The 230686-nt window shown below is 71.4% G+C and carries 193 protein-coding genes, 1 tRNA gene and 4 pseudogenes (2 of these 198 cut by a window edge); 88 read left to right on the forward strand and 110 right to left on the reverse strand.

All coding sequences use genetic code 11. The features are described from left to right. The 3 genes in view from OHT01_RS08115 to OHT01_RS08125 are tightly spaced (at most 32 nt apart) and all read left to right on the forward strand, a layout consistent with a single transcriptional unit that may run on beyond the window. On the forward strand, window positions 1-366 hold the 3' portion of the coding sequence (locus tag OHT01_RS08115) for a helix-turn-helix domain-containing protein (protein WP_328552446.1). 291 nt of this gene lie to the left of the window's left edge; 366 of the gene's 657 nt are visible here — the last part of the coding sequence; its start codon lies beyond the left edge, outside the window; it ends in the stop codon at window positions 364-366. Window positions 367-398: 32 nt separating this feature from the next. Further along, the gene (locus OHT01_RS08120; protein ID WP_328558051.1) at window positions 399-929 is read left to right on the forward strand and encodes a toxin-antitoxin system, toxin component; all 531 of its coding nucleotides are present in this window, start codon (window positions 399-401) and stop codon (window positions 927-929) included. 13 nt (window positions 930-942) lie between these two features. Continuing rightward, complete coding sequence (locus OHT01_RS08125; RefSeq protein ID WP_328552447.1) at window positions 943-2169, forward strand: MAB_1171c family putative transporter; 1227 nt, start codon at window positions 943-945, stop codon at window positions 2167-2169. Window positions 2170-2191: 22 nt separating this feature from the next. Here the strand turns inward: OHT01_RS08125 and OHT01_RS08130 are convergent, their stop codons facing one another. After that, window positions 2192-3235 carry an alpha/beta fold hydrolase gene (locus OHT01_RS08130; protein WP_328552448.1) on the reverse strand — a complete coding sequence of 348 codons (1044 nt, stop codon included), beginning with the start codon at window positions 3233-3235 and terminating at the stop codon, window positions 2192-2194. A gap of 254 nt (window positions 3236-3489) precedes the next feature. On the opposite strand from OHT01_RS08130, the gene OHT01_RS08135 reads away from it, so the two are divergent. Further along, on the forward strand, window positions 3490-3726 hold the full coding sequence (locus tag OHT01_RS08135) for a hypothetical protein (RefSeq protein ID WP_328552449.1): 237 nt from the start codon (window positions 3490-3492) through the stop codon (window positions 3724-3726). A 113-nt stretch (window positions 3727-3839) separates the two neighbouring features. Here the strand turns inward: OHT01_RS08135 and OHT01_RS08140 are convergent, their stop codons facing one another. From OHT01_RS08140 to OHT01_RS08155, 4 genes are all read right to left on the reverse strand, one after another. Beyond that, window positions 3840-4403, reverse strand: coding sequence for a hypothetical protein (locus tag OHT01_RS08140; RefSeq protein WP_328552450.1), 564 nt, complete (start codon window positions 4401-4403; stop codon window positions 3840-3842). Window positions 4404-4594: 191 nt separating this feature from the next. After that, window positions 4595-6088: an FAD-binding oxidoreductase gene (locus OHT01_RS08145; protein ID WP_328552451.1), complete on the reverse strand. Its 1494-nt coding sequence runs from the start codon at window positions 6086-6088 to the stop codon at window positions 4595-4597. Between the two features lie 356 nt (window positions 6089-6444). After that, window positions 6445-7164 (reverse strand): 4'-phosphopantetheinyl transferase family protein, encoded by a 720-nt coding sequence (locus tag OHT01_RS08150; RefSeq protein ID WP_328552452.1) that lies wholly within the window; start codon window positions 7162-7164, stop codon window positions 6445-6447. Further along, a complete protein-coding gene (locus OHT01_RS08155; protein ID WP_328552453.1) occupies window positions 7112-8020 on the reverse strand; it encodes a metallophosphoesterase family protein in 909 nt (302 codons plus the stop codon). The genes OHT01_RS08150 and OHT01_RS08155 overlap by 53 nt, the downstream gene beginning before the upstream one ends. Window positions 8021-8274: 254 nt before the next feature. Here OHT01_RS08155 and OHT01_RS08160 point away from each other — a divergent pair, with 254 nt between their 5' ends. Both OHT01_RS08160 and OHT01_RS08165 read left to right on the forward strand, forming a co-directional pair. Further along, complete coding sequence (locus tag OHT01_RS08160) at window positions 8275-9462, forward strand: ATP-grasp domain-containing protein (RefSeq protein WP_328552454.1); 1188 nt, start codon at window positions 8275-8277, stop codon at window positions 9460-9462. Window positions 9463-9779: 317 nt separating this feature from the next. Then, window positions 9780-11462, forward strand: coding sequence for a carbohydrate binding domain-containing protein (locus tag OHT01_RS08165; RefSeq protein WP_443043518.1), 1683 nt, complete (start codon window positions 9780-9782; stop codon window positions 11460-11462). Between the two features lie 136 nt (window positions 11463-11598). On the opposite strand, the gene OHT01_RS08170 is transcribed toward OHT01_RS08165, so the two are convergent. The 8 genes from OHT01_RS08170 to OHT01_RS08205 all read right to left on the reverse strand — a co-directional run bounded on the left by OHT01_RS08170 (window position 11599) and on the right by OHT01_RS08205 (window position 22285). Beyond that, window positions 11599-14355, reverse strand: coding sequence for a bifunctional YncE family protein/alkaline phosphatase family protein (locus OHT01_RS08170; RefSeq protein WP_328552456.1), 2757 nt, complete (start codon window positions 14353-14355; stop codon window positions 11599-11601). A gap of 4 nt (window positions 14356-14359) precedes the next feature. Further along, a complete protein-coding gene (locus tag OHT01_RS08175; protein WP_328552457.1) occupies window positions 14360-15745 on the reverse strand; it encodes an ABC transporter permease in 1386 nt (461 codons plus the stop codon). After that, window positions 15742-16683 carry an ABC transporter ATP-binding protein gene (locus tag OHT01_RS08180; protein ID WP_328552458.1) on the reverse strand — a complete coding sequence of 314 codons (942 nt, stop codon included), beginning with the start codon at window positions 16681-16683 and terminating at the stop codon, window positions 15742-15744. Before OHT01_RS08180 ends, OHT01_RS08175 begins: the two co-directional genes overlap by 4 nt. A gap of 252 nt (window positions 16684-16935) precedes the next feature. Continuing rightward, a complete protein-coding gene (locus OHT01_RS08185) occupies window positions 16936-18273 on the reverse strand; it encodes a 6-phospho-beta-glucosidase (RefSeq protein WP_328552459.1) in 1338 nt (445 codons plus the stop codon). A 206-nt stretch (window positions 18274-18479) separates the two neighbouring features. Beyond that, window positions 18480-18935 (reverse strand): MaoC family dehydratase, encoded by a 456-nt coding sequence (locus OHT01_RS08190; protein WP_328552460.1) that lies wholly within the window; start codon window positions 18933-18935, stop codon window positions 18480-18482. Next, complete coding sequence (locus tag OHT01_RS08195) at window positions 18932-20458, reverse strand: acyl-CoA synthetase (RefSeq protein WP_328552461.1); 1527 nt, start codon at window positions 20456-20458, stop codon at window positions 18932-18934. The genes OHT01_RS08190 and OHT01_RS08195 overlap by 4 nt, the downstream gene beginning before the upstream one ends. Window positions 20459-20468: 10 nt before the next feature. After that, window positions 20469-21353: an amidohydrolase family protein gene (locus OHT01_RS08200; protein WP_328552462.1), complete on the reverse strand. Its 885-nt coding sequence runs from the start codon at window positions 21351-21353 to the stop codon at window positions 20469-20471. After that, window positions 21353-22285: an SDR family NAD(P)-dependent oxidoreductase gene (locus OHT01_RS08205; RefSeq protein ID WP_328552463.1), complete on the reverse strand. Its 933-nt coding sequence runs from the start codon at window positions 22283-22285 to the stop codon at window positions 21353-21355. The genes OHT01_RS08200 and OHT01_RS08205 overlap by 1 nt, the downstream gene beginning before the upstream one ends. 258 nt (window positions 22286-22543) lie before the next feature. Here OHT01_RS08205 and OHT01_RS08210 point away from each other — a divergent pair, with 258 nt between their 5' ends. Together OHT01_RS08210 and OHT01_RS08215 are read left to right on the forward strand one after the other, a co-directional pair. Then, entirely contained in the window at window positions 22544-22972 is a 429-nt protein-coding gene (locus OHT01_RS08210) for a MarR family winged helix-turn-helix transcriptional regulator (protein WP_328552464.1), read from the forward strand. After that, complete coding sequence (locus OHT01_RS08215; protein ID WP_328552465.1) at window positions 22969-23736, forward strand: IclR family transcriptional regulator; 768 nt, start codon at window positions 22969-22971, stop codon at window positions 23734-23736. The genes OHT01_RS08210 and OHT01_RS08215 overlap by 4 nt, the downstream gene beginning before the upstream one ends. A gap of 318 nt (window positions 23737-24054) precedes the next feature. Here OHT01_RS08215 and OHT01_RS08220 read toward each other — a convergent pair whose 3' ends face one another. After that, on the reverse strand, window positions 24055-26844 hold the full coding sequence (locus OHT01_RS08220) for an FAD/NAD(P)-binding protein (RefSeq protein WP_328552466.1): 2790 nt from the start codon (window positions 26842-26844) through the stop codon (window positions 24055-24057). Between the two features lie 309 nt (window positions 26845-27153). Here OHT01_RS08220 and OHT01_RS08225 point away from each other — a divergent pair, with 309 nt between their 5' ends. Both OHT01_RS08225 and OHT01_RS08230 read left to right on the forward strand, forming a co-directional pair. Beyond that, window positions 27154-28449 (forward strand): L,D-transpeptidase, encoded by a 1296-nt coding sequence (locus OHT01_RS08225; protein WP_328552467.1) that lies wholly within the window; start codon window positions 27154-27156, stop codon window positions 28447-28449. 242 nt (window positions 28450-28691) lie between these two features. Then, entirely contained in the window at window positions 28692-30092 is a 1401-nt protein-coding gene (locus OHT01_RS08230; protein WP_328552468.1) for a glycoside hydrolase family 16 protein, read from the forward strand. 91 nt (window positions 30093-30183) lie between these two features. Here OHT01_RS08230 and OHT01_RS08235 read toward each other — a convergent pair whose 3' ends face one another. Beyond that, window positions 30184-31092 carry a helix-turn-helix domain-containing protein gene (locus tag OHT01_RS08235; protein ID WP_328552469.1) on the reverse strand — a complete coding sequence of 303 codons (909 nt, stop codon included), beginning with the start codon at window positions 31090-31092 and terminating at the stop codon, window positions 30184-30186. Window positions 31093-31238: 146 nt separating this feature from the next. Between OHT01_RS08235 and tkt the strand changes: the two genes are divergently transcribed. The 9 genes from tkt (at window position 31239) to OHT01_RS08280 (ending at window position 44674) form a co-directional block, all read left to right on the forward strand. Next, window positions 31239-33314 (forward strand): transketolase, encoded by a 2076-nt coding sequence (gene tkt, locus OHT01_RS08240; RefSeq protein ID WP_328552470.1) that lies wholly within the window; start codon window positions 31239-31241, stop codon window positions 33312-33314. 19 nt (window positions 33315-33333) lie between these two features. Then, window positions 33334-34503: a transaldolase gene (gene tal, locus OHT01_RS08245; RefSeq protein ID WP_328552471.1), complete on the forward strand. Its 1170-nt coding sequence runs from the start codon at window positions 33334-33336 to the stop codon at window positions 34501-34503. An 89-nt stretch (window positions 34504-34592) separates the two neighbouring features. Then, window positions 34593-36158, forward strand: a complete 1566-nt coding sequence (gene zwf / locus OHT01_RS08250) for a glucose-6-phosphate dehydrogenase (RefSeq protein WP_328558052.1) — start codon at window positions 34593-34595, stop codon at window positions 36156-36158. Further along, entirely contained in the window at window positions 36155-37090 is a 936-nt protein-coding gene (gene opcA / locus OHT01_RS08255; protein ID WP_328552472.1) for a glucose-6-phosphate dehydrogenase assembly protein OpcA, read from the forward strand. The genes zwf and opcA overlap by 4 nt, the downstream gene beginning before the upstream one ends. Continuing rightward, entirely contained in the window at window positions 37083-38732 is a 1650-nt protein-coding gene (pgi, locus tag OHT01_RS08260; RefSeq protein ID WP_328552473.1) for a glucose-6-phosphate isomerase, read from the forward strand. The genes opcA and pgi overlap by 8 nt, the downstream gene beginning before the upstream one ends. A gap of 7 nt (window positions 38733-38739) precedes the next feature. Then, the gene (gnd, locus tag OHT01_RS08265) at window positions 38740-39618 is read left to right on the forward strand and encodes a phosphogluconate dehydrogenase (NAD(+)-dependent, decarboxylating) (protein WP_328552474.1); all 879 of its coding nucleotides are present in this window, start codon (window positions 38740-38742) and stop codon (window positions 39616-39618) included. An 8-nt stretch (window positions 39619-39626) separates the two neighbouring features. Beyond that, window positions 39627-40238 (forward strand): histidine phosphatase family protein, encoded by a 612-nt coding sequence (locus OHT01_RS08270; RefSeq protein WP_328552475.1) that lies wholly within the window; start codon window positions 39627-39629, stop codon window positions 40236-40238. 791 nt (window positions 40239-41029) lie between these two features. After that, window positions 41030-41728 carry a TetR family transcriptional regulator gene (locus OHT01_RS08275; protein WP_328552476.1) on the forward strand — a complete coding sequence of 233 codons (699 nt, stop codon included), beginning with the start codon at window positions 41030-41032 and terminating at the stop codon, window positions 41726-41728. Window positions 41729-41974: 246 nt separating this feature from the next. Next, entirely contained in the window at window positions 41975-44674 is a 2700-nt protein-coding gene (locus OHT01_RS08280) for an alpha-L-rhamnosidase-related protein (RefSeq protein ID WP_328552477.1), read from the forward strand. Window positions 44675-45114: 440 nt separating this feature from the next. Here OHT01_RS08280 and OHT01_RS08285 read toward each other — a convergent pair whose 3' ends face one another. Beyond that, on the reverse strand, window positions 45115-45564 hold the full coding sequence (locus tag OHT01_RS08285) for a PPOX class F420-dependent oxidoreductase (protein ID WP_328552478.1): 450 nt from the start codon (window positions 45562-45564) through the stop codon (window positions 45115-45117). A gap of 149 nt (window positions 45565-45713) precedes the next feature. Between OHT01_RS08285 and OHT01_RS08290 the strand changes: the two genes are divergently transcribed. Genes OHT01_RS08290 through OHT01_RS08300 form a run of 3 tightly spaced genes read left to right on the forward strand, consistent with a single transcriptional unit; the run spans window position 45714 to window position 49076 of the window. Continuing rightward, window positions 45714-46295, forward strand: coding sequence for a TetR/AcrR family transcriptional regulator (locus tag OHT01_RS08290; protein WP_328552479.1), 582 nt, complete (start codon window positions 45714-45716; stop codon window positions 46293-46295). Next, a complete protein-coding gene (locus tag OHT01_RS08295; protein ID WP_328552480.1) occupies window positions 46292-47818 on the forward strand; it encodes an MFS transporter in 1527 nt (508 codons plus the stop codon). Before OHT01_RS08290 ends, OHT01_RS08295 begins: the two co-directional genes overlap by 4 nt. A 31-nt stretch (window positions 47819-47849) precedes the next feature. After that, complete coding sequence (locus OHT01_RS08300) at window positions 47850-49076, forward strand: serine hydrolase domain-containing protein (RefSeq protein WP_328552481.1); 1227 nt, start codon at window positions 47850-47852, stop codon at window positions 49074-49076. 183 nt (window positions 49077-49259) lie between these two features. Here the strand turns inward: OHT01_RS08300 and ribA are convergent, their stop codons facing one another. Next, window positions 49260-49967, reverse strand: coding sequence for a GTP cyclohydrolase II (ribA, locus tag OHT01_RS08305; protein ID WP_328552482.1), 708 nt, complete (start codon window positions 49965-49967; stop codon window positions 49260-49262). A 39-nt stretch (window positions 49968-50006) separates the two neighbouring features. On the opposite strand from ribA, the gene OHT01_RS08310 reads away from it, so the two are divergent. Then, window positions 50007-50768: a creatininase family protein gene (locus OHT01_RS08310; RefSeq protein ID WP_328558053.1), complete on the forward strand. Its 762-nt coding sequence runs from the start codon at window positions 50007-50009 to the stop codon at window positions 50766-50768. A gap of 89 nt (window positions 50769-50857) precedes the next feature. Here OHT01_RS08310 and OHT01_RS08315 read toward each other — a convergent pair. From OHT01_RS08315 to OHT01_RS08335, 5 genes and pseudogenes are all read right to left on the reverse strand, one after another. Next, window positions 50858-51973 (reverse strand): annotated as a pseudogene (locus tag OHT01_RS08315) (lysylphosphatidylglycerol synthase transmembrane domain-containing protein); the annotation flags it as partial. After that, on the reverse strand, window positions 51892-52833 hold the full coding sequence (locus OHT01_RS08320) for a class I SAM-dependent methyltransferase (protein ID WP_328552483.1): 942 nt from the start codon (window positions 52831-52833) through the stop codon (window positions 51892-51894). The gene OHT01_RS08320 and the pseudogene OHT01_RS08315, both read right to left, overlap by 82 nt. Next, window positions 52830-54053 (reverse strand): glycosyltransferase family 4 protein, encoded by a 1224-nt coding sequence (locus tag OHT01_RS08325; RefSeq protein WP_328552484.1) that lies wholly within the window; start codon window positions 54051-54053, stop codon window positions 52830-52832. Before OHT01_RS08325 ends, OHT01_RS08320 begins: the two co-directional genes overlap by 4 nt. Then, window positions 54050-54448: a 6-pyruvoyl trahydropterin synthase family protein gene (locus OHT01_RS08330; RefSeq protein WP_261706785.1), complete on the reverse strand. Its 399-nt coding sequence runs from the start codon at window positions 54446-54448 to the stop codon at window positions 54050-54052. The genes OHT01_RS08325 and OHT01_RS08330 overlap by 4 nt, the downstream gene beginning before the upstream one ends. A 137-nt stretch (window positions 54449-54585) precedes the next feature. Beyond that, complete coding sequence (locus OHT01_RS08335) at window positions 54586-55566, reverse strand: zinc-dependent alcohol dehydrogenase (RefSeq protein ID WP_328552485.1); 981 nt, start codon at window positions 55564-55566, stop codon at window positions 54586-54588. Window positions 55567-55674: 108 nt separating this feature from the next. Between OHT01_RS08335 and OHT01_RS08340 the strand changes: the two genes are divergently transcribed. From OHT01_RS08340 to OHT01_RS08360, 5 genes are all read left to right on the forward strand, one after another. Continuing rightward, on the forward strand, window positions 55675-56490 hold the full coding sequence (locus OHT01_RS08340) for a CDP-alcohol phosphatidyltransferase family protein (protein WP_328552486.1): 816 nt from the start codon (window positions 55675-55677) through the stop codon (window positions 56488-56490). 156 nt (window positions 56491-56646) lie between these two features. Beyond that, window positions 56647-57528 (forward strand): DNA-3-methyladenine glycosylase family protein, encoded by an 882-nt coding sequence (locus OHT01_RS08345; protein ID WP_328552487.1) that lies wholly within the window; start codon window positions 56647-56649, stop codon window positions 57526-57528. Window positions 57529-57687: 159 nt separating this feature from the next. After that, a complete protein-coding gene (locus OHT01_RS08350) occupies window positions 57688-58833 on the forward strand; it encodes an ABC transporter ATP-binding protein (RefSeq protein ID WP_328552488.1) in 1146 nt (381 codons plus the stop codon). Beyond that, window positions 58830-59540 (forward strand): ABC transporter permease, encoded by a 711-nt coding sequence (locus OHT01_RS08355; RefSeq protein WP_328552489.1) that lies wholly within the window; start codon window positions 58830-58832, stop codon window positions 59538-59540. Before OHT01_RS08350 ends, OHT01_RS08355 begins: the two co-directional genes overlap by 4 nt. Continuing rightward, window positions 59537-60211, forward strand: a complete 675-nt coding sequence (locus OHT01_RS08360) for an ABC transporter permease (RefSeq protein WP_328552490.1) — start codon at window positions 59537-59539, stop codon at window positions 60209-60211. Before OHT01_RS08355 ends, OHT01_RS08360 begins: the two co-directional genes overlap by 4 nt. Window positions 60212-60299: 88 nt before the next feature. Here OHT01_RS08360 and OHT01_RS08365 read toward each other — a convergent pair whose 3' ends face one another. The 5 genes from OHT01_RS08365 to OHT01_RS08385 all read right to left on the reverse strand — a co-directional run bounded on the left by OHT01_RS08365 (window position 60300) and on the right by OHT01_RS08385 (window position 64727). Then, a complete protein-coding gene (locus tag OHT01_RS08365) occupies window positions 60300-60566 on the reverse strand; it encodes a hypothetical protein (RefSeq protein ID WP_328552491.1) in 267 nt (88 codons plus the stop codon). 74 nt (window positions 60567-60640) lie between these two features. Further along, window positions 60641-61252 carry a GTP-binding protein gene (locus OHT01_RS08370; protein ID WP_405915631.1) on the reverse strand — a complete coding sequence of 204 codons (612 nt, stop codon included), beginning with the start codon at window positions 61250-61252 and terminating at the stop codon, window positions 60641-60643. Beyond that, the gene (locus OHT01_RS08375; RefSeq protein WP_328552492.1) at window positions 61203-61634 is read right to left on the reverse strand and encodes a DUF742 domain-containing protein; all 432 of its coding nucleotides are present in this window, start codon (window positions 61632-61634) and stop codon (window positions 61203-61205) included. The genes OHT01_RS08370 and OHT01_RS08375 overlap by 50 nt, the downstream gene beginning before the upstream one ends. A gap of 58 nt (window positions 61635-61692) precedes the next feature. Beyond that, a complete protein-coding gene (locus OHT01_RS08380) occupies window positions 61693-62166 on the reverse strand; it encodes a roadblock/LC7 domain-containing protein (protein ID WP_328558055.1) in 474 nt (157 codons plus the stop codon). Between the two features lie 2 nt (window positions 62167-62168). Next, entirely contained in the window at window positions 62169-64727 is a 2559-nt protein-coding gene (locus OHT01_RS08385; RefSeq protein WP_328552493.1) for an ATP-binding protein, read from the reverse strand. A 343-nt stretch (window positions 64728-65070) separates the two neighbouring features. Between OHT01_RS08385 and OHT01_RS08390 the strand changes: the two genes are divergently transcribed. Together OHT01_RS08390 and OHT01_RS08395 are read left to right on the forward strand one after the other, a co-directional pair. Continuing rightward, window positions 65071-66030 (forward strand): ABC transporter substrate-binding protein, encoded by a 960-nt coding sequence (locus tag OHT01_RS08390; protein ID WP_328552494.1) that lies wholly within the window; start codon window positions 65071-65073, stop codon window positions 66028-66030. A gap of 113 nt (window positions 66031-66143) precedes the next feature. After that, window positions 66144-67724: an aromatic amino acid ammonia-lyase gene (locus tag OHT01_RS08395; protein ID WP_328552495.1), complete on the forward strand. Its 1581-nt coding sequence runs from the start codon at window positions 66144-66146 to the stop codon at window positions 67722-67724. A gap of 67 nt (window positions 67725-67791) precedes the next feature. Here OHT01_RS08395 and OHT01_RS08400 read toward each other — a convergent pair whose 3' ends face one another. Continuing rightward, window positions 67792-69249, reverse strand: coding sequence for an MFS transporter (locus OHT01_RS08400; RefSeq protein WP_328552496.1), 1458 nt, complete (start codon window positions 69247-69249; stop codon window positions 67792-67794). Between the two features lie 364 nt (window positions 69250-69613). Here OHT01_RS08400 and OHT01_RS08405 point away from each other — a divergent pair, with 364 nt between their 5' ends. Further along, on the forward strand, window positions 69614-70192 hold the full coding sequence (locus tag OHT01_RS08405) for a TetR/AcrR family transcriptional regulator (RefSeq protein ID WP_328552497.1): 579 nt from the start codon (window positions 69614-69616) through the stop codon (window positions 70190-70192). A 122-nt stretch (window positions 70193-70314) separates the two neighbouring features. On the opposite strand, the gene OHT01_RS08410 is transcribed toward OHT01_RS08405, so the two are convergent. Next, a complete protein-coding gene (locus tag OHT01_RS08410) occupies window positions 70315-70707 on the reverse strand; it encodes a hypothetical protein (RefSeq protein WP_443043368.1) in 393 nt (130 codons plus the stop codon). Window positions 70708-70847: 140 nt separating this feature from the next. Here OHT01_RS08410 and OHT01_RS08415 point away from each other — a divergent pair, with 140 nt between their 5' ends. After that, window positions 70848-71288: a PAS domain S-box protein gene (locus OHT01_RS08415; RefSeq protein WP_328552498.1), complete on the forward strand. Its 441-nt coding sequence runs from the start codon at window positions 70848-70850 to the stop codon at window positions 71286-71288. Window positions 71289-71378: 90 nt separating this feature from the next. Here the strand turns inward: OHT01_RS08415 and frc (OHT01_RS08420) are convergent, their stop codons facing one another. The 7 genes from frc (OHT01_RS08420) to OHT01_RS08450 form a co-directional block, all read right to left on the reverse strand. Further along, complete coding sequence (gene frc, locus OHT01_RS08420) at window positions 71379-72635, reverse strand: formyl-CoA transferase (protein WP_328552499.1); 1257 nt, start codon at window positions 72633-72635, stop codon at window positions 71379-71381. Between the two features lie 95 nt (window positions 72636-72730). Further along, the gene (gene oxc / locus OHT01_RS08425) at window positions 72731-74482 is read right to left on the reverse strand and encodes an oxalyl-CoA decarboxylase (RefSeq protein WP_328552500.1); all 1752 of its coding nucleotides are present in this window, start codon (window positions 74480-74482) and stop codon (window positions 72731-72733) included. A 212-nt stretch (window positions 74483-74694) separates the two neighbouring features. Further along, a complete protein-coding gene (locus OHT01_RS08430; protein WP_328552501.1) occupies window positions 74695-75627 on the reverse strand; it encodes a LysR family transcriptional regulator in 933 nt (310 codons plus the stop codon). Window positions 75628-75644: 17 nt separating this feature from the next. After that, the gene (locus OHT01_RS08435) at window positions 75645-75833 is read right to left on the reverse strand and encodes a formate dehydrogenase subunit delta (RefSeq protein ID WP_328552502.1); all 189 of its coding nucleotides are present in this window, start codon (window positions 75831-75833) and stop codon (window positions 75645-75647) included. A gap of 31 nt (window positions 75834-75864) precedes the next feature. Continuing rightward, the gene (gene fdhF / locus OHT01_RS08440; protein ID WP_328552503.1) at window positions 75865-78687 is read right to left on the reverse strand and encodes a formate dehydrogenase subunit alpha; all 2823 of its coding nucleotides are present in this window, start codon (window positions 78685-78687) and stop codon (window positions 75865-75867) included. Then, window positions 78684-80297: a formate dehydrogenase beta subunit gene (locus OHT01_RS08445; RefSeq protein ID WP_328552504.1), complete on the reverse strand. Its 1614-nt coding sequence runs from the start codon at window positions 80295-80297 to the stop codon at window positions 78684-78686. Before OHT01_RS08445 ends, fdhF begins: the two co-directional genes overlap by 4 nt. Continuing rightward, window positions 80294-80773, reverse strand: coding sequence for a formate dehydrogenase subunit gamma (locus OHT01_RS08450; protein ID WP_328552505.1), 480 nt, complete (start codon window positions 80771-80773; stop codon window positions 80294-80296). Before OHT01_RS08450 ends, OHT01_RS08445 begins: the two co-directional genes overlap by 4 nt. A gap of 304 nt (window positions 80774-81077) precedes the next feature. On the opposite strand from OHT01_RS08450, the gene OHT01_RS08455 reads away from it, so the two are divergent. Continuing rightward, window positions 81078-81767 carry a GntR family transcriptional regulator gene (locus tag OHT01_RS08455; protein ID WP_328552506.1) on the forward strand — a complete coding sequence of 230 codons (690 nt, stop codon included), beginning with the start codon at window positions 81078-81080 and terminating at the stop codon, window positions 81765-81767. Here OHT01_RS08455 and OHT01_RS08460 read toward each other — a convergent pair. The 11 genes from OHT01_RS08460 to OHT01_RS08510 all read right to left on the reverse strand — a co-directional run bounded on the left by OHT01_RS08460 (window position 81728) and on the right by OHT01_RS08510 (window position 91769). Further along, on the reverse strand, window positions 81728-82579 hold the full coding sequence (locus tag OHT01_RS08460) for an acyl-CoA dehydrogenase family protein (RefSeq protein ID WP_328552507.1): 852 nt from the start codon (window positions 82577-82579) through the stop codon (window positions 81728-81730). The genes OHT01_RS08455 and OHT01_RS08460 overlap by 40 nt on opposite strands. A gap of 220 nt (window positions 82580-82799) precedes the next feature. Further along, entirely contained in the window at window positions 82800-83351 is a 552-nt protein-coding gene (locus OHT01_RS08465) for a beta-class carbonic anhydrase (protein WP_328552508.1), read from the reverse strand. 352 nt (window positions 83352-83703) lie between these two features. Continuing rightward, entirely contained in the window at window positions 83704-85110 is a 1407-nt protein-coding gene (locus tag OHT01_RS08470) for a HupE/UreJ family protein (protein ID WP_328552509.1), read from the reverse strand. Then, the gene (locus tag OHT01_RS08475; protein WP_328552510.1) at window positions 85107-86297 is read right to left on the reverse strand and encodes a DUF3500 domain-containing protein; all 1191 of its coding nucleotides are present in this window, start codon (window positions 86295-86297) and stop codon (window positions 85107-85109) included. The genes OHT01_RS08470 and OHT01_RS08475 overlap by 4 nt, the downstream gene beginning before the upstream one ends. Before the next feature lie 641 nt (window positions 86298-86938). Further along, window positions 86939-87634 (reverse strand): hypothetical protein, encoded by a 696-nt coding sequence (locus OHT01_RS08480; RefSeq protein ID WP_328552511.1) that lies wholly within the window; start codon window positions 87632-87634, stop codon window positions 86939-86941. Then, a complete protein-coding gene (locus OHT01_RS08485; protein ID WP_328552512.1) occupies window positions 87631-88191 on the reverse strand; it encodes a hypothetical protein in 561 nt (186 codons plus the stop codon). Before OHT01_RS08485 ends, OHT01_RS08480 begins: the two co-directional genes overlap by 4 nt. Window positions 88192-88289: 98 nt before the next feature. Next, window positions 88290-88952 (reverse strand): hypothetical protein, encoded by a 663-nt coding sequence (locus tag OHT01_RS08490; RefSeq protein ID WP_328552513.1) that lies wholly within the window; start codon window positions 88950-88952, stop codon window positions 88290-88292. Window positions 88953-88963: 11 nt separating this feature from the next. After that, window positions 88964-90355, reverse strand: coding sequence for a putative T7SS-secreted protein (locus OHT01_RS08495; protein ID WP_328552514.1), 1392 nt, complete (start codon window positions 90353-90355; stop codon window positions 88964-88966). Between the two features lie 4 nt (window positions 90356-90359). Beyond that, a complete protein-coding gene (locus tag OHT01_RS08500; RefSeq protein ID WP_328552515.1) occupies window positions 90360-90671 on the reverse strand; it encodes a hypothetical protein in 312 nt (103 codons plus the stop codon). 303 nt (window positions 90672-90974) lie between these two features. Then, a complete protein-coding gene (locus tag OHT01_RS08505) occupies window positions 90975-91511 on the reverse strand; it encodes an SMI1/KNR4 family protein (protein ID WP_328552516.1) in 537 nt (178 codons plus the stop codon). Between the two features lie 173 nt (window positions 91512-91684). After that, window positions 91685-91769, reverse strand: a tRNA-Leu gene (locus OHT01_RS08510). Window positions 91770-91910: 141 nt separating this feature from the next. On the opposite strand from OHT01_RS08510, the pseudogene OHT01_RS08515 reads away from it, so the two are divergent. After that, window positions 91911-93241 (forward strand): annotated as a pseudogene (locus OHT01_RS08515) (DUF2254 domain-containing protein). Between the two features lie 784 nt (window positions 93242-94025). Here the strand turns inward: OHT01_RS08515 and OHT01_RS08520 are convergent. From OHT01_RS08520 to sucC, 3 genes are all read right to left on the reverse strand, one after another. Then, entirely contained in the window at window positions 94026-95639 is a 1614-nt protein-coding gene (locus tag OHT01_RS08520; protein WP_328552517.1) for an aldehyde dehydrogenase family protein, read from the reverse strand. A 143-nt stretch (window positions 95640-95782) separates the two neighbouring features. Continuing rightward, window positions 95783-96736, reverse strand: a complete 954-nt coding sequence (sucD, locus tag OHT01_RS08525; protein ID WP_328552518.1) for a succinate--CoA ligase subunit alpha — start codon at window positions 96734-96736, stop codon at window positions 95783-95785. A gap of 11 nt (window positions 96737-96747) precedes the next feature. Beyond that, window positions 96748-97878: an ADP-forming succinate--CoA ligase subunit beta gene (sucC, locus tag OHT01_RS08530; protein WP_328552519.1), complete on the reverse strand. Its 1131-nt coding sequence runs from the start codon at window positions 97876-97878 to the stop codon at window positions 96748-96750. Window positions 97879-98043: 165 nt separating this feature from the next. Between sucC and frc (OHT01_RS08535) the strand changes: the two genes are divergently transcribed. The 4 genes from frc (OHT01_RS08535) (at window position 98044) to OHT01_RS08550 (ending at window position 104343) form a co-directional block, all read left to right on the forward strand. Next, window positions 98044-99276 (forward strand): formyl-CoA transferase, encoded by a 1233-nt coding sequence (gene frc, locus OHT01_RS08535; RefSeq protein WP_328552520.1) that lies wholly within the window; start codon window positions 98044-98046, stop codon window positions 99274-99276. Between the two features lies 1 nt (window position 99277). Beyond that, window positions 99278-101425: an acetate--CoA ligase family protein gene (locus tag OHT01_RS08540; RefSeq protein WP_328552521.1), complete on the forward strand. Its 2148-nt coding sequence runs from the start codon at window positions 99278-99280 to the stop codon at window positions 101423-101425. Between the two features lie 123 nt (window positions 101426-101548). Then, entirely contained in the window at window positions 101549-102937 is a 1389-nt protein-coding gene (locus tag OHT01_RS08545) for an OFA family MFS transporter (protein ID WP_328552522.1), read from the forward strand. Continuing rightward, window positions 102937-104343, forward strand: a complete 1407-nt coding sequence (locus OHT01_RS08550) for an OFA family MFS transporter (RefSeq protein WP_328552523.1) — start codon at window positions 102937-102939, stop codon at window positions 104341-104343. Before OHT01_RS08545 ends, OHT01_RS08550 begins: the two co-directional genes overlap by 1 nt. Before the next feature lie 210 nt (window positions 104344-104553). On the opposite strand, the gene OHT01_RS08555 is transcribed toward OHT01_RS08550, so the two are convergent. From OHT01_RS08555 to OHT01_RS08570, 4 genes are all read right to left on the reverse strand, one after another. Further along, window positions 104554-105228: a GntR family transcriptional regulator gene (locus OHT01_RS08555; protein WP_328552524.1), complete on the reverse strand. Its 675-nt coding sequence runs from the start codon at window positions 105226-105228 to the stop codon at window positions 104554-104556. A gap of 157 nt (window positions 105229-105385) precedes the next feature. Beyond that, entirely contained in the window at window positions 105386-106333 is a 948-nt protein-coding gene (locus OHT01_RS08560) for a beta-ketoacyl-ACP synthase III (protein ID WP_328552525.1), read from the reverse strand. A gap of 135 nt (window positions 106334-106468) precedes the next feature. Beyond that, complete coding sequence (locus OHT01_RS08565) at window positions 106469-106603, reverse strand: MFS transporter small subunit (RefSeq protein WP_328552526.1); 135 nt, start codon at window positions 106601-106603, stop codon at window positions 106469-106471. Beyond that, window positions 106572-107903 carry an OFA family MFS transporter gene (locus tag OHT01_RS08570; RefSeq protein WP_328552527.1) on the reverse strand — a complete coding sequence of 444 codons (1332 nt, stop codon included), beginning with the start codon at window positions 107901-107903 and terminating at the stop codon, window positions 106572-106574. The genes OHT01_RS08565 and OHT01_RS08570 overlap by 32 nt, the downstream gene beginning before the upstream one ends. A 199-nt stretch (window positions 107904-108102) precedes the next feature. On the opposite strand from OHT01_RS08570, the gene OHT01_RS08575 reads away from it, so the two are divergent. Together OHT01_RS08575 and fdhD are read left to right on the forward strand one after the other, a co-directional pair. Continuing rightward, window positions 108103-109074: a 2-dehydropantoate 2-reductase gene (locus OHT01_RS08575; protein WP_328552528.1), complete on the forward strand. Its 972-nt coding sequence runs from the start codon at window positions 108103-108105 to the stop codon at window positions 109072-109074. A gap of 192 nt (window positions 109075-109266) precedes the next feature. Further along, complete coding sequence (gene fdhD, locus OHT01_RS08580; protein WP_328552529.1) at window positions 109267-110130, forward strand: formate dehydrogenase accessory sulfurtransferase FdhD; 864 nt, start codon at window positions 109267-109269, stop codon at window positions 110128-110130. Window positions 110131-110262: 132 nt separating this feature from the next. Here fdhD and OHT01_RS08585 read toward each other — a convergent pair whose 3' ends face one another. Then, window positions 110263-110805 carry an isochorismatase family protein gene (locus OHT01_RS08585; protein ID WP_328552530.1) on the reverse strand — a complete coding sequence of 181 codons (543 nt, stop codon included), beginning with the start codon at window positions 110803-110805 and terminating at the stop codon, window positions 110263-110265. Window positions 110806-111050: 245 nt separating this feature from the next. Here OHT01_RS08585 and OHT01_RS08590 point away from each other — a divergent pair, with 245 nt between their 5' ends. Both OHT01_RS08590 and OHT01_RS08595 read left to right on the forward strand, forming a co-directional pair. After that, complete coding sequence (locus OHT01_RS08590; RefSeq protein WP_328552531.1) at window positions 111051-113018, forward strand: sialidase family protein; 1968 nt, start codon at window positions 111051-111053, stop codon at window positions 113016-113018. 10 nt (window positions 113019-113028) lie between these two features. Next, complete coding sequence (locus tag OHT01_RS08595) at window positions 113029-114267, forward strand: DUF4185 domain-containing protein (protein WP_328552532.1); 1239 nt, start codon at window positions 113029-113031, stop codon at window positions 114265-114267. Here the strand turns inward: OHT01_RS08595 and OHT01_RS08600 are convergent. Next, a complete protein-coding gene (locus tag OHT01_RS08600; RefSeq protein ID WP_328552533.1) occupies window positions 114200-115333 on the reverse strand; it encodes a bile acid:sodium symporter family protein in 1134 nt (377 codons plus the stop codon). The genes OHT01_RS08595 and OHT01_RS08600 overlap by 68 nt on opposite strands. A gap of 221 nt (window positions 115334-115554) precedes the next feature. On the opposite strand from OHT01_RS08600, the gene OHT01_RS08605 reads away from it, so the two are divergent. From OHT01_RS08605 to OHT01_RS08620, 4 genes are all read left to right on the forward strand, one after another. Further along, complete coding sequence (locus OHT01_RS08605) at window positions 115555-116427, forward strand: LysR substrate-binding domain-containing protein (protein WP_328552534.1); 873 nt, start codon at window positions 115555-115557, stop codon at window positions 116425-116427. 318 nt (window positions 116428-116745) lie between these two features. Beyond that, on the forward strand, window positions 116746-118572 hold the full coding sequence (locus tag OHT01_RS08610; RefSeq protein ID WP_328552535.1) for an AMP-dependent synthetase/ligase: 1827 nt from the start codon (window positions 116746-116748) through the stop codon (window positions 118570-118572). 217 nt (window positions 118573-118789) lie between these two features. Further along, window positions 118790-119581, forward strand: coding sequence for an aldo/keto reductase (locus OHT01_RS08615; RefSeq protein ID WP_328558057.1), 792 nt, complete (start codon window positions 118790-118792; stop codon window positions 119579-119581). Between the two features lie 176 nt (window positions 119582-119757). Beyond that, window positions 119758-120453, forward strand: coding sequence for a glycoside hydrolase family 75 protein (locus OHT01_RS08620; RefSeq protein WP_328552536.1), 696 nt, complete (start codon window positions 119758-119760; stop codon window positions 120451-120453). Window positions 120454-120496: 43 nt separating this feature from the next. Here OHT01_RS08620 and OHT01_RS08625 read toward each other — a convergent pair whose 3' ends face one another. Together OHT01_RS08625 and OHT01_RS08630 are read right to left on the reverse strand one after the other, a co-directional pair. Next, window positions 120497-121198: an SDR family oxidoreductase gene (locus tag OHT01_RS08625; protein WP_328552537.1), complete on the reverse strand. Its 702-nt coding sequence runs from the start codon at window positions 121196-121198 to the stop codon at window positions 120497-120499. A 128-nt stretch (window positions 121199-121326) separates the two neighbouring features. Then, window positions 121327-122235 (reverse strand): class I SAM-dependent methyltransferase, encoded by a 909-nt coding sequence (locus OHT01_RS08630; RefSeq protein ID WP_328552538.1) that lies wholly within the window; start codon window positions 122233-122235, stop codon window positions 121327-121329. A gap of 140 nt (window positions 122236-122375) precedes the next feature. Between OHT01_RS08630 and OHT01_RS08635 the strand changes: the two genes are divergently transcribed. After that, window positions 122376-123152 carry a phytanoyl-CoA dioxygenase family protein gene (locus OHT01_RS08635; protein WP_328552539.1) on the forward strand — a complete coding sequence of 259 codons (777 nt, stop codon included), beginning with the start codon at window positions 122376-122378 and terminating at the stop codon, window positions 123150-123152. Window positions 123153-123181: 29 nt separating this feature from the next. On the opposite strand, the gene OHT01_RS08640 is transcribed toward OHT01_RS08635, so the two are convergent. Both OHT01_RS08640 and OHT01_RS08645 read right to left on the reverse strand, forming a co-directional pair. Continuing rightward, window positions 123182-124897, reverse strand: a complete 1716-nt coding sequence (locus tag OHT01_RS08640) for a glycoside hydrolase family 6 protein (protein ID WP_328552540.1) — start codon at window positions 124895-124897, stop codon at window positions 123182-123184. An 11-nt stretch (window positions 124898-124908) separates the two neighbouring features. Continuing rightward, the gene (locus OHT01_RS08645) at window positions 124909-126393 is read right to left on the reverse strand and encodes a cellulase family glycosylhydrolase (protein ID WP_328552541.1); all 1485 of its coding nucleotides are present in this window, start codon (window positions 126391-126393) and stop codon (window positions 124909-124911) included. A gap of 255 nt (window positions 126394-126648) precedes the next feature. On the opposite strand from OHT01_RS08645, the gene OHT01_RS08650 reads away from it, so the two are divergent. The 3 genes from OHT01_RS08650 (at window position 126649) to OHT01_RS08660 (ending at window position 133168) form a co-directional block, all read left to right on the forward strand. Continuing rightward, window positions 126649-129573, forward strand: a complete 2925-nt coding sequence (locus tag OHT01_RS08650) for a glycoside hydrolase family 48 protein (RefSeq protein ID WP_328552542.1) — start codon at window positions 126649-126651, stop codon at window positions 129571-129573. 185 nt (window positions 129574-129758) lie between these two features. Beyond that, window positions 129759-132416, forward strand: a complete 2658-nt coding sequence (locus tag OHT01_RS08655; protein ID WP_328552543.1) for a cellulose binding domain-containing protein — start codon at window positions 129759-129761, stop codon at window positions 132414-132416. A gap of 206 nt (window positions 132417-132622) precedes the next feature. Continuing rightward, window positions 132623-133168 carry a hypothetical protein gene (locus OHT01_RS08660; protein ID WP_328552544.1) on the forward strand — a complete coding sequence of 182 codons (546 nt, stop codon included), beginning with the start codon at window positions 132623-132625 and terminating at the stop codon, window positions 133166-133168. A gap of 72 nt (window positions 133169-133240) precedes the next feature. On the opposite strand, the gene OHT01_RS08665 is transcribed toward OHT01_RS08660, so the two are convergent. Continuing rightward, window positions 133241-135112 carry a rhamnogalacturonan lyase gene (locus OHT01_RS08665; RefSeq protein WP_328552545.1) on the reverse strand — a complete coding sequence of 624 codons (1872 nt, stop codon included), beginning with the start codon at window positions 135110-135112 and terminating at the stop codon, window positions 133241-133243. 88 nt (window positions 135113-135200) lie between these two features. Continuing rightward, window positions 135201-136145 carry a helix-turn-helix transcriptional regulator gene (locus tag OHT01_RS08670; protein ID WP_328552546.1) on the reverse strand — a complete coding sequence of 315 codons (945 nt, stop codon included), beginning with the start codon at window positions 136143-136145 and terminating at the stop codon, window positions 135201-135203. A gap of 147 nt (window positions 136146-136292) precedes the next feature. On the opposite strand from OHT01_RS08670, the gene OHT01_RS08675 reads away from it, so the two are divergent. Together OHT01_RS08675 and OHT01_RS08680 are read left to right on the forward strand one after the other, a co-directional pair. After that, on the forward strand, window positions 136293-136745 hold the full coding sequence (locus tag OHT01_RS08675; RefSeq protein ID WP_328558058.1) for a hypothetical protein: 453 nt from the start codon (window positions 136293-136295) through the stop codon (window positions 136743-136745). Continuing rightward, window positions 136742-137233 (forward strand): hypothetical protein, encoded by a 492-nt coding sequence (locus OHT01_RS08680; protein ID WP_328552547.1) that lies wholly within the window; start codon window positions 136742-136744, stop codon window positions 137231-137233. The genes OHT01_RS08675 and OHT01_RS08680 overlap by 4 nt, the downstream gene beginning before the upstream one ends. Before the next feature lie 57 nt (window positions 137234-137290). On the opposite strand, the gene OHT01_RS08685 is transcribed toward OHT01_RS08680, so the two are convergent. The 3 genes from OHT01_RS08685 to OHT01_RS08695 all read right to left on the reverse strand — a co-directional run bounded on the left by OHT01_RS08685 (window position 137291) and on the right by OHT01_RS08695 (window position 139552). Next, window positions 137291-138007 carry a class I SAM-dependent methyltransferase gene (locus OHT01_RS08685; RefSeq protein WP_328552548.1) on the reverse strand — a complete coding sequence of 239 codons (717 nt, stop codon included), beginning with the start codon at window positions 138005-138007 and terminating at the stop codon, window positions 137291-137293. Between the two features lie 5 nt (window positions 138008-138012). Continuing rightward, on the reverse strand, window positions 138013-138318 hold the full coding sequence (locus OHT01_RS08690; RefSeq protein ID WP_328552549.1) for a 4a-hydroxytetrahydrobiopterin dehydratase: 306 nt from the start codon (window positions 138316-138318) through the stop codon (window positions 138013-138015). 163 nt (window positions 138319-138481) lie between these two features. After that, window positions 138482-139552, reverse strand: a complete 1071-nt coding sequence (locus tag OHT01_RS08695; RefSeq protein ID WP_328552550.1) for an ADP-ribosylglycohydrolase family protein — start codon at window positions 139550-139552, stop codon at window positions 138482-138484. 27 nt (window positions 139553-139579) lie between these two features. Between OHT01_RS08695 and OHT01_RS08700 the strand changes: the two genes are divergently transcribed. After that, window positions 139580-140416, forward strand: coding sequence for a helix-turn-helix domain-containing protein (locus tag OHT01_RS08700; RefSeq protein WP_328552551.1), 837 nt, complete (start codon window positions 139580-139582; stop codon window positions 140414-140416). Between the two features lie 170 nt (window positions 140417-140586). Then, window positions 140587-141450, forward strand: a complete 864-nt coding sequence (locus OHT01_RS08705; protein WP_328552552.1) for a helix-turn-helix domain-containing protein — start codon at window positions 140587-140589, stop codon at window positions 141448-141450. Between the two features lie 141 nt (window positions 141451-141591). On the opposite strand, the gene dnaK is transcribed toward OHT01_RS08705, so the two are convergent. From dnaK to OHT01_RS08735, 6 genes are all read right to left on the reverse strand, one after another. Further along, entirely contained in the window at window positions 141592-143466 is a 1875-nt protein-coding gene (dnaK, locus tag OHT01_RS08710; RefSeq protein ID WP_328552553.1) for a molecular chaperone DnaK, read from the reverse strand. A 143-nt stretch (window positions 143467-143609) separates the two neighbouring features. Then, entirely contained in the window at window positions 143610-144035 is a 426-nt protein-coding gene (locus OHT01_RS08715) for an OsmC family protein (RefSeq protein ID WP_261705012.1), read from the reverse strand. 215 nt (window positions 144036-144250) lie between these two features. After that, on the reverse strand, window positions 144251-145987 hold the full coding sequence (locus OHT01_RS08720; protein ID WP_405918409.1) for a vWA domain-containing protein: 1737 nt from the start codon (window positions 145985-145987) through the stop codon (window positions 144251-144253). A gap of 65 nt (window positions 145988-146052) precedes the next feature. Further along, a complete protein-coding gene (locus tag OHT01_RS08725) occupies window positions 146053-147114 on the reverse strand; it encodes an ATP-binding protein (protein ID WP_328552555.1) in 1062 nt (353 codons plus the stop codon). A 241-nt stretch (window positions 147115-147355) separates the two neighbouring features. Continuing rightward, window positions 147356-149473 (reverse strand): alkaline phosphatase family protein, encoded by a 2118-nt coding sequence (locus OHT01_RS08730; protein ID WP_328552556.1) that lies wholly within the window; start codon window positions 149471-149473, stop codon window positions 147356-147358. Window positions 149474-149628: 155 nt separating this feature from the next. Further along, the gene (locus tag OHT01_RS08735) at window positions 149629-150108 is read right to left on the reverse strand and encodes a hypothetical protein (protein WP_405915678.1); all 480 of its coding nucleotides are present in this window, start codon (window positions 150106-150108) and stop codon (window positions 149629-149631) included. A gap of 84 nt (window positions 150109-150192) precedes the next feature. On the opposite strand from OHT01_RS08735, the gene OHT01_RS08740 reads away from it, so the two are divergent. Continuing rightward, a complete protein-coding gene (locus OHT01_RS08740; protein WP_328552557.1) occupies window positions 150193-150966 on the forward strand; it encodes an MBL fold metallo-hydrolase in 774 nt (257 codons plus the stop codon). Between the two features lie 65 nt (window positions 150967-151031). After that, window positions 151032-151664 (forward strand): DedA family protein, encoded by a 633-nt coding sequence (locus OHT01_RS08745; protein ID WP_328558060.1) that lies wholly within the window; start codon window positions 151032-151034, stop codon window positions 151662-151664. 23 nt (window positions 151665-151687) lie between these two features. Here OHT01_RS08745 and OHT01_RS08750 read toward each other — a convergent pair. The 4 genes and pseudogenes from OHT01_RS08750 to OHT01_RS08765 form a co-directional block, all read right to left on the reverse strand. Next, a pseudogene (locus OHT01_RS08750) lies at window positions 151688-152801 on the reverse strand (MBL fold metallo-hydrolase). Next, on the reverse strand, window positions 152798-154045 hold the full coding sequence (locus OHT01_RS08755; protein WP_328552558.1) for an aminotransferase class I/II-fold pyridoxal phosphate-dependent enzyme: 1248 nt from the start codon (window positions 154043-154045) through the stop codon (window positions 152798-152800). Before OHT01_RS08755 ends, OHT01_RS08750 begins: the two are co-directional and overlap by 4 nt. A gap of 306 nt (window positions 154046-154351) precedes the next feature. Next, window positions 154352-155509, reverse strand: a complete 1158-nt coding sequence (locus OHT01_RS08760; RefSeq protein ID WP_328552559.1) for a hypothetical protein — start codon at window positions 155507-155509, stop codon at window positions 154352-154354. Between the two features lie 205 nt (window positions 155510-155714). Further along, on the reverse strand, window positions 155715-156431 hold the full coding sequence (locus OHT01_RS08765) for an ANTAR domain-containing response regulator (RefSeq protein WP_328552560.1): 717 nt from the start codon (window positions 156429-156431) through the stop codon (window positions 155715-155717). Window positions 156432-156619: 188 nt separating this feature from the next. Here OHT01_RS08765 and OHT01_RS08770 point away from each other — a divergent pair, with 188 nt between their 5' ends. Continuing rightward, on the forward strand, window positions 156620-157774 hold the full coding sequence (locus OHT01_RS08770) for a PAS domain-containing protein (RefSeq protein ID WP_328552561.1): 1155 nt from the start codon (window positions 156620-156622) through the stop codon (window positions 157772-157774). Between the two features lie 51 nt (window positions 157775-157825). On the opposite strand, the gene OHT01_RS08775 is transcribed toward OHT01_RS08770, so the two are convergent. The 4 genes from OHT01_RS08775 to OHT01_RS08790 all read right to left on the reverse strand — a co-directional run bounded on the left by OHT01_RS08775 (window position 157826) and on the right by OHT01_RS08790 (window position 161531). After that, window positions 157826-158620: an RNA polymerase sigma factor SigF gene (locus OHT01_RS08775; RefSeq protein WP_328552562.1), complete on the reverse strand. Its 795-nt coding sequence runs from the start codon at window positions 158618-158620 to the stop codon at window positions 157826-157828. A 274-nt stretch (window positions 158621-158894) separates the two neighbouring features. Next, window positions 158895-159473, reverse strand: a complete 579-nt coding sequence (locus tag OHT01_RS08780) for a TIGR03086 family metal-binding protein (RefSeq protein ID WP_328552563.1) — start codon at window positions 159471-159473, stop codon at window positions 158895-158897. Beyond that, window positions 159470-159712 (reverse strand): DUF6158 family protein, encoded by a 243-nt coding sequence (locus OHT01_RS08785; RefSeq protein ID WP_261705022.1) that lies wholly within the window; start codon window positions 159710-159712, stop codon window positions 159470-159472. The genes OHT01_RS08780 and OHT01_RS08785 overlap by 4 nt, the downstream gene beginning before the upstream one ends. Before the next feature lie 199 nt (window positions 159713-159911). Further along, entirely contained in the window at window positions 159912-161531 is a 1620-nt protein-coding gene (locus tag OHT01_RS08790) for an ABC-F family ATP-binding cassette domain-containing protein (protein WP_328552564.1), read from the reverse strand. Window positions 161532-161635: 104 nt separating this feature from the next. On the opposite strand from OHT01_RS08790, the gene OHT01_RS08795 reads away from it, so the two are divergent. The 3 genes from OHT01_RS08795 (at window position 161636) to OHT01_RS08805 (ending at window position 164338) form a co-directional block, all read left to right on the forward strand. Further along, a complete protein-coding gene (locus OHT01_RS08795) occupies window positions 161636-163135 on the forward strand; it encodes a bifunctional phosphatase PAP2/diacylglycerol kinase family protein (RefSeq protein ID WP_328552565.1) in 1500 nt (499 codons plus the stop codon). A 168-nt stretch (window positions 163136-163303) separates the two neighbouring features. After that, complete coding sequence (locus OHT01_RS08800; protein ID WP_328552566.1) at window positions 163304-164125, forward strand: class I SAM-dependent methyltransferase; 822 nt, start codon at window positions 163304-163306, stop codon at window positions 164123-164125. A gap of 42 nt (window positions 164126-164167) precedes the next feature. After that, entirely contained in the window at window positions 164168-164338 is a 171-nt protein-coding gene (locus OHT01_RS08805; protein ID WP_261705026.1) for a hydrophobic protein, read from the forward strand. A gap of 121 nt (window positions 164339-164459) precedes the next feature. On the opposite strand, the gene OHT01_RS08810 is transcribed toward OHT01_RS08805, so the two are convergent. From OHT01_RS08810 to OHT01_RS08825, 4 genes are all read right to left on the reverse strand, one after another. Next, window positions 164460-165239 carry a GvpL/GvpF family gas vesicle protein gene (locus OHT01_RS08810; RefSeq protein ID WP_328552567.1) on the reverse strand — a complete coding sequence of 260 codons (780 nt, stop codon included), beginning with the start codon at window positions 165237-165239 and terminating at the stop codon, window positions 164460-164462. A gap of 224 nt (window positions 165240-165463) precedes the next feature. Continuing rightward, entirely contained in the window at window positions 165464-167311 is a 1848-nt protein-coding gene (locus OHT01_RS08815; protein ID WP_328552568.1) for a transketolase, read from the reverse strand. Continuing rightward, window positions 167308-168765, reverse strand: coding sequence for an NAD(P)/FAD-dependent oxidoreductase (locus OHT01_RS08820; protein WP_328552569.1), 1458 nt, complete (start codon window positions 168763-168765; stop codon window positions 167308-167310). Before OHT01_RS08820 ends, OHT01_RS08815 begins: the two co-directional genes overlap by 4 nt. Window positions 168766-168864: 99 nt before the next feature. Continuing rightward, window positions 168865-169356: a phage holin family protein gene (locus OHT01_RS08825; protein ID WP_328558061.1), complete on the reverse strand. Its 492-nt coding sequence runs from the start codon at window positions 169354-169356 to the stop codon at window positions 168865-168867. A 219-nt stretch (window positions 169357-169575) separates the two neighbouring features. Between OHT01_RS08825 and OHT01_RS08830 the strand changes: the two genes are divergently transcribed. Further along, window positions 169576-169923: a VOC family protein gene (locus OHT01_RS08830; RefSeq protein WP_328552570.1), complete on the forward strand. Its 348-nt coding sequence runs from the start codon at window positions 169576-169578 to the stop codon at window positions 169921-169923. Window positions 169924-170006: 83 nt separating this feature from the next. Here OHT01_RS08830 and OHT01_RS08835 read toward each other — a convergent pair whose 3' ends face one another. From OHT01_RS08835 to OHT01_RS08885, 11 genes are all read right to left on the reverse strand, one after another. Then, window positions 170007-171983 (reverse strand): DUF5107 domain-containing protein, encoded by a 1977-nt coding sequence (locus OHT01_RS08835; RefSeq protein ID WP_328552571.1) that lies wholly within the window; start codon window positions 171981-171983, stop codon window positions 170007-170009. Window positions 171984-172123: 140 nt separating this feature from the next. After that, a complete protein-coding gene (locus OHT01_RS08840) occupies window positions 172124-172672 on the reverse strand; it encodes a GNAT family N-acetyltransferase (RefSeq protein ID WP_328552572.1) in 549 nt (182 codons plus the stop codon). A 25-nt stretch (window positions 172673-172697) separates the two neighbouring features. After that, a complete protein-coding gene (locus OHT01_RS08845) occupies window positions 172698-172949 on the reverse strand; it encodes a LapA family protein (protein ID WP_328552573.1) in 252 nt (83 codons plus the stop codon). Between the two features lie 424 nt (window positions 172950-173373). Then, window positions 173374-174300: a S66 peptidase family protein gene (locus OHT01_RS08850; protein ID WP_328558062.1), complete on the reverse strand. Its 927-nt coding sequence runs from the start codon at window positions 174298-174300 to the stop codon at window positions 173374-173376. Window positions 174301-174421: 121 nt separating this feature from the next. After that, complete coding sequence (locus OHT01_RS08855) at window positions 174422-176392, reverse strand: prolyl oligopeptidase family serine peptidase (protein WP_328552574.1); 1971 nt, start codon at window positions 176390-176392, stop codon at window positions 174422-174424. 9 nt (window positions 176393-176401) lie between these two features. Next, window positions 176402-177706, reverse strand: coding sequence for a M20/M25/M40 family metallo-hydrolase (locus tag OHT01_RS08860; RefSeq protein ID WP_328552575.1), 1305 nt, complete (start codon window positions 177704-177706; stop codon window positions 176402-176404). Continuing rightward, on the reverse strand, window positions 177699-178532 hold the full coding sequence (locus tag OHT01_RS08865) for a M55 family metallopeptidase (protein WP_328552576.1): 834 nt from the start codon (window positions 178530-178532) through the stop codon (window positions 177699-177701). The genes OHT01_RS08860 and OHT01_RS08865 overlap by 8 nt, the downstream gene beginning before the upstream one ends. Window positions 178533-178607: 75 nt before the next feature. Further along, complete coding sequence (locus OHT01_RS08870) at window positions 178608-179333, reverse strand: class I SAM-dependent methyltransferase (RefSeq protein ID WP_328552577.1); 726 nt, start codon at window positions 179331-179333, stop codon at window positions 178608-178610. 312 nt (window positions 179334-179645) lie between these two features. Next, window positions 179646-182102, reverse strand: coding sequence for a SpoIIE family protein phosphatase (locus tag OHT01_RS08875; protein WP_328552578.1), 2457 nt, complete (start codon window positions 182100-182102; stop codon window positions 179646-179648). 135 nt (window positions 182103-182237) lie between these two features. Beyond that, window positions 182238-184628, reverse strand: coding sequence for an MFS transporter (locus tag OHT01_RS08880; protein WP_443043369.1), 2391 nt, complete (start codon window positions 184626-184628; stop codon window positions 182238-182240). 243 nt (window positions 184629-184871) lie between these two features. Further along, a complete protein-coding gene (locus OHT01_RS08885) occupies window positions 184872-185315 on the reverse strand; it encodes an SRPBCC family protein (RefSeq protein WP_328552579.1) in 444 nt (147 codons plus the stop codon). Between the two features lie 182 nt (window positions 185316-185497). Between OHT01_RS08885 and OHT01_RS08890 the strand changes: the two genes are divergently transcribed. From OHT01_RS08890 to OHT01_RS08900, 3 genes are all read left to right on the forward strand, one after another. Beyond that, the gene (locus tag OHT01_RS08890) at window positions 185498-186565 is read left to right on the forward strand and encodes an Rv2578c family radical SAM protein (protein ID WP_328552580.1); all 1068 of its coding nucleotides are present in this window, start codon (window positions 185498-185500) and stop codon (window positions 186563-186565) included. Window positions 186566-186793: 228 nt separating this feature from the next. Continuing rightward, entirely contained in the window at window positions 186794-188383 is a 1590-nt protein-coding gene (locus OHT01_RS08895; RefSeq protein ID WP_328552581.1) for an alpha/beta hydrolase, read from the forward strand. 157 nt (window positions 188384-188540) lie between these two features. Then, the gene (locus OHT01_RS08900; protein ID WP_328552582.1) at window positions 188541-189098 is read left to right on the forward strand and encodes a GNAT family N-acetyltransferase; all 558 of its coding nucleotides are present in this window, start codon (window positions 188541-188543) and stop codon (window positions 189096-189098) included. A gap of 94 nt (window positions 189099-189192) precedes the next feature. Here the strand turns inward: OHT01_RS08900 and OHT01_RS08905 are convergent, their stop codons facing one another. Next, window positions 189193-189351, reverse strand: a complete 159-nt coding sequence (locus tag OHT01_RS08905) for a hypothetical protein (protein ID WP_328552583.1) — start codon at window positions 189349-189351, stop codon at window positions 189193-189195. A gap of 317 nt (window positions 189352-189668) precedes the next feature. Between OHT01_RS08905 and OHT01_RS08910 the strand changes: the two genes are divergently transcribed. Together OHT01_RS08910 and OHT01_RS08915 are read left to right on the forward strand one after the other, a co-directional pair. Beyond that, entirely contained in the window at window positions 189669-190469 is an 801-nt protein-coding gene (locus OHT01_RS08910; RefSeq protein ID WP_328552584.1) for a peptidoglycan-binding protein, read from the forward strand. Continuing rightward, complete coding sequence (locus OHT01_RS08915; protein ID WP_328552585.1) at window positions 190466-191323, forward strand: helix-turn-helix domain-containing protein; 858 nt, start codon at window positions 190466-190468, stop codon at window positions 191321-191323. Before OHT01_RS08910 ends, OHT01_RS08915 begins: the two co-directional genes overlap by 4 nt. Here the strand turns inward: OHT01_RS08915 and OHT01_RS08920 are convergent. After that, a complete protein-coding gene (locus tag OHT01_RS08920) occupies window positions 191320-191937 on the reverse strand; it encodes an adenylosuccinate lyase (protein ID WP_328552586.1) in 618 nt (205 codons plus the stop codon). The two genes, OHT01_RS08915 and OHT01_RS08920, sit on opposite strands and share 4 nt — an antisense overlap. A 371-nt stretch (window positions 191938-192308) precedes the next feature. Here OHT01_RS08920 and OHT01_RS08925 point away from each other — a divergent pair, with 371 nt between their 5' ends. From OHT01_RS08925 to pssA, 9 genes are all read left to right on the forward strand, one after another. Beyond that, window positions 192309-194114 carry a 3-hydroxyacyl-CoA dehydrogenase family protein gene (locus OHT01_RS08925; RefSeq protein ID WP_328552587.1) on the forward strand — a complete coding sequence of 602 codons (1806 nt, stop codon included), beginning with the start codon at window positions 192309-192311 and terminating at the stop codon, window positions 194112-194114. Between the two features lie 136 nt (window positions 194115-194250). Continuing rightward, window positions 194251-195063: a TetR family transcriptional regulator gene (locus OHT01_RS08930; protein ID WP_328552588.1), complete on the forward strand. Its 813-nt coding sequence runs from the start codon at window positions 194251-194253 to the stop codon at window positions 195061-195063. 430 nt (window positions 195064-195493) lie between these two features. After that, window positions 195494-196831 carry a crotonyl-CoA carboxylase/reductase gene (gene ccrA, locus OHT01_RS08935; RefSeq protein ID WP_328552589.1) on the forward strand — a complete coding sequence of 446 codons (1338 nt, stop codon included), beginning with the start codon at window positions 195494-195496 and terminating at the stop codon, window positions 196829-196831. 9 nt (window positions 196832-196840) lie between these two features. Further along, the gene (locus tag OHT01_RS08940) at window positions 196841-198889 is read left to right on the forward strand and encodes a protein meaA (protein ID WP_328552590.1); all 2049 of its coding nucleotides are present in this window, start codon (window positions 196841-196843) and stop codon (window positions 198887-198889) included. Next, the gene (locus OHT01_RS08945; protein ID WP_326784643.1) at window positions 198886-199851 is read left to right on the forward strand and encodes an HpcH/HpaI aldolase/citrate lyase family protein; all 966 of its coding nucleotides are present in this window, start codon (window positions 198886-198888) and stop codon (window positions 199849-199851) included. Before OHT01_RS08940 ends, OHT01_RS08945 begins: the two co-directional genes overlap by 4 nt. Before the next feature lie 5 nt (window positions 199852-199856). Continuing rightward, complete coding sequence (locus tag OHT01_RS08950) at window positions 199857-200384, forward strand: MaoC family dehydratase (RefSeq protein ID WP_261705053.1); 528 nt, start codon at window positions 199857-199859, stop codon at window positions 200382-200384. A gap of 2 nt (window positions 200385-200386) precedes the next feature. Continuing rightward, window positions 200387-201592 carry an acyl-CoA dehydrogenase family protein gene (locus OHT01_RS08955; RefSeq protein WP_328552591.1) on the forward strand — a complete coding sequence of 402 codons (1206 nt, stop codon included), beginning with the start codon at window positions 200387-200389 and terminating at the stop codon, window positions 201590-201592. A 170-nt stretch (window positions 201593-201762) separates the two neighbouring features. Next, window positions 201763-202410 (forward strand): phosphatidylserine decarboxylase, encoded by a 648-nt coding sequence (locus tag OHT01_RS08960; RefSeq protein ID WP_328552592.1) that lies wholly within the window; start codon window positions 201763-201765, stop codon window positions 202408-202410. Window positions 202411-202432: 22 nt separating this feature from the next. After that, window positions 202433-203251, forward strand: coding sequence for a CDP-diacylglycerol--serine O-phosphatidyltransferase (gene pssA / locus OHT01_RS08965; RefSeq protein ID WP_328558064.1), 819 nt, complete (start codon window positions 202433-202435; stop codon window positions 203249-203251). Between the two features lie 136 nt (window positions 203252-203387). Here pssA and OHT01_RS08970 read toward each other — a convergent pair whose 3' ends face one another. The 5 genes from OHT01_RS08970 to OHT01_RS08990 are packed head-to-tail and all read right to left on the reverse strand — an operon-like array spanning window position 203388 to window position 208400. Next, window positions 203388-204650 carry an ABC transporter substrate-binding protein gene (locus OHT01_RS08970; protein WP_328552593.1) on the reverse strand — a complete coding sequence of 421 codons (1263 nt, stop codon included), beginning with the start codon at window positions 204648-204650 and terminating at the stop codon, window positions 203388-203390. After that, window positions 204647-205780 carry a branched-chain amino acid ABC transporter permease gene (locus OHT01_RS08975; protein ID WP_443043370.1) on the reverse strand — a complete coding sequence of 378 codons (1134 nt, stop codon included), beginning with the start codon at window positions 205778-205780 and terminating at the stop codon, window positions 204647-204649. The genes OHT01_RS08970 and OHT01_RS08975 overlap by 4 nt, the downstream gene beginning before the upstream one ends. Then, a complete protein-coding gene (locus tag OHT01_RS08980) occupies window positions 205773-206663 on the reverse strand; it encodes a branched-chain amino acid ABC transporter permease (protein ID WP_328552594.1) in 891 nt (296 codons plus the stop codon). Before OHT01_RS08980 ends, OHT01_RS08975 begins: the two co-directional genes overlap by 8 nt. Then, window positions 206660-207586, reverse strand: coding sequence for an ABC transporter ATP-binding protein (locus OHT01_RS08985; RefSeq protein WP_328552595.1), 927 nt, complete (start codon window positions 207584-207586; stop codon window positions 206660-206662). The genes OHT01_RS08980 and OHT01_RS08985 overlap by 4 nt, the downstream gene beginning before the upstream one ends. 7 nt (window positions 207587-207593) lie before the next feature. Further along, window positions 207594-208400, reverse strand: coding sequence for an ABC transporter ATP-binding protein (locus OHT01_RS08990; RefSeq protein ID WP_328552596.1), 807 nt, complete (start codon window positions 208398-208400; stop codon window positions 207594-207596). Window positions 208401-208580: 180 nt separating this feature from the next. Here OHT01_RS08990 and OHT01_RS08995 point away from each other — a divergent pair, with 180 nt between their 5' ends. Next, window positions 208581-209804, forward strand: coding sequence for a PucR family transcriptional regulator (locus OHT01_RS08995; RefSeq protein WP_328552597.1), 1224 nt, complete (start codon window positions 208581-208583; stop codon window positions 209802-209804). A gap of 356 nt (window positions 209805-210160) precedes the next feature. Here OHT01_RS08995 and OHT01_RS09000 read toward each other — a convergent pair whose 3' ends face one another. Next, complete coding sequence (locus tag OHT01_RS09000) at window positions 210161-211297, reverse strand: glycerate kinase (RefSeq protein ID WP_328552598.1); 1137 nt, start codon at window positions 211295-211297, stop codon at window positions 210161-210163. Window positions 211298-211547: 250 nt separating this feature from the next. Here OHT01_RS09000 and OHT01_RS09005 point away from each other — a divergent pair, with 250 nt between their 5' ends. Together OHT01_RS09005 and OHT01_RS09010 are read left to right on the forward strand one after the other, a co-directional pair. Beyond that, window positions 211548-212615, forward strand: a complete 1068-nt coding sequence (locus OHT01_RS09005; protein WP_328552599.1) for an ADP-ribosylglycohydrolase family protein — start codon at window positions 211548-211550, stop codon at window positions 212613-212615. Between the two features lie 44 nt (window positions 212616-212659). Continuing rightward, a complete protein-coding gene (locus tag OHT01_RS09010; protein ID WP_328552600.1) occupies window positions 212660-213151 on the forward strand; it encodes an NUDIX hydrolase in 492 nt (163 codons plus the stop codon). A gap of 167 nt (window positions 213152-213318) precedes the next feature. Here the strand turns inward: OHT01_RS09010 and OHT01_RS09015 are convergent, their stop codons facing one another. Further along, entirely contained in the window at window positions 213319-213600 is a 282-nt protein-coding gene (locus tag OHT01_RS09015) for an SHOCT domain-containing protein (RefSeq protein WP_328552601.1), read from the reverse strand. Window positions 213601-213874: 274 nt separating this feature from the next. Between OHT01_RS09015 and OHT01_RS09020 the strand changes: the two genes are divergently transcribed. After that, a complete protein-coding gene (locus OHT01_RS09020) occupies window positions 213875-214303 on the forward strand; it encodes a DUF7144 family membrane protein (protein WP_328552602.1) in 429 nt (142 codons plus the stop codon). A 107-nt stretch (window positions 214304-214410) separates the two neighbouring features. On the opposite strand, the gene OHT01_RS09025 is transcribed toward OHT01_RS09020, so the two are convergent. Together OHT01_RS09025 and OHT01_RS09030 are read right to left on the reverse strand one after the other, a co-directional pair. Beyond that, a complete protein-coding gene (locus tag OHT01_RS09025) occupies window positions 214411-214830 on the reverse strand; it encodes a DUF6325 family protein (protein WP_328558066.1) in 420 nt (139 codons plus the stop codon). Window positions 214831-215007: 177 nt separating this feature from the next. After that, window positions 215008-215652, reverse strand: a complete 645-nt coding sequence (locus tag OHT01_RS09030) for a GAP family protein (RefSeq protein WP_328552603.1) — start codon at window positions 215650-215652, stop codon at window positions 215008-215010. Between the two features lie 238 nt (window positions 215653-215890). Here OHT01_RS09030 and OHT01_RS09035 point away from each other — a divergent pair, with 238 nt between their 5' ends. From OHT01_RS09035 to OHT01_RS09050, 4 genes are all read left to right on the forward strand, one after another. Beyond that, window positions 215891-216784, forward strand: a complete 894-nt coding sequence (locus OHT01_RS09035; protein WP_328552604.1) for a YhjD/YihY/BrkB family envelope integrity protein — start codon at window positions 215891-215893, stop codon at window positions 216782-216784. A 101-nt stretch (window positions 216785-216885) separates the two neighbouring features. Beyond that, the gene (locus OHT01_RS09040; RefSeq protein ID WP_328552605.1) at window positions 216886-218517 is read left to right on the forward strand and encodes a GMC family oxidoreductase; all 1632 of its coding nucleotides are present in this window, start codon (window positions 216886-216888) and stop codon (window positions 218515-218517) included. After that, the gene (locus OHT01_RS09045) at window positions 218514-219932 is read left to right on the forward strand and encodes a DUF2252 domain-containing protein (RefSeq protein WP_328552606.1); all 1419 of its coding nucleotides are present in this window, start codon (window positions 218514-218516) and stop codon (window positions 219930-219932) included. The genes OHT01_RS09040 and OHT01_RS09045 overlap by 4 nt, the downstream gene beginning before the upstream one ends. A gap of 22 nt (window positions 219933-219954) precedes the next feature. Next, window positions 219955-221772, forward strand: a complete 1818-nt coding sequence (locus OHT01_RS09050; RefSeq protein ID WP_328552607.1) for a glycoside hydrolase family 15 protein — start codon at window positions 219955-219957, stop codon at window positions 221770-221772. Here OHT01_RS09050 and OHT01_RS09055 read toward each other — a convergent pair. Next, window positions 221723-223027, reverse strand: a complete 1305-nt coding sequence (locus OHT01_RS09055; protein ID WP_328552608.1) for a chloride channel protein — start codon at window positions 223025-223027, stop codon at window positions 221723-221725. The genes OHT01_RS09050 and OHT01_RS09055 overlap by 50 nt on opposite strands. Window positions 223028-223352: 325 nt before the next feature. Here OHT01_RS09055 and OHT01_RS09060 point away from each other — a divergent pair, with 325 nt between their 5' ends. Next, the gene (locus OHT01_RS09060; RefSeq protein WP_328552609.1) at window positions 223353-224108 is read left to right on the forward strand and encodes a Sir2 family NAD-dependent protein deacetylase; all 756 of its coding nucleotides are present in this window, start codon (window positions 223353-223355) and stop codon (window positions 224106-224108) included. A gap of 89 nt (window positions 224109-224197) precedes the next feature. Here OHT01_RS09060 and OHT01_RS09065 read toward each other — a convergent pair whose 3' ends face one another. The 4 genes and pseudogenes from OHT01_RS09065 to OHT01_RS09080 all read right to left on the reverse strand — a co-directional run bounded on the left by OHT01_RS09065 (window position 224198) and on the right by OHT01_RS09080 (window position 227782). Continuing rightward, on the reverse strand, window positions 224198-224683 hold the full coding sequence (locus tag OHT01_RS09065) for a methylated-DNA--[protein]-cysteine S-methyltransferase (protein ID WP_328552610.1): 486 nt from the start codon (window positions 224681-224683) through the stop codon (window positions 224198-224200). Between the two features lie 92 nt (window positions 224684-224775). Further along, window positions 224776-226269, reverse strand: a pseudogene (locus tag OHT01_RS09070) (AlkA N-terminal domain-containing protein); the annotation flags it as partial. Window positions 226270-226436: 167 nt separating this feature from the next. Beyond that, window positions 226437-227366 (reverse strand): M48 family metalloprotease, encoded by a 930-nt coding sequence (locus OHT01_RS09075; RefSeq protein WP_328552611.1) that lies wholly within the window; start codon window positions 227364-227366, stop codon window positions 226437-226439. Further along, window positions 227363-227782 carry a BlaI/MecI/CopY family transcriptional regulator gene (locus OHT01_RS09080; protein ID WP_328552612.1) on the reverse strand — a complete coding sequence of 140 codons (420 nt, stop codon included), beginning with the start codon at window positions 227780-227782 and terminating at the stop codon, window positions 227363-227365. Before OHT01_RS09080 ends, OHT01_RS09075 begins: the two co-directional genes overlap by 4 nt. 97 nt (window positions 227783-227879) lie before the next feature. On the opposite strand from OHT01_RS09080, the gene OHT01_RS09085 reads away from it, so the two are divergent. From OHT01_RS09085 to OHT01_RS09100, 4 genes are all read left to right on the forward strand, one after another. After that, window positions 227880-228569: a DedA family protein gene (locus OHT01_RS09085; protein WP_405915708.1), complete on the forward strand. Its 690-nt coding sequence runs from the start codon at window positions 227880-227882 to the stop codon at window positions 228567-228569. Then, a complete protein-coding gene (locus OHT01_RS09090) occupies window positions 228566-229189 on the forward strand; it encodes a phosphatase PAP2 family protein (protein WP_328552614.1) in 624 nt (207 codons plus the stop codon). Before OHT01_RS09085 ends, OHT01_RS09090 begins: the two co-directional genes overlap by 4 nt. A gap of 9 nt (window positions 229190-229198) precedes the next feature. Continuing rightward, entirely contained in the window at window positions 229199-229861 is a 663-nt protein-coding gene (locus tag OHT01_RS09095) for a response regulator transcription factor (RefSeq protein WP_328552615.1), read from the forward strand. Between the two features lie 64 nt (window positions 229862-229925). Next, a protein-coding gene (locus OHT01_RS09100) for a sensor histidine kinase (RefSeq protein WP_328552616.1) crosses the window boundary here: on the forward strand, window positions 229926-230686 show its 5' portion. It continues 604 nt past the right edge of the window; 761 of the gene's 1365 nt are visible here — the first part of the coding sequence; the start codon lies at window positions 229926-229928; its stop codon lies beyond the right edge, outside the window.

The raw sequence follows: 230686 nt of genomic DNA on the forward strand, positions 1-230686 counted from the left end.
GACGGCGCCGGCATGTCGCGCCAGCAGGCGGGCGCCCTCATCAACGGCGACCGGCGCCCGACCATGGAGCACTGCGACGCCATCCAGCGCTTCTTCCGGGTGCACGCCGGGTTCCTCACCGCCGAGGACTCCGAAGCGCTCGTGGGTGCCCTCCAACGCTCGGAACAAGAACTCCTGCAACGGCTCGCCGACCGCGAACGAGCGGCGGTCTCCGTAGCGCGCGACCCGCTGGAGCGGCTCCTCCTCGACCACGGCGTCCGCGGAATCGCCTGGCGTGCCGCGCAGTTGCCCACCGACCAGCACCGGGACAAGGTCGCCGAGTGGCTGGACATGCTTCTGGAGAGCGTCAAACGGCCAGAGTCGTGAGCCGGGGGAGATCAGTGGGCATCGGAAGGGAAATGCGCCGCCTGTGCGGCGAGTTGGTCTCGGAGCTCTCGTTGCCGGCACCGGCGGCACCCGCCGACCTCTACTCCGCGCTGTGCAGCGCGATGAGCACCCGCCGCGGCCGTCCCGTCCGGTTCCGTACGGCCGTCTTCCCGCCCGGCACCGCCAGCGGCCTGTGGCTCGACATGGCCGAACAGGACCTCGTCGTCATCGAGGAACGCACCGCGCCCGACCACCAGTTGGTGATCCTCGGCCACGAGCTGTGGCACATGCAGGCCGGGCACTGCACCCATCATGTCGACGGTGCGGCCGTCGCGGCACGCTTACTCAGCGACAGCGCGGACCTTCAGGCCACCGTCCTGAAGGTGGCCGCGCGGACCCGCTTCGACCTCGCCGACGAGCAGGAGGCCGAGAGTTTCGGACTCCTGCTCGCCAGCAAGTGCCGTACGTGGCTGGCCGGTTCGTCACTCCGCGGCCCGGTGCAGCGGCACGGTCTGGCCGGTCGCATCGAGGCGTCGCTCGGCTGTCACGGACCGCGGGACTGAAGGTCCCCGAGCCATGGACGGATCCAGCTACTACATCCCGGCCGTCGCCATGGGCGCCGCGATCGCCTTCAAGGGGCCCGCGCTGCTGCGTGGCTGGCGCGACCCGCTGCTGCGCTCCGTGGGCGTCCTGCTCGCCCTCGCCGGCCTGGTGTTCCTCTTCGCGGCCCCGCCGACGATCGCCGAGGTCAACGACCTCACGGGGATACCCAACTTCTCGGCACCCCTGGTCTACTGCCTGTTGAGCGCCTACAGCGCCTCCTGTCTCGTGCTGATCATCAACTGGCGGGGCGGACCGCCCGAGGAGACCCGTCGGCTGTCCCGGCGCTGGATCCTCGGGTACACCGTGGTGGGCGTCGCCCTGATCGTGCTGTTCGTCCTCGGGGACGCCCCCGTCGAGCGGCTGCGGGATCTCGACACCTACTACGCCAACACCCCCTTCATCCGCGAGATGATCGTGCTCTACCTCGGGTCGCTCACCGTCGCCGGTGTCGCGATGAACGTCATGTGCTGGCGCTGGGCGATCCAGGTACGCGGCCGGCTGCGCGCCGGACTGGTGATCATCGCGTTCGGATCGCTGTGCAACGTCCCCTATTCGGCGACCAAGTTCACCGCCGTGGTGGCCCGCTGGAACGGCGTGGACCTCGACGGCCTGAGCACCGATGTGGCACCCATGCTGGCCTCGGCCGGGGCCCAGATCACCGCGGTCGGGTTCTGCCTTCCGCTGGCCTGGCGGCGCATCGGGGACAGCTGGAACACCTGGTCCACGTACCGCAGGCTGGGGCCCTTGTGGCGCGAACTGAAGCCGGTCTCCTTGCCTGCGGACCGCGCGGTGCGGATCTCCTGGTGGGCGCCCGCCGAACTCCAGGTCACCCAGCGGGAATCCGACATCCATGACGGCATGCTGAGCCTCTACCCCTACTTCGACTCCGATGTGCGCACCCGGGCCTACTGCGCCGCGGTCACGGCGGGCTCCTCCCCCGCCGAGGCGCACGCCGAGGCGGACGCCGCGATGGTCACACGCGCGGTGCGGGCCAGGGCCGCCGACCCTGAAGGCCGCGTCATCAGCTCGGCGGAGACGGCCGCCGCGGCGCCCGCGACGCGATCCCCGTTCGGGCACAACGACGGTCCGCGCGACCTCGTGCGCATGTCCGTCGCCCTGCGCCGGTCACCCGTCGTCGCGGCCGCCCGGGGGCGGACGACGACCGGACCGGAGAAGGACGCCCGCGAGCCGGCGGGTTAGCCGTGACGGGCGCCGAGTGCCCTCAGGTCGCGCTGCGTTCGCTCGCCTCGCGCAGGTCCCGTTCCGCGGCACGGTTGCGGGCGGTGTCCGGTTGCCCCACCGCCGTACCGGGGCGCCCGGCGCGCAGCAGTTCCCGCCAGGTCTCACGGCTCCAGTCGGCCGGACTGGTGGTGGCCGTGAACTCCTGGACCAGGGCGAGGAATCGCGCCGGGTCGCTGTGGAAGGGGAAGTGGCCGGCCCCCTCGAAGATCTCCAGACGGCTGCCCGGCATCGCCGCGTGCGCCCCGTGCGCGTGCCGGACCGGCACCACGCTGTCCCGGTCCCCCCAGAGCAGCATGGTGGGCATGCCCTCGGTGAGATAGCAGCGGTCGAGCATGGTGACCGCCTGGCCGCGCCAGTCGACCACGGCCCGCAGGGTCCGGATGAACGCGCTGCGGGAGGTCGCGTCGGGCAGCGCGTCCACCAGGTTCACCAACTCCGGTGCGTCCTGGGCGAGATCGGTGTCGAGCAGGCGCATCAGCCGCAGGAAGAAGCCCACTTGGAAACGCATTCCGGGCAGCCGCAGGGTGGAGAGCATCAGATGGGCACCCGGCAGCGACACGGCGCGCAGGACGGGGTTGACCTCGCCCCCTACTCCGCCCGCGCTGACCAGGATCAGCCGCTCGGTTCGCTCGGGGAACTGGTAGGCGAACTGCATCGCCACTCCCCCGCCGAGGGAATGCCCGACCAGCGTGGCGGACTCGATGTCGAGCGTGGCCAGCAGATCGCGTACTCCGTTGGCGTAGGCGGCCACCGAGTAGTCGGCGCGCGGTTTGTCGGACGCGCCGTGGCCGAGCAGGTCGGGGGCGATCACGGTATGGGTGCGGGCCAGGTCGGGGATCAACTCCGCCCAGGTCGCGGAGGAGTCGCCTATGCCGTGGATCAGGACGAGCGCCGGTCCCTCACCGGCCATCCGGTAGGCGCGCCGGTAGCCGTGCACGACACGGTGGCGCAGACGCAGTTCTCCGTCACCGACCGAACGCAGCCGCGGGGTGCGCCGCGGCTGCCGGGGCTGTACGTCGACCACGGGCTGACCTCCCGTTCACAGGCCGCCGCGAAGGCGGCTCCCGAGCCGCCGGAATGACGGCTCCCGGGGCCCGCCGGCAGGCGGCCCCAGCTCTCGTCTCCAGCGTAGGGCCCCTGTTCCACAAGGGATTTCCGTGAGGTTTCGCCTCCGCTAAGCGGGCGAACCTCCACAGACCGAAACCGCATTGTCAGTGGCGGACGGCAAGCTGGGGTCAGGACCAGTGTCACGACCAGCCGACCCGGGAGAGCCGTCCGATGCCGACCGCCGTACTGACCGAACACGAACGCGCCGCCGTGCAGGCCTACCTCCGCCTCCTCCAGACGGTACGAGCGGCCTTCGACGGCCCACCGGACGGCCACCGACCACCCATGGTCCCGCCCGCCGTGCTCGCCGAGGCGGAGCGGGCCCTGAGGGCGGCGGGCCTCGCGGGCAACGAGGAGGCGTTCTTCGAGCTGCTGCGCTCCTGGTGCCCGGAGCCGGACTGGGGGTGAGTGCTGCCCCGCGTCCGTCGGCCGGGCCCGCGCCGGCCGACGGAGGCGAGCCCGGTGCCGTACGCACACGTTCGGGGAGGGTGGGGGGCGGCCGGAGGCTCCCCGGGGGAGCGCTACCGGTCGCTCATGTCGACGATCTCGACCTGGGGCGCGAAGGTCTCCATCGCCGATTCGAGACGGGCGCGGTCGAGGTCCCACATGTTGACGGGCCTGCTCGCCTGGACGATCTCGGCCGGAACGTGGGGAATCAGGGCCTCGTTGATGCGTCTGCGGCGGGGGCCGTACGGCTGGCCCGGAAGCTGCGGGGAGCCCTGTGGCCGGTGAAGGCCTATGTACGGCATGTCCGTCCGGCCCACGTGCTGCGTCCAGAGCACGACGGACGTGATGTCGCTCCACGGGACGACATCCGTCTTGAAGCCGACGTGAAGCGGGTTGCCGCCGAGAGTGACGCCCTCCTCGTCGATCCGGAGCGCGACTGCACGGGAAAGGGAGGCCGTGGTGAACACCAGGAGACCGAGCAGCCCGAACGAACCTGCGAATACGGCTATACCGAGCGATATGTTCGGAATGAAGGCACAACCGAGGAAGGCGAGGCTGATCAGGCTCAGGCGCACGGTTCGGCCGGTCCAGCCGAAGCGTGCTTCGTAGACGGCGGTTTCGGCGGTTTCGGAGTCCATCCGACGATGATCTCCGACAGGGCGTTCGGAGCGGAAGGGCCGGGCCGGCGCCCGCCGGGAATCCCTACGGCCGCCGCCGGGACCAGGGCACCTACCAGGAATGTCGGAACTCACGTCGGCGGGTGCCCAGTTGTGCACCCGCCGGCGTGGCTGTGCTTCGTCGTTCGCGTCGGAACTCCGGCTCCGGCCGGTCAGCAGGACGCGGGCGGGATGCTCTGCTCGTACTGGAAGACGTTACGGGGGTCGTACTGGGCCTTGACCCTGCGCAGCCGGTCGAAGTTGTCGCCCCAGTAGGCGGTTTCCCAGTCCTGCATTCCGATGTTCGGGACGTTGACGTAGGCGCCGTTCACGTAGGGCCGCAGCGCCTGGCTGAACTCGGCGATCCAGGCCTGGGCCTGCGGGGTGAGCTCGTCGCCGCTGCCCGCCTGTCCGCGCGTCCCCCAGCCCGCACCGGGCTCGGAGTAGAAGAGAGCGTCGCGGTGCGGGAACGCGGTGCCGCCGCGGGGGCTCCTACGGACCGCGCCGCCGAACGCCTGGGTGAAGAAGTTGCTGTCGTCCGTGGGCGCGTCGCGCATGAACGAGGCGATCACGCTGATCGCCTTCCTCGGGAACAGCTCGCTGCTGAACTGCGAGAAGAACTTCCAGTTCGCGGGCTCGTCCGCGGTCGGAATCTGGAATCCGGCATATACGTCGCCCCAGTTGCCGGCCTGAGCCGTGACCTCGGGCGTTCCCACCGACAGGATCGGGTCCAGTAGTTCCTTCGCCTCCGCCTCGGTTCCCTCCGCAAGGACCCCGAACAGCAGAATCTGCCCCCGGTGGATCTCGAGCTGGGTTCCGAGGCGGTCGTCGGCGCGCAGGGCGCTGTGCTGCCACGCCTCGAAGACCCTGTGCAGGTCCTTGATGCCGTCCCAGGTGGCCTGGACGTAGGCGACGCTCTTGAGCGGGGACGCCTTGTAGGTGAGCGACGTGACGATCCCGAAGTTCCCGTTTCCCGCCCCGCGGAGCGCCCAGAGCAGATCCTCGTGGTCCTTCAGGTCCGCGTGGATCACCTTGGCGCAGTCGTCACCCGCCGCGACGACGATCTCGGCGCCCACAAGGCTGTCGCAGGCCATGCCGAGGTAGCGGACGAGGAAGCCGAAGCCGCCGCCGAGAGTCGCGCCCGACAGGCCTACGGTGCCCTCCGTTCCGGTCGTCACCGCGAGGCCCTTCTTCGCGAGCGCGGTCACCGCTTCCGACTGGCTGAGCCCGGCGCCGACCTTCGCGATGCGCGTGACGGTGTCGATGTGGACGGACTTCAGCTCGCTGACGTCGATCACGAGGCCGTTGTCCACGTTCGACCAGCCCTCGAGGCTGTGGCCGCCGCTCCGCACGCGCAGCGCTACGTTGTGCTGCCTCGCCCAGGTCAGGGCGTTGACCACGTCCTGGGTCTCCTGGGCGTAGACGATGACCAGCGGGTAGTGGACGAAGAGCTCGTCCCAGCCGAGGCTCGCCTCCGCGTACCCGGGGTCGTCGGGACGGACGATCCGGCCCGTCAGCTTCGCCGGCCGGCATTTCATGCCTTCGGCCACGGCGGGGACGGCGCTCGCGCCCGGGGCCTCAGCGGCCGCGACGCCCGGGAGAACGACCGCCCCGGCACCCGCGGCGGCTGTCACCCTGAGCAGTCCACGACGAGAAAAGTCCTGCATGGTCCGTATCCTCTCGACCGAGCCACGCCAGAATTTGACAAAAAAGGCCTTGTCCGCCAACTGGCGCATTCGATCCCTTTTCGGTAATCGACGAGAGGCGCACAGTAACAACGAAGGTCCGTGACAGTGTTTACTGAAACGCCAGTTGAGGACGATGTCGATCATTCGACGGGGAAATATATGAATGGCCGCCAATTGACTCCGCTGAACGCCGATCCTCTAATTGAGAGGCCGCGTATCGTATTTCCCGAAGCGATAATGGGCCTTTTGTTTTACCCGCGGCCCGCGCCGTACGGGGCGGGCCCGATCGGGCTCCGAGCGAACGGACCGCCGACCACCGGCGGCCGACGGCCGGTTCAGTCCTGCGCCGCGGAGGGCGGACCGGACCGCGTGTGCGGCACCGTGATCGCCGTCGCGACCAGTCCGCGCCGGACCATCCACCGTCCGTCGAAGGCCGGGACTTGAACGCCGCCCACCACGGGTCCCGGTACGAGGAGTTGGGCGCGGAAGGTTCCGGAGAGGCCTGCGACGGGGGGTGCCGGGGCGAGGGAGATGTCGATGTCCGCCTCGGAGAAGTCCAGCCACCTGCCGGTGAGCGGGAACCACGCCTTGTAGACCGACTCCTTCGCGCTGAACAGCAGCCGGTCCCAGTGGACGGCGGGTTCCCGGGCGGCGAGGCGGTCGAGCCTGTCCGTCTCAGCGGGCAGGGCGACGGCGTCCAGGACGCCGTCCGGGAGCGCCAGATGGGGTTCGGCGTCGATGCCGAGGGAGGCCAGATCGGTGGCGCGGGCGAGTGCTGCGGCGCCGTAGCCCTCGCAGTGCGTCATGCTGCCGATGACGCCCGCCGGCCACTGCGGGGCGCCGCGCTCGCCCGGCAGCACGGGGCCCGGTGCCACACCCAGCTTCTTCATGGCCCGCCGGGCGCAGGCCCGCACGATGGTGAACTCGCGGCGCCGTTTCTCCACGGCGCGCTTCAGCAGCTCCCGCTCCTCGGGGTACAGGGTCGCGCCCTCGGCCCCGTCGTCACCGTGGTTCTCCACGGCCACGACCGACTCCGGAAGCAGCTCCTCCATCACCGGACTTGACCTCCATCGGCAGAATGCGGCGCAGCGTGCCGGGCGGTCCCGGTCGCTTGCGCCATTCCCGGGGATAGCCCACCGACACCTCTTCGAAGCGGACACCCTCGTGCCAGGTGGTCCGCGGGATATGCAGATGACCGTAGACCATGGTCTCGACGCGGAACCTGCGGTGCCAGTCGGCGGTCGCCCGGGTGCCGCACCACATGGCGAACTCGGGGTGCCACAGGACGTCCATCGGATGGCGGTCCAGCGGGTAGTGGTTCACCGGGATGACGGGCAGGCCGTCGGGGACTCCGGCGAGTCTGCGCTCGGTCTCGGCCACCCGGGCCCGGCACCAGGCCTCGCGGCTCGGGTAGGGGTCGGGGTGGAGCAGGTGCTCGTCCGCGCACACGATGCCGGTCCCCCGGGCGTACGCCAGCCCCTCCGCCTTGGTGGCACAGCCCTGCGGCAGGAACGAGTAGTCGTAGAGCAGGAAGAGCGGCGCGATGACGGCGGGGCCTCCCGGCCCGTTCCAGACGGGGTAGGGGTCCTCGGGGGTCGTGACGCCCAACTCCCGGCACAGGGCGACCAGATGCTCGTAGCGGGCTACTCCGCGCAGTTGGACGGGGTCCTTGGGATGCGTCCACAGCTCATGGTTCCCGGGGACCCAGACGACCTGGCGGAAACGGCCGCTGAGCGTCTCCAGGGTCCACCGGATGTCGTCGACGATCTCGCCGATGTCACCGGCCACCAGGAGCCAGTCGTCCTCCGACCCGGGGCGCATGTCCTCGACGAGGGCGCGGTTCTCGGGGTAGCCGACGTGCAGGTCACTGATGGCCAGCAGGTTGCCGGCTCCGCCGTCCGTCGGCCGCACGCGCGCCACCCCCCGTAGAAAGCGAATGCCGACACGAGACCACACGTGACCGCCGCCGGACAAGGAGGCTCCGGCGGGCGGGTCGGTGAATCCGTAACATCCCTGTAGCAGCACGGGGGTCCCGCGACCCTTATGATCGCCCCAACACCACCGCTCGAATCTGCTTTGGCGTGCGACGGCTCGGTGTACCTCCCCTACCCCTGGCCGGGCCCGGCCTGCTTCGCCGTGCCCGCAAACCGTGAAAGGTGGCTTGCATGGGCTCTCGCGTACGCGTCTGGCTCAACCGCACGTACGCGGAGAACGTGTTCTTCATGGATCAGCTGCGAAGCAATCCGCAGCACCGCGCGGTCGAGATCCATGCCACCCACGGCGACGCCGACTCTCCCGTACTGGCCGCCGCCGACACCGCCGAACCGGAGCCCGAGGGCCTGTCGCCGCGCGCCTATGTCGAGTTCGCGCTCGACATGTGCGCGCGCCGTTCCATCGACGTGTTCGTGCCGGTCCTGCACCAGGCGGCGATCGTGGCGCAGCGCGCCGAGTTCGCGGCGCTCGGTACGGCGCTGCTGGCGCCGCCGGCGGAGGCGGTCGCGGTCTTCCACGACAAGGCCACCGCGTACCAGGCCGTCGAGGCCGTGGGCATTCCGGTGCCCCCGTGGTGGCGGGTGCGCACGGAGGAAGAACTGGTCGCGGCGGTCGAAGAGCTGGAGGCCGCGGGTCAGCGAGCCTGCTTCAAGCCCGCGGCCGGAGCGGGCGGGGTGGGCTTCCGGGTGATCACCCGCACTCCCTTCTCGCTGATGCACCTCAACGGGTTCCCGAGCGCGTACGTGCCGATGGACCTGGTCGTGGAGGCGCTGCGCGCGGCCGACGAGCCGGTCGACTGGCTGGTGATGCCGCACCTCGGACAGCCGGAGGTGTCGGTGGACTGCCTCACCGGTCCTGACGGCCGAGTGCGCATGGCGATCGGCCGCACCAAGAACGGGCGGCGCCGCGGATTCACCCTCGACGACGCGTGGATCGAGCCCGCCCGGCTGCTCGCCGAGGCGTTCGGGCTGCACTATCTGTCGAACATCCAGTTCCGTATGTACGGTGACGAGCCGGTCCTGATGGACGTGAACACCCGTCCGGCGGGCGGACTGCACCAGATCGCCCAGTGCGGGGTGAACGCCCCTTGGGCGGCTGTGCAGTTGGCGCTCGGCGAGGAGACCGGCGAGGTGGTCCCGCCGTTCCTCGGACAGGACTACACGGTGGTCTCGGGGCCGCGTCCGGTGCGTCCGGTGTCGCTGCCCGCACCGCGGCCCGACGCGCCCGTGCCGACGCTGTCCGCGGTGCCCGCTCCGGTCGCGGAGACCGCCTCGGCGCTGTCCGCCCCGGTCGGGACGACCGTCTCCGCCGTCTCCGCCCAGGCGGCCACGGCCGCGAACGCGGCCATCGCACCCGCCTAGGGCGTGTTTCGAAAGTCCCGTCTGGCTCGCGACGCCTGGCACGGCACCTCGCCGCGTTGTCGGGATCGCCCGAGTACGCCCAGTACGCGGACGACCCTCCGCCTTGCGATGCACCGCACCAGACGCCGCGAGCCCCGCCCTCCGGGCGGACGACGCTACTTTCGAAACACGCCCTAGGGCTGTCACACCCGTTTACCGGTCTGGACCAATTCCGCTCAGCATCTTGACAGCGGGATTGGTCCATACCAACTTGGTGGCGCACCTCTCTGCACTCCCGAACACCCCCATATCTCCAGGGAGATCGCGTGCGCATCACCATGCTCAGACGTTCCAGACATCGTTTCCTCGCCCTGCTGGGCACGGCCGCGCTGGCGCTCGCCGGGGCGGTCGCCCTGCCGGGTACGGCCCAGGCGGCCAACATCCTCTCCAACCCCGGCTTCGAGACGGGCAGTCTCTCCCCCTGGTCCTGCTCGGGCAACCTGGGTTCGATCGTCTCCAGCCCCGTCCACGGCGGCTCCAAAGCCCTTGCTGGGGCCGCGAGTTCGAGCGACAGCGCACAGTGCAGCCAGACCGTCTCGGTCCAGCCGAACACGACGTACAACCTCACGGGCTGGGTCCGCGGCAGCTACGTCTACCTCGGCGTGGACGGCGGTGCCTCGAACTGGACGACGTCCACCTCGGCGTACAGCCAGCTCACCGTGCCCTTCACCACCGGCGCCTCGCAGACCAGCGCCAAGATCTATGTCCACGGCTGGTACGCGCAGGGCACCTACTACGCCGACGACATCAGCCTGGACGGTCCGGGCGGCGGCGGTGGCGGTTCCGACACCCAGGCGCCGACCGCGCCCACCGGTCTGACCTCCACCGGCAAGACCTCCTCCAGCGTGTCGCTGTCGTGGGGCGCGTCGAGCGACAACGTCGGCGTGACCGCGTACGACATCTACAGCGGCTCCAACCAGCTACTGAGCGTGGCGGGTACGAGTGCCACGGTCAGCGGACTGTCCGCGAGCACGGCCTACTCGTTCACCGTCAAGGCGCGGGACGCGGCCGGGAACACCTCCGCGGCCTCCAACTCCGTGAGCGTCACGACGAGCGCGGGCGGCGGCGGGGGCGGCACCGGCTTCAAGCAGGCCGCTCCCTATCTGTACGAGGGCTGGGGCGATCCCCCGAACCCGACCACGGTGATGAGCGCGACCGGCGTCAAGTGGTTCACGATGGCGTTCGTGCTCGACTCCGGCGGCTGCACCCCGGCCTGGGACGGCAGCCGCGCGCTGACCGGCGGCGCCGACCAGACGGCCATCAACCAGATCCGTTCCGCGGGCGGTGACATCGTCCCCTCGTTCGGTGGCTGGCAGGGCAGCAAGCTCGGCGCCAACTGCTCCTCGGCGAGCGCGCTCGCCGGTGCTCTGCAGAAGGTGATCGACGCCTACGGCCTCAAGGCGATCGACATGGACATCGAGAACACCGACGAGTTCGAGAACGAAGCCGTCCAGGCGAAGATCCTGACCGCGCTGAAGACGGTCAAGGCCAACAACCCCGGCCTGAGGACGATCGTCACCTTCGGCACCTCGACGACCGGCCCGACCTACTACGGCAACCGGCTCATCGAGCAGGCGCAGTCCCTGAACGCGGGCATCGACGTCTTCACCATCATGCCGTTCGACTTCGGCGGCGGCTCCGACATGTACGGCAACACCGTCAACGCCGCCGAGGGGCTGAAGACCAAGCTGAAGTCGACCTTCGGCTGGGACGACGCCACGGCGTACTCGCACATCGGCATCTCCGGCATGAACGGCCTGTCCGACCAGCAGGAGAACACCACCCCGGCCATCTGGACCTCGATCCGTGACTGGGCCAACACCCACCACATCGCGCGGCTCGCCTACTGGGCGGTCAACCGCGACCGGTCCTGCCCCGGCGGCGGCGTGGTGAGCAACTGCTCCGGCATCAGCCAGAGCACCTGGCAGTTCACGTCGATCACGGCCGGCTTCACGGGCTGAGAACGACGGCGGGTCAACGCGGTGGGCCGCCCGGGGATGTCCCCGGGCGGCCCATCGCGTCACGCTCTCGTCCGAGCCGACAGCCGTCCGCTGTACACCGGCCGCAGTCGCCGGCGATCGGCGGTCGGCGCGGCCGTCAGCCGTCCGACTCCGACGAGGGGAGGTAGGCGCCGGGCACGTCCTGGGGCGCGAAGATCTGGTGCTCCCCCGGGTAGGGCTCGGTCCACCCGTGCGTCTGGTACCAGGTGAAGTGGTTCATCTGCGCGGGGTTGGCGAAGTCGGGAACGGCGTTGGGCCCGGTCAGCCGCTGGTGCGACTTCCAGACGTCCCACTTCGCCGCGAGTGCCCGCTCGGCCGCCGGCACCTTCGCCGAGGGCACCGGTGCGGCGGCGGGGTCCGGCGGCGCGGGAGTGTCCACACCGCAGGAGGGCGGGGTCTTGAGACCGTCGGTCAGCGAGGTCCGGTTGGGCAGCGCGGTGAACGGCGTGTAGTCCGCGTGCCGGGTGAAGGCCGCGCTCATCGGGGTGGCGGCGCTGTCCTTCTGGTTCATCGGGTGGACCCCGAGGATCTGCTCGATGGTCCGGATCATCGTGATCTGCGAGTAGTAGTGGCTGTCGACGACACCGTGCCGGGCCCAGGGGCTGATGATCTGTATCGGGGCACGGTGGCCGTCGACATGGTCGAGTCCGGCCTGGGAGTCGTCCTCGACCACGAAGATCGCCGAGTCCTTCCAGTACTTGCTGTGCGAGATCTCGTCGACGATCCGGCCGGTCGCGAGGTCGTTGTCCGCGACCTGGGCGGCCGCGTTCGCCGGACCGCCGGTGTGGTCGCTGGAGAGCCAGAACATGTTCAGGTTCGCCGGACCGTTCTTCTCGAAGTCCTGCTTCCAGATCTGCTCCCGGTAGATGTCCGGGACGCTGGTGTCGAACTTCGGGAAGCCGTGCACGGACACGTCGTTGAGCGACGGGATCGGTGAGGACGAGTTCAGGGTGTACGCGGTGTCCTGCCCGGTCGACGCCATTTTCCTGGAGTCGCAGTACAGGTTCTGCCAGCTCGCGTCCGACGGCTTGGTCAGGAACTGCTGGAACTCGCCGAAGTCCCGCGCCGACTTCCCCGTCGCCTGGGTGCCGGTCCACAGGAAGCCGGTCCGCTGGTGGCCGAGCGCGTCGTCCTCGGTGTCGTAACTGCGCAGGTACTCACCGGCCGAGGACTCGGTGTACTCCGGATCGTCCGCCTGCATCAGCCAGTTGTGCCCCTCGGCGGAGTTCGTGCCGATGTCGTACGTGTTGTCGTACAGCCCGAACTGCCGTGCCAGCGCGTGCTGGTTGGGCGTCACGTTCTCCCCGAACTGGGCCAGCGAGGGATCGCCGTTGCCCTCCGGGACATCCCCGTAGACCTGGTCGTAGGTCCGGTTCTCCTTGACGAGGAGGAAGACGTGCTTGATCGTCGAGGGATCGCCGAGCCGCAGCGGGACGGGTACGGGCTTCGCGTGGCTCCTGCCCTTGGACCAAGTGACCGACCCTGGGGTCCAGCCGTTCTGCCGGAAGACCTTGGCCGTCTGCGCCCGGATGACGCTGTCGTCCGGCAGCGTGAACCGCTGCACGCTCGATGTCGTGTCGTGGGTGCCGTGCGCGGTGCCACTGATGGTCCGACGGGCGTCTATGCCACGGGTGTTGGAGACCAGAACGTCCTTGCCGGCCGAGGCGATCTCGGCCGGGAAGTAGTCCGTCGGGAGCAGGCCGACGTAGCGGACCGGATCCTGCGGGGACCGGTACCGGTAGACGGCCACCGCGTTCGCGCGGCCGAGCGTCACCAGGAGGTGGCCGTCGTCGGTGAGCGTCACCGCGTCGGGCTCGTAGCCCACCGACGCCTCCGGCCACGGCTGGGTCGCGATGGTCTGGACGACCTTGTCCTTGGCGGTGTCGATGACCGACACGTCGTTGGTGGCCGTGTCGGTGACGAACACCGCCCCCTTCCTGGCGTACAGGGCGGTCGGGTGCAGACCGACGGGGACGCTCACGACGGCGGCGTCCGGGTTCGCCAGGTCGATGACGCTGACGGTGCCGGTGGTGGTGGCCGCGGTGACCGGGTCGGCCGGCACCTGGGTGCCGTAGGAGTTGATCGTGGTGTCGCCGGCCCGCGCCTCGCGCCCGCCCTCGTTGCTGACGTAGAGCTTGGTGCCGACCTCGACCATGTCACGCGGGGCGTTGCCCACGCTCCAGCTCTGCCGGAGGGACCCCGTGGCCGCGTCGATGGCGACCACCCGGTTCTGTCCGTTGACCGCGGAGTAGACGGTGGAGCCGTCCGGCGAGAACACCGCCGCGCCGACCAGCGCGTGTTTGGGCCCGTCGGCCGGGATCGGGACGAACACCGGACCGGTGACACCGCCGTCCGGGTTAACGGTCAGCCTGGTGTATCCGTCTGTCTGGCCGAGCCAGAGCTGCGAGCCGTCGGGCGAGTAGGTGGGGCCTTCCTGACCCACGCTGTTGCCGCTGAGGCGCGGGCTCGACGACGCGGCGGCGCTGACGAGTTGCTGCACCTTGAAGTTCTTCACGTCGACGATCGCGAGCGCGCTCCCGCCGTCGGTGAGCGAGGCCGCGAGGTGCGTGCCGTCCGGGCTCACCGAGGACGACATGATCTTTCCGTTGTCGATGACGAGCCGGTCGCCGTACGGGGCGAGGTACTGGTCGCTGGAGACGACCTGACCCCGATCGGTGATCTGGCCGACCTGGTCGGTGCCGAACTCGTGCGTCTGGGCGAACGCGGCCCCGGTGGCGACCAGGGCGAGGACGGTGGTGCCTGCCGTGACGAGAGGTATCCGTCTGCCGGTGTGTCTGCCGAGAAGGCCCGAACGCCCCTTCTCGGCACGCCGACGGCGACGCGTTACCTGCATGGAGTCATCCCTTCGAGGTGGCGAGCAGGTCGACGTCTCCGTCGAACTGCCACAGCGGGTTCGGTGCGTCCCCGGCCGGGGTGCGGACCAGGAAGTAGCCGTTCACGTCCTTCGGTCCGTCACCATCGGCCATGTACCGGCCGTCCGGGGTGACATCGAGCTGGTAGACGGCCGTCCCCACGGCGTCGACGCCGGGCAGACGCCAGGAGACGACACAGCGCCAGTCGTTGCCCGGCCCTTCGGGCGCGACGTCGACGCTTCCCTTGTCGCAGGCGGCCGTGACCTTGAGCTGCGCCTCCGTGACGGCCGGGCGGTTGAGCTCCCTGGTCTGGAGCCGGTAGAGGTGGGCGAACGCCGTGGCGGCCGAGCGCTGCACCTTGTCCTGGTCGATCCCGGAGCCGGTGGCCCCCGTCCCGGCGCCGACGACCGCGACCGTCACCGCGGCCAGCACGGCGAGCGGCAGGACTGCGGCGACGAGCGCGCCGCGGCCCGGGCCGTCGTGGGCCGCGTCGGTGAAGTCGCGCCGCATGAAGAGCGCGTAGGCCGACACGGTCGCGGTCACGGCCCACAGCAGGCTGACCGCGACGCCGATCAGCAGCGGGCCGAGCTGTTCGGGGCTGGTGAACAGACCGTTCCAGGAGATGAAGGCGTAGCCGGGCAGCGCGAGGCGGACGGCCACGGGGAGCGGCAGCATCTGGACGAGCTGCATCGCGAGCGCGACGAGTGCCGGCAGCAGAAGTCCCGTCGGGGACCGTCCCAGAGTGACGGACCCGAGCAGCCCGATGGCGGCGAGCGCCAGGGTCGGGGCGAGGACGCAGGCCCAGGCGAGCAGGACCCTGCCGGCGGCGTCCGCCGCCGTGAGGAGGTGGCCGTCGAGCCCGACCAGCGGCTGGTCGCCGACCGCCACCACCCCGCCGAGCACACTGGAGGCGACCAGTCCCGCGACGAGCAGCAGGACGACGGTGAGACCGGCCAGCGCCTTCGCCGCGAAGATCCGGCTCGGTGAGCGGACCGCGACGAGCAGATGGCGCCAGGTGCCGAGCCGGTCCTCCGAGGCGAAGACGTCACCGGCGACGACCGAGGTCAGCAGCGGGAGCGCCCAGGTGCCCGCGAAGCCGAGCGTCACCAGTGCTCCGGCCCACCCCGTGGCGTGCATCCAGCGGCCGAAGAGGGTGTCGACGGGGAGCGTGCCCTGTCCGCCGACCACGGCGACGAAGAGCGCCGGCGCGATCCAGCAGGCCAGGACCAGCAGGCGGATCCGCCACTGCGAGACGAGTTTGACCAGTTCGAAGCGGTAGACGCGGGCGACCGGGACACGGGGTGCGCCGGCGACGGCCTCCTGCGGTGCCTCCGCCGCGAGTTCGCCGTCCTCGGTGACGGTCGCTGTCATCCGCCGGTCTCCTTCTGCTCGGTGAGGGCGAGGAACGCGGCTTCGAGCGGCGACACCACGGGGGCGAGTCCACGCAGGGCGATGCCCGCCCGGACGAGCCGCACCACCAGTTCGTCGACGGCGGGTACCAGCGCGCGCACGACGAGGGCGTCGGCGTCGTGGCGCGGCGCGGCGTCGTCGACGACCCTGATCCCGGCCGTGCCGAGGGCCAGCAGCCGGGCCGCCGACGGATCGGAGGTGAGCACCCGGTAGTCGAGTGCGCCGTTCTCGGCGGCGAGCTTGCTCAACGGGCCGGAGAAGACGACCCGTCCGGTGGCGAGGACGGTGACCTCGGAGCACAGGACCTGGAGATCGTCCATGCGGTGGCTGGAGAGGACGACCGCGGTTCCGTTCTCCGCGAGCCGGGTGAGGACACCGTGCACATGCTGTTTTCCGGCCGGGTCGAGGCCGTTGGACGGTTCGTCGAGCACGAGCAGCCGGGGCTCGGTGAGCAGGGCGGCGGCGAGGCCGAGCCGCTGACGCATGCCGAGGGAGTAGCCGCGGGCCTGGTCGTCGGCGACATCGGTGAGACCGACCCGGTGGAGCACCTCGTCGACGCCGGCCTCCCGCGCGCTCCGGCCGCGGAGTGCGGCCAGGGCGGCGAGGTTCTGCCGGGCGGTGAGCGAGGGGTACAGGCCGGGCCCGTCCACGAATCCGGCGACGCCGTCGGGTGCGGCGAGCGCCCGGCTCACCGGGGCGCCCAGGATCTCCAACCGGCCCTCGTCGGCGACGGCCAGGCTGAGCAGGAGACCGAGCAGGGTCGTCTTCCCGGCGCCGTTCGGCCCCACCAGGCCGTGGATCCGACCCCGCGTCACATCCAGATCGACGCCGTCCAGCGCGACGACGTCACCGAAGCACTTGGTGATCCCACGAGCCCGGACCGCGAGGAGTCTGTCCATGAGCCCCTATGAGTCCCTTCCTCCGAAGCACTCGACGCACACGACGCACACGACGCACTCAGGGACCATAGGGCCGCTGCACGACACGGGCACGGACGGACGGTTGAACACCCAGGGAACGGATCGTCAAGGCGTCGGCAAGTCCGTCGCGCAAAGCGGTCGTCATCGACACGGACCCGGGCAGCCTCCGCCGGCGCCGAATCCGGGCGCCGGCCGGACGGAGGCGCGATACCCTTCCTTCCCGATCGGCCGCTATCTCAGGTAGGCCAGACCGGGGTGTTCGGCCGTGTAGCCGTCGACCAGCGCGCGTGCCACGTTCACGGAGTCGACGAGCGGATGCAGGGCGAAGGCCTTCACCGCGGTCGTGCGGGACCCGGACTCGGCGGCCAGGAGCACCTCCCGCTCGACCGCCTTGACCGAGCAGACCAGTCCGGTGGCGTGGCCGGGCAGCGGGTCGACGGCGACCGGGTGCGCGCCGTTGGCGTCCACCAGGCAGGGCACCTCGATGACGGCCTCGGCGTCCAGGGCGCCGAGCGTGCCGCGGTTGCGGACGTTGAGGATCAGGGTGGTCCGTTCGTCGCGGGCGATGGCCCGCATCAGGGCGAGCGCCACCTTCTCGTAGCCGCCCGCGAGGTCGTCCTCCTCGCGTTCGCCGGCACCGGCGGCGTCGCGGTTCTCCGCCATGTACGTGGCCTCCCGCTCGGCGCGGGTGCGGTCCCAGGCGGAAAGGGCTGCGGCGTCCGGTCGCTTCATCTCGTCGTAGAAACCGGCCTGTTGGTCGCGCAGGAACGCGCCGCGCGTCTTCTCGGCCCGCTGGTAGGCGCGTACGGTCTCGCGGTTGAAGTAGTAGTAGTGCAGGTACTCGTTGGGCACGGCGCCGAGGGACTGGAGCCACTCGGGGCCGAAGAGCCGGCCCTCCTCGAAGGAGCCGAGCAGGGCGGGGTCGGCGAGCAGTCGCGGGAGTTCGTCGCGGCCCGCGATCCGCAGGCCCCGTACCCAGCCGAGGTGGTTGAGCCCGACGTAGTCGATCCACGCCTCGCGCGGGTTCGCGCCGAGGACCCTGGCGATGCGGCGGCCGAGGCCGACCGGCGAGTCGCAGATGCCGATCACCCGGTCGCCGAGGTGGCGGGACATGGCTTCGGTGACCAGTCCCGCCGGGTTGGTGAAGTTGATGACCCAGGCGTCGGGGGCGAGCCGGGCCACCCGGCGCGCGATGTCGACGGCGACGGGCACCGTGCGCAGGCCGTACGCGATGCCGCCGGCGCCGACCGTCTCCTGGCCGAGGACGTCCTGGCCGAGGGCGACGCGCTCGTCCGCCGCGCGCCCCTCCAGGCCGCCGACACGGATCGCGGAGAAGACGAAGTCGGCGCCGCGCAGGGCCTCGTCCAGGTCGGTGGTGACGGTCACCTCCGGGGCGGCCGGGTCTCCCGCCGCCTGCTCGGCGAGGACACGGGCGACCGCCGAGAGCCGTTCCACGTCCAGGTCGTGCAGCACGACCCGGGTGACGCGGCCCTCGGCGCGGTCCCCGAGGAGCGCCCCGTACACGAGCGGGACGCGGAAACCGCCACCGCCCAGAATGGTCAGTCTCACGCAAGTACCACCTTCGCAGTTCGTCCGGGGACACGGGCCGGGCGGCGAGTGGGCACGCCACGGCCGGCTGTTCCGCCCACGTCTTCCAGGAGGCAGCCTGCCATCGTCTCCCCGGACGGTCCGCCACCACCGCGTCGAGTCCCCCGAACCCGCGGCCCTTCGCCCTCGTCGCCTCCCCCGTCACCGCTTTCACGGCTCGGCACCGCTCAGACGTAGAACCGCGACAGGCTCCGCAGGACGGCGGCGGGCTTCCCGCCGCCTTCGATCTCCACCGTGCCGTCGACGGCGATCTGCACTCCGCCCGGCACGTCGTCGACCGAGGCGAGCCGCGCGACCAGCCGGATGCGCGAGCCGGCCTTCACGGGGGCGGGGAACCGCACCTTGTCCAGGCCGTAGTTGACCTTCGTGGTCACGCCCTCCACCTCAAGGAGCTCGGTGAAGAGCGGGATGAAGAGGGACAGGGTCAGATAGCCGTGCGCGATGGGCGCGCCGAACGGGCCCTCCGCCGCGCGCGCCGGGTCGGTGTGGATCCACTGGTGGTCGCCCGTGGCGTCGGCGAAGGTGTCGATCCGCTGCTGGGTGACCTCGGTCCACTCACTGGTGCCGAGGTCGCCGCCCGCGAGCTTCCTGAGCTCGTCGAGGCCGTTCACGGTGATGGTCATGCGGTTCCTTCGCTGGTGCGGTAGCCGGTGCCGTAGCGCTTACGGACACGGGATTTCAGGAGCTTTCCGGAGGCGGTGCGCGGCAGTTCGTCCGTGACGACCACCGACTTGGGGATCTTGTATTTGGCGAGGCGGCCGGAGAGTGAGGCGAGGACCTCGTCGGGGTCGAGTTCGACGCCTTCGCGGGCGACCACGACCGCGCGGGGGACCTCGCCCCAGGTGTCGTCGGCGACTCCGATCACGGCGCACTCGACGATGCCGGGGTGGGCGAGGAGGAGGTCCTCGATCTCGGCGGGATAGATGTTCTCGCCACCCGAGATGATCATGTCCTTGATGCGGTCCACGATGAAGACATAGCCGTCGTCGTCGACCCGGGCCGCGTCCCCGCTGCGGAACCAGCCGTCGGTGAAGACCGCGGCCGTCTCCTCGGGCAGCCCCCAGTAGCCGGGCATGACGTGCGGCCCCCGGACGACGACCTCGCCCGCCTCTCCCGCCTCGACCGGGGTGAAGTCGGGCCGGACCACCCGGACGTCGCTGAAGAAGTGCGGCACGCCCGCCGAACCGGCCTTGGCGACCGCGTGTTCCGCGTCCAGGAAGAGGGTGCCGGGCGCGGCCTCGGTCATCCCGTACCCCTGGAGGAAGGTGAGTCCGCGTTCCTGGTAGGCGGCGATCAGCGGGGTCGGCACGGGCGAGCCGCCGCAGGTGACGATGCGCAGGGAGGACAGGTCGGCGCCGGCCCAGCGGGGGTGCCGTGCCATCCGGTCGAACATGGTGGGCACGCCGAACAGGAAGGTGATCCCGTGCCGTTCGATCAGGTCGAGGGTGGCCGCGGGGTCGAAGGACCCGGTCAGCACGCAGGTTCCGCCCTTGAGGAGCACCGGCAGGGTGAGCATGTTCAGGCCCGCCGTGTGGAACAACGGAGCGCAGACCAGGGCACGTTCGTCGGTGGTCAGGTCGTGGTCGACGAGGACGTTCACGGCGTTCCAGACGAGGTTGCCGTGGGTGAGCATCGCGCCCTTGGGGCGGCCCGTGGTGCCCGAGGTGTACATGATGATGCACAGATCGTCGGGGCCCACCGGCTGGTCGATCGGCTCGTCGGACGCGGCGGCGATCAACTCCTCGTAGGCTCCGCCCACTTCGATGTGCGTACGGACGTCGGTGCCGTCCGGCGGGACCCCGGCGAGCCCGTTCGGGGCCGGCGCGTGGACCAGGGCCCTGGCGCCCGAATCGGCGAGCTGGTAGGCGAGTTCGGGGCCGGCGAGGCGAGGGTTCAGCGGCACGAAGACGGCGCCGAGCAGGCCGGCGGCGAACAACGTCTCCAGGTACGAAGGGTGGTTGGGGCCGAGATAGGCGATCCGGTCCCCGCGTCGGATGCCCCGGGTCCGCAGGGCGTGTGCGAGCCGGGTGGTGCGGGTGTGCAGTCCTGCGTAGTCGACGGCGTGGTCGCCGTGGATCAGGGCGGTGCGGTGCGGGGTCTTGCGGGCCCGGCGTGCGGGCCACGACCCCAGTCCCTCGTTGCGCATCGTGGGTCCCTTACGGTGTCAGCCCGAGCAGCCGGGCGGCGTTCTCCTTGAGGATCTTCGGCCTGACCTCGTCCTTGATCGGGAGCTTCTCGAAGTCGGCGAGCCAGCGGTCCGGGGTGAGGAGGGGGTAGTCGGAGCCGAAGAGGACCTTGTCCTTGAGCAAGGTGTTGGCGTACTGCACCAGTTGGGGCGGGAAGTACTTCGGGGACCAGCCCGACAGGTCGATGTGCACGCCCGGTTTGTGGGTGGCCACGGCGAGTGCCTCGTCCTGCCAGGGGAAGGACGGGTGCGCCAGGATGATCTTCAGATGCGGGAAGTCGGCGGCCACGTCGTCCACATGGAGCGGATTCGAGTACTTGAGCCGGATCCCGCCGCCGCCCGGCACCCCGGCGCCGATGCCGGTCTGCCCGGTGTGGAAGAGCGCGATCGTGCCGGTCTCCTCGATGACCTCGTAGAGGCCGTACGCCACCGAGCGGTCGTCCGGGAAGAAGCCCTGGATGCTCGGGTGGAACTTGAAGCCCTTCACCCCGTACTCCTCGACCAGCCGCCGTGCCTGCCGCACCCCGGCCTTCCCGCGGAAGGGGTCGATGGAGGCGAACGGGATCAGCACGTCCGGGTTGGCGGCGGCGGCTTCCGCGACCTCCTCGTTCGGGACGGGCTCGGTGCCGGTGGCGGACTCGGCGTCCACCGTGAAGATCACCGCGGCCATCCGCCGCTCGCGGTAGTAGGCCGCGGTCTCCTCCAGGGTCGGCTTCCGCTTGCCCTCGACCTTGAAGTAGGCGCTGGAGGCGTCGTGCAGACCGTCGTCGAGCGAGGAACGGCCCTTGGAGGACACCTCGGCGTGGGTGTGGACGTCGATCGCGACGAGGTCGTCCGGGTTCAGGGGAGGAGTCATCACGCCTCCGCCGTCTTCGGCGCGGGTATGCGCGGGGCGGGGATCCCGACGGTCTGCGGTTCGGCGCCGAGGGAGTCCGCCCAGACGTCCGCGAGCGTCCCCGGGGTCCAGCCGCCGTCCGCGTAGGCGGTCCTGATCTCCTGCGGATGCGACCACAGGGCCACCTTGTCGCCGCCGATGCCGATGGCCTGGCCGGTGATCCCGCGTGCGGCCTCGGAGGCGAGGAAGGGGACCAGCGGCGCGCAGTCCTCGGGAGTGCCGAAGCCCTCGCCCTTGCGCAGGAAGTCCGGGAACGGCGTGCCCTCGCGCAGGGCCTCGACGTACGGGGCGAACGCCGGGATCGTCTCGGTCATCGCGGTGGCCGCGACGGGCACGATCGCGTTGACGGTGATGCCCGCGCGGCCCAGTTCCATCGACCAGGTGCGGGCCATCGCGGCGATGCCCGCCTTCGCGGCGGCGTAGTTCGTCTGCCCGAAGTTGCCGCGCTGCCCCGCGGGCGAGCCGACCAGGATCAGGGTGCCGCCCTCGCCCTGCTCGCGCATCCGCACGGCGGCGGCACGGGCGCAGGTGAAGGTGCCCCTCAGATGGGTGGTGATCACCGCGTCGAAGTCGTCGTCGGTCATCTTCCACAGGACCCTGTCGCGCAGGATTCCCGCGTTGGTGACGAGGATGTCGAGCCGGCCGAACTCCCGCACGGCACGGGCGACGAGCCGGTCGGCGGCCTCCGCGGTACCGACCGCGACCACCTCCGCGACGGCCTGGCCGCCGGCCTCGGTGATGGACTTCACGGCCTGCCCGGCCGCGTCCTCGTCGACGTCGTTGACGACGACGTGGGCCCCGGCGGACGCGAGGGCGCGGGCGTAGGCCAGGCCGAGGCCACGGCCGCCGCCGGTGACGACGGCGGCCTTGCCGCCGATATCGATGCTGGGCACTGGAGAGAGTCCCTTCACGTGGTGCGGGCGCTCGCCAGGAGCGCGGCTGCCCGCAGGAGGGTGGCGTCGAGATCGAAGCTAAGAGCAATAATTGTCAACGTCAATAGTTGTTGCCATCCGGTCCGTACGGCATGCTGGGTTCGTACGCCCGAACCGCCCCGCCCGGGGCCAGGCCCCAGGGAGCCCGTCATCGCAGGTCAGCAGCGCGCCGCAGAACATCCGCCGAGCCCCGTCCGCATCGACGCCGAGGAGCCGTGGATGCGCGGTCTGCACGCCGACACCGGTTATCTGCTCTACCGGCTGGGCCTGCGCTCCGGGCAGTTGTTCAACGCGTTCCTCCAGGAGTCCGGGCTGCGGCTGCGTCACTACGCGCTGCTGCGGTTCCTCGCCACCTCCAGGGGCGCGTTGCAGCGGGAGCTGAGCACGCGGCTCGGCTACGACCCGAGCGCGATCGTCGGGCTCGTCGACGACCTGGAGAAGCTCGGCTTCGCGGAGCGCCGGCCCGCTCCGGACGACCGCCGCAGCCGGATCGTCGTTCTCACCGCGGACGGCCGCTCCTTCCTGCGCGACACGGACGAGGCCGGCCTGCGTGTGACGAACGACCTGCTCCAGCCCCTGGACCCGGCCGAGCGGGAGACTCTGCACACGCTGCTGCGACGGATCACGGACACCGAACTGAACCCATGACCGCCCTGTCCGCTCCCGGCCGCCTCCTCGCCGTGCTCGCCGCCTTCGACCACGGGCACCCGGCGCTGTCCCTGACGGACATCAGCCGCCGGGCCGGGCTCAGCCTCACCACCACCCACCGGCTGGTGGCCGCGCTCGCCGAGTGGGGCGCGCTGGAGCGGGACGCGGACGGCGTGTACCACGTGGGCCTGCGCCTGTGGGAGATCGCGGCACTCGCGCCGCGGGGCCTCGCGCTGCGGCAGACCGCCCTGCCGTATCTGGAGGACCTGTACGAAGCGACTCACGAGAACGTCCAGTTGGCGGTCCGCGACGGTTCCGAGGTCGTCTACACCGAGTGGATCGCCGGGCGGTCGTCGGTCGGCGTACGCATTCAGGTGGGCGCCCACTGGCCGCTGCACGCGACCGGTGTCGGGCTCGCGCTGCTCGCGCACACGCAGCCCGCGTTCCAGGAGACCTACTGCGCGGGGCCGTTGGTCTCCTACACGCCGTACACCATCACCGATCCGGTCCGGCTGCGCCGCACCCTGGCCGAAGTCCGGCGTACGGGCGTGGCGGTGAGCAACCGTCAGGTTACGGACGACGCCCTGTCGGTGGCCGCTCCGGTGCGCGGCACGGACGGATCGGTCGTCGCGGCCGTGTCCCTCGTCGTACCCCAGGCGGACGCGCAGGTACCGGCGTTGATCCCGGCGGTGCGGCTGGCGGCCCGCGGAATCTCACGGGCCCTCGGCTGGCACCCGACGCCCCGACCGGAACCACACGCCTGACCCGGGCGCAGTCCTGGACCCGGGGCCGGGGCTGAGGCCGAGACCGGGGCCGAGGCCCGAGACCGAGACCGAGGCCCGAGACCGAAGCCCGAGACCGGGGCCGAGGCCCGAGACCGAGACCGAAGCCCGAGGCCGAAGCCCGAGACCGGGGCCGAGGCCGGAGGCCGAGAACGGAGCCGAGGCCCGGGGCCCGAGACCGAGGCCGGAGCCGAGGCCAGGGGCCCGAGACCGAGGCCGAGGCCCGAGGCCCGGGCATGAACACCGGGCACGGGCACGGCAGGGGCACGGCACGGGGACGGCACGGGCACGGCACGGGCTTTACCCCCTTCGGTCGGGTAGTGCGGCCAGCAGGCGGCGGTCGCGTGGTGCGTGGCCGCGGTCGAGCCGGGTGTCCAGGAGGCGGCGGGCCGCCTCGCAGCGGCCCGCCGCGACCAGGGCGTACAGCAGGGTCTCCTCGACGACCTCGCGCTGGGCCGCGCTGCCGCCCACCCTGCCGAGCACCGGCAGAAGCGCGTCCAGGCCGCGGGCGGCCTCGTGGAAGCGTTCCTCGATCAGGGCGGCGAGGGCCTCGCAGAGGGGGACGACGACCTCGCGCTGCACGGGGTCGGCACCGGCCGCGTGGTCGCGCAGGCGGCGCAGCCCCGCGAGATCTCCGGCGGCGGTGAGGGCGACCGCCGCGTGCAGCGCGGTGAAGGCGGTCGCGGGCCGTTCCACGATCTCGCGGGCGACGCTGTCGAGGACGTCCGACGCCGGCACCCGCCCCTGCCAGCTGTCGCTGAGCCGGGCCCGCCAGAGCAGCGACCCCGAGTCGACCAGGGCGCGCACGCCGGTGACCCGCCCCGGCGCGAGCTGGGCGAACCAGCGTCGGCGGACGGCGGCGGGATCGTCCAGGGCCAGTTCGTGCAGGGCGATGTGCCAGGAGAAGTGGGCCCGGTGCACGGCGCCCCGTCCGTGCCCCGACAGCCAGGCGTCCAGCCAGTCGCGGCCCGACTCGTGGGTCCCGGACTCGTAGTGGACATGGGCGAGTGCGTGCACGGCGTGTCCGGAGGCGGGTTCGGCGGCGAGCGCGCGTCCGGCCAGCTCGGCGGCCTCGTCGTAGCGGCCCCGCTCCTGCCGCAGGAAGGCGAGGAGCGAGGCCGGGAACCAGTGCCCGTCGTAGGCGGGCGAGGCGCGTTCGACCAGGCTCAACGCATAGGTCGTATCGAGGTCGTTGATGCCGGAGAAGGCGATGGTGGGGACGGCGGCCGCCAGTGCCAGCGCGTCGGCGGGGTGCGCGGCGAGGTGCCCGAGCAGGGCGCCGGCGCCGCCGTCCGGGGAGTCGCCGCGCACGCGGCGGGTCACCACGTCGACGAAGGAACGCTCGCGCTCGTCGGCCCGTTCCCGCGCGCAGCGCTGCGCGTCGGCCAGTGCCCTCGGGACGTCGACCTCGGCTCCGCATTCATGGCCGAGCAGGGCGAGGGCCGCGTGCCCGAGCGCGAAGCCGGGGTCGAGGGCGACGGCGCGCGCGAAGGCGTCCTCGGCACCGGCTCTGACCTTGAGGACCCGTTCGAGGCCGGTGCGGTGGGCGGCGGCCGCCTCGGCGTGGGTGGACAGCGGGAGCCCGTGCGCGTCGAGGGGCCGGCGGCGAGCGGGGCGCCGGAACGGCGTCAGCGGCGCGATCAACTCCCCTGCCAGTTCCGCCGCCTGGACCCGGATCTCGGGGACGGCCGTCGTCTCCCAGAGCTCGCCGCGGCGCGGGGCCCCGAGGGTGAACACCGGTAGCCCGGTCCGGCCCCGGACGTCGAGGAGCCGGCCCTCGCGGGTGGCGACACCCATGCCGAGCGGGCCGGCCACGGCGGCGCCCGCGGCGAACAGCGAGCGCCACAGGGGGTCTTCGGGGCGCGGACCCGGTCCGGTGCAGTCGATCACCCAACCGGCCGTGATGTGCCGGCCGTCGGAGAGGGTGACCACGAGGGAGCCGTCGGGCCGCACGACGGCGTCCGTGATCCTGCCGGTGTGCACGCGCAGCCGCCGGGCCGTACGGGCGCGGGCCACCGACTCGGCCGTGGTCGGTGCCATCCGGTGGCGGTGGGTGTTCCAGAGCGCGCCCTCGCTCCGCAGGAAGGTGGCGCGTTCCTCGGGCGTGAGGCTGCGCCACAGGTGGGCGGTGTGCGGGCGCAGGCTGTCGAGCGCGGGACGCCAGTCGCCGTGGGCGCGTACGGCGCGGCCGATGTGGCGGTAGACGGTCCGGCGCAGTGCGGCCAGGGTCGGCGCTTCGAGTCCTTCGGGCGCGGCCATCGCCGGGGCGGGGCTCAGCGCGTGCGGCTGCGGCAGCAGGCCGGTGCGGGAGAGGGCGTGCACGGTGCGTCCGGGACGGTCGAGGCTGAGGGCCAGGTCGACCGCGGTGAGCCCGCTGCCCACCAGCAGGACGTCCGCGCTCGCGCCGTCCCCCGCGCGCTTCGGCGCGCCGTCCTCGGCCCCGTCCCCCGGATCGCCGTCCGGGCCGTCCCCCGGGTCGCGCTCTTCGCGTGCCGCCGGTTCGGCGAGCGGTCCGTCGAGGGCGCCCGGCGCCCAGGGCGACGCGATGAACCGTTCCGAGGTACGGAGTCCGGGCGGGGCCCAGTCGCCGGTCGTGGCCGCCGGTCCGGTGGCGAGGACCGCGGTGTCGGCCAGAAGGACCTTCCCGTCGGCGAGTCGCAGTTCCAGCCCGCCCTCCGGGGTTCCGGCGCAGGACACCGCCCTGGTCCGCAGCCGGTGCGCGGTGACGGTTCCGTGGGCGTGGACGATCGCTTGGGCCAGGGTGTCGGCGAGGTAGGCGCCGTAGCGGTAGCGGGTGGCGAAGTCGGTTCCCCTGACGGTCGGTTCGCCGTGCAGGCAGAGCCAGCGGGTGAAGTGGCCCGGGTCGTCGGGGTAGCAACTCATGCCGCCGGCGGGCACGTTCAGGCGGTGCCGGGGATCGGTGGTGGCGTACGCGGTGCCGCGTCCGGCCTCGGGGGCCGGGTCGACCAGGACGAGGTCGAGGGGCACCCGGCGGCGGGCCGCCGTCTCGCACAGTTGCACGGCGGTGAGGGTGCCGGCCGCTCCCGCTCCGACGATGGCCACGGTGTGCCGCTCACGGACTGGATTCACGGATACCTCCGGCGTGGGTCTGTCGCGGAACCGGCGAGCGGAACGTCTCCTTCACTGCCGCGACCGGAGGGCCCAAAGAAAGCCGGCCTCCCGGAAGGGGCGGTCTCACGGAAATCTCAGGGATCCGCTCAACGCTTCATACTCTGTTCACAATCCAAGGCGGCCCGGCAACCGTGGAATCAGGCCGTATCTCGGAACGTCTCACAGGAATCTCAGGTCGAAGCAGCTGGATTCAAAGAATCAACCCATGGAAGTCGCGCAGGATGCACCCGCAGTGGTGGTGAGCGAAGAACCGAGGAAAGGCGTTCCGTGGGCGTCCCTGAGATATCGAACCGGCCCGAGTCCGCAGCGGAGCGCCCGAGGCGGACACGGCCTCGGCCGGGGCGTCCGGCCTGGTCACGGCGCGGCGTTCTGGCGGCCTTCGGCGCCGCCGTACCGGCTCTCGCGCTGACCGGATGCGGTGACTCGGCGGACGCCGCCGAGGGGAAGGGCGCCACGGCGACCGGCGGCGCCGGGGCCGCGGGCAAGGAGAAGGCCCAGGTGAGGACGCCGACCGTGACCGTCTCCCCCGCCGACGGCACGAAGAAGGCGGACTTCACCGCCCCGGTCGAGGTCTCCGTGGCGGACGGGACGCTCTCGGCGGTCGTGGTCTCCGGCAACGACGGCTCCACTCTGGCCGGATCCTTCAACGCCGGCCGTACGCGGTGGACCTCCTCCGGGAATCCGTACTCGGGCACCAAATACACGGTCACGGCGAAAGCGAAGGGTGCTCAGGAGCACATCGCGACCTTCGTCACGAAGTCCCCCGGCGAGACCTTCGTCGGCTATTTCACGCCCGAGGCGAATTCGACGTCCGGCGTCGGCATGCCCGTGTCGGTCAACTTCACGAAGGCCGTGACGGACCGGGCGGCCGTCGAAAAGGCCATCACGGTGACGGCGGAACCCGCGGTCGAGGTGGTCGGCCACTGGTTCGGGAACACCCGGCTCGACTTCCGTCCGGCGCGGTACTGGGAACCGGGCACGAAGATCACGCTGAGCCTGCGCCTCAAGGACGTCGAGGGCGCGGACGGTGTCTACGGCGTCCAGTCGAAGGACGTCACCTTCCACATCGGCCGCCGCCAGGTGAGCACCGTCGACCTCGCGAAGAAGACCATGACGGTGGAGCGGGACGGAGCGGCCCTCGCCACCTACCCGGTCAGCGGCGGCGCTCCGGACCACACCACCTGGTCCGGGATCATGGTGATCAGCGAGCGGTTCGAGGAGACCCGGATGGAGTCCTCGACGGTCGGGCTCGGCGACGAGTACGACATCGCGGACGTGCCGCACGCCCAGCGCCTGACCACCTCGGGCACCTTCATCCACGGCAACTACTGGGCCTCGGCCGCGGTCTTCGGCAGCGGCAACACCAGCCACGGCTGCGTCGGCCTGCACGACACGAAGGGCGCGAACGACAGCTCCGTGCCGGGCTACCGGTTCTACGAGAGTTCGATGCTCGGCGACGTGGTGATCGTCGAGAACTCGGGCGAGCGGACCGTCGAAGCGTCGAACGGCCTCAACGGCTGGAACCTGTCGTGGGCCGACTGGAAGGCGGGCAGCGTCATTTGACCATCACGCCCGGCGGATGGGCTACAACTGGCCTCGCCAGCAAGCCTCTTCGCCGAGGTGGCTTCTTTCACGGCGTGAACTCCCTTGCGGGGAAAGGACTTTCTCGGCTTCACCTCTTGACGACCGGAGTGGCAGAGAGCACATTGGCCGCGCAGCTGCTGTGAGAGCGCTCTCAAATGGCCATGGGAGCGCTCTCACACCCCCACCCGCGCACCCCACACTCCGTACGCGAAGAGGCACCCATGAGTGAAACTCCCGGCACACCCAGACGCGGCTCCGTCCGGCGCGTGCTCATCGCCGTGTTCAGCACGCTGAGCCTGGCGGCGGCCGCCGCCACCGCGGCCACCCTCCCCGCGAACGCGTCCGCCCCCACGCCCCCCAGCGGCTGGTCCCAGGTCTTCCTCGACGACTTCAACGGGGCCGCCGGAACCGGCGTGAACACCGCCAACTGGCAGTACACGACGGGCACCAGCTACCCCGGCGGGCCCGCCAACTTCGGTACCGGCGAGGTCGAGACGATGACCTCCAGCACCAACAACGTCGCCCTGGACGGCAGCGGCAACCTGCTGATCACCCCGCGCCGTGACGCCTCGGGCAACTGGACCTCGGGCCGCATCGAGACCACGCGCACCGACTTCCAGCCGCCCGCCGGGGGCAAGCTGCGCATCGAGTCGCGACTGCAGATGCCGAACGTGACCGGCGACGCCGCCAAGGGCTACTGGCCCGCGTTCTGGGCGCTCGGCGCGCCCTACCGCGGCAACTACCAGAACTGGCCGGGCGTCGGCGAACTGGACATCATGGAGAACGTCCAGGGCCTCAACACCGAGTGGGCCACCATGCACTGCGGCACCAGCCCGGGCGGCCCGTGCAACGAGACCACCGGCATCGGCAACAACACCCCCTGCACCGGCACGACATGTCAGGCCGGTTTCCACACCTACGCGATGGAGTGGGACAAGTCGACGAGCCCCGAGGAGATCCGCTTCTACCTCGACGGCGTCAACTTCCACACGGTGAAGGCGAACCAGGTCGACGCGACCACCTGGGCGAACGCCACCAACCACGGCTACTTCATGATCCTGAACGTCGCCATGGGCGGCGGCTTCCCGGGCGCCTTCGGCGGCGGCCCGGACAGCGGCACGGTCCCCGGACACCCGCTGGTCGTCGACTACGTGCAGGTGCTCCAGTCCGCCGGCAGCGGAGGTGGCACCACTCCGCCGCCCACCGGCAACCGTGACGCCTACAGCTCCATCCAGGCGGAGTCGTACGACGGGCAGTCGGGCGTCGTCGGCGAGACCACCACGGACACCGGTGGCGGCCAGGACATCGGCACGATCGCGAACGGCGACTACGCGCTCTACAAGGGCGTCAACTTCGGCTCCACGGCGGCCACCCAGTTCTACGGCCGGGTCGCCAGCGGTGCGGCGAGCGGGGTCAGCGGCCTGGTCGAGGTGCGCCTCGACAGCCGTACGAGCACTCCGGTCGCCAGCTTCGCGCTGGGCAACACCGGTGGCTGGCAGTCCTGGAGGACCGTGCCCGCGAACATGAGCTCCGTCACCGGGACCCACGACGTCTATCTGACGTTCACCAGCGGCCAGCCGGCGGACTTCGTGAACGTCAACTGGTTCGACTTCGGACACTGAGGGTCCGGACCCCGTCCGCCCGGCACCGGGCGGCGGTGAGCCCCGGTCGCAGGGCCGGCTGAGAGGGGCGGACCCACGAGGTCCGCCCCTCTCAGCGCAGTTCGGCCCGGAAGACCACCGGGGTCGCCCCCGTGTGCTGATGGAAGAACTTCGAGAAGTTGGCGGCGTCCGGGAAGCCCACGGCGGCCCCGATGCGTCCGATCGGCATGTCCGTGTGGGCGAGGAGCCGCTTGGCCTCCAGGACGACCCGTTTGTCGATGAACCCCTTCGGCGTCTCGCCGGTGGCGGCGCGCACCGCGCGGACCAGGGTGCGGCGCGAGTATCCGAGGGTGTCGGCGTAGGCGCTGACGCTGTGGTTGACGGCGAAGTCCTTCTCGACCGCGTCCCGGAAGCGGGTGAAGGTGGTGTCCGTGTGGTCGCGGGCCGTCTCGGCGGAACTCACCGCGAGATGGGCGAGGCGGAGCAGGAACGCGGTGAGCGAGTGCCGCAGCACCGAGGTGCGCAGGCTGAGCGGCAGCGTGGTCGTGTCGACGTACTCGCGTTCGAGCTGGGTGAGCGAGTGCTCCAGGGCGGCCAGCCGGCCGGCGTCGGGGCGCAGCAGCGGGGGCAGGTCGTAGCGGTACAGCCCGGTCGCCTCGACGGTGGCCCTGGGCAGGAAACCGGGCTGCATGGTCAGCACGGTGCCGCGGTAGCGGTCGGTGCTGGAGAAGCGGTGCACCTGGCCGGGCCGGATCCACAGGAGGTCGCCCGCACCGGCCTCGTACTCGGCGAAGTCGATCATGTGCCGGACGGGGCCCTCGTGGAAGAGCATCACGACGTGGAAGTCGATGCGGTGCACGCGTTCCAGCGGGGCGTCCGCGTGCCAGGTGCGCCCGGCCCCCATCGCGCCGACCTGCATGCCTACCCCGGACAGGCTCAGATCGGCCGGGAAGGGGAAGGTCCTGATCCCGTCCTGGCCGCCTTCGCTCCCGGTACCGCCTTGGGTGGTTCTGTCTGCCATGTCCTTCTCGCGTCGGCTCGCCACGACTCTGCGTGTCCCACTTTCACCGAAGGCTGACACACGGGCACCTTCCCCAGCAAAAGTCTGACTTTTAGGTTTGAACACAAAGACCTAGTCAGCGCCCGTCACGTGAGGACTTCTTGAAGATGAGCACGCAGAGCTCCGACGGTGTCATCTGGACCGAGCTCGACCGCCGAGCCGTCGACACCGCCCGTATTCTGGCCGCCGACGCCGTGCAGAAGGTCGGCAACGGGCACCCCGGCACCGCGATGAGCCTGGCCCCGGCGGCGTACACGCTCTTTCAGAAGGTGATGCGTCACGACCCGGCGGACCCGGAGTGGACCGGCCGCGACCGCTTCGTCCTCTCCCCCGGCCACACCTCGCTGACCCTCTACACCCAGCTCTTCCTGTCAGGCTATGAACTCGGCCTCGACGATCTGAAGACGTTCCGTACCCACGGGTCCAAGACGCCCGGCCACCCCGAGTACGGGCACACCGCGGGGGTGGAGACGACGACCGGTCCGCTCGGCCAGGGTGCCGCCAACGCGGTGGGCATGGCGATGGCCGCCCGCTACGAGCGCGGCCTCTTCGACCCCGAGGCCCCCGAGGGCGAGTCCCCCTTCGACCACACCATCTGGGCGATCGTCTCCGACGGCGACCTGGAGGAGGGCATCTCCGCGGAGGCCTCCTCGCTCGCCGGCCACCAGAAGCTCGGCAACCTCGTCTTCCTCTACGACGACAACCACATCTCCATCGAGGGCGACACGGCGACGGCCTTCTCCGAGGACGTGCTGGGGCGCTACGAGTCGTACGGCTGGCACACGCAGCGGATCGAGCCCGCCGCCGACGGCGACATCGACGTGCACGCCCTGTACGCGGCGCTCGAAGCGGCGCGGGCCGAGACCGGGCGCCCCTCCATCATCGCGATGCGCACAATCATCGCCTGGCCCGCCCCGAACGCGAAGAACACCGAGGCCTCGCACGGCTCGGCGCTCGGCGCCGACGAGATCGCCGCCACCAAGCGGATCCTGGGCTTCGACCCGGAGCAGACCTTCCAGGTCGACGCCGAGGTGCTGGCACACGCCCGTCAGGCACTCGACCGGGGCGCCGAGGCGCACGCCGCCTGGGACAAGCGGATCGGCGTCTGGCGCACCGAGCGGCCCGAGAACGCGAAGCTCTTCGACCGGATCGTCGCGGGCCAGCTCCCCGAGGGCTGGGAGACCGCGCTGCCGGTGTTCGAGGAGGGCACGTCCGTCGCCACCCGCGCCGCTTCCGGCAAGGTCCTCCAGGCGCTCGGCGGTGTACTGCCCGAGCTGTGGGGCGGCTCGGCCGACCTGGCCGGCTCGAACAACACCACCATCGACAAGACGAGCTCGTTCCTCCCGGCGGGCAACCCGCTGCCGGAGGCCGACCCGTACGGCCGCACGATCCACTTCGGCATCCGCGAGCACTCCATGGCCGCGGAGATGAACGGCATCGCGCTGCACGGCAACACCCGCATCTACGGCGGCACCTTCCTGGTGTTCTCCGACTACATGCGCAACGCCGTCCGCCTGTCCGCGCTGATGCAGCTCCCGGTGACGTACGTGTGGACGCACGACTCCATCGGCCTCGGCGAGGACGGCCCGACCCACCAGCCCGTCGAGCACCTCGCCTCGCTGCGCGCCATCCCCGGCCTGAACATCGTCCGCCCGGCCGACGCCAACGAGACCGCGATCGCCTGGGGCGAGATCCTCAAGCGGCACGCCACGAACCCGGCCCCGCACGGTCTCGCGCTCACCCGTCAGGGCGTGCCGACCCACCCCGTCAACCCCGACGCCGCGCGCGGCGGTTACGTCCTGCGGGACTCCTCCACCGGGACCCCGGACGTCCTGCTGATCGCGACCGGCTCCGAGGTGCAGCTCGCCGTCGCGGCGCGCGAGCTGCTGGAGGCCGAGGGGGTGGGCACCCGGGTGGTGTCGATGCCTTCGGTCGAGTGGTTCGAGGAGCAGTCCCCGGAGTACCGGGCGAGTGTCCTTCCGCCGTCCGTGAAGGCCCGCGTGGCGGTCGAGGCCGGGATCGGTCTGACCTGGTACCGGTACGTCGGTGACGCGGGACGCATCGTCTCGCTGGAGCACTTCGGCGCCTCGGCCGACGCCGGGACGCTCTTCGCCGAGTTCGGCTTCACCGCCGAGAACGTCGCCGCCGCCGCGCGGGAATCCATTGCCGCCCTGCGCGGTTGATCCGTTCGCACGAAGGAAGATGATCACTGTGACCGAAGCAACCGCGCCCGCGGTAACCCTGAAGCGCCTCTCCGACGAAGGCGTCTCCATCTGGCTCGACGACCTCTCCCGCAAGCGGATCGAGTCCGGCAACCTGGCCGAACTCGTCGCGACGCGGCATGTGGTGGGCGTGACCACCAACCCGTCCATCTTCCAGGCCGCCATCGGCTCCGGCGAGGGATACGAGCGGCAGCTCGCCGACCTCGCCGAGCGCGGAGTGACCGTCGACGAGGCCGTCCGCATGATGACGACCGCCGACGTGCGGGCCGCGGCCGACATCCTGCGCCCGGTGTTCGAGGCGACCGGCGGCCGTGACGGCCGGGTCTCCATCGAGGTCGACCCCCGACTGGCCCACCGCACCGCCGCGACGATCGCCGAGGCCAAGCAGCTCTCCTGGCTGGTCGACCGCCCGAACGTGATGATCAAGATCCCGGCGACGAAGGCGGGCCTCCCCGCGATCACCGAGGTCATCGGCCTCGGGATCAGCGTCAATGTGACGCTGATCTTCTCGCTGGAGCGCTACCGCGAGGTCATGGACGCCTATCTCGCGGGCCTGGAGAAGGCGCAGGCCGCGGGCATCGACCTCGCCGGCATCCACTCCGTCGCCTCCTTCTTCGTCTCCCGGGTCGACAGCGAGATCGACAAGCGGCTCGCGAAGGCAGGCACGGACGAGGCCCTCGCGCTCAAGGGCCGGGCGGCGCTCGCCAACGCCCGTCTCGCCTACGAGGCGTACGAGGGTGTGTTCGGCTCCGCCGACGGCTCGGCGGAAGGCGGCGCCCGCTGGACGGCCCTCGCCTCCTCCGGCGCGCAGAAGCAGCGCCCCCTGTGGGCCTCCACCGGCGTCAAGGACCCCGCGTACAAGGACACCCTGTACGTCGACGAACTGGTCGCGCCCGGCACGGTCAACACCATGCCCGAGGGGACGCTGAACGCCACCGCCGACCACGGCGACATCCACGGCGACGCGGTGACCGGAGGCTACGCCGAGGCCCGTGCCGACCTGGCCGCGGTCGAGGCGCTCGGGATCTCCTACGACGAGGTCGTCGGGCAACTGGAGGACGAGGCCGTCTCGAAGTTCGAGGCGGCCTGGGAGGATCTGCTCGACGCGGTGGCGACCTCGCTGCGCGGCAAGGGAGTTGAGGGGGCATGACCAAGGGTGAGGCGCTTTCCGACGGCACCCCGCAGGGCGCGGCCGCCACGCCGCAGGGATCCGGTGACGCGGCCGTGGAACCGGACGGCATGACGCCCGAGTCCCTCGCCGAGGCTCTCGGTGTCCCGGTGGCCGACTGGGACAACCCGCTGCGCGACCCGCGCGACCGCCGGCTCCCGCGGATCGCCGGGCCTTCCGGTCTGGTCATCTTCGGTGTCACCGGCGACCTGTCCCGCAAGAAGCTGATGCCGGCCGTGTACGACCTCGCCAACCGGGGTCTGCTGCCGCCGGGCTTCTCGCTCCTCGGGTTCGCCCGTCGCGAGTGGGAGGACCAGGACTTCGCGCAGGTGGTGCACGACTCGGTGCGCGAGCACGCGCGGACCGAGTTCCGCGAGGAGGTCTGGCAGACGCTCGCCGAGGGCATGCGGTTCATCCCGGGAGACTTCGACGACGACGACGCGTTCAAGCAACTGCGTTCGGCTGTCGATGAGTTGGACGCGTCCCGGGGCACCAGCGGCAACTACGCCTTCTACCTCTCCGTACCGCCGAAGTTCTTTCCGAAGGTGGTCCGGCAGCTCAAGAAGCACGGACTGGCCGACGCTCCCGAGGGTTCCTGGCGGCGCGCGGTCATCGAGAAGCCGTTCGGCCACGACCTGGCGAGCGCGCGCGAGCTGAACCGCATCGTGCACGACGTGTTCGACCCGGACCAGGTGTTCCGTATCGACCACTACCTCGGCAAGGAGACCGTCCAGAACATCCTGGCGCTCCGCTTCGCCAACCAGATGTACGAGCCCGTCTGGAACCGGTCGTACGTCGACCACGTCCAGATCACGATGGCCGAGGACATCGGCATCGGCGGCCGGGCCGGCTACTACGACGGCATCGGGTCCGCCCGGGACGTGATCCAGAACCACCTCCTCCAGCTCATGGCGCTCACCGCCATGGAGGAACCGGCCGCCTTCGACGCCGAGTCCCTGCTCGCCGAGAAGCTCAAGGTCCTCAAGGCCGTGAAGCTGCCGGAGAACCTGGGCGAGCACACCGTGCGCGGCCAGTACGCGGCGAGCTGGCAGGGCGGCGAGAGGGTGCGCGGCTACCTGCAGGAGGACGGCATCGACCCCCGGTCGACGACCGACACCTACGCGGCCGTCAAGCTCCAGGTGGACAACAGGCGTTGGGCGGGCGTGCCGTTCTACCTCAGGACCGGAAAGCGCCTCGGCCGACGGGTCACGGAGATCGCGGTGGTCTTCCAGCGTGCCCCGCACTCCCCGTTCGACTCCACCGCCACGGAGGAACTCGGCGCGAACGCGATCGTCATCCGCGTCCAGCCCGACGAGGGCATGACGGTGCGCTTCGGATCGAAGGTGCCGGGTACCTCGATGGAGATCCGGGACGTCACCATGGACTTCGCGTACGGCGAGTCGTTCACCGAGTCCAGCCCGGAGGCGTACGAACGGCTGATCCTGGATGTCCTGCTCGGCGACGCCAATCTCTTCCCCCGCCACCAGGAGGTGGAAGAGTCCTGGAAGATCCTCGACCCGATCGAGGGGTACTGGGATGCCCACGGCACGCCCGCGCAGTACCCGTCGGGCGGTTGGGGCCCGAAGGAAGCCGACGAGATGCTCGCACGAGACGGACGGAGCTGGCGCAGGCCATGAAGATCGACCTGACCGATACCACGGCAAGCAAGATCAACAAGGCACTCGTACGGGGGCGCCGTGCCATCGGCACCCCGGCCGTGGGCATGGTCCTGACGATGGTCATCGTCACCGACGAGGAGAACGCGTACGACGCCATCAAGGCGGCCGAGGAGGCCTCCCGCGAGCACCCCTCACGCACCCTGGTGGTCATCAGGCGCGTGGCCCGCACCCCGCGCGACCGCACCAACTCCCGTCTGGACGCGGAGGTGCGTGTGGGTTCGGACGCGGGCACCGGCGAGACGGTCGTCCTGCGGACGTACGGCGATGTCTCCGACCACGCCGACTCGGTGGTCCTGCCGCTGCTGCTGCCGGACGCCCCGGTCGTCGTCTGGTGGCCGGTGGACGCGCCCGACATCCCGGTCAAGGACCCGCTGGGCGCCCTCGCGCAGCGCCGGATCACCGACATGTACGCGGTCGAGACCCCGCTCCAGGCGCTGGACGCCCGTGCCTCCTCGTACGCGCCGGGCGACACCGACCTGGCGTGGACCCGGCTGACGCCCTGGCGTTCGATGCTGGCGGCGGCCCTCGACCAGGCCCGCACGAAGGTGATCTCGGCGACCGTCGAGAGCGAGGCGCAGAACCCGAGCGCCGAACTGCTGGCCCGCTGGCTGGAGGCCCGCCTCCAGGTCAAGGCCGAACGTGTCGTCACGGCGGGCCCGGTGGTGACCGCCGTCCGGCTCGGCACCGAGAACGGCGAGATCGTGATCGACCGCCCGGAAGGCCCGCTGGCCACCCTGTCCCTGCCCGGTCAGCCCTCCCGCACCCTCGCGCTGAAGGTGCGCTCCACCTCCGAGCTGATCGCCGAGGAACTGCGCCGCCTCGACGCGGACGAGATGTACGCCATCGCCCTGCGCGGCGAGGCCACCAAGGAGACCCCCCGTCATGTCTGACTACCCCAAGCCCACCCGGCGTCCCGAGTGGGTGGCCCTGGAGGACCACCGCGCGACCGCGCTGCTCCACCCACGGCTGCGTGACCTGTTCGCCGCCGACCCCGCCCGCGCCGAGCGTTACGCCGTACAGGTCGGTGACCTGCGGATCGACTACTCCAAGCACCTCATCACCGACGAGACGCTGGCCCTCCTCCAGGAACTCGCCACCGCCACCGACGTGTTCGGGCTGCGGGACGCGATGTTCCGGGGCGAGAAGATCAACGTGACCGAGGACCGTGCGGTGCTGCACACCGCGCTGCGGGCGCCGCGGGACGCGGTCGTGGAGGTCGACGGGGAGAACGTGGTGCCGGCCGTGCACGCGGTCCTCGACAGGATGGCGGGTTTCGCCGAGCGGGTGCGTTCGGGCGAGTGGACCGGTCACACCGGCAAGCGCATCAAGAACGTCGTCAACGTCGGTATCGGCGGCTCGGACCTGGGTCCGGCGATGGCGTACGAGGTGCTGCGCCCGTTCACCGACCGCGGTCTCACGCTGCGGTTCGTGTCGAACGTGGACGGCGCGGACCTGCACGAGGCGGTGCGGGACCTGGACCCGGCGGAGACGCTGTTCGTCATCGCCTCGAAGACGTTCACCACGATCGAGACGATCACCAACGCGACCTCCGCGCGGGACTGGCTGCTGACCGGGCTGAAGGCCGGTCAGGAGGCGGTGGCTCGGCACTTCGTGGCGCTGTCGACGAACGCGGAGAAGGTCGCCGACTTCGGGATCGACACGGCCAACATGTTCGAGTTCTGGGACTGGGTCGGCGGCCGCTACTCCTACGACTCGGCGATCGGCCTCTCGCTGATGATCGCGATCGGCCCGGAGCGCTTCCGTGAGATGCTCAACGGCTTCCACCTCGTCGACGAGCACTTCCGCACGGCCCCGGCCGAGTCCAACGTGCCTTTGCTGCTGGGTCTGTTGGGTGTCTGGTACGGCAACTTCCACGATGCCCAGTCGCACGCCGTGCTGCCGTACTCGCACTACCTGTCGAAGTTCACGGCCTATCTCCAGCAGCTCGACATGGAGTCCAACGGCAAGTCCGTGGACCGTGAGGGCCGCCCGGTCGAGTGGCAGACCGGCCCGGTGGTCTGGGGCACGCCCGGCACCAACGGCCAGCACGCGTACTACCAGTTGATCCACCAGGGCACCAAGCTGATCCCCGCCGACTTCATCGGCTTCGTCAACCCGGTCGATGAACTGAGCGACGGACTCGCCGCCCAGCACGACCTGTTGATGGCGAACTTCTTCGCGCAGACGCAGGCGCTGGCCTTCGGCAAGACCCCGGACGAGGTACGGGCCGAGGGGGTGCCCGAGGAACTGGTGCCGCACAAGACGTTCGAGGGCAACCACCCCACGACCACCATCCTGGCCCGGGAGTTGACGCCTTCGGTCCTCGGCCAGTTGATCGCCCTCTACGAGCACAAGGTGTTCGTCCAGGGCGCGATCTGGAACATCGACTCCTTCGACCAGTGGGGCGTCGAACTCGGCAAGGTGCTCGCCAAGCGCGTCGAGCCCGCCCTCACCGAGGGCGCCGACGTCCCCGGACTCGACCCCTCCACGGCCGCCCTGGTGGCCGCTTACCGCTCCCTCCGAAAGAAGTGAACTGACAATGCAGCTCGGACTCATCGGTCTCGGCAAGATGGGTGGCAACATGCGCGAGCGCATACGCCGCGCGGGACACACCGTCATCGGCTACGACCGCAATCCGGACCTCGCCGACGTGCACAGCCTCACCGAACTCGTGGGCAAGCTCGAAGGCCCGCGCGTGGTCTGGGTGATGGTGCCGGCCGGCGCCCCCACCCAGTCCGTCATCGACGAACTCGGTGACCTGCTGGAGGCCGGCGACACGGTCGTGGACGGCGGCAACTCCCGCTGGACGGACGACGAGAAGCACGCCCAGGAGCTGGCGGCCAAGGGCATCGGCTTCGTCGATGCCGGTGTCTCGGGCGGGGTGTGGGGCCTGGAGAACGGCTACGCGCTGATGGTCGGCGGCGACGCCGAGAACATCGAGAAGGTGCGGCCGGTCTTCGACGCGCTCAAGCCCGAGGGCGACTTCGGCTTCGTGCACGCGGGCAAGGTGGGCGCGGGCCACTTCTCCAAGATGGTCCACAACGGCATCGAGTACGCCATGATGCAGGCCTACGCCGAGGGCTGGGAGCTCCTGGAGAAGGTCGACTCGGTCACCGATGTGCGCGAGGTGTTCCGCTCCTGGCAGGAGGGCACCGTGATCCGCTCCTGGCTGCTCGACCTCGCGGTCAACGCCCTGGACGGCGACGAGCACCTGGACAAGTTGCGCGGCCACGCGGACGACTCGGGCGAGGGCCGCTGGACCGTCGAGGCGGCCATCGACAACGCCGTTCCGCTGCCCGCCATCACGGCCTCCCTCTTCGCGCGCTTCGCGTCCCGCCAGGACGACTCGCCGCAGATGAAGATGATCGCGGCGCTGCGCAACCAGTTCGGCGGCCACGCCGTCGAGTCGGCGAAGTAGGACCGACCATGGGCGATCTCATCCTGGTCCGCCACGGAGAGACCGAGTGGACCCTGACGGGACAGCACACGAGCTGGACCGATCTTCCGCTCACCCGGCACGGCGAGGAGCAGGCCAAGTCCCTTGCGCCGTTCTTCGCCGGGCACTCCTTCGCCCAGGTCCTCACCAGTCCCCTCGACCGCGCGGTACGGACAGCCGAGCTCGCGGGTCTGTCCGGCGCGCGGGTCGATCCCGATCTGCACGAGTGGGACTACGGCGGCTACGAGGGGATCACCACCATCGCCGTCCACCGGGCCCGGCCCGACTGGGTGCTGTGGAACGACGGGGTGCCGCCCGGCCCGGACGGCCACCCCGGCGAGTCGCCCCACGAGGTGGGGGTGCGCGCCGACCGGGTGCTCTCCCGGGTGGACGCGGCGCTCTGCAACCACCCCGGCGATGTGGTGCTGGTGGCGCACGCGCACTTCCTGCGCGTCCTCACGGCCCGCCGGCTGGGGCTGCCGCCCGAGTCGGGCCGGCTGTTCCAGCTCTCGACCGGGACCGTCAGCAGACTCTCCACCGAGCACGGCGATCCGGTGATCGCCACCTGGAACGAACCGGGAACTCCCGTCACGGTCCACTAGATTCCGCGGCTCCACCGGACCGCGGAAACCGGGGAGAGCCCGGTCCGCCCGCTCGGGCGGACCGGGCTCTCCCCGGCGGCGCCGACACTCCGAGACCGCGGGCACCGTACGTCGAGTACGGGTCCGCGGTCTCGTGCGTTCCGGCGAATTCCAGGGGGCCGCGTCCAGGGGGCCGTATCCAGCAGGCCGCCAGGACGCAGTCTCGGCGACTTCGACAGGACCGAGCAGGCCCTCGTGCGGGGGGCGTGCCTCACGCTCGAACTGCCACCGCACGAGTCCGACCCGCAGGACTCCCTCCGCGGCTGACCGGGCCCCGGCCGCACCGGGTCTCCGGCTCGCCCACCCTCCCCGGTGGGCCGAACGGGTCGATCCGGGAGCCCGTCCCGGCGCGTCCGCGAACACCTGAACGGCCCTGTCCGGCGCCGGCCGCGCCACCGTCGTGCCCCGTTCGCCGTCGACCGCGCCATGGCGAGCCCGCAGAGCCGTTGCGCGTCGGCCGCGTCACGGGCGAGCCCGCTCCGGTGGCGCCGTGCTCTCCGGCGGTGCCACACCCGAAGTCACCGGTCCAGTAGGGGAGTTCCGGACCGCCTGGGGTACCTCCCCGCCCGGACGGGACCGAGGACCGGGAGAGGCGCTGAAGCAGAGGAGCAGGCAGGCCGGCGGGCCGAAGGGCGATCGGGTGGACGGAAGAGCGGGAGGAGAAGGCGAGGGCAGGCGAAGCCGCCCGACCTCGCCTCGGGCACCCTGCTCCTAGAATCGCGGACACCGATCGTCTCGCCCGAAGGAACCCGATGACCAGCGTCGAAGAACCGGCACGACCAGGCGGGCGTGTCCGTGACGCCGCCCGCACCAAGGCCGAGATTCTCGACGTGGCGACCCAGGAATTCTCCCGCGCCGGTTTCGCGGGCGCCCGTGTCGACGAGATCGCCGCCCGCACGAGCACCACGAAGCGGATGATCTACTACTACTTCGGCGGCAAGGAGCAGCTCTTCACGGCGGTGCTGGAGCGCGCCTACTCGGTGATCCGGCAGGCCGAACAGGAGCTGGACGTCGAGCATCTGGACCCGGTCGCGGCCATCCGCCGGCTCGCCGAGCTGACCTTCGACCACCATGAGACGCACCCCGAATTCATCCGTCTGGTGACCATCGAGAACATCCACGAGGCCGAACACATCGTCAGTTCCGAGGAGTTGGGCAGCATCGGCTCGCCCGCGCTCGACGTGATCGGCCGGATCCTGGACGCGGGCCGGAAGTCGGGACTGTTCACCGCCGACGTCGACGCCGTCGACCTGCACGCGATGATCAGCGCCTTCTGCTTCTTCCGGCTCTCCAACCGCCATACGTTCGGCGCCCTGTTCGGCCGCGACCTGATCGCCCCCGACCAGCGGGAGCGCTATCGAACGATGCTCGGCGACATGGTCATCGCCTATCTCACCGCGGACCGCGCGACGGACCGGGCACGGGAAGACACGGGCACGGCCAAGCCGTGACGAGAGCGGGAACACGCGAGCCCACCGGCCCCGAGGGCCTCCTCGGCCCGCCGGCTCGACGCGACGACGCCCGCTCCATGGGTTGACGTGAGCACAGCAGCTGCATAGCTTGCCTCTTGCAGTATCGAATTGAATCGTTTCAAAACAGTTCGAGCCGCTATCCACCCGCCCTGGCCTGCACCTTCCTCGGCGGAGCATCGTCGCGTCCAGATCATCAAGGGCAGCACCCGCACCCTCGGAGTACGCATGATCATTTACGGCACAAGGCATCTACCCCGCAGGCGCCGCCGGGCCGGCGCGGTCATCTCGCTGGGCCTCGCCCTCATCCTCGCCGCGCTCGCCCAGTCGATGGCACCGTCCGCCGCAGCCGCGACGCCGGCTCTCGTCTCCGCGGAGCACGCGGCCCGTTCCCAGGCACCCCGGGTCCCCAGTGACTGGCGGGAGTACGTCCGGACTCCGAAGCGTTCCGATGTGTGCCCGGTTTCCGTGGTCAGCACGTCGGGCGCCGTCGAAGGCGCCCGGAACCTTCTGTGCGGCGGGTCGGGCGGAGCGACGCTGACCTACGTCGCCGGCGGAGAAGCACCGACGATCCTTCTCGACTATGCCCAAGAGGTAGGCGGACTGCCCTACTTCAACGTCTCCGCCGAGTCCGGGTCCCCCACCCTGAAGGCCGCGTACAGCGAGGGCCTGCCGTACATGAGCCCGTCCGGTGACGGGTCGCCGCCATGGGCCGACGGCGACGGTTCTCGATCCGACACCTACCAGGTCTCCGGGCCGGGCACGATCACCAACCGCTCCGCACAGGGAGGCGAGCGGTATCAGCAGATCACGCTCTCCACACCGGGCCGCCTGACGCTGAGCAAGGCCGGAATCAACTACATCGCCGACCGCACCCAGGCAGCCGGGTACGGGGGCCACTTCCTGTCGAGTTCGGACGAGCTGAACAAGATCTGGTACGCCGGTGCCTACACCTTGCAGACCGATCTCGTTCCGGCCAACTCCCTTCCCGGGTCCTGGTCCGTCCAGGACGGCGCCTTGAACGCGGGCGGTTCCAAGATCAATGACGGTGCCGGGGTCCTGAACCGCGGAGTCTCCTGGAGCGACTACACGACGACCTTCCGGACGAAGATCCTTCACAACCAGGCCGGGTGGATGGTCCGCGCGCGGAACTCCCAGAACGGCTACCTGTTCATTCTCGATGACAGCACCGACACCGGCGGCGCCCCGAACACGCTGCAGAAGTTCAACGTCCACGACGGGGCCTACACCAGTCTCGGCTCCGTATCCCTGCCGTCCCCCGTGGACGAGGGCACCTGGCACACCGTGGCCACCACGGCGTCCGGAACCGGCGTGACGATCTCACTGGACGGCAGGCAGATCGACCGCGTGGACACGTCGGCACTGCCCTCCGGCGCCGTTGCCGATCCCGCTGGAACCATAGGGTTCCGTGAGTTCGGCGACGAGAAGGCCGCCTTCACGGACCTCACTGTCGTCAGCGGTACGGGCACGACGCTGTACAGCACCCCTCTGACCACTCCCGCCGCGCTCGCCGACTTCACTCCGCCGGGCTCCAACGCGCTGGCGTCGGTCCTCGACGGAGCCAGGCGCGACCGTGCGATCTGGAGCGGCGACATCCTGGTCGAGGGCCTCACCGACTACTACTCCGTGAACAACCCGGAGTACATCAAGCAGTCCCTGAACCTGCTGGGCAGCCGGCAGCTTTCCAGCGGGTTCGTTCCCGGCGCCCTTCACCCGGCGACCGTGCCGCACCTCGGACCGCTCATCCCGGGCGACACGACCACCTACTCGGCCACGTACTCCATGTACTTCGTGGCAGGCCTGGCAAGTTACTACCTCCACACCGGCGACAAGGACTTCATCACCGCGCAATGGCCCGTCGTCAAGCGTGAGCTCGCCTGGAACGCGACGCGGCTCGACGGGAACGGCCTGTTCTCGACCAGGGCCGGAGTCGACGGCGCGGACTGGGACTTCTACGACGGCGACAAGGGCGGCGAGGTCTCCGCCTACAACATCCTCTACTACAAGACACTGCTCGACGGCGCCGCGCTGGCGACCGCCGTGGGAGAGACCTCACAGGCCGATGCCTTCAGGGCGGACGCCGAGACGCTGAGGACGCGGATCAACGAGCGTCTCTACGACTCGACGAGCGGCCTCTACAAGATCAGTGACAGTCAGTCAGGAGTCGCGCAGGACGCCAACGCCCTGGCCGTCCTGTACGGAGTCGCGCCGTCCTCGAAGCAACAGGAGATCCTGGCCAAGCTCAAGTCGGCCCTGTGGACATCCCCTTACGGACCGCTTCCCTTCTCCTCCGACGCGGGCAACAAAGGCCTGGTCAGCCCCTTCATCAGTGGGTTCGAACTCCAGGCACGCCTGGCGGCCGGCGACACCGCGAACGCGCAGGAGCTCCTGCACGACGTGTGGGGTCACATGATCGCTCCGGGCCCGGACCAGACCGGGACCATGTGGGAGAACATATCCGGCAGCGACGGGACACCTGGCCTGGGTTCGGGGACGAGCCTGTCCCACGGGTGGTCCACCGCCCCGACATCCGCGTTGTCGAGCTACGTACTGGGCGTTCGTCCGGACGCGGCGGGATACAGCAGTTGGACCGTCCAGCCCCACCCCGGAGACCTCACCTGGACGCGAGGAAGTGTCCCCACCCCGCACGGCGACATCGATGTCCGGTGGACCGCCAGGAGTGGCACGGACCGGTTCACTCTGACCGTCGACGCCCCCAGGGCCACGAGTGGCACCATCGCGATCCCGGTCTCCAGCCAGGCCCGCACGGTCGCCGTCAACGGCAAGGTGGTGTGGCGCCACGGGGCCTTCGCCGCTGCGGCTGGAGTCACCGGCGGCCGCTTTGAATCCGGCTACCTCTACCTGAAGGTGAAGCAGCACGGCACCTACACGGTCACCTCGCGCTAGCCGGGCCCGACCGCGGTCCTCCGGACACGCTCCTGGCACGGCCGGCCCGTAGCTCTCAGGGCCCCGGGATCCCTTCCCCGACCAGCCGCGCTCCCGTGCCAGGAGTCTCCCGGAGGAGCAACGCCGTCGCCGGCCCCGCCGTCCTGGGGCCGGCGTTTGGCCTTCCGGGCGAGCGTCGCCGTCGCGGCACCGGCTCCCGGGGCCGACCGGAACAACCGCGCCCTGTGGAGCATTTGGTACACCGTCCCGCCGCACCCGACGATCACCACCCCGGAAACGCTCGTATCTGCGGCACCCTTGGGAGTGAGACTCCGCGCACCCCGGCCGGATTCAGGGACGGCCGGCGTGCGCGGAGGCCTCGTCGGCCGCCGGAGCACCGGGCATGCCGACCATCGGCCCGGCGCGGCGCGTCACCGCCCCGGCACCCGGGGGACTCCGTATCAGCGTCCGGGAATCCCGTACGCCCGCTCCACACGCAGCCGCAGGACGAGCCGGCCGTCACGGACCATGGCGGCACGGTATTCGTCCCAGTCCGGATGTTCGCCGAGGACGTCCCGGTAGACCCGGATCAACTCCTCGACGGTCTCGTCGTGCGGATCACCGGCGACGGGCGTCAGCTCGGCCGCGCCCTCCACGACCGTGTAGGCCCACCGGTCCGCGCTGGTCACGTGGTACGAGGCCCGTGGGTCCCGGCGCAGATTGCGGGTCTTGGCGCGGTCGTCGGTGAGCGAGACACGGATGACCCGCTCGTCGGGGTAGTAGACGTGGCTGACGTTCGAGAGCTGGGGCCGGCCGTCCTTCTTGAGGGTGACGAGCACCCCGCCCTTGTACTCGGAGAGCAGCTTGAGCAGTGCGTCCTGCGTCGCGTCCTGGGTCGCTTCCTCAGTCATACCGGTGTCAACGCTCCGCATCCGGCACCTCATTCCGGACCGGCGGTCCTCCCGGGTCCGTCCGCCCCGGCACGACACCGATAGACAGTGTCTACAAATTCCCCTCTCACCCGTAGACAGTGTCTACCGGCGGCTGGTAGACACTGTCCATGAGTGAGCTGGAGACCACCGGTCTGAGGACGCGCCTGATCGACGTCGGAGTCGATCTCGTGACGCGGGAGGGCGCGCAGGCGCTGACACTGCGGGAGATCGCCCGTCGGGCGGGGGTCTCGCACGGTGCCCCGCGCCGATACTTCCCGACCCACCTGGAGCTGCTGTCCGCCATCGCGCGCCGCGGCTTCACCGACCTCCAGGACCGGGCGGCGCGAAGTGCCCTTGACGGCGTGACCGATCCCCGGGCCCGGCTCACCACCCTGGCCCGGGTCTACCTGGACTTCGCACTGACCCAGCGCGGCATGTACGAGCTGATGTTCCGTCACGACCTGCTGCGGAGCGACCGGTTGGGGCTGCGGGAGACGAGCCTGCCGCTCTTCGGGGCGCTGGTGGACCTCGTCGGCCGGGTGCGTCCGGAGGCCGACGCCCCGATCGTCGCGGGCGCCCTGTGGGCGAACCTGCACGGCATCGCCCAACTGTGGGGCTGGGGAAGCCTGAAGCTCACCACGGGCGCCGACGGCTACGAACCGCTGCTGCACGCCGCGCTCGACGCGCACCTCGGGCCGGAGGAGCGGTGACCGTACCCGGCTCGCGCCACACCGCCGACCGTCCCGCCACGACGGCCACGGCTGCCTCGGGTCCCGGGGCTGCCCCTGCTGCCACGCAACGTCCCGTCCCCTCGGCCGCGCACCGCCGGATCACCCTCGCGAGCAGCGTCGGCGGCGCCGCGATCGTCGCCCTCGACGGCACGGTCCTCACCGTCGCGCAGCCCACGCTGCGGCACGACCTGGACGCCTCGTTGGCGCAGGTCCAGTGGACCAGCACCGCGTATCTCATCGCGGTGGCCGGCCTGCTGGTGTTCTCGGGACGTCTCGGGGACCGCTACGGGCATCAACGGGTCTTCGCCCTCGGCGTCCTGGGCTTCGGGGCGGCGTCGGCGGGCATCGGCCTCGCGCCCGGCATCGGGTGGGTGATCGCGCTGCGCGTCGCCCAGGGCGTCTTCGGCGCGCTGCTGCAACCGGCCACGCTCGGCATGCTGCGCGCCGCGTACCCGCCCGAGCTGCTCGGGATGCCCATCGCGCTGCGGACGAGCGCCATCGGGCTCTCCGCCGCCGCCGGACCGCTGCTCGGCGGTGCGCTGGTCGCCCACTTCGGGTGGCGGGCCGTCTTCTTCCTCAACGCGCCGCCCGCGCTGGCGATGGCCGCGGCCGCGCTCACCGTGCGGGCCCCCGCGGACGCGGAGACCGGCCCCGCCGCGCCCGTCGGTCCCGATGCCCGCGTCGGCCTCGATGTGCCGGGCGCCTGTCTGCTCACGGTGGCCCTGGTCGCCCTCGTGCACACCCTGGTCGCCGTACCCGACACCGGCTGGACCACGGCGACCCTGGCCGGAGCAGCCGTGGTGGCCGTCTCGGGCGCCGCGTTCGTACGCCGGGAACGGCGCGCCGCGAGCCCCCTGGTGCCGTCCGACATCCTCGGCTCGGCGACCGTCGGCGCGGCGCTCGGCATCCTGGTGGCCGCGTCCGCCGCCATGCTCGGCACGCTGTTCGTCGTCAGCTTCTTCCTCCAGACGACCCTGGGGCTCGGCCCGCTGGAGACGGGTCTTCGGGCCCTGCCGGGCGGCGTGCTGATGGTGCTCGGCGCTCCGGTCGCCGCCGTCCTGCTGCGCAGGCTCGGCCCGCGCCGGACCACGATGGCCGGAACGATCGTCCTCGCGCTCGGTGTCCTGCTCCTGGCCCGGCTCCACAGGACGTCGACGGCCCTCCCCGTCGCGGCCGGCCTCCTGCTGCTGGGCGCCGGTTTCGCCACGGTGATGGTGACCGCGACGACGGTCGTCGTGCGGCAGGCGTCCACGGCGTCGGCCGGTGTGGCGGGCGGGTTGCAGCAGACGGCGATGAACGTCGGGCCCACGCTGGGGATCGCGGTGGCGGCCACGCTGATGACGGTGACCCCCGGCGCGGCCGTCGGTCCCCCGCTGACCGCGCTCGCCGTGTTCGCCGCGACAGGAACACTGCTCGCCCTGCTGCTTCCGGGGCACAAGGACATCACGAACACCGCCCGGAGGATCCCGGACGACGCGTCGCCGGCCCGTACGGGACGATAGAGGGTCACGAGCCGCAGCCCGGAGGAGAGCCATGGGACATCTGCGACAGGAGGTCGAGCCGGGGGCGGTCGGCCTCGACGCCGAGGCGCTGGACCGGCTCGACCGGCATTTCGCCCGTCTGGTCGACGAGGGCCGGCTGCCCGGCTACCTGGTCGCCGTCTCGCGGCACGGGCAGGTCGCCCACCTGACCACGTACGGCCGACGCGACCTCGCGGCCGGACTCCCCGTGGAGAGCGACACGTTGTGGCGCATCTACTCCATGACCAAACCGGTCACCTCCATCGCCGCGCTGATGCTCCTGGAAGAGGGCCGCCTCCAACTCGACGACCGCGTGGCCGACTTCCTGCCGGCGTTCGCCGAGCCTCGGGTGTACGTCGGCGGGACGGGACCCGGTGCGACGACACGGCCGGCCGAACAGCCCATCCTGATCCGCCACCTGCTGACCCACACCGCCGGCCTGACCTTCGGCTTCTACCACGCGCACCCGGTCGACGGGCTCTACCGGGACGCCGGTCTGGAGTCCTCGGTGGCACCCGGCACCGACCTGGCCGAGACCTGCGAGGTGTACGCCCGGCTCCCGCTCCAGTTCGAGCCGGGCACCCGGTGGAACTACTCGGTCGCCACCAACGTCCTCGGCCGGGTCGTCGAGGTCGTGTCCGGCCAGGATCTCGACGCCTTTCTCCACGAGCGGATCCTCGGCCCGCTCGGGATGGCGGACGCCGGATTCCAGGTCACGGACGAACAGGAGGGCCGACTGGCCGAGTTGTACGGGGAGGACGGCGAGGGTGGACTCACCCCGATCGCCGGTCTCCCGCTGCGCGGCCGGCCCCGCTTCCTGTCGGGCAGCGGCGGGTTGGTCGCCACGGCCCACGACTACCACCGCTTCATGGAGATGCTCAGGCGCCGCGGCGAACTCGACGGGGTCCGTCTGCTGCGCCCCGGGACCGTGGACCTGATGGCGTCCAACCACCTGCCCGGCAACGCCGACCGCCGCTCGTTCGGCAGCCCCGTGCACCAGGAGCCCGGCAACGCGGGCCTCGGTTTCGGCCTGGGCGTCTCCGTCGTGGTGGACCCGGCGCTCACCCGGGCCCCTTCCAGCGAGGGCGCGTTCGGCTGGAGCGGCGTGGCCACCACGACCTTCTGGGTCGACCCACGCCGCGACCTGACCGTACAGTTCCTCAGCCAACTCCGCCCGACAGCATCCCACTCGGTCTTCCCCGAGCTCAAACGCCTGGTGCACGACGCCGTACGGGACTGACTCCCGAGGCCGTGCACCCGCGCCGGGCGGCCCCGTGATCTCGCCGGGCGGAACCGCGCGGCCGTCACCGTGCGCGGTGACGGCCGGTCCGCGAGGGGGTCGCGGCGTCGGTGTCCGGCGGCCGTGGGGTCGCCCCTGCTCGCGCGAGGACGCGAGAGGGGCGGCGGGACGGGGCCGCGCCCGTCACTCCTCGGTGACGACCGTCTTCGCCGATTCGCAGAAGATCGCCTTCGCCCACTCCTCGCCGTCCAGGTGGGGCAGGTAGTGGTCGAGGCGCTCCCGCTTGGTCAGCAGGTAGGTGAGGTTGTCCTCGCACGGCGGTATCAGGAGCGGCACCTGCTCGGCGACCTTGATGCCGTGGCGGAGCAACGACTCGCGCTTGCGCGGGTTGTTCGACAGCAGCCGTACGGACCGTACGCCGAGGTCGTGCAGCATCTCCGCCGCCACCCGGTAGTCACGGGCGTCCACCGGCAGTCCGAGGGCGAGGTTCGCCTCGACGGTGTCGAGCCCCTCCGCCTGGAGCTTCATCGCCTTCAGCTTGGCGAGCAGGCCGATGCCCCGGCCCTCGTGGCCCCGGAGGTAGACGAGGACGCCGCGGCCCTCCGCCACGATGGCACGCAGCGAGGCGGTGAGCTGGGGGCCGCATTCGCAGTGCTGCGACCCGAAGGCGTCGCCGGTCAGGCATTCGGAATGCAGCCGGGTGAGTACGTCCCCTTCCCGGACGGCATCCAAGTCGCCGTACACGAGGACGACTTGTTCCTCACCACGGTCGTGGTCGAGGTAGCCGACGGCGTGGAAGTCACCGTACTCGGTGGGCAGTGGGGCAATCACGACTCGTTCGACACCTGTGAGGTGGGCATTCCCGCCGAGTACGCCAAAGTTATCTGTCATGATCTGGTTCCTAAGCAGAGTCGAAAGGGCCGTGAAAACATGAGTAGTTCGGGAACGCGCGCGACGGTGTCCGGTGTTCTGTCACTGGACACCACGGAGGATGTCCGCGAGCGGGGGGCCGGTGTCGCCCGCCAGGTCGCCGTCCTTCCCGTCGGCAGCCTCGAACAGCACGGCAGCTATCTGCCCCTGACGACCGACACACTCGTGGCGTGCGCCATCGCGCGGGAGATCGCGGACGCCTATCCCGTGCATCTTCTTCCTCCGGTGACGATCTCCTGCTCGCACGAGCACGCTGCCTGGCCGGGCACCGTCAGCATTTCCGCCGTCACCCTGTACGCCGTGGTCCGGGACATCGCCGCTTCGTTGCGGCGATCGGGCGTCGACACCCTGGTGGTGGTCAATGGACACGGCGGGAATTACGTACTGGGCAATGTGGTCCAGGAATCCGCGGGCACCGGTACGCGCATGGCGCTTTTCCCGGCCATGGAGGACTGGGAAGGCGCGTGTGAACGAGCCGGTGTGCAGACGTCGTTGCTCACCGATATGCACGCCGGAGAAATCGAGACGTCCATTCTCCTGCATGCCCATCCGGAATGCGTCAAAGACGGTTATGAGACCTCCGATTTCGTCGCCGACGACCGTCGGCATCTGCTCACCCTCGGCATGTCGGCCTATACCGAATCCGGGGTCATCGGCCGTCCCTCGATGGCCGGCGCCGAGAAGGGGAAGGAACTCCTCGCCGGGCTGGCCGAGGCCTTCGGAGCGTACTTCTCGTTGGTGACGTCCGAGACGCTGCACTGATCAGGCCCTCCCGCGCTCTCCTCGCGGGGGCGCCGGAGCGCGGCACCCCACCGGACGACCAGGACCGCGGCGCCGGGCAGGCTCGCCGCGAAGCTGAGCACGCCGTAGATCACCGCGACGGTGAGGCCCATCCCGGCGCCGAGTCCGGCGGCGCCGAACGCCCAGGCGGTGGCGCCCTCGCGGGGGCCCCAGCCGCCGATGTTCAGCGGCAGCCCCATGGCGAGCAGGGCCAGCAGCGCCAGCGGCAGCAACCGGACGACGGACGCGCTGGATCCTGCGGCCCGTGCGGCGAGGACGAACATCGCCAGGTGACCGGCGAGCACCAGCACCGAGGCGAGCGTCACGCCGGGCCAGCAGCGCCGGGCCAGCAGGGCACCCCGCGCCTCGACGAGCGCGCCGCGGACCGCGCCGTACCGGCCGGGGCTCGCGGGGGCCCGGCGCCTTCGCGCGACACCGAGAGCCACCGCGCCGACCGCCGCGCAGACCACGAGGATCAGCGCGACCTCGCGGGACTGCTCCAGCGCCGGTGACGGCTGGGTGAGCAGCACCGCCGCGCCGACGGCCACCAGCACGGCCTGTCCCGCGGTGCGTTCGAGCACCACCGCGCGCACGCCCCGGCCGATGTCACCGGCGCTCTGCCCGTGCCGTACGGCGCGGTGCACATCGCCGAGGACTCCGCCGGGCAGCGCCGCGTTCAGGAACAGCGCCCGGTAGTAGTCCGCGACGGCCGCGCCCAGCGGGAGGCGGATGCGCAGTTCGCGCGCGACCAGGCACCAGCGCCAGGCGCTGAACACCGTGGTGAGCAGGCCGATCCCGATGGCCACCGCCAGTGTGGTCCCGTCGATCCGCCGCAGCCCGTCCACGAACACCCCGGTACCCAGACGCCAGAGCAGCACGCCGAGGATGAGGACGCCGGCGACGGTTCCGAGGTGCTTACGGGCCCGGCGGAACGCGAGCCGGGCCCGGGAGGCCTCGGGTGTTCCGGCGGCCTCGGGTGCTCCGCCGGCCGCGGGGCCGGCGGTGTCTCCTGCCGGACCGGGCCCCGGTTCGGGGATGATCAGGTGCGGGCCGTCGAGGTCCGGGGAGGCGGCCGGGGCCGCAACCGTCGTCTCCAGGCCCGCGCTCACGCGGCACCCCCGGACGGGTGGGGCAGGGCCAGCACATCGCTGTGGTGGACGACCACCCGCAACTCGCCCGCGGCGCACGCCGTCAGACGGGACTCCAGGTACGCCTCCGCCCGTGCCGCCAGTTCGGGTCGCTGTTCCACCGCCGCGCCGACCCAGCCGCGCAGCCACTCCGCGGTGAGGGCGGCCTCGTCGGGGCCGAGCCGCCAGGGGCTCGGATTGACCCGTACGGTCGCGCCGCAGCGGGCGAACGCCTCGCAGGCGGCCGTGATGGCGTCCGGGCCGAGCAGTTCGCCGCGCCGCTGGTGGGTGTTGAACGCCTCGGCGATCTCGGCGTCCAGCGGGTCGGCCGGGGTGAGTTCGACGCGGCCGGCGACGGACAGCGTCAGCAGGGCCGGCACACCGGCGCCCGCGCAGGCCGCCGCGAGCCGGTCGATCTCCTCGGTGGTGAGCACGTCGAGCAGCGCCGACGCGGTCACCAGGGAAGCACCGGACAGGGCGTCCGCGGTCAGCCGGCCGATGTCGCCGCGCTGGGTGGTGACGCCGACATGGCTGCCGTCGGCGGCCGCCTTGGGTGCCCCGACCGTCGCGAAGTGCAGCAGGTACGGGTCCCGGTCGTGCAGGATCCAGTGCTGGGCGCCGTCGAGGCGGGGTGCCAGCCAGCGGCCCATCGAGCCGGTCCCGCACCCCAGGTCGTGGATGACCAGGTCGTCGCCGCCGCGTCCCGGCCGGTTGGCCAGCCGGATGCGCAGCGGGTCGAGCAGGTCGGCCGCCCGCGCGGCGGCGTCGGCGGGTTCGCGCAACTGGAGCCACTGGGGCGCGTAGCGCGGCACCTCGTCGGTGTCCTGATCCCCGACTCGCTGACCGGGCACGCCCGTCCTCACCTTCTCCTCGGGGATGCCGGAGTCCGGCCCGCCCGCGGGAGTCGTCGCGGTACTCATGCCGCCCTCCGGGGTTCCTGGGGGAGCCGGCCGAGCACGCCGGCCAGGCTGCGTGCGGTGGTCGCCCAGCCGTCGAGCGCGGCGCGCCGTCCGCGGGCGGCGGCCTTCAGCCGACGGCGTACGTCGGCCTCGCCGAACCAGCCGCGCAGCTCGGCCGCGAGCGCCGCCGGGTCCTCCGGGGGGACGAGGATGCCGGGCACTCCGCCGTCGGGGGCGCGTCCGACCGCCTCGGGCAGCCCGCCCACGTCGGTGGCGAGCACGGGGATGCCGCGTGCCAGGGCCTCGGTGACGGCCATGCCGTACGTCTCGGCGTACGAGGTGAGCACCATGAGGTCGGCGGCGGCGTAGCTGGCGTCGAGTTCGGCGCCGGCCTGCGGTCCGGCGAGGTGCAACCGGTCGCCGAGGCCGTACTCCGCGATCAGGGCGCGCAGGTGGTCGACGTAGGCCGGGTCCTGGGCGAGGCCGCCGACGCAGACGCAGCTCCAGGGCAGGTCGGTGACGGTCGCGAGGGCTTCGATGAGCCGGTGCTGGCCCTTGCGCGGGGTCACCGCGGCGACGCACAGCAGCCGGGAGACGCCGTCGGTGCCGGAGGCGAGCGGTGCGATGTCGGCACCGGGCGCGGCGGCGTGGACGCGGTCGGGGGCGAGGCCGTGGTGGGCGACGAGCCGGCGGACGGCCCATTCGCTGGTGGCGACGACGGCCGACACGGCCCGCAGGGTCGTACGTTCCAGGGCGTCCAGCTCGGCGGCCACGGCGGGCTCAAGTCCGGTCTCGTCGCCGAGCGGCAGGTGGACGAGGACGACCAGACGCAGCCGGTCGGCCTCGGGGGCGACGATCTCGGGGACTCCGCAGGCGACGATCCCGTCGAGCAGGACGACCGTGCCGTCGGGCAGGTCGGCCAGGGTCCGGGCGAGTTCGGTGCGGGCGGCGGCCCCGGGTCGGGGCCACTCCCCGGGGACGACGTGCCGGTGGACCTGCCAGCCGAAGCCGGGCAGGTCCAGGCAGAGCCGGCGGTCGTAGGCGTTGCCGCCGCTCGGCGCGGCCGGGTCGTCGACCCCGCCCGGCATGACGAAGTGCACGGAGCGCAGGGACATGGGAATGATCTCGGCGTTCTTGATGGCCGCGTTCTGCACGGGCACGTAGTTCAGGGCACCCGGTCCGGCGGGCGTGGCGGCACGACCGGACGGTGGGGACGCCTTGTCGACGGTCACATCGGTCACAGCGCACGCTCGTAACTCGCCCAGGCGATGTGCGACTCGTGCAGGGTGACGGTGATGCCGGTGAGGCCCAGGGCGCCTTCGCCGAGACCTCCGGCGTGCACCCGGTCGGCGAGCCGGTCGGCGATGACCTTGGCCAGGAACTCGGTCGAGGTGTTGGTGTCCTTGAAGTCCGGCTCGCTGTCGAGATTGCGATAGTTCAACTCGCTCACGACGGCTCCGAGCTCCTGCGTGGCCAGTCCGATGTCGACGACGATGTTGTCGTCGTCCAGCTCGGGGCGGCGGAAGGTGGCGTCCACCAGGAACGTCGCCCCGTGCAGGCGCTGCGCGGGTCCGAAGACCTCGCCACGGAAGCTGTGGGCGATCATCAGGTGATCGCGGACGGTGATGCTGAACAACGGACGACCCTCCAGGTGCGGTGCGTCTGATCCTCTGCCGGGATCACGTCGTGTAGTACGGCTGTCCGGTTCACCTTGTTCAGCCGCCTGTCGGCCTTTCTTCGGCGTCCGCTGAGGTCAGGCCGGTTCTCGTCGGCTCAAACGTCTTCGTAGGCGACCCGGTGGCACAGGGCGGGTATCGATCCGGAGGCCAGTTTCCCCATCACGTCCGGGAGTTCCCCGAAGGCGCACTCGCCGGTGATCAGGGCGTCGAAGGCGGGTTCGGCGAGGAGGTCGAGGGCGAGGGCCAGACGGTCGGCGTACGTCCTTCCGGCCCGGCCCGAGGGGGAAACGGAACCCACCTGGCTGCTGCGCAGGGTCAGGCGGCGCGAGTGGAACGCCTCGCCGAGCGGCAGGCTGACCCGGCGGTCGCCGTACCAGCTCAGCTCGATGACGGTCCCCTCCCGGGCGAGGAGGTCGATGGAGCGGGTGAGTCCGGCCTCGGTGGCGCTGGCGTGCACGACGAGGTCGAGTTCGCCCTCGGCGTCCTCGGGGAGCGCGAAGTCGATGCCGAGGGCGCGGGCGACCTCGCCGCGCGCCGGGTCGGCGTCGACGAGCTGGACCCGTACGCCCGGGAAGCGGGCGAGCAGCGCGGCGACCGAACAGCCGACCATGCCGCCGCCGACCACGGCGATCCGGTCGCCGATCAGCGGAGCGGCGTCCCACAGGGCGTTCACCGCGGTCTCGACGGTGCCGGCGAGGATGGCGCGGGAGGCGGGCACGGACTCGGGTACCACCGTCACGGCGCTGACCGGGACGACGTAGCGCGTCTGGTGCGGGTAGAGGCAGAAGACGGTGCGCCCGACCAGATGCCCTGGCCCTTCCTCCACCCGGCCGACACTCAGATAGCCGTACTTCACCGGCGCGGGGAAATCCCCGTCCTGGAACGGCGCGCGCATCGAGGCGTGCTGGTTCTCCGGGACTCCCCCGCGGAACACGAGGGTCTCCGTGCCTCTGCTGACCCCTGAGTAGAGCGTGCGGACCAGCACCTCCCCGTCCGCGGGCGCGACCAGGGCGACATCACGGATCTCACCCTGGCCCGGCGAGGCGAGCCAGAAGGCGCGAGCTGTGAGTTCCATGAGCGTCCCCCTGAACGATTCAGCAGATCTTCACGTACGGAGCAGTGACAAGTCGCGCACACGGTACGCGGCGTTGATCGAATCTGTCATTCGGCCGGAGGATGTGCGGTGGCCCTGAACAACATGTACGGCGCGAGGCTTCCCCAGCAGGAGACCATGGTGGGGGCCGGCGTGCAGCTTCTCCTGCTGGCCCTGCTGGGTACGGCGATCGGGATGGGGCCCGCGGGCTGGCTGACCGGCCTGGCGTTCGCGATCGCCACCTGGGCGGTACTCACCCGTGCGCTGCGGCGCTCGCAGCCCCGCTCCTTCGGACCCGCCAACCGTGTCACGCTCGGCCGCGCCATCCTGGTGGGCGGTGTCACCGCGCTGGTGGCGGACTCCTTCCAGAGCTCGCCGCCGGTGAGCCTGCTGGTGGGCCTCACGGCGGTCGCCCTGATCCTCGACGGCGTCGACGGCAAGGTCGCCCGCCGGACCGGTACGTCCTCCGCCCTGGGCGCGCGCTTCGACATGGAGGTGGACGCGTTCCTGATCCTCGTGCTGAGCGTGTACGTCGGGATGTCGCTCGGGCCGTGGGTACTGCTGATCGGGACCATGCGCTACGCCTTCGTCGCGGCGGCGCGGGTGCTGCCGTGGCTGAACGGTGAGCTGCCGCCGAGCATGGCGCGCAAGACGGTGGCGGCCCTGCAGGGGGTCATCCTGCTGGTCGCGGGTGCCGGAATCCTGCCGTACGACGCGACGATGGCCGCCGTGCTGAGCGCCCTGGCGCTGCTCGTGTGGTCGTTCGGACGTGACATCGGGTGGCTGTGGCGGCAGGGCGGGCACGGGCCCGCCGAGGGGAACCCGGCGGACCGGCGGCGCCCCGTGGACGAGCCGGCGCGGGAACTGGTCGGCGCGGCCTCGGGCCCGGTCCGTTCCGAGGGCTGAATCATCCGCCCGCCCGGGTGACTTTCCCCGGCGGGACGACACTCGGCGGCCGACGCCGACGCCACGCGCCGAAAATACCTGACGGAAACTGTCAGGTATCGCCTCCACAGTGGTGCGCACAGACACGGTGGACGTGTCCTGAGCGGGAGGTCGGACATGGCGAGGCACCTGGTCGAGTTCGAGGTGGCGGGCCCCTGGTCCCTGGAGAGCAGCCGGGAGTTCTGGGAGGAGATGGCACCCGTGCCGCCGGCCGAGGCCGGGGGTGAGGGCGCGGCGCTCCGCACGGTCTTCCACGCCGACGCCGACTGGCACCGGGTCGCGGCGCGGGTGACGCAGAACGGCTCCACCGCCCGGGTCGCGGTCACCGGGGACGGTGATCTGGACGCCGCCGCGGAGCAGGTCCGCCGCTTCCTGTCCCTGGACGTCGACGCCCGCGACTGGCCCGCGGTCGGCGACCGCGACCCCGTGATCGGCCGGATCCAGGCGCGCAGGCCGGGACTTCGCCCGTGCGGCTTCCATTCTCCGTACGAGGCCGCGTGCTGGGCGGTGCTGACGCAGCGCACCGGAAGGAACGCGGCCCGCGGCATGCGCGACGACGTCGTCTCCGGCCACGGCACCGCCGGCGCGTTCCCGTCACCCGAGGCCCTGCTCCGGCTGGACGCCGAACTGCCCTGGCGCAAGACCGAATACCTGCACGCCGTCGCACGGGCCGCACTGGACGGAGTGCTCGACGGCGCCCAACTGCGCTCCCTGGAACCGCGGGACGCGATGCGGCAGGTCCAACAGGTCAAGGGGCTGGGCGCCTTCGCCGCCGAACTCGTCGTCGTACGCGGCGCGAACCACCCCGACGTCCTGCCGACGCAGGAACGCAGGCTCGCCGCGGAGATCGCCGAGCGGTACGGGCCGCAGCGCGAGCCGGCCGAGATCTCGCGGGACTGGCGGCCGTACCGCACCTGGGCCGCGCTCCATCTGCGGGTCCTGCGCGGCGAACGCCTGCGCGCGGAGAGGACGGGTACGGCAAGGACGCCCAGGGGATGACCGTCGTCCACCCACCCGGCACACCACGGGAAATCGGACGTCCGCCCGACATTCACGACCTGTCCCGACCGCTAACGAACATCAACTGGCTAGACTACGCACCCTCGTGCACGTGATCGCGCCACGCGCGAGCAAGGCCGTTCCGAAGGGTTTCCACGCTTGATAGCCATCGAAGATGTCAGCAAGCGATACGCCGACGGCACGGTGGCCGTCGATCGCCTGTCCCTCCAGATACCGAACCACTCCATCACCGTGCTCGTCGGACCCTCCGGCTGCGGCAAGACCACCACGCTCCGCATGATCAACCGCATGATCGAGCCGAGCAGCGGCACGATCCGGGTCGACGGCGAGGACATCCGGAGCCGGCCGGTCAACGCCCTGCGCCGCTCGATGGGTTACGTCATCCAGAACGCCGGGCTCTTCCAGCACCGGACGATCCTCGACAACATCGCCACGGTGCCCCGGCTGCTCGGCTGGTCCAAGCAACGTGCCCGGGACCGCGCGGCGGAGCTCATGGAGCGGGTCGGCCTCGACCCGGCCATGGCCCGCCGCTATCCGTACCAGCTCTCCGGCGGCCAGCAGCAACGGGTGGGCGTCGCACGCGCGTTGGCGGCGGATCCGCCCATTCTGCTCATGGACGAGCCGTTCTCCGCGGTCGACCCCGTCGTACGCCGGGACCTGCAACAGGAGTTGCTGCGCATCCAGAGCGAACTGGGCAAGGCCATCGTCTTCGTCACCCACGACATGGACGAGGCCATCACCATCGGCGACCGCATCGCCGTGCTGCGCACCGGCGGCAGGCTCGCCCAGTTCGCGGCACCCGACGAGATCCTCTCGGCGCCGGCCGATCCTTTCGTCGAGCAGTTCCTCGGCGCCGACCGGGGCATCCGCGGGCTGTCCTTCCTGTCCACCCGCGATCTCGAACTCGACCGCTCCCGGGTCTTCCCCGTCGGCTCCGACTGGCGGGAGATCGCCGGGCGCGACCCGCAGGGGACACCCGTACTGGTGACGGACGCCGACGGCAAGCCGCTCGGCTGGGCCGACCCCGGTACCTGGGGCGGGGACATCAAGGACCTCGAACCGTACGGACCGAGCTTCGAGGCGGGCCGCGACTCGCTGCGGGTCGCCCTGGACCGGGCCGTGCTGTCGCCGACCGGCCGGGCGGTCGCCGTCGACGCCTCCGGCCAGGTGCTCGGGGTCGCCGGACAGGAGACGGTCGCCGCGGCGATCCGGGCGGCCCGGCAGGGGCGGTCGGCGGACGTCCCGCAGGAGACGGCTTCGGCTTCGGCGAAGGCCGGGCGATGAACGCGTACTTCCACATGCCGAGCGCCATCCAGCACAGCTATACCGGCCTGATCCTCCTGCATCTGCAGGAGGCGCTCGTCCCCGTGCTGGCCGGTCTGCTGCTGGCCCTGCCGATCGGACTGCTGTGCGTCCACTACGACTGGCTCTACGCGCCGGTGCTGTGGACCTCGACGGTGCTCTACGCGATCCCCTCGATCGCCTTCTTCGTGGTGCTCATCGACTACACCGGGCTGAGCCTGCTGACGGTGATGATCCCGCTGTGTCTGTACAGCCTCGTCGTGCTCGTCCCGGCGGTGGTCGACGGGGTCCGTTCGGTCCCCGAGGAGACGAACGCCGCCGCCTCGGCCATGGGCATCGGCCTCGTGCGCCGCTACTTCCAGGTCCAACTGCCCATCGCCGTACCGGCGATCATGGCAGGGTTGCGGGTGTCCGTCGCCTCCAGCATCAGTCTGGTGAGCGTCGGGGCGCTGATCGGCAACCAAGGGGCGTTCGGAAACGTGCTGACCTACGCGCAGTTGTACGGTCTCCCCCGGCTCGCGGTGACCGCGGTGGTCACCACCGCCGTTCTCGCGGTCGTGATCGACGCGCTGCTGGTCCTGGTGCGGCGGGTCCTGACCCCCTGGCAGCCGCCGTCCAGCGGCACGGCCACGGGCTCCGGAGCCACGACGGCGACGGCCGCCGCCCGGGCCCCGGAGGGTGCCTCGTGAACGTGCTCCACTTCATGCAGGCCTTCTTCAGCGACGGCTCCCACTGGCACGGCTACGACGGCATCCCGCAGCGGGTGTGGGAGCACATCCAGTACACGGCCGGGGCCCTCGCGATCGCCGCGGCCATCGGTCTGCCGATCGGACTCGTCACCGGGCACACCGGGCGCGGCGGCAACGTGCTGGCCTTCGTGTCGGCCGGCGCCCGCGCGCTGCCCACCTTCGGGCTCCTGGTCCTGATGTTCGTCTGGCTGGGGCTCGGCATCGTGCCCGTGATGATCCCGCTCGTGGTGCTGGCGATCCCGCCGATCCTCATCACGACCTACGAGGCGGTCCGCACCGTGGAGCCGTCCCCCGTCGACGCCGCCCGCGGCATGGGCATGCCCGAGACTCAGATCCTGCTGCGGGTCGAGGTCCCGGCGGCACTGCCGCTGATCCTCAGCGGGCTGCGCTCGGCGACGATCCAGATCGTCTCGACGGCGACGATCGCGGCCTATGTGTCCCTCGGCGGGGTCGGCCGGTACATCCTGGACGGCCTGTACCAGCACAAGTACGAGAAGGTCGTCGGCGGAGCCGCCCTCACGGCCTTCCTGGCGCTGCTCGTCCTGGTGCTGTTCTGGGCGGTCGGCAAGCTGGTGGTCTCCCCAGGCGTCCGCAGACGCCGGGCCGCCTGACCCCGCGACCGCCCTGACCCACCGCGGGGACGGCCTTCGGGCCGTCCCCGTCTCCGGGCCGCACAGGAGGCCGCGGAACCGGTGCCGCTCAGCCCCGCCGGACGGAGATCATCCGCGCCGCGACGGCCAGCGCGATCCCGGCCACGACGAGGTACAGGCCGAGACGCTCGTCGGGCACGGCCCGCGACCACACCCGCCAGGCCGACGAGGTGTAGCCGTCGGCCGCCAGATAGTCCGCGTAGCGCATGGGCGGCGCGCTGCTCCCGCCGCGCACCCACAGCAGGGCGCCGATGGCCGCGCAGGTCGCGGACATCGCGTACAGGACGGGGACGCGGCGCGGGGCCGGTCGGTTCATGTCTTCTCTTCTTCCGTGGAGCTCCGCCGTTCACCCGGGCGACCGGCGGGCGCCGAGGGCGTCTCCGCCACCCGTCAGCGTTCGGCTCTCGCCAGGGCGTGTTCGAGGACGACGAGCAACGCGTCGCGTACGGAGCCCCGGTCGCGTGCGTCGAACACGGTCAGCGGGACGTTGTCGGCGACGTCGAGGGCCCACCGTACGTCGTCCAGGTCGTGTTCGAGCTTTCCGTCGAAGGCGTTGACGGCCACCGCGAAGGGGATCTGGCGGTGCTCGAAGTAGTCGACGGCCGCGTAGCAGTCGTCGAGGCGCCGGGTGTCGACGATGACGAGCCCGCCGAGCGCGCCCTCGACGAGGTCGTCCCACATGAACCCGAACCGTTCCTGGCCGGGGGTGCCGAACAGGTAGAGCTTCAGGGTCGGGTCGAGGGTCACACAGCCGAAGTCCATGGCGACGGTCGTGGTCACCTTCTCCGGGGTGTGGCTGAGGTCGTCGACACCCGCGGCGACCGAGGTGATGGACGCCTCGGTGGTGAGCGGCTCGATCTCGGAAATGGCCCCCACCGTCGTGGTCTTGCCCACGCCGAAGCCGCCCGCGATCACCATCTTCACCGGCAGCGGCGGCCGGGGCCGCTCCTCGTCAGCCCTCACGGGTCGCGCCCCGGGAGTCGGGGATAGCTCGGAGACCATCGATAACCCTTCGCAGAACGGTGACATCGCGGTGGGAGTGGACCTGCGGTGCGTACAGGGCCAGTTGACCGTCGGCGCGCAGATCGTCGGCGAGCACCCGGATCACGTTCAAGTGCATCCGGAGCTTCGCCGCGATCTCCGCGAGCGACTGCGGCTGACGGCAGACGGTGATGATGTCGCGGTGCTGGTCGAAGACGAAGACGTCCAGCGCCGCCAGTCCCGCGTCGGTGGCGACCACCTGCGTCTCGATCGGGATCGGCGGCACGAGGCTGTCCCCGCCGGCGATCCGCCCCGCGGTCAGCAGGAACGGCCGGACGACCGAAGCGGGGCGCTCCACTCCCCATTCGGTGTCGTCGCCGACCGACGGCTCGCCGGATGTCATCACGTCCTCCCCCTTCAACTCGCCGCGCGTCACTGGTCATGTGACGCTCCGTCGGACGTCAGCCGGTCGGTGCGATGCCCACGGTGTTCTTCAGCTCCATCACCAGTTGCGGGCTCAGCACCGCGCCGGCCCGGTTGGCGAAGAGGGTCATCTCGTACGCGATGTTGCCCAGCTTCGCCTCCTTCGAGGCGACCACGCCGAGCACGGCACCGGCGCCGAGGGCGGACACCAGCACGTGCCCCTCCTCCAGGTCGATGATGACCTTGTTGAGACTGCCCAGGCCGTAGTTGCCGGAGGCGCCCATGGCGAGGCTGGTGATCCCGGAGACGATCGCCGCCAGCCGCTCGGAGTCGGCCTGACCGCGCAGTTGGGACACCGCGATGAGCAGTCCGTCGGAGGAGACACCGATGACGTCGACGACCCCGGCCGTCTCGGTGGCGAATCGATTGAGCAGCCAGTTGAAGTCGGCAGCGGCGGTCTTGACGTCCGTCGGGGGTTCCGCTGTCCGGGACTCCGGCTCGCCTGTCCACATGGTCACGTGCTCATGCCTTCCGGGGAAGTGGGTCTTCTGTTCTGGGTGTCGGGTTCGGCCGGGCCGCCGGGTCTGCCGCCCGGCCGGATCGCCCCGGTGGGGAAACCCTCGGTCGCGCTCTCGCGCTCGGCCCGCAGGACCGCCGCTTCGAACTCGTCGAGCTCGGAGCGCGCCGCCTCGGCGTCCGTGGGCTGCCAGGAGGGCGGCCTGCGGTGGGTGGGGGGATCCTTGGGCCGGGGCAGCCGGCTCGCCGCCGTGCCGGCCGACAGAGTCGCCCCGCGCACCCGGCGGCGCAGCGGTCCGGCGTCGCCGGACCGCGCCGGGCCCTTGGGCCCGGGGTCGGCCCCGGGGCCGGGCCGGGTAGCGCCGTGCGTCGCCGCGCGCTCGGCACCGGTGTCCGTCGCCGGTTCGGAGCGGCGGGCGTGCGGCGGGGGCTCCGCGCTCTGGGCACGCGCGGGCACCCTGCGGGGCAGGCCCGCGGGTCCGGGCGGCGACACGACCCGGGCCGGGCGGGGCTCGCTGGGGCCGGAATGCCGGGCGGGCGGCTGCATGCGCGGGGCCCGCGCCGCGGAGGTGCCCGGGTCGCCGGCCACGAGGTGGGACATGGGCACGGCGACGGTGGCGGTGACGCCGCCGCCCGGGGTGCGGGACAGGACGACCTCGATGCCCCAGCGCCGGGACAGGCCGCCGACCACGAACAGACCGAGCACCTCCGTCGGCGCCAGGTCGAGGCGTTCGCGCCGGATCAGCCGGGCGTTCTCCTGTTCCAGTCGCTCGGGGCTCATGCCGAGTCCGTGGTCGATGATCTCCACGAGGGCTCCGCCCCCTCCGTGCCGGGGCCGCAGGACCACTTCGACGCCGCTGGTCGCCGGGGAGAACATCACGGCGTTCTCCAGGAGTTCGGCGAGCATGAGTGTCAGGTCGCCGACGATGTCGGGGACCACGGTGACATCGCCCTCGGCGTGCGGGGTGACCCGCTGGTAGCCCTCGATCTGGCCGAGCGCGGCGCGGACGATGTTGCTGAGCCGCATCGGTTCGGTGTTGAGGCCGGTCTCGCTGATGCCGGCGAGCAGCATGAGGCTGTCGGCGTTGCGCTGGAGGCGGACGGCGATGTGGTCGATGCGGTAGAGCCGGTCCAGCACCTCGGGGTCGGTCTCGCCGCGCTCCACGGAGTCGATCAGGGCGAGTTGACGAGCGGTCAGGTTGCTGACGCGGCGGCCGACGTTGCCGAACATCTCGGCGATGTTGCGCCGGCTGACGGCCTGGCGCGCCAGCAGGGCGCTCGCGGTGACCTGAACCTGGTTGAAGGCTTCGGCCAGTTCACCGATCTCGTCGCGCACCGGCACGGGGACGGCTTCCAGCCGGGGCGGGCTCGCGTCGTCGGCGTCGTCGTCCGCGACGCGGGCGAGCTCGGACTCGGCGGCGCCGGCCACGTGCTGGGCCGCCGCCGTGAGGGTGCGCACGGTGCGCACGACGGAACGGCGGGTCAGGACGGAGAACAGCAGCCAGGCCGCGAAGGCGCACAGGTTGCCTGCGATCAGCCAGACCACCCGCCACCAGGCGGCGTTCGACGCGGACTGGGCGTCGGCGGCGATCCCGCCGATCAGCGTCTGCACGACCTTCAGCCGGTTCTCGGCCTGCCGCTCATAGGTGGGGCCGGCGCGCAGCGCGTCGTCTAGCGCTGTGCGCAGTTGCGTATCGTCCTCGGCCACCAGCGCTCCGGGGTCGACCTGGAGCGCGGCCCAGTGCTGGGTGATGACGCTCTGGTACGGGCTGTGCTCGATCTCGGCGAGATCGGTGCCCTGGTCCGGGCCGGCGAACCGGGTGAACCGCTCGGCCTGGTAGGTGTACTGGTCGAAGTCGCCGACGGCGCCGGTGAATTCGATCAGCGCGTTGGAGTCGCGGGTGCGGGCGGCGAAGACGCTGGTCTCGAAGGAGGCGTGGGCGGTGTCGGCGCGCAGCAGCGCGTCGAGCAGACTGCCCGCGGACGCGGAGGACTCGCTGCCCGACAGGCCGAGACCGAGGCCGTCGATGAGTCCCTCGACCACCGATCCGTACGCCGGGTCGATGTTGTCGGCGGGGATCGGTCCGTCCTCGACGGTCTTGCGGAGGCTGTCCAGGCCTTCCAGTTCCTTCAGCGCCTGGGCCTCGTCCGCGGGCAGCCGGTCGCCGTAGGCGGCCCTGACTGCCTCGATGCGGGTTCCGACCTTCTCCTGCGCGTCCAGGTAGGCGGAGGTGTCCGGCGGGCGGTCCCCCGGGCGGGCCGCCTCGTGGCGCAGGGACACCAGGAGTGCCTGCCGGTGCTCGGTCTGCACGGCGTCGATGAGCCGGGCCACCTGGGTGCTGTCCCGTACGAGCCGGGCGGTGTCAGCGGCCGACCTGGCCCTGTCCATTTCGCCGGAGACGACATAGGAGAGCATCGCGGAGATGACGGCGAGCGGCACGATCACCAGAACATTGAGTTTCCGGCGGAAAGGCCAGCGGTCCAGCAGGGATGGTGTCCGGCCGGTCCGAAGAGCCGTGGACGGCTGCCCCGAGGCGGCTTTTCTGTGCGCGGGCACCCAACCTCCTTGACTTCATTCCCCGTTGGAAGCCCATGGGCAGGCCTGTATGGATCAATGGTCACGAACAGCGCGATCGGGCCGACAAGTGGAAGGGGGCCCTCGACGCGGCCAACACTAGCGGCTGCCGTAAGAGTACGGCCATGATCAACCGAAAAGTGGCACGCATGGACGCCTGATTCGCTCTGGTATCGGTCACGTTGCGCCTACGGGCTGAAGCTGTACGGTCCCCATCAGTGATCTATTCGTGTCTTGACGGTAGTTGAGGCGGCTCGATTGGATCGTCAGGACCGTCACCACCCGTGCCCACCGGCCACCACGCCCCACCGATCGCCAAGTCTGGATGACCAACGTGACCATCGCCAGAAGCACCCGAACCTCCACAACCCATGCTGTTTCCCTGCTGGTTGTAGCCGCTGCCGCGCTGACGGGCTGCGGCTCCTCCAACGGCTCAGGCAGCAATGACCCGTTGGCGGGCGACTCCGCCAAGGGCGGCACGGTCGTTGTCGGTTCCAACAACTTCCCCGAGAGCATCCTGCTCGCCGACATCTACGGCGAGGCACTCAAGGCCAAGGGCATCAAGGTCAGTTACAAGCTGAACATCGGCAGCCGCGAGACCACGTACGGCCTGATCAAGAACGGCACGATCACGGTCCTCCCGGAGTACAACGGCGCGCTGCTCGCCTACCTGGACGCCAAGGCCGCTCCGGCCAGCGTCGACGAGACCAGCCAGGCCATCTCCGCCAAACTCGACCCGAAGCTCTCCCTGTTGATTCCGTCCGACGCCCAGGACAAGGACGCGATCGCCGTCAACCAGGCCACGGCCGCGAAGTACAACCTCACGGACAAGTCGACGATCAGCGACCTCACCGCCTCGGCGAAGGACCTGGTCATCGGCGGGTCCCCCGAGTTCCAGACCCGGCAGCAGGGTCTGAAGGGGCTGAAGTCCGTATACGGTCTCGACTTCAAGAGCTTCAAGGCGCTGGACGCGGGCGGCCCGCTCACCGTGGCGGCCCTGAAGGGCAACAGCATCCAGGCCGCGGATATCTTCTCGACGGACCCCGGAATCGGCAAGAACAAGTTTGTCGTGCTGCAGGATCCCAAGAATCTCTTCGGATTCGAGAACGTAACTCCGCTGACATACAAGAGCGCTCTGCCGGCGGCCGGAGTTTCGGCCCTCAATGACATCTCGACGAAGCTCGACACGGAAACCCTCGTGAAGCTCAACAGCGAGGTGCAGGACGGCAACAAGGACCCGCTGGACGTGGCGAAGAACTGGCTCGCCTCGACGAAGCTCGGCTGACGCAGGACGTCAGACGTCGGTGCCGGCAACCGGTTGACGGGTGCCTGCGGGCCGGGGGTGCGTCCCCCGGCCCGGTCCTACGGCGGCGTACGGCCAAGGAGTGAACGTCCGTCATGCTCAAGCGCACTGCCGACCCGGCCACCGGCGGCGGCACCGCACCGCCCGGTGCGGCTCTGCGGGGCCAGGGGCTCGATGCCGCCGCGGTGGCCCGGATCGCCGACGGAGCGACACCGGCCTCCCCGCATCCGGCGGCACTGGAGGCGATGGAACGCACCCGGCTCGCCGCGCGGCGGCTGGCGGCCGAGGGAACACGGGTCTACGGGCGCAGCACCGGTGTGGGAGCGCACCGCGGGCAGGCCGTCGAGGAACACGACGGGGCGGGCCACGACCTGCGGCTGCTGCTGAGCCACGCGGGCGGTGTGGGCGAGGCTCTGCCGCCGCGCCAGGTCCGCGCGATGATGGTGGTGCGGGCCAACCAACTCCTCGCCGGGGGCTCGGGATCGGGCCCGGAGATCGCGGTGGCCGTCCTGGACGCGCTCCGTGCGGGAGTGCATCCCCGGGTCCCCGAGTACGGGTCCGTGGGCACCGGTGATCTGACGGCGCTGGCCCAACTGGGGCTCGCCCTCTTCGGCCACGGCACCTGGCTGCGCGACGACGCGGGCGCCGAGAACGCCTTCCCCGGGGGCCACCTCCCCGAGAGTCTGCCTCTTCGACACGGTGACGCGCTGGCCCTGTTGAGCAGCAACGCCCTCACCCTCGGACAGTCCGCGCTCGCCAGTCACGACCTCGGCGTCCCGCTCCGCGCCGCCCATCCCGTGGCCGCGCTGTCCCTGTACGCGGTGGGCGGCTCCGTCGAGCCGTACGCGCCCGAGGTCCACGCGGCGCATCCGCACCCCGCGATCGCCGAGGCGGCGGCCCGCGTCCGGGGGCTGCTCGGCGTCGGGGCCGGAGGCGGAACGGCCCCGCAGGGGATGCCGGGCGGAGTGCCGGCGCGGGTCCAGGACCCCTTCGGCTTCCGCTGCTTCCCGCAGGTCCACGGCCCCGCGACAGAGGCGTGGTCGAACCTGGAACGGGTGCTCTCGATCGATCTCAACTCCGCCACCGAGAACCCGCTCATCGGCTGGGACGAGACCACGGGCGTTCCCGTGGCACTGCACCACGGCGGCTTCTTCACCGCGCCGCTCACTCTCGCCCTCGACCAGCTCGGGCTCGCCGTACTCGGCACCGCGCGGCTCTCGGCGGCCCGGCTGTCCGGCCTCGGCCGGCCCGAACTGACGGGGCTGCGCTCCTACTTGGCCGACGCCTCCTCGGCCGGGTCGGGAATGATGATCCTGGAGTACAGCGCCGCCTCCGCCCTCGCCGAGATCCAGGCGTGCGCCACCCCGGCCGCGCTCGGGCACGTGGTGCTCTCCCACGGCATGGAGGAGGCGGCGACCTTCGCGACCCAGGCGGCCCGCAAGTCGCTGCGGCTGGCGCCGGCCTACCGGCTGGTCCTGGCCTGCGAACTCGTGGCCGCCGTACGGGCGTTGCGGCTGCGCGGTACTCGGCCCGCGCCGGACACTCCGGCCGGCCGCGCCTACGTCCGCGCGGCGGCGGTCCTGGACCCGGACATGGGCGACCGCCCCCTCACGGACGATGTGACCGCCGCGGCGGTCCTGCTCGACGAGTTCGCCGGACTCACCGGCGACGACTGAGCGTCCACGGGCGCCGGAGCCGGACCGTCCCGGGACGGTCCGGGACGGTCCGGGACGGTCCGGGACGTCAGCCTCGCGCACCGGGGGCGACGGCCTCGGGCTCCGTCGTGCCGGTCATGGTCTGCCCGGAGGCCCGGGGTGCGCCGGTGAGCCGTACCGCTCGCCGGGCGGGGACGAGGAGCGCGGCCAGCGCCGCGGCCAGGCAGAGCAGGGCGAGCAGCGTGAACGCGTGGGTGTACCCGGACTCGTACGGCAGCCCCGAGGACTGGACCCGGCCGGTCACCAGGACGCTGGTCACCGCGGCGCCGATGGACCCGCCGATGGTGCGGATGTTGGCGTTCATCCCGGTCGCGGCGCCGGTCTGTTCGGCCGGGACGCTGCCGACGATGAGGTTGGCCATCGCCGCGAAGGCGAGTCCGATGCCGAGGCCGAAGACACCCGCCGCGAGGGCGACCTGCCACGGCCTGTCGTGCCACAGCGCGAGGATGGCGCAGGCGACCGCGCCGAGCGCCGCACCGGCGACCAGCAGTTTCTTGGCGCCGAGGACGGGTTCCAGCCGGCCGCTCAGCACGCCCGAGCAGAACATCGCGATCAGCATCGGCAGCATGAGCAGTCCGGCCGCGGTCACGCTCGCGCCGAAGCCGTAGCCGGCCGAGCCGGGGGTCTGCACGAACCCGGGGAGGAAGGACCAGATCGCGTACATGCCCGCGCCGAACAGCAGCGCGGCGGTGTTGGTGGTCCACACGGCGGGCAGCCGCATGATGCGCAGGTCGATGAGCGGGCTGCGGGAGCGGGCCTCGGAGCGCAGCCAGAGCGCGAGGAGCAGTACGGCGGCGGCGAACAGACCGATCACCTTGCCCGATCCCCAGCCCCAGTGGCTCGCCTGGCTCAGCGGCAGCAGCAGCGCCACCAGCCAGCCCGACAGCAGCACGGCACCGAGCCAATTGACCTTCCCCTGGGCGCGGTTGGGGGACTCGGGGACGTAACGCAGGGCGATGAGCGCGGTGACCGCGACAACCGCGACGGGGATCCAGAACAGCCAGCGGTAGTCGAGCGCGGTCACGATCGGACCGGCCGCCACCATGCCGACTCCCCCGCCCGCGGCGATCACGGCGGACAGGTTGCTGATGCTGCCGCTCACCCGGGACGCGGCGAACTCGTCCCGGATGATGCCGAAGGACAGCGGGAACAGGGCTCCGCCGACACCCTGGACGACCCGGGCGACGATGAGGACGCCGATGGTGGGCGCGAGCGCGGCGAGAAGGCAGCCGGCCAGGACGGTCAGGAGCACGGCGACGAGGGTGCGCTTCTTGCCCGCCAGGTCGCCGACCCGGCCGAGGATGGGCGTGAAGATGGAGGCGGACAGCAGATAGGCGGTCATCACCCAGGTCGCGGTGGACTGGGAGGTGTGCATCGCGTGCTGGACGGTCGGCAGGGCCGGCGCGATCAGCGATTGCAGCATGGCGAACACACCGGCACCGGTCGCGAGGACCGCGAAGGTGAGGCGGGTGGACGTGCGGGGCATGGAAAGCCTCTCCGGACAGGATGCGGCCGAGGTCGTCGGGCCACGGTCGTACGGGACGGGCGGGGTACGCGGAACGCGCGGCGACGCCGGGCACGCCGACGGCCGCGATGGAGGTCGCGGAACGGAACGGTCACCGTGCGGACCGTCGCCGAGAGGACGGTCGGAAAGCGGTCGGAGGGCGGACTGTGCGGAACGGTCGCCCGCACGGGCCGCCGAGGTTCGACGGCGGGGATGCGAACGCGTCGGGTGCGCGTGCGGCCGCACGCGTCCACGCCGAACGCACCCCGACTGGTAAAGTGGAGGTACCCCTCCACTGTAGCGGAGGCATACCTCCGCTTCAACCCGATCCAGCCGGGAGGCAGCAGTGACGGCACAGCCGTTCCCCGTCAGCGAGATCGTCGCGTCCCGGCGGCCGCACCGGAAGGACGCGGCCCGCAACTACGACGCGCTGCTGGCGGCCGCCCGCGAGGCGTTCGCCGAGAGTGGCGCGGACGCCTCCCTGGAGGACGTGGCACGCCGCGCGGGCGTCGGCATCGGCACGCTGTACCGGAACTTCCCGACCCGCCGCCATCTCTTCGAGAGCGTCTACGCGGGCGAGGTCGACGATCTGTGCCGGGTCGCCGAGGAGGTCGCCGGCCAGGAGCCGTGGGCGGCCCTGACGTCATGGCTGCGCCGCTTCGTGGACTACACGGTCACCAAACGGGCCATCCGGGAGGCCCTCAACGACGAGTCGGAGATCTTCCTGGCCTGCCGGGAGTCCATGTACGCGGCCGGCGGCCCCCTCTTCGAGCGCGCCCAGAACGCCGGAGCGGCGCGGACCGACATGGACTTCGACGACCTGCTGCGCATGGTCTCGGGCATCACCGCGACGAACTTCCTCGACGACGCCCAGCGCGACCGCGTCCTGTCGGTGGCACTGGACGGGGTCCGCGCCCCTCGCTGACCAGGGGGCCGACAGGGCGGGACGCCGGGGACGGTCGTCCCCTCCGCCCTCCCTCCCCGGCGACCGCGCGACCGGCGGCCGCCGCCCGCTCGCGGAACCGGCCGGGGCGGCTCCGCCGCGGTCTACCGGGCGGAACCGGTGCGGTACAGCCACCGCCAGCGTCGCCGCTCCGTGACGCACGTGGCGGCGGCCAGCACGGTGACCGGGGCCGCCGCCCAGCCGGGCCAGGCCAGCCACGAGGACACCACCGCCGCGACGAGTTGCAGCAGCACCAGCAGCACGGTCACCCAACCCGGCACCGGGACAAGGACGTTGCTCTTGTCCCCCGGTGTGGCGAAGACGGTCGGCAGGCCGATCAGCACCACGACGGAGAGCACGGCGAGCGGCCACGAGTAGCCGGACAGGGCCCAGGGGGTGGCCACCCAGGCCACGATCTCGGTCGCGAAGCGCAGAACGGACGCCGTCCGGTCATCGGGTCGCCCCGAAGCCGTCTCTCCAACACCAATTTCGGTCACCGCGAGACGATCCCACGGGCGGCGCCCGATCACCAGAGGCCCGTGACATCATCACCGGCGCCAACAGCCCTGGCACGCAAGGGACTTCGGTCCGGGATTCTGTATACTGTCGGCACCACTGGCCCCGGTTCGGAGGCGACATGGACAAGCTCGATCCCGAAGTGATCCTGGGCCTGGCCGCCCAGGCGCCCGACGGAGTGGTGATCGTCGACAGTGACAACCTGATCCGCTACTGGAACCGGGGCGCCGAGCGCATCTTCGGGTTCACGGCGGCCGAGGCGGACGGCCGCAGCCTGGACGTCATCATCCCGGAGAAGCACCGCCGTCGGCACGGGGACGGCCTCCGCGCGGCCGTGGAGAAGGGTGCCACCAGGTACGGCGACGCGGACCTGCTGACGGTCCCGGCACTGGCGGCGGACGGCAGGACCCTGTCCGTCGAGTTCAGCGTGGTGCTGCTGGCCGGGAGCGACGGCGCCCCCTACGTGGGGGCCGTCATCCGCGACGTCACCGCGCGGCGCGCCCGGGAGCGGGAGACGATGCGGCGCCGGTCCGAGGCCGGCACCGGCCGCGCGACGGTGTGACGCCATCGGGGAGACGGCCCCAGGAGCCCTCCCGGAACGCCAAGTGCCCCGCGGACGGCATCCGTTCGCGGGGCACACCGGTTCACGGCGTCAGGCGACGACCTTCCCCTCGCGCAGTCCGCGGATGGCGTCCGCGTCGTAGCCGAGGTCCGCGAGCACCTCGTCGGTGTGCTCCCCGAGCAGCGGAGCGCCGGTGATCTCGGGCTTGAACGCGGAGAACTTGATCGGACTGCCCACGGTCAGATAGGTACCGCGCTCCTTCTGCTCGACCTCGACGATCGTGCCGCTCCTGCGCATGGCGGGGTCCTCGGCGAGCTCCCTCATGCTGAGCACGGGCGCGCACGGCACGTCGAAGGTGCGCAGGATGTCGACCGCCTCGTACTTGGTCTTGTCCGCCAGCCACTTCTCGATCTCGCCGAAGATATCCATGATGTGCGGCTGGCGCGCCAGGGCGGTGTCGTACTCCGGATCGTCCGCCCACTCCGGGCGGCCGACGGCCTCGCAGGTGCGGACCCAGTTCTGCTCCTGGACGGTGAAGTAGATGTAGGCGTTGGGATCGGTCTCCCAGCCCTTGCACTTCAGGACCCAGCCGGGCTGTCCGCCGCCGCCGGCGTTGCCGCCGCGCGGCACCGCGTCGCCGAACTCGCCGTTCGGGTACTGCGGGTACTCCTCCAGGTAGCCGACACGCTCCAGGCGCTGCTGGTCGCGCAGCTTGACCCGGGTCAGGTTGAGGACGGCGTCCTGCATGGAGACCGAGACCTTCTGGCCGAGCCCGGTCGCGTCGCGCTGGATGATCGCGGTCAACAGCCCGATCATCAGGTGCATTCCGCTGTTGCTGTCCCCGAGCGCCGAGCCGCTGATGGTGGGCGGTCCGTCCCAGAACCCGGTGGTGGACGCGGCACCACCGGCCGCCTGGGCGACGTTCTCGTACACCTTGAGGTCGTTCCACGGGGAGTCGTCGTTGAAGCCCTTGACCGAGCCGAAGATCAGACGCGGGTTCAGCGCGTGGATGTGGTCCCAGCCGAGACCCATCCGGTCCATGGCGCCCGGCGCGAAGTTCTCGACCAGGAGGTCGGCCTCGCGGATCAGCCTCTCCATCACTTCTTTGCCCTCGGGGGACTTGGTGTCGATGGCCAGGGAACGCTTGTTGCTGTTCAGCATGGTGAAGTAGAGGGCGTCGAGGTCGGGGATGTCCCGTAGTTGACGACGCGTCACATCACCTCCGCCGACGCGTTCGACCTTGATGACGTCGGCGCCGAACCAGGCGAGCAGTTGCGTGCACGCGGGACCGGCCTGGACGCCGGTGAAGTCGATCACCTTGATTCCGGCGAGCGGCTTTTCACTCATGGTGGATTCCTTCTCGTGAACGATCGCGGTGCGGAGGCCGGCCGTACCCACGCAGGCTGTACGCAAGTCGGCTGAATGGGCGTTGAGTTCGGGGCTCACTTGCCGGCCGGCGTGATGTTGCCGACGGTGATGCCCTTCGGGTTCAGGTGCGCGATGTGGCCGCTCTCCGTCCCGGCGGAGGGGTCGATCACGCAGTCGATGAGCGCCGGGCCGCCGCGGGCCAGTGCTTCGGTGAGGGCGGCGGTGACCTCGGCGGGCGTCGTGGCGCGGTAGCCCTTGCCGCCGAACGCCTCGATCATCCGGTCGTGGCGGGCCGCGCGCATCAGGGTGGTGGGCGAGGGCGCGTCGCCGAGGGGGTTGACGTCGTCGCCGCGGTAGACACCGCCGTTGTTCATGACGACCGTCACGACGGGCAGCCGGTAGCGGCAGATCGTCTCCAGCTCCATACCGCTGAACCCGAAGGCGCTGTCGCCCTCGACGGCCACGACCGGGGCCCCGCTCTCGACGGCCGCGGCGATCGCGTAGCCCATGCCGATTCCCATGACACCCCAGGTGCCGCTGTCGAGGCGGTGCCGCGGCACGTGCATGTCGATGATGTTGCGGGCGACGTCCAGCGCGTTCGCGCCCTCGTTGACGATGTACGTCTCCGGGTGCTCGCGCACGACGTCGCGTACGGCCTTCAGGGCGCCCATGAACTGCATGGGGTGCGGGTCGGCCTTCAGTCGCTCCGCCATCTTCGCCACGTTCCGCGCCGACCGCGCGCCCAGTTCCTCGCGCCAGGCGGCGGGCGCCGCGATCCGTCCGGGCTTGGCCCGCTCGGCGATCGCGTCGAGCACCGACTCGATGTCTCCGACGAGCGGGGCCGCGATGGGCTGGTTGCTGTCCATCTCCCGTGCCTCGATGTCCACTTGGATGAACCGCGCGTCGGGGTTCCACTGGGGTGCCTCGCCGTGGTTCAGCAGCCAGTTGAGGCGCGCGCCGACGAGCATCACGACGTCGGCCTTCCGCAGGGCCAGCGAACGGGCGGTGGCCGCCGACTGCGGGTGGTCGTCGGGCAGCAGGCCCTTGGCCATCGACATCGGGATGTAGGGGATGCCGGTGGACTCGACGAACTCACGGATGCGGTCGTCGGCCCGCGCGTACGCGGCGCCCTTGCCGAGCACCACCAACGGCCGTTCGGCGCCCGCGAGCAGCTCGATCGCCCGGTCCACCGCCTCGGGTGCCGGGAGCTGGCGCGGGGCGGGGTCGACGAGGCGGCTCAGCGTCCGCGCGCCGGCCTGCGCGTCCATGATGGAACCGAGCACCGCGGCGGGGATGTCGAGATACACACCGCCGGGGCGCCCGGAGACCGCGGTGCGCAGCGCGCGGGCGATGCCCCGGCCGATGTCCTCCACGCGGCCGACCCGGTAGGCGGCCTTGCAGAACGGCTGCGCGGCGGCGAGCTGGTCCATCTCCTCGTAGTCGCCCTGCCTGAGGTCGACCAGGTGCCGCTCGCTGGAACCGGAGATCTGGACCATGGGGAAGCAGTTGGTGGTGGCGTTGGCCAGCGCGACCAGACCGTTGAGGAAGCCCGGCGCGGACACGGTCAGGCAGATGCCGGGCTTCTTCGTGAGGAAGCCGGCCGCGGCGGCGGCGTGCCCCGCGTTGCTCTCGTGCCGGAAGCCGAGGTAGCGGATGCCGCGCGCCTGCGCGAGGCGGGCCAGGTCGGTGATCGGGATGCCGACCACCCCGTAGACGGTGTCGACGTCGTTCATCCTCAGCGCGTCGACGACCAGGTGGTACCCGTCGGTGAGCTCGGTCGGCACATGGGCGTTCGCCGGGGTCTCCGGTGTCGAGGGGTCGGTCATGGTCCGAGGTCCTCCTTGGGCAGGTCCTGTCGGTGCGGCTCCTCCTCCCACCTTCCGCAGCCCGCTCGTCCGCGTCCAAGACCGATCGGCGACCAGCTGATAACCGGCGTCTATCGACGGCTGGTCCGGGCCTCGCGACGGGGCCTCCACCGGCGCGCGGTGGAGGCCCTGGATGTTCTCCGACGACCTCGCGTCGCGGGCCGTCCTACGGGTCAGCGCACGCGACGCTCGTGCGGCAGGGGCTGTGCGAAGAAGTCGTCGAGCGCCAGGCCCGTCGCCGCGTTCACGAAGGCCCGCGCGGCGACCGAACCGGGGGTCGCCGCGTGGATCGCCACCGAGACCTGGGCGCCGGCCTCCGGGTCGACCAGCGGCAGCGCGCGTGTCCGGCCGGCCACGGGCATCGCGCGCAGCCAGGTGTGCGGAACGATGCTGGCCCAGTCTCCGCCGCCGACATGGGCGTAGAGCGCGGCGATGGAGTCCGTCTCCACCTGCGGTGTCACCACGAAACCCTTGTCCGCGAGGACGCCGTCGATGATCTGGCGGATCCGCATGTCGGGGGTCAGCAGCGCGAGCGGCAGTTGGGCCGCGTCCGCCCACGACATGGCGGAGGCCTGGGACGTCAGCCGGTCCTCGGAGACCAGCAGCATGTACCGCTCCTGGTACAGGGGGACCACCTGAAGGCCCTCCCGGTCGCCCATGTCGAAGTGGGCGATGGCCACGTCCAGCTCGAAGTCCCTGAGCTGGCGGTGGAGTTCCTTCGTCGAGAGCCGGGAGCGGACCTGCACCTTGGCGAGCGGGTGCGCCGCGCAGAACGCGGCCACGGGCAGCGCCAGGGTCGTCGAGGCCGTGGGGTCCGTCCCCAGGCGGAGCGTTCCGGTGATGCCGGACTGTACGGCGGCCACCTCGGCCTTGAAGGCGTCCTGTTCGGCGAGGATCCGCTTGGCCCACACGACGAGCCGTTCGCCCTCCGGGGTGAGGCCCTGGTAGTTGTGCCCGCGGTTGATGAGCGTGACGTTCAACTCCCGCTCAAGTTTGGCGATCGCCGCCGAGAGCGCGGGCTGCGAGACGTAGCAGGACTCCGCGGCCCGCGCGAAGTGCCGCTCCCTGGCGACCGCCACGAAGTACTCCAGCTGCCGGAACAGCATGCGTTTCCACCTCCCCTTCACCCCGCTCGCAGGAGCCGCACCGCCGCGATCACCAGGGGATGCAGCCCGTCGGATCCGGCGTCGGCGTACGCGAGGAGCCGGGAGCGCATGCGGGGATCCCAGAACCGGGCGATGTGACCCGCGACCGCCTCGGCCGCCGACTCACCGGGCAGGTGGCCGAGGTTCACCGCGATGTCGTTGGCCATGCGGGGCTCCGGTGGCACGGTCGCGCCCATCTCAGTCCACCACCGTGGGACCACCGGCGGCGGCCCGTTCCGGTGTCCTCCCGGCGTGTCCGAGCGGATGGGCGAGCCCCACCTGTACGGCGGTCACCTTGTACTCGGGGCAGTTGGTCGCCCAGTCCGAGTTCTCGGTGGTCACCACGTTGGCGCCGGTCACGGGGTGGTGGAACGTGGTGTAGACGACGCCGGCCGGCATCCGGTCGGAGATCTCCGCCCGCAGCGTCGTCCGCCCGACCCGGCTGGCCAGCGTCACCAGCGCGCCGTCGGTGATGCCGCGCACCTCCGCGTCGTGCGGGTGCAGCTCCAGGACGTCTTCGGGATGCCAGGCGACGTTGCCGGTACGCCGGGTCTGCGCGCCGACGTTGTACTGGCTGAGGATGCGCCCGGTGGTGAGTACCAGCGGGAAGCGACGGGTGCTGCGCTCGTTGGTCGGCACATACGCGGTGACGACGAACCTGCCCTTGCCGCGCACGAATTCGTCCACGTGCATCACCGGTGTCCCCTCGGGCGCCGAGGCGTTGCAGGGCCACTGCACACTCCCCAGTCTGTCGAGCAGGTCGAAGGAGACACCGGTGAACGTCGGGGTGACCGAGGCGATCTCGTCCATGATCCGGCTCGGACGGTCGTACGCCATCGGGTAGCCCATCGCGGTGGCGATCTCGCACACGATCTGCCACTCGTGCCTGCCCGTCCTCGGCTTCGTCACCGCGCGCACCCGGTTGATCCGCCGCTCGGCGTTGGTGAACGTGCCGTCCTTCTCCAGGAAGGACGCGCCGGGGAGGAAGACGTGCGCGAACTTGGCGGTCTCGTTGAGGAACAGGTCCTGCACGACGACGAGTTCCATCGCTTCGAGCGCGGCGGTGACGTGCTGGAGGTTGGGGTCGGACTGGGCGATGTCCTCGCCGTGCACGAACAGTCCGCGGAAGGTGCCGTCGATCGCGGCGTCGAACATGTTGGGGATACGCAGTCCCGGTTCGGCGAGGAGGGTGCCGCCCCACAGGTTCTCGAACACCTCGCGTACGGCGTCGTCGGAGACATGGCGGTAGCCGGGCAGTTCGTGCGGGAAGGAACCCATGTCGCACGAGCCCTGCACGTTGTTCTGCCCGCGCAGCGGGTTGACCCCGACACCGTCGCGGCCGATGTTGCCGCACGCCATCGCGAGGTTGGCCATTGCCATGACCATGGTCGAGCCCTGGCTGTGTTCGGTGACACCGAGGCCGTAGTAGACGGCTCCGTTCGGCGCGCTCGCGTACAGCCGGGCGGCGGACCGCAGTTGAGCGGCGGGAACGCCGCTGATCTCCTCGGTGGCCTCCGGGCTGTTCTCGGGAAGGGCGACGAACCGCGCCCACTCGTCGAACCCCTCGCACCTGCGGTCCACGAAGGACCGGTCGACCAGACCCTCGGTGACGACGACGTGCGCCATGGCGTTGACGACGGCGACGTTGGTGCTGGGCCTGAGCTGGAGGTGGTGCGCCGCCTCGATGTGCGGGGAGCGCACCAGGTCGATGCGGCGCGGGTCGACGACGATCAACTCCGCACCTTCGCGGAGCCGTCGCTTCATCCGGGAGGCGAACACCGGGTGTCCGTCGGTGGGGTTGGCCCCGATCACCATGATGACGTCGGCCTCCGCGACGGAGCGGAAGTCCTGGGTGCCGGCCGACTCGCCGAAGGTCTGCTTCAGCCCGTATCCCGTCGGGGAGTGGCAGACGCGGGCGCAGGTGTCCACGTTGTTGTTGCCGAACGCGGCCCGGACCATCTTCTGGACGACGTACACCTCTTCGTTGGTGCACCGTGACGAGGAGATCGCGCCGATCGAACTGACGCCGAACCGGGCCTGGATGTCCCGCATCCGCCGGGCGACCGTGCCGATCGCCTCGTCCCACTCGACCTCGCGCCAGGGATCGGTGATCCTGTCGCGGACCATGGGACCGAGCACCCGGTCGGGGTGGGTGGCGTAGCCGAACGCGAAGCGGCCCTTGACGCACGAGTGGCCCTCGTTCGCGCCGCCGTCCTTGTACGGCACCATCCGCACGAGTTCGTCGCCGCGCAGCTCGGCCTTGAAGGAGCAGCCGACCCCGCAGTAGGCGCAGGTGGTGACCACCGACCGGGTCGGCATGCCGAGTTCGACCACCGACTTCTCCTGGAGGGTGGAGGTCGGGCAGGCCTGGACGCAGGCCCCGCAGGAGACGCACTCGGAGTCCTTGAACGTCTCGGCGGCGCCGGGCGAGACCTTGGAGTCGAAGCCGCGCCCCTCGATGGTCAGCGCGAACGTGCCCTGCACCTCGCCGCAGGCCCGCACGCAGCGGGAGCAGGCGATGCACTTGGAGGGATCGAAGTCGAAGTAGGGGTTGGACGTGTCCTTCCCGGCGTCGAGATGGTTCTCGCCCTCGTAGCCGTAGCGCACCTGCCTCAGGCCCACCACGCCCGCCATGTCCTGGAGTTCGCAGTCGCCGTTGGCCGGGCAGGTCAGACAGTCGAGCGGGTGGTCGGAGATGTAGAGCTCCATGACGCCCTGGCGGAGCTTCTCCACCTTCGGCGTCTGGGTGCTCACCCTCATGCCGTCCGCCACCGGGGTGGTGCAGGAGGCCGGGGTGCCCCTCCTGCCGTCGATCTCCACCACGCACAGCCGGCAGGAACCGAAGGGCTCCAGACTGTCGGTGGCGCACAGTCTGGGTATGTCGACGCCGGCGAGGGCCGCGGCACGCATCACCGACGTGCCCGCGGTAACGGTCACGGCCAGCCCGTCCACCTCGACCGACACCGTGGCCTCGCCGGGGCGTTCCGGGGTACCGAAGTCGGGTTCCTTGAGCAGTGTCATGCCGTGCCCTCCGTCCGCGCGCCGCCGGTCTGCCGGGAGGCGGCCTCCCGGCCCGGTTCGCGGGCGAGGAAGTCGTCGGGGAAATGGGTGAGGGCGCTGCGTACGGGCATCGGGGTCAGCCCGCCCATCGCGCACAGGGAACCGTCGGTCATCAGGTCGCACAGGTCTTCCAGCAGTGCCAGGTTCTCGTCCCGGTGCCGGCCGGCCACGATTCGGTCGATGACCTCGACACCGCGTACCGAACCGACCCTGCACGGCGTGCACTTGCCGCAGGACTCCGCGGCGCAGAACTCCATCGCGAAGCGTGCCTGTGCGGCCAGGTCGACGGTGTCGTCGAAGACCACGACCCCGCCGTGGCCGACCATCGCCCCGGCCGCCGCGAAGGCCTCGTAGTCCATCGGCAGGTCGAACATGGACGTCGGCAGATAGGCGCCGAGCGGCCCGCCGACCTGCACGGTGCGCACCGGGCGCCCGGAGTGCGTACCGCCGCCGTAGTCCTCGACCAGTTCGCGCAGGGTGACACCGAACGCGGTCTCGACGACGCCGCCGTGCGCGATGTTGCCGCCGAGCTGGAAGACCTGGGTGCCGCGCGAGCGGTCGACGCCGAGTTCCTGGTACGCCCGCGCGCCGGACGCGAGCACGACGGGGACCGTCGCGAGGGTCAGGACGTTGTTCACCACGGTCGGCCTGCCGAACAAGCCCTCGATCGCCGGGATCGGGGGCTTGGCGCGGACCATTCCGCGCTTGCCCTCCAGGCTCTCCAGCATGGAGGTCTCCTCGCCGCAGATGTACGCGCCGCCGCCGACGCGCACGTGCAGGTCGAAGTCGAGCGCGGAGCCGAGAACTCCCTTGCCGAGCCAGCCGTGCTCGCGGGCGATGCCGATCGCGGCCCGCATGGTGGCCACCGCGTCCGGGTACTCCGAGCGGATGTAGAGGTAGCCCTCGCTCGCCCCGACCGCGTGTGCGGCGATCGTCATGCCCTCGATGAGCAGGAACGGGTCGCCCTCCATGACCATCCGGTCGGCGAAGGTGCCGCTGTCGCCCTCGTCGGCGTTGCAGCACACGAACTTCAGCTCGTCCGCCCGGTCGAGCACGGTCTTCCATTTGACGCCGGCCGGGAATCCCGCGCCGCCTCTGCCGCGCAGTCCGGAGGCGGTGACCTCGGCGACCACGTCGGCGGGCGGCCGCTCCAGCGCGGCACGCAGCCCGGCGAGGCCGCCGTGGGCCACGTAGTCGTCGGTGGACAGCGGATCGGTGACGCCGACCCGCGCGAAGGTGACCCTGTTCTGCCGGGCCAGCCAGGGGAGTTCGTCGACGACACCGAGCCGCAGGGGATGGTCGGCGCCGTCGAGCATGCCGGATGCGAGCAGTTCCTCGACGTCGGACGGGCCCACGGGGCCGTATCCGACGCGGCCGTGCGGGGTCACCACCTCGACGAGGGGTTCCAGCCAGAGCATGCCGCGTGATCCGTTGCGTACGACGTCGAGGTCGAAGTCACCTCGTGCGGAGGCCTGTTGAAGAGCGCTGGCGACCTCGTCCGCGCCGACCGACCGGGCCGCCGAGTCACGGGGGACGTAGACCGTCGCAGTGGGGTGCGCCGAGTCGTTCACGATGAGACCGTCCCGTCGAGCAGCGCGCCCAGCCGGGCGGGGCCGACCCGTCCGTGCAGTCGGCCGTTGACCTCCACCGAGGGGCCGAGGGCGCAGTTGCCGAGGCAGAAGACCTGCTCGACGGTGACGGCACCGTCCGCGCTCGTCTCCCCGAGCGTCAGTCCGGCCTCGCGGGCGTAGGCCACCAGCCCGTCGGCGCCCAGCGCCTGGCAGGCCTCGGCCCGGCAGATGCGCACGGTGGTACGTCCGGCGGGTTCGCGGCGGAAGTCGTGATAGAAGGTCACCACTCCGTGGACGTCCGCCCGGGAGAGGTTGAACTCGTCGGCGAGCACCGGAACCGCCTCGTGCGGCACATACCCCAACTCGGCCTGTACGGCGTGCAGTACGGGCAGCAGCGCACCGCGCTGGTCCCGATGACCGGCCGCCGCTCTCCGGACCACGCTCTCGACCGTCACGTCACTCGCGCTGGTCGTCATGATCGCTCCGCCTTCCGTCACGCGGGTCCCCGGCACTGCTTCCGGGAGACTGAGACACTACCCCATACAGGCTTCTGTATACAGAACTCAATCGGGCTCAATCCCGTACACGGGGGCGGGACTTGGCCGACGGACGGTTCGGAGGAGCGGGCGACACCCCGGCCCGCCTGGGATCACGCCCGAGACGGCCCCCCGCCTTGCATACCAAAACCTGTATGCTGACGCAGCCGTCGGCGACCCTCTCGGCGGCCACCTCCTGGAAGAGCCGTCGGCCCCGCGGGCCCGGTGGCAGAACGGGGCTCCCATGCGTGAGGCACTCACCGCCGCCGCGTCCCGGCGCGTCACCCGCCCGGCGCCACTGCGGCAGGCCGTGTACGACGCCCTGACCGAGCTGATCGTCAGCGGCTCACTCAAGCCCGGCCAGCATCTCGTCGAGGCCGAGCTCGCCGAACACCTCGGGGTCAGCCGGCAGCCGGTACGCGAAGCGCTGCAACGGCTCCAGACCGACGGATGGGTCGACCTGCGTCCCGCTCAGGGCGCCTTCGTCCACTCCCCCACCGAGGAGGAGGCCGCCCAACTCCTGGGCGTCCGCGCGGTCCTTGAGACCTACTCGGCCCAACTCGCCGCCCAGCACGCCAAGCCCGAGCACGTGGAGCGGCTCTGGGAGCTGCACCAGGAGGGCGTGGACGCCCTCGCCGTGACCGACGTCGACCGGCTGGTCGCGGCCAACACCGCCCTGCACGCCTTCATCACCGCCGTCGCCGACAACGCCGTGCTGGCCGAACTGATCGCGGGTGTCAGCCAGAAGGTGCGCTGGTACTACACGCCGATCGCCCGGCCCCGCGGCAAGGAGGCCTGGAACGAGCACGCCCAGCTCATCAGGGCCATCGCCAAGGGCGACACGGACCGCGCCGGTGAGGTCATGCGCAAGCACACCGAGCGCACCACCGCCTTCTACCGCAAGCGACTCGCCGCCGGGGCGGACCAGGACTGATCGACCGGGTTGTCGCGGTCGGCACCGGTTCCGACGACGTCGTCGCCGAAGCCGGGCCCGAGGGCGTGGACGCCGATCACGAGGGGGTCGTCACCGATCGCGGACCTCAGTTCGAGCAGCCACGGCCGTACGGCACGGAGCAGGATGTCGAGCCCTCCGCCGTCCCGCCCGAGCATCACGTCGGCGGGAACCAGCACCGGATCCGCGCACAGAGTGGAGGTCCCGCTGCCGCTGGGCCCCACCCCGCCGGGCCCGGCGGGGACCAACAGATCCTGGGCCTGCGCCGGAACGACCCACAACGTCAGACCGTCCGGCCCCGCGAGCGGCCGGGAGGACCAGAGGTAGCTGTCGGCCTCGCCCGCCGCGACCACCTGCCGCTTGCGGCCCCGCAGGGCGACGACGTCGGCGAAGCACGTCGCGACCGAGCACGACCTCCCGCACGGAATCCCGGCTCCCCACTCACCGGGACCGCACTCGTTCAGGGCGAGGCTCGTGAGGTGCCGGCCGGCGGCGATCTCGCCGCGCACCCAGGAACCGCCACAGGACTCGATGGCGGCCATGGCGGCGAAGTGGGACGCGAGCACGGCAGCCGTCGCCGGGCAGACGCGCGCCGTCCGCACGACCACGTCCACAGACTCCGCCGGTCCGAGCCCGCCGCCGCCGAACTCCCGCGGCACGGTGAGACCGAGCAGCCCCGCCCGGCCGAGCGCCGCCACCGCGCCACGGGGGAACCTGCCTTCCCTGGCGGCCGGTTCGGCGTCGGGCGCGACAACTTCGGCCAGGACAGCGGAGAGAGAAGAAAGGTAGGACACGGGGCGACCCCCTCCTCGGGAACGACCGGCAATTGCATACAGTATGCTGACCCATGTCAGGGTGCGCCATAGGGCGCGGCGGCGAATCCGTGGAGACAGAGGCACAGGCGCTTGCCCGCCCGCGAGCCTCGCGGCACGGACGGGTGGACGGAGACGAACCCCCTCGGCTACGAGGGCGGGCCACCCGGACACCCGCCCGGCGCAAGGGGGCGGACGCGACTCAGCCTCGCGGGTCGATCTCCCGGAGCAGGCCGGTCGTGACGTCGAAGACGAACCCGCGGACATCATCGGTGTGCGGCAGGAACGGTGACGTACGCACGCGCTGCATGGACTGCCGCACATCCTGGTCGACGTCACGGAAGGCCTCGACGGCCCAGGCCGGCCGCTGTCCGACCTCCATCTCCAGTTCGTGCCGGAAGTCCTCGGTCAGACTCTGCAGACCGCAGCCGGTGTGGTGGATCAGTATGACGCTCCGTGTACCGAGAGCGCGCTGACTGATCGTCAGGGAACGGATCGTGTCGTCGGTGACGACGCCGCCCGCGTTGCGGATGGTGTGGCAGTCGCCCAGTTGGAGACCGAGCGCGGCGTGGAGGTCGATCCGGGCGTCCATACAGGCCACGACGGCGACGCGCTGGACCGGGCTGGCCCCCATGCCGGGGTCCACGAACCCGGCGGCGTACACCCGGTTGGCCGTCACGAGCCGGTCGATGACCGTCGCGCCCTCCGGGAGGCGGTCGGGGGACTGGGCGAGACGGGGAGTTGGAGTCGTCATGGTGGGCTACCTCACTCCGGTCGATATCGAGAAGACCACTCGTCACGTCGCGTACACATGATCGCGGACACGCGGTCGTGTCCACAGCAGGAACGCCGTGGACACGACCGCATCGATGAGCATTCCCACGCGACGCCCCGTCAGGCACTCGGCGCGGATCCGGGCGGCCGGTGACCCGGGACGTCACGGGAGAAGCGCGACCGGATTATGCATACGGTATGCGGTGACCAGTATTCTCAGACCGCACCACCCCTTGTCCAGAGCCGCGCCACCCCCGTCCAGAACCGCTCCGCTCCTCTTGTCCGCGGCCGCACCACTCGCCCTGTCCAGACCCCAGGCAGCGGGCACACCCTCACACCTCGGATTCCGCCCCCAGTCGAGACCGTGGCCGCGGCCGTGACCCGAGGTGGGCGCCGCCGGCAGGTTCGCCCGGCGAACGCCACCGAGTGGACAGCGCCCACCCGCCGGCGGCGACCGCCGACAGCGCGAGGGCGGCCAGCGTCAGCGTGGTGTGGGATCCGGCGCCGTCGGCCGTCCGGGCGACCGGGTTGGGCAGGCCGAGCCGGTCGGCCAGCCAGCCGACGGCCGCCGTGGCGGTGATCAGTGCCCCGCCCACCCGGAGCGCGGGCTGCACCCTCAGCCGGGCGATCACCAGCAGTGCGGGCAGCGCCAGGCAGACCAGCAGCAACTGGACCAGTTCGATGCCCAGGTTGAAGCCGAAGAGGCTGAACACCAGTTGCCCGGTGGACAGGTGCATCTCGGCGAGCACGAAGGAGAACGCCATGCCGTGGCCGAGGCCGAAGACGCCCGCCACCACCGCTTCCCGGCCCGGGAACAGGGGGCGGACCGCGTGGACGGCGCCGACGAGGATACTGACGGCGATGAAGGCCTCGACCGGCCGGCCGGGGATCTCCAGTCGGCCGAGGGCGGTGGCGGCCAGGGCGACGGAGTGGCCGACGGTGAAGGCGATCGTGACGCGGCCGATGCGCCCGAGCGCGGCACGGGCGCCGACCAGACCGTGCCAGCGCCGCCCGGTGGCCCGCAGCGGTGCGGGCAGGAGCAGTATGAGCAGGAACAGCAGGTGGTCGGTGCCGGTGAGGATGTGCTCGCCGCCGAGTTCGGTCATGGCGACGAAGCCGCGCCAGGTGCTGCCGTTCCCGAGGTCGACGGTCAGGGGCGGGACCTTCATGTGCCGGATGTCGAGGCTGATGGTGCCGACCTGGGAGGCACCTCCGCCCCCGACCCGGCCGGCGGCCCAGTCCTGTCGTACGGAAACCAGCGTCACATGGGTGACGACCTGATGGACGATCACGTCGTAGTGCAGGGTGAAGTGCCGTACGTCCCCGCGGGGCGGAGGGGTGAGCACGGCTTCGGCGACCAGCTCCCGGTAGGGGCCGGTCGAGGTCTGCTCGGTGCGGCTGAGACCGAGTGCGCCGATGCCGACCCGCCAGGCCTCGCCCCGAAGGGTTGTCGGGCGGATGTGCCGGCCGAGGTACGCGCGGATGGCCGTCGCCTTTGCGGGCAGGGCGGCGGGTTCGACGCTGTTCAGGTCGATCCCGCTGGCCCGGGAGAAGTCGTCGACCGGCAGTTCCAGCCGAGCGGTGACCGAGGCCTTGTACACGTCGAGCCGGACCACCGAGTGCGGCATCGGGTGCGCGGCGGCCGACGGCGCCCCGAGCAGGAGCGCCGCCGGTACCGCGATCGCGAGCCCGGCCACCAGGCGTAGTGCTGTGGTCAGCCAGTTCCGCGGTCGGGTCATGAGAAGCTGAACTCGCTTCCGTAGTCGCGGGTGTGGTCGCGGTACACGGAGTGGTAGTGGATCTGGCCGCGGAAGACGACACCGCTCTGGCAGACGAACTCGATCCAGACGCCGGGGCCGTCGATGCGCACGTAGTCGCCCTGGGTGTCCAGGCCGGTGCCGCCGGAGTAGCCGACGTAGGTCTGGTTCAGCTCGTGCGCGTACGTCTTCATGAGCCGCTTCGCGGTGGCGTCGTCCACGTTGGCGACCCAGGGGTGGATGGCCCGCAGGACGAGTTGCTTCTGCTTGGGTGTGAGCGAGCTGACCGGGACGCCCTCCTTCGTCTCCGGGAACTGGCCGTCCTTGCCGGGGCCGAGGAGCACGTCGCTGAACGACTCGGACAGCTTGGCCTTCGCCAACTGCTCCGTGTTCAGGCCGCCGGTCAGGGCGAGCAGTCCGTCTCGCTGCTCGGCCAGGGGCGTGTACGTGGTGCCGTCGTCCCCGGTCCAGGTGGTGGGCTCGACGCCGATGAAGAACGGGCTGCCGCTCACCGGCCGGCCGTCCCGGTAGGTGATGTTCACGGCGAGGTGGTGCCCGCCGAAGTGCAACTGCCAGGTGCCGTCCGCCGAGGGGGTGCCCAGGAACGCCATGAAGTAGACACCGCTGCCGTAGCCGAACGCGCCTCCACCGCCGCCAGGGCCGCCGGACGGCGGGGTGCCGGTCGGAGCGTCCGTGGCCGTCGGAGCGTCGGTGGCCGACGAGCTCGGGTCCGCGGAGGCGGACGGGTCGGCCGAGGTCGTGCCGGACGCGCTGTCCGCAGGAGCCGGCGCGGAGGCGGAGCTGGAGCTCTGCGCCGCGTCCAGTACGTCGTCGGCCTTGATGATCTGCGTGATCTGGTCGTACCCGGTGCCCTTGCCGCCACCCGTGGCGACCTTCAACACCTTCATGGCGGCGGCCAGTTGGGTATCCGTCAGCGAGCCGAGCCGGATGCCGGGCCGGCAGGACGAGCCGCACGGCAGGTTCGACCACGCCGTCGCGTTCGCCTCGGAGAAGTCCAGCAGCACCTCCGACTGCTGGTCCGCGTCCAGCGTGTTCAGGAACGCGTTGGCGGCGCTGACCACTGCCTTCGCGCCGGTGGCGTGCTGGTCGACCGGCCGATGGACGGCGGCCGAATTACCGGCCTGCTCAACCGTCGAGGCATTCGCCACAGCAAAACCGCCACCGCCCAGCACAATTGCGGTGACGGCGCCGCCTATGGCTCGCCAAGTCCGTCGTATGCGCACTCGACGGGTTCTTTCTCTACTCACGAACCACTCCTTTGAATCCGGAATGACGTCCCGGCCGTACGGGCAGCGCCCATCGGCCGACTTCGAGATCACTGTGTCCGCGCAACACCGGACGATTGCCCACAACTACTGACCGCTCGGCAGCGGTTGAGGGCAGCGATGAATCACACGGCAGGCATCCGGCCATCCCCGTGCGATTGTTGACAACATTATCAACGTTCTCACCGGAATCTCAATGCACCGTCAGATGGACAGGACATTCTTGAGTCATTCACAGAACGGCGAGAATTCGATGAATTCGCTTACGCATTTGACAGGCTGCTCTTATCGCGCAAATAGAATTGCCTGTTATGGCGACCGGAATGAGACCCCCGAGGCCGGGCCGCGAGCCGGCACCGCGGAGGCAGGGCGCGTTCGTGCGGGAGGACGCGCGGCGCGGGGTCCCTGCCCCAGCCCCGACTCGACCGACTCGACCGGACAGCGGCATCAGAGTCGGCAGTCGGCAGTCGGCAGTCGGCAGTCGGCAGTCACAAGACCTGACACCGTCGTACGCGCGCCGCTCGCTATCTCGGCTCGTCGGTGAGGACGATGCCGCGGGCGAGGACATCGAGATCGGGGAGGGCGCCGTAGAGCCGGCCCAGTTCGTTGGTGAAGGCGACGAGGCGGATGTCGGCGGGGCGGGTGGTGGTGCGCCAGTAGTAGGTGAGGACGCCGATCAGCCCGTCAGGGTCCTCGGGTTCCTCCCGTCTCACCGGTACGAACGCCAGGCTGCGCAGTCCGGCGCCCAGGGAATCGCTGACGAACTGCTCCTCGATCGGTTTCCGCCCGCCCGTCCTGTGGTGGTGGAACGATCCGGCGTAGTGCGTCTCGGCCGAGGCGTCGTCGCGCGCGGGTTCCCAGACTCCGAGGAAGGCCGGCACCGGGGGCTTGCGCAGGTCGGGCCAGTACAACAGGTGGTAGTGCGCGTCCACGAGGTCGAAGAGCCGAGCGTAGACGTCGAGGATCTGGGCGGCGACCCGCTCCCGCAGGTCGTCGCCGGCCTCGCCGCGGATCAACTCCCGCTGCCGGACGACCAGGGCGGCTGCCAGTTGCTCGGCGTACTCCGCCGAGTCCTTCCACACGGTGCCCTCGAAGACGGCCGGCAACGCGACCCACTCGGGTCCCGGTTCACCCACCTCCAGCCCGTAGGCGGAAGAGGCGTGCGGCCAGTCGCCGGGCTCGGGCAGCAGGGAGGGCAGACGGGAAGGGAGGTCGGTCATCGGGCACCCCGGAGGTTCTGGACCGGTCGAGACATCTCGGCGTCGTCGGACGACCGCCAGCGGAACGTGGTCATCACGGCGTCGAAGAGATCGACGAGCAGCAGGGACAGCTCGCCGTCCACGTCCTCCGCGCCGACGGTCGAGAACGCGACGGTCAGCCATCGCGACGCCTGCCCCGGTACCGGCACCTGGTAGTCGACGCGGCGGGAGGGGAACTCGACGCCACGCCCGGGGTCGGCCTGTGCGGTCCGCTCGGTACGCACGGCCGGCGCGCCGTCGATGTCCACGACCTCCCGCCCGTCCCCGGAGCCCGCCAGGAGCAGGACCGTCTCCTGCGCACCCACGTCATCGGCTTCGGCGAGCCGGGTCTCGGACACCAGGATCGAAGCGGGAACGGATATGCCGTGCATCAACTCGACGGGCAGGTAGAGGTCGAGCCCGTCGGCCTCCCGGGCATCCTCGACGCGCTGCCACAGCCGTGCCTCGAGATCCCGCCGGTAGGTGAACACCTCGTCGCGGGGCATGCCCTCGAAGGCGTGGTCGAGAACGCGCCTCACGCCCGGCTCGGTGCCGCGGCGGAGCGGGATCCGGCGCCAGCCCGGTGGAAGGACAAGGGCGTACGACGTCGGGGACCCCGACGCTTCCTGGGCGGCGCTCACCGTACGGTCCCCGACTTCTCAAGCCTGTTCCGGGCGGCTTGCCTGCGTGCGGTCCGGCGGCCGAGGGCGCCGTGGACGAGGATGCCGACGGAGGCGGCGCAGGCCACGAAGGCCGCCCAACAGGCGATCGCCCAAGCGCCGCCCAGCTCGCCGGACGCGGACGCCACACCCCCGCTGATCAAGGTGAACAGCCCCCCGACCAGCCAGAAGTGCGGCGGCGGTGCGTCGGCGTCGAGCGTGAGCGGCAGGGAGCCGTCGAACACACCCTTGCGCGAGTTGCGGAGCAGATAGCCGACGAAGCCCTTGGCCGTCTCCGGCCTGGGCCCCGGCTTCCGCTTGAGCAGTTCGGGTGCGTGCCAAAGGAAGGTGGCCGGGAACGTCAGGAGCCAGCAGACGACCCATCCGGCGAACAGCAGGCCCTCGGCGGTCCGGCCGCGGTGGTCCGCGCCCAGCAGCCACAGCCCGAGCGCCAACAGGCCGGCCCATACCCAGAATCCGAGGAAGCTGCATGTCAGAAGGACATACGCGTACTCACGGATGAGCGGTGGCAGGGGCGGACGCCCTGTCCCTCCCCTCGCCGTTTCCTGCTCCGCCGCACGCCTCGAAAGCTCGGACTCGATGGGCGAGCGCTGGGCGCCACCGGGTTCTCGTGCTGCCATCCTGACGATCCTCACCATGTTGATCCGGTCTCGACTGTCGCCCAACTCTTGGTGTCCGTCCAGAAGTTGTCGGCTCCGAAGTACGGGCCGACCATCCCGAACGCCTTGTCGAACGTGTCCACTGCCGTGCCCGCGAAGAAGGCCCCCTGGCTGAGCCGCATCGCCCCCGCCCCCTTCGCGATCTCCCCCGTGATCCGCGAGGACTCCGGGAACCGTGACGCCGCCCCACTGAAATACGCCTTCAGCGAGGCTGCCTCCGGGCCTCCCCCGGCGAGGTTCCTCAAGGCGTCCGCCTTCGGCAGCGACCGGCCGGACAGCGCCTTCGCATCCGCCAGCGCGCCCTTCTTCGCCGCCCACATGGCCTTCATGCCATCGCTCATCGTCTTCCGGGCCGCTTCGAACTCCTCGCTCCCGCGCACGCCGGCCTTGAGGACGCGCCCGGCCCTGGACAACTCGTCAAGGTTCTCCAGCTTGGACGCGGTCCACGCCATCTTCCCCAGGTTGACCGCTCCGGCGCCGCGCATGGCACCGCGTACCCCCTGCTCCGCCGCCTCCATTCCCGGTGCGGCGAGCCGGCCCACACCCATGGTGGCCAGCGCGAAGACGTCCAGACCCACATCGATCCAGTTGCCCTGGCCTGCCAGCGCCAAGGACGTGTGCAGCAGCAGCGCCCCGAGCGTCGCCCCGAGCGCGATCATCGCGATGATGTTGAGCCCGGGAATGAAGAGCGCCACGATCGCACAGGCGGTGGCCACCCAACACAGCACATTCGCCAGGTCGTTCAACAGCCGGGAGTGGTCTGCCATCCAGTTCTTGAACTTGTCCCAGCCCTTGTCGTGCAGCCCGTCCTTACTGATCGCCCGCCGGATCTTCCCCGCCCAGTGCCCGGCCCTCTCGTCACGGAGACCGACGGCCTTGTCCAACTTGCCGCGGGCCCCGCTCAGATCGTCCTCGGCGCGTGAGAGCGCGTGCTGCCGCGCCGTCCGCGCCGTCCGCTCGGCATCCGTCAGCTTGACCTCGGGCTTCGCGTCCTGCTCGTGCGGCGGCTGATGGGCGTCCACGCGCCGCTGCGCCTCCTGGGCGTCCTCCAGCGCGGCATCGGCCTGCTTCTGGGCCTCTTCCAGATCGTCGGCCCAGTGACCGAGGTATCCGGAGACATGGCTGTAGCGGTGATGTGTCCTGCCGAGCCGGCCCGCCAGTTCGTCGGCCTTGCCGCGCAACGCGCCCGCGTACTCGCCCTTGAGCGCGTCGGTGTCCCGGCCGATCGCCTGAAGCCGCTCCACCTGCTCGCTGATCATCGTGGCCAGCTTGCCCAGACGCGTCGACTCCCGGCGTATCTCCGTCACATCACCCGGAACGGGGTCCTGGTCCTCGAGCGGACTCCAATCGACCGGACGTGCCATCGTGTTACTCCCCCGACCCCTTCTGCCCCTTGCCCCGCCCCTTCGTCGACTGCTCCAGTTCGTGGTCCAGGTCCCTGAAGGCCTTGTGGCAGTCCTCGGCCAGCGTGCCGACCGTCTTGATCGAGTCCAGCAGTTGCTTGCGGTGGTAGTCCCAGTTGTCGGCGAAGGCGTCCATCGCGCCGGCGATCGGACCGGAGCCCCAGATCCCCTTCAGGTCCCGCTGGTGACGGTCGGTGTTCTCGAACTCGTACTGGATCTTCTTCAGATTCCTGGCCGAATTCATCAGCAGATCGTCGTCGACGATCAGATCGCTCATGGATTCCCCCCGTGGGCTTCATCGGTCGGCGGCTTGTCGCCCTAGTTCCCGAAGCGCGTCAACGCTACCCAAGAGGTGTGTGAGGCCACCGGGCGGGACTCCGTCAGGGGCGGGTCCTCCACCGGAGTGACGACACGCCTGCCCGGCACCGGCCGGTCCGCCGAACCCGCCTCTCAAGAGCCCGTCGTCCGGGGCGAGGACGAGTCGGTCCGGCACACCGCTTGACGGGAAGGAGATCACCGGCAGTCGGACCGCGAGCGACCCGGCGTGCAGGTGAACAGGCACGTACGTGGCCGGAGTTCGTCACATCTCCCGCGCAGGGCGGAATTCATGCGCGGGCAGCGGAAACCGGTCCCACAGAATCTCCGACCGGATCTCACCGGTGAGCACTGCGGTGAGGAACTGGGTCACGGTCATGTCGTAGCGCTCCCAGTCCTCTCCCGACTCGCTGTTGATCAAGGTAGGCCGAGAGTCGGGGTCGTCTGCCGACTGGACGAGCCAGTACAGGTACTCGCCGTTGTCCGTGGTCGCCCAGCAGACCAGGCGGTTGCCCCCGGATTCCATTTCCGCCGGCCTGTCCTCGAACTGCCACAGGGAATCGTTCGCTTCTTCGCGTTCGGCGCTGATCTTGACCAGGTCGTAGACGTCATGGGGACAGCCTGGCTCCAGCAGGAGCAGGTACTCGTCCAGGAGTCCGCCGCCGTAGGCTTCGACGAGCTCCCGGTAGTCCGTGGGGAGCGCCGTGCGCAGCTCGGCTTCGACGACCTCCCAGTCCCAGGAGCGCTCCAGCGCCGCGGGCCCGCGCAGGAGCTCGGCGAGCCGACTCAGTTCCGGACTCATTCGGCTTTCCCCTTCTCGTTGCCTTCTGCGGCTGCCGCGCACGCAGTAGCGCGTGGAAGGGGAGCCCGCTCCCCGAAGCTCTCGGGATCACGATCGGTCACGCATACGCAGATGAGGGCCGCGACCAAATGGTCGCGGCCCTCATCTGCGTATCGCTACAGCGAGTGTTGTTGTGTCCGAGGGGGGACTTGAACCCCCACGCCCGATAAAGGGCACTAGCACCTCAAGCTAGCGCGTCTGCCATTCCGCCACCCGGACAAGGTGTCTGTCGCCTGGCCGGAGGTGTTCCCCGCGGCGACATGGACAACAATACCAAGGTTTCGGAGTGCCTTTCACCTGCATATCCGGGCCCCGGAGCGGGTCCACGGGGCGAGGTGGGGATGCGCCTACAGTCGCACCATGGGTGACTGGATGACTACCGGGGGTTTGCGGGAAGGGCGGCGGCCGAGGGCGCTGTCGCCGTTGCGGGAGCATCTGCGGGACACGTTCTGGTTCGCGCCCACGGCGGCCATGGTGCTGGTCTTCGTGGTGTGGGCGGTGGCGAACGCGCTCGACACCGCGATCGTCGAGTCGCTGCGGAACGCGCGCGACTTCGACACCATCGACGATCTGCTGCGCCTGGCCGACGACGCGAAGGCCGTGGTGACCGTGGTCAGCTCGGCGATGATGACCTTCATCGGTGTGGTGTTCAGCATCTCGCTGGTCGCCGTCCAGATGGCGAGCGGGCAGTTCAGTCCCCGCGTGGTGCGGATCTTCGTACGGAGCCGGATCACCAAGGCCACGTTCGCCGTGTTCCTCGCGACCTTCCTGCTGTCGCTCCTCGTGCTGACCTCGTACGAGGGGCAGGCAGAAGCGCGGTACGTGACCTCGGCCCCCCTGGTCCAGTCGGTTCTGACGCTCCTGATGCTGGGGCTCAGCCTCCTGCTCTTCGTGCTGTACGTGAACCAGACCCTGCGGCTCATGCGCATCAGCCATGTCATCGACCGCATCACCCGTGAGGCGTTCAAGGTCGTCGCGCGGATGCCGGTGGCCCACTCGTCCGGCGAGGAGGACGCGCTCGGGCCCGAGACCGGCGGGTCGTCCACCACGGGCGGGCCGGCGTCCTGCGGGACGTGAACATCGCCCGGCTCGTGAAGGCCGCCCGGCAGCAGGGTGTCGTCCTGCGGCTGATCCCGCGGATGGGGGACTTCGTCGTACCGGGTACGCCGCTGCTCGCCGTCCACGGGGGTTCCGCCCCGGCAGGACGGTCGCTGAGCTACACCGTGTCCGTCGGGGTGGAGCGCACCTTCCACCAGGACTTCGCGTTCGGGCTCCGGCAGCTCTCGGACATCGGGCTGCGGGCGCTGTCGGCCGCGGTGAACGATCCGACCACCGCCGTGCAGGCCATCGACCGCATCGTGCAGTTCCTGGCCGCCGTCGCCGGCCGGCCCCTGGACGCGGCGGTCCATCGCGACCGGCGCGGGAAAGTCCGGCTGGTGCAGCCGGTACCGGGCTGGACCGAGCTGGTCGATCTCGGGTTCGCCGAGATCCGCTCGTGCGCGGTCGGCAGTCCGCAGGTCACCCGGCGCCTCATCGCCGGGCTCGACGATCTGGCCGGGATCGCTCCCGCGGACCGCCGCGAGCCACTGCTCCGGCATCGCACGCTGCTCGTCGAGGCCGTGGAGGGGTCGGGTCTGGAGGCGTCGGACCGCGCCTTCGCGCTGCGGCCCGACCGGCAGGGCATCGGGTAGCCGACGGAACACCTCCGGCCGATACCCCGCGCTGCCGGGCAGGGCGGGGTATCGCCCGCAGGGCCATGTCTCGCCCGGCACAGCGGGGCAACGCCCAGCGCGGCAGGGGATCGCCCGCGGGGCCGGGTCTCGCCCGAAGGGCCAGGTCTCGCCCGACCCAGCGGGGTAACACCCAGCACGGCGGGGCAACGCCCGCACGGCGGGGCAACGCCCGCACGGCGGGGCAACGCCCGCACGGCGGGGCAACGCCCGCACGGCGGGGCAACGCCCGCACGGCGGGGCAACGCCCGCACGGCGGGGCAACGCCCGCACGGCGGGGCAACGCCCGCACGGCGGGGCAACGCCCGCACGGCGGGGCAACGCCCGCACGGCGGGGCAACGCCCGAAGGGCCGCGTCTCGCCCGGCACGGCCGGGGACCGCCCGCACAGCGGAGCAACACCCAGCGCGGCAGGGGACCGCCCGCACGGCGGGGCCGCGCCCGACGGCGGACGCCGCCCCGCGCTCAGCCCGCGAGGCTCACGCCGCTCACCGGGCCTGGTCCACCGGACCCACCGGGTGCAGCGACCCCACCGGGTTCACCCGGACCCACCCGGTTCACGGGCCCCGCCGGGTCCACCGGACCCACCGGGCGCACCGGGCGCACCGGCCTCACCGGACTCACCGGCCCCGCCAGGTTCACGGGACCGACCGGACCGACCGCACCGCGCCGGCCTGACGCGGCCGGGCCCGGCCTGACCCTGCGAGGCGCGGCGAGGCCCGGCCAGGCCAGCAACCTCACGAGGCTCACGGCATCAGGTGGTAGTCCGGGAAGTTCCCCGGCAACCGCTCCCCCGCCGGCCCCTGGGTCACCGCGCGCACGAGCAGTTCGCCGCCCACGAAGGCGCCGCGCCACGACGCGCCGAAGCCGCCGAAGAGTTCGTCCCGGTCGCCCCGGGAACGGGGCTTCCCGTGGCCGGTCTTGAACGCGCGGATCTGCGGGGCCAGTCGGGTGTACGTCGTCTCGTCGTCCGTGGACAGCGTGGCGACCAGCGCCCCGTTGGAGGCGTTCATGGCGGCGAGCAGCTCGGCCTCGGTGTCGACCAGGACGATGGTGTCGACCGGGCCGAACGGTTCCGCGTGGTGCAGGGGTGAGGAGGGGGGCGGGTTGAGGAGCGTGACGGGCTGGACGTACGCCGACGTGTCCTGGCCGGGCAGGAAGCGGGTGTCGGACAGTCGGCCGCGGTGCAGCGGGACGGCGCCCCGGTCGATGGCCTCGGCCACCTGGTCGTGCAGTTCCTTGGCCTTGGCCGCGTTGATGACCGGGCCGAAGTCCAGCGAGGGGTACGGGTCGTCGGGCCGCTCGACGGCGAGGGGGTGGCCGGTCCGCAGGGTGCGGACGGCCGGGAGGTACGCGGTGAGGAAGTCGTCGAACAGGGCGCGCTGGACGACGAAGCGCGGGTAGGCCGTGCAGCGCTGTTTGCCGTAGTCGAAGAGCTTGGGGACGACCGCCGTCAGGGCGTCCCAGTCGGTGAAGTTCCAGATGCCCCAGGTGTTCAGGCCCTCCTGTTCGAGGACATGGCGCTTGCCGAGGTCGGCGACGGCGGTGGCCACGGCGGCGCCGGTGTCCCGGCCGCCGACGAAGGAGACACAGCCGATCTCGGGCGCCCGCACGAGTGCCTCCGACAGCTCACCCCCGCTGCCGCTGACCAGGGTGACGGGGATACCCTCACGCGCGGCGAGCGCGCAGGCCAGCGTGAGGCAGGCGACACCGCCGTCGGTCGGGGTCTTGGCGATGACGGCGTTGCCCGCCAGGGCCTGGACCAGCATCGCGTGGACGAGGACGCTCATCGGGTAGTTCCAGCTGGCGATGTTGGAGACGGGTCCGTCGAGCGGGGCCCGGCCCTCCACCATGGGCTCGATGCCGTCGACGTACCAGCGCACGCCGTCGATCGCCCGGTCCACGTCGGCCTGGGCCAGCCGCCAGGGCTTGCCGATCTCCCAGACCAGCAGGAGGGCGAGCAGTTCGCGGTGTTCGGTCAGGGCGTCGAGGGTCGCCGCCACGCGGGCCCGGCGTTCCGGGAGGGGGACGTGGCGCCAGGCCCGGTGCTGGTCGAGCGAGGCGCGTACGGCCTGCCCGGCGGTGCCGCCGTCGAGCCGTGGCGGTCCCGCGATGGGGCCGCCGTCGACGGGGCTGGTGGCGGGCAGTGCACGGCCGTCCGCCTGCCAGCCGGAGTTCCAGAGGTTCAGCACCCGGTCGTCGCGGAACGCCTCGGGAGCGACGGCGAGGGACCGCCTCCAGGCGTCCGTCCAGGAGGTACCGGACTTGAGGACGAGGGGGGTGGAGCCGGGTGAGGTGAGGACGCGAGGGCCGGACTGGAGGGAACCGCCGTCGCGGGGGTCGGTGTCGAGGGTCGTCATGGGTGTCTCCGCTCTCGGTGCACAGTCGGGGGCGGGGGGCCCGGCTCCTGCCGAGGGGCAGGTCGTACGGGCCCGCGCGAACAGTCGTCGCGTACGTAAGGGGAACGTAGTGAGGTCGATCGGTTTCCGACAGTCACCTCACATCAACTATGAGTGACATCACTCCCGGCCGCCCGCCCCGGCACCCGTTCCAGGACCAGCCGCGCCGTCTCGGTCGGGGTGCCGCCCACCTGCACGCCGGCCGCCTCCAGGGCCTTCCGTTTGGCCCGGGCGGTGCCCGAGGAGCCGGAGACGATGGCACCGGCGTGTCCCATGGTCCGGCCCTCGGGGGCGGTGAATCCGGCGATGTAGCCGACGACGGGCTTGGTGACGTGATCGTGGATGTACGCGGCGGCCCGCTCCTCGGCGTCGCCGCCGATCTCCCCGATGAGAACGATCAGCTCGGTCCCGGGGTCGTCCTGGAAGGCCGCCAGGCAGTCGATGTGGGTGGTGCCGACGACGGGGTCCCCGCCGATGCCCACACAGGTCGAGAAGCCGATGTCCCGCAGTTCGTGCATGAGTTGGTAGGTGAGGGTGCCGGACTTGGAGACCAGGCCGACGCGTCCGGGCCCGGCGATGTCGGCGGGGATGATGCCCGCGTTGGACTGTCCGGGGCTGATGAGGCCGGGGCAGTTGGGGCCGATGACACGGGTGCCCCGGTCGGCGGCGTGCGCGCAGAAGGCGACGGAGTCGTGGACGGGGATGCCCTCGGTGATGACGACGGCGAGTGCGATCCCGGCGTCGGCGGCCTCCAGTACGGCCGTACGGGCGAAGGCGGGCGGCACGAACACGACGCTCACGTCGGCGCCGGTCGCCTCGATCCCCTCGCGCACCGATCCGAAGACGGGGACGTTTCTCGGGGCGCCTCCCGGTCCTCCGGGGTGGTGGGGGCCGTCGGACTCGACGCCGAACTCGACCGTCCGGCCGGCCTTGCGCGGGTTGACTCCGCCGACGACGTTCGTGCCGGCGGCGAGCATGCGCCGGGTGTGTCTCATGCCCTCGGCTCCGGTCATGCCCTGGACGAGGATCCTGGACTCGTTGGTGAGAAAGACGGCCATGTACCGCTCCTTCAGGTGGTGTCGGCCAGTCGGGCGGCGAGGCGGGCGGCTTCGTCCATGGTGGTGGCCTGGTGGACCAATGGGTGCGCCCGGCCGTCGAGCAGGGCCCGGCCCCGTGCGGCGTTGTTGCCGTCGAGCCGGACCACGATCGGCTTGCTCGGCCGTACGGTGTCCAGGGCCCGCACGATGCCGTCGGCGACCGTGTCGCAGGCGGTGATCCCGCCGAAGACGTTGACGAGGACGGACTTGACGTCCGGGTCGGAGAGGACGACGGACAGGGCGTCGGACATGACCCGCGCGGAGGCTCCGCCGCCGATGTCGAGGAAGTCGGCGGGGCGGGCTCCGCAGTCGGCGACCACGTCGAGTGTCGCCATGACGAGTCCCGCGCCGTTGCCGATGACGCCGACCCGGCCGTCGAGCTTCACGTAGTTGAGGCCCCTGGCCGCGGCCGCCGCCTCCAGCGGGTCGGTGTGCGGGTCCTCCTTTTCTCCCCAACGTGCTTGGCGGAAGCGGGCGTTGTCGTCGAGGGTCACTTTGCCGTCGAGTGCCACGAGCTGTCCCCGGGTGGTGCGGACGAGCGGGTTCACCTCGACGAGGACGGCGTCCTCGCGTGTCAGCACCCGCCAGAGCCCGATCAGGATGTCGGCGGTCCGCGGCGGCAGCCCCGCCGCCCGCGCGATCTCGTCCGCCTTCGCCGGGGTGACGCCCTCCGCCGGGTCCACGGGGACGCGCGCGACCGCTTCCGGCCTGGCCGCGGCGACCTGCTCGATCTCCGTACCGCCCTCGGCGGAGGCGATCGCGAGGAAGCGTCCGGCGGCGCGGTCGAGGACGTACGCGACGTAGAACTCGCTCTCGATGTCGATGGGCTGGGCCAGCATCACCGTCCGGACCGGATGGCCCCCGATCTCCGTGCCGAGGATCCGGCGTGCCGTCCGTTCGGCGGCGGCGGGGTCCTCGGCGAGCCGCACACCCCCCGCCCTGCCGCGCCCGCCGGTCCTGACCTGGGCCTTGACCACGACCCGGCCGCCGAGTCCCCGGGCGATCGCCCGCGCCTCCCGGGGCGAGTCCGTGACCTCGGCGCGCGGCACCAAGATGCCGTACTCCTCGAAGAGTTGCCGCGCCTGGTACTCGTACAGGTCCACGATTCGGCTCCTGTCCTGAAAGTGGTGCACGACCCCTGGACATCACCCATCGGATGCGGGATAACAATCTTCATACAGTATTCGTCGACTGTATGCAATGTACGAACCTGGCCCACCGCCGGCGGCATCGGGGCGGCTCAAGGCAACGGACAAGTGAGGTGACCTGTGACGACCAAGGCTCTCGAAGGCATCCGCGTCCTGGACATGACGCACGTTCAGTCCGGGCCCTCGGCGACCCAGTTGATGGCCTGGCTCGGCGCCGACGTGGTCAAACTGGAGGCGCCGTCCGGCGACATCACCCGCACCCAGCTGCGGGACCTGCCGGACGTCGACTCCCTCTACTTCACCATGCTCAACAGCAACAAGCGCAGCATCACCCTCAACACCAAGACCGAGCGCGGCAAACAGCTCCTGACCGAGCTGATCCGCCGCTCCGATGTCATGGTGGAGAACTTCGGACCCGGCGCGATCGACCGCATGGGCTTCACCTGGGACCGCGTCCGAGAGATCAACCCGCGGATCGTCTACGCCTCCATCAAGGGCTTCGGGGACGGCCCGTACACCGACTTCAAGGCGTACGAGGTGGTCGCGCAGGCCATGGGCGGTTCCATGGCCACCACCGGTTTCGAGGACGGTCCGCCGATGGCCACCGGAGCCCAGGTCGGTGACTCCGGCACGGGCGTCCACGCCGTCGCCGCGATCCTCGCCGCGCTCCTCCAGCGCACCCGCACCGGACGCGGCCAGCGCGTCAACGTCGCCATGCAGCACGCCGTCCTCAACCTCTGCCGGGTGAAGCTGCGCGACCAGCAGCGCCTCGCGCACGGACCGCTCGCCGAGTACCCCAACGAGGACTTCGGCGACGAGGTCCCGCGCTCCGGCAACGCCTCCGGCGGCGGCCAGCCCGGCTGGGCCGTCAAGTGCGCGCCCGGCGGCCCCAACGACTACGTCTACGTCATCGTCCAGCCCACCGGCTGGAAGCCGGTCACGCGGCTGATCGGCCGGCCCGAACTCGCCGACGACGCCGAATGGGCCACACCGCAGGCCCGGTTGCCCAAGCTCGCCAAGATGTTCCAGCTCATCGAGGAGTGGACCATCACGCTGCCCAAGTGGCAGGTGCTGGAGAAACTCAACGCCCAGAGCATCCCGTGCGGACCGATCCTGTCCACCAAGGAGATCATCGAGGACACCTCGCTCGCCGCCAACGACATGGTCGTCGAGGTCGAGCACCCCGAGCGCGGCTCGTACGTCACCGTCGGCAGCCCGCTCAAACTCTCCGACTCCCCCGTCGACATCACCGCCTCCCCGCTGCTCGGTGAACACAACGAGGAGATCTACATCGGAGAACTCGGCCTCGGTGACGAGGAGTTGCGTTTGCTGAAGTCGGGCGGGGTGATCTGAGGTGGCCGGTCAGGACCGGGTGGCGAGGGTGCGGGCACTCCTCGAGGGCGTACGACGCGAGGGGCGGACCGCGCTCACGGCACCCGAGGGGAAGCTGGTCGCCGACGCCTACGGGATCGCCGTGCCCGGTGAGGAGCTGGCCCGCGACGAGGAGGAGGCGGTGGCCCACGCGGAACGCTTCGGCGGCCCGGTGGTGATGAAGATCGTCTCCCCCGACATCCTGCACAAGACCGACGCGGGCGGGGTGCTCGTCGGTGTCGAGGGGGCGGCGGACGTACGGGCCGCCTTCCGCACCATCGTCGCGAACGCGCGGGCGTACGACGTGCGCGCCCGGATCGACGGCGTACAGGTGCAGGAACTGGTCCCGCCGGGGCAGGAGGTCATCGTCGGAGCGGTGAGCGACCCGACGTTCGGGAAGGTCGTCGCCTTCGGGCTCGGCGGGGTGCTGGTCGAGGTCCTCAAGGACGTCACGTTCCGGCTCGCGCCGGTGAGTGACGACGAGGCCCTGTCGATGCTGGACTCGATCCGCTCGGCACAGATCCTGCGCGGGGTGCGCGGCGCGCCGCCGGTGCGCAGGGCGGCCCTGGCCGACCAGATCCGCCGGGTCTCCGAACTCGTCACGGACTTCCCCGAGATCGCCGAGGTGGACCTCAACCCGGTGATCGCCTCCCCCGAGGGCGCGGTCGCGGCGGACATCCGCGTGCTCCTCGGCGGGAGCGCTCCGGCCGCGCGGCGCCGGTACACGCGGGCGGAGATCCTCGCTTCCATGGACCGGCTGATGCGGCCGAGGTCGATCGCCGTGATCGGCGCCTCGGACGTCCCGGGCAAGATCGGTCACGCGGTGCTGCGCAACCTGATCGACGGGGGTTTCGCGGGCGAGATCCATCCGGTGAACCCCCGGGCCGACGACATCCAGGGGCGCAAGGCCTACGCGAGTGTCGCGGACATTCCCGGGGAGGTGGACGTCGCGGTGTTCGCCGTGCCCGCCCGCGCGGTGGCCCGGGTGCTGGAGGAGGTGGGGCGCAAGAACATCCCGAACGCGGTCCTGATCCCCTCGGGGTTCGCGGAGACCGGCGAACAGGGGCTCCAGGACGAGCTCGTGGCCATCGGCGAGCGGTACGGCGTCCGGCTGCTGGGCCCGAACATCTACGGCTACTACTCGACCTGGCAGGATGTGTGCGCCACGTTCTGCACGCCCTACAACGTGAAGGGCGGTGTCGCGCTCACCTCGCAGTCCGGCGGCATCGGCATGGCCGTCCTGGGGTTCGCGCGGACCACGAAGACGGGGGTCTCGGCGATCGTCGGGCTCGGCAACAAGGCGGACCTGGACGAGGACGACCTGCTCACCTGGTTCGGCGAGGACCCGCACACGACGTGCGTCGCGATGCACCTGGAGGACCTCAAGGACGGCCGGGCCTTCGTGGCGGCGGCCCGCGCCACGGTCCCGAGGAAGCCGGTCGTCGTCCTGAAGGCCGGCCGTACCGCCGCCGGCGCGCGGGCCGCGGGCTCGCACACCGGAGCGCTCGCGGGCGACGACGCCGTGTACGACGACATCCTGCGGCAGGCCGGTGTCATCAGGGCTCCCGGACTCAACGACATGCTGGAGTACGCGCGCGCCCTGCCGGTGCTGCCGGCTCCCCGGGGCGACAACGTCGTGATCATCACGGGCGCAGGCGGCAGCGGCGTGCTGCTGTCCGACGCGGTGACCGACAACGGGCTGTCCCTGATGGAGATCCCGCCGGACCTCGACGCCGCCTTCAGGAAGTTCATCCCGCCCTTCGGGGCCGCGGGCAACCCCGTGGACATCACGGGCGGCGAGCCGCCCTCCACGTACGAGGCGACGATCCGGCTCGGTCTGGAGGACCCGCGCGTGCACGCGCTCGTCCTCGGCTACTGGCACACCGTGGTGACCCCTCCCCTGGTCTTCGCCGAACTCACCGCGCGCGTGGTGGCCGAATTCCGCGAACGCGGCGTCGAGAAGCCCGTGGTGGCGTCGCTCGCGGGCGACGTCGAGGTCGAGGAGGCCTGCCGGTACCTGTACGAGCGGGGGGTCGTGGCCTACCCGTACACGACCGAGATGCCGGTGGCCGTCCTCGGCGCGAAGTACCGCTGGGCGCGCGCGGCAGGACTGTTGGGGGGCCGCTCATGACATGAGTGTGCGCGGGGGCGGCCGACGGTGCGCGTCGGCCGCCCCCGGGACCCGTGAGCGCACGAAAGGCATTTGGCAGGGGGCGCTGACCAGATCTTTCGACGCAAGGGGTGCACGATCGACATGACAACCACCGACTACTCGACATCCGTCCCCCATCGGGAGGTGAGGGACCGCCACGGCCGCGTGTACCGGGTCGGCGAGACCGACATCGACCTCATGGGCCGCGGACGCGTGTGGATGGTCCTCCTGCCCTGGGCGGGCATGCTGGGCATCAGTTCCGCCGAGTACGCGTTCACCTCGGCGGAGGACACACTCCACGAGGCCCATCTGTGGAGCAGCGGACACATCTTCTGGCTGATGGGTGTCTGGATCTTCTTCCAGGCGGCCGTGGCCTTCCCCGCCGGGCGACTGCGCGAGAGCGGCAGGCTCCCGGCCCGTACGGCGATGCTGCTGGGCGCGCTCGGCACCCTGCTCGGCTATGTGTCCCTGGCGTTCGCGCCGCATGTGGCGGTCGCGTACCTCGGCTTCGGCATGTGCAGCGGCATCGGCGCGGGTCTCGTCTACGCGACCTGCGTGAACATGGTCGGCAAGTGGTATCCGGAGCGCAAGGGCGGCAAGACCGGCTTCGTCAACGGCGGTTTCGCCTACGGGTCCGTGCCCTTCGTGTTCCTGTTCACCTCGTACATGGACCCGGGCAACTACCGGGGCGTCCTGGTGGGCGTCGGTCTGCTCTGCTGCGCCCTGGTCGCGGTGGCCGGCTGGTTCTTCAAGGACCCGCCGAAGGGCTGGTGGCCGGCGGACGTGGACCCGCTGAAGGTCTCCGACGACCCGAGGATCCGGCGGGCGCTGGAGAAGAACCCGCCGGCGGTGAAGCAGTACACCCCCAGGGAGGCGGCGCGTACGCCCGTTCTGTGGATGATGTGGTTCTGCCTGCTGTGCACGGCCGGGATCAACATCTTCGGCATCGCCTTCCAGGTGCCGTTCGGCAGGGACATGGGCTTCGCGGGCGGGATCGTGGCCACGGCGATGTCCCTGAAGGCGATCGTCAACGGCACCGGACGCGGCGTCATCGGCTGGATCTCCGACCGCTTCGGGCGGCGCCACACGCTGATCATCGTGTGCCTGGTGCTCGGCTCCGCCCAGTTCGGGGTCCTGGTCTCCGGCCAGTTGGGCAGCATGCCCTTCTTCCTGTTCTGCTCCATGGTCTCCGGCTTCGGCGGCGGCGCGATCTTCCCGCTGTTCGCGGCCATGACGGCGGACTACTTCGGTGAGAACAACAACGCCTCCAACTACGGGATGGTCTACAGCTCGAAGCTGATCTCGGGCCTCGTGGGCTCCGGCATGGGCGCGGTCGTCGTCGGCGCGTGGGACTACCACGGCGCCTTCGTGCTCGCCGGGTCCATCGGTCTGGCGTCGGCGGTACTGGCCCTGTTCCTCAAGGCACCGGGCCGGCCGCGGGCCCGCAGCATCGTTCCCAATCCGCACCCGCTCGGCGAGGAGATGGCCTGATGACGACGGAACCCATCGCGGAGAAGGACGCGCCCGACGACCCCGGCGCCCCGGGGCGCGCGTACCGGGAGGTCACGGACGCCCGGGGCCGTGTCTACCGGGTCGGCGAGACCGACCGGGACATCCTCGGCCACTCACGGAAGTTCATGGTGTACCTGCCCTGGGCCGCCATGATGGCCATCAGTGTCTTCGAGTACGCGTACGGCTCGGCCGAGGACACCCTGTCCCACGCCCACGGCTGGACGCAGAGCAACACCTTCTGGATCCTGAGCATCTGGGTCTTCTTCCAGGCGGGCATAGCCTTCCCCGCCGGCTGGCTGCGGGAGAAGGGGATCCTGAGCGCCCGCCGGGCCATGTACACGGGCTCGGTCATGTGCGCGGCCGGCTTCCTCGCCCTGTCGCACCTGAGCAACGTGCTGCTGGCGATCGTGGGTTTCGGCGTGATCGGCGGCATCGGGTCCGGGCTGGTGTACGCGACCTGCATCAACATGGTCGGGAAGTGGTTCCCCGAACGGCGCGGCGCGCGGACGGGATTCGTCAACGGCGGATTCGCGTACGGCTCCCTGCCGTTCATCTTCATCTTCAACTACGCCTTCGACACTGCCAATTACCACCGGGTCCTGGACCTCATCGGCTGCTACGTGATGATCGTGGTGCTGTCGGCCGCGTTCTTCTTCAAGGACCCGCCGAAGAACTGGTGGCCCGCGGACATCGACCCGCTGACGTACGGCGGTTCCGCGAAGGGGGCCGCGAGTCTCTCCAAGAACCCTCCCGCGGTGAAGCAGTTCACCCCCAAGGAGGCCATCAGGACCGGCATGCTCCCGCTGATGTGGATCGCGCTCGTGATGACCGCGGGTGTGTCGATCTTCGGGATCTCCTTCCAGGTCGACTACGCCAAGGAGATCGGCTTCGGGCCCCTGGTGGCCGCGTCGTCGATGGGCGTGATGGCGGTCATCAACGGTGTCGGCCGGGGCGTGGTGGGCTGGCTGTCCGACACGTACGGCCGCAAGCAGACCCTGGTGTTCGTCATCCTGGTCCTCGGACTCGCGCAGTTCGGCGTGATCTGGGCCGGTGACATCCACAGCGAGGCGCTCTTCCTGATCTTCGCCTTCCTCTCCGGGTTCGGCGGCGGGGCCTTCTACCCGATGTTCGCGGCCCTGACCCCGGACTACTTCGGCGAGAACTACAACGCCACCAACTACGGCCTGGTGTACAGCGGAAAGCTGATCAGCGGGCTGTTCGGCGGCGGGCTCGGCTCGATGGTGGTCGCCGCCTGGGGCTACGACGGCGCGTACGCGCTGGCCGGCGGTATCTCCATGGTCGCGGCCGCGATCGCCCTGCTGCTGCGGCAGCCGGGCCGCAGCACGGCCGACAGCCCGGCGCCCCGGCCACAACCGGTGGGCTGAGCAAGCGACTTCCCCGCAGGGGTGGCCCTCTCCGCGATCCGGCGGGAGGGTCACCCTCGGGTGCGTGCCGGAGCCGGTCCCGGCCCGAGTCCTCGTCCGGCGCGCGGAGCGCCGGACGAGGACTCGGGCCGCCGGACGAAGGGAGTCGGGCGGGCCCGACGAAGGGAGTGGGCGCCGGACGAAGGGCGCCTGGCGGGCCCGCTCGCGGGGCTACTTCTCGCGGTCGTGGTACATCTGCCGCGTGTGTTCCGTGTGGGCCCGCATGACCGCGGTGGCCCGCTGTCCGTCGCGTTCCGCTATCGCGGCGATCAGTTCGCGGTGCTCGGTCCAGGACTGCCGGCCGCGCTGGCGGGCCACCGGGGTGTAGTACCAGCGGACCCGGCGGTCGACCTGTGCGGCGAGTTCGGCGAGGACCGTGTTGCCCGCGAGCTCCATGACCTTGGCGTGCAGTCGCGCGTTCATCGCGACCGCGGCGTCCACGTCGTCGGCGTCCACCGCCCGCTCCCCCTCGGCACACAGGTCTTCGAGGACGCTGATGGCCGCGGTGCCCGCGTTGGCGGCGGCGAGCCGGGCCGCCTCGGCCTCCAGGAGCGTACGGACCGTGAGGAGCTGGTCGGCCTCCTCCTCGGTCGGCTCGTGGACGAACGCGCCCTGGGCGGGCCGCAGATCGACCCAGCCCTCGGTGCTCAGCCGCTGGAGGGCCTCGCGCACGGGCTGCCGGGACACTCCGAGATGTCCGGCGAGCTCGCTCTCGACGAGGTGCTGGCCCGGCTTGAGCGCACGGGTGGTGATGAGTTCGAGCAGCGCCTCGTACACGCGGTCACGCAGCGGGCCGGGTCGTTCGAGCCTGGGTACCGCTCCCTGAGGCAGTCCTGTCGACAACATCACGGTCCCTCCTGGGCAGCGCCGTCGCCGCGATAGGAAAGTCGATTATCAATTGTCTTTCGCCTACAGTCTACGGCGCACAAACGCCCGGCAGGGCACGGGAGTCGGGCTTGTCACACCCGGGGCCGCGGGAGCCGGACGAGCAGCTCAGGCCGCCTCACGGACAGCGGACGACCTGGCCCGCGTAGGAGAGGTTGCCGCCGAAACCGAACAGCAGGACGGGGTCGCCGGTGGAGATCTCGCCGCGTTCGACGAGCTTGGAGAAGGCGAGCGGGATGCTCGCGGCGGAGGTGTTGCCGGACTCGACGACATCCCGCGCGACGACGGCGTTGACCGCGCCGATCTTCAGGGCGAGGGGTTCGATGATGCGCAGGTTGGCCTGGTGCAGGACGACTCCGGCGAGGTCCTCGGGCACGAGGCCGGCCCGCTCGCAGGCCTTCCGGGCGAGCGGCGGGAGCTGCGTGGTGGCCCAGCGGTAGACGCTCTGCCCCTCCTGGGCGAACCGAGAGGGGGTGCCCTCGATGCGTACCGCGTGCCCCATCTCGGGCACCGAGCCCCACAGCACCGGCCCGATCCCGGGCTCCTCGCCGTCGGCGCAGGCCTCGACGACGGCGGCCCCCGCGCCGTCGCCGACCAGGACGCACGTGGTGCGGTCGGTCCAGTCCGCCACCTCGCTCATCTTGTCGGCGCCGATGACCAGTGCCCGGGTCGCGGCACCGGCGCGCACGGTGTGGTCGGCGGTGGCGAGGGCGTGCGTGAAGCCGGCGCAGACGACGTTGACGTCCATGGCGGCCGGTGAGGGGATGCCGAGGCGGGCGGAGACCCGGGCGGCCATGTTCGGGGAGCGGTCGACGGCCGTGGAGGTGGCGACGAGGACGAGGTCGATGTCGCCCGGCGTCAGACCGGCGGAGGCGAGGGCCTTGGCGGCGGCGTGCGCGGCCAGCTCGTCGACGGGTTCGTCGGGCCCGGCGATGTGGCGGGTCCGGATGCCGACGCGGCTCCTGATCCACTCGTCGCTGGTGTCGACCAGGCCCGCCAGGTCCTCGTTGGTGAGTACCCTGGCGGGCTGGTAATGGCCGACGGCGGCGATCCTTGAGCCGTTCATCAGTGGTCCCCCTCGTGCTTCGGTAGCGGGATCCACCAGTCTGATCAATGACTCACCGGTACGGCGGCAGGTGAAGCCACAGGATTGAGACGCCAGGCTTGTCGGCTTCTGTCAGACTCTCGGACGCCCGAACACCTACCCCGAGAACAGCTGTGTCGCCTTCTGTATCAGCTCGTAGACGCCGTAGCACAGGGGTGCGCCCACCCACAGCCAGGCGAAGGCGATCAGTGCCCGCCGGTCAGGCGGACTCGGGCTGCTGTCGTGCGACATCGGCGGCCTCCCTCGGTGCGGGGATGTGGTGGCGGGCGTGCACGGGCCGTACGAGCTCGTTCGCGACGAAGCCGACGGCGAGCAGCCCGATCATGATCAGGAACGACAGGGTGTAGAGGGACGAGCCGTGCCTGCCCGCCGCCTCCTGGTGGTCCGCGATGCGGTTGACGATCAGCGGGCCGAGGACACCCGCGGTGGACCAGGCGGTGAGGAGCCTGCCGTGGATGGCGCCGACCTGGTAGGTGCCGAACAGGTCCTTCAGATACGCCGGGATCGTGGCGAAGCCGCCTCCGTAGAAGGAGAGGATCACCAGCGCGCTCAGGATGAACAGGGGTTTGGAGGAGTCCCCGAGCCATGCGATGAGGGCGTACATCAGCGCGCCGACCCCGAGGTAGACGCGGTAGATGTTCTTGCGTCCGATCAGGTCCGAGGTCGAGGACCAGCCTATGCGGCCCGCCATGTTCGCCGCGGACAGCAGGGCGACGAATCCGGCGGCCGCCGAGACGGACACCGGCGTGGAGGTGTTCCCGAAGAAGTCCGTGATCATCGGGGCGGCCTTCTCCAGGATGCCGATGCCCGCGGTCACGTTCATGCAGAGGACGATCCACAGGCACCAGAACTGCGGGGTGCGGACGGCGTTACGAGCGGAGACCTGGACGCCGTCGAGCGCGCTCGGCCCGGACACGGCCGGTTTCTCGCCGCGCGGCACGCGCACCAGCAGCACGCCGAGCGTCATGAACACGGCGTACGTCAGTCCGTGGACCAGGAAGGCGAGCGCGATCCCGGAGGAGTCGGAGCCGAACGACTTCAGCATCTGGGCGGACCAGGGCGAGGCGATCAGCGCGCCGCCGCCGAAGCCCATGATCGCGATGCCGGTGGCCATGCCGGGCCGGTCCGGGAACCACTTGATCAGCGTGGAGACGGGCGAGATGTAGCCGATGCCGAGGCCGGTCCCGCCGACGAAGCCGTAGCCGAGGACGATCAGCCAGTACTGCTCGGTGGCGGCGCCGAGCGCGGAGATGAGAAAGCCGGAGGAGAAGCAGACGAGGGCGACGGTCATCGCCCAGCGGGGGCCGTTGCGCTCGACGAGCGTGCCGCCGAACGCGGCCGACAGGCCGAGCATCACGATGGCGAGCTGGAAGGGTAGCGCGCTCTGCGTTCCGCTGAGGCCGAGCGCGGATTCGAGCGGTGGCTTGAAGACGCTCCAGGCGTAGGCCTGGCCGATGGAGAGATGGACCGACAGGGCGGCCGGCGGGACGAGCCAGCGGCTCCAACCGGGCGGTGCGACAGGAGGGCTCATGATCCGGGACGATAGGAAGCGCTCGCCCGGCTGTGAAGCGGCCTGACGCGAACTCGTCGACCGTATGCGATGAGCGGTATCCCTGACGCGACGAACGGTCACCGGCCCCTTGCCCCCACTCATTCCATCCTGTAGACAATATTTCGTCGACAGAGTTCGGAAGTTCCTCGGTACCCTCGACCGAACGGAGCGCCACACAGTGAGAGTCGCAGTTCTCGGCGCCGGTGCGATCGGCGCCTACGTCGGCGCCGCGCTGCACCGCGCCGGCGCCGACGTGCATCTCGTCGCCCGTGGACCGCACCTCGCGGCCATGAGGCAGCACGGCGTCCAAGTCATCAGCCCCCGCGGGGACTTCACCGCGCGTGCCCATGTCACCGACGACCCGGCCGACATTGGTCCGGTCGACTGTGTCTTCCTCGGCCTGAAGGCCAACTCGTACGCGGCGTGCGGGCCGCTCATCGAGCCGCTGCTGCACGACACCACGGCGGTGATCGCCGCCCAGAACGGCATTCCCTGGTGGTACTTCCACCGGCACGGCGGACCCCACGACGGCCACCGGGTGGAGAGCGTGGACCCGGGCGGCGCGGTCAGCGCGGTGCTGGCGCCGCGGCGGGCCATCGGGTGCGTGGTCTACGCGGCGACCGAGCTGCAGGCGCCGGGCGTCGTCCGCCACCTCGAAGGAACCCGGTTCTCCATCGGGGAACCGGACCGGTCCGTCTCGGCACGCTGCCGGGCCTTCAGCGACGCCATGCGGGAGGGCGGGCTGAAATGCCCGGTCGAACCGGACCTGCGCAACGACATCTGGCTCAAGCTGCTCGGCAACATCTCCTTCAACCCGATCAGCGCGCTGTCCCGCGCCACGATGCGGCAGATGTGCCTGCACGGCGGGACGCGCGAGGTCATCGAGATCATGATGACCGAGACGCTCACCGTCGCCCGGGCCCTCGGCTGCGAGGTGGGCGTGTCCATCGAGCGGCGCCTCGCGGGGGCCGAGCGCGTCGGCGACCACCGCACCTCCACGCTCCAGGACCTGGAGCGCGGCAAGCCGCTGGAGCTCGACGTGCTGCTCGCGGCCGTCGTGGAACTGGCGGAGATCACCGGGGTGCCGGTCCCGACGCTGCGCACCGTCCACGCCATCTCGGACCTGCTCGCGCTGCGGACGGCGGCATGAGGGCGGAGCGGGCCGCCGCAGCCACCGGGCGGCCCGCTCCACTCACGCGGGTCCGGCGACCGGCGCACATGCAGGACAATGAGGACGCGAAGGTCACCCGCCCCGCCCGTCGATCCGGTGACCCGCACGGCAACCGCCGCAGGAAGGGCCGATCCGGCCGGCCGCACGTACGGAAGCGGGACTGATCAGGACATGGGACGAGTCACGGAACGACGCAAGGTGATCCGTGTCCGGGACGGTGCCGTGAGCACCCGCCCGGACACGCTCGTCGCCGAGGAACCACTGGAGATCCGCCTCGACGGCAAGCCCCTGGCGATCACCATGCGCACCCCGGGCGACGACTTCGCGCTGGCCGCGGGCTTCCTGGTGAGCGAGGGCGTGCTGGGCCGGGCCGACGAGCTGCAGAACATCGTGTACTGCGCCGGGGCCACGGTGGACGGTTCCAACAGCTACAACATCGTCGACGTACGGACGGCGCCCGGCGTCGTCATCCCCGACATCACGCTCGAACGCAATGTGTACACGACGTCGTCGTGCGGTCTGTGCGGCAAGGCGAGCCTGGACGCGGTCCGTACGACGGCCCGCTGGCCCATCGACGACACCGAGGGCGGCACCACTCCCCCGGTGCGGCTGGAGCCGGGCCTGCTCGCGGTCCTCCCCGACCGGCTTCGCGCGGCCCAGCAGGTCTTCGACCGCACCGGGGGCCTGCACGCGGCGGCCCTGTTCACCGAGGACGGCGAGCTGGTCGACGTACGCGAGGACGTGGGCCGGCACAACGCGGTCGACAAGCTGGTCGGCCGCGCGCTGCAGAACGGCACGCTCCCGCTCTCCCGGACGGTGCTGCTGGTCTCCGGCCGGGCGTCCTTCGAGCTGGCGCAGAAGGCGGTGATGGCGGGCATCCCGGTGCTCGCGGCGGTCTCCGCGCCGTCGTCCCTGGCCGTCGACCTGGCCGCCGAGACCGGCCTGACCCTGGTCGGCTTCCTGCGCGGCACCAACATGAACGTGTACGCGGGCGAGCACCGCGTCGCCCTGCGGGCCGCGGCCGCCCAGGGCTGACGCAGGCTCCCCGCGACACGGCGGCGGGGCCCCGGACGGCGGGGAGCGCCCCCTGCGCCGGAGGGGGCCCCGCCTCGGCCCCGGCCCTCCCCACCTGGGCGGGCACGGGAGCGCCGGGAGCGCCCCAGCGGCTCACCGCGCGGAGAAGCGCACCTCCCCGGCGGTCACCACCGTGCCGAGGCGCGGGAAGTCCAGGCGGACGGAGGCCTCGTGCTCGGGGGCGGTGAAAGCGGCCATCGCGTCCTGGACGAAGACGAGGTCGTAGCCGAGGTCGCCGGCGGCGCGCGCGGTGGACTCGACCCCCAGGTTGGTGGCGATCCCGCCGAACACCAGGGTGGAGACGCCGTGTTCGCGCAGCCGTTCGTCGAGGCCGGTGCCCTGGAACCCACCGATGGTCCGCTTCACGATCTCCAGATCACCCTCCGCGACCAGCCCGGGGACGAGACCGCTGCCGGGCGGCTGCTCCGGGACTCCGGACCGCTCCACCCGGATGAGCACGACGAGCGCGCCGGCCTTCCGGAAGGTGGCCGCCAACTCCTCGGCGGTGGCGAGAACTTCGGTCCCCTTGTACGGCTCAAGGGGCAGCGCCACGATGCGCTCCATCAGATCGACGAGCACAAGGGCGGTGCGCGCCGGATCGAGGGCGAGGCGGGGTTCGGCTTCGGGTGCGGTCATGACGGAACGTTAGCCCGCATCAGCCGTCCGTACCGGAAATCCGGATCAACAAGCCAGTGAACTGCTCCTCGCGGAGCGGCCACCCGGACGCGCGCCGACCGGTCGAAATCTGGCGTGAACACGACCGGTGCAGGCTCCTTGTGGGGTGCCTGAGAGCCCAAGTAGCGTCTGCGGCGCGAACGTTGGACGTGGGATGTCCAGAGAATCCGGATTGCCCAGCCGCCGTACGAAGGGCAGGTCGCACGATGCCGTCACGCCTTTGCACCCGTCTGAGATCCACCTTCGCCGCACGGCCGGGACCGCGTTCCCGCACCCGTCCGCGACTCCCCTTCGCCACCCGGCGGGGACCGCGATCCCGCACCCGCCTCGTAGCCGCGCTCACCGCCGCTCTGAGCATCGCCGCGCTGATCGCGCTCCCGGGGACCGCACGGGCCGAACCCGCTCCGGCCGGCGGCGAGTTCGAGCAGCAGGTGCTGTTCAAGGCCGCCCAGGATCCGGGTTACGCCTGCTTCCGCATCCCCTCCGTCGTACGGACGACCGAGGGAACGCTGCTGGCGTTCGCCGAGGGACGGGTCCTCAACTGCGGTGACGCGGCCGACATCGACATCGTCGTGAAGCGCTCCGGCGACGGCGGGCGCACCTGGAGCCCGCTCCAGGTCGTCAACGACGGGGGCGGGAACACCCACGGCAACCCCACACCGATCGTGGACCGTGAGACCGGCCGGATCGTCCTGGCGGAGACGTACAACACGGGCCGTACGGACAGCGCGAGCTGCTCCGTGCCGTGCGACCGCACTCCGCATCTCCAGTACAGCGACGACGACGGTCTGAGCTGGTCGCGGCCGCGCGACCTGAGCGACGAGATCCTGCCCGCGAACTGGAACTCGTGGTACGCCACCGGTCCCGTGCACGGCATCCAGCTCACGCGCGGCCGGCACGCGGGACGGCTGGTCTTCGCCGTCAACACCGAGACCTGGAACGGCAGTCGGGTCACGGCCAACAACGCCGCGCTCATCACCAGCGACGACGGAGGCGACCACTGGGACATCGGTGCGACCGACTCCTGGCCGATCGCGGACGACGGCACCTACCGGCAGAAGCCCTCCGAGATGACGCTCACCGAGCGCGCCGACGGCTCGGTCCTGGTCAGTGGCCGCGAGCAGGACGGCACCGACCTCGGGCACCGCACCCAGGCGGTCAGCCGGGACGGCGGCGACAGTTTCCTCTCCCCCTTCCGTGACGTCCCGGACCTCTACGCGCCCCAGGTGCAGGGCTCCGTCCTGCGCGTCGGCGACCGGATCCTGCTGTCCTGCCCGGCCGACCCGGACCGCCGCCGGACCATGATGATCCGCTCCTCCTACGACGGCGGACGCACCTGGGACGGCGTGGACCGCGGCACGGTCGTCACCACCGACTGGTCCGGCTACTCCGACCTGGTGCGTGTCGACGGTGACACCGTGGGCCTGCTGTACGAGGGCGGCGCGGCCGACGCGCGCGACGAGATCCGCTTCGCCCGCTTCACCGAGGACTGGCTCCGGCCGCGCCGGGGCCCCGACCCGACGACGGCCGACCTCGCCCCGTTCACCCGTCGGGCGGCGGTCCTCGGCGGCGCGAGCGAGACCTCCGGCGTCCTCGGCGGCGCGCTGGAGTTCGACGGCACCGACGACGCCGTACGGCTGCCGTACCAGGACCGGTTGCCGCTGGGGACGAAGGACTTCACCGCTTCCCTGTGGTTCCGCTACACGGCGACCGGCGGTGAGCAGCCGCTGCTGTGGATGGGCGGGATCGGTACGACGCAGCCCCAGGTGTGGCTGCGCGGGGAACCCTCGTCCGGCCGGATCACCGGTCTCATCACCACCAGGGACGGCGCCGCGGCCCCGGCCACGGCGTTCGTGCGCACCGCGGGGGCGTTCAACGACGGCCAGTGGCACCATCTGGCGCTGCGCCGCGGCGGCGGACGGCTCACGCTGTTCATCGACGGGACGACGGTCGGCACCGCGGACGTGCCCGGATCGGTGAGCCGCAACTCGCCGTTCGGGGTGCACGTCGGCCAACGGATGGACAGCCGCGCGTACTTCACCGGCGCGATCGACGACGTAAGGGTCTACGGAAGGGCGTTGAGCGACGCGGAGCTGGCCGCACCACCCGAGCGGCAGGTGACCTCGGGCACCGTCCTGTGGCTCCCCATGGACCGGGTGAGCGGGGGCCACTAACGTCCCCTCCGTGCCCGAGGACGCCCGAGCGCGGCGGCGGAACGGGACCGGGCTCGGCGTCCTGCTGGCCCTGGTCTCGGCGGCCGTGCTGCTCACCGCCCTCCCGGACCACCACCGGGACGGCGGTGGCACGTGCCGCGCCCGCGCCGTCACCTCCTGGGCCGCGGACGCCCGGCTCACGGCCGAGTTCGCCCGGTACGGCGACGACGACGGCCGTGCCGACGACTGGACCGGCGGCGACGGGACCCATTCGGTGCGACTGCCGGACGGCCGGGTGCTGTGGCTGTTCTCGGACACCTATCTCGGCCCGGTGCACGGACCGCCGAACCCGGTCGGTGAGCCGTACGCGTGGCGCGACCCGGGCACACCCCTGGTGCGCAACTCGGCCGTCGTGATGTCCCGCGAGGGCCGATTGACCGGCACCCTGCCCGCGCCCCTCTTCCCGGATCCGGCACCCTCGCTGTGGCGCTGGCCGGTCGCCGCCCGGGTCGAACCCCGCGCCCCCGGCTCGGACCGGAAGGTCGTGCGGGTGCTGCTGTGGACCCGGACCGCCGGACAACCGCCGTGGATCTACGGGGTGCCCACCGCCACCGAGGTCGCCACGCTCTCGCTGCCCGCCCTGCGGCTCGAAGGCATCACCACGGCCCTGGACCAGCGAACGGTCGCGGACCCCTCCCGGCGCGTGCTGTTCGGCACCGCGGCCGTCGCCTCCGGCGCGTGGACGTACGTCTTCGGGGGTGACGACGGGCGGGCCGCCGCGCGCCCCGCCGGGCGGGCGTACGTGGCGCGGGTGCCGCGCGGCGGCCTCGGCGAGCCGGGGGCCTGGGAGTACTGGGACGGTTCGGCGTGGACCGTGCGCGGGCGCCCGGCGCCGGTGCTCGGGGACGACCGGCGCACGGGCGTGGGCAGCGCGTTCACGGTGGTGCGGGACGGCGGCACGTACGTCCTGTTCACGATGGCGGCGGGTGCCGCCGGCCTGACCACGGTCAGCTCGTACTGGGCGTGCGCGCCGACCGGTCCCTGGCACGGCCCCGCCCGCGGCCTCGACCCGTCGCTCCCGAGCGCCGGTGCGGCCGCGTACAACCCGCAGGCGCACCCGGAGCTGGGCGACGGCGACCGGGTCGTCCTCAGCTACGACGTCAACCGGCTCGACTCCACCGGCGCGGCGGCGAAGCAGAACCTCAGCCGGAACGTCTCCCTGTACCGGCCGCGATTCGTGACGCTGCGTCTGGGGAGACCCGCGCCCTGACGGACCGGGCGGGACCGGTGGGCCCGCCCGCACCGCCAGCCCTTCCGCCGGTGCCCGTCGCCCCCCTGGTTCCGGCCGCGCTGTCCGGGCCGGTCACCTCGGGGTCGCGGGCGCGGCGCTTGGCGATCACCGCGCACACCATGAGCTGCATCTGGTGGAAGAGCATCAGCGGGAGCACGGCGAGCGAGGCGTGCGCGCCGAACAGGACGCCGGCCATGGGGAGTCCGGAGGCGAGCGACTTCTTGGACCCGGCGAACTGGATGGCGATCCGGTCCTCCCTGCCGAAGCGCAGGGCCTTCGCGCCGTACCAGGTCAGCAGGAGCATCACACCGAGCAGCAGCGCCTCGACGACGAGGAGTCCGGCCAGCCGGACGGCGCTGACCTGGTGCCAGATACCCCGCACCATGCCCTCGCTGAACGCGGTGTACACGACGAGCAGGATCGAGCCTCGGTCGACGTACCCGAGGACCTGCTTGTGGCGGGTGATGAAGGCGCCGATCCAGGGGCGCAGCAGTTGTCCGGCCACGAAGGGCACCAGCAGTTGCAGCACGATCCTGAGGAGCGAGTCTGCGGAGAACCCGCCGCCGCTGCTGCCCAGGAGGACCGCCGCGAGCAGCGGGGTGACGACGATGCCCGCCAGCGACGAGAAGGAGCCCGCGCAGATCGCGGCGGGCACGTTGCCGCGGGCGATCGAGGTGAAGGCGATCGACGACTGGATGGTCGACGGGACGAGCGTGAGGAAGAGGAGGCCGGTGTAGAGGTCGTGTGTCAGGAGTGCCGGTTCGAGGCCGCGGGCGGCGAGGCCGAGCAGCGGGAACGCCACGAAGGTGCACACGAGGACCGTGCCGTGCAGCCGCCAGTGTCTGAGGCCTTCCATCGCCTCACGGGTGGACAGGCGCGCGCCGTACAGGAAGAAGAGGAAGGCGATCGCGGCCGTGGAGGCCCCGGAGGCGACGTCCGCCGCCGTACCGCTCGCCGGGAACAGGGCGGCGAGGCCCACGGTCCCGAGCAGCAGGAGGATGTAGGGGTCGACCGGCATCCAGCTCGGCCACTGCAGGCGTTTCACGGTGCTCCACTGCTCGGTTCGGTGCGTCTGAATCGTCGTCCGGCCACTGTCCCGCCGCCGTCCGGCCCTTCCGGCCGAAGTCCGGCCGTCGTCCGTCGTCGTCACTCGCCGTCCGGTGGTCGTCGGCGGACCGTGCCCTCTCCATCGTCCTCTCCCGTGCCGCGATCGGGAATCCGTCATACCGCTCTGACTGTCATCACGTTTCGCGATAGCGTGGCGGTGTGTACGACCCTTCCCAGTTGCGTACGTTCCTCGCGGTGGCCCAGACGCTGAGCTTCACCCAGGCCGCCCGGCGGCTGGGACTGCGCCAGTCCACGGTCAGCCAGCATGTGCGCCGGCTGGAGGACGCGGCCGGGCGGCAGTTCTTCTCCCGTGACACGCACTCCGTGGAGCTCACCGAGGACGGTGAGGCGATGCTCGGGTTCGCTCGGCGCATCCTGGAGGTGCAGGAGCAGGCGACGGCGTTCTTCACCGGGACCCGGCTGCGCGGGCGACTGCGCTTCGGCGCCTCCGAGGACTTCGTGCTGACCCGGCTGCCGGAGATCCTGGAGGGCTTCCGCACGGACCATCCCGAGGTGGACCTGGAGCTGACGGTCGAGCTGTCCGGCACCCTGCACGAGCAGCTCGCCGCGGGGGATCTCGACCTGGTGCTGGCGAAGCGGCGGCCCGAGGACCCGCGCGGCGAACTCGTCTGGCACGACCGGCTGGTCTGGATCGGCGCCCAGCGGCTGCGGCTGGACCCGGACCGTCCGGTGCCGCTGATCGTCTATCCGCCCCCGGGCATCACCCGCGCGCTGGCCCTCGAAGCCCTGGAACGCCAGGGCAGGCCGTGGCGCATCGCCTGCACCAGCGGCAGTCTGAACGGCCTGATCGCGGCGGCCCGCGCGGGTCTCGGCGTGATGGCCCACTCGCGGGGGCTGGTGCCGCCCGGCCTGGTCCGGGTACCGGAGCGTGCAGGGCTCCCGAAGCTCGGCGAGGTCGACTTCGTGCTGGTGCACGGACGCCGGCGGCCGTCCGCGCAGGGGGCCGCGGACGCGCTCGCGGCGGCGATCCTCGCGGGCGGGGACCGGCTGTACCGGGGGCGGAAGGGCTAGCGGAGCGGAAGAGCCCGGCGCTTCCCCATACGCAGGGGGCGGGGCCGGAGGAGCCCGCGCCGACCGCGGAATGCGATGTTCCGAATGTGCTCCCGGAGGGACTCGTGACCCGGCCCGGGTCGTAGCGATTCCGTGGAGATTACGGACGCGAAACCTACGGAACCGTAAGGAATTCTGTCCTACCCTTCCCCTTGTGGGGGCATTTCCGCGGCTGACCTGTGCGAACCCCGCACCCCTCGGCGGTTCGAGGCCCCTCCCGCCCGGTCGCGTGGTGGGGTAGCTTTCACGGCGCTGTGCGGAGCGCCACGAGGAGCGGTATTGCGCGAGTTCACCAACCCCCCGTTGGCGTCGGCGCCGCCGGTCGGCGGCCTGGCCGACGCCGTGTTCGAGTATGCCCGGGTGGACCCCCTCCACGTCGCGCTCGGCCGCAAGGACGAGCAGGGACAGTGGCGCGACGTCACCTCGGCCGAGTTCCGGGACGAGGTCCTGGCGCTCGCCAAGGGAATGCTCGCCCAGGGCGTCCGCTTCGGCGACCGGGTCGCCATCATGTGCCCGACCCGCTACGAGTGGACCCTGTTCGACTTCGCCCTGTGGACGATCGGCGCCCAGGTCGTGCCCATCTACCCCACGTCCTCCGCCGAGCAGGTCTTCTGGATGCTGCACGACGCGCAGGTGTCGGCCGTCATGGTGGAGCACGAGGACCACGCGATGACCATCGCCACGGTCGTCGACCGGCTGCCCCAGTTGCACAAGCTGTGGCAGCTCGACGTGGGCGCGGTGCACGAGCTGTACGAGGCCGGTGCGCACCTCGACGACGAGGTGGTCCACCGGCACCGCCGGGCGGTCACCCCCGAGTCGACCGCGACGATCATCTACACCTCGGGCACCACCGGGCGCCCCAAGGGCTGTGTCATCTCGCACGCGAACTTCATGTTCGAGGCGGACACCGTCATCACCCGCTGGGAACCCGTCTTCCACTCCAAGCGTGGTGACGAGGCGTCCACGCTGCTGTTCCTGCCGCTCGCGCACGTCTTCGGGCGGATGGTGCAGATCGCCGCGTTCCGCGGGAAGGTCAAGTTCGGGCACCAGCCTCAACTGCACGCGTCCGCGCTGCTGCCGGACCTCGCCGCGTTCCGGCCCACCTTCTTCCTGGCCGTGCCGTACATCTTCGAGAAGGTCTTCAACGCCGCCCGCCGCAAGGCCGAGAGGGAGGGCAAGGCCGGTCCCTTCGAGAAGGCCGTCGACGCCGCCGTGCGCTACGCGGACGCCGTCGAGGCCAAGGCCTGGGGCACCGGTCCGGGCCCCTCGGCGAGTCTGCGCATGCAGCACCAGGTCTTCGACAAGCTCGTCTACTCCAAGGTGCGGGCCGCGATGGGCGGCCGGGTCAGGCACGCGATGTCGGGCGGCTCGGCGATGGACCGGCGGCTCGGACTGTTCTTCGCGGGCGCGGGCGTGACCATCTACGAGGGGTACGGGCTCACCGAGTCCACGGCCGCCGCGACCGCCAATCCGCCCGAGCTCACCCGGTTCGGCACCGTCGGCCAGGCGATCCCCGGCACCACCGTGCACATCGCGGACGACGGGGAGATCTGGCTCAACGGCGGCAATGTGTTCCAGGGCTACCTGAACAACGACAAGGCCACCGACGCCACCCTGCACGACGGCTGGCTGGCCACCGGCGACCTCGGCTCCCTGGACGAGGACGGGTACCTCACGATCACCGGGCGCAAGAAGGAGATCCTGGTGACCTCCGGCGGCAAGAGCGTCTCGCCGGGCGTGCTGGAGGAGCGGGTGCGCGACCATCCGCTGGTCGCCCAGTGCATAGTGGTCGGAAACGACCGGCCCTACATCGCCGCGCTCGTCACCCTCGACGCCGAGGCCGTCGAGCACTGGCTCCAGATGCGCGGCAAGCCGCCGCTGTCCGCCGGCGATCTGGTGCGCGACCCCGATCTGGAGACCGAGGTGCGGCGCGCCGTGGTCGCCGCGAACACCCTGGTCTCGCAGGCCGAGTCGATCCGTACGTTCCGGATACTGGCCAACCAGTTCACCGAGGAGCACGGCCTGCTGACGCCGTCGCTGAAGCTGAAGCGCAAGGCGATCGAGAAGGCGTACTCGGCGGAGGTCGAGGCGCTCTACCGGACGTAGTCCGGGCGAGGCCGCTTCCGTTCCGGGGGCGGGGACCCCGGCGTTCCGGCATGATTGATCGGTTCATTTCAGCCAATCTCTGATTCGTCGGACCGGGGGCCCGGTCAGGAATGCATCACGGCCCGTGATCGTTGACGATACGAGTACCACCCGACGACTGAAGGATCGAGAGCTCGTGAGCAAGGTCCCCCCGACCATCCTGAACAACGGCGTCGAGATGCCGCAGCTGGGCTTCGGCGTCTGGCAGGTGCCGGACGACGAGGCGGAGCGGGCGGTCGCCACCGCGCTGGAGTCCGGGTACCGCAGCATCGACACAGCGGCGATCTACGGCAACGAATCGGGCACCGGCAAGGCCGTCAACAGCTCCGGCATCGCCCGCGAGGAGCTCTTCGTCACCACCAAGCTCTGGAACAGCGACCAGGGGTACGACTCCGCCCTGCGCGCCTTCGACACCTCGCTGGAGAAGCTCGGCCTGGACTATGTCGATCTGTACCTGATCCACTGGCCGACGCCGTCCCGGGGCACGTACGTCGACACGTTCAAGGCCTTCGAGAAGATCTACGCGGACGGCCGCGCCAAGGCCATCGGCACCTCGAACTTCCTCCCGGAGCACCTGGAGAAGCTGATCGACGCGACGTCGGTCATCCCGGCCGTCAACCAGATCGAGCTGCACCCGCACCTTCAGCAGCGCGCGGCCCGCGAGTTCCACGCCGAGCAGGGCATCGCGACCGAGGCCTGGTCGCCGCTGGGACAGGGCAAGGGCCTCCTGGAGGTCCCGGCCATCGTCGCCATCGCCCAGAAGCACGGCCGCTCCCCGGCGCAGATCGTCCTGCGCTGGCACCTGCAGCTCGGCACCGTCGTGATCCCGAAGTCCGTGACCCCGTCCCGGATCAAGGAGAACATCGATGTCTTCGAGTTCTCCCTGGACACCGAGGACATCGCGGCGATCTCGGCCCTGAACGAGGACCGCCGCATCGGCCCGGACCCGGCCGCCTTCGACATCGGCTGACCGGCCCGCCCGCAGCCCGCCGCCGGCCCGGACGCCCATCGCGTCCGGGCCGGCGGCTTTTTTCGCACCCTTGGACCGGACCAACTGGGCCACAGGTCTTGACGCGGTCATGCAAGGAGGGCCATTTTGTGGGGCAACCCGGTAAGGAAAGTTTCCTAACAGAAGGGTCCCCCACAGTGCGCACTCGAACACTGACCCTGTCCGCGGCCGTCGGCGCGGCGCTGCTCGCCGTCGCCACGCTGCCGGCCAGCGCCTCCGGCACGGCCAACCCCCGCTCGGCACAGGAGGGTTCGGTCAGCGCGTCCGCCCTCCTCGCCAAAGTGACGTCCTGTTCGCAGATATCGAGCGGCAAGTACAGGACCGACGAGGAGACTTCGGCCACCGTCCCGGTCTGCGGCAAGAACGGCGCCGTGTTCTGGAAGGCCGACATGGACATCGACTGCGACGGCCAGGTCACCGGCAAGTGCAGCGCCGACACCGACCCCTGGTTCCAGGACGACACGGCCTTCCACCAGTCCAACGGCCAGGCGCTGCGCGCCGACTCGCTGCCCTACGTCGTCGTGCCGAGCACCAGCAGCATCTGGAAGTACACGAGTTCGGGCATCAAGGGCGGTGGTGTGGTCGCCGTCGTCTACAACGGCAAGGTCGAGTACGCGGTGGTCGGCGACACCGGTCCGACGCAGATCATCGGCGAGGCGTCGTACGCCACGGCCAACGCGCTCGGCATCGACCCCGACCCGGAGACGGGCGGGGCCGACTCGGGCGTGACGTACATCCTGTTCAAGAACTCCCAGGTGTCACCCATCGAGAGCCACAGCGCGGCCGTCTCGCTCGGTGACTCGCTGGCCAGGCAGTTCCTCGCGAACAACTGAGCACCTGCCCGGCGGGGACGCCTGTCGCCCCGCCGGGCCGGGATCAGACGGGCTGGCCGATCGGGCGGACGACCACGGTGTTCACGTCGACGCCCGTCGGCTGCCCGACCGCCCAGACGATCGAGTCCGCGAGCTGGTCCGCCGTCAGCAGGTGCCCCGGCGGGAGGCTGCCGTAGCTGTCCCAGAACGGGGTCTCCACGCGGCCGGGCGAGATCAGGGTCACGCCCACCCCGTACTCGGTGACCTGGCGCCTGGTGTTCTCGGCGAGCCCGGTCACCGCCCACTTGGTCGCGCCGTAGATGTTGCCCGGTGTGTTCACATGCCCGGCGACACTGCCGATCAGCACGATGCGGCCACGGGTCTCCCTCAGGGCGTCGATGGACGCCCTGATGAGCAGCGCGGGCCCCAGTACGTTGGTCAGCACCATCTCGGACCAGCCGGCCGGGTCGCCCTCCGCCACCGTGTCGTGGGTGGCGAAACCGGCGTTGGCCACGACCGTGTCGAGCCGCCCGAACTCCTTGAGCGTCGCCTCGACCGCGGCCCGCACCTGGTCGTGCTCGGCCGCGTGCCCGACGATCGTCAACAGCCCCTCGGGATGGCCGAGTTCCTCGGCGAAACCGCGCAGCCGCTCCTCGCCCCGACCGGTGACGGCCACCCGGTGCCCGGCGTCGAGCAGCCGGCGGGCGACCGCGGCTCCGATACCGCTTCCGCCTCCGGTGATGAGCGCGACGGGAGAGTCGGTCATGGTGTACCCCCAGGAGTGTCCGGCCCAGCGCGGGCCAACTGTGCACTGAACCGGGGGAGTTCATCACTTGGAGCACACTCGATGTCAAGGTCCGCCGGCCGCGCGCGATGGGCGGGCGGCCACCGGGACTACTCCGGCCTGACCCCCACGTACACCGTCATGGCCGTCAGCAGGAAAACGTCCGAGCGGTGGTGCACGCTCGCCTTGTCTTCCGGGTCGAGGAGCCGGTCGAGTGTGGCGAGGTCGTCCGGGTCGAGCGCTTCGGCGAGGCCGTCCCGTCGGCGGGTGAGGGCGGTGACGACGAAGGCGCGGGCCTCGTCCGATACGGGGGCGGGGAGGTCGAGGAGGAAGGTGCGGGTCGCCGTGTGACGCAGGCCGACGGCGCCGAGCAGAGCGGGCCAGTCCTCCGTCTCCGCCACCGAACCGGGCAGCTCGGCCCGCATCCGGGTGAACCACTCGTCGTGCACCGCGTCGATACGGGCCTCCAGGCCGGGGCGGCCGATGCCGGTGTCCCGCGGGAGGAACCGCGTGGGCAGACCGCCCTCCAGCAGGGCGAGCATGCCACCGGGCGCCAGGCTCCGGACGAAGCCGGCGAGCGCGGCCCGCTGGTCACCGACATGGTGCAGCGACCTGCTGGCCCACAGCAGATCCGCGGGGTACTCCAAGTCGCCCACGCCCTCGGAGAGTTCGGCCTCGATCGTGCCGAAGCGGTCGGCGACACCGAGCCGCTCGGCGCGGGTGCGGGCCTCCGCCAGCAAGGGCTCGGCGCCGTCCACGGCGACGACCCGGGCACCGGGGAACTTCTCGGCGAGCAGACAGGAGATGACGCCGGGGCCGCTGCCCGCGTCCACGATCAGTCCCGGCTCGGGCCGCTGCTCCCGCAGCCACTCGGCCGCCTCGGCATACGCAGGGGTGAACAGCTCCGCCTCCTGCACCAGCAGGGGCAGCATCTGAGCGAAGTCCATATGGGTGTCACCGTGCCCGTGCCCGTGGGGTCGCGCCGGGCCGTGAACGTGTTCGTGGTGGTCGGATGCCATGGGACGGGCCTCTCTCTCGGTATGGGGACAGCCTGCCCCGGCACTCCCGGAAACGGCCAGTCGTGTTGCTCGAACGGCAAAAAAAGGGGCCGCCGGAAAACCGGATGCGCCCGCGGGGGCCCGTCGTCGAACATGGCCGGATGGACGACGCCGACGTCATGCTGGAGCGTTTCCTCAAGGACGGCTTCGTGCGCGTCGAGGGCGCCTTCCCGCCCCGGGTCGCCGCGGACTGCGCCCGGCTGCTGTGGAAGGAGACCGGCTGCTCCCCGGACGACCCCGCCACCTGGACCGAGCCCGTGCGCTGGATCTCCGGGATGGCCCAGGGACCCTTCGCCGCGGCCGTCAACTCACCCGCCCTGCACGAGGCGTTCGACCTGCTGCTCGGGGAGGGCCGCTGGGAGCCGCGCTATTCGCTGGGCAGTTTCCCGTTGCGCTTCCCGCATGAGCTGGAGCCGGACGACGCGGGCTGGCACATCGAGGGCAGCTATATGCCCGAGGGCGCGACCTGGTACCACACCAATCTCCGTTCCCGGGACCGCGCGCTGCTGATGCTGTTCCTGTTCAGCGAGGTGGGCCCCGAGGACGCCCCGACCCGTATCCGCGTCGGCTCGCACCTGGACGTGCCGCCGATCCTGGAGCCGTACGGGGAGGAGGGCGTCTCGGGCCTGGACATCGCGCCCCGCCTGGTCGAGGCGTCGGCGCACCGGCCGGTCGCGTACGCCACCGGCCGGCCCGGCGACGTCTACCTGTGTCATCCGTTCCTGGTGCACGCGGCGCAGCCGCACCACGGCAGCCGGCCCCGGTTCATGGCGCAGCCGCCGCTGTCCCCGGCGGTGCCCCTGGAGCTGGAGCGGGCCGACGGGGACTACTCGGCGGTGGAGTTCGCGATCCGCCAGGGGCTGGGGAAGGGGAGCTGACCCCTGGCGGACCGCACGCGCTCAGCCGGTCACAGGGCCGGGTACGCGTTCTTCATGAGCTCCTGGAACTGGGCGGAGAACCAGTGCCCGGAGAGCGGAGCGTTCGGCAGCGCGCCGGAGAGGCTGTTCCCGTTGCGGGCGTTGCCCGTGTACGTCGGGTCGCACATCCGGTCGAAGCCCTTGCCCTCGTCGTTCGCGATCGCCGTGCTGGAGCCGTCGGACTCGCCCGGAGGCTTCATCCAGACGTAGGCGTCGATGCCGGCCGCCGGTGCCGCCTGCGGCCGCTCGCCGAGGCCCGCGCCCGACTGGTTGCACCAGTTGCCGATGTGGATACGGCGGTCGTAGCGTCCTCCGTCGACATAGGTGTCGACGCTGGTCGTCGCGCCGGGGCCGGTGGGCCGGGCGGTGCCGCCCCAGCCGTTCCTGGAGGTGTCGATCAGCATGCCGATGCCGGAGTTGAAGCCGAGCGAGACGAGTTCGGTGCGGAAGGCCTGCGCGAAGGAGAGCTCGTCGACATAGCGGTTCCAGTCCACCCACTTGGACTGGCGCACCGAGGTGCCGTTCACCGTGTCGTTGATGGTGAAGTTGTTCTCCTTGAGGGCGCTGTAGTTCGCCGTGTTGGTGATGAAGCCCTGGACGTCGTCGACCGTCGCGCCCTCGGCCGTCGCGGCCTGCTTGAAGATGTTGGCGGCGGGGGCGAAGTTGTCGTCCCAGCCGAGCCATCCGTGGTGGCCGGCGTCGAGGTAGTTGTAGACGTTCGGGATCGCGCCGAGCTTGGCGAGCGCGTAGCCGACGCCCTTCACGTAGTTGCCGTTGGCGAGCATGGTGTCGCAGTTCGCGGTGGCGGTGGCCCGGCTGCCGGTGTTGGTGACGAGGTTCGGCAGCGAGTCGATCTCGATGGTGGTGACGATGCGCAGGGAGGCGTACTTGCTGTCGGCGAGGATCGCCGCGATCGGGTCGATGAACTGCGTCTTGTACTTGTCGATGTCCGTCGCGCCGAGTTCACCGTTGGAGGCGAGGGCGGCGCAGTCGCGTCCGGGCAGGTCGTAGACGACGAGTTGGACGACCTCTTCGCCGGTGCCCTTCTGGGCGAGCGCCGCGTCGAGGTGGGCGCGCAGGCCCATGCTGGTGGACGAGCCGTTGATCGCGGCGATCCGGTCGAGCCAGACACCGGTGGGCTGGTTGGAGATCCTGCTGCCGCCGGTCTCGGCGGCGGCCTTCGCCGACCATTCCGGGTTCACGTACACCTTGGCGCCGGAGTACGGGTTGTCGACGCGGGTGCCGGTGCCGCCGCCTCCCCCGCCTCCCCCGCCGCCTCCGTCATCGACGTTGCAGGTGACGCCGTCGAGGGTGAAGGACGTCGGCAGCGCGTTGGTGCCGCTGTAGGAGCCGTTGAAGCCGAAGCTCACCGAACTCCCGGTCGCCAGTGTGCCGTTGTACGTCTCATTGGCCGCGGTGACGGCCGTGCCGCTCTGGGTGATCTTGGCGTTCCAGCCGGAGGTGACCTTCTGGTTCCCGGCGTACGACCACTTGACCGCCCAGGAGGACTTGGCCGCGCTGTTGTTGGTGACGGTGACGGCGGCGGTGAAGCCGGTGTCCCACTGGCTCTGCACCTTGTAGTCGACGGTGCAGGGGATGGAGGCGACGGCGTTGGTGCCGACGTCGGCGGGAACGGCCGAGGCGGCGCCCGTTCCCGCGGCGATCAGGGCGAGTGCCCCGAGAAGTGCTGTTCTTGCACGGCTCATGTGCGGGTTCCTTATCCGTTGAGGGCGCGCAGGTGGTCGCGCAGCCCGATGCCGTAGGAGGTCGGAGTGCCGTCGTAGTTCGAGATCAGCGACGGGCCGGAGGAACAGTCCCAGGTGTTCCAGGTCCAGCCGAGGTACGAGAGCCCCCGGTCGTCGAACCACTTCATGACGGTGTCGACGAAGGAGTGGGAGCAGGTGTTCTCCCCGATCTCCCCCGCCACGAGCGGTACTTGGGCCGCGACCGGGGCGAGTGTGGAGGTCCAGCAGCTCTCGCTCGCGCAGGTGTTGAAGTTGTAGACGTGGTACGCGGCGACGAGATTGCCCGTCGGGTCACTCGGTCTGTACGTCAGCCACTGGCTCAGGTCGTTGGAGTAGGCGAGGCCGCCGGCCAGGATCAGGTTCTTGGCGCCGGTGCCGCGTACCGAGTCGACCAGGCTCTGCATTCCGGCGACCTGGTAGGAGATGCCGGGGCAGGTGCCGCCGTCGCGCCAGCAGGTCCACGCCTGGGTGGTCGTGGAGGTCGCGCGGTCCGGGTAGGGCTCGTTGAACAGGTCGAACGCGACGGCCCGGTCGTCCTTGAAGGTGCTCGCCACCGAGGCCCAGAAGGACGGGGTGTACTGCGCGTCGGGCATCGGCTTCTGGCACGTCGCGTGCACGTCGGAGCAGCCCGCCGAGTTGCCCGTGTACTGGCCGTACGTCCAGTGCAGGTCGAGGACCGGGGTCATGCCGTGCGCCTCGACCTTGGACACCAGGTCCTTGACCGCGGCGATGTAGTTGGCGCCGGCGTACTCCGGTTTGATGTTGGACAGGCCCAGCCAGCACTCCTCGTTCAGCGGGATGCGGACCGTGTTGGCCTTCCAGTCGGCGATCGCCTTGACGGAGGCGTCGTCGACGGGACCGTCGAAGAAGCCGTAGCCCTGGACGCACATGAACTCGCCGCCGGAGCGGTTGACTCCGAGCAGCCTGCGGGTGGCTCCGGCGGAGTCGACCAGCTTGTTGCCCGAGACGTGCAGTTCCGGCGCCTCACCGCCGGTCGGCGGCGGATCGGTCGGGGTGGGCGTGGGTGTGGGCGTCGGCTGGACGTCCGCATTGCAGGTGGTGCCGTTGAGCCGGAAGGCCGTGGGCACGGCGTTGCTTCCCGACCAGGAGGCGAGGAACCCGGCGCTGACGCTCGCACCGGTGGCCAGCGTGCCGTTCCAGCTCTCGTTGGACGCGGTCACCGTCGTACCGGACTGGGACCATTTGGCGCTCCAGCCCTGGGTGACCTTCTGGCCGCCGGAGAAGTCGAAGCCGAGGCTCCAACTGCTCAGCGCTGCCATGTTGTTGGTGATGGTCACGGCGCCCTGGAAGCCGGTGTCCCACTGGCCGGTGACCGAGTACTCCACCGTGCACGCGGGTGTGGCTCCCGAAGCCGTGACGACCGGCGCGACGGCCGTGCCCACAAGGGCGACCGCGGCGCCGATCACTAAGAGGGAAAGACGCGGGGGGTGACGCATGAAGCGACTCCTTGCAGCTCTGGCGCGCCTTGATCGACGCGTCGACTGATGGAACCGCTCCCACTGGTGCCGATGAAGCTAGCGCCAAGTTCCGTTGTTGGACAGAGGAGTTGCACTGTTGATCAATCGAATCATTTCGACTCTTCAAGCACCTTGACCCCTCACACCCCTCTCTCCAATATGGGAGCGCTCCCACTGGTTCAAGGCTTGTTGCTCCTCCCCCCATTCTCCGAGCCGCAAGGAGGAACCAGCACCATGGATCCCAGCCCTCGATGGAGACGTCGTCGCAGCTCGCGACGCCTGTGGACCGCCGTCGTGGCGGCTCTCGCCCTCCCGCTCACGACTCTGGCGACCGGTACGACTCCCGCACACGCGGCCACGGTTCAGTGCAGCGTCGACTACAAGACCAACGACTGGGGCTCCGGCTTCACCGCGGATCTGACGATCACCAACCGGGGCACCGACGCCATCAACGGCTGGACCCTGACGTACGCCTACACGGGCAACCAGACCCTCACCAACGGCTGGAACGGGACCTGGTCCCAGTCCGGCAAGACGGTCACCGCGAAGAACGCGGCGTGGAACGGGACGATCGCCGCAGGGACCGCCGTGACCGCCGGCGCCCAGTTCACCTACAGCGGCACCAACACCGCCCCGGCCTCCTACGCCGTCAACGGCACCACCTGCACCGGCGCACATCAGCCACCCCTCACCGTGCTGACCAGCCCGGCGGCGGGCGCCGTCTACACGCAGGGCGACGCCGTCCCGCTGGCCGCGACCGCGGCGGCGGCCGACGGGGCGACCGTCTCCAAGGTCGAGTTCTACGACGACACGACCCTGCTGGGCACCGACACCAGCTCGCCGTTCACACTGTCGGCGTCCGGACTGGCCGTGGGCAGTCACTCCATCCTCGCGAAGGCGTACGACAGCCTGGGCGCTTCGGCGGAGTCCACGCCGGCCGGCATCACGGTCGCCTCGGGGCCCGCGATCGTCGCATCGCCGACCCAACTCGGCGTCCAACAGGGCAAGTCGGGGACGTTCGCGGTGAAGCTCTCGACGCAGCCGAGCGCCGATGTGACCGTGGCGGTGGCCCGCACGGACGGCAACACCGGGCTGTCCGTGACCGGCGGTTCGAGTCTCGCGTTCACCCCGTCCAACTGGAACACGGCCCAGACGGTGACCGTCACCGCCGACGCCTCGGGCACGGGGTCCGCGACCTTCACGGCCTCCGCGACCGGCCAGGCCAAGGCCACCGTCACCGTGACGGAACTGGCCGCGACCAAGGCGTACGACGCGCGCTTCCTGGACCTCTACGGCAAGATCACCGACCCGGCGAACGGCTACTTCTCCCCCGAGGGCATTCCCTACCACTCGGTGGAGACGCTGATCGTCGAGGCGCCGGACCAAGGACATGAGACGACGTCGGAGGCGTACAGCTATCTGATCTGGCTCCAGGCGATGTACGGGAAGGTCACCGGCGACTGGTCGAAGTTCAACGCCGCGTGGACGACCATGGAGACGTACATGATCCCCACGCACGCCGACCAGCCGACGAACTCCTTCTACAACGCCTCCAAACCGGCCACCTACGCGCCCGAGCTGGACACCCCGAACGAGTACCCGGCCAAGCTCGACACCGGCGTCTCGGTCGGTTCCGACCCGATCGCCGGCGAGCTGAAGAGCGCGTACGGCACGGACGACGTGTACGGCATGCACTGGCTCCAGGACGTGGACAACACCTACGGCTACGGCAACGAGCCCGGCAAGTGCGAGGCGGGTCCGACGGCGACCGGCCCGTCGTACATCAACACCTTCCAGCGCGGTGCGCAGGAGTCGGTGTGGGAGACGGTGCCGCAGCCGACCTGCGACGCCTTCAAGTACGGGGGCAAGAACGGGTACCTGGACCTCTTCACCGGGGACTCCTCGTACGCGAAGCAGTGGAAGTACACGGACGCCCCGGACGCCGACGCGCGCGCGGTGCAGGCCGCGTACTGGGCCGACGTGTGGGCCAAGGCCCAGGGCAAGAGCGCCGACGTCTCGACCACGGTCGGCAAGGCGGCGAAGATGGGCGACTATCTGCGCTACGCCATGTACGACAAGTACTTCAAGAAAATTGGCAACTGCGTCGGCCCGACGACCTGCCCCGCGGGTACCGGCAAGGACGCCTCGGACTATCTGATCTCCTGGTACTACGCCTGGGGCGGCGCGAACGACACCTCGGCGGGCTGGGCCTGGCGCATCGGCTCCAGCCATGTCCACGGCGGCTACCAGAACCCGCTGGCCGCCTACGCGCTCAGCACCAACGCCGACCTCAGGCCCAAGTCGGCGACCGGCGCCTCGGACTGGGCCACCTCGCTGACCCGGCAACTGGAGTTCTACCGCTGGCTCCAGTCGAGCGAGGGCGCCATCGCGGGCGGCGCGACCAACAGTTGGGCGGGCCGGTACGCGACGCCTCCCACCGGCACGCCGACCTTCTACGGCATGTACTACGACCAGCAGCCGGTGTACCACGACCCGCCGTCCAACCAGTGGTTCGGCTTCCAGGCGTGGTCCATGGAACGGGTCGCCGAGTACTACCAGCAGACGGGGAACGCGAGCGCCAAGGCGGTCCTCGACAAGTGGGTCGCGTGGGCGCTGTCCAAGACCACGATCAACCCGGACGGCACCTACCAGATCCCCTCCACCCTCCAGTGGTCCGGCGCCCCGGACACCTGGAACGCGTCGAGTCCCGGTGCCAACAGCGGACTTCACGTCACGGTCGCCGACTACACGAACGACGTCGGGGTGGCCGCCGCGTACGCCAAGACCCTGTCGTACTACGCCGCCAAGTCCGGCAACACCCAGGCGAAGACGACGGCCAAGGCGCTCCTGGACGGCATGTGGAACAACTACCAGGACGGTCTGGGCATAGCCGTCCCGGAGACCCGCGCCGACTACAACCGCTTCAACGACAGCGTGTACGTGCCGAGCACCTTCTCCGGCACGATGCCGAACGGCGACGCGGTCAACTCCTCCTCCACCTTCGCCTCGCTGCGGTCCTTCTACAAGAACGACCCTGCCTGGTCGAAGATCCAGGCCTATCTGGCGGGCGGCGCCGCGCCCTCCTTCACGTACCACCGGTTCTGGGCGCAGGCGGACATCGCCCTCGCCATGGGTTCGTACGCGGAGCTTCTCGAATAGTCCCCGCTGTGGCTCCGGGTACGCGGCCCTGTCCCTGACGGCAGGGCCACCGGCCGGGCGGTCCCTCACCAAGCTGAGGGCCGCCCGGCCATCACTCCTGTCCCTCCGCCAACTCCCCTTGTCCTGCGCTCCTTTTCCGCCCCACTCCGCCTCTTTCCCCCCGATCTTCCCGGAGAGGACCCACCGTGCGAAGAACCCGCATCCTCACGGCCGTGCTCGCCCTCGCCGCCGGACTGCTGGCCGGCACCCCGCCCGCACTGGCCGCGAGCTCCCCCACGACAGCCGTCGCGGCCGACACGTACACCTGGAAGAACGCCCGGATCGACGGCGGCGGCTTCGTCCCGGACATCGTCTTCAACCGCTCCGAGAAGAACCTCGCCTACGCCCGTACGGACATCGGCGGCGCCTACCGCTGGGTCCAGGCCTCGAAGAGCTGGACCCCCCTGCTCGACTCGGTCGGCTGGGACGAGTGGGGCCACTCCGGCGTCGTCAGCCTCGCCTCCGACTCCGTCGACCCGGACAAGGTGTACGCGGCGGTGGGCACGTACACCAACGGCTGGGACCCGACCAACGGGGCCGTCCTGCGCTCCGCCGACCGGGGCGCGAGCTGGCAGAAGGCCGACCTGCCCTTCAAGCTGGGCGGCAACATGCCCGGACGGGGCATGGGGGAGCGGCTGGCCGTCGACCCCAACAGGAACAGCGTGCTGTATCTCGGGGCGCCCAGCGGCAAGGGCCTGTGGAAGTCCACGGACTCCGGAGCCAGTTGGTCACAGGTCACCGGCTTCCCCAACGTCGGCGACTATGTGCAGGACGCGACCGACACCAGTGGCTACGCCTCCGACAACCAGGGCATCGTCTGGGTCACCTTCGACGAGTCGACCGGCACCTCGGGAAGCACCACGCAGACGATCTACGTGGGGGTCGCCGACAAGGACAACGCGGTCTACCGCTCGACGGACGGCGGCGCGACCTGGTCCAGGATCGCGGGCCAGCCCACCGGCTACCTCGCCCACAAGGGCGTCCTCGACGCGGTGAACGGCTACCTCTATCTCGCGTACAGCGACAAGGGCGGTCCGTACGACGGCGGCAAGGGCCAGTTGTGGCGCTACGCGACGAGGACCGGGACGTGGACGGACATCAGCCCGGTCGCGGAGGCCGACACCTACTACGGATTCAGCGGGCTGACCGTGGACCGGCAGCACCCGGGCACCGTGATGGCGACGGCGTACAGCTCCTGGTGGCCGGACACCCAGATCTTCCGGTCCACGGACAGCGGCGGCACCTGGACGCAGGCGTGGGACTACTCGTCGTACCCGAACCGTTCCAACCGCTACACGACGGACGTCTCGTCCGTGCCCTGGCTGACCTTCGGCGCGAATCCCTCGCCACCCGAGCAGACTCCCAAACTCGGCTGGATGACCGAGGGACTGGAGATCGACCCGTTCGACTCCGCCCGGATGATGTACGGGACCGGCGCGACGATCTACGGCACCGAGAACCTCACCAACTGGGACACCGGGGGCCAGTTCACCGTCAAGCCCATGGTCCAGGGCCTGGAGGAGACGGCCGTCAACGACCTCGCCTCTCCCCCGTCGGGCGCTCCCCTGCTCAGCGCGCTCGGTGACGTCGGCGGCTTCCGGCACACGGATCTCACCAAGGTCCCCTCGATGATGTACACCTCACCGAACCTCACCACCACGACCAGCCTCGACTACGCCGAGACCGACCCGAACACCGTGGTCCGCGTCGGAAACCTCGACTCCGGGCCGCACATCGGCTTCTCGACGGACAACGGCGCCAACTGGTTCGCGGGCAGCGACCCTTCGGGCGTCACCGGCGGCGGGACGGTCGCCGCGGCCTCGGACGGCAGCCGCTTCGTGTGGAGCCCGGCCGGCACCGGGGTGCAGTACACCACCGGGTTCGGTACCTCGTGGTCCGCGTCGAGCGGCATCCCCTCCGGCGCGGCCGTCGAGTCGGACCGGGTCGATCCGAAGACCTTCTACGGCTTCAAGTCGGGGAAGTTCTATGTCAGTTCGGACGGCGGCGCGACCTTCACGGCGTCCTCGGCCGGGAACCTGCCCAGCGGGGACAGCGTGCGTTTCAAGGCGCTGCCCGGGACCAAGGGCGATGTGTGGCTCGCGGGCGGCGCGAGCGACGGCGCGTACGGACTGTGGCACTCGACTGACGGCGGCGCGAACTTCACCAGGCTGTCGAACGTCGAGCAGGCCGACACCATCGGCTTCGGCAAGGCGGCGGCCGGCGCCTCCTACCAGACGCTCTACACCAGCGCGAAGATCGGCGGCGTCCGCGGGATCTTCCGCTCGACGGACAAGGGGGCGAGCTGGACCCGCATCAACGACGACGCCCACCAGTGGGGTTGGACCGGCGCGGCCATCACCGGTGACCCGCGGATCTACGGGCGGGTGTACGTGTCGACGAACGGACGCGGGATCGTCTACGGCGACAGTTCGGACACCGGGGACGGCGGCGGGGGCGGTACGGACCCGACTCCCCCGCCGACGGGCGCCTGCGCGGTGACGTACAAGATCACGAACCAGTGGCAGGGCGGCTTCCAGGCCGACGTGTCCCTCGCCAACACCGGCTCCGTCGCCTGGAGCGGCTGGACACTGGGCTGGACCTTCCCGGACGGCCAGAAGATCACCCAGCTGTGGAACGCCGACCACACGCAGTCGGGCGCGGCCGTCACGGCGAAGAACCTGACGTGGAACGCGAACGTGGCCCCGGGTTCGACGGTGGGCTTCGGCTTCACGGGGAGCTGGACGGGGACGAACACGAAACCGACGGCTTTCAAGCTGGGGGATCAGACCTGCGCGGTGAGTTGACCCTTCTTGCTCTTCGCCCTCGGGGGCGCGTGCCGGTCGGGCGCGCGCCCCTGAGAGTGTGGCGACGGGTCACGGCAGATCCCGGATCGGTGTCATGCGCCCCACCCGGGATGATCACAACTCCGTCACCACCTTCACGTTTCACTCACACGCTCTTCACATCACCCGATATCGTCACCCCCTCACGAACCATCCTTGGGGGGACCTTGTCGCACAACCAGCCGCCGCACGGATACGGGAGGCCGTCCGCGGTACCCGGCTCCGCACCGCAGTCGGCCAGACCTCGTCGGGCGCAAAAGCGCTACGTACTGCCGACGATCGCCTTCGCGGTCCTCTTCGGCGCGAGCGCCTGCGGCAGTGACAGCGGCGGCGAGAAGAACGACACCACGAAGGTGGCGGCCGCCAAGGTGCGGCCCACCGTCACGGTCACCGCGACGGCGACCGCGACGGTGACCGCGGAGCCGGAACCCGCACCGACGGTGACCGCCACGAAGACGGTCAAGGTGAAGGTCACCGTCACCGCGAGGGCAGCCTCCGGCAGTGGCTCCGGCGGCAGCGGCTCCGGCGGCAGCACGGGCGGCGGCGGCAGCACCAGCGTCGGCACCTGCTCGATCACCTCGAACGCGGGCAACTGCTATTCGGCGGGCCAGTACTGCCGCAACAGCGACCACGGTGCCAGTACGACCACCGCGGGCGGCACCAGGATCACGTGCGCGTACCGGTCCGGTGGCTGGCGCTGGTCGTACAGCTGACGGTGACGGGTCCCTCCCGGAACTCCCGGAAAGGGACCCGATCGGCTCAACCAGGAGCCGGGATGCCCCGGTTCACGGCGTGTAGACGGCGGGCCGGGGCGCCGTCGCCATGCCGTTGCCGAGGAAGAAGCTCGGGTGCGGGGGCTGGTTGTAGGCGGTGTTCTGCCAGGCCAGGGCTGTGCGGTACTGGGTGTCGTGCAGGAGCGTGGTGATCTTCGTGGTCGTTTCGTACGGGGTGGAGTAGATCCTCAGCGCCGTGTTGTCCGTCGTCGGCCAGACGACCTCCTCCCGCCAGTCACCGAGGATGTCGCCGGACAGCGCCGGCGTCGCCTTGGTGCCGTTGTCGGAATGGACGCCCGCGCCGGTCAGCAGACGGGTGTCCGCGGACGTGCCGTACTTGTCGATGTGGGTGTCGTCGAGGAGTTCGCGGACGGTGTCCCCGTCCCACCAGGACAGGAAGTTGACGCTGCCCGGCTTTCGGGTGGCCACCACCGTTCCCTGCGGGTTGCGGACGCCGTCGGCATGGGAGGACCAGGACTCGGCACCCGCGCTGCCCGCCCAGACGTCCCCGGACACGCCCCGGCCGTTGTCGCCGTTGGCGGCCGTCGACCACAGGATCGCGCCGGTCCTCGCGTCCGCCATCCACGAGGCAGGCTTGGTGGAGTCCTCGTCCACCTTGAACTCCTCCAGGCCCGCGCGGGACGGGTCGAGATCGCCGACGTGCATGGCGTCGCCGTGGCCGTTCTTGGTGGTCCAGAGTCCGGAGCCGTTGTCGTCCACGGCCATGGAACCGTAGACGATCTCGTCCTTGCCGTCGCCGTCGACGTCGGCCACGGACAGTTGGTGGTTGCCCTGGCCGTCGTATCCCTTGCCGCTGTTGGTCGACGAGTCGGTGTCGAAGGTCCAGCGCCGGGTGAACGCGCCGCCCCGCCAGTCCCAGGCGGCTATGACGGTACGGGTGTAGTAGCCGCGCGCCATGACGAGGGAGGGCCTGGAGCCGTCCAAGTAGGCGGTTCCGGCGAGGAATCGGTCGACGCGGTTGCCGTAGGAATCGCCCCAGGAGGAGACCGTGCCGCGCGCCGGGACGTAGTCGACGGTGCCCATCGCCGCGCCCGTCTGTCCGTTGAACATGGTCAGGTACTCGGGCCCGGACAGGACGTAGCCGCTGGAGTTCCGGTAGTCGGCGGAGGAGCTGCCGATCACCGTGCCCCGGCCGTCCGTTGTGCCGTCCGCCGTCTTCATGGCGACCTCTGCCTTGCCGTCGCCGTCGTAGTCGTACACCTGGAACTGCGTGTAGTGGGCGCCCGAGCGGATGTTCCTGCCCAGGTCGACGCGCCACAGCCGGGTGCCGTCGAGCTTGACGCCGTCGACGATCGTGTCGCCCGTGTAGCCGGACTGGGAGTTGTCCTTGGCGTTGGTCGGCTGCCACTTGAGGACGAAGTCGAGCTGCCCGTCGCCGTCGAGGTCGCCGACGGAGGCGTCGTTGGCCTCGTAGGTGTACGCGACCCCGTCGGGGGTGGTGCCGCCGGCGGGCGGGGTGATCGGAACGTCCTTGTAGCCCGTACGGAACTGGACGGCGTGCACCGAGTCGCCCTGCTCCACACCGTTCACGATCGCGCGGACCGTGTAGTCGGCCTGGGCGGGCGCGCCCGAGTGGAAGTAGTTCGTGGAGCCGGTGATCGGGGCGGAGTTGACGAGCGTACCGGCGCGGTAGACGTTGAACGACACGTCGTTCGGGTCGGTGCCGAGCCAGCGCCAGCTCACCAGGTTGCCGCTGTCGGTGTGGACGCTGACGACGCCCCGGTCGAGGGCTTCGACCTGCCTCGCCGTGGCGGCCTGGGCCGGACCGGTGCCGAGGGCGGTGAGTCCGGCGGCGATGAGGGCGGCTGCCGCCAAGGCCGAGCCGATCGCACGTCTGCGGTGCTGCCGTTGCGGGTGCTGCACGATGGGTACCTCCTGAGAGGACGGACTGCTTCTGCCTTCTCAGTCGCCGCCGCCCGCACGGGAGTTGCCGCTCCGCAGCAAGCGCTCTCTATCCGTATCTGCGGGCCAGTTCGGCGACGGTCCCGGCGAGGCGGGCGCGCAGTCCGGGCGGTCCCAGGACCTCGACCGCCGTCCCGAGCCGCAGGAAGTCGTCGTGGGCCTGCTCCTCGGACTCGATGGGAACGGTGGCGCGCGTCCAACCGTCCGCCTCCGTAAGGCCGTTGGCTGCCACGGCCTGAGCCGCGGAACCGCTCAGCCGGGTGCCGGGCGCGATCCGCACGACCGCCTCGGCTCGGTGCAGCCGATCATGGAAATCCCGCTGGTACGCGGTCCAGTACGCCGCCAGGTCGAACCCGTCGGGCCGGGTGAACCCATCGCCGGAGGGCGCGAGTTCGAGGATCTGGTCGACCCGGTAGGTGCGCGGGCCGGGTGCGGCGACGACGTACCAGCGCCCCGCCTTCAGGACGAGACCGTACGGCTCCAGGCGGCGCTCCACATCGGTGGGTTCGCGCCAGCGGCGGTAGCGGACGTGCAGGACACGACAGTTCCAGACGGCATCCGCGACGGCGGAGAGGTGCGGGGTCTCGTCGGCGTCCGCGTACCAGCCCGGCGCGTCCAGGTGGAAGCGGCCGCTCACCCTGTCGGCGTGCTCGCGCAGTTCGCGCGGGAGGGCGGCGCGCACCTTGAGCTGGGCCGCGGCGAGCACCGAGCCGAGACCGAGTTCGGCGGCGGGCCCGGGAGCCCCGGCGAGGAAAAGTGCCTCGGCCTCCTCGGTGGTGAGGCCGGTGAGGCGGGTGCGGTAGCCGTCGAGGAGCCGGTAGCCGCCCGCGTGCCCGGCGTCGCCGTACAGCGGGACACCCGCGGCGCTGAGCGCCTCGACGTCCCGGTACACCGTCCGGACCGACACCTCCAGCTCCTCGGCGAGCTGGGCGGCGGTCAGCCTGCCGCGGGTCTGGAGCAGCAGCAGGACCGAGAGGAGACGGCTGGACTTCACTGACACATGGTGTCAGTGAAGGGGGCCTAGCGTCCTGCCATGACCTCAGCGACCTCCATGACGTCCGCCCACACCGGCACTTCCACGGCTGATACGGCCTCCGTCCCCTCCCCCGTCTCCCCGGGCTTCAAGGAGAAGTTCCTGACCGTGCCGCCTCCCATCGAGGTGGCGGGGCGGCGGATCAAGCGGTACCACGTCACGGCGGACCCGGCCGGCATCGAGCCCGAGGTCGAGCGGGCGGCGTACGCGATGCTGCCGCGGCTGCTCCCCGAGCCGGACGGCACCCCGCCCGCCACCTTCGTCGTCCTGCACCGGGGAGGCGACGACGGCGCCTACTTCAACGCCTACAGCTGGGTGTGGGACAACGTCCTGCATTTCCGGGGCGCCGCCGCGGGTCAGCCGGTCCTTGGCTGCCCCGACCGGGACCCGGCGCACTTCGTCACCGTGGACCTTCCGTGGATCGGGTGCGTCTGGGAACTGCCGCCGATCCTGCATGAGCGGGACGCCTGGGTCAGGCACCTGCTCGCCTGCGAAGTACCGGACCTGGAGGCCTACTTGACCGACTCGATGGCCGAAGGAACCACGGGGGACCGCGCATGAGCGGCGCCCGTGACACCGTCGCCGTCCCCCGCGACTTCGACTTCCTCGTCGGAGACTGGGACGTCGTCAACCACCGCCGTACCGACTTCCTCGACCCCGGGAGCGACTGGGAGGAGTTCCCGGCCGTCAGCAGTTGCTGGAGCCTGTTCGGCGGGGCGGCGAACATCGACGAGATCGATGTGCCGAGCCAGGGGTGGACGGGGCTGACCCTGCGGCTCTTCGACGTCGAGACCGGGCGGTGGTCGCTGAACTGGTCCTCCAGCCGCAGCGGGAAGCTGTTCCCGCCGGTGCTCGGGCGGTTCGGGCCGGACGGGCGGGGCGAGTTCCTCGGCGACGACACCCATGACGGGAAGGACGTGCGGGTGCGGTTCGTGTGGTCGGGGATCTCGGGGACGACGGCCCGCTGGGAGCAGGCGTTCTCCTTCGACGGAGAGAAGACCTGGCTGACCAACTGGACCATGCGGTTCACACGGAGGAGGGCCGCCTGACCCGCGCCGAGCCGTGGTTCTCGCGTCTCCGGTCGCGTACGTGCCGGTTCGGGCGGCTCATTGCCTGCGGAACGCCCTGAGGGTGAACTCGGGTTCCTGGCGCGGGACATCCGGGTCCGGCAACATCTCTACGCGGTCGGCGAGTCGGGGGCCGCCGGCCGCGTAGAGCTGGCGGGTCCGGATGTAGTGGGCGACGCGGCGCGGGGTCCGGCCCTGGCCATGGCCCCGGAAACGGGCCGCACCGCCCGGGACCAGGCCGTGTTCGGCGGCCTGCGCCGTGACACGGTCGGCTCCGTCCGTGGCGCGCTCGGTGCCATAGGTCACGGTCAACGCGTCTATGTCGCTGCCGACATGGTGGGCCGCGGCCTTGTCGACGGTCGTGCCGAACACACCACCGGGGCGCAGGACCCGTGCGGCCTCGGCGACGACGGGTCCCGCGTCGTCCAGCAGGTGCAACAGCCAGACGGCGGAGACGGCGTCGAACGAGCAGTCGGCGAACGGGAGTCGACGGCAGTCCGCGCGGACGACCGCTCCCGGGAGACGCTCCGCCGCCCTGCGCGTCATCCCGTCCGCCGCGTCCGTGCCCGTGACCGCGAGACCGGGCCGGCCGGTGGCGAGCCGGCGGGTCACGATGCCCGTGCCGCAGGCCAGGTCGAGCAGGCTGCCGGCGTTCTTGGGGACCAGCGCGAGCACCGCTTCGGCAGCCGCCGCGGCCCGTGGCTCGCCGCCCCGCGTCGCGTCGTACCCGTCCGCTTCCTTGTCGTAGTCCAGCACGGAGGTCAGTCTGCCCCGTGCCCCGGCGCGAGTTCCTCCACCCTGCGGGCGAGATCGAAGTCGAGCGCGGTGACGGCGCCGCCGACGCTGTGCGTGTTCACGGTGAGGGCGATCGTGTTGTAGCCGAGGGTGAGGTCGGAGTGGTGGTCCAGCTCCTCCTGCACCTGGGCGATGTGCACGACCATCGCGGTCGCCGCGAAGTGCGAGCCGAGCCGGTAGGTACGCGCGAGCCGGTCGCCCTCCAGCGACCAGCCGGGCAGCTCCGCCAGCCGCTCCTCGATCTCCTTCTGTGCCAGCGCTTCGACGGCCATGGAATGGATCCCTTCGTACGGCGGGTGAGATGTGCGGAACGGGACGAGGGTGCGGGGGCGGGACGACAGGTGCGGGGCGGGGTCCTTGCCAGCGTGCCACAGCCGCACCCGGCAGGCAGGCAGGGCACGAGGGGCGCGGCGCGCGGTGCTCGCGGCGCGCCGCTCACCGTCGTACGCACTCCGCGGCGAAATCGTCCGCCAGGACCGTGGTCGTCGCGCGGCCCTCGATCCGTTCCAGCCACTCCTGGGGCAGCCCGTGGTCGCCGTGCAGGGCGCCGAGGAGGTTGCCGCAGATCGCGCCGGTGGAGTCGCTGTCACCCGAGTGGTTGACGGACAGGAGCAGGGCGTCGGTGACCTCTGGCACGGCGAGCGCGCAGTAGACGGCGATCGCCAGGGCCTCCTCCGCGATCCAGCCGGCGCCGAGCGACTCGACCTTCTCGGCGGTCGGACCGTCTTCGGAGGCGAGGTCGAGGGCGCCGTTCAGGGCGGCCGTGGTCTCCTCGTGCCCGGGATGGCGGGCGAGCAGCCGCAGCGTACGCAGCACGGAGCCCTCCAGGGATTCCCCGGAGACGAGGTGGGCGACGATCGCCGCGAGGGCGCCGGAGGCGTAGTACCCCGTGGGATGGCCGTGGGTCATCTGGGCACAGCGCGCGGCCATGCCGAACGCGGTCCCGGCCGGGGTCCGGGCGAGACCGAAGGGCGCCGACCGCATGACCGCGCCGCACCCCTTGGAGTCCGGGTTGACGGGTCCGGGCGGTCCGAGCTCGCTCGCCGGGTCGGGACAGTGGTCCTGCTGCCGGAGCCCGGAGAGGCAGGCGTTGCCGGGCGCACGGCGGGCGTACAGCCAGCTCTGCGCGGCGAGTCCGCCGTGGACGTCCGGGCCGGGTCCGGGCTCGGTCTGGGTGTCCAGCCACCGGCCGTAGGCCCAGCGCACCAGCCGTGACCAGCCGCCCCCGATGCCCTTGTGCCGCTCGCGTGCGTGCGCCTGCTGAAGGCCCTCCACCGTGAACAGGGTCATCTGGGTGTCGTCACTGATCCGGCCGGTCACCCCGTCCGTGTCCGGGACGGGCCCGCTCACCCCGCGTGGTCCGTGCACGGCACGGATCCGGTCCAGGGAGTCGAACTCGACGGGATAGCCGAGGGCGTCGCCGAGCGCTCCGCCCAGCAGGCAGCCGCGGACGCGGGCCCGGTAGAGGGCCTCGGCCTCCCAGGACAGGTTCCACCAGTCGTTCACGTGCCACTCCTCGACTACGGTCCTCGTATGAGCATTGTCCCGCCCGGCCCCGCCGCCGCCTCAAGTGCCTTCGCCGAGAGGGGCGTCGGGCCGCTGCTGCGCGGCTGGCGGGAGGAGCGGCGGGTGAGTCAGCTTGAACTGGCGCTGCGGGCCGGGTCCTCGGCCCGGCACATCAGTTTCGTCGAGACGGGCCGCTCCCGTCCCAGCGAGGAGATGGTGCTGCGGCTCGCCGAACACCTCGACGTGCCGGTGCGGGAGCGCAACGCGCTGCTGCTCGCGGCCGGTTACGCCCCGCACTATCCGGAGACATCGCTCGACGACCCCTCGATGGAGGCGCTGCGCGAGGGCCTGGAGCGGCTGATCCAGGGCTACGAGCCGTATCCGGCGCTGGTGGTCGACGCGACGTACGACGTCGTCGCCGCGAACCGGGGCATCGCCCTGCTGCTGGACGGTGTCCCGGAACGGCTCCTCGCGCCGCCGCTGAACGCGATTCGGCTGGCCCTCCACCCGGAGGGCCTGGCGCCGCGCATCCGCAATCTTCGCGCGTGGCGGGATCATCTGCTCGCCCAGATGGACCGGCAGATCGCGTTGCGCCGCTCGCCGCGACTGCGGGCCCTGTACGAGGAGGTGGCGGCGTATCCGGTTCCGGACCGGGACGCGTCGCAGGACCGCGAGCCCCTCGGTCCCGCCCCTCACCTCGCGCTCCCGTTGCGGATCGAGCACAAGGGCCGGGTGCTGTCGTTCATCTCGACCATCTCGACGTTCAACACCCCGATGGACGTGACCGTCTCCGAGCTGGCCATCGAGACGTTCCTGCCGGCGGATCCGGCGACGGGCAAGTACCTTCACTCACTGCGTTCCTGAGGGCTGATCGCTCCCGGGAGAGCCGGTGTTCCGGCCACGCGGCGCGAGACACCGGTGGGTGCAGCGGGCCTCAAATCGCCCTGGACGTCGTCGTGTTGAGGGCAACCTCTGTTGGTTCTCCACAGGCATGGCACACTGCACGCATACTTCGGCGCGTGGGGAGGCGTGGCGTGAGTGAGCGGCGACCGGCACCCACCGTGGGACAGGTGGTTCTGGGGCGACGGCTGCAGGAACTGCGCGAGGCCGCTGGTCTGAAGCGGGAGGAGGCGGCGCTCGTCCTGCGGGTCGCGCCGGCGACCGTACGGCGGATGGAGATGGCCGAGGTCGCACTCAAGATCCCTTACGTACAGGTGCTGCTGACGACGTACGGGGTGGCCGACGACGAGTCCGACGTCTTCGTGGCGCTGGCCGAGGAGGCGAACGAGCCGGGCTGGTGGCAGCGGTACCACGACGTGCTGCCGGACTGGTTCAGCATGCACGTCAGCCTGGAGGGTGCCGCGCGGCTGATCCGTTCGTACGAGCCGCACTTCGTGCCGGGGCTGCTGCAGACCGAGGAGTACGCGCGGGCCGTGCTGGAGGCCGGAACGGTCGGGCAAACGGGCCCCGAGGCCATCGACCGGCATGTGGCGCTGCGCATGAAGCGGCAGGCGCTGCTCACCCGCGAGAACCCTCCGCATCTCTGGGTGATCATGGACGAGACGGCGCTGCTGCGTCCGGTGAGCACCCGGGCCGAGGTCATGCGCGAGCAGATGGACCGGCTCCTCGAATGGATCGAGCTCGACCATGTCACCCTGCAGGTGGCGGAGTTCGCGGCAGGCCCGCACCCGGGGACGTACACGTCCTTCGCCCTGTTCCGCTTCGCCGAACGGGAACTGCCGGACATCGTGTACAGCGAGTACGTGACCGGCGCCCTCTATCTCGACGCGCGCGAGGAGGTGGCCCTGCACCTGGAGGTGCTGGACCACATGTCGGCCCACGCCGCCTCCGCCCAGCGCACCAAGGAAGTCCTCCAGGAGTTCCGCGAGCGCTACTGAGCGGGCGCGGGTCCCGCTCGGCGGGACGGCGGGTCCCGCTCGGCGAGCGGCGACGGGCGGGGGCAGGACCCCGCTCGGCGACCGGCGCCCGGCGACCGGCGACCGGCGGGGGCGGGTCCCGCTCGGCGAGGGGCCCTACGCCTAGGCCGCCCCGTCCTTCGGGTTCCCCTCGCGTTCCTCGTCCACGATCTCCGCGTCCACCACTCCCTCTTCCTCACCCGGGGCCTGCTCGGTGGGCGGCTGCTCCCCGGAGGGTGTGTGCTGGGCCCCCGCGTACATGGCCTGGCCCATCTGCTGGCTGACGGTGGCCAGTTCCTCGATGGCACCGCGCAGGGCGGCCGTGTCGGTGGAGGAGTCCTCCAGGAGTCGTTTCAGTCCGGCGGCCGCGGAGGCCACCGCGGTCTTCGTTTCGGCGGGTATGCGCTCGTCGTTCTCGCGGACGAACTTCTCGGTCTGGTAGACGAGTTGCTCGCCGTGGTTGCGGGTCTCCGCCGCCTCCCGGCGGCGCCGGTCCTCCTCGGCGTACTGCTCGGCCTCGCGCACCAGACGGTCGATGTCGTTCCTGGGCAGCGCCGAACCGCCGGTCACGGTCATCTTCTGCTCGCGCCCGGTGGCCAGGTCCTTCGCCGAGACGTGCATGATCCCGTCGGCGTCGATGTCGAAGGCGACCTCGATCTGCGGGACACCGCGCGGTGCGGGCGGCAGACCGGTGAGGTCGAAGACCCCGAGCTTCTTGTTGTACGCGGCGATCTCGCGCTCGCCCTGGTAGACCTGTATGCCGACCGAGGGCTGACTGTCGGCGGCCGTCGTGAAGATCTCCGAACGCCGGGTCGGAATCGTGGTGTTGCGCTCGATGAGGGTGGTCATGATGCCGCCCTTGGTCTCGATGCCGAGGGACAGCGGGGTGACGTCGAGGAGGAGTACGTCCTTCACGTCCCCCCGGATCACCCCGGCCTGGAGTCCGGCGCCGACAGCCACGACCTCGTCGGGGTTGACGCCCTTGTGCGGGTCCCTGCCGGTGAGTTCCTTCACCAGGTCGGTGACGGCGGGCATCCGGGTGGATCCGCCGACCAGGATGACGTGGTCGACGGCGGACAGCTTCACGCCCGCGTCCTTGACGGCCTGGTGGAAGGGGGTCTTGCAGCGGTCGAGCAAGTCGGCCGTCAGTTCCTGGAACTGAGCGCGTGTCAGTTTCTCGTCCAGGTGCAGCGGGCCTTCGGCGGTGGCGGTGATGTAGGGCAGGTTGACGTTGGTCTCAGTGGCCGAGGACAGCTCGATCTTCGCCTTCTCGGCGCCTTCGCGCAGCCGTTGCAGCGCCATCTTGTCGTGGCCGAGATCGATGCCGTGGGAGGCCTTGAAGCGCTGCGCGAGGTGCTCGACGACCCGCTGGTCCCAGTCGTCGCCGCCGAGCCGGGTGTCGCCGTTGGTCGCCTTGACCTCGATGACACCGTCGCCGATCTCCAGGAGCGAGACGTCGAAGGTGCCGCCGCCCAGGTCGAAGACGAGGACGGTCTGCTCCTCGCCGCGGTCGAGGCCGTACGCCAGGGCCGCCGCCGTCGGCTCGTTGACGATCCGTAAGACCTTCAGGCCGGCGATCTCGCCCGCCTCCTTGGTGGCCTGGCGCTGCGCGTCGTCGAAATAGGCGGGCACCGTGATCACGGCGTCCGTGACGTCCTCGCCCAGATAGGCCTCGGCGTCCCGCTTCAGCTTCTGCAGGACCCGCGAGGAGAGCTCCTGCGCACGGTAGCGGGTGCCGTCGATGGTCCCCTTCTCCGGAAACCGCCAGTTCACATCGCCGATGAACCGCTTCACGGACCGCGCCGTGCGCTCCACGTTCGTCACGGCCTGCCGCTTGGCCACCTCGCCGACCAGCACCTCACCGTTCTTGGCGAAGGCCACCACCGAGGGTGTGGTGCGTGCCCCCTCGGCGTTGGCGACGACCGTCGCCTCACCGCCCTCCAGGACGGCCACCACCGAGTTCGTCGTACCGAGATCGATTCCGACCGCACGTGCCATGTCCGTCCCCTTCCGCCCGGGCTCTGCCCGCCCTCAAGCACAAGACGCGCGTTACCGCTTGTCAATGGCGCGGACGGCCGGGCGGGGGCGGACACGCCGATGCCGCGCCCTCACGGGGAGGGCGCGGCATCGGCGTACGTACGTCAGGCGAGCTTCGCCGACAGGGTGATCGTCGTACCGGTCAGGGCCTGGCTGACCGGGCAGTTCTTCTTGGCGTCCTCGGCCGCGGCGACGAAGCCGTCGTTGTCGAGGCCCGGCACCGTGCCCTCGACCGTGAGGTGGATGCCGGTGATGCCCTCGCCGGGCTGGAAGGTGACGTCGGCGTTGGTGAGGAGCTTGGTGGGCGGGGTGCCGGCACCCGCGAGGGCGTGCGACAGCGCCATGGAGAAGCAGCTGGAGTGGGCGGCCGCGATGAGTTCCTCGGGGCTGGTCTTGCCGTTCGCGTCCTGGGCCCGCGACGCCCACGTCACCGGCTGCTGGCCGATGCCGGAGGAGTCGAAGGTGACGACGCCGTTGCCCTCGAGCAGGTTGCCTTCCCACACGGTGTGTGCGGTGCGCGTGGTTGCCACGATGATTCCTTTCGGGTGTGGTCCCGTTGCCGGGGTCCGTGTCCCCCATCCGATCACACCCGGGCCCGGTGCACCCCGCGGATCGGGTGGCGACCTGCCGGGGCATGTCCGGGATTTCCCCGACAGGGGCCGTACACCGACCCGCTGACGCAACGTCGCCTGGCCCACCGGGACACGATGGCGTCGTGCCGCCGGGACGCTTTGGCGCCGGCCGCTCAGCTCACCCGGAAGACCGGTCCGCGCGCGGTGAACGGGAGACGCGCGCCCTGCGGGATCAGATAGGCGTGCTCGCGCCGCACCCGCAGAACGTCGCAGTATCCGTCCGTGATCACCAGGACCGGTGCGCCGGGCGGGAAGTCGTCGGCGCGGTGCAGCAGGTCGATGCCCGGCTGCAGCACGGTGCCACCACGACCGCGCACCCGCACGCGTCCGGCTATCTCCGTGACCGGCAGATAGCCCGCGTCGTGCGGTGCGGCGTCGCAGAACACGACGCGGGCGGCCGGTACGTCACGGGCCCCGGCGTACGAGGCGATGGCGCCCAGCGCCTTGCCGAGCAGGGTGCGGTCCATGGAACCGGAGGTGTCGAGCACGACACCGAACGTGCAGCGGGCGATCTCCTCGGGCGGGAACCAGCGGCCCGCACGCGGGATGTCCGGGGTGGCCGCCTGCCGACGGGAGGGACGCGCGTACGACCGCAGGGGCTCGGGGCGCGGCACGAACTCGTCGAACCAGCGGGCGAGCCGGGCGTCCCAGGGCAGTGGTGGATGGCTGAGCGCCCGGATCTCCTCGACCAGGCCGCCGGGCAGGAAGCCGCGCTCCTGCTGCTGGTGCAGGTCCAGGCCGTGGGCCAGACCCCGGCGGTAGAACTCGTCGAGGTCGACGTAGTCGCGCGGAGAGCCGAGGGGTCCGCCCAGGATGTCGCCGGTTCCCTTGCCGCGCGGCGTGGCGAGGCGGCGCATCCGGCGCAGATCGCCGGCGATCCGGTCGTAGACCTCCTCGGCGGACAGGTCCTTCAGTTCGGGATCGTGCAGCAGACCCTCGGGCATCGTGCCGATCCGCATCTCGCACAGCCAGCCGTTGATGACGTAGTCGGCGGCGATGTTGAAGAGGTACGGGTCCCGGGGGCCGCGGCGGTCGCCGTGGCGCAGGGCGGCGTGCAGCATCTCGTGGGCGAGGACGAACCGCCATTCCTCGTCGCTGAACCGCCGCAGCGGGTTGATGTAGATCTCGGCCGCCTCGGTGTCCACGGCGGCGACGGAGATGCCGTGGGCGCGGGCGATCTCGGCGTCGGCGACGAGGGTGATGCCCGCGGCGATGCCGCCGAGCAGCGGGTAGGAGGAGACGAACCAGCTCAGCGCCCGCTCCCAGGGCCGGAGCGGAACGGGCCCCTCGTTCATGGAGGCGCGCCGGCCGCCCGCCACGTCCATGGCGGCGGACATGGTGCGGGTCAGCCCGTGGGCGAAGGCCACCTGCCAGTCGGCGGGCGCGGCGCCGTTCCAGCCGTTCCAGGGCACGAGCACCTGGTCCGGGTCGCCGCCCGCCGTGCCGCAGAGCTCGTACCGGGGCGGGATGCCGTCGCGGCGCCAGACCGCGGCGAGCCGTTCCTCGTCGCCGTCGGGGTAGGCGGCCGGGAGGTCCTCGGGGGCCGGACCGGGCGAGAAGCCGAGCAGGAAACGGTTCACCACGACGCAGCGGGCGGCGAGGTCGAAGCGGTCCGGCTGCTCGCGCGGACCGGCCGCGGCCGGGACGTGGCCGAAGCCCAGATGGATGACGGCGTGCGCCAAGGCCCAGGTCCAGACGGCGGGTTCGGCGCGGCGGGTGGGGTGGACGTGCAGGGTTCCGTCGGAGTCGACGGTCACCAGCCCGTTCCGGGGAGCCCGGACGCACGTGTCCTCCCGGCAGACCCGGAAGCCGACGGCGTCCAGCGCCGGATTGAGCCGTGCCAGCCGCATCCCCTCGGCGAACGCCTCGGTGGCCGGATCGGGCTTGGTCTTGGCTCCGGGTTTACGGGAACGGCTCACCGCCGCGCCTGCACCAGGCGCGGCATGTCCCGGGCCGCCTCCACCAGGAACCACGCGGGCAGGACGGGATTGCCGTCGGCGTCCGAGGCGATGACGCTCTGGGCGACCTCGACGGATATCTCGGCGAGCTGGACGAGCAGGGACTTGGCCCGGTACGCGGTCTGCCGGGCGCTCGCCGGGACGTGGTCGCGGCCGGCGGGGAGTTCCTTGACGAGCCGGCCGCGGAAGGACTCCGCCAGGTAGTAGAGGAGATCGCGGTCCTCCAGGCGGGAGGGCCAGCGGGCGTCACCCTTGAGGATGGCCTCGATGCCGAAGCGGCTGCGCACGATCTTGACGTAGCCGCAGAACGCGACGGCGTGCGCCGGCGTCAGCGTGCCGTGGGCGATCACCTTCAGGGTCTGCTCGTCGACAGCGTCACCGAAGGAGCCCAGGGCGTCGGAGAGCATGTGCCAGGAGCGCGGCGTGGAGAAGGGTTCCTCGGTCTTCGGCGGCTTGGACCACAGGTGGTCGGGGCGGTCGGTGAGGTGGTCGAGCACCCAGGGGTGGATGTCGTTCGCGGCCGCCCAGACCAGCCAGTCCTTCGGGGAGGCCTCCAGGTGGACGTGGGTGAGGCGGTTGACCAGTGCCGAGGCGATGGGGCGGGCCAGCGCGTTGTCCGTCGAGCGGTTGCCCGCGCCGATCACGATGGAGCCCTTCGGCAGCTCGTAGTCACCGATACGGCGGTCGAGGATCAGCGAGTAGAAGGCCTTCTGCACATCGGGGGTCGCCGCGTTCAGCTCGTCCAGGAAGAGGCAGTACGGCTCGTCACGGGCGATGGCCTGCGGCGGGCAGAAGACGGAGCGTCCGTCGCGGATCTGCGGCACGCCGATCAGGTCCTCGGGTGCCAACTGCGTGCCCAGCAGGCTCACGCACTCCAGCCCGAGCGATTCGGCGAACTCCCTGACCAGGGAGGACTTTCCGATGCCGGGGGCGCCCCAGAGGAAGACCGGCCGCACGGTGGCGAGACCGAGCAGCAGCTCCGGAATACGGGCGGGAGTGACGGTGACGACTGCCTGCACAGGCGGGCTCCTCGAAGGGGGTGCGAGAGGGGGTGCGAAAAAAAAGGGGGGTGGGGGCGGGTGGCACGCCTGCGAAGGCGCGGCGTGCGATGCCCACAGTGTGGGCGTGGCCGTCCGCCCCCCGCCTCCCATTTTCCGGCGGACGCGCCCGCGCCCCGTGACCTTGCCGAGCCCCGGCCCGTCGCCGCGGCCGGGCGGCCGCTCTCTCGTTCCCGGCGTCCCGCTCCCGGCGGAGCGCCGCTCAGGCCGCCTGCTCGTCCGGGCTTGCCGGCAAAGGCACTTGGGGTCCGTCGCACTCGCGCAGCCAGCGGCTCAGTACGTCGTGCACCCGCTCGGCGCCGACGAGTTCGGTGTCCGCGCCGACGAACTCGGTCTCCGTGAGCGCGAGTTCGGTGTTCGGGCCGACCGGCGTCGACAGGGCCACCGGGGAGAGCAGGAAGGGCCGCCCCTGGGCGCCGCCGAGGCCACCGTGGGAGCCGATCTGCTCCTCGAAGGCGAGGACTTCGCCCTCGGCGGGGTCGTACCACGAGTTGACCATGATGTCGGCGGTGTGCGGGAAGGAGTGTGTGCGCCGCACGGCGTCGGCGGCGCCGGGGCCGAAGTCGGCGAGGGGGCCCGGGTGTTCGTCGTCGAGGCGGTCCACCGGCACCTCGGCTCCGTGCGCCCCGAGCACGAGCCCGCCGTGCTCCTCGCTGCGGACCAGGAGGAAGCCGACCCCGGGGTGGTTGGCGAGCGTGGACAGCAGCGCGGGGTGGCGGCGGTCGATCTCCTCCCGGCTCATCCGGTGCGGAACGTCGGGGAAGGAGACGAGACCGAGGTTGCCGGAGGCCAGGACGAGGGGCTCGGAGCGGCGCCCGGACGGCCCGAGCCGCTCCTCGCGCTCCTCGACCGGCCTGCGCAGCGCGGCGCGCACGGCGGTCCGCGCCTCGGCTCCGCTGTGGGTCCTCCGGGCCTTGCGGGGCACGGGCAGCCCGCAGCCGGCCCGGACCAGATTGCCGAGGCTGAGGCCGTAGCGGGCCAGGAACGTCTCACCCGGGCTCTGGCCGTGGTCGGAGAGGACGACGATCCGGTACGGGCGCGGGGCGTGCTCGGCGACCTTCTCGATCAGCGCGAGGGAGCGGTCGAGCCGCTGCAGGATCTTCTCGGTGTCCCGGCTCCGCGGCCCGGAGTGGTGCGCCACCTCGTCGTACGCCACCAGGTCCGCGTAGACCGCGTTGCGCCCGGCGAGCAGGTCGCCGATCACCGCGGCGACCACGACGTCCCGCTCGACGACCGTCGCGAAGGCGCGGACGAACGGGTACAGCCCGCCGCGCTTGACGCGGGGCCGTCGCCGCTTCAGGCGGGCCCAGGTGGACTGGCCCGTCTCCCGGAAGACCTCGGCGACGAACGACATCGCCGTACGGACGGCGTTGGCCGGGTCGGAGAAGTACGCGAAGTAGCCCGCCCGCGAACGGTTGTCCCGTCCCCTGCGCGCGGCCACGGACAGCACCAGGGCGAGCTCGTCGGCGCCGCCGCTGAAGAGGTTGCCGCGGCTCGCGCCGTCGGCGGTGAGCAGTCCCCCGTCGCCGGTGTGCTCGACGGCCCGGCGCTGGAGTTCGGCGGCGCCGGCCGGCCGGTTGCAGACCATGACCTCCTCGGTGTCCTTCTCGTACCACCGGAAGGCCGGGACGTCGTGGTTGCTGCCGTGCAGGATGCCCAGTTGGCTGGCGCCGGTCTGGCTGGACCAGTCGGTGCGCCACGGGGTGAGGCGGTGGGTCGGACGGGTACCGCCCAGCCACCGGGCCGCGGTCGGCATCAGGCCCTTGCCGATCGCCTCCAGCAGGACGTCGTGCCCGACCCCGTCGAGCTGGAGGAAGACCGCACCGTGCGTCGAGGGACCGGGCTGCCCGGCGGCGCGTCTGCGGCGGCGGTCGGCGAGACGGTAGAGCCGGCGGCGGTACGCGTCGTCGTCCCGTACGGCGAGAGCGGCGCCGGTGGCCGAGGCGACGGCGGACATCACGGCGGCCACCACGACGGCGGTCTCGGGGGCCGCCTCCCCGTGCCCGGAGGGGTTGAGCCGCAGGGCGATCAGCAGCAGCGAGCCGTTCAGGAAGAAGACGAGCAGGCCGAGAACCAGGGCGGGGACGAGCAGCAGGGCCCGCACGAGCAGGGGCCACACCAGCGAGGACAGAAGGCCGAAGACGCCCGCGCCCGCCGCGGCGGTGACGGCGATCCGGGTCGCGCTGTCCCCGCCGGCCGACTGCAACCGGAAGTCGGGCAGCGCGCCGGCCAGGACGAGCATCGTGACCGTGGACGCGGCCCACACCGTGATGCTTCGCCCCACCGCGCTGGCGAGGCGCCGCCACCGTCCTCCGTCCACGCCCAGCCCACCTCACGTCCCGGCCCGCCCGGTCCGCGCGGCCTGCTCCCACCTTGTCACAACGGCCGGAGAACCCCAGAAGTCCCCAAAAGCCGCAGGCAGTCCCCCGGAGCCTCCGCCGCGGCCCTCCCGCGGCGCCCGGCCCGGCCGAGGGATCAGCGGCCGTCGTACCCGGCCGTCGGCATCGACAGACGGCGGTGGACCCGGGCCTTCATCTGGGCGTCGTACGACGGTTCGGCGGTGCCCACGGTCTCGACGCGCACACCGCGGCGCACGCACTCGGCGGTGAATTCCTCGACCGAGGCGAGCGCGCGCTCCAGGACCCGGTGGCTGGGCGCGACGAACAGGTCCACGAGGCCGGCCTCGACGTCCGCCCACAGGCTGCGGTGGTCGGGGCGCAGCCCGCGTACGAGGAGTTCGCGCGTGACGACATGGCCGTGCTCCGCGGCCCAGCGGGCACACATCGCGTGCTGGCTGCGGGAGTCGACGAGGAAGGGGTCCTCGTCGAGCTCCTCCAGAGGTGTCAGGCTCGCGATCGCCATGACGCGAAGCGACGGGGCGCGTGGCGCCGGGGCGCTCCACTCGTGCGAGCGGTCGAGGGCGTGCGTGCCGGAGGCAGCGCGTGCGTCTCCCATGGCGTCCCCCTCACCTCCGGGTTTCGCCGCCGACCCTACTCCTGCCCGTAGGCTCGGGGGGAGTCGCGCGAAGGAGGTAAAGAGGTGCCGGTGGAGATCACCTGGTGGGGGCACGCCACCTGCACGCTGGAGGACTCCGGGACGCGTGTGCTCACCGATCCGCTCTTCGCGCGCCGGCTCGCGCACCTGCGGCGCAGGCGCGGGGCGCCGCCCCCTCCCTCGGCGGCGGTCGCCGACGTGGCGCTCGTCTCCCATCTGCACGCCGACCATCTGCATCTGCCCTCGCTGGCCCGGCTGGCTCCGGGCACCCGGCTGCTCGTGCCGCGCGGCGCCCCACGCTCGGTGCCCGGACTGCGCAGGCTGGACCATCTGCGGATCACCGAGGTCGCGCCCGGTGACCGCACCCGGGTCGGTGACCTGGTCGTCCGCACGGTTGCGGCACGGCACGACGGACGGCGGCTGCCGATCGGACCGCACCGCTCCCCCGCCGTGGGGTACGTGGTCGAGGGCGAGGCACGGACGTACTTCGCCGGGGACACCGGGCTGTTCGCGTCGATGGCCGAAGAGGTCGGAGCGGTCGACGTGGCCCTGCTGCCGGTGGGCGGCTGGGGTCCGTATCTGGGCGAGGGCCATCTCGACGCGGGGCGTGCCGCCGAGGCGCTCGCCGCGCTGCGTCCGCGGAGCGCAGTGCCGGTGCACTACGGCACGTTCTGGCCCATCGGGATGGATGCCGTGCGCCCTCATGAATTCCACGCGCCGGGCGAGGAGTTCGTGCGCCTGGCGGCCGAGCGCGTGCCCCAGGTGGCGGTGCACCTCCTGGGGCACGGCGAGAGCGTGCGTCCGGAGGCCGCTCGGTGATTCCCTGGCCCGCCGCGGGGGCGGTGGTTCCCTCTCTGCTCCGGTCGGTCGGGGGCTCCGCTCCGGTGGTGTTCCTGTCCGCCACGGCCCCGGCCGTGCCACCGGAGTCCACCCAGCAGGCGATCGGGTATCCGTCCCTGTTCCTGCTGGTGCTGATCGGCGCGCTGGTACCGGTGGTACCGACGGGTGCGCTGGTGAGTTCGGCGGCGGTGGTGGCCTTCCATCGGACGTCGACGTCGCCCTTCGCGCTGCTGATGGTGTTCCTGGTGTCCTCGGTCGCCGCCTTCCTCGGCGACATATCGCTGTACTGGCTCGGTCGGCGCGGCATGGGTTCGAAGAACGGGTCGCGCTGGCTGGAGGCGATCCGGGTGCGCGCGCCCGAGGACCGGCTCGCTCAGGCGCAGCGCAAACTCGGCGAGCACGGCATCGCCGTCCTGGTCCTGTCGCGCCTGGTGCCGGCGGGCCGTATTCCGGTGATGCTGGCCTGCCTGATGGCGAAGATGCCGATGCGCGTCTTCGCCCGCGGGGACATCCCGGCCTGTCTCGCCTGGGCGGCGACGTACCAGATCATCGGCATCCTCGGCGGCTCGCTCTTCCCCGAGCCGTGGGAGGGCGTGGTCGCGGCGGTGGCCCTGACCCTCGCGATCAGCGCGGCGCCGAGCGTGTGGCGCAGGATCCGCAGGACGTCGGCGCCCTAGGAACCCTCGTCCTGAAGGCACGGTCACTCCAGGACCCGGGAGCCTCCCACCGCCAGGTCCCGCAGGTCCTCCCGGGCCAGGCCCGCCCGTTGCCAGGCTGCCCGCACCCGTCGCAGGGGCTCCAGCACCGGTTCCGCGGAGAGCACGAACGTACCCCAGTGCATCGGTGCCATCCGCCGCGCTCTCAGGTCGACGGCCGCCCGCACCGCCTCTTCCGGGTCGCAGTGCACATCGCTCAGCCACCAACGGGGTCGTCCGCGCCGATGGGCAGGAGAGCGAGGTCGATCCCCGGATGGCACTGCCCGATGCGGCCGAACCAGTGGCCGTATCCGGTGTCGCCCGCGAAGTACACCCGTTGTCCGCCGGGCGCCGCCAGGACCCAGCCGCCCCACAGCGAGCGGCAGGTGTCGGTGAGGGTGCGCTTGGACCAGTGGTGGGCGGGGACGAAGTCGAAGCGGACGCCGTCGAGTTCGGCCGCCCCCACCAGTCCAGCTCGGTGATCCGGGTGAACCGACGCCGTCTGAACCACCATCCGAGTCCGGCGGGGACGAACACCGCGGTGTCGCGCGGGAGTCGGCGCAGGGTCGGTGCGTCCAGATGGTCGTAGTGGTTGTGGCTGATGACGACCGCGTCGACGCGTGGCAGGGCGCTCCAGGCCACGCCGACCGGGGTGATCCGGGCCGGGGTGCCCACGATCCTGCGGGACCAGACCGGGTCGGTGAGCACGGTGAGCCCGCCGATCCGGATCACCCAACTCGCGTGTCCCGCCCAGGAGACGGCGACCGTACGGGCCTCCACGCGGGGCAGCGGTCCCGGCTCGAACGGCAGCAAGGGGATGTCGGCGAGCCCCTCGGCCCCCGGCCGCAGGGCGCCCTCGCGGGCGAAGCGCGCGAGGGCGCGGAGCCCCGGCAGCGGCGCGGTCAGCCGGTCCACGAAGGACCGGGGCCAGACACGCCGTTCGCCGAGCGGGCGCGGCTCGGGGAGCGGGGGCGGCTCCGCGAACGGGCGCGGCTCGGGGAGCGGGGGTGCGGGTGGAAGGAACGCCGGGTGTCCCGGTGCCTGGGCGGCGGGTGGCGGCGGGGGATCGCCGGTGTCCTGGGTCGTCGTGCTCGGGGCCGACTCGGACTGCCGCGTCATCGAGGGGACTCCCATCGCTGAGCATCGTCGCGGAGATCGTCGAAGGCCGACCCCAACAGGGTCAACGCGCTGTGCACATGCGGCAGTTCCAGTGGATCGGAGGAGGCGAGCGACTCCTCCCGCTCCTCGTCCGAGGAACCGAGCAGGGGCCCGGTGCCGAGGCGGACCCGGAGCGCGGCGAGGTCGTCGCCGAAGCGGTGTCCGCCCGGCGCGGGCATCCCCAGCCGGGCGGACAGGTAGTCCTCCAGGTCCTGCGCGTCGCCGACACCGTGCGCGCCGAGGGCGGTGCGCAGTGGCCCGAGGTCGACGTACAGGTGTCGGCCGGCCTGCGGGGGGCGCACCACGGCACCGGCGGCGCCCACCAGGCGCTGCGCGGCGTCGGCGACGCGGGCGTGCAGGCGTACGGCCGCCGTGAGCCGCCCGGTGATCGCGGCGGGCTCGCCGAGCGCGTACGCGGCCGCCGCGGCGACCGGTTCGGCGACGCGCGCGCCGAGCACGGTGAGCACGTCGAGGACCCGGGAACGCAGCAGAGCGCCCGCGTCGTTGCCGGGGAACCGGGCGACGGCGGCCGGCCAGCCCTGCGGCAGGAAGGCGCCCGCGAGGTCCGTGATCACGGTGACGTCGTCGGGGAGCATCTCGGCGGGGCTGAGCAGCACGGTGTCGTGCGGCCGGTGCAGGGTGTCGCGCCAGGTCTCGTCGCTGACGATGTGCAGTCCCTCGCCCGCCGCGGCCTCCACGGTCTCGTGCACCACCTCGGGCGGAGCGACGGTCGCGGTCGGGTCGTCGGCGACGGACAGCAGGAGCAGACGCGGGTCGCCGCCCTCCGCGCGGACCCTGCGGACGGTCTCCAGCAGGGCGTACGGATCGGGGACGCCGCCGCACTCCGCCGGCGTCGCCACCCGGAACACGGATCTGCCCAGCAGCCGTGCCTGCGGCGCCCACCACGCGGCGCACGGGCGGGGCGCGAGGACATCGCCGCCGATGGCTCCGGTCAGCGCCAGCAGCAGCGCGGGGGCTCCGGGGGCGGCCACCACCCGGTCGGGTGCGGCGGGCAGCCCGCGCCGGGTCCAGTAGCCGCGGGCGGCGTCGAGGAGCGCGGGGCCGCCGCCGAACAGCGCGGCGTCGGAGCGGCCCGCGGCGTCGGCCAGCACGGACCGGAGTTCCGGCAGCACGGGCAGGCCCTGGTCGGGCAGCGGCGGCCCGTAGCGGACCGGTCCGTGGCCTTCCGGATCCGTCCGCCGCATACCTGCCTCCGCACCGTGGGTGCTGCCGTGCCCTGTTCCGGAGCCTGCCTGTCCGTACGGTTCCGGGTGTTCGTGCCCCCGCCCGCGGTTCACCCCGCGCGGACCGCCGTCCCGCGCCGTGGGCCTCTCGGCTTCCAGCGGCATGCCGTCCCAGGAGTGTTCTCGCAAGGGTCCTCGGAAGTGGTCTCCGGAGGGGGCTCCGCAGGGCTGGCGGGAGAGCTGTCGGGAGGGCTGTCCTGAGCGTGCCCGTCACCCCGTCGCCCGTCGACCGTCGCGCCGTCGACCGTCACCGTGCCGCCCGCCCGGCTACGCCCGCCGCCGGTGCGGTCGGCGCAACCGGTGCAGCCGATGGGCGGCCCCGCCCAAGGCCCCGGCGATCAGCACACCGCCGGCGATCAGGGCGGGCACGGAGTCGGTGAACACGCCGCCCTCACCGGCCCGCACACCGCGCTGGACGGTGGGGGGACGCTCACCCGCACCGGTGCCCGCGCCGGTATCGGCACCGGCCCCGCCGTCGGGGCTGTGCGTCGCCGTGCCACCCCGCGCCACGGAGTACGACGCGGTCCACTGCTTCCCGTGACCGCCCTGCGGCGCGGGACAGACGCCGTCCACGCTCCACCGCCCGTCCGCGCCTCCGGTGCCGGGTCCCGTCGTGTCCGGACCGGCCTTGTCCGGGGCCACCGTGCCGGGGGCCGAGGTGTCGGGACCCACCGAGTCCGGGCCGACCGTGTCGGGACCCACCGTGTCGGGTCCGACATCGTCCGGGCCCACGGTGTCCGGACCGACGGTGTCCGGACCGACGGTGTCCGGCCCCACCGTGTCCGGCCCGACGTCGTCAGGGGTCGCCGGGTCCGGTACGACCGGGGCGCCGGCGACGGGAGCGGGTGCCAGGGCATCGGGTGCGACGGTGTCCGAGCCACCGGGGTAGGCACTCACCCCGTCCGCGCTCCCCACGTCGGACTCCTTCGCGACGAGGTTCTTCGCATCGGACGTCTTCGCGTCGGGATTCTTCGCGTCGGAAGCGCCCGACGCGCCGGAGCCCGACCTGTCGGAGCCCACCGGGCCGGGACCCACCGTGTCGGGGACCACCGTGTCGGAGCCGATCCCCGCGTCGGACCCCGTCGCGGCGGGATCGCCCAGGGTGTCGGACGCTCCCCCGGACTCGCCGGAAGGGATGTGCGCCGTACCGCTGTAGGAGGCGGCGCCGGCGGTACCCGGGTCGGTGTCCTCGACGCGGTGCAGTTGGACCTTGCCCTCCTCGAAACCCTGGGAGCTGGCGTCGATCAGGTCGGGCGGGGTCCCCGTGATCGCGTCGCAGGTGACCGTGATGGTGACGGTGCCGCCGGGTTCGACGGAGCCCGGACTGACCTGCGCGGCCGGATCCGCGGACGCGCCCGACGCGGCGGCGCCCAGGGCTGCGCCGGCCAGGGCGGTGGCGTACAGGGCACGGGCGGTACGGCGCATGAGCGGGGCTCCTTCGGAGGGGCTGCGGTCCGAGGGCCACGGCCGTCGTGCCCCTCGGGCCCATCAGAGCCCGCCGGGCCGCCGGGCGCGAACGGCCGGGCACCATTCGCGGGACAACAGGGCCCGTGCGGGTGACGTCGCCGGGGTCGGCGGCCGGTCCCCGCGTACGGCGTCCTCCGTCCCCCGCCCCGATTCCCGCCGCACGTCAGCCGGTCCGGGAGACCAGTTCCTCCCCCAGTCCGTGTCCGCGCTTGTCGACGACGGACGCGGCGACGTCGGACAGTTTGCGGTTGGTGCCCTGGGAGATCCGGCGCAGGACCGCGAAGGCCCGGTCCGCGTCGCAGCCGAGAACGTGCATCAGCATGCCGCACGCCTGGTCGACGACCGGCCGGGAGCGCAGCGCGGCACCCAGCTGGTCGAGTTCGGTGAGCGCGGCGCGGTACGAGCGGTCGCGGACCAGGCAGGTGGCGGCGTGGTCCCCCAGCGTGCGGGCGGCTCCGTGCGGGGCGTCTTCGAGGGCGCCGGGCCGGAAGCTGTAGAGGCTGAGGGTGACGGTCAGCCCGGAGCGGCGGAAGGGGATGGTCACGCTGGAGCGGACTCCCGCGTCGAGGGCCATGGCCCGGTACCCGGGCCAGCGCTCCTCGGTCAGCAGGTCCGCCGAGTCGACGGGTTCGCCGCGTTCCAGCGCGGCCGGGATCGGTCCGTCGCCGGAACGCAGTTGCACCGAGACGAGTCCGGCGAGGTCGGGGTGGGTCACCGCGGCGGGCCGGTCCCGGCCGCCCTCGGACACCAGGCTGCTGGCGCCGCAGCAGTCCGTGACGCACCGCGTGGCCTGCTCGGCGAGTTCCGAGAGACGCCTCCCGGGAAGCGCCGACTCGGGTGATTCCGTTCCCAGACGGTCGAGTTGGCCGGTTTCCGGCACGGCTCGCTCCTCCTCCCCTCTCCTCCTGTTCTCCTCTTCTCCTCCCTCTCCGCGCCTTCCCGCTCATCCACGCCGAAAACGAGTACTCCGCCCAGGCCGGAACCAAGTGCCCTCACCTGCGCCGAAGAAGTCCGGCCTGTTCCGCCCCCGCCCCCCGCGACATGCCCCGGCCGGGTTACGTTCGTCGCATGGCGCAGACGGACGAATTCGGTGAAGAACTCGCGGATTTCGTGCGCCGCGTCGCGGAGTTGAAGGCGGCGCGTTCCGTGCCCGCCCAGGAACTGCCGACGGTCCTCGACGCGGCCATCTTCGAACTCGACCATGTGGCGGAGCAGTTGTGGCCGGCGTTCCAGCGGCTGTCGGCGGCCGGTCCCTCCGGGATCGGTTCGGTGGACCGCCAGGAGCAGCAGCTCCTGAAGGCGCTGTTCCAGCGGGTGCCGGTGCCGGTCGTCCTGGTGGACCGCGAGAGCGTGGTGCGCCGGATGAACTTCGCGGCCACCTCGTTCACCGGCGTCCGGGCCGGTTACGCCACCGGCCGGCCGCTGACCGGTTTCCTCGCGCACGCCGACCGGGCCGCGTTCCGCTCGCAGGCGGCGGCGGTGGCCCGCGGCGAGGGTGACCGCGGGCTCACCGTGCGTCTCCAGCAGGGGCCGTCGGTGCCCGTACGGGCCACGCTCGCCGCGCTGCGGCCCAGCGGGGAGCCGCGGACCGCCGTACTCGTGGTGCTCCAGCCGGCGGGCGAGGGGAGTCCGTCGGACGTCTACGGGTCCGCGGAGCCGTCGGGGCCGGACGCGCCCGCGCGAACCGTGCCGAGCCTCTCCGCGAGTACCCGGCACGCGATGCTGATGGACCTGGTGGACGCCATGGCCACGGCGCTGCTCGGCTGCCCGGACGAGGACCGTTCAGCGGTGCTGGACCGGGCGGCCGGGGTGCTGCACGGGCGGTTCGCGGACTGGGTGGTGGCCGACGCAGGGGACGGACGCCTGTCGCGTACGGCCGTCCTGGGCCCGCGCGGGTGCGGCGAGGAGGTGGCGGCGGTGGCCGCGCAGGATCCCGCCGCGTGCCCTCTCGTCGCCGAGGCGGTACGCGGCGGGTCCACGGCCCTTCAGGTGCGCCCCGAGGACCCGGACGCCTTCGGCCATGACGTCTCGGGCGCCCCGGTCCTCGTCCGCGCCGATGTGACGTCCTTGCTGTGTGTTCCGCTGCCCGGCCCGTCCGGTTCCGTACGGGGGGTGCTGACGCTGTTCCGGAGCGGGAGCCGGCCCGCCTTCTCCCTGGCCGAGGCGCAGGCGATGGACGTGATGTCCCGTCATGTCGCCCTGCGGCTCGCGTGGCCGGACTGAACTACCGGCCGGCTCCCGAGCCTTCGCCCGCCGGGGACCACGGGTCGGCCCTCAGGCGGCGTCGCGCATGATCTGGTCGCGCAGCTGGGTGCAGCAGCGGCTGATGAGGCGGGAGACGTGCATCTGGGAGATGCCCAGTTCGTCGGCGATCCGGCTCTGGGTCATGTCGCTGAAGAACCGCATGTAGAGGATGGCGCGCTCCCGCTCGGGGAGGGCCTGGAGCCGGGGCTTGACGGCCTCGCGGTCGATGACGGTGTCGAGGGCCGGGTCGGGTGAACCGAGGGCGTCGCTGAGGGAGTAGCCGTCCTCGCTGCCCGGCAGTTCGGCGTCCAGGGAGAGCGCGGTGAAGCTCTCCAGGGCCTCAAGACCCGTCAGGACGTCCTCCTCGGTCATACGGGCGTGGTCGGCGATCTCGGCGACGGTGGGCCGGCGGCCCGAGATGGTCTGGGACAGGTCCTGGTTGGCGAACCGGACCCGGTTGCGCAGGTCCTGGACCCGGCGTGGCACGTGCAGGGTCCACATGTGGTCGCGGAAGTGGCGTTTGATCTCGCCGGTGATGGTCGGCACCGCGTAGCTCTCGAAGGCGTTGCCGAGTTCGGGGTCGTAGCGGTCGACGGCCTTGACCAGGCCGAGCGACGCGACCTGGCGCAGGTCCTCGTAACTCTCGCCGCGGCTGCGGAAGCGGCCCGCGAGCCGTTCGGCCATCGGCAGCCAGGACTCGACGATCTCCGCGCGGAGGGCGTCGCGCTCCTGGCCCGGGGGAAGCACGGCGAGCCTGCGGAATGCCTCGACGGTGTCGGGGGCGTCGTCGTGCGGATGGTGCGTCGCGCTCGCTTGAGTTCGCATGGTGCGTCGCAACTCCCTTGATGGTGCCGTGTGATGGACAGTCATCGTGGGAACGCACCCGTGCGCCGGACGGGTACACCCATGGCGCGGATAGCCGCTCCCACGGACGTGCCTCCTGTCCGAAGCACTGCAACAGCGTCTGCCCCGCGCCATGCGGGACAAACACCTTGTCATTGTCTCCCATGCCGGGCTGTCCGTCCTCCCGGGACCCTTCAGGGGCCGGGGGCGGCCGGGCGCGGGACGCGGGATCACGGACCCCGGGCGGCGCGTGCCCTCAGGGCCGGCGGCCGACCAGGCAGAGGAGCTTCGTCTGGACGTCGGCGCCGGGCGGCGGTTCCTCGGGGGCCGCGAAGAGTCCGCTCTTCTCCAGTTCGGCCGCGTGCGGGGCGACCTCCCGGACCGCGAAGGCCAGCAGATCCTCGGGGAGCCGTTCGTCGGCGCCGATGGCGCGGGACAGGTCCCAGGTGTGGACCGTCAGGTCGGTGACCAGTTGCGCGCAGTAGTCGCCCGCTTCCATGTCCCCGAACGAGAGATGGACCGTGCGGTCCAGGGCGCCGGGTTCGGCGAACACGGCACGGGCGGCGTCGGCCACCTCGTCCCAGGCGGCGGCCGGGTCGGGGCCGAGCAGGTCGCCCTCCAGGCTGTCGCCGACCGCGTCGACGGTCGCGCCGTCCCGGACCAGTGCGGGTGCCCACGCCTGCTCGGAGACGAGGTGGCCGACGAGGTCGCGCACGTTCCAGTCGGTGCAGGGCGTGGACGCGTCCCACTGGTCGGCGCGGATCGCGTGGACGCGGCGGCCGAAGAGGTCCAGGGCCTCCGCCTGCCGGGTCAGGATCGAATGCGGGTCGGTCATGCCGGCGGCACCCCCGCGGGGCCGCGCTCCCGGGCGCCGTCACGGGTGCGGCCCGCCGAGACGGGCCGGCGCGGGTGGCGGCGCAGGTACTCGCCCTCCAGCTGGGCCATGCGCACGTTGTGGGTGTGCAGCGCGTCGTTCGAACCGTGCAGCAGCGTGTCGTGGCGGGTGCGGTGGATGGCCTCCAGCTCTTTCATGAGCTGCTGGTCGTCCAGCCGGTCCGGGTCGACTCCGGTCATGGTGCTACCCCGCTCGTCGTGGCCGTCGGTGCGGTCCGGTCACTCGCCGGGGGCGACAGCGCCCCGGCGGCGTCCGGGAGGGAGCCTTGGATCGAGACCTTCTCCCACCACTCTACGAACATCCGGGGTGCCGGGCCTCCCCGAAGCCCGGCCCGGCCTTCGGCGCCCCACCGGGCCCGGGGTCCGCGGGTCCCGGGGTCTACCGGGCCCGCTCCACGCGGCGCTCGTCCCACACCGGCTCCTGGGTCTCCCGGACGCGGCCGTCCGAGCCGAAGACCAGGTAGCGGTCGAAGGAGCGGGCGAACCAGCGGTCGTGGGTGACCGACAGGACCGTCCCCTCGTACGCCTCAAGACCCTCCTGGAGGGCCTCGGCGGACTCCAGGTCGAGGTTGTCGGTCGGCTCGTCGAGCAGCAGGGCCGTCGAGCCCTCCAGTTCCAGGAGCAGGATCTGGAAACGCGCCTGCTGGCCGCCCGACAGCTTCTCGAAGCGCTGCTCGGCCTGGGCCGTCAGCTCGTAGCGGCGCAGCCGGGACATCGCGGCCCCGCGGTCCTGCGAGTGCTCGGTCCACAGGATGTCGAGGAGCGTGCGGCCCTCCAGCTCCGGGTGGGCGTGCGTCTGCGCGAAGTGACCGGCCACCACCCGGGCACCGAGTTTCCACTCGCCGGTGTGCGCGACCTCGCCGCCCGCGAGCAGCCGCAGGAAGTGCGACTTCCCCGAGCCGTTGGAGCCGAGCACGGCGACGCGCTCGCCGTAGTAGATCTCCAGGTCGAAGGGCTTCATCAGGCCGGTGAGCTCAAGTCCCTTGCAGGTCACGGCCCGTACCCCGGTCCGCCCGCCGTGCAGCCGCATCCTGATGTCCTGCTCGCGCGGCGGCTCCGGCGGCGGTCCGGCCTCCTCGAACTTCCGCAGCCGGGTCTGTGCGGCCGCGTAACGGGAGGCCAACTCATGGCTGATGGAGGCCGCCTGACGGAGGTTCAGCACCAGTTTCTTGAGCTGGGCGTGCTTCTCGTCCCAGCGCCTGCGCAGTTCCTCGAAGCGCGCGAACCGCTCCTGCCGGGCCTCGTGGTACGTCGCGAAACCGCCGCCGTGCACCCAGGCGTCCGCGCCGGCCGGACTCGGCTCGACGCTGATGATCTTCTGGGCGGCGCGGGAGAGGAGTTCACGGTCGTGGGAGACGAACAGCACGGTCTTGCGGGTCTCCTTGAGCCGCTCCTCCAGCCAGCGCTTCCCCGGTACGTCGAGATAGTTGTCCGGTTCGTCGAGCAGCAGTACCTCGTCGGTGCCGCGCAGCAGCGCCTCCAGGACCAGGCGCTTCTGCTCGCCCCCGGACAGGGTCCGCACCAGCCGCCACTGCGCCTTCTCGTAGGGGACGCCGAGGGCGGCCGTCGTGCAGATGTCCCAGAGGGTCTCGGACTCGTACCCCTGGACCTCGGCCCAGTCGGAGAGCGCCTGCGCGTAGCGGAGCTGGGCGGCCTCGTCGTCCACGGTCATCATCGCGTGCTCGGCGGTGTCCACGGCCTTCGCCGCCTCGCGGATGCGGGGCGGGGCCACGGAGACGAGCAGCTCGCGCACGGTGGTCTCGTCGCGTACGGACCCCACGAACTGCCGCATCACCCCGAGCCCGCCGCCCACGTTCACGGTCCCGCCGTGGGGCTTGAGCTCCCCCGAGATCAGCCGCAGGAGCGTGGTCTTCCCGGCGCCGTTGGGCCCCACCAGGGCGACGACGGCCCCTTCCCCCACCCGAAACGACACATCGCCGAGCAGCGCCCTCCCGTCGGGAAGGTAGTACTCAAGATGTGCGGCTTCGAGATGTCCCATGGGCAGGCATTCTCCGGGGAGCCGGGGCGAGGGGCAAACGCGTATGCGGCGGGGGCCCGCGGCGAGGGAGCGGGAACCGCCTGATCCGGGGTAGACGGACCCGCATGACACCGACCCCAGATGTCGACCTCACCGCCCTGGTACCGGGCCGCCATGTCCTCAGGGACCGGCTCCTCGCCGTGGACTGCCGGATCTTCGAGACGGTCGCGGCGCGGCACTGGCCGGGCGCCGACCCCGTGCTGCCGCGGCTCAGCCGCGTCGCGAACCACGGCGTCCTGTGGTTCGCGACGGCAGCCGCCGTGGCGGCGAGCCGCACCCCGCGGGCCCGCCGGGCCGCCGTGCGGGGCGTCGCCTCGCTCGCCCTGGCCTCCGCCACGATCAACACCGTCGGAAAGCGCTCGGTGCGCCGCACCCGCCCGGCGCTGGACCCGGTCCCCCTCGTCCGGCAGCTGAAGCGGCAGCCGATCACCACGTCGTTCCCTTCGGGGCATGCCGCCTCCGCCGCCGCCTTCGCGGCGGGGGTGGCGCTGGAGTCCCGGGGCTGGGGCGCGGTCGTCGCCCCGCTCGCCGCGGGGGTCGCGCTGTCCCGCGTCTACACCGGGGTCCACTTCCCGAGCGATGTCCTGGCCGGTGCGGCCCTGGGCGTCGGCGCCGCATACGCGGTGCGGGGACTGGTGCCCACCCGGGACCAGGCGACCCCGCCCGGCCGGCCGCGCACCGACGCCCCCGCGCTGGCCGAGGGTGAGGGCCTGGTCATGGTGGCCAACACGGGCTCGGGAAGCTCGGAGCGGGTCGGCGCGCTGGTCGGCGCGTTGCCGCGCGCGGAGCTCGTGGAGTGCGAACCATCCGACATACAGGAGGAGTTGGAGAAGGCGGCGACCCGTGCCCGGGTGCTGGGCGTGTGCGGCGGCGACGGCACGGTGAACGCCGCGGCCGAGGTCGCCCTGCGCCACGGCATCCCCCTCGCCGTCCTGCCCGGCGGCACACTCAACCACTTCGCCCACGACCTCGGCGTGGAGGGCGAACGCGATCTGGTCCGCGCGCTCCAGGAGGGCGACGCGGTCCGGGTGGACGTCGGCCGGTTCGTGTCCGGCGGCACGAGCGGCATCTTCCTCAACACCTGCAGTCTGGGCATCTATCCGGAGCTGGTGCGTGAACGGGAGAACTGGTCCAACGTGATCGGCAGTTGGCCCGCGGGCGTTCTGGGCGCGCTGCGCGTTCTGCGCGCCGACCACCACCCGCTGCGGGCCGAACTGGGCGGCCGTACCCACCCGTTGTGGCTGCTGTTCGCGGGCAACGGCACCTACCACCGGATGGGCCTGGCGCCCGCCCGCCGTTTCGACCTCGCGGACGGCCGGCTGGACGTACGGGTCGTCCACGGCGGCCGCCATCCCGCCGTGCGTCTGCTGGCGGCCGCCTTCGCGGGCCCGCTCACCCGCTCCCCCGCCCACGCCGCCGTACGGGTCGGCCGGCTGCGCATCGACGGCGTCGCGCCCGGGACGCTGCTCGCCTACGACGGTGAAGTCACCGAGGTGAGCGGCGAGGTGACCCTGTTCAAGAGCCCCGAGGCGCTGACCGTCTACCGCCCGCTCCCCGCGCACTGACACCTTCCCGGCGCCCCGCGATCACCCAACACCCCACGACACATGTCCACATGGCAAGATGCGGGTCTCGTCATTCGACATGAGCGCGTACGGTGATGCCATCGCCTCGCGGAGTGCGCAGACGCCCGCCGAGGCCCCGTACCACGTACGACGAGAAGGGGACCGGTCATGTCGAAGTCGCGGGAGACCGCCGTCTACACCCACGGCCACCACGAGTCGGTGATGCGCTCGCACACCTGGCGCACCGCCGCCAACTCGGCGGCGTACCTGCTCGACTCGCTGAAGCCGCACATGCGCATCCTCGACATCGGCTGCGGCCCGGGCACCATCACGGCCGACCTGGCCGAGCGGGTCCCGGACGGGCATGTCACCGGCGTCGACCACGCGCCCGCCGTCCTGGACCGGGCGCGCCAGGTCGCGGCCGAACGCGGCCTGCGCAACGTCGAGTTCGCGGTGGCCGACATCCACGCCCTGGCGTACCCGGACGACACGTTCTGCGTGGTCCACGCCCACCAGGTGCTCCAGCACGTGGGCGATCCGGTGCAGGCGCTGCGCGAGATGCACCGGGTCACCAAGCCGGGCGGGCTCATCGCCGTCCGCGATGCGGACTATTCGTCCATGACCTGGTACCCGCCGGTGCCCGGCATGGACGACTGGCTGGATCTGTACCTCCGGGTCGCCCGTGCCAACGGCGGCGAGCCCGACGCGGGCCGGCGTCTCAAATCATGGGCACTGGATGCCGGCATCCGGGACGTCACGGCCACGTCGAGCACCTGGACCTTCGCCACCGAGGGCGAGCGGGAGTGGTGGAGCGGCCTGTGGGCGGACCGCACCCTGGCCTCGTCGTACGCGGAACGCGCCACGGAGGGCGGCCACGCGACCGAGGAGCAATTGCGGGCGGTCTCGGACGCCTGGCGGGAGTGGGGGCGGCAGGAGGACGGCTGGTTCTCCGTGCTGCACGGAGAGATTCTCTGCCGAAACGAAGCCTGATCCCGCGGTATCGGGAAACACGGAAAGCAGGAGGTTCACACTATGGTTCCCATCCTGCTGGTTCTGTTGCTTGCGCTGGTTCTGTTCGGTGCGGGATTCGCGCTGAAGATTCTCTGGTGGATAGCGCTGGTGGTCATCGTCCTGTGGCTGCTCGGATTCCTGGTGCGCGGCACGAGCGCCTCCGGAGGCAGGGGTCGCTGGTACAGGTGGTAGGCCTTTCCCTTCGGGGAGAAGAGTCCCTCGGCGGCCCGAGGTCCGGAACGGTTCCGGACCTCGGGCCGTGCTTCGCGCCCACGTCACACCCACTTCAGGCCCACGGCGTATCGCTCGTGCTTCACGCCCACGGCGTATCGCTCGTGGAGCGCGTGAGGCCGGTGAACCCCGTGAGGCCCGTGGAACCCGTGAAGGAGTACGCCGCCCACGGACCCGCGAGCTCCACCCGCACCGCCGGCTCATCGCGCGCGCTCGCGTTCACCCGTTCCACGAATTCCTCCGATTCCGCGCGCGACACCAGATAGGCCGCATCGAGAACCTCGGTGTCCGCCCCTGGAGAAGACGCGGGATTCAGCGGGGTGCGCACCCGGGTTTCCTCGGCACACCGGGAAAGGACATCGTGCAACCGGCGCGTGAATTCGTCCGCGCTCACCAAGCATTTCCCGGAACTCCCAGAAATCCCAGAACTTCCGGAACTACCGGTAGCTCCGGAACTCGCGGAACTACCGGAAAGAAACACCTTCACATCCCATTCCACCCGGCCGTCGAGCCGGTCGAGCGTCCGCAGGAAAACCTCCCTGCGTTCGTCCATCATCACGCGTACGCCACTGTCGTCCCGGAGCACGGTGGCGAGCCGGAGCGGCAGCGGGCTGGTGACGGCGGTGAGCGAGTCGATGACGCTCTGATGCGCCCTGGCCGTCGCCTCCAGCCAGGGGACGTCCTCCAGCCGGCGGCGCAGCGGCTCCGCGGCGAACTCCCGCTCCGGGACCGAACCGACCACGGCGATCAGGTCGCGGTGGCGCAGCAGCCTGGGCGGGACGCCCGCGATCCCCGTCAGTTCGGCCGACAGCGCTGCCGGGAAGGGGCGGCAGATCGCGTAGACATAGCGCAGAGCGCACATGGGTCTCCTCCCGCGGTTCTCCTCGCTCCGGCTCGGTGAACCGGTCGCACGACTCCCGCTCCCGCCGGCTTCCGCTCCCACCGACTCCTCTCTCCATCGGACGCATGGGGGCCGGGCCCATCGGGCCCGTGCCGGACGGCGGGACCGCACCCCGCGTCCTCCGCCCGGCAAGACCGCCGGCGCGCACCGTCCGCGTACTGACCATGGTGCCCACCGGACTCCGGTCAGCGCACCACGGCCGTCCCGACCAGCAGTCGGGCCGCCGCCGCGATCGACTCGGCGTCGATCCCCGCGGCGTGCAGTTGCTCGGCCGGGCTCGCGGAGCCCGGCATCCCACGGACGGCGAGGCGCACCAGGCGGGGCACCGGGCGGCCGTCGGTGAAGGCGTCGAGCACCGCGTCCCCGATGCCGCCCTCCTCCCGGTGGTCCTCGACGGTGACCAGGCAGCCGGTCTCCTCGGCGGCCTCGCGCAGGGTCGCGCGGTCCACGGGCTTCACGGAGTAGAGGTCGATCACGCGGGCCTGGATGCCGGCGCGGTCGAGCTCCTCGGCGGCGGCCAGAGCCTCGTGGACGGTGACACCCGCCGCGACGAGCGTCAGCCGGTCCCCGGAGGAGGCGCGCAGCACCTTGCTTCCGCCGACCGGGAACTCCTCGGTGGCGCTGTAGACGACGGGACTGTCGCCGCGCGAGGTGCGCAGATAGCGGACGCCTTCCAGGTCCGCCATCGTGGCGACGAGCTTCGCGGTCTGGTTGGCGTCGCACGGGTACAGCACGGTCGAGCCGTACACGGACCGGAACATCGCCAGGTCCTCCAGGCCCATCTGCGAGGGCCCGTCGCGGCCGATGGAGACACCCGCGTGCGAGCCGACGAGGTTGATGCCGGAGCCGCTGACGGAGGCCATCCGGACGAAGTCGTGGGCGCGGGTGAGGAAGGCGGCGAAGGTCGAGGCGTACGGCACCCAGCCCCGCGCCGCCATGCCGACGGCGGCCGCGACCAGTTGCTGCTCGGCGATGTAGCACTCGAAGAACCGGTCGGGGTGTTCCTTGGCGAAGAACTCCGTGCGCGTCGAGTCGCCGACCTCGCCGTCCAGGGCGACGATGTCGCCGCGGGCGGTGCCGAGCGCGGCGAGCGCCTGCCCGTAGGCGTCCCGGGTGGCGATCTCCTCGCCGGTCTCGTAGCGCGGCAGGTCGAGGTGTCCGGACCCGGACGCGTGCACCGTCCGCGCGGCGGTGGGCCGGTGGACCTCCACACGCCGGTCGTGCACACCGCCGAGCTCGGCGATCGCCTGCTCGGGGTCCGGCAGCGGTTTGCCGTGCAGGCCCTCGCGGTCCTGGACGGATGCCACGCCCTTGCCCTTGAGGGTGCGGGCGAGGATCACGGTGGGCCGGTCGCCGGTGGACTCCGCCTCGGCGAAGGCGTGGTCGATCGCGTCCACGTCGTGGCCGTCGGTCTCGACGGTGTGCCAGCCGAACGCCCGGAACCGGCGCGCGTACGCGTCCAGGTCGTGCCCGTGCCGAGTCGGCCCGCGCTGGCCCAGGCGGTTGACGTCGACGATCACGACGAGGTTGTCGAGTCGCTCGTACCCGGCGTGCTCGGCGGCCTCCCATACGGAGCCCTCGGCCAGTTCGCTGTCCCCGCACAGGACCCAGATCCGGTATCCGGTGCGGTCGAGCCGCTTGCCGGCGAGCGCGATGCCGACACCGACGGGCAGTCCCTGGCCGAGCGATCCGGTCGCGGTCTCGACCCAGGGCAGCCGCCGGGGTGTCGGATGGCCTTCGAGCCGGCTGCCCGCCTTGCGGAAGGTGAGGAGTTCGGTCTCGCTCAGGGCACCTGCCGCCTTGTACGCGGAGTACAGCAGGGGTGAGGCGTGGCCCTTGGAGAGGATGAACCGGTCGTTGCCGGGGTGCTGGGGGCGTTCGAAGTCGTAGCGCAGATGGTTGGCCAGCAGGACCGCCATCAGATCGGCGGCGGACATCGACGAGGTCGGATGCCCGGAGCCAGCGGCGTCCGCGGCCCGAACACTGTCGACGCGCAATTGCTGTGCCAGATCGATGAGTTGACGGGTGTTCATGTCGCTCCTTCCGAACGCCTCGCGACGCCGAGGATCCTGGGACGCGAACGGTCCGCGCCCGCCGGGTCCACCGGGTCCGCTGCTTCGGCCGCTTCAGTCGCTTCGGTCGCTTCGGTCGCTTCGGTCGTCTTCCCCGCCGTGGGCGCCCCGGCCACCCTCGCCAGCTCGGGCGAGGCGGTGCCGAGCGGCACAGACCAGGAGCGGACGAGCCCCAACTGCACTGCCTGGCGCGGCAGTACGGCGTCCAATAGCCAGTCGGCGGCGACCCGGACCCGGTTGGCGGGCATGGCGGCGAGGTGATAGCCGCGGGTGACGGCTGCGGCCACCGGCCCCGACAGGGGAACGCGCAGTGGATTGGCCGCCGCCTTGACACCCCCGAGGTCGACCGTGAACCCCAGGTCACGGTGGCGGTAGGCGCGGCGCTCGCCGAATCCGAGCGAGGCGGCGACGTTGCGGCCGGCGATCCTCCCCTGGCGCCAGGCGTGCTGGGCCGTCATCGGTGTGTACTGACCGGGCTTCTCCAGATCGGGCACCGCCGCCGCGTCACCGCAGGCGAACACCTCGGGGTGGCTCGGTACTTGGAGATGGGGATCGACGAGGAGCCGCCCCCTCTCCAGGGGCCGCCCGAGCCCCTCGACCAGCGGATCGGGCCGGACTCCGACACACCACACGAGGGTCCGGGTGGCGACGAACTCCCCGTCGCTGAGCCGGACTCCATCGGCGGTGGCCTCCTCGACCGACGTCTTGACGCGCACGTCGACGCCCCGCCGGCGCAGGACGCGGTCGGCGGTGCGCGAGAGCCCCTCGTCCAGTTCCGGCAGCACACGCGGGGCGACGTCGAGCAGCAGCCAACGCGGCCGCGCCCCTTCGCGCAAGGACCGCCTGCGCACCAGCGCGTCCGTGAACAGCTTTCCCTGGGCGGCGACTTCGGTCCCGGTGTACCCGGCGCCGACGACCACGAAGGTGCGGCGCGCGGCACGGCTCTCCGGGTCGTCCGACGCGGCGCCGAGCTCGATCTGCCGGGTCACGTGGTCGCGCAGGTAGAGCGCCTCGGGCAGTCCCCGGAATCCGTGCGCGTGCTCGGCGACACCGGGTACGGGCAGCAGTTTGTTCACGCTGCCGACGGCGAGGACGAGCCGGTCGTACGTCAGGGTGCCGCTGTCGCCCTCCGGGCCGTCGTAGCGCACGGTGCGCGCGTCGAGGTCGATCCCGTCGGACGGCACCTCGCCGAGCACCAGGCGTACGTGGGGCAGGGTGCCGGCGAGTGAGACGGTGACACGGCGTGGCTCCAGGACACCGGCGGCGACCTGGGGCAGCAGCGGCAGATACAGGAAGTAGTCGGTCGGGTTCAGCAGGGTGATGTCGGCCTTGTGCCGGACCAGCCGCGACAGGACGCGGGCCGTCCGGTACCCGGCGAAGCCGGCACCGACGATCAGAATGCGGGGTCGACTCACGGTGCTCCTCTGACGGAATCGCTCGTCGTACGGGGCTTTCCGCGTCCCCCCGGCCGGGGCGCCCAAACATGGGCACCTCCGACTTTTCGCCGGACCGGGTCACCGTGCCCGGCGGAGCCACACCTCGGGATCGTCGGAGAGACCCGGACCGGTGGCCGTACCCCGGATGTCGGGCGCCCCGGACGGGATCGGCGGGTACGGCACGCCCAGCCCGCCGGGCGGGGAGGCGGGCGCGCCGCCGCCGATGACCCGGCCGGGAGGCGTGAGTTCGTGCGCCCGTCCGGTCGTCGGCCGGGGCGCGGACGGCCGGGCCATGCCCCGCAGTACGTGGGCGACGGCCCCGAGCACCGCCGCGACGATCAGGGCGGCGGTCCAGCCGGGCAGCGCCGACGCGAGCGCCAGACCGAGGGCGAGCACCAGGGCGGCACCCGCGTACAGCCCGGCGGCCCCCGAAGCGGCGTACAGCGCGGCCGTCCGGCGCTGTTTACGCGTCTGCTCGCGCAGTTCGTCCCGGATGGTCTCACGGGCCACCATGGTGAGTTCGTCGACGAGTTCCCTGTCCAGATGCTCCAGATGTTCCAGGTGCTCGATGCGCTTCATGGTGTGCGGGTACCCGGCCGACCGGACACCTAACGGGAGGACCGCGGACACCGGAACGACCTGCGACGGGAGGACCGCGGACACCGGGACGGCCTGCGACGGGCGGATCCCGGGGCGCCGACAGGACCGGCGCGGGGTGGATTCCTGGTGTCCGCGGCGATCGTCCGAAACGATCTCCTCTTCCCCGCGCCCCCAACTACGCTCGTCCTCATGGAGATTCTGGGAGCCACGCTGCGCGTCTGCGTCGACGACCTGGAGACTGCGGTCCCCTTCTACGAACGGCTCGCGGGCGGCAGAGCGCTCCGCTTCGAGCGCGGCGGTGTGTCGGTCGCCGCGATCGGCTGCTTCCTGCTGATGAGCGGGCCCGAGTCCGAACTCGACGTGCTGCGCAAGGTCGCGGCGACCATCGCCGTGCAGGACGTCGAGGAGACGGGCCGGGTGCTCACCGGCCTCGGCGCCCGCGTCGTCGCGGGCCCGGTGGAGACACCCGGGGGCCGCAACCTCATCGCCGTGCATCCCGACGGGTCGGTGTACGAGTACGCGGACCGCCGCGGCTGAGACGCGCCGGGTCCGGGACGCGACGGACCCCGGTTGTTCCGCCCGCCGTGCGGTGGAACAACCGGGGTCATGCCCAGGCACGGTCAGGGCGTGGACGGAGGCCGCATGCGGAAGTCGTAGCCGGCCGGCAGGGGTTCGTCGCTCAGCCGGGACCAGAGCCGGTCGATGGTCTCCGCTCCCTCCCGCAGGTCGGCGACCTCGAAGCCCGCGTCGAAGACCGCCCGCGCGTCGTCGCGGCGGCCCTCGGCGAGCAGCAGTTCGGCCTCGACGAGGCGGAACCGGCCACGGTCCCGGGTTGCGGGGTGCAGCCGCTCCCACACGGCGCGCGCCTGCGCCGGACGGCGGGCGGTCAGCAGAGCCTCGACGGTTTCACGGCCGAGCGCGGCCGTGGCCGCGGTCCACCGTTCCCCGTCGTCGCGCCGTTCCCGGCACAGATCCTCGAACGCCTCGGCGTAGCGGTCGGCGGCGCGTTCGTGGTTGCCGCTCTCCTGGTCGGCCACGGCGAGGCAGCGCAGCAACGGCCAGAGCGACGGGGCGAGTTCGAGCGCACGCTCCCAACTCCGCACGGCCTGGGCGACGTCACCGGCATGCCACTGGGCGACTCCGAGGTGGTACTCGGCGATCGGTGCGGCGGGCGCCGTCTCCAGCATGTCGCGCCAGTGGGACGCCACCAGTGTCTCGCCGGGCGGCCCGACCCGGCGGGGCTCAGGGAACGCGCCGGACCGCAGGAGTTCCCGCCAGGGCGCCTGGTCCTCGCCGAGTGTGCTCTCGTCGAAGGGTGTACCGGGCAACTTGTGGGCTGCGCGCAGGACTTCGAGCGCTCCCCAGCCGGATCCGGCGGCGAGCACCTCGCCGGGCTCGGTGTCGGCGTGCGGCAGCCAGGCGGCGTACGCGGCGTCGACCGCGTTCCGTGACAGGGCGCTCTCCAGCCGGTCCTCGACGTCCGCCCGCGCGGCCTCCCAGTCCGCCCCGTGCGCGGCCTCCGCGCTCACGGACAACGGCCCGTACGCCTCCAGCCAGGAGACCTCGCTCTCGGCTTCGAGCCGTACGTGTTCGAGCTGGGTACGGGCGAGTCCGGCCTGGATCTCGCAGTACCCGCCGGTCCCCGGCTCGGTGAGCCACTCCTGCCAGCGCCGCCCGCCGGGCCCCGAGCCCCAGACGAACAGCTTGCGCCCGCGCAGGACGTCGGTGGACGTCTGGACGAGCCCCTCGCCCGCCTCGTCGACCGCGGCGATCCAGCGGCGCCGCCCGTCGGGCACCTCGTAGAAGTAGTCCGCCGGGAACGTGCTGTTGAGCGGGTACGTCCGGTCGGTCCCGTCGTACTCCGGCACGGGCACCCGGCGCAGCCGTCGCTCGTAGCCGAAGTGCCAGGCTTCCTCGGCCGGGGCGATCACCCTGCGCTCCTCGGGGACCGCGATGTTGGACCACCAGTACAGCGGAGCGGGCTTGTCGTGCGGATTGCGGACACGGACGCCGACGTGGAGGAAGTCGGAGCCGTCCGGCAGCCACAGGTCGACCTGGAAGGGGAGGTCGCGCAGCCGTTCCCATTCCCACAGGCGCAGCATCTCGCCGCCGTCGGGGGCGGGAACGCGGGCGGCGTGGACGGGTGAGCACGACAGGGTGGTGTGCCCGGTGGCGCCGATGTTCCACTCGATGCCGCCGGAGAACCAGGCACCGTTGAGGGCGAAGCAGGCCGGCTGGAGCACCGGGTTGCTGTAGAGGAGTTCCGTCGCGGTGGGTTTGTGGAAGAGCGAGACGATACGGCCGCCGAACCCGGGCAGCACGGTGGCGCGCAGCCGGTCGTTCTCGATCACGATCGTGTCGAGTTCGCGGAGCGGGCGTTCTCGCTCGTACCCGTCGCGTATGCGCTCCGGGAGCACGCTGCGCAGCGGCTCGTACCCGATCTGCCGGGCCATGTCGCGCGGCAGACCGACGCGGTCGCGGTCGTCGATGGTGTGCATCTCGTCGAGGGGCCGCAGCGGCGGCAGCGGGTTGCTCGGGCCCAGTTCCGCCGCCGGGAGGGGCAGTACGTCACGTCGGATCGTCGTCACGATGACCATGGAACATGGTCATCGGCCTGCTGACCAGGGTATCCGCTCGTCGGAATCAGGTCAGGATTGCGCAAAGGCGCCGACGGCCGGGTGCCCGCGGAGCGCTCCTGCCCCAGCGGCGCTCACCCGCACCCGCCCGCGGGCGGCCGTCAGCCGCGTTCGGTCATCTCGGCCGTGATCGCCCACCGTTCGTGGTCCCGCCAGGCACCGTCGATGTGGATGAAGGCCGGCGAGAATCCTTCGAGCCGGAAGCCGCAACGCCGGGCGAGCGCGATCGAGGCGGCGTTGCCGGGCTGGGCGTTGATCTCCAGCCGGTGCAGGCCCATCTCGCCGAAGGCGTACCGCACGACGCGGCCGAGTCCCTCGGCCATCAGTCCGCGCCCAGCGGCGTGCGCGAAGGCGCCGTAGCCGAGGGCACCGCACAGGAACCCGCCCTCGACGATGTTGTTGATGTTGATGAAGCCGGCGATCCCTCCGCCGTCCCGCTCGCAGACGAGGAACCCGGCCTTGGTCCGGTCCTCGATGAGCCGCCCCGCGTAGACGGCGTAGGCGTCGACATCGGCGGGCGGGAAGAGCCACGGGTGGTGGAGACGCCTGCTCTCCCTGGCCCGGGCGGTGAACTCCGCACCGTCCTCCAGGGTGAAGTGCCGTATGCCCACGCGGGGGCCTTCGGCGAGGTAACCGGCGTTCTCAGACATCCCGTCACCCTACGCGAGCGCTCGTTCAGCGCCTGCGCCCCATGGCGTACGCACCGCACACCGCGCCGATCAGCCCGGTGGCGAGCAGCGCCACCCAGAGCGGCATGGTCACCTCGGGGATGAGCAGCCGGATCCTGGTGCTGCGGGTGTTCTCGAAGATGAAGATCAGGCCGAGGGCGGCCAGCACCAGGACGGCGATCCTGGCGGGCGTCATCGGCCCTTCGCGGGTGCCCTTGCCGCCGCTCGGGTCGGCGCTCTTGGAGGTCTTCCGGCTCATGCGCCCAGCATGATCCAGAAGCCACCGCCACGCGCGCCGAAAGCACCCTCCGGGTGACCGGGACGCCCCCGATCACCGGAGACCGGGTACCCCTGCGACGGTCGGCACCGGGGCGCCGGGTGACCGGGACACCGGGCGCCGGCACCGCGGGATGCCGGGTGACCGGGACGCCGGGTGACCGGGATGCCTGCCGACCGGAACGCCCGGTGACCGGAACGCCAGGTGACCCGTACGCCAGGACGCTGGGGACACCGGCGACCGCGGACGCCAGGTGACCCGTACGCCAGGAAGCTGGGGACACCGGGGACCGCGGACGCCGGGGCACCGCGCGGACGCCAAGGATGCCGGACACCGGAGACGCCGGGGACCCAGGTCACCGGCCCGGCGGAGCCGTCGTGCCCCTCGTCCGGGCGGGACCAAGGCGTCAGAGCAGCGCGGGCTCGTCCAGAGTCAGTGTCCCCGCCTCCGCGTCGAGTTCGGCCAGGAGGCCGAACGGCATCGTCAGCGCCCCCTCGGCGTGCCCGAACCCGAAGTGCTCGACGACCGGAACGCCGAGCCCGCCGAGCCGGTCGGCGAACACCGCCCGCAGTCCGTCGTACGGTCCGCAGTCCACCCAGGAGCCGAGCGCGACCCCGGCCACCCCGTCGAGCCAGCCCGCGCGCAGCAGTTGCGTCAGAATGCGGTCCAGCCGGTAGGCCTCCTCGCCGATGTCCTCGATCAGGAGCAGCCCGCCCCGGGCGGAGACACGGGCGTGCGGTGTGCCGAGTTCAGCGGCCAGCAGACTCGCGCAGCCGCCGAGCGTGACCCCGCGGGCTCGGCCGGGCACCAGCGCGACGGCCTCCGGGGAGGCGATGGTCCGCACCGACTCGGGTTCGAAGAGGGTGGCCCGCAGATGCTCCTGCGACCGGGTGTTCTTCAGGAAGTCGACGGCGGCGACCATCGGCCCGTGCAGGGTCGCGAGCCCCACCCGCGTGGCGAACGCCTCGTGCAGTGCCGTGATGTCGCTGAACCCGAGGAAGACCTTGGGGCCTGCGGCCCGGATGGCGTCCCAGTCGACCAGGTCGATCATGCGCTGGGCGCCGTAGCCCCCGCGGGCGCACAGCACGGCGGCCACGTCCGGGTCGCACCAGGCGGCCTGGAAGTCCGCGGCCCGGTCCGCGTCCGTCCCGGCCAGGTAGCCGAACTCGGCGTGCCGGTCCAGGACATGAGGGGCCACGACCGGGTCGAGGTCCCAGCCGCGGAGGATGTCGAGACCGGCTCCGAGCCGCTCCTCGCGGATGGGCCCGCTGGTCGCGACCACCGCGACTTTGGCCCCGGCGGCGAGCCGCCGCGGCCGGGTCAGGGCGGTCATCGGTGCGGTCGTACGGGTCACGCGTGCTGCTCCGGTTCGTCGTGGTCCAAGCGGTCGAGGTCGCCTCGCGCCGGTCCCGGTGAAGGTTCTCGCCCGGCCCGCTCCCCGCTGTCCGGCGGGCTCACCCGGACAGCTCCAGGGTGGGGATGCCGGGCGGGTTCAGGCCGAAGACCTGGGCGTACAGGGAGAGTTCGGACTCCAGGGCACGCACCATCGTCTCGGCGCGCCGGAACCCGTGCCCCTCGCCCTCGAAGGCGATGTAGGCGTGCGGGACACGTCTGCCCTGTTCCTCGACACTGGCCAGGAAGCGCTCGCTCTGCGAGGGCGGGCAGATGACGTCGTCGAGTCCCTGGAGCAGCAGGAAGGGGGCGGTGATCCGGTCTGCGTGGGCGGAGGGCGAGCGCTCCGCGTACCGGGCCGGCACCTCGGCGATCGGACCGACCAGCGACTCCAGGTACTGCGACTCGAAGTCGTGGGTCTCGCCCGAGGCCCATTCGCCGAGGTCGATGACGGGATAGAGGATCGTCCCGCAGGCGTAGACGTCGGTGGTGGCCAGCGAGGCGGCGGTGGTCCAGCCGCCCGCGCTGCCGCCGCGGATCGCGAGCCGGCTCCGGTCGGCGGTGCCCTCTTCGGCGAGTGCCAGCGCGACGGCCGCGCAGTCCTCGACGTCGACGACCCCCCACTGTTCGCGCAGCCGGTTGCGGTACTCCCGTCCGTAGCCGGTCGATCCGCCGTAGTTGACCACGGCCACGCCGATCCCGCGGGAGGTGAAGTAGGCGATCTCCAGGTCGAGGACGAGCGGCGACCGACTGGTGGGGCCGCCGTGGGCCCATACGACGTACGGCGGGAGTTCGCCGCCGCCGGCGACGTGGTCGGGGTGGTGCGGCGGGTAGATGTGCGCGTGGATCTCGCGTCCGGCGGGACCGGTGACGGCACGGATCTGGGGCTCCGGGTAGTACGCGGGGTCGACCGGGTCGTCGTGCGCGGCGCCGATCACCCGGGCCCGCCCGGTGCTGGCGTCCAGTTCGACGACCTCGTGGGCGCTGCGCGGGCTGGCTCCGACGCCCACGATCCTGCTGCCGTGCACGGCGAGTGTCGGGGCGAACTCCGTCCAGGGCCCGGCCGCGTCGACGAGCTCGCCGGTCTCCGGGTCGAGTATCCCGAGCGCGGTGGCGCCGCGTCCGTGGACGACGGCGATCAGCCCGGTGTCCAGGGGCGCGAACCAGCGTTGTCCGACCTTCCAGAGGGGGCCGCCGAACTCCTCCTCGCGCGGGCAGACGGCGACCGCCTCGCCGTCCGCGCCGAGACGGTGGAGGTTCCACCAGCCGGTGCGGTCGCTGACAAGGAGCAGGGTGCCGTCGGCCGCCCAGTCGGCCTGGGCGACGGACTCCTCCGGTCCTCCCGCGACGGTCCTCGGGGCGGACAGCGTGCCGTCCTCGGTGACGTCCGCGAGGATCACCTCGGTGCCGTCCCACGGCATCCGCGGATGGTCCCAGGCGAGCCAGGCCGCGTGCCGGCCGTCGGGAGAGAGGCGGGGCCCGGTGACGAACCGGTGCCGCCCGTCGGACAGTTCCCGCACGGCGTCCCGGTCCTCGGCCGCCGATCCGTCCAGTGGCACCGCGACGACGGCCCGGCGCAGGTCGGTGGGTCCGTCTCCGGTGAACTCCTCCAGGACGCACCACACCTCGCCCCGCTCCACCCGCACCTGGGGGTCCACCCAGCGCAGTCCGCCTCCGACCGGCGAGAGCGGGGTCAGCGGGCGCGGTTCACCGCCGTCCCAGCGGTAGAGACGCTGGTCGGCGAAGTCGACGAAGACGACGAGCGGACCTTCGGGGCGCATGACTCCCGCCCAGGGGGTGCCGCCGTACTCGATGACGCGACTGCGCACGTTCCAGGGGGCCGGGAGCACCTGCTCCTCGGTGCCGTCCGCCCGTCGGCGGACCAGCGTCCGCCGCCCGCCCTCGGCCGGCCGGGGCTCGGTCCACCACGCCTCGTCGCCGACGAAGGCGACGGACTCGGGATGTCCGTCGTGCGCGGCGGCGAGCGTGGCGTCGATCGGCGAGGGCCATGAACCGTATGGCGTGGTCTGCATCCCGTCCCCCTAGGCCGTGCGCAGAAAGCGGTCGAGAACGCGGACGCCGAAGTGGAGCGCCTCCACCGGGACACGCTCGTCGACTCCGTGGAACAGTGCCTGGTAGTCGAAGCCCTCCGGGAGCTTCAGCGGCGCGAAGCCGTATCCGGTGATCCCGAGGCGCGAGAACTGCTTGGCGTCCGTACCGCCCGACATGCAGTACGGCACGACATGGCCCTCGGGTGCGAACTCCTCGACGGCGGCGCGCATCCTCGCGTACGTCGGCGAGTCCAGCGGCGCCTGGAGCGCCACCTCGTGGTGGTGGAACTCCCACTCCACGTCGGGCCCGGTGAGCCGGTCCAGGGTGGTGCGGAACTCGTCCTCGCCGCCGGGCAGATATCTGCCGTCCACATAGGCGACGGCCTCTCCCGGAATCACGTTGATCTTGTAACCGGCGCTCAGCATCGTCGGGTTGGCGCTGTTGCGGACGGTCGGCTCGACGAGCGCGGCGGCCGGGCCGAGCTTTCGCAGCAGGGTGTCCACGTCGTCCAGGTCGCCGTCCACGCCGTACAGGGCGGCGAGTTCGGTGAGGGCGGCCCGCACGGTCGGGGTGATGCGCAGCGGCCACTCGTGGGCGCCGATGCGGGTGACCGCGGCGGCGAGGCGGGTCACCGCGTTGCTCCGGTTCACCTTGGAGCCGTGGCCCGCCCGTCCCCGCGCGGTGAGTTTGACCCAGCCGGTGCCGCGCTCGCCCGCCGCGATGGGGTACAGCTGCCGGCCGCCGCCGTCGTGGAAGGTGAAGGCGCCCGACTCGCTGATGCCCTCGGTGCAGCCCTCGAAGAGTCCGGAGTGCTTGTCGGCGAGGAAGCCCGAGCCGTCCTCGGCGCTCGCCTCCTCGTCGGCGGTGAAGGCGATGACCAGGTCGCGCCGGGGCCGTACGCCCTCGCGGGCCCAGGCCCGGACGACGGCGAGGATCATCGCGTCCATGTTCTTCATGTCGACCGCGCCGCGTCCCCAGACGACGCCGTCGCGAACCTCCCCGGAGAACGGGTGGACGCTCCAGTCCCCGGCCTCGGCGGGCACCACGTCCAGATGACCGTGGACGAGCAGCGCGTCGGCGGACGGGTCGGTGCCCTCCAGCCGGGCGACGACGTTCGTACGCCCCTGGGTGCGCTCCAGCAGTGCGGGTTCGAGGCCCGCCTCGGCCAGCCGCGCGGCGGCGTACTCGGCGGCCGGGCGCTCCCGGCAGTCCCCGCCGCCCCGGTTGGTCGTGTCGATCCGGATGAGGTCGGAGGTGAACCGGACGACCTCGTCGAGTGCCCGTTCGTCAGCCATACTGCTCCTCCACCGCGGCCGAGACGATCGTGGTGACCGCCTTGAAGGTCCGGATCCCCTCGTACATCGTGTCGCTGGTGTACGCGATCTTCCGCTCGCCGGTCCTGCCGACACCGGGGACGACGGTGGCGGCCATGGCCAGGTGCTCGGCGTCGAACTCCAGGGCGATGGTGAACGGGCCGCCGGCGACCGGCTCGTGCCGCACCGCCAGCGCCGCAGCCTCCTTGGCCGCGGCCCGGATGTCCGCGGCGGTCCTGGCCGGGGTGCGGCACACGGCCGCGTACCGCGAGACATGGTCCTTCACGGCGACCTTCAGCGCCTCGGGCGCGTACCCCAGGGCGTCCTCGCAGGCCAGGTCGTCGCCGGTGACCAGCACGACCGGCACGCCGTACTCGGCGACGACATGGGCGTTGAGCAGCCCTTCGCTGGCCCGTGTGTCGTTGATCCACACGCCCGTGATGGAGTTCGCCAGATAGGTGTGCGCGAGCACTCCTTCCATGCCCGCACCCGCGTGGTAGCCGACGAACGCGATACCGTCCACGTCTCCGTGCTGCACGCCCTCGACCATGGACAGCGACTTGTGCCGCCCGGTGAGCATCTCCGCTCTCTCGTCGAGCCGTTCCAGCAGCAGGTTCCGCATGGTCCAGTGGGCCTCGTTGATCAGCACCTCGTCGGCGCCGCCGTCGAAGAAGCCGAGCACCGCGGCGTTCACGTCGGAGGTGAACAGCGCGCGGCACCGCTCCCACTGCGGAGTCCCCGGCAGCACGTCGGCCGGCCAGGTCACACCCGTGGCGCCTTCCATGTCGGCGCTGATGAGGATCTTCATGCCCGAAACCGTACGCGCTTCGGCCTGGACCCGGCAGAGCCTGTGGACAACTCTTACCGGTCCAGACCACTGATGTCACCCGGAGCGCCCCGCCACCAGCCACCTCGACGGAAGTTCGACGCGGTCGCCGTCGGGCGTGTGCTCGGTCGTGACGAGCGGGAGCTCGCCGCTCGCGAGGACCACGAGGCCCGCCCGGCGCAGGTACTCGGGGACCGCCGCGTCCGCGACCTCGCCCGGGGCGAGGCCGTGCCGGAACACCGGGGCCAGCTTGGCCGGAGGGCCCTGCGGACTTCGGGCCATCTCCCGTAGGAGCGGGCCGGCGGCCTCGGCGAGCTCGACCAGGAAGACCCGGCCCCGCTCCCCCACCAGCGTGGCCAGGCCGTCCACCAGCGGCTGCCGGTCGTCCGGCTCGGACTGGTGGAGCACGCCCCGCATATAGACGTTGGCGTCGCCGAGCTCCTCGTGCAGCGCCTCGGCCTCGGTCCTGTCCGCCGCGTCGAGCAGCCGGTAGCCGGCCCGGCCCGCCGGGTCGGCGGTGCGGGCACGGTCGAGCGCGGCGGGCGCGAGGTCGGTACCGACGACCCGCGGGAACCGGTCGGCGAGGAAGCGGGTCTGGGTGCCGTTGCCGCAGCCGAGGTCCACCAGGGGCAGGTGCCGGACCGCGACATGCGGCTCGAAGAGAGCGAGATGGACCTCGGAGGTGAGCGCGGGCTCGGCGTCCCAGAGGACCCCGCCCTGCTCGCCGGGGGCCTCGCGCCAGAAGCCCTCCCAGGCCCCTCTGTACCGACTGCTCACGCTCATGCCAGCTCCCCGGGTCGCGACCGCGCCCGCCGGGACCTGGCGGGCTCGCCCGGTCTACCGCGCCCGGCGTGCCGCGACAAGCCGACGGCGCATTCCTTCACCGCGCATTCGAACCTCGTACGCCCCCGCGCGCCCCGCCCGCCCCGCCGCCGTGCGGCCGTCACGGGCACGCGTCGACGGGGCGGGGCGGCGGCAGCGGCAGCGGCAGCGGCAGCGGCAGCGGCAGCGGCAGCGGGATCGTGTCGCCGGATCACGTCGGCGGCGCGGGAGCGAACTCGGTGCCGTCGGATCACGCCGGCGGGCGCGGGCGAATCAGCCTCGCGGGAGCGTCAGTTCGAACCAGACCGTCTTGCCCGCGCCGGTGCGGCTGGCCCCCCATTCGCGGGACAGCACGCTGACGAGCCGCAGACCGCGTCCGAACTCGTCGCCGGGACCCGCGCCGACCAGGGTCGGGAGCGTGTGGTCGTCGTCGTCCACCTCGCACAGCAGGGTGTCGCCGCGAACGAGCCGCAGCTCGATCCGGCGGCTGTGCGTGTGCTGTACGGCATTGGTGACGAGCTCGCCGACCATCAGTTCGGCGTTGTCGGCGAGACCTGCCAGGCTCCACGCACGCAACTGTTCGCGGACCACGGCACGTGCCCGGCCGACCTCGACCGGATCGGGTGCCAGGCGCCACACGGCGACGTCCTCGGACGCGATTCCGTTGAGCCGTGCCATCAGCAGGGCCACGTCGTCCTTGCGCCCGCCACAGGTGTTGAGCGCCCGGATGATGGTGTCGCAGGCGTGGTCCATGGAGGCGGCCGGATGCGCGGCGGATTCGCAGAGCGTGGCGAGGCCGACACCGATGTCCTCGCCGCGGACCTCGACGAGTCCGTCGGTGCACATCACCAGCCGGTCGCCGGGCGCCACTCGCACACGGACCGCTTCGAAGGGCACTCCGCCGACCCCGATGGGCGCTCCGGTCGGCAGATCGAGCAGCTCGCTGCGGCCGTCCGCGGCGCGGACCAGGACCGGCGGGATGTGGCCCGCGTTGGCGAGGTGCAGCTCGCCGGCGATCGGGTCGTAGACGGCGTACAGGCAGGTCGCGAGATAGCTGTCGCCGAGCCGCTGGGCGAGGTCGTCGAGGTTGCGCAGCAGTTGGGCGGGCGGCAGGTCGAGCGCGGCCATGGTCTGGACGGCGGTGCGCAACTGGCCCATCATCGCCGCCGAGTTGAGGCCGTGTCCCATGACGTCCCCGACGACCAGGGCGGTGCGCGAGCCGGGCAGCTTCACCGAGTCGAACCAGTCGCCGCCGACGCGTCCGAGAAGCGTTCCCGGCAGATAGCGGGTGGCGATGTCGCAGCCGGCCATGCGGGGCGCGATGGTCGGCAGCATGCTGTCCTGGAGGGTCTCCGCGACGCTCTCCTGGTAGGTGTACATGCGGGCGTTGTCCAGCACCAGGCCGGCGCGGGCGGCCAGTTCGGCGCCGGTGACCCGGTCCATGTCGTTGAACTCGACGCGCTCCGGGTGGCGCAGAAGGATCATGAAGCCGAGCACCACGTTGCGCGCCTTGAGCGGCACCACCAGCATGGACCGGTGGGTGATGAGCGGCCTGATGTCGCGCTTCTCGAACTGCGCGGCGATCATGTGCCCCATCTGCTCGCTGATGCGCGGCACGAGGACGGGCTCACCGGTGGTCATGCACTGGAAGAACGGCGTGTGCGCCGGGAAGGGCATGGCCTCGCCGACCGGCACCACATCGTCCCAGCGGCCCGGCTCGTCCGTGTGCTCCAGGGCGACCCGGTGCCACATGGTGGTGGTGTCGGGCACCCCGTCGGGAAAGCCCTCACCGGCGACGACCTGCTCGCGCAGATAGGTGCCCGCGACATCGGTGAAGCGCGGCACCACGGCCCGGCTGACCTCCAGGATGGTCTGCGACAGGTCCAGGGAGGTGCCTATCCGGCCGCTGACCTCGTTCAGGAATTCCAGGCGCTCGCGCACGGCGACGTACTCGAGGTCCTCGCGCTCGTCGTCCGGGAGGTCCTGCGTGCCGGACGCGCCCGCGGCCTGCACACGTGCCACCCGCTCGCGGCGCGCCCTGCGCTCGGCGCGCCGCGGCACGCCCCAGTCGGGGGTGACGGGCACCCGGTCGTTCTGGCTGAACTCCAGGACGGGATAGCCGAGTTCCAGAACCTGCGACACGATCCGGGCGCCCTCGCCGACGCTCATGCTGGGCAGGATCTCGGGCAGCCGACGGGCCAGTTCCTCGGCGCCGGGGAAGTCGGTGTGCAGCGCGAAGCCGGGCGCTATGCGCTCGAAGGAGACGTCGTCGTCCTCGTGGCGCATCGCGACCGCGTCCGCGGCGAGCACGAGCAGCCGCTCCGAGCCCGGACCCACCAACGGGTAGGCCCACCACAGGACGTCGGTCCGGCCGGGACCGGCCGCGGTGAGCCGGGCACGTCCGGCGGCCGGGTAGGGGAGCCGCCCGTCCAGGGAGGACTCCAGGCCCGGGCCGAGTCCGTCGAACGTGGCGTGGCTCGCGAAGGGGGTCCCGTCCGTTTCCTCGGGGAGCGCGCCGGAGACGGGGAGCAGGTCGACGACGTGCCGGCCCAGCGCTTCCTCCTTGGGGGCGCCGAACAGACGCCTCGCGCCGCTGCTCCAGTGCGAGACGAGCCCGTCACGGTCCACGACCACCACGGCCAGCGGGATGCGACCGGCCGCGGTGTGCTCCACCGCGCCGTTCCCAGCTCCTGGGCTGGGAGTTGTGCCCGCTTCCGTGCCACGGTCCATGGCCCAGGCCCTCTCTCCCCACGGCTCCGCAAGATCTGTGCCGCCTCCACTACCGTACGGCGGGGTCCCGTCACGATGTGCGGCAATAGGGGAATTGACCTCCCCGGGGGCGGCTCCGGCGCGCGTGGCCCCGCGTCAGTCCTCGTGCCCCAGTTGCAGGTCGCGTTCCGTGCGGCCGCCCCCGGCGACCTGGAGCACGGTGGCCACCGGCGGATAGCCGGCGGCGATGACGGTGTACTCACCGGACGACAGGTCGACGAACCGGAACGTTCCGTCGGGGCCGGTGGTGAGGGTGTCCACGACGTTGCCCGCGGCGTCCAGCAGCGTCACGCGCGCGTCCTCGACGGGCCGGCCTCCGCCCGCCCGGACGGTGCCGCGCAGCACGGCGCCACCGGCGAGTTCGACGTCCTGGCGGGTCTCGCGGGCCGCCTGGACGGTCACCGGGAGCGCGGCCGGCCGGAAGGCGGGCGCTCCGGCGGCGAGGGTGTACTCGCCCGCCACCAGTTCCGTGATGACGTAACCGCCCTCGCGTCCGCTGCGGGTGGTGGCCACGACCTCGCCGTGCACGTTGGTGAGGGTGACGGTGGCCTCCCGCACCGGGGTGCCGTCCGCGGTGAGCACGCTGCCCGCGAGGCGCCCCGCGCCGCCCAGCACGACGTCGAGTTCGACCGGCCGTTCGCCGACGGTCACCGAGACGGCCTGCGGCTGGTGGCCCCCGGCCGCGGCGATCAGCACGTACGATCCCGCGCCGGGCGTGGACAGCGCGTACCGGCCGTCCTCCCCGCTGGCGCCGCGTCCGATCTGCTGCCCCCCGATGTCGATGAGGGTGAGTGCGGCGCGCGCCACGGCGGTGCCGTCGGGGTGCTGCACCGTGCCGCACACCGGGATACCGGCGGCGTACCCCGAACGGGCCTGCGGAATACGCTCGTTCATCCGCGCGGCCTCCGGGCCGGCGGTCGATGCATTGTGGGACACCAGCGGTTTCTCCTTGAGGAAGAAGGCGATGAACAGGCCGAGGACGAGTACCGGCACCAGGTAGAGGAAGATCCGCGGCATGGCGTCCGCGTAGGCGCCGATGTACTGGTCGCGCAGCGCGGCGGGCATCGCGTGGACGAGCTGCGGGGTGATGGACTCGGAGTCCGGGACCGTCGTCCCCGCGCGCGCGGGGAGGCGGTCGGCGAGCGCGTCGGACAGCCGGGCCGCGAAGAGCGTGCCGAAGACGGCGGCGCCGACGCTGCCGCCGATCTGCCGGAAGTAGTTGTTGGCGCTGGTCGCGGTGCCGAGGTCGGCCGGACGTACGGAGTTCTGCACGGCGACGACCAGGACGGGCATCACCATGCCGATGCCCACGCCGAGGACCGCCATCCAGACGCTGTAGTGCAGCCGGGAGGTGCCGGCGTCGAGGCGGGAGAGCAGCCACATGCCGACGGCCGAGAGCGCGCAGCCGAGGACCGGGAAGACCTTGTAGCGGCCGGTCCGGCTGATGAGCTGCCCCGAGACGATGGAGGCGACGACGATTCCGCCCATCATGGGGAGCATCAGGAGCCCGGACTCCGTGGCACCGGCGCCGTCGGCCATCTGGAGGAACGTGGGGAGATAGCCCGCGGCGCCGAAGAGCGCGGCTCCGACGACCAGCCCGACCAGCGCGGTGACGTTGAAGACGGGGTCCCTGAACAGCCGCAGGGGGATGAGGGGTTCGACCGCGAAGCGCTCGACGACGAGGAAGAGCGCCGTGGTGGCGACCGCGCCCGCCGCGAGCCCGAGGACGACCCCCGAGCCCCAGGCGTACTCGGTGCCGCCCCAACTGGTCAGCAGGACCAGGCAGGTGGAGGCGGCGGCGAGGAGGAGCACTCCGAGGACGTCGACGCGCCCTCGGACGGCGGGCTTGGGCAGTTTCAGCACGACACTGACGACGGCCAGGGTGACCAGGCCGAAGGGCACGTTGACGTAGAAGCACCACCGCCAGGACAGATGGTCGGTGAAGTAGCCGCCCAGCAGCGGTCCCGCGACAGAGGCCAGGCCGAACGCGGCGCCGATCAGCCCCATGTACCGGCCCCGCCGGCGCGGCGGCACGATGTCCGCGATGATCGCCTGCACGCCGATCATGAGGCCGCCGGCGCCGATGCCCTGGACCGCGCGGAAGGCGATCAACTGGTCCATGGTCCGCGCCCGTCCGGCGAGCGCGGAGCCGATCACGAAGACCATGATGGCGAACTGGAAGACGCCCTTGCGGCCGTAGAGGTCGCCGAGCTTGCCGTAGACCGGGAGTCCCACGGTGGAGGTGAGCAGATAGGCGGTGATCGCCCAGGACATCCTGTCGAGGCCGTGCAGTTCTCCGACGATCTTCGGGAGCGCGGTGGCCACGATCATCTGCTCCAGTGCGGCGAGGAGCAGTGCCGGGATCAGTCCGCAGAAGATCAGCCGGACCTGACGCGGGGTCGGCCGGACGGGCTCGACGGCCACCGGAGGGGGCATCCGCGCGGGGGCGACGGCCGGTTCGTCCTGCACCAGAGTGATCCCGCCCACGTACCGCTCCCCTCGTCGCGCCCACCGCACAATTACCGCTAATCGCGACAACTGCGAGCAAGCGTGACGAGTTACGGCGTACCGTCGGGCGAGGGGGAGATCCACTCGAACCGGTGAGGCCACAACACGCCCTCGGGACCGGCCTCTTGACGGAGACGCCCGTCAAGTCACCGTCCGGGGGCCGCGTCCCGTCCCCCGGGGGACGCGCGCTTCCCGGTCGGCGGTGTCACTTCGTCGGCGGTGTCACTTCTCGGTCTGCGTCGCGAGGTTGGCGAGCAGGGCGTCGTAGATGCGTCCGAGGCCCTTGGGCGCGAAGGTCCGCTCGAAGAAGCCGCCGACGCCGCCCGCGCCGTTCCAGACGCTGGTGACCACGACACGCGACTTGCCCTCGCCGGCCGGGGTGACCCGCCAGGTGGTGACCATGGAGGAGTTGCGGTCCTTCTCGACGAGCTCGCCGTCGGTGGGCTCGCTCACCTCCAGCAGGCAGTCGCGGACCCGCTTGCTGGTGGCCTGGAGCTTCCAGTGGACGAGGGTGCCGTCGCCGTCGCCGCCCTCACGTACCTCGTACTCGCTGAAGTGCTCGGGCAGCAGCTTCGGACGCGTGCCGCTGTAGTCGGCCAGGGCGTCGAACACCGCCTCCGCGTCCGCCGCGATGACCCGCTCCGTCGTGGCCTCGACCTGCGCCATGGCACTTCCTCCAGCACTTGGTTCCTCGGGGGTGTGCGGCCAGCCAACCACCCGGCGCCCCGGCCGCCCAAATCGGGGTGCCCGTGGGTGCGGGCGGCGCCGTCGGGCGCCACGGGTAACCGGGTCGCACGATCAAGGGAACATGTGTTCTATTCTCTGTCCAGTGCTATCGAGGAGGCGCCATGCGCTGGGAGAACCTGACCGCGGACCCCGCCGGGGGCCCCGCCCGGGACGCCGCCCTGTTCGGCGCGGACGCGATCACCACACGGACCTTCGACACTCCGGAGTTCCGGGGGATCACGTTCCACGAGATCCGGGCGCGGTCGATCGTGAACCGGGTGCCGGGGGCCTCCCGCATGCCCTTCGAGTGGACGCTCAACCCCTATCGGGGCTGCACGCACGCGTGCGTGTACTGCTTCGCCCGCAAGACGCACGGCTATCTGGACCTCGACAGCGGACTCGACTTCGACTCGCAGATCGTGGTGAAGGTCAACGCCCCGGAGCTGCTGCGCCACATGCTCGCCTCGCGCCGCTGGCAGGGCGAGCACATCGCGATGGGCACCAACGTCGACTGCTACCAGCGGGCGGAGGGCCGCTACGCGCTCATGCCGGGCATCATCGCGGCCCTGCGCGACCACGCGAACCCCTTCTCGATCCTGACGAAGGGCACGCTCATCCTGCGCGACCTCGACCTCCTGAGGCAGGCGTCCGAGGTCACCGACGTCGGGATCTCGGTCTCCGTCGGCTTCACCGACACCGAGCTGTGGCGCACCGTGGAGCCGGGCACACCCGCCCCGGAACGCCGTCTGGACGTCGTCCGCACCCTGACGGACCACGGCATCGGCTGCGGCGTCCTGATGGCCCCCGTGATCCCCTTCCTGGGCGACCACCCCGCCCAGCTCCGCGCCACCGTACGGGCCGTCGCGGCCTCGGGGGCCACCTCGGTCACTCCGCTGGTGCTGCACCTGCGGCCGGGCGCCCGGGAGTGGTTCATGGCCTGGCTGGAGCACCACCACCCCCACCTCGTACGGCGCTACGAGCGGCTGTACGCGGAGGGCGCCTACGCGCCGAAGTGGTACCAGCGCCGGATCACCCGTCAGGTCCACGAGCTGGCGCAGGAGTACGGCATCGGTCCCGCGCGCGCGGGAATGCCGCGCCGGATCACCGCCGCCGGGCCCGCGGACCCCTCGGCGTCCACGGCGGCGTCCGCCTCCACGGCACCCGGTCCCACCCAGCTCACCCTGCTCTGAGCTCCGACCGCCCGCCCTGACGAGCCGTCACGGGGAGCGTCGCGCATCTTCGCGAGGGCGGCGGATCCCTGACGGCCCCTCGGGGGTGCCGGTGACGGCATCCGGGCGCATCCCGCAGCCAATCGGGTCGAGTCTCGCCGGAACGCGTTCCTCGAAGGGCCCTGTCCGGGACGATACGGCGAAGGCCGTGGCGTGCACGGCTCGAAATCCTCCGTCCTGGGAGGCCTTGTGAAGAAACGCGCAGCTGCTCTGTGCGGGGCGGCCGCCGTACTGGCCGGGATGATCACCTCGATCCCCGCCGACGCGAGCGCCGGCTCCGCTGCCGCACCGCGCACCACCTCCACCCCGACCGCGAAGCCCGCCTGGAAGAAGTGCGGTACCACCGACTATCCGACGCTCCAGTGCGCGTCCCTGAAGGTGCCGCTGGACCACACGAATCCCTACGGCGAGCGGATCACCCTCGCCCTGTCCCGTGTCCCGCACACCGCGAAGACCTACCAGGGGCCGCTGCTGGTGAACCCGGGCGGTCCCGGCGGCAGCGGGCTCACGCTGGCCGGATTCGTCGCCTCCGCGCTGCCCAAGGACGTGGCGGCGCAGTACGACGTCATCGGCTTCGACCCGCGCGGCGTCGGAGCGAGCAAGCCCGCCCTGGACTGCAAGCCGGGGCACTTCAAGCCGGTCCGTCCGGACAGCGTCCCGAGCACCCGGGCCATCGAGAAGGCCAACCTCGCCCGCGCCAAGGCCTTCGCCGAGGCGTGCGGCACGAAGTACGCGAAGCTGCTGCCGTACATGGACACGGTGAGCGCGGTCCGGGACATGGACGCGATCCGTGCCGCGCTCGGCGCCAAGAAGATCAACTACTTCGGCTACTCGTACGGCACCTACCTGGGGGCCGTGTACGCCAAGCTCTACCCGCAGCGGGTCCGCCGGCTGGTCCTGGACTCCATCGTCGATCCCACCGGTGTGTGGTACGACGACAACCTCAGTCAGGACTACGCCTTCAACGACCGCCACCTGGCGTTCCTGGCCTGGGTGGCCAAGAACGACGCGGCCTACAAGCTCGGCACCGACCCGGCCAAGGTCGAGGCCAAGTGGTACGCGATGCGCGCGGCACTCGCCAAGAACCCCGCGCAGAAGAAGGTGGGCGCCTCCGAACTGGAGGACACCTTCATCCCGGGCGGCTACTACAACGGCTACTGGCCCTACCTCGCCGAGGCGTTCTCGTCCTATGTGAACGACAAGAACTCGGACGCGCTCGTCGAGGCCTACGACAACTTCGGCGCCGTGGACGCCTCCGGCGACAACGGCTACAGCGTCTACACCTCGGTCCAGTGCCGTGACGCGTCCTGGCCGCGCGACTGGCGCCAGTGGCGCGAGGACAACTGGGCGGTGTACGACAAGGCGCCGTTCATGGCCTGGAACAACGCCTGGTACAACGCGCCGTGCGCGTTCTGGCCCACGGACTCGCTCCGGCCGGTGGACATCTCCAACCGCCACCTGCCGCCGACCCTGCTCTTCCAGGCGACCAACGACGCCGCCACTCCCTACGAGGGGGGCGTCACCGTCCATCACCAACTGCGCGGCTCCAGCCTGGTGGTCGAGCAGGGCGGCGGGAACCACGGCATCACGCTGAGCGGCAACGCCTGCCTGGACAAGTACCTGGCGACGTATCTGACCGACGGCGAGGTGCCGCACGGCGGTGGCGAGGCCGACGCGGTGTGCCAGACCCTGCCCGACCCCAAGCCGCTGAGCACGAAGGCGACGTCCACCTCCTCGCGGGGTTCGACGCTGCACACACTGCTCGGCCACCGGGGCTGACCCTCTCCGCGGCGACGCCCGTCGGGGGCGTTGTCGGACCCATGGTCCACCATGGACCCATGAGCGAGCCGACATACATCTCCACCCCCGACGGGGTCGCCCCCGCCGTCCGCTCTCCTGCCCCGATGAGGACCGGGGCGTTCGCGGTGGTCGGCGCGTGAGCGGGCTGCGGGTCCGGGAGATGACCCTCGACGACTGTCCGCGGGTGGCCGAGATCCGGGTGCGCGGCTGGCAGAGCGCGTACAAGGGCCTGATCCCGCAGGCCTATCTGGACGGCCTCAGCGTCGCCGAGGACGCGGCCCGTCGGCGCCGCAACCTCGAAGAGGGCGACGGCAGCGTCGTGAACCTGGTCGCCGAGCGCGCCGGCTCCGTGGTCGGCTGGGCCTGCCACGGACCGCACCGCGACCGCGAAGCCCGCGCCGGGGAGGTCGAGTTGTACGCCATCTACGTACATCCCGACCTGATCGGCCAGGGGGTCGGGTGGGCCCTGCTCCGCGAGTCCGCCGGCCGCTGTGCGGCAGCCGGGCACGAGCGCATGCTGCTGTGGGTCCTCAAGGAGAACACCCCGGCCCGCCGTTTCTACGAACGGGCCGGCTTCTCGCCCGACGGTTCCGAGGAGCCCTTCGAGGCGGGCGGGGTCGCGGTGCCCGAGGTGCGCTACGGGCGCCCGCTGACCCGCGCGGGGCTCGGCCCGAGAACACCGGACCCGGCCTGACACGGGGCCTGTACACCGCGCCGGGCACCAGGTCTCGCCGGGAGGCACAGACGCCCCGGGTGCCGCGAGGCACCCGGGGCGTCCACGGCCGGGCTCAACAGGGGTAGAACACGCTGCTGTCGTTGGCGAAGCGGGCGAACGCGGCGGGAGCGGAGGCCGCGAAGCTGGTGCCCGCGGTCGCCAGTCCGCCGGCGGCGAGCCCGGCCACGGCGACGGCACTGACCAAGGTCCTGGCCAAGACGTTCGATCGCATGATGCGTTCCCTCTCGGGTCGTCGGGCGGCGGCCGCCGCGGCTGCCGCCCTGGTGGCGGTACGAGACTGCGGGGCGGGTGGCGGGCGCCGCCACAGTTGCCGCGAAAGTGACGTCGTCATGCGACGTCTCACCCGCTGAGCTGCGGGAACACCGCGCGCCGCGACGGTCCCGCGCGCCGCCCGGGACGGGGCGTGGCCGGTTCCGCACCGGTGCGCGAACCGGGTCCGGGCCCCGGGCCGTGAATGCTGGTGCACAATGCCGCGGGGCACCGGGAGGACCGACCAAGCAGGTGCCCGTGGACGCGAGTGGGGGGAACATGTCGCGTTGGAAAGAGCTGCCCGCTGAACTGGATCCTCGGGTCAGGCAGTTGGTGGTGCGATTACGGCTGCTGAAGGACCGCGGCGAGCTGAGCGTGCGGCAACTGGCGACGAAGACGGGGTACAGCGCGAAGTCGTGGGAGCGGTACCTGGGCGGCCGCTCGCTGGCACCCCCGGACGCGGTGGAGGCGATGGCCCGGATCACCGGTGACGATCCGACCCGGCTGCTCGCCCTGCGGGAGGTCGCCGCCGAGGCCTGGCTGGAGGGCCGTGCGAGCGAGCGGGCAGAGGTGCCTGACGGCGGGCCCGGACAGGAGGCCGCACCGCCCGAGCTGGAGATCCTGCTGTCGGGCGCCGAGGCCCCGCCGCTGCCCGGACGGGCACTGCGGATCGCGGTCGTCGCGGGCTCGGCGGCCCTGCTCCTCGCGGTCTCCTCGGCGGTGCTCGTGACCCTGCGGCTCGGTGGCGGCGACAGCCCGGCGGCGGCTCCGGTCGTCGTACCCGTCACGACGGCGCCGACGGTGTCCACCCCCGCGTACGACTGCCTGGCGCGGCGCAGTGGCGGGCGCTGGTACGCGGGCAACAGCCGCACCATGGACGCCACCGTGGCGTACGGCAGCGCCGGGCCCGAGGTGGCCGAGGCGCAGTGCCTGCTGCGCAGGGCGGGCATCTCGCCGGGGGGCATCGACGGGATGTTCGGTCCGCTGACGCGGGGCGCGGTCCTGGACTTCCAGAAGCGGGCGGGGCTCGTCGCGGACGGCGTGGTCGGGCCGCACACCTGGAAGGCCCTGCGGAGATGACACCGTCACCGGAACATGCCCGACTCCTCGCGTCGCTGCGGGAGTTGCGCGAACGCACCGGTCTGAGCCTGGCGGGCCTCGCGGCCAGGACCGCGTACAGCAAGTCGTCGTGGGAGCGGTACTTCAACGGCAGGACGCTGCCGCCGCGCGCTGCGGTGCGGGAGCTGTGCCGTCTCAGCGGCGAACCGGACGGGCGGTGTCTGGCCCTGTGGGAGATCGCGGAGTCCGCGTGGAGCGGGCGAGGGAAGGAGGCGCCGCGGCGGGACACGCCCTCGACGCCGCCGCCTCCGGACCCGCGCCCGGCCCCCGAACCGCCCGAGGCTCCCGAACCGCCCCGGACCGCGCGGTCCGGTCACCGGACCACGGTTCTGGTGGCGGTTCTGGCGTGCGTGTGCGCCGTGGCCGTCGGTGGTGTCGTGGTGGTGCTCCTGCTGCTGCCGCACGGCCGCGACCGCCCGGCGTCGTCCGCATCCCCGTCCCCCGCCACGACCGGACCGCACTGCCGGGAGTCCGCCTGCGAGGGAAAGAGCCCGATGGCCATGTTCTGCGCCCGCCGGCCGGAGACCCTGGCCCGGCACCGCGTGGCGGGCGGCGCCTGGGTGGAACTTCGTTACAGCAAGGAGTGCGGGACCAGTTGGGCACGGACCTGGGGCACGCGGATCGGGGACCGGATCGAGGTGAGCCCGGCCGGCCGCGGCGGCCGGGCCCGCGGCGCCCGGATCAGGAACGGCACCGACGCCGACTCCTTCGTCTACACCCCCATGCTGGTCACCCGCCCCGGAACCGTCGTCCAGGCCTGCTTCCGTACCGCGACGGCCGTCCGCGAGGAGTGCGTCCGAGGCCGCGCGGGCTAGGAACTGCCGCTGGAGCGCCGACCGGGCGGCTGGACCTGCTCCTCGGGCAGCCGGGCCAGCGCGCGCACGGCCGTCTCCGCTAGTGCCGGATGGGCCAGTGCCTCGTTCAGGACCGGTCTCGCGCGGGCGTCGCCCAGGACACCCAGGCCGTCCGCGCAGGCGAGGGCGACCTTACGGTACGGGTCGTGCGGGCTCAGCCGGCGTTCCAGGGTGGTGATGAGCGCGGGTACGGCTTCGGGCGCGCGCAGTTCGACCAGGAGCCGTACGGGCTGGAGCGCGTACGCGACCCGCAGTTCGTTGGTGGCGAGCGCGGCGGCGGCGCGGGCCGTGCGCGGGTCGCCGAGCCGGGCCAGGGCGTGCGCGGCGGACGCGCAGCGCCGCGGATCGCGGTGGTTGAGCAGCAGGACGAGTGCCTCGAAGGCCCGCCGGTCCCCGGCCGTGCCGAGCCGGAACGCGGCCAACTCCCGGGCCCAGAGCGGCTGTCCGGGCTCGGTCAGCGCGGCGGCCAGCACGTCGGGGTCCTCGGTGGCAGCGAGTCGTTCGTACGCCGCCGAGGTCCCGGCCCCGGCCTCGGTCCGTAAACGCTCCGTGAGTGATCGCAACGCTTCGTCCATGGGCCGAGCTTAGGCAAGCCCGTGTGGTGCGGGGACGTACATCACAAAGTCGGGGACTGGCGCGCTCGTTACCGGCGGGTTAAGCTCAGACGAGCGAGTTACCCACTCGCGTCGAACCTCACGGTGGCCTGGTGACGCAGCCACCGAGAGAGCAGTCGGTTCGGTACTTCAGGTACCTCTCAGTACGGCACGGCTCCGGGACAGGGCCGGTCGGCTTTCACCGCCCATGGGCGCCCGTTCACCGGCGCTCGGGGACGGCACCGGGCGTGTGCGCTCGTCAGCCCGGAAACACCCGCAACCTCCGCACGGTGTGCGCCTGTCGGCGCACCCGCGTGCGCTCCTCAGTCGTCACCAATTTCTGGAGTCCCGCGATGGCCACTCCCCTGTCCGACACCCCTCTGTCCCCGCTGAAGACCGTCGCCGTCATCGGCCTCGGCACCATGGGCACCGGCATCGCCGAAGTCCTGGCCCGCGCCGGCCGCGACGTCATCGGCATCGACATCAGCGAAGCCGCGACCACCCAGGCGGTGGCCACCCTCGAAGCCTCCACCGCCCGCGCCGTGCGCCGCGAGCACCTCACCGAGCCCGAGCGCACGGACGCCCTCGCCCGGTTCCGCACCTTCACCGACCTCGCGGCCGCCGCCGACGCCGACCTCGTCATCGAGGTGACCCCGGAGTCGTACGAAATCAAGCAGCAGGTCTTCCGGGCCCTCGACGCCATCGTGCGCCCCGAGGCGATCCTCGCGACGGGCACCAACGCGCTGTCCGTGACGCGCCTGGCCGCCGACTCGGCCCACCCCGAGCGCGTGCTCGGTCTGCACTTCTTCAACCCGGCGCCCGCGATGAAGCTCGTCGAGGTCGTGTCCTCGGTGCTGACCGCGCCGGCGGCCGTCACCGCGGTCACCGACCTGGCGTTCGAACTCGGCAAGGAGCCCGTCGCGGTCGGCGACCGCCCAGGTTTCGTCGCCGACGGGCTGCTCTTCGGCTACCTCAACCAGGCGGCCGCGATGTACGAGGCGAAGTACGCCTCCCGCGAGGACATCGACGCGGCGATGAAGCTCGGCTGCGGGCTGCCCATGGGCCCGCTCGCGCTGCTCGACCTGATCGGCGTGGACACCGCCCGGACCGTCCTGGAGGCGATGTACTCCGAGTCGCACGACCGCCTGCACGCCCCCGCGCCCATCCTCAAGCAGCTCAGCGAGGCGGGCCTGACCGGGCGCAAGTCCGGCCGCGGCTTCTACTCGTACGAGTCCGCGGGCAGCGACGCCGTCGTGCGGGACGCGCTGACGCCGCTGGAGGGCGCCGCCCTGGCGCAGGGCCGTACGGTCCGCTCGGTGGGTGTCGCCGGCTCCGGCACGATGGCCTCCGGTATCGCGGAGGTCTTCGCGAAGGCCGGGTACGAGGTCGTCCTCGCGGCCCGTACGGAGGAGAAGGCGCAGACCGCGAAGGCCCGTATCGGCAAGTCGCTCAACCGCTCTGTCGACAAGGGCCGGATGACGGCCGAGGCGGCGGCGCGGACCCTGGAGCTGATCACTCCGACCGGCAGCTACGACGACTTCGCCGAGGTCGATCTGGCGCTGGAGGCGGTCGCCGAGGACCTGGAGATCAAGCAGCAGCTCTTCGGCGTCTTCGACAAGGTCTGCAAGCCCGGCGCGATCCTCGCCACCACCACCTCCTCGCTCCCCGTCGTCGCCTGCGCCCGCGCCACCTCGCGCCCGCAGGACGTGATCGGCATGCACTTCTTCAACCCGGCCCCGGCGATGAAGCTCGTCGAGGTCGTGCGGACCGTGCTGACCGCGGACGACGTGCACGCCACCGTGCGCGAGGTCTGCGCGAAGATCCGCAAGCACCCGGTGGACTGCGGTGACCGGGCCGGCTTCATCGTGAACGCGCTGCTGTTCCCGTACCTGAACAACGCGATCAAGATGGTGCAGGAGCACTACGCCTCGCTCGACGACATCGACGCGGCGATGAAGCTGGGCGGCGGCTACCCGATGGGGCCCTTCGAGCTGCTCGACGTGGTCGGGCTCGATGTCTCGCTGGCCATCGAGAAGGTCCTGCACCGCGAGTTCCGCGACCCGGGTCTCGCCCCCGCACCGCTCCTGGAGCACCTGGTGGCCGCGGGCTGCCTCGGCCGCAAGACGGGCCGCGGCTTCCGCGAATATGCCCGCCGCTGAGCGTCCGGGCGACCGGCTCGCGGAGGACGCGGACTGGGGCGGACTGCTGGGCCCCGCCGGACACCCCCCGCCCGTCCTGGGCGGGGGGATCCCCGGACATGCGCGCTCTCCTGCGCACATGCAGTACGTTCGGGGCATGTCCCAGCCCGCCAGGTCCTCACGTACACCAGCCACGCCCGACGCGCCGGAGAGTGCCGCGGGCAGCCGCGCGGCGGCGCAACGGCTCAAGATGCGCCGGGAGCTGGCGGCCGCGGCCATGGAGCTGTTCGCGGCCAAGGGGTACGAGGCGACCACCGTGGACGAGATCGCGGCCCAGGCCGGGGTGGCCCGCCGTACGTTCTTCCGCCACTTCCGCTCCAAGGAAGAGGCGATCTTCCCCGATCACGACGACACCCTGATCCGGGCCGAGGCGGTGCTCAACGCGGCGCCCGCGCACGAGCATCCGCTCGACACCGTGTGCCGCGGCATCAAGGAAGTCATGAAGATGTACGCGGCCCAGCCGGAGATCTCCGTCTCGCGTTACAAGCTGACCCGCGAGGTACCGACGCTGCGCGAGGCCGAGATCGCCTCGGTGGCCCGCTACGAGCGGCTCTTCACCCGCTATCTGCTGGGCCACTTCGACGAGCACGCGCACGACGACGACGCCAACGACGATCCGCTGCTCGCCGAGGTCGCCGCGTCGGCCGTGGTCACCGCCCACAACCACGTCCTGCGTCGCTGGCTGCGGGCGGGCGGCCAGGGCGATGTGGAGAGGCAGCTCGACCACGCCTTCGCCATCGTCCGCAAGACCTTCGGTACGGGAATCGGCGCGGGACGGGAGACCGCGCCGCGATCGGCGCCGGCGTCGGCCTTCACCGAGGGGGACGTCCTGGTGACCGTGGCCCGGGTCGACGCTCCGCTGGACCAGGTGATGCGCACGATCGAGCAGGCGCTCAAGGAACGGTCGTAGCGCCCCGCCGTCCATGGACGGCCCGCTTCTCCGACCACGCGCCGGACACGCTCACTTCGAGCGCGTCCGGCGTTTTTTGTGCCCCGGTTTGAGCGTTTTGCGGCCCGATCTGATCGATCATCGCTCACGTGTTACGTAAAGATTTCATCTGAGCGCAACTTATGGCACTCCGTGCCTTGCCACGTGACACGGCGTGCCATACGTTGAAGGAGTCCGGGCGGCCGGCGTGCAGAGACCATACGTACGCCGGCTGTCCCCGCAAGCCCCATGGCCTGCGCGCCCGGACGCCTGCGTCACAGGCAACCTCCTGCGCCAACCACAGCGCTGCCACAGCACCACCTCCGCCGAACCGACGGCACACCCCTCAGCAGTAGCACCGACGTAACCCTCAGCGTTCCCCCTCAGAACGCGCATCGCCGGAGGCAACACCGTGAAGGAAATCCTGGACGCGATTCAGTCGCGGACCGCCACGTCCGCCGACTTCGCCGCACTTCCGCTCCCCGAGTCCTACCGCGCGATCACCGTGCACAAGGACGAGACGGAGATGTTCGCCGGGCTCAGCAGCCGCGACAAGGACCCCCGCAAGTCGATCCACCTGGACGACGTTCCGGTGCCGGAACTCGGACCGGGCGAGGCCCTGGTCGCCGTGATGGCGTCCTCCGTGAACTACAACTCGGTCTGGACGTCGATCTTCGAGCCGGTGTCGACCTTCGGCTTCCTGGAGCGCTACGGGCGGCTCAGCGACCTCAGCAAGCGCCACGACCTGCCGTACCACATCATCGGCTCGGACCTCGCGGGCGTCGTCCTGCGCACCGGCCCGGGAGTCAACTCCTGGAAGCCCGGCGACGAGGTCGTCGCGCACTGCCTGTCCGTCGAGCTGGAGTCCTCCGACGGCCACAACGACACGATGCTCGACCCCGAGCAGCGCATCTGGGGCTTCGAGACCAACTTCGGCGGCCTCGCCGAGATCGCGCTCGTCAAGTCCAACCAGCTCATGCCGAAGCCGGACCACCTGAGCTGGGAGGAGGCCGCGGCTCCCGGGCTGGTGAACTCCACCGCGTACCGGCAGCTCGTCTCCCGCAACGGCGCCGGCATGAAGCAGGGCGACAACGTGCTCATCTGGGGCGCGAGCGGCGGACTCGGCTCCTACGCAACGCAGTTCGCGCTCGCCGGCGGCGCCAACCCCATCTGTGTCGTCTCCAGCGAGCAGAAGGCGGACATCTGCCGGAAGATGGGCGCCGAGGCGATCATCGACCGCAACGCCGAGGACTACAAGTTCTGGAAGGACGAGCACAACCAGGACCCCAAGGAGTGGAAGCGCTTCGGCAAGCGCATCCGCGAGCTCACCGGCGGCGAGGACGTGGACATCGTCTTCGAGCACCCGGGCCGCGAGACCTTCGGCGCCTCGGTGTACGTCACCCGCAAGGGCGGCACCATCGTCACCTGTGCCTCGACCTCGGGCTACAACCACGAGTACGACAACCGCTACCTGTGGATGTCGCTGAAGCGGATCATCGGCTCGCACTTCGCGAACTACCGCGAGGCCTGGGAGGCCAACCGCCTCGTCGCCAAGGGCAAGATCCACCCGACGCTCTCCAAGGTGTACTCCCTGGAGGAGACCGGGCAGGCCGCCTACGACGTGCACCGCAACCTCCACCAGGGCAAGGTCGGCGTCCTCGCGCTGGCGCCCGAGGAGGGCCTGGGCGTGCGCGACGAGGAGAAGCGCGCCCAGCACATCGACGCCATCAACCGCTTCCGGAACGTCTGAGGTCCAGCCATGACAGAGCGTCAGACCGCGCAGGCGGAGAAGGTGAAGGACCGGCCGTGGCTCATGCGCACCTACGCCGGCCACTCCACCGCCGAGGCGTCCAACGAGTTGTACCGGCGCAACCTCGCCAAGGGGCAGACGGGGCTCTCCGTGGCCTTCGACCTGCCGACGCAGACGGGCTACGACCCCGACCACATCCTCGCCCGCGGCGAGGTCGGCCGGGTCGGCGTGCCGGTCTCGCACCTCGGTGACATGCGCCGGCTGTTCCAGGACATCCCCCTGGAGCAGATGAACACCTCGATGACCATCAACGCCACCGCCATGTGGCTGCTGGCGCTCTATCAGGTCGTCGCCGAGGAGCAGGGCGCCGACATCACCCAGCTCCAGGGGACGACCCAGAACGACATCGTGAAGGAGTACCTCTCGCGGGGGACGCACGTCTTCCCGCCGGTGCCCTCCCTCCGTCTCACGACGGACATGATCACGTACACGGTCAACCACATCCCCAAGTGGAACCCGATCAACATCTGCAGCTACCACCTGCAGGAGGCGGGCGCCACACCGGTCCAGGAGGTCGCGTACGCGATGTCCACCGCGATCGCCGTCCTGGACGCGGTGTTCGCGTCCGGGCAGATCGCCGAGGACCGCAAGGGCGAGGTCGTGGCCCGCATCTCCTTCTTCGTGAACGCGGGCGTCCGCTTCATCGAGGAGATGTGCAAGATGCGGGCGTTCGGGCGGATCTGGGACAAGATCACGCGCGAGCGGTACGGCATCGAGGACCCCAAGCAGCGGCGCTTCCGGTACGGCGTCCAGGTCAACTCCCTCGGTCTGACCGAGGCGCAGCCGGAGAACAACGTCCAGCGGATCGTGCTGGAGATGCTGGCCGTCACCCTCTCCAAGGACGCCCGCGCCCGCGCTGTCCAACTGCCCGCCTGGAACGAGGCGTTGGGCCTTCCGCGCCCCTGGGACCAGCAGTGGTCGCTGCGCATCCAGCAGGTGCTGGCGCACGAGAGCGACCTGCTGGAGTACGAGGACATCTTCGAGGGCTCGCACGTCATCGAGGCCAAGGTGGCGGCCCTCGTCGAGGAGTCGCTGGCCGAGATCGCGCGGATCGAGGAGATGGGCGGCGCGATGGCCGCCGTCGAGTCCGGCTATCTGAAGTCGCAGCTCGTCTCCTCGCACGCCGAGCGCCGGGCCCGGATCGAGGGCGGCACCGACAAGATCGTCGGCGTCAACATCTTCCAGTCGACCGAGCCGAACCCGCTCACGGCCGACCTGGACGCGGCGATCATGACGGTCGACCCCGCGGTCGAGGCCCGGGTGATCTCCGCGCTGGGAACCTGGCGCGACACGCGCTACCAGCCGCCCTTCAACCACCCGCGCCCGTGCAAGGCGCTGGAGCGGCTGAAGGAGGCCGCGAAGGGAACGGCCAACCTCATGGAGGCCACCCTGGAGTGCGCCCGCGCCGGTGTCACCACCGGCGAGTGGGCCGGGGCCCTGCGCGAGGTGTTCGGCGAGTTCCGCGCCCCGACCGGGGTCTCGTCCGCGCCCGTCGCGGTCACCGCCGAGGAGGGCACCGGGCTCGCCCTGGTGCGCCGCAAGGTGGAGCTGACCGCCAAGGACCTGAACGTCGGCAACCTCCGGTTCCTGGTGGGCAAGCCGGGCCTGGACGGGCACTCCAACGGCGCCGAGCAGATCGCCGTGCGGGCCCGCGACGCCGGGTTCGAGGTGGTCTACCAGGGCATCCGGCTCACCCCGGAGCAGATCGTGGACGCGGCCGTGGCCGAGGACGTGCACGCCGTCGGCCTGTCGATCCTGTCCGGCTCGCACGCCCAGCTCGTGCCGGACGTCCTGGAGAAGATGCGCACGGCCGGCGCGGGCGACATTCCGGTGATCGCGGGCGGGATCATCCCGAACGCCGACGCCGAACAGCTGAGGGCCGCCGGAGTGGCCGCGGTCTTCACACCGAAGGACTTCGACATCACCGGAATCATCGGCCGTATCGTCGACGAGATCCGCAAAGCGAACAAGCTCGACCCCCTGGAGGTCCCCGCATGACCACGCCCGTCAACCGTCTGCGTCCGCGACGTTCCTGCCTGGCGGTGCCGGGCAGCAACCCCCGCTTCCTGGAGAAGGCCCAGGGGCTCCCCGCGGACCAGGTCTTCCTCGACCTGGAGGACGCGTGCGCGCCGCTGGCCAAGCCCGACGCCCGGCACACCATCGTCAAGTTCCTCAACGAAGGTGACTGGACCGGCAAGACGCGGGTCGTGCGCGTCAACGACTGGACCACCGAGTGGACGTACCGCGATGTCGTCACGGTCGTCGAGGGCGCGGGGCAGAACCTCGACTGCATCATGCTGCCGAAGGTCCAGACCGCCCAGCAGGTCGTGGCGCTCGACCTGCTGCTGACGCAGATCGAGAAGACGATGGGCTTCGAGGTCGGCAAGATCGGCATCGAGGCGCAGATCGAGAACGCCCAGGGTCTGAACAACGTCAACGAGATCGCCACCGCCTCGCAGCGCGTGGAGACGATCATCTTCGGCCCGGCCGACTTCATGGCGTCGATCAACATGAAGTCGCTGGTCGTGGGCGAGCAGCCGCCCGGCTACCCGGCGGACGCCTACCACTACATCCTGATGAAGATCCTGATGGCGGCGCGCGCCAACAACCTCCAGGCGATCGACGGCCCCTACCTTCAGATCCGCAACATCGACGGCTACCGCGCGGTCGCCCAGCGCGCCGCCGCGCTCGGCTTCGACGGCAAGTGGGTGCTGCACCCGGGTCAGGTGGAGGCCTCGAACGAGATCTTCTCCCCGTCGCAGGAGGACTTCGACCACGCCGAGCTGATCCTGGACGCGTACGACTACTACACGTCCGAGGCGGGCGGCAAGAAGGGCTCCGCGATGCTCGGCGACGAGATGATCGACGAGGCCAGCCGCAAGATGGCGCTCGTCATCTCGGGCAAGGGCCGGGCCGCCGGCATGCAGCGCACGACCTCGTTCGAAGCCCCGGAGGCCTGAGCACCATGCAGTTCGGACGCACCTACGAAGAGTTCGAGGTCGGGGCGGTCTACAAGCACTGGCCCGGGAAGACGGTCACGGAGTACGACGACCACCTCTTCTGTCTGCTGACCATGAACCACCACCCGCTCCACATGGACAGCAACTATGCGGAGAAGACGACCGATTTCGGCAAGAACGTCGTCGTCGGGAACTACATCTACTCGCTGCTCCTCGGGATGTCCGTGCCGGACGTCTCGGGCAAGGCGATCGCCAACCTGGAGGTCGAGTCGCTGAAGCACGTGGCGCCGACCTTCCACGGCGACACGATCTACGGCGAGACCACCGTCCTCGACAAGACGCCCTCCCGGTCCAAGTCGGACCGCGGGATCGTGTACGTCGAGACCAAGGGCTACAAACAGGACGGCACGCTGGTGTGCGTGTTCCGCCGCAAGGTGATGGTCCCCACCGAGACGTACATCAAGGAGCGCGGCGGCGAGCAGCCCGGCCGGCCCGAACTCACCGCCCCGGCGGAGAAGAAGACGGAGAAGTAGTCATGGCGCGACTCGCCCAGACCGCCGGTCTGACCGACGTCCAGCGGGAGATCCTCTCCACCGTCCGCGACTTCGTGGACAAGGAGATCATCCCGGTCGCGACCGAGCTGGAGCACCGCGACGAGTACCCGCAACAAATCGTCGACGGCCTCAAGGAGCTGGGCCTCTTCGGGCTGATGATCCCCGAGGAGTACGGCGGCCTGGGCGAGTCCCTCCTGACGTACGCGCTGTGCGTCGAGGAGATCGCCCGCGGCTGGATGTCGGTCTCCGGCATCATCAACACCCACTTCATCGTGGCGTACATGCTCAAGCAGCACGGCACGCAGGAGCAGAAGGACCACTTCCTGCCGCGCATGGCGCTCGGTGAGACGCGTGGCGCCTTCTCGATGTCGGAGCCGGCGCTCGGTTCGGATGTGTCGGCGATCACGTCGAAGGCGGTGAAGGACGGCGACGAGTACGTCCTGACCGGCCAGAAGATGTGGCTGACGAACGGTGGATCATCGAATCTGGTGGCCGTTCTCGTCCGGAGTGACGAAGGACACCCCGAGGGCACCGCGCCCCACAAGTCGATGACGACCTTCCTGGTGGAGAAGGAGCCCGGCTTCGGAGAGGTCCGCCCCGGCCTCACGATCCCCGGGAAGATCGACAAGATGGGTTACAAGGGGGTCGACACCACCGAACTCATCATGGACGGACTGCGCATTCCGGCCGATCGGGTCCTCGGAGGCACCACCGGCCGAGGGTTTTACCAAATGATGGACGGAGTCGAGGTCGGCCGGGTCAATGTCGCGGCTCGTGGCTGCGGCGTCGCACAGCGCGCATTTGAGCTCGGCGTCTCCTATGCCCAGCAACGTCACACTTTCGGCAAGGCCATCGCCCAGCACCAGGCGATCCAGTTCAAGCTGGCCGAGATGGCTACCAAGGTCGAGGCCGCCCATGCAATGATGGTGAACGCGGCTCGCAAAAAGGACTCCGGGGAACGAAACGACCTCGAAGCAGGGATGGCGAAGTACCTCGCCTCCGAGTACTGCAAAGAGGTCGTGGAAGATGCTTTCCGGATCCACGGCGGCTACGGCTTCTCCAAGGAGTACGAGATCGAGCGCCTCTACCGTGAGGCGCCGATGCTGCTGATCGGCGAAGGTACCGCCGAGATCCAGAAAATGATCATCGGGCGCCGACTGCTCGAAGAGTATCGACTCCAGGGCTAGATGTCCGGGTTCGGGGTGTTTTCTTCGCGAAGAAGGTCACACCCCGTCAGCTCTCTTCGGCCGTCGACTCCGCAACTTGGCTTGCCCAGTTGCGGTCTGCGACCGGTACGATCGCGTGAAAGCCGCCGTCCCCCGTTCGAGCGCGGCATCATCCGCTACGAAGGTCATCCATGCCCCACAGCCAAACCTCTGCACCTCGCGGCCGGGTCCGCCTCGCGCGCGGAGCATCGCCGTGGCTTCTCCCGACCGTTGCCACCGCAGCACTCAGCCTGGCCCGTTCGCGCCGCTCCGGCGCGGCCAAGGCCGTGGCCGTACCCGTCACCGCGCTCGCGGCCGGGATGCTGTGGTTCTTCCGCGACCCCGAGCGCGAGATCACGCAGGGCCGTGTCATCTCGCCCGCCGACGGTGTGGTGCAGAGCATCATGCCGTGGAAGGACGGGCGCACCCGCGTCGCGATCTTCATGAGCCCGCTCAACGTCCACGTCAACCGCGCGCCGCTCTCCGGCACCGTGACGTCGGTCGAGCACATCCCCGGTGGGTTCGTTCCGGCGTTCAACAAGGAGAGCGAGAACAACGAACGCGTCGTCTGGCACTTCGACACCGAGCTCGGTGACATCGAGATGATCCAGATCGCCGGCGCGGTCGCCCGCCGCATCGTGCCGTACATCCCTCAGGGCACCAAGGTCGAGCAGGGGGACCGGATCGGTCTCATCCGCTTCGGCTCGCGCGTGGACATCTACCTCCCCGAGGGTGTCGAGGTCGACGTGGAGGTCGGTCAGAAGACCGTGGCTGGGGTGACTCGAATTGACCGTGATTGATCCCGAGACACAGGCCGGCTGGGTGCCGGAGGCCGATGAGATGGACGACGAGGAGGAGATGCCCCTCTCGCTCCGCCTCTCGATAGCGGACACGCTCACCCTCGGCAACGCCACCTGTGGCTTCATGGCGGTGTACTTCACCACCACCGGCATCCTGATCCCGCACCTCACGGGCAGCGACGAGTCGGGCATGGCCCGTCACTCCGCCGCCACGGCCGTGATCCTCATGCTGTGTGCCGCGGTCTTCGACCTGTTCGACGGCCTGGTCGCCCGCAAGCTGCGCTCCTCCCCCATGGGCGCCGAGCTGGACAACCTGTCCGACCTGATCAGCTTCGGTCTGGCGCCGGCGTACTTCGTGCTGGTGTACGGCATGGTCGCGGACGACGCGTACCAGAAGGTGGCGGCGGTCGGCGCGATCGTGGTGCTCCTGGCCGTGGTGCTGAGGCTCGCGAGATTCTCCTGCGTCACGGTGAAGGACGGCACGTTCCAGGGCATGCCGAGCCCCTTCGGCGCGCTCACGGTCGTCTCCATCATCCTGCTGGAGCTGCCCTTCGTCGCCACGCTGATGGCGATCATGGGCACCGCCTGGCTGATGGTGAGCCGGGTCGAGTACCCCAAGCCGCGCGGTCGCCTCGCGGTCGCGATGCTCTCCTGGATCGTGCTCTCGATGGCTCTCCTGGCCGCATGGGCGTTCGACGCGCCGGGTGGCCAGCTGCTCCTCCAGACCGGCTGCGCGCTGCAGCTCGTCATGGGCGCGGTGATCCCGCTGTTCGCCACGGCCCGCCGGGTGAACAACTTCCGGGGCAACCGCCGCGAGGCACGAGCCACGCAGCTCCCGTAGCACCCCGTACGACGCCGAAGGGCCCCGAACCACACGGTTCGGGGCCCTTCGCGCGTGGGCGGGGCCATCGGCTCCGCCGAGCACGTCCTTCGCACCGCCGGGCACGCCCTTCGCGTCCCGCGCGGGAACGGGGGCGTCAGAGGGCGGGCGTGTACCCCTGGGCGACGGACGAGGCCTCGGCCCCGCGGACGACCTTCATCCCGCCCACGGCGTTCTTGTCGGGCTGCAGGATGACGCTCTCCTTGGAGGACGCCGCCTTGGGGTCGGTGAAGTCCTGGGGGATGCCGAACCCCGGGTCGAACGCGTCGATGGTCAGCAGGGCCTTGTCGACACCCTCGCGGGTGAGGTCCTTGGCCGCGCAGGCCTTCTTCAGCGCCTCACCGAACGCCGACGCGGCCGTCCAGCCGGCCACCACACCGTTGTCCAGGGAGTCCTTCGGATAGGCGGCCCGGTAGTCCGCGACGAGCTTCTTCGCCTTCGGGGTGTCCGCCCCGATCGGCAGCGAGGGGTTGGCGACGTAGAAGTTGGCCTCCAGGGCCGGGGCCGCCGCGGTCGCGAGGAGCTGCGGGGCGAACGCCGAGTTGTTGCCGATCACCGGCACATCGAACTTGAGGGCCGCCGCGACCCCGACCAGCGAGGCCGCCTGCCGCGGGCCCGCGCTGATCACGACGGCCTTCACCCCGGCCTTCTTCAGCGCGACGACCTGGCCGGTCATGTCGTTGTCGGTCGGCTTGATCTTCTGCTCGACGACCTTGAGCCCCGACTGCTTCGCCATGTACCGGGAGCCGGTCAGGGCGTTCTCGCCGTAGTCCCCCTCGAAGTACACATGGCCGATGCTGTCGCCCTTCTTGAGGCCCTTCTCCTTCATCAGGAAGTCGATCGCGTTGATCGTCTCAAGGTCGTACGTGGAGCCGATGGGCCGGATGTACGGGCTGCCCAGCAGGGTGGCCGACCAGGCCTGCGGGAGGACCAGACCCTTGTCCTGGCCGTCGATGCGCTGCTTGACGGCCGCGACGAACGGTGAGCCGATGAACTGGGTGAAGCCCAGCACCTTCGGGGCCAGCTCGGTGTAGCCCGAGACGGCCTTCTGCGGGTCGTACCCGTGGTCGCGGACCGTCAGCGCCAGCTTGTAGCCGCAGACGCCGCCGGCGGCGTTGGTCTGCTTCACGTAGAGCTGCTGTGCCTGGGTGACGCTCTTGCCGAGCGTCGCGTAGACACCGCTCATGTCGGTGAGCGCTCCGAGACTGATCGTCTTCCCGGAGATCCCCTCGCCGGTCCTCACCCCGTCGGCCGCCTGCTTGTCACCGCCGCCGTCCTTGGCCTTCGAGCTGCATCCGGCCAGCACGAGCAGGGCGGCCAGCGCCCCGGCGGCCAGCCGCGCGGTGTGTGTCGTTCTCATCGTTCCTCCCCTGGAGTGGCCCCGGGACGGGGCTTGACGCGGTGCCGGACGGCCACCCTGACCAGGCCGCCCGGAAGAAAGAGCACCACCGCCACGACGGCGGCGCCGTACAGGTACCGGGCCGCCTCGCCGGGCGCGATCCCGCCCATGCCCGGGTCGGAGACCAGGGGCAGGGTGTCGCTGTAGCGGGTCAGCAGCTGCGGCAGCAGCGAGACGAACGCGGCCCCCACGACCGCCCCGGCGACCGAGCCGAGCCCGCCGATGACGATCATGGCGAGGTAGTCGAGCGAGAGCGTGATCCCGAAGTAGTCGGGCACCGTCCGCTGGAAGACCAGGGCGAGCAGCACCCCGGCGAGGCCCGCGTACATCGAGGACAGGACGAAGACGGCGGCGCGGTAGCGCGCGACGGGCACGCCGATCACCCCGGCCGCGATCCGGTGGTCGCGGATCGCGTTCATCGCCCGGCCGGGGCGGCCTCGCAGCACCCCGCGGGCGAACAGCCCGCAGCCGAGGAGCAGGACCAGACCCACGTACCAGAGCTTCTCGGCCGACCCGAACGGCACGTCCGCGACGACGAGCTCGCGGTCGTCGAAGGTGAGGCCGAAGAGGCTGAGCGGCGGCACGTCGCGGCCGTTGAAGCCGCCCGTCAGATCCCGGGCGTTGAACAGGACGTGCTGCCCGATGAAGATCAGGGCCAGCGTGGCGATGCCGAGGTAGGCGCCCCGCAGGCGTCCCGCGATCGGGCTGAACAGTCCTCCGGCGATCCCGGACACGGCCACGGCGAGTACGGCCGCGAGCCAGGTCGGCAGGCCCAGACCGGTCAGCCCGTCGCCCCCGTCGGCGGCGAACACGCAGTAGCCGTAGGCGCCGACCGCGAGGAAGAAGGCGTGTCCCATGGAGAGCTGGCCGGTCGCGCCGGTGAGGAGGTTGAGACCGACCGCGCCGATCCCGGCGGCCATCGCGAACAGACCGGCCTGGAGCCAGAAGCGGTCGACGTAGAAGGGCAGCGCGAGCAGCAGGACGGCGCCGGCGGCCCCGATCGCGGTCCTCGCGCCGGGCAGCCGGATCGTCCGGTGGCGGGCGGGCCGGGGTGCGCTGCCCGCCTCGTCACGGGTGAGGACCTCAGACACGGGCGAGCTCCTTCGTGCCGAACAGCCCGGCGGGCCGGATGAGCAGGATCGCGACCATCACCACGTAGGGCGCGAGATCGCCGAGGCCGCGTCCGAGGAAGGTGAGGTCGCTCTGGTAGCCGGTGGCCAGGGATTCGGTGACGCCGACGAGGAGTCCGCCGACCAGCGCGCCGGTCGTCGAGTCGAGGCCTCCGAGGATGGCCGCGGGGAACGCCTTGAGCGCGGCCAGCGAGGTGGCGCGTTCGAGACCGGGGGTCGGGAAGACGGTCAGGAACAGCGCGGCGACGGCCGCGAGGCCGCCCGCCACCGCCCAGGCCCCCAGCGACACCCGGCCGAGCCGCACCCCCATCAGGGCGGCCGTCTCCGGACTCTCGGCGGCGGCGCGCATCGCCACGCCCCAGGACGTGTAGCGGAAGGCGAGCAGGAACGCGGTGATGAGCAGGGACGCCGTGACGAACGCCGCGATCCGCGTGTGGGCGACGGAGACCGGCCCGACGGTGAGGACGGCGTTGCCCCAGGGGTCGCCCATCACCAGGACGTCCGTGCCGATACGGCGGGTCAGTTCGGTGGTGAGCAGGATGTCGACGCCGATGGTGACGATGGCGAGGACGCTCTGGTCGGTGCCCCGGTAGCGGCGCATCACCAGGAACTCCACGGCCGCCCCCACCAGTGCGGCGCCCGCGACGCCGGCGAGCAGTGCGGGCCAGAAGCCGATGTCGTCGTGCAGGGTCGCGGTGACATAGCCGCCCGCGAGCAGCAGCGAGGCGTGCGCGAAGTTGACCACCTCGGTGGCCCGGAAGATGACGACGAAGCCAAGGGCGATGAGGGCGTAGACGGAGCCCAACGACAGTCCGTTGAGCAGGAGTTCGGCGAAGGTGCTCATGAGGCGTTCTCCTCTGGGTCGGCGCGCTCGCCCAGATAGGCGCGTACGACCGCCGGATCGTTCTGTACGTCCACGGGGGCGCCGTCGGCGATCCGGCGCCCGAAGTCCAGTACGGTCACCGTGTCGGCGAGCCGCATCACCACCCCCATGTCGTGTTCCACCAGCACGATCGAGATGCCGAGGCTGTCGCGAACTCCCGCGACGACCGCTGCGGTTCGGCGGCGTTCGTCGGCGGTCATGCCCGCGACGGGTTCGTCCAGGAGCAGGACGCGGGGTTCCATGCACAGGGCCCGGGCGAGCTCGGCGAGCTTCTGCTGTCCGTACGGGAGCGAACCGGCGGGCCGGTCGAGCTGTCGCTCCAGACCCACGAACGCGGCGATCTCACGGACGCGTTCGCGGTGCCGCCGGTCCTCGCGGGCCGCCGAGGGCAGCCGCAGCCCGGCGGCGAGGAACCCGGCGCGGGTCAGCCGGTGCCGGCCGAGCAGCAGGCAGTCCTCGACGGTGGCGTGCGGAGGCAGGGCGAGGTTCTGGAAGATGCGGGCCACGCCCAGCCCGGCGATCCGGTGCGGCGGCAGGCCGGTGAGTTCGCGCTCTCCGAGGCGGACGCTTCCGGCGGCGGGCCGGCACACACCGGAGAGCACGTTGAAGCAGGTCGACTTCCCTGCCCCGTTGGGGCCGATGAGGGCGTGCACGGTGCCGGGCCGCACGGTGAAGCTCACCGCGTCGAGCGCGGTCAGCCCGGCGAACCGGACCGTCACGTCCCTGACGTCGAGCGTCGGGACGTCGGAGGGCGCGGTCACCGGGTCGGCCGCGGTGTCCCGGACCTCCCTGCCCGCGTCCTTGCCCGGCACGGGAGTCGGCGCGGGGTCGTCCCCGGCTCTCGCGGCGGCCTCCTGCGCCGCCCCGCTGTCGCGTTCCGCCATGGCGGGTTCACCCCTTCCAACGGGACAGGGACGGCAGGGCACCGCGCGCGGAGGCGCCGTCGGCCGCGGCCTCCTCGTCGACCACGCCGAGATAGCGGCGGCGCACCTCGTCCGAGGCGGCGAGTCGGTCCGCGGGACCGGACAGGGTCACCTCGCCGACCTCCAGGACATAGGCGCTGGACGCGAGTCGCAGGGCGAGGGCCGCGTTCTGTTCCACGAGCAGGACGGAGGTGCCCTGTCCGTTGATCTCCCGCACGGTGTCGGCGATCCGTGCGGCCATCAACGGGGCGAGCCCGAGCGAGGGTTCGTCCAGCAGCAGCACCTTGGGGGCGCCCATCAGCGCCCGGCCGACGGCGAGCATCTGCTGCTCCCCGCCGGACAGCAGCCCCGCCCGCTGCCGGGCGCGGTCGGCGAGGACGGGGAACAGTTCGTGCACGCGCCGCAGGGCACGCGCCCGCTCGACCCGTCCGCCAGCGGCGCCCAGTGCTCCGGCACGCAGGTTGTCCGCGACCGTCATCCGGCTGAACACCCTTCGCCCCTCGGGGACTTGGGACACCCCGGCGGCCACCACCCGGTCCGGCGGCAGCCGGTCGAGCGGCCGTCCGCCCAGCGTGACCGTGCCGCCGGTGACCGCTCCCCCGTGGAAGGAGAGGGTCCGGCAGACGGCCCGCAGGAGCGTCGACTTGCCCGCGCCGTTGCCGCCGAGGACCGTGACGACGGCTCCCTCGGGCACCTCCAACGACACGTGACGCAGCGCGCGTACGGGGCCGTATCCGACCGACAGTTCCCGCACGAGCAGAGCGGAACCGCCCATGGCATCTCCCTTCTCCTGGCTCGGTGTGGCGCTCACCTCAGCACCGGCGGACACCCCCGTCCACGGGCCGCGGCCGATACGCGGCGGGAGCCCACCGGTGGCGCCCGCCCGTTGTGCATGCGCACAACACCGCGTGTCAGGGGCCTGTGCGACCCCCTGTCCCGGTGGCATCCTCCGGCCATGGGAGGGCGCAGACCGCGGACCGGTCATGACTGGAAGCTGCTCGCGGAGTCGTGTACGGCTCTGCTGGAACGGCTGCCCGAGCTCGTCGACGAGCACCTCAGGCAGCTCACCGAGTACTCCCCCGTCTACGGACAGGTGCTGCCGTACGACCAGCAGTGGCGGGAGGCGGAGACCGCGATGCGCATCGGCATCAAGGCGATCTCCGCGCCCAGGGACTCACCGCGCCGCGATCTGGAGCACGCCGAGGAGGCGGGCCGGCGACGGGCCCAGCAGGGGCTGCCGCTCGAACTCCTGGTGCACGCCTACCGTGCCGCGGGCTATCTGGTGTGGGACGCGCTGATGGAGAGCGCGGCGAGCCGGGAGCCCGAGCGGCTCGCGGTGCTCATGCGGTGCGCCACGATGGTGTGGTCGGCCGTGGACGCGCAGGCCGCGACCGCCTCGGAGTCCTACCTCGCCACGGAACGGGAGTTGCGGCGGCGCACCGACGAGCAGTTGCAGGCCCTGCTCGACGCTCTGCTGGAGGGCCAGGAGGCACCGGGGCTCGCGGCGCGGGCGGCTGCCGGACTCGATCTGCCCGAGCACGGACCGTACGCCGTCGTGGTGCTGCGGACGGAACGGCACGACGGCCGGGACGTCTGTGTCCGGCCGATGGTGGGGGCGGGGCTGCGGTTCATCTGGCGGATGCGGGCCGACTGCGAGATCGCGGTGGTGGCCCTGGACGCCGAACAGGGCCTGGACGGGGTGGCCCGGCTGCTGGACGGCCGGCGCTCGGGTCCGGGCGGCATCAGTCCGGTGGTCGCGGGTCTGGGCGAGCTGGGGCGGGCCCGGCGGTGGGCCGAACTGGCGCTGCGCACCTGTCCGCCGGACGCGACCGGTGTCGTACGCCTCGATCAGCGGATGCCGACGGCGCTCGTCGTGAGCCAGCCGGAGCTGGCGGGCCGGCTGGTCTCGGACGTGTTCGGGACGCTGCTGGAGCTCGAACCGGGCGACCGGGCCGTGCTGATCGAGACGCTGGACATGTGGCTGGCCTGCGAGGGCTCCGCGGGGCGGGCGGCCGGACGTCTGTACTGCCACCGGAACACGGTCTTCAACCGCCTGCGCCGCCTGGAACAGCTGACCTCGCGCTCACTGGCCCGCCCCCGCGACCTGATCGAGATGACCTTGGCCCTGGACGCCTACCGGCTGGCGGGGGCGGCCGGTGGAGCGGGACCGGGCCGGTGAGACGACGCGGGGCGCGGCCCGGGTCGCGCCCCCGGACAGCGGGAGCGAGGGATCGCCTCCCCGGCGAGGGCGACGGACCGACGTCTCTCGGTCCGGGCCCCGGACCGAGAGAACGACGGACCCCGCGGACCGGGCGCCCGACAACCGCTCCCGCTCCGGGCTCCGGGCTCCGGGCTCCGGGCTCCGGGCGAGAGAACAAGGAACCACCCGGACCGGGCGACCGACCGGCCGAGAGAACGACGACCACCCCGCACCAGGCCCCTGACCGGGCGACCTGGGTCCGCCCCCGGGCCGGCCCCCGACCGGGGGAGCGAGGGACCCGCGTCCGACCGGGGGACCGCACGGCCTCCCGGGGCTCAGCCCAGGAAGTCCCGCCCGATGTTCTCCGCCACCCGTTCCAGGATCGGTCCGGCGTCGGCGATGCACTTCGCGATGTCGGGCTCGACCTCGGTGAGCGGGTACGCCCGCCGGATGCCGGCCCTGCCGAGCGCCTCGGGCCGGAGCGCGAGCCGGCCGCAGACCGCGACGACCTCCTTGCCCGCGGCCCGGGCGGCCGCCGCGACCCCGGCGGGCGCCTTGCCGTGCAGCGTCTGCTCGTCGAGGGATCCCTCACCGGTGATCACCAGAGTGGCGCGCTCCAGCGCGGGCGCGAAGCCGAGCACGTCGAGCATCACCTCGATGCCGGGCCGGAAACGGGCGCCGAGGACCAGGGCTCCGTAACCGACCCCTCCCGCGGCACCGGCGCCGGGCGCGGTGGCGTACCCGGCGGCCTTCGGCCCGAGCTCCTTCTCCAGGACGGCGGCGAAATGGGCGAGGGCGCTGTCCAGGGCCGCCACGTCGTCGGGACCCGCCCCCTTCTGGGGGCCGTAGACGGCGGGCGCGCCCTTGGGACCCGTCAGCGGGTTGTCCACGTCGCTGGCGAGGACGAGGTCGACCGCGGCGAACCGGTCGTCCAGACCCGACAGGTCGGCGCTCGCGACGTCACCGAGCGCGGCGCCGCCGGGCGCCACCGGCTCACCCTCGTCGTCGAGGAAACGGGCGCCGAGCGCGGACAGCATGCCCGCGCCGCCGTCCGTCGTCGCGCTGCCGCCCACACCGAAGACGATGGTGCGGGCACCGGCGTCGAGCGCGGCGCGCAGCAGTTCACCGGAGCCGTACGTCGAGGACGAGAGCGGTGCGAAGACGCCCTTGGGCAGCCGCTGCAGCCCGCTCGCCTCGGCCATCTCCACGACCGCGGTGTCCCCGCGCAGCGCGAACGCGGCGGTCACCTCGTCGCCCAGCGGTCCGGCGACGCGCACCTCGCGGCGCTCGAAACCGGCCGCGACCGCCGCGTCGACGGTGCCGTCGCCGCCGTCGGCCACGGGCAGCGACTCGACCACCACCTGCGGCGCGACCCGGCGCAGTCCGGCCGTCACCCGCTCGGCGACCTGTACGGCCGTCAGCGATCCCTTGAACTTGTCCGCGGCGATGAGCACACGCGGGGTCCGATTCACTGCAGCGTCCGCCACCTTGCATTCCCCTTGCTTCCGGGCCTTGCACACGTCAAGGCAGTCGCGCCGCTGCGACCTTAACCGGAGGACGCCCCCGCCGTCATGCCCCTGCCCAGCCCTCGGACCGGCCCCGGAACCGGCGGCGAGGCAGCCCGCGGAACCGTCCCGGACGGGCCGGGACCCGCGCACGTGGCAGCCGAGCGCACGCCCGCCCCGGCGAGCGTGCCCGCCCGGAATTGGGTAGACCGGAGCCATGACCCCTGTGGGCAGCGACATCGGCGACCGAGTCCTCGGTGGCTGGCTCGGCCGGATCGCGGGCAACATGCTCGGCAAACCGGTCGAGCAGGGCGACCACTGGACGCGGGACCGGATCGACCGCTATCTGCGGCAGGCCTCGGCGCTGCCGCTGACCGACTATCTCCCCGGGCCCGCCGAGGACGACGCCGGGGGCGAGTTCGAGTTGCGGCCCGAGTGGCGCAGTTGCGTGCGCGGCCGCATCCACGGCAGTTGCCGTGACGACGACGTGGACTACGCGATCCTCGGACTGGACCTCCTGGAGACGCACGGCTTCTCGTTCAGCACCGAGCAGGTGGGGGATCTGTGGCTGCTGCGTCTTCCGTTCCGCCAGACGTTCACGGCTGAGCGGGCCGCGTACCGCAATCTCGCCCAGGGGCTGAAACCCCCGCTGACGGCGACGTACGAGAATCCGTACCAGGAGTGGATCGGCGCGCTGATCCGCGCCGATGTCTACGGCTGGACCAGCCCGGGACGGCCGCGGCGAGCGGCCTCGCTGGCCCGGCGGGACGCCGTCCTCTCGCACACCGGCAACGGTGTCTACGGCGCGATGTGGGCGGCGGCGCTGATCTCCGCCGCCTTCACCGCCCCGTCGGTCCGGGACGCGCTCGACACCGCTCTCACCGTGATCCCCGCGAGCAGCCGACTGGCCCGCACGGTACGCCGGGTGCTCGCGCTCCACGAGACCGGGATGACCTGGGAGGACACGCTCCTCACGGTGTCCGAGGAGACCGCCGGGATGGGCTGGATCCACACGGTCCCGAACGCGGCGGTGCTGACCGCCGGGCTGCTGTACGGCGACGGCGACTTCACCCGCACCATCGCGCTGACCGTGCGCGGCGGTCTGGACACCGACTCGAACGGCGCGACCGCGGGCTCCGTGGCGGGCGTCCTGTGCGGGGCGGAGGCGATTCCCCCGCAGTGGAAGGACCCGCTGGAGGACACCGTCCGCAGCGCGGTGTTCGGCTTCGACGGGGTACGGATCAGCGAGCTCGCCTCGCGTACGGTCGCGTTGGTCGAGGCCTGAGCCGGAGCCGGGGGACGCCCGGTCCGGCTCGTTACCCTTCCCAGGTGACCAATTCGGACTTCGCCGCATACATCGCCGGCCTGCCCCGTGTCCTCGTAGGGGCCGCCGCCCTCTTCCGCGACGCCGACGGGCGGGTGCTGCTCGTCGAGCCGAACTACCGGGATGGCTGGACCCTGCCGGGCGGAACCGTGGAGTCGGACGACGGGGAGAGTCCGCGGCAGGGCGCGCGCCGGGAGACGGCCGAGGAGATCGGCCTCGACGTGGAGCTCGGGCGGCTCCTCGCCGTCGACTGGGTCCAGGGGCCGACGCGCCCGCCGCTGGTGGCCTATCTGTACGACGGTGGAGTGCTCGGCGAGCAGGAGCTCGGGGCGATCCGGCTGCAGGAGGAGGAGCTGCTGTCCTGGCGTCTGGTGCCGCGCGAGGAACTGGCCGCGCGTCTGCCGGGCGCCTCGGGGCGTCGTGTGCTCGCCGCGCTCGACGTCCTGGCGCAGGACTCGGGAACGGCGGAACTGGAGAACGGCCACCGAGTGGGCTGACCCGGGACCCGCCCCGCGCTTCCGGCACCCCGGCACCGGAGGTCCCATGACTCTTCACGGCCCGGCGGCCGGGGGCTCAGCCCCCGGCCGCCGGGCCGGTGTTCTCGTCGTGGCCTCGGCGAGGCCTCTCGTCGGGGGTCGCGCGCGACTCGGCGGTCGTGCGCGGCTCAGCCGAGGATCCTGCGCTTCTGTTCCGCGAATTCGGCTTCCGTGAGCACGCCCTGGGCCTTGAGGTCCCCCAGTTGCTTCAGCTGGTCGATCTTGCTGGTCATGTCGTCGGCCGGCGCGGCGGGCGGCGGGGCCGCGGCGGGCGGGGGCTCCTGATACTGCTGCTGGGCTTCCTGCTGAGCCCATCGCCCCTGCTGACGACGTGACACACGGTTCGAGACGGCGGTGGCCGTACCGGCCACCACGGCGGTGCGGGCGACCCCGCGAAGGAGACCTGGCACGGTGGTTTCCTTTCAGGCAGGCGGTACGAGGAACGACGACAAAGGCATTCGCTCCCTTGTACGCCCCAGGTAGGCGCCGAATTCCCGGCACACCGGATTCGGAACACCGGACAGGTCCATTGGAGCACCGGACGGATTCCCCCGCACCTCGATCCCGGCCCTGCCCTGAGGGATTTCCGAGGATCTGCCGGTCCGTCATTCCCATGGCAAGCTGAAATGTGGGCCACCGACCGTAGCCCGGTCAGTGGCGAGGCCTACGCAGGAGGAGCTCGCAATGGCTACGACGGGTATGCACCGGCAGGGAACCGCCGGCAGTACGGGAGCGTGGGTGTCCGGTTGGACCGCCTTCGCCGCAGTCATGATGATCTTCGGCGGTGCGATGGCGATATTCCAGGGCATCGCCGCCATCGCCAAGGACAGCGTCTTCGTCACTACCAGCAACTACGTCTACAGCTTCAACCTCACGAGCTGGGGATGGATCCACCTCACCCTCGGCGTCCTGGTCGTCCTCGCCGGCATCGCCGTGTTCCGCGGCATGCTGTGGGCCCGCATCGTCGGCATCACCCTCGCGGGGCTGGCCATGGTCGCCAACTTCATGTGGCTGCCGTACTCCCCCGTGTGGTCCAGCGTGCTGATCGCCATCGACGCCTTCGTCATCTGGGCGCTGTGCGTCGGGGCCGGCCGGGACGCCCGTACCGAGTAGCCGGACGCGCCCTCCCGGCGCTCTCCGGACCGGCAGCGGCCCCGCACCGAGGTGCGGGGCCGCTGCCGTGTCGAGTGCCGCTTCCGAGCGCCCGTTCCGGCCGCCGGCTATCCGGCGTCCGGGTCTTCGAGCGCGGCCAGCACGGCGGGAACGGGGATGCGTCCGGAGGCGACCATCTGGGCGCCGCTGCGCCGCAGGGCCGTGGCGAAGGGCGCCGCCCAGACGTTCTCGTAGACCAGGATTCCGGCGGAGTTGCCGGGCTCCAGGGCCCTCCCGGCCTCCGCGATGTCGTCCTCGCCCAGCAGGCCGGAGGACACGCCCTCGAAGACGGCGAGGTCGAGCGCTCCGTCCCCGTCGAAGTCGGCGATCTCCATGCCGGCCACGGATCCGTCCTCGTCCTTTCTCACGAACAGAAGGTCGAGAATGCGGATGACGCCACGGTCCACCAGGTCGACCAGGATCGGAAATCCCTCGCCGGTCATTCGGTTGCCGGGAAACTCCACGACCACATAGTCGATCGGGCCCATCTCGACGAATTCATCTTCGCTCACGGCTTCACCCCTGCACGGTCATGGTGTTCCCCTGCGATTCGATGCCATTGCAGCACCGGACGGAAGCCGCCGCACTTCGGTACGGCGGCTCCTCGTACCCCTGGCGGAGGGAGCCGTACGGGCCGTTCGGGCGTTCCGGACCGTCCGGCCGGTTCACGCGGTGAGCTGATAGATGCTCTTTCCCACCAGCCACAGCCCCAGGAACAGCACCAGGGACACCAGTGCCTGCTCCTGGTGCCCCTCCAGCCAAGCGCGCAGCTTCCCGAGCCGGACGTGGGCCGATCGCGGGGCGAACGTCGCGTAGAGCTCCATCGTCAGGATGCTGGACGTGGCCAGCAGGACGTAGCTCATGAGCGCCGCGTACGACGCGGCGTGCGAGAGGTCGGCGTCCACCACGGTGGCCGCCCCGGCCGCGACCATCCCCCAGGGCTGGAGCAGGAGGGCCAGTCCGGCCGCCGACCAGGGGGAGATCTGTTCGATCCGCGACATGAAGCCGGAGGACTTGTGCCGCTTGCCGATGCTGCGGCGGGTGCGTTCCGCGTAGCAGACCATCCCGACGCCGATGGCCAGTTTGACCGCGAGGACGGCCGTGGACGGCGCGGATTTCGGGGCCGGCGGCTGACCGCCGGTCATGAGCAGGACCGCGGCGATGATGCCGACGAACGTGGCCAGCCAGGTCAGGATGAAGGCGAGGCCCTTCCAGACCCCGTTGCGCGAGGAGAGGACCAGCACGAATCCGGTCACCGGCAGCGGGTCCAGAGCGATCACCAGACCGATGAGGACCAGGTCAAGGACCATCGCCGCCCCCGCGTGGTCTCACGCGGCTCACCGCCGCGGCATCGCGCATGCCCTCATCGTCACCTCCCCCGACCGGGTCCACAAACGCACGGTTCCGCCCGCGCGCGGCGGCCCTCCGGCCCGCCCGAACGGCCCAGCGGAGCTCGCGCCGCGAGCCCGGTGGCGGCGCCCGACCGCACCCTGGTGGCGCGGCCACCCCCACCGGGGTGCGTGGCCGGGGGCCGACACGGGGAGCGGAATGAGCGCAGGCGAAGGACCGGACCCGGACACCGGAGGCGGCCGGAGGCGCCCGCGCGAGCGGGCGGCGGCGCTGCGGGCCCGGCTGCTGGGACTGCGCGCCGGTACCGAGACCCGGTTCCCGGTGATCACCCGCCTCACCTCCCATCTGGTCGCCGTGAACCTGCTGGATTCCGCCACCCGGCTCGCCGCCCAGGCCTTCCTGACCGCGGTACCCCTGCTCTTCGTCGTCGCCTCGTTCGCCCCGCAGTCGGTACGCAAGGAGATCGTCGACTCCGTGCACGACATCCTCGGCATCGACGGCAGCGCCGACCAGCAGCTGAAGAAGGTGTACGGGGCCGACTCCGCCGGGCTGCGGCAGAGCACCGGGGTGGTCAGCCTGCTGATGGTGCTGCTCTCCGCCACCGCGTGCAGCCGGGCGATGCAGCGGCTCTGCCAGCGCGCCTGGCTGCTCCCGGCCGCGAGCGCGCGGATCGCCGTCTGGCGCTGGTTCGTGTGGATCGTGACCCTGCTGGTCGTCATCGCCCTCCAGGGACCGCTGCGGACCGGCTTCGGCGCGGGGTCCTGGCTCGGTCTCCCGCTGCTCCTGCTCACCGAGGTCGGCGTCTGGTGGTGGACCCAGCACCTGCTGCTGGCGGGGCGCGTGCCCTGGCTGCCCCTGCTGCCCGGCGCGCTCGTGACGGGCACGGCCCTGACCGTGCTGTCGGTGATCGCCAAGGTGTACGTGCCCAACGCGCTCAACCACAGTCTGGAGCGCTACGGGTCGCTGGGCGCGGTCTTCACCGTGCTGTCCTGGCTGATCGCGCTGTGCGTCGTCGTCTCCGCGGGCATCACCGCAGGTGCCGTCATCGCCCGGGAACCCGCCGTGGTCCGCCGTCTGGGCTCGCCCGATTAGCTCAACTCGCCGGACATATCGCCCAGAGCTACCTTGGTGATCGGGCCGGACGGCCCCCTCCAGCGGCAGGCCCGGACAACGATCCAAGGACGGTGGCCGGCATGAACGACTCACGTCACTACGACGTCATCGTTATCGGAACCGGCGCGGGCGGCGGCACCATCGCCCACCGGCTGGCACCCACCGGCAAACGGATTCTCCTCCTCGAACGCGGCGGCTACCTCCCGCGCGAACGCGACAACTGGGACTCCACCGCGGTGTTCGTGAAGGGTAAGTACCGGGCGCCCGAGTTCTGGTACGACCGGCACGGCGACCAGTTCCCGCCCGAGGTCAACTACTACGTGGGCGGCAACACCAAGTTCTACGGCGCCGCGCTCTTCCGGCTGCGCCCGGAGGACTTCGGCGAGCTCCGCCACCACGGCGGTGTCTCCCCCGCCTGGCCGCTCGGCTACCAGGACCTGGAGCCGTACTACACCCAGGCCGAACACCTCTATCTCGTGCACGGCCGGCACGGGGAGGACCCGACCGAAGGGCCCAGCAGCGCCCAGTACGCCCATCCGCCGGTCCGGCACGAGCCGCGCATCCAGCAGCTCAGTGACGACCTGGAGAAGCGGGGGCTGCACCCCTTCCACCTCCCGATCGGGGTGAACCTCACCCAGGACGACCGGGGCCGGGCCACCCACACCAGCGCCTGCATCCGCTGCGACCGTGTCGACGGCTTCCCCTGTCTGATCGGCGCGAAGTCCGACGCGCAGGTCATCTGCGTCGACCCCGCGCTGGAGCACCCCAACGTGGAGATGGTCACCCACGCGAACGTACTGCGGCTGGACACGGACGCCACGGGCCGGAGCGTCACCTCCGTCGTCGCGACGGTGGGCGACGGTGGCGGAGGCACGGACGCCGACACCGACGGGGGTGGAGGCGAAGGCGGCGGCTCGACCGTCGAGTTCAGCGCCGACATCGTGATCGTCGCCTGCGGTGCCGTCAACTCGGCTGCCCTGCTGCTGCGTTCGGCGAACGACCGGCATCCGCGGGGCCTCGCCAACAGCTCGGACGTGGTGGGCCGTCACTACATGCGGCACAACAACCTCGCCCTGATGGCCATATCCGAGGAACCGAACGACACCAGGTTCCAGAAGACCCTCGCGCTGCACGACTGGTACCTGGGGTCCGAGGACTGGGACTACCCGCTCGGCGGCATCCAGATGCTCGGCAAGTCCGACTCCGAGCAGATCCACGGCGAGGCACCCCGCTGGGCGGGAGCTATCGCCCCCGACATGCCCTTCGAGGTACTCGCCCACCACGCCGTCGATTTCTGGCTGTGCGGCGAGGACCTGCCCGCCGCCGACAACCGCGTCACTCTGGACGAGCAAGGCGCCATCCACCTCGCCCTCGACGAGAAGAACAACATCGCCGGACTCCAGCGGCTGCGGCACGAACTGCAGCGCATGCTGGGCCACTTGGGCATGCGCGAACACCATCTCCTGCCGCACAGCATCTATCTGCACAAGGGCATGCCCATCGGCGCGACGGCACACCAGGCGGGGACGGTCCGCTTCGGCCACGACCCGGCCGACTCGGCCCTCGACATCAACTGCAAAGCCCACGACCTGGACAACCTGTACGTCGTCGACACGAGCTTCTTCCCGAGCATCGGCGCGGTGAATCCCTCGCTGACCGCCATCGCCAACGCGCTCCGCGTCGGCGACCACATCGCGGAGCGTCTGCAATGACCCCCAAACACCCGGCCGGCAGCCGTCCCCCGCACCACACCCCGGCGGAGCGGGCCGCGCTCGGCAAGGCCGCCCGGTCCGCCGTACCCCGCTCCAGCCACGCCGACTTCGTCCCCTCGCCGAAGCGGCCCGACCCGGTGGACGTCGTGGAGGGGCAGTCGGCGAGCCGGGTGCCCGAGCTGGTGCCGATCCGCTACGGCCGGATGACCGAGTCGCCCTTCCGTTTCTACCGCGGGGCCGCCGCCATCATGGCCGGGGACCTCGCCGACACCCCCCGCTCCGGGATCAGGGTCCAACTGTGCGGAGACGCCCACCTGTTGAACTTCCGGCTGCTGGCCTCGCCCGAGCGCCGCATGATGTTCGACATCAACGACTTCGACGAAACGCTGCCCGGCCCGTGGGAGTGGGACGTCAAGCGGCTGTCCGCCAGTTTCGTCATCGCGGGCCGGGCGAACGGCTTCGGCACCAAGGAACGCGCCGACATCGTCCGGGCGACGGTGCGGTCGTACCGCGAGTGGATGAGACGCTTCGCCGGTCTCGGCAACCTCCCCGTGTGGTACACGCATTTCGACGAGGAATGGGTACGCACCCATATCGCCGGGGAGTTGAGCGCGCGGGCGCGCGAGCGCTGGTCCAGGACGACGGCCAAGGCGCGTACCCGGGACAGCCTCCAGGCCTTCGCCAAGCTCACGCACATGGTCGACGGCCAGGCCCGCATCGCCCCCGATCCACCGCTGATCACACCGCTCCAGGACATGCTTCCCGACGTGGAACGCGGCGCGCTGGAGAAGCAGATCCACCGGCTGGTCGAACGTTACGGCCGCAGCCTGAACTCGGACCGGCGGTTCCTGCTGGAGCAGTACCGCATGGCCGACGTGGCCCGCAAGGTGGTCGGTGTCGGCAGCGTCGGCACCCGCTGCTGGATCATCCTCCTGCTCGGCCGGGACGGTTCGGACCCACTGCTCCTGCAGGCCAAGGAGGCCGACGAGTCGGTGCTGGCGCCGTTCGCCGGCGCCAGCGAGTACCGGACACAGGGCGAGCGGGTGGTCGCCGGCCAGCGGCTCATGCAGGCCACCAGCGACATCTTCCTGGGCTGGGAACGGGCCGACGGCATCGACGGCCGCCGACGGGACTTCTACGTACGGCAGTTGCGGGACTGGAAGGGCATCGCCGAACCCGAGGCCATGGTGCCGTCCGGTATGCGGGCCTTCGGCGAGCTGTGCGGTGCCACGCTGGCCCGCGCGCACGCGAGGTCGGGCGACCGGATCGCCATCGCCTCCTATCTGGGCGGGGGTGACGTCTTCGACCGGGCGCTCGTCCCGTTCGCCGAGAGCTACGCCGACCAGAACGAGAGGGACCACCGGGCACTCGTCGACGCCGTCCGCTCGGGGCGCGTCAAGGCCGAAGCGGCCTGACGTGCCCGCCAAGGAGGCCAGCATGGACCGCTATCCGCCCATCGCCGACCACGGACTGGTCGGCGACCTGCAGACCGCCGCCCTGGTGTCGTCCCAGGGCGTCGTCAACTGGTTCCCGGCACCGCGCTTCGACTCCCCCAGTGTCTTCGCCTCGCTGCTGGACCACGACGGCGGCGGCTACTTCCGCCTCGCGCCCGACCACCCCGAGGGGACCTGGCGGCAGCTCTACTACCCGGACACGGCCGTGGTCGTGACCCGCTTCATGTCGCCGGACGGCGTGGGCGAGATCATCGATCACATGCCGGTCCTGACGGGCCCGGCCCCGTCCGACCGGCACAGTCTCGTGCGCATCGTGCGCTCGGTGCGCGGCACCGTGCACTTCGGTCTGGAGTGCCGCCCGCGGTTCGACTACGCGCGGGCGAGCCACGAACTCGACCTGGCCGCCGGCACGGCGACGTTCCGGTCCCCGGGCGCGACCGCCTACCTCCAGGCCACGATCCCGCTCGAACGGGACGGCCAGGACGTGCGCGGCGGCGTCACCCTGGAGAACGGCCAGACGGCTGTCGCAGTGTTCACGGTGTGCGGGCCGGACGGCGAAGCACCGCCGCCCCCCACCGTCGACACGGTCACGGAGGACCTCTGGAGCAACGTCGACTTCTGGCAGAAGTGGGTGCGCACCTCGAACTACCGGGGCCGCTGGACGGAGATGGTGCACCGCTCCGCCATCACCCTCAAGCTCCTCACCTACGCCCCGACCGGCGCGCCGGTCGCCGCCCCCACCATGGGGCTGCCGGAGCAGATCGGCGGTGAGCGCAACTGGGACTACCGGTACACGTGGGTGCGGGACGGCTCGCTGTCCGTGCGGGCGCTGCTCGACCTCGGCTTCGAGGAGGAGGCGCACCAGTTCACCCGCTGGATCGGCGACCGCCTGGAGGCCCGCGAAGGTCCGGACGACGAAGTCCTCCAGATCATGTACCGGGTCGACGGCGACCCGCATCTGACGGAGGAGATCCTGGACCACTTCGAGGGCTACCGCGGCTCGTCCCCGGTACGCGTCGGCAACGCGGCCTCCGACCAGTTGCAGCTCGACATCTACGGCGAGGCCCTCTACGCCCTGGCCGAGGGCCGCTCGGTCGGTGAGCGGGCCGGATACCACGGCTGGAAGGGGCTGGCCGGCATCCTCGACTGGCTCGCGGACAACTGGGACCGGCCCGACGAGGGAATCTGGGAGACCCGCGGCGGGCGCAAGGACTTCACCTACAGCCGGGTGATGTGCTGGGCCGCCTTCGACCGGGGTCTGAAGCTGGCCGCCGAGTTCAGCCGACCGGCCGACACCGTCCGCTGGACCGCGGCCCGGGACGCGATCTTCGAACAGGTGATGGCGCGCGGCTGGAGCGACAAGCAGCAGGCGATCGTCCAGCACTACGACGGCGACGTCCTGGACGCCTCCCTGCTGCTGGCGCCCCGCGTCGGCTTCGTCTCCCCGCGGAGCCCCGGCTGGCTGAGCACCCTGGACGCCATGGACCGCATCCTCGTCTCCGACAGCCTCGTCTACCGCTACGACCCCGAGGCCTCGCCCGACGGACTGCGCGGCTCCGAGGGGACGTTCAGCCTCTGCACGTTCCTGTACGTCGACGCGCTGGCCCGGGCGGGACGGCTCCCCCAGGCCCGCTACACCTTCGAGAAGATGCAGACGTACGCCAACCATGTCGGCCTGTTCGCCGAGGAGATCGGCCCGAGCGGGGAGCAACTGGGCAACTTCCCGCAGGCGTTCACCCATCTCTCGCTCATCATGGCCGCGACGACGCTGGACGAGGCGCTCGACCGGCTGCGTCCCTGAACGGCGGGATGTCCGGGCCCTGCGGCAGCAGTTCCACGGTCACGAAGGACACCACGGCGGCGAGCACGATCACCGGCACCGTTCCCGAGTTGCCCACCAGGAGCACGACCAGCACGACACAGCTGACCGGCAGCCGGAGCGCGGCGGCGGACGCGGCGGCCATGCCCGCCGCCATGGCCGGCACGACGCCGAATCCCGGGAGCGGTGCCAGCAGGGCGCCCATGGCGCCGCCGAGGAACAGAGCGGGGAACACCGGACCGCCGCGCAGGCTGCCCAGGCACAGTGCGTACCCGATGGACTTGAACACCAGCACGGCCACCAGGCTGCCGACCGACCACGCGTGCGGGTGGGCGGCGAGCTGGGCGAGGGTGGTCTGACCGGACAGGGCCACATCCGACGGCGACCGTCCCGTGATGGCCGCGTAGAGCGCCGCGCAGCCACCCGCGCCGAGCGCGCAGAGCACCGTGGTCCGCAGGGTGTGCGCGGACACGGAACGGGCGGCGTACCGGCCGCCCACGATCACCCAGTGGACACCCACGCCGATGAGGAAGGCCATGACCACCGACCAGAGCACGTCGCCGGCGTCGAGGGTCGAAGGAGCGGGCAGCCCGATCCGGAGGCTGCCGGTCTGCAGTCCCGTCCAGTCGCCGAAGCCGGTGAACACGATGGCGCCGACTCCGCTGGCGAGCAGGGCGGGGAGCATCACCGCGAACAACTGGGGCCCACCCACTCCGGCCACCTCCATCAGCAGGACGGCCGCGACCAGGGGGCTGCCGAAGATCGCCGAGATGGCCGCCGCGGCGCCCGCGGCACCGAGCAGTGCCGTGCTCGCGGTGGTCGCGGGAGCACGTACGAGATCCCGGAAGAGCAGCGCCAGGCCTCCGCCCAGTGCGATCAGCGGCGACTCGGGCCCGAGGACGGCGCCCAGCGGAAGACTGGCCAGGGCGGCGAGGACGACACCGGGCAGCGCGGAGGTCGACACCCCGCCGGCATGCAACCCCGAGGCCGGAACGTGGCCGCCGCGGCCCGGCAGCCGCAGCACGATCGGAACCATGAGCAGACCCGCCGCGAGCATCGGCGGCAGCGGCCACCACCACGGCGGATCCGCCCATCCGAGATCGTGCGGCCACTGCACCCACATCAGATGTTCCAGCTCGTGCAGGAGTACCAGGAACCAGAACGCGGCCAAGGAGACCGGGACACCGATCACGGCGCAGAACACGAGCGCCCGCCGGTACGCCGGCTGCATCAGCATGTCCCTCAGCTGCTCGGCCTCCGTGGGCTGGTTTCCGGGAGGGGTCTCGGCCTCCGTCGACCGGCCGCCCGGAGCGGGCTCGGACGCCTCGGACTCCTCGGGCTCCTCGGGCTTCGGCTCGGTGATGGGTCTTCTCCTACGCCGCTCGGGGGGTTCTGCCGTCGGAGCGCGAGCGTACCGACGCGGCCCGCCCCGCCCACGCGGCCCGCGCACGACCGCCCGAAAACCCTCCGGGTGGACGCGCCGCCGCGGCCTCCGCCGGCATCTCGGCCGGGCACCCCGATATCCGTTCGCCCGAAACGGACCGGCACCCTACCCTCGCCCCATGAACAAGCCCCTCGTCGCCATCCTCAGTGGCGCCGGCGTCTCCACCGATTCCGGAATCCCCGACTACCGCGGCCCGAACGGCCTGTGGCGGCTCGACCCCGAGGCCGAGAAGCTCGTCACCTACGAGTACTACATGGGCGATCCCGAGATCAGGCGCCGGGCCTGGAGGATGCGGCAGGACAACGGGACGCTCCGGGCCGAGCCGAACGGCGCCCACCGGGCCGTCGCCGAGCTGGAGAGGTCCGGGATCCCGGTGCGGGTCATCACGCAGAACGTCGACGGACTGCACCAGCTCGCCGGGATGCCCGCCCGCAAGGTCCTCGAACTGCACGGCACGGCGCGGGCCGTGGTGTGCACCGGATGCCACGCACGCGGGCCCATGGAGGACGCCCTCGCCCGCGTCGAGGCCGGCGAGGACGATCCGGCGTGCCGGAAGTGCGACGGGATCCTCAAGCCGGCGACCGTGATGTTCGGCGAACGGCTCGACCCCGTCGTCCTCGGCCAGGCCGCCGCCATCGCCAAGGCCTGCCAGGTCTTCATCGCGGTCGGCAGCAGCCTCCAGGTGCAGCCCGCCGCCGGACTCGCGGGCGTGGCCGCCGACCACGGGGCCCGCCTCGTCATCGTCAACGCCGAACCCACGCCGTACGACGAGATGGCCGACCAGGTCATCCGCGAGCCCATCGGAACCGCCCTGCCGGAACTGCTGGGCGAGTTGGGCGGCGGCAGCGGTTCCTCGCCGGGCGGCGCCGGCTGACCTTCCTCATCACCGGTGCGCAGGCGCACCCGACGGGCGTCACTCCCATCGGCTCCCACGACCGGCTGCCGCCCTCGGCCCTCGCGGGTTCAGAAGAGTGCCGATCCGCTCTCGAAGTCCAGGAGTTGCCTCTTGCGGTCGAGGCCGCCGCCGTAGCCGGTGAGGCCGCCGCTCGCGCCGATCACGCGGTGGCAGGGCACGATGATGCCGATCGGGTTCTTGCCGTTGGCGAGGCCGACCGCGCGCGAGGCGCCCATGTTGCCCAGGGCTTCCGCGAGTTCGCCGTACGAACGGGTCTCGCCGTAGGGGATCCGGCACAGCTGTTCCCACACGCTGCGCTGGAAGGGCGTTCCAGCCAGCCGCAGTTCGAGGGTGAACTCCTTCAACTCGCCCTCGAAGTAGGCGTTCAGCTGCTCCGTCACCTCGTCGAAGAGCGTGTCGTCGCGCTCACCGAAGTGCTCCTGCGGCGGGCGGTGACGCTGACCGACCATGTGCAGGCCGCACAGGACACCGTCGTCGTCGGCGACGAGCGTGAGGGGGTCGTAGGGGCTGTCGATGACCGTGTGCCGTTTCACTGGGCGTCCTTGATGCGTGGAGTGCTTGGCGTACGTGGCGTGCGGGGTGCGGGCTTCGTGGCGTGCGGGAGGTCCGGGGCGCCGCCCTGCGCGGGAAGGAAGTTGATCGGGTGGCTGTCCGTCGCCCACAGATACTGGACCGCGTAGGCCCGCCAGGGACGCCAGGCCGCGGCGCGGGCCGTCAGGGCCGCCGGGGTGGACGGCAGCCCCAGCTCCCGTGCCGCGCGCCGGATTCCGAGGTCGGTGGGGAGGAAGGCGTCCGGGTCTCCGAGGGCGCGCATCGCGATCACGTCGGCGGTCCAGGGGCCGAAGCCGGGGAGCGCGAGGAGTCCGGCCCTGGTCTGCGCCCAGTCGCTCTCCACACCCAAGTGCAGTGTTCCTTCGGCGAGTCGACCCACGAGCGTGGTGAAGGTGGTGCGCCGGGTGCGGGGCATCGCGAGCGACTCGGGGTCCAGTGCGGCGAGCGCCGAAGGCGCGGGGAAGAGGTGGGTCAGGCCGCCCTCCGGGTCGTCGACCGGTTCACCGTGCGCGGTGACCAGACGGGCGGCGTGGGTACGTGCCGCGGCCGTGGAGACCTGCTGGCCCAGTACGGCCCGTACGGCGAACTCGGCCTCGTCGACCGTGCGCGGTACCCGGCGGCCGGGGGCCTTGTCGACCAGAGGCGCCAGCAGCGGGTCCCTGCGCAACTGGTCGTCGACCGCCACCGGGTCGGCGTCCAGGTCCAGCAGGCGACGGCAGCGGCTGATCGCGACGGACAGGTCGCGCAGGTCGCTGAGGGTCAGCCGGCACGCGATGTGGTCCGGCATCGGGGTCAGGCCCGCGATGCCGTGCCCGTACGGCAGCCGCAGGGTCCGCCGGTACGCGCCGTCGCGCCACTCCTCCACCCCGGGCACGGCGGTCGCCGCGAGGTGGCCGAAGAGGTTGTCGGGGTTGAGCGGGGCACGGAAGGGCAGCCGGAGGTTCAGCACTCCGGGCATGCCCGGGCACCCGGCCGCGGCTCCGGCCCGGTTCTTCGGCAGCCGGGCGCGCAGTTCGCTCGGGGACAGCGCGTAGACCTCGCGGACGGTGTCGTTGAAGGTGCGGATGGAGGAGAACCCGGCGGCGAAGGCGATCTCGGCCATCGGGAGGGGTGTCGTCTCGATGAGCAGCCGGGCGGTCTGGGCGCGCTGCGCACGGGCGAGTGCCAGGGGTCCGGCACCCAGTTCGGCCAGGAGCTGGCGCTCGATCTGGCGGGTGCTGTAGCCGAGCCGGGTGGCCAGGCCCGGTACGCCGTCGCGGTCGACGACGCCGTCGCCGATCAGCCGCATCGCGCGGGCCACCAGGTCGGCGCGGTGGTTCCATTCGGGTGAGCCGGGGCTGGTGTCCGGGCGGCACCGTTTGCAGGCCCGGAACCCGGCCTGCTGGCAGGCGGCCGCGCTCGGGTAGAAGGTCATGTTCTGCGGCTTCGGCGGCACGACGGGACAACTGGGCCGGCAGTAGATCCTCGTCGTCGTCACCGCGGTGAAGAACCATCCGTCGAAGCGCGCGTCCTTCGACCGGACGGCACGCACGCAGCGCTCGGTGTCCGTGTGCATCCCGTTCTGCATGTCTCAAGCATCCGGCACCCCGGAGAGCGGGGCTGGCGAGAATACGACATCTACCTTGCCCGGCCCGTGCCCGGCCCGCGTGCCTCCCGCTCCCCTCCCGCGACCGGCCCGCCCTCCCACGGCAGGCGAACTTCCGCCCGCCGGTCCAGGGCAGCCGCCGGAAGCCGTCAGCGGGCCTCCTCGCCCTGCGCGACCTCCACCTCGTGGTGGAACGCGACGACCCCGGCTCCCGAGGCGCCGGCCGAGACGAGGGCGCAGGCGGCGAGGAGGAGGGCGATCAGGGCGGCGGCGCGCGGGCGGTGCTGCGGAGTGGAGAGCAGGGCCGCGACACGCTGGGGGACGGGACCGCTGGTGGCCGCGGGGGCGAAGTCGGGACGGTCGGAGCGGGCGCCCCCGGTGGCCAGGGCGGCTCGGGCGATGGCGCGGGCGATCAGCTTCCGGTCCCCCACGGCGACGGCGGCGGCCTCGTCGGCGGCGCGCTCCGCCGCGAGCGCGACGCTCGCGCGCACCGTGCGCAGACCCGGGTGACAGTGGGCCGCGAGTTCGGACAGGACGAGGAAGCGGTGGTGTCCGCCGGCGTTGTGGGCCCGCTCGTGGGCGAAGAGCGCCTCACGCTCGTCGGCTCCGAGGCTGCGCAGCATCGCGGTGGTCACGACGATGCGGTGCGGCCGGCCGGGAAGCGCGTAGGCGTCGGGGTGCGGCGACTCGATGACGCACAGGTCGCCCGCGGCGGGCCGGCGGTCGGCCTGGCTGCGCGCGGAACGGAAGGCGCGCACCTGGCGCAGGGCCGAGCGGGCGACGGTCCAGACGCCGAGGGTCAGCGCCCCGGTCGCGGCGGCGGCCGCGGGCAGGACGATGAAGTCCGAGGCCGTGCGAAGCGGGTGGACGAGGTCGCCGAGGCCCGCGAGGAAGGGGAGCTTGAGCAGCCCCGTCAGGACCAGGGCACCCAGCGATGCCACGGAGGCACCGGCCAGCACGACGAGGGCGAGTGTCACCGACCACAGCGCGGTCACCGGCGCGAGCCGGTCCAGGCAGCGGCGGGCGAGCGGCCCCAGCGCGAAGGGGACCAGCAGGGGGATCAGCAGCAGGAAGATCATCCCTCACCCGGTTCCGGACGTGCGTCGGGACCGGGTTCCGGCCGTGCGTCGAAACCCGGTTCCAGCAGGTCCCGCAGGAGTCGCTCGTCGTCGGGGCTGAGCTGGGCGACGAAGCGGGCCAGCGCGGTCTCCCGGTCGTCGTCCCGGTCGAGTTCGCTGTGCATGCGACGCGCGGTGAGGCCGTGCGGGTCCTGGACGGGGAAGTAGGCGTAGCCCCGGCCCAGCCGCTCGCGGCCGACGATCCCCTTCTCGTGCAGCCGGAAGAGAATCGTCGTCACGGTCGTGCGGGCCAGGCCGGAGTCCAGCTCGCTCTGCACGCGACCGGGTGTGAGCGGCACGCCCGCGGCCCAGAGCGCCGCCATCACGCTGGCCTCCAGCTCACCCGCCGGTCTGCGTTCGTCCTTGTCACTGCTCATGGAACGATCCTCACCCCGCCATCGTCTACAGTTCAGTAGACCGTCTACAGAATTGTAGTCAGACGGGTACGCGTTCGACCGTGCCCGCCCGTCCAGTATGAGAGGGCCCGCGACGATGGCCGCATCTTTGTTCACAGCGTCACACCTCGCCGTGAATATTCTCAGCGCCCAGTCCCTGCTCGCCGCCTTCGGCGTACTGGGGGTGGGTGTGGTGATGTTCGCGGAGACCGGCCTGCTGATCGGCTTCTTCCTGCCCGGGGACTCCCTCCTGTTCACGGCCGGCCTGCTCTGCACGGGATCGGGGCACAACGGCCTCAAACTGTCGCTTCCCCCGCTCCTGATCGCGGCGGCCGTCGGCGCTCTGGTCGGCGCGCAGACCGGCTACCTGATCGGGCGGAAGGCCGGCGGCGCCCTGCTGTCCCGCGATTCCGCCCCACGGCTCCAGGCGGGCGCGCACCGCGCCGAGGAACTGCTGGAACGGTACGGCCATGCCAAGGCGATCGTCCTGGCCCGCTTCGTCCCCGTCGTGCGTACGGTGCTGAACCCGATGGCGGGCGCCCTGAAGGTGCCGGTGCGGACGTTCACCGTGTGGCAGGTGGTCGGCGGCCTCGTCTGGAGCATCGGCCTCACGCTGGGCGGGTACGCGCTGGGTTCCTCCATCCCGAACGTCGACCGCTATCTGCTCCCGATCATCGCGGTCATCGTCCTCGTGTCCCTGGCCCCGCTCGGCGCGGAGCTGTACCGCTCCCGCCGCGCGGGTGCGGCGCGCAAGGGGGTCCAGGGATGATCCTGGCTTTCGACGGTTCCTCGATCGACGGCTCGGCCTACCGGTACGTGGCCGACCTCGCCCAGGACTCCCCCTCGTGGCTCGACAGCCTGGTGTCCGTGTGGTCGACGTACGGGCTCGGACTCTTCGCCGTGCTGATGGTGACGGCCTGGTGGCGGGCGCGACGCGAGAGCCCGCGGGCCGCGCTGGCCGCGCTCGCCGTGCCCGTCGTCGTCGTGGTGGCGTTCGTGGTGGACCTGGGACTGAAGCTGCTGGTGCGCGAGGACCGGCCCTGTCAGAGCCTGCGGGTGGCCACGCTGGAGGCGTGCCCGGCACCGGGCGACTGGTCGTTCCCCAGCAATCACGCGGCCATCGCGGCCGCGGCCGCCGTCGCGCTGTTCTTCGTCTCGCGCCGTCTCGGGAGCCTCGCCGTCGTGGCCGCGGGCCTGATGGCCGCCTCCCGGGTCTGGGTGGGCGCGCACTATCCGCACGACGTCGTGGTCGGTGTGCTGGTCGGCACCCTGGTCGCGATGGCGATGACGGCGGGCCTGCGCAGGCTGCCCGACGTGTCGGGGCATCCGCTGGCCGCGTCGCGGCTCGGAACCCTGCTCATCGCGCCCCGGCTCGCGAAGAGCGGGTGATCGGGGAGCATGCGTCGGCGGATCCTGGTCGTCGAGGACGACCACGCGCTGCGTGACGTCCTGCGGCGCGGGCTGCGGGACGAGGGCTTCGACACCGTGCCGGCCCAGGACGGCGCGACCGCGCTGCGGCTCGCCGGGGACGACATCGACGCGGCCGTCCTCGACGTCGGCCTGCCCGACGCCGACGGCCGGGACGTGTGCCAGGCGATCCGGGCCAACGGCTTCCTCTCCCCCGTGATCTTCCTGACGGCCCACCACCACCTCACCGACCGGCTGGCGGGCTTCTCCGCGGGCGGCGACGACTACCTGCCCAAGCCGTTCCATCTGACGGAGCTGGCGGCCCGGCTGCGGGCCGCCCTCAAGCGCGCCGGACCGGGCCCCGCCGGCACCGCCGGCGACCTGGTACTGGACCCGGTCGCGCACAGCCTGACCGTGCGGGGCCGCCGCGTCGGCCTGACACCGACGGAGTTCCGCCTGCTGGCGGCGCTGATGACCGCGTCCGGGGACATCGTCAGCCGCCGGGAGCTGATCCGGGCCGGCTGGCCCGAGGGTGCCCAGGTCAGCGACAACACACTCGACCAGTACCTGACCCGGCTGCGCCGCAAGCTCCGGGACGGCGGCAGCGAGCTGACCGTCGGGACCGCGCGCGGTATCGGGCACCGCCTGTCATGAGGCCGGGCCCCTCACCCGCCGGGCGGACCGCCGCGGACGGCTTCCCCACCGGAGGCGGGCGCCCATGAGCACGTTCGTCTCCCACTGGCGGCCGCGGACCCTGCGCGGCCGGCTCTCGCTGGTCGCGCTGACCACCGCCACCCTGCTGATGGTGATCCTCACGGTGGCGTTCAACACCGTGGTACGACGGCACCTCCAGCACCAGGCGGACGACGAGCTGCGCACACGGGCCACCGCCGTCGCCGCGACGGTCGACACCAGCGGTGCCCGGGTGCGGGTCCTGGAGACACCGGGCGAGGAACTGCTCGACACGAACGTGTGGATCTACGCGGGCGACCGTCTTCTGGAGAAGCCGCCCTCGGCCACCGCCGCCGGCCCGCTCACCCGGGCGGCCGACGCGCTCGCCGCGCGCGGCGGGGCGCACTGCGCCACCACCCGCGCCCATGGCCAGGTCCGGCTGTGCGCCCGGCCGGTGCCCGGCACCGGCACCGGCGCGACCGTCGTCACCGCCCTCGACCTGGCCCCGTACCGCGGTTCCGCCGACACCCTGCTCCTCGCGTCGCTCGCCCTCGACGCCGCCATGCTCGCCTGCACGTACGCGCTGACCCGACTGGCGGTGGGACGTGCCCTGCGTCCCGTGCGCACCATGACCGACCAGGCCACGCGGTGGAGCGCCGTGGTGTCCGACGAACGCTTCGGGAGCATCGCCCGGCCCACCGAACTCGCCCGGCTGGGCGGCTCGCTGGACGCGCTCCTGGACCGCATCCGGGCCCTGCTGCGCCACGAGAGGCAGCTCACCCAGGAGTTGTCGCACGAGTTGCGCAA

It is taken from the genome of Streptomyces sp. NBC_00358 (assembly GCF_036099295.1).
In the GTDB taxonomy this organism is placed as follows: Bacteria; Actinomycetota; Actinomycetes; order Streptomycetales; family Streptomycetaceae; genus Streptomyces.

What these genes read in the sequence shown, in the direction of transcription:
- frc (WP_328552499.1), bottom strand. Translation starts at nt 72,635, where the DNA reads ATGAGTGAAAAGCCGCTCGCCGGAATCAAGGTGATCGACTTCACCGGC.
- OHT01_RS08680 (WP_328552547.1), top strand. Translation starts at nt 136,742, where the DNA reads ATGAGCGGCGCCCGTGACACCGTCGCCGTCCCCCGCGACTTCGACTTC.
- OHT01_RS08635 (WP_328552539.1), top strand. Translation starts at nt 122,376, where the DNA reads ATGGACGACGCCGACGTCATGCTGGAGCGTTTCCTCAAGGACGGCTTC.
- OHT01_RS08770 (WP_328552561.1), top strand. Translation starts at nt 156,620, where the DNA reads ATGGCGCAGACGGACGAATTCGGTGAAGAACTCGCGGATTTCGTGCGC.
- OHT01_RS08855 (WP_328552574.1), bottom strand. Translation starts at nt 176,392, where the DNA reads ATGCAGACCACGCCATACGGTTCATGGCCCTCGCCGATCGACGCCACG.
- OHT01_RS08970 (WP_328552593.1), bottom strand. Translation starts at nt 204,650, where the DNA reads ATGAGAACGACACACACCGCGCGGCTGGCCGCCGGGGCGCTGGCCGCC.
- OHT01_RS08565 (WP_328552526.1), bottom strand. Translation starts at nt 106,603, where the DNA reads ATGTCGCACGACAGCAGCCCGAGTCCGCCTGACCGGCGGGCACTGATC.
- OHT01_RS08560 (WP_328552525.1), bottom strand. Translation starts at nt 106,333, where the DNA reads ATGAACGGCTCAAGGATCGCCGCCGTCGGCCATTACCAGCCCGCCAGG.
- OHT01_RS08950 (WP_261705053.1), top strand. Translation starts at nt 199,857, where the DNA reads ATGCAGTTCGGACGCACCTACGAAGAGTTCGAGGTCGGGGCGGTCTAC.
- OHT01_RS08985 (WP_328552595.1), bottom strand. Translation starts at nt 207,586, where the DNA reads ATGGCGGAACGCGACAGCGGGGCGGCGCAGGAGGCCGCCGCGAGAGCC.
- OHT01_RS08640 (WP_328552540.1), bottom strand. Translation starts at nt 124,897, where the DNA reads ATGAGCCGTGCAAGAACAGCACTTCTCGGGGCACTCGCCCTGATCGCC.
- gnd (WP_328552474.1), top strand. Translation starts at nt 38,740, where the DNA reads ATGCAGCTCGGACTCATCGGTCTCGGCAAGATGGGTGGCAACATGCGC.
- OHT01_RS08940 (WP_328552590.1), top strand. Translation starts at nt 196,841, where the DNA reads ATGACAGAGCGTCAGACCGCGCAGGCGGAGAAGGTGAAGGACCGGCCG.
- OHT01_RS08625 (WP_328552537.1), bottom strand. Translation starts at nt 121,198, where the DNA reads ATGACCGACTCTCCCGTCGCGCTCATCACCGGAGGCGGAAGCGGTATC.
- OHT01_RS08380 (WP_328558055.1), bottom strand. Translation starts at nt 62,166, where the DNA reads ATGTGGACAGGCGAGCCGGAGTCCCGGACAGCGGAACCCCCGACGGAC.
- OHT01_RS08775 (WP_328552562.1), bottom strand. Translation starts at nt 158,620, where the DNA reads ATGCGAACTCAAGCGAGCGCGACGCACCATCCGCACGACGACGCCCCC.
- OHT01_RS08920 (WP_328552586.1), bottom strand. Translation starts at nt 191,937, where the DNA reads ATGGACGAAGCGTTGCGATCACTCACGGAGCGTTTACGGACCGAGGCC.
- OHT01_RS08885 (WP_328552579.1), bottom strand. Translation starts at nt 185,315, where the DNA reads ATGGCGCAGGTCGAGGCCACGACGGAGCGGGTCATCGCGGCGGACGCG.
- OHT01_RS09035 (WP_328552604.1), top strand. Translation starts at nt 215,891, where the DNA reads ATGAGCGCAGGCGAAGGACCGGACCCGGACACCGGAGGCGGCCGGAGG.
- OHT01_RS08860 (WP_328552575.1), bottom strand. Translation starts at nt 177,706, where the DNA reads ATGGCTGACGAACGGGCACTCGACGAGGTCGTCCGGTTCACCTCCGAC.
- OHT01_RS08190 (WP_328552460.1), bottom strand. Translation starts at nt 18,935, where the DNA reads ATGACCATCACCGTGAACGGCCTCGACGAGCTCAGGAAGCTCGCGGGC.
- OHT01_RS08160 (WP_328552454.1), top strand. Translation starts at nt 8,275, where the DNA reads ATGGGCTCTCGCGTACGCGTCTGGCTCAACCGCACGTACGCGGAGAAC.
- OHT01_RS08570 (WP_328552527.1), bottom strand. Translation starts at nt 107,903, where the DNA reads ATGAGCCCTCCTGTCGCACCGCCCGGTTGGAGCCGCTGGCTCGTCCCG.
- OHT01_RS08320 (WP_328552483.1), bottom strand. Translation starts at nt 52,833, where the DNA reads ATGAGTACCGCGACGACTCCCGCGGGCGGGCCGGACTCCGGCATCCCC.
- OHT01_RS08455 (WP_328552506.1), top strand. Translation starts at nt 81,078, where the DNA reads ATGCGTGAGGCACTCACCGCCGCCGCGTCCCGGCGCGTCACCCGCCCG.
- OHT01_RS08590 (WP_328552531.1), top strand. Translation starts at nt 111,051, where the DNA reads ATGCCGTCACGCCTTTGCACCCGTCTGAGATCCACCTTCGCCGCACGG.
- OHT01_RS08790 (WP_328552564.1), bottom strand. Translation starts at nt 161,531, where the DNA reads ATGGGACATCTCGAAGCCGCACATCTTGAGTACTACCTTCCCGACGGG.
- OHT01_RS09060 (WP_328552609.1), top strand. Translation starts at nt 223,353, where the DNA reads ATGAACAAGCCCCTCGTCGCCATCCTCAGTGGCGCCGGCGTCTCCACC.
- OHT01_RS08690 (WP_328552549.1), bottom strand. Translation starts at nt 138,318, where the DNA reads ATGGCCGTCGAAGCGCTGGCACAGAAGGAGATCGAGGAGCGGCTGGCG.
- OHT01_RS08375 (WP_328552492.1), bottom strand. Translation starts at nt 61,634, where the DNA reads ATGACATCCGGCGAGCCGTCGGTCGGCGACGACACCGAATGGGGAGTG.
- OHT01_RS08335 (WP_328552485.1), bottom strand. Translation starts at nt 55,566, where the DNA reads ATGGAACTCACAGCTCGCGCCTTCTGGCTCGCCTCGCCGGGCCAGGGT.
- OHT01_RS08285 (WP_328552478.1), bottom strand. Translation starts at nt 45,564, where the DNA reads ATGACTGAGGAAGCGACCCAGGACGCGACGCAGGACGCACTGCTCAAG.
- OHT01_RS08830 (WP_328552570.1), top strand. Translation starts at nt 169,576, where the DNA reads ATGGAGATTCTGGGAGCCACGCTGCGCGTCTGCGTCGACGACCTGGAG.
- OHT01_RS08400 (WP_328552496.1), bottom strand. Translation starts at nt 69,249, where the DNA reads ATGCCCCGCACGTCCACCCGCCTCACCTTCGCGGTCCTCGCGACCGGT.
- OHT01_RS08905 (WP_328552583.1), bottom strand. Translation starts at nt 189,351, where the DNA reads ATGCGATCGAACGTCTTGGCCAGGACCTTGGTCAGTGCCGTCGCCGTG.
- OHT01_RS09095 (WP_328552615.1), top strand. Translation starts at nt 229,199, where the DNA reads ATGCGTCGGCGGATCCTGGTCGTCGAGGACGACCACGCGCTGCGTGAC.
- OHT01_RS08720 (WP_405918409.1), bottom strand. Translation starts at nt 145,987, where the DNA reads ATGCGGCTGGCACGGCTCAATCCGGCGCTGGACGCCGTCGGCTTCCGG.
- OHT01_RS08370 (WP_405915631.1), bottom strand. Translation starts at nt 61,252, where the DNA reads ATGGTCTCCGAGCTATCCCCGACTCCCGGGGCGCGACCCGTGAGGGCT.
- OHT01_RS08650 (WP_328552542.1), top strand. Translation starts at nt 126,649, where the DNA reads ATGGATCCCAGCCCTCGATGGAGACGTCGTCGCAGCTCGCGACGCCTG.
- OHT01_RS09030 (WP_328552603.1), bottom strand. Translation starts at nt 215,652, where the DNA reads ATGGTCCTTGACCTGGTCCTCATCGGTCTGGTGATCGCTCTGGACCCG.
- OHT01_RS08845 (WP_328552573.1), bottom strand. Translation starts at nt 172,949, where the DNA reads ATGAGCCGGAAGACCTCCAAGAGCGCCGACCCGAGCGGCGGCAAGGGC.
- OHT01_RS08995 (WP_328552597.1), top strand. Translation starts at nt 208,581, where the DNA reads ATGGGAGGGCGCAGACCGCGGACCGGTCATGACTGGAAGCTGCTCGCG.
- OHT01_RS08120 (WP_328558051.1), top strand. Translation starts at nt 399, where the DNA reads ATGCGCCGCCTGTGCGGCGAGTTGGTCTCGGAGCTCTCGTTGCCGGCA.
- OHT01_RS08450 (WP_328552505.1), bottom strand. Translation starts at nt 80,773, where the DNA reads ATGACGACCAGCGCGAGTGACGTGACGGTCGAGAGCGTGGTCCGGAGA.
- OHT01_RS08135 (WP_328552449.1), top strand. Translation starts at nt 3,490, where the DNA reads ATGCCGACCGCCGTACTGACCGAACACGAACGCGCCGCCGTGCAGGCC.
- OHT01_RS08390 (WP_328552494.1), top strand. Translation starts at nt 65,071, where the DNA reads ATGACCAACGTGACCATCGCCAGAAGCACCCGAACCTCCACAACCCAT.
- oxc (WP_328552500.1), bottom strand. Translation starts at nt 74,482, where the DNA reads ATGACCGACCCCTCGACACCGGAGACCCCGGCGAACGCCCATGTGCCG.
- OHT01_RS08850 (WP_328558062.1), bottom strand. Translation starts at nt 174,300, where the DNA reads ATGACCGCCCTGACCCGGCCGCGGCGGCTCGCCGCCGGGGCCAAAGTC.
- OHT01_RS08215 (WP_328552465.1), top strand. Translation starts at nt 22,969, where the DNA reads ATGACCGCCCTGTCCGCTCCCGGCCGCCTCCTCGCCGTGCTCGCCGCC.
- OHT01_RS08415 (WP_328552498.1), top strand. Translation starts at nt 70,848, where the DNA reads ATGGACAAGCTCGATCCCGAAGTGATCCTGGGCCTGGCCGCCCAGGCG.
- OHT01_RS08140 (WP_328552450.1), bottom strand. Translation starts at nt 4,403, where the DNA reads ATGGACTCCGAAACCGCCGAAACCGCCGTCTACGAAGCACGCTTCGGC.
- OHT01_RS08490 (WP_328552513.1), bottom strand. Translation starts at nt 88,952, where the DNA reads ATGGCAGCACGAGAACCCGGTGGCGCCCAGCGCTCGCCCATCGAGTCC.
- OHT01_RS08145 (WP_328552451.1), bottom strand. Translation starts at nt 6,088, where the DNA reads ATGCAGGACTTTTCTCGTCGTGGACTGCTCAGGGTGACAGCCGCCGCG.
- OHT01_RS08495 (WP_328552514.1), bottom strand. Translation starts at nt 90,355, where the DNA reads ATGGCACGTCCGGTCGATTGGAGTCCGCTCGAGGACCAGGACCCCGTT.
- OHT01_RS08200 (WP_328552462.1), bottom strand. Translation starts at nt 21,353, where the DNA reads ATGACTCCTCCCCTGAACCCGGACGACCTCGTCGCGATCGACGTCCAC.
- OHT01_RS08125 (WP_328552447.1), top strand. Translation starts at nt 943, where the DNA reads ATGGACGGATCCAGCTACTACATCCCGGCCGTCGCCATGGGCGCCGCG.
- OHT01_RS08165 (WP_443043518.1), top strand. Translation starts at nt 9,780, where the DNA reads ATGCTCAGACGTTCCAGACATCGTTTCCTCGCCCTGCTGGGCACGGCC.
- OHT01_RS08780 (WP_328552563.1), bottom strand. Translation starts at nt 159,473, where the DNA reads ATGACCGACCCGCATTCGATCCTGACCCGGCAGGCGGAGGCCCTGGAC.
- OHT01_RS08395 (WP_328552495.1), top strand. Translation starts at nt 66,144, where the DNA reads ATGCTCAAGCGCACTGCCGACCCGGCCACCGGCGGCGGCACCGCACCG.
- OHT01_RS08760 (WP_328552559.1), bottom strand. Translation starts at nt 155,509, where the DNA reads ATGCGCCGTACCGCCCGTGCCCTGTACGCCACCGCCCTGGCCGGCGCA.
- OHT01_RS09075 (WP_328552611.1), bottom strand. Translation starts at nt 227,366, where the DNA reads ATGATCTTCCTGCTGCTGATCCCCCTGCTGGTCCCCTTCGCGCTGGGG.
- OHT01_RS08430 (WP_328552501.1), bottom strand. Translation starts at nt 75,627, where the DNA reads ATGCTGTTCCGGCAGCTGGAGTACTTCGTGGCGGTCGCCAGGGAGCGG.
- OHT01_RS08365 (WP_328552491.1), bottom strand. Translation starts at nt 60,566, where the DNA reads ATGAACCGACCGGCCCCGCGCCGCGTCCCCGTCCTGTACGCGATGTCC.
- OHT01_RS08990 (WP_328552596.1), bottom strand. Translation starts at nt 208,400, where the DNA reads ATGGGCGGTTCCGCTCTGCTCGTGCGGGAACTGTCGGTCGGATACGGC.
- fdhD (WP_328552529.1), top strand. Translation starts at nt 109,267, where the DNA reads ATGGGACGAGTCACGGAACGACGCAAGGTGATCCGTGTCCGGGACGGT.
- OHT01_RS08700 (WP_328552551.1), top strand. Translation starts at nt 139,580, where the DNA reads ATGAGCATTGTCCCGCCCGGCCCCGCCGCCGCCTCAAGTGCCTTCGCC.
- OHT01_RS08835 (WP_328552571.1), bottom strand. Translation starts at nt 171,983, where the DNA reads ATGGTCATCGTGACGACGATCCGACGTGACGTACTGCCCCTCCCGGCG.
- OHT01_RS08890 (WP_328552580.1), top strand. Translation starts at nt 185,498, where the DNA reads ATGCGCTGGGAGAACCTGACCGCGGACCCCGCCGGGGGCCCCGCCCGG.
- tal (WP_328552471.1), top strand. Translation starts at nt 33,334, where the DNA reads ATGATCACTGTGACCGAAGCAACCGCGCCCGCGGTAACCCTGAAGCGC.
- OHT01_RS08300 (WP_328552481.1), top strand. Translation starts at nt 47,850, where the DNA reads ATGGGACATCTGCGACAGGAGGTCGAGCCGGGGGCGGTCGGCCTCGAC.
- OHT01_RS09080 (WP_328552612.1), bottom strand. Translation starts at nt 227,782, where the DNA reads ATGAGCAGTGACAAGGACGAACGCAGACCGGCGGGTGAGCTGGAGGCC.
- OHT01_RS08875 (WP_328552578.1), bottom strand. Translation starts at nt 182,102, where the DNA reads ATGGACCGTGGCACGGAAGCGGGCACAACTCCCAGCCCAGGAGCTGGG.
- opcA (WP_328552472.1), top strand. Translation starts at nt 36,155, where the DNA reads ATGAAGATCGACCTGACCGATACCACGGCAAGCAAGATCAACAAGGCA.
- OHT01_RS08785 (WP_261705022.1), bottom strand. Translation starts at nt 159,712, where the DNA reads ATGACCGGAGTCGACCCGGACCGGCTGGACGACCAGCAGCTCATGAAA.
- OHT01_RS08195 (WP_328552461.1), bottom strand. Translation starts at nt 20,458, where the DNA reads ATGCGCAACGAGGGACTGGGGTCGTGGCCCGCACGCCGGGCCCGCAAG.
- OHT01_RS08815 (WP_328552568.1), bottom strand. Translation starts at nt 167,311, where the DNA reads ATGAACACCCGTCAACTCATCGATCTGGCACAGCAATTGCGCGTCGAC.
- OHT01_RS08755 (WP_328552558.1), bottom strand. Translation starts at nt 154,045, where the DNA reads ATGCGGCGGACGGATCCGGAAGGCCACGGACCGGTCCGCTACGGGCCG.
- OHT01_RS08180 (WP_328552458.1), bottom strand. Translation starts at nt 16,683, where the DNA reads ATGGACAGACTCCTCGCGGTCCGGGCTCGTGGGATCACCAAGTGCTTC.
- OHT01_RS08500 (WP_328552515.1), bottom strand. Translation starts at nt 90,671, where the DNA reads ATGAGCGATCTGATCGTCGACGACGATCTGCTGATGAATTCGGCCAGG.
- OHT01_RS08235 (WP_328552469.1), bottom strand. Translation starts at nt 31,092, where the DNA reads ATGGCAGACAGAACCACCCAAGGCGGTACCGGGAGCGAAGGCGGCCAG.
- OHT01_RS09085 (WP_405915708.1), top strand. Translation starts at nt 227,880, where the DNA reads ATGAGAGGGCCCGCGACGATGGCCGCATCTTTGTTCACAGCGTCACAC.
- OHT01_RS09050 (WP_328552607.1), top strand. Translation starts at nt 219,955, where the DNA reads ATGGACCGCTATCCGCCCATCGCCGACCACGGACTGGTCGGCGACCTG.
- OHT01_RS09045 (WP_328552606.1), top strand. Translation starts at nt 218,514, where the DNA reads ATGACCCCCAAACACCCGGCCGGCAGCCGTCCCCCGCACCACACCCCG.
- OHT01_RS08805 (WP_261705026.1), top strand. Translation starts at nt 164,168, where the DNA reads ATGGTTCCCATCCTGCTGGTTCTGTTGCTTGCGCTGGTTCTGTTCGGT.
- OHT01_RS08280 (WP_328552477.1), top strand. Translation starts at nt 41,975, where the DNA reads ATGATCATTTACGGCACAAGGCATCTACCCCGCAGGCGCCGCCGGGCC.
- ribA (WP_328552482.1), bottom strand. Translation starts at nt 49,967, where the DNA reads ATGACAGATAACTTTGGCGTACTCGGCGGGAATGCCCACCTCACAGGT.
- OHT01_RS08810 (WP_328552567.1), bottom strand. Translation starts at nt 165,239, where the DNA reads ATGTGCGCTCTGCGCTATGTCTACGCGATCTGCCGCCCCTTCCCGGCA.
- OHT01_RS08210 (WP_328552464.1), top strand. Translation starts at nt 22,544, where the DNA reads ATGCGCGGTCTGCACGCCGACACCGGTTATCTGCTCTACCGGCTGGGC.
- tkt (WP_328552470.1), top strand. Translation starts at nt 31,239, where the DNA reads ATGAGCACGCAGAGCTCCGACGGTGTCATCTGGACCGAGCTCGACCGC.
- OHT01_RS08270 (WP_328552475.1), top strand. Translation starts at nt 39,627, where the DNA reads ATGGGCGATCTCATCCTGGTCCGCCACGGAGAGACCGAGTGGACCCTG.
- OHT01_RS08310 (WP_328558053.1), top strand. Translation starts at nt 50,007, where the DNA reads ATGAGTAGTTCGGGAACGCGCGCGACGGTGTCCGGTGTTCTGTCACTG.
- OHT01_RS08520 (WP_328552517.1), bottom strand. Translation starts at nt 95,639, where the DNA reads ATGACGACCCTCGACACCGACCCCCGCGACGGCGGTTCCCTCCAGTCC.
- OHT01_RS08435 (WP_328552502.1), bottom strand. Translation starts at nt 75,833, where the DNA reads ATGGCCAACGACATCGCGGTGAACCTCGGCCACCTGCCCGGTGAGTCG.
- OHT01_RS09005 (WP_328552599.1), top strand. Translation starts at nt 211,548, where the DNA reads ATGACCCCTGTGGGCAGCGACATCGGCGACCGAGTCCTCGGTGGCTGG.
- OHT01_RS08545 (WP_328552522.1), top strand. Translation starts at nt 101,549, where the DNA reads ATGACAACCACCGACTACTCGACATCCGTCCCCCATCGGGAGGTGAGG.
- OHT01_RS08470 (WP_328552509.1), bottom strand. Translation starts at nt 85,110, where the DNA reads ATGACCCGACCGCGGAACTGGCTGACCACAGCACTACGCCTGGTGGCC.
- dnaK (WP_328552553.1), bottom strand. Translation starts at nt 143,466, where the DNA reads ATGGCACGTGCGGTCGGAATCGATCTCGGTACGACGAACTCGGTGGTG.
- OHT01_RS08585 (WP_328552530.1), bottom strand. Translation starts at nt 110,805, where the DNA reads ATGACCGCACCCGAAGCCGAACCCCGCCTCGCCCTCGATCCGGCGCGC.
- OHT01_RS08910 (WP_328552584.1), top strand. Translation starts at nt 189,669, where the DNA reads ATGTCGCGTTGGAAAGAGCTGCCCGCTGAACTGGATCCTCGGGTCAGG.
- OHT01_RS08505 (WP_328552516.1), bottom strand. Translation starts at nt 91,511, where the DNA reads ATGAGTCCGGAACTGAGTCGGCTCGCCGAGCTCCTGCGCGGGCCCGCG.
- OHT01_RS08735 (WP_405915678.1), bottom strand. Translation starts at nt 150,108, where the DNA reads ATGGGAGACGCACGCGCTGCCTCCGGCACGCACGCCCTCGACCGCTCG.
- OHT01_RS08800 (WP_328552566.1), top strand. Translation starts at nt 163,304, where the DNA reads ATGTCGAAGTCGCGGGAGACCGCCGTCTACACCCACGGCCACCACGAG.
- OHT01_RS08945 (WP_326784643.1), top strand. Translation starts at nt 198,886, where the DNA reads ATGACCACGCCCGTCAACCGTCTGCGTCCGCGACGTTCCTGCCTGGCG.
- OHT01_RS09040 (WP_328552605.1), top strand. Translation starts at nt 216,886, where the DNA reads ATGAACGACTCACGTCACTACGACGTCATCGTTATCGGAACCGGCGCG.
- OHT01_RS08615 (WP_328558057.1), top strand. Translation starts at nt 118,790, where the DNA reads ATGCCGCAGCTGGGCTTCGGCGTCTGGCAGGTGCCGGACGACGAGGCG.
- OHT01_RS08290 (WP_328552479.1), top strand. Translation starts at nt 45,714, where the DNA reads ATGAGTGAGCTGGAGACCACCGGTCTGAGGACGCGCCTGATCGACGTC.
- OHT01_RS08230 (WP_328552468.1), top strand. Translation starts at nt 28,692, where the DNA reads ATGAGTGAAACTCCCGGCACACCCAGACGCGGCTCCGTCCGGCGCGTG.
- OHT01_RS08480 (WP_328552511.1), bottom strand. Translation starts at nt 87,634, where the DNA reads ATGACCGACCTCCCTTCCCGTCTGCCCTCCCTGCTGCCCGAGCCCGGC.
- OHT01_RS08915 (WP_328552585.1), top strand. Translation starts at nt 190,466, where the DNA reads ATGACACCGTCACCGGAACATGCCCGACTCCTCGCGTCGCTGCGGGAG.
- OHT01_RS08175 (WP_328552457.1), bottom strand. Translation starts at nt 15,745, where the DNA reads ATGACAGCGACCGTCACCGAGGACGGCGAACTCGCGGCGGAGGCACCG.
- OHT01_RS08930 (WP_328552588.1), top strand. Translation starts at nt 194,251, where the DNA reads ATGTCCCAGCCCGCCAGGTCCTCACGTACACCAGCCACGCCCGACGCG.
- OHT01_RS09025 (WP_328558066.1), bottom strand. Translation starts at nt 214,830, where the DNA reads ATGGGCCCGATCGACTATGTGGTCGTGGAGTTTCCCGGCAACCGAATG.
- OHT01_RS08345 (WP_328552487.1), top strand. Translation starts at nt 56,647, where the DNA reads ATGGCGAGGCACCTGGTCGAGTTCGAGGTGGCGGGCCCCTGGTCCCTG.
- OHT01_RS08275 (WP_328552476.1), top strand. Translation starts at nt 41,030, where the DNA reads ATGACCAGCGTCGAAGAACCGGCACGACCAGGCGGGCGTGTCCGTGAC.
- OHT01_RS08955 (WP_328552591.1), top strand. Translation starts at nt 200,387, where the DNA reads ATGGCGCGACTCGCCCAGACCGCCGGTCTGACCGACGTCCAGCGGGAG.
- zwf (WP_328558052.1), top strand. Translation starts at nt 34,593, where the DNA reads ATGACGCCCGAGTCCCTCGCCGAGGCTCTCGGTGTCCCGGTGGCCGAC.
- OHT01_RS08980 (WP_328552594.1), bottom strand. Translation starts at nt 206,663, where the DNA reads ATGAGCACCTTCGCCGAACTCCTGCTCAACGGACTGTCGTTGGGCTCC.
- OHT01_RS08355 (WP_328552489.1), top strand. Translation starts at nt 58,830, where the DNA reads ATGAACGCGTACTTCCACATGCCGAGCGCCATCCAGCACAGCTATACC.
- OHT01_RS09020 (WP_328552602.1), top strand. Translation starts at nt 213,875, where the DNA reads ATGGCTACGACGGGTATGCACCGGCAGGGAACCGCCGGCAGTACGGGA.
- OHT01_RS08795 (WP_328552565.1), top strand. Translation starts at nt 161,636, where the DNA reads ATGACACCGACCCCAGATGTCGACCTCACCGCCCTGGTACCGGGCCGC.
- OHT01_RS08465 (WP_328552508.1), bottom strand. Translation starts at nt 83,351, where the DNA reads ATGACGACTCCAACTCCCCGTCTCGCCCAGTCCCCCGACCGCCTCCCG.
- OHT01_RS09055 (WP_328552608.1), bottom strand. Translation starts at nt 223,027, where the DNA reads ATGCTGATGCAGCCGGCGTACCGGCGGGCGCTCGTGTTCTGCGCCGTG.
- OHT01_RS09090 (WP_328552614.1), top strand. Translation starts at nt 228,566, where the DNA reads ATGATCCTGGCTTTCGACGGTTCCTCGATCGACGGCTCGGCCTACCGG.
- OHT01_RS08865 (WP_328552576.1), bottom strand. Translation starts at nt 178,532, where the DNA reads ATGAAGATCCTCATCAGCGCCGACATGGAAGGCGCCACGGGTGTGACC.
- sucD (WP_328552518.1), bottom strand. Translation starts at nt 96,736, where the DNA reads ATGGCCGTCTTTCTCACCAACGAGTCCAGGATCCTCGTCCAGGGCATG.
- OHT01_RS08550 (WP_328552523.1), top strand. Translation starts at nt 102,937, where the DNA reads ATGACGACGGAACCCATCGCGGAGAAGGACGCGCCCGACGACCCCGGC.
- OHT01_RS08925 (WP_328552587.1), top strand. Translation starts at nt 192,309, where the DNA reads ATGGCCACTCCCCTGTCCGACACCCCTCTGTCCCCGCTGAAGACCGTC.
- OHT01_RS08555 (WP_328552524.1), bottom strand. Translation starts at nt 105,228, where the DNA reads ATGTTGTCGACAGGACTGCCTCAGGGAGCGGTACCCAGGCTCGAACGA.
- OHT01_RS08840 (WP_328552572.1), bottom strand. Translation starts at nt 172,672, where the DNA reads ATGTCTGAGAACGCCGGTTACCTCGCCGAAGGCCCCCGCGTGGGCATA.
- OHT01_RS08870 (WP_328552577.1), bottom strand. Translation starts at nt 179,333, where the DNA reads ATGAGCGTGAGCAGTCGGTACAGAGGGGCCTGGGAGGGCTTCTGGCGC.
- OHT01_RS08645 (WP_328552541.1), bottom strand. Translation starts at nt 126,393, where the DNA reads ATGCGTCACCCCCCGCGTCTTTCCCTCTTAGTGATCGGCGCCGCGGTC.
- fdhF (WP_328552503.1), bottom strand. Translation starts at nt 78,687, where the DNA reads ATGACACTGCTCAAGGAACCCGACTTCGGTACCCCGGAACGCCCCGGC.
- OHT01_RS08630 (WP_328552538.1), bottom strand. Translation starts at nt 122,235, where the DNA reads ATGGCATCCGACCACCACGAACACGTTCACGGCCCGGCGCGACCCCAC.
- OHT01_RS08960 (WP_328552592.1), top strand. Translation starts at nt 201,763, where the DNA reads ATGCCCCACAGCCAAACCTCTGCACCTCGCGGCCGGGTCCGCCTCGCG.
- pgi (WP_328552473.1), top strand. Translation starts at nt 37,083, where the DNA reads ATGTCTGACTACCCCAAGCCCACCCGGCGTCCCGAGTGGGTGGCCCTG.
- OHT01_RS08170 (WP_328552456.1), bottom strand. Translation starts at nt 14,355, where the DNA reads ATGCAGGTAACGCGTCGCCGTCGGCGTGCCGAGAAGGGGCGTTCGGGC.